Annotated in this window: 181 protein-coding genes and 8 tRNA genes (1 of these 189 cut by a window edge); 70 read left to right on the top strand and 119 right to left on the bottom strand. The window is 58.8% G+C overall.

Features of this window, described 5'->3' with window-relative positions:
* The 4 genes from ADS46_RS06100 to ADS46_RS06115 all read left to right on the top strand — a co-directional run.
* On the top strand, nucleotides 1-1971 hold a 1971-nt coding region (locus ADS46_RS06100; protein ID WP_156524482.1), incomplete at its 5' end, for a carboxyltransferase domain-containing protein.
* 63 nt (nucleotides 1972-2034) lie between these two features.
* Nucleotides 2035-3858, top strand: coding sequence for an allophanate hydrolase (atzF, locus tag ADS46_RS06105; RefSeq protein WP_066317649.1), 1824 nt, complete (start codon nucleotides 2035-2037; stop codon nucleotides 3856-3858).
* Between the two features lie 409 nt (nucleotides 3859-4267).
* Nucleotides 4268-4633, top strand: coding sequence for a hypothetical protein (locus ADS46_RS06110; RefSeq protein ID WP_066317651.1), 366 nt, complete (start codon nucleotides 4268-4270; stop codon nucleotides 4631-4633).
* A gap of 10 nt (nucleotides 4634-4643) precedes the next feature.
* Nucleotides 4644-6722 (top strand): pyrroloquinoline quinone-dependent dehydrogenase, encoded by a 2079-nt coding sequence (locus ADS46_RS06115; protein ID WP_066317653.1) that lies wholly within the window; start codon nucleotides 4644-4646, stop codon nucleotides 6720-6722.
* A gap of 73 nt (nucleotides 6723-6795) precedes the next feature.
* Here ADS46_RS06115 and ADS46_RS06120 read toward each other — a convergent pair whose 3' ends face one another.
* From ADS46_RS06120 to ADS46_RS06130, 3 genes are all read right to left on the bottom strand, one after another.
* Complete coding sequence (locus ADS46_RS06120) at nucleotides 6796-7917, bottom strand: hypothetical protein (RefSeq protein ID WP_066317655.1); 1122 nt, start codon at nucleotides 7915-7917, stop codon at nucleotides 6796-6798.
* A 31-nt stretch (nucleotides 7918-7948) separates the two neighbouring features.
* Nucleotides 7949-9655, bottom strand: a complete 1707-nt coding sequence (gene leuA / locus ADS46_RS06125) for a 2-isopropylmalate synthase (RefSeq protein ID WP_066317658.1) — start codon at nucleotides 9653-9655, stop codon at nucleotides 7949-7951.
* A 320-nt stretch (nucleotides 9656-9975) separates the two neighbouring features.
* Complete coding sequence (locus ADS46_RS06130; RefSeq protein WP_066317661.1) at nucleotides 9976-10845, bottom strand: ion transporter; 870 nt, start codon at nucleotides 10843-10845, stop codon at nucleotides 9976-9978.
* 167 nt (nucleotides 10846-11012) lie between these two features.
* On the opposite strand from ADS46_RS06130, the gene ADS46_RS06135 reads away from it, so the two are divergent.
* From ADS46_RS06135 to ADS46_RS06165, 7 genes are all read left to right on the top strand, one after another.
* Entirely contained in the window at nucleotides 11013-13850 is a 2838-nt protein-coding gene (locus ADS46_RS06135) for a monovalent cation/H+ antiporter subunit A (RefSeq protein ID WP_066317664.1), read from the top strand.
* A complete protein-coding gene (locus ADS46_RS06140; protein WP_066317667.1) occupies nucleotides 13850-14182 on the top strand; it encodes a Na+/H+ antiporter subunit C in 333 nt (110 codons plus the stop codon). Before ADS46_RS06135 ends, ADS46_RS06140 begins: the two co-directional genes overlap by 1 nt.
* Nucleotides 14179-15690: a monovalent cation/H+ antiporter subunit D gene (locus tag ADS46_RS06145; protein WP_066317669.1), complete on the top strand. Its 1512-nt coding sequence runs from the start codon at nucleotides 14179-14181 to the stop codon at nucleotides 15688-15690. The genes ADS46_RS06140 and ADS46_RS06145 overlap by 4 nt, the downstream gene beginning before the upstream one ends.
* Nucleotides 15687-16184 carry a Na+/H+ antiporter subunit E gene (locus ADS46_RS06150; protein WP_066317673.1) on the top strand — a complete coding sequence of 166 codons (498 nt, stop codon included), beginning with the start codon at nucleotides 15687-15689 and terminating at the stop codon, nucleotides 16182-16184. Before ADS46_RS06145 ends, ADS46_RS06150 begins: the two co-directional genes overlap by 4 nt.
* On the top strand, nucleotides 16178-16447 hold the full coding sequence (locus ADS46_RS06155; protein WP_066317677.1) for a K+/H+ antiporter subunit F: 270 nt from the start codon (nucleotides 16178-16180) through the stop codon (nucleotides 16445-16447). Before ADS46_RS06150 ends, ADS46_RS06155 begins: the two co-directional genes overlap by 7 nt.
* Nucleotides 16448-16484: 37 nt before the next feature.
* Nucleotides 16485-16871 carry a Na+/H+ antiporter subunit G gene (locus ADS46_RS06160; RefSeq protein WP_066317683.1) on the top strand — a complete coding sequence of 129 codons (387 nt, stop codon included), beginning with the start codon at nucleotides 16485-16487 and terminating at the stop codon, nucleotides 16869-16871.
* Between the two features lie 114 nt (nucleotides 16872-16985).
* Nucleotides 16986-17798 carry a DUF6694 family lipoprotein gene (locus ADS46_RS06165; RefSeq protein WP_324611659.1) on the top strand — a complete coding sequence of 271 codons (813 nt, stop codon included), beginning with the start codon at nucleotides 16986-16988 and terminating at the stop codon, nucleotides 17796-17798.
* A gap of 3 nt (nucleotides 17799-17801) precedes the next feature.
* On the opposite strand, the gene serB is transcribed toward ADS46_RS06165, so the two are convergent.
* The 5 genes from serB to pgi form a co-directional block, all read right to left on the bottom strand.
* Complete coding sequence (gene serB, locus ADS46_RS06170) at nucleotides 17802-18728, bottom strand: phosphoserine phosphatase SerB (RefSeq protein ID WP_066317688.1); 927 nt, start codon at nucleotides 18726-18728, stop codon at nucleotides 17802-17804.
* 20 nt (nucleotides 18729-18748) lie between these two features.
* The gene (gene parC / locus ADS46_RS06175; RefSeq protein WP_066317691.1) at nucleotides 18749-20995 is read right to left on the bottom strand and encodes a DNA topoisomerase IV subunit A; all 2247 of its coding nucleotides are present in this window, start codon (nucleotides 20993-20995) and stop codon (nucleotides 18749-18751) included.
* Nucleotides 20996-21104: 109 nt separating this feature from the next.
* A complete protein-coding gene (locus ADS46_RS06180; RefSeq protein ID WP_066317693.1) occupies nucleotides 21105-23057 on the bottom strand; it encodes a methyl-accepting chemotaxis protein in 1953 nt (650 codons plus the stop codon).
* A gap of 124 nt (nucleotides 23058-23181) precedes the next feature.
* Entirely contained in the window at nucleotides 23182-25077 is a 1896-nt protein-coding gene (parE, locus tag ADS46_RS06185; protein WP_066317695.1) for a DNA topoisomerase IV subunit B, read from the bottom strand.
* Nucleotides 25078-25200: 123 nt separating this feature from the next.
* Nucleotides 25201-26895 (bottom strand): glucose-6-phosphate isomerase, encoded by a 1695-nt coding sequence (gene pgi, locus ADS46_RS06190; RefSeq protein ID WP_066317702.1) that lies wholly within the window; start codon nucleotides 26893-26895, stop codon nucleotides 25201-25203.
* A gap of 95 nt (nucleotides 26896-26990) precedes the next feature.
* Between pgi and cmoA the strand changes: the two genes are divergently transcribed.
* Genes cmoA through cmoB form a run of 3 tightly spaced genes read left to right on the top strand, consistent with a single transcriptional unit; the run spans nucleotide 26991 to nucleotide 30160 of the window.
* The gene (gene cmoA / locus ADS46_RS06195; protein WP_066317704.1) at nucleotides 26991-27731 is read left to right on the top strand and encodes a carboxy-S-adenosyl-L-methionine synthase CmoA; all 741 of its coding nucleotides are present in this window, start codon (nucleotides 26991-26993) and stop codon (nucleotides 27729-27731) included.
* A complete protein-coding gene (locus ADS46_RS06200) occupies nucleotides 27728-29158 on the top strand; it encodes a phospholipase D-like domain-containing protein (protein ID WP_066317706.1) in 1431 nt (476 codons plus the stop codon). The genes cmoA and ADS46_RS06200 overlap by 4 nt, the downstream gene beginning before the upstream one ends.
* Nucleotides 29159-29173: 15 nt before the next feature.
* Entirely contained in the window at nucleotides 29174-30160 is a 987-nt protein-coding gene (gene cmoB / locus ADS46_RS06205) for a tRNA 5-methoxyuridine(34)/uridine 5-oxyacetic acid(34) synthase CmoB (RefSeq protein WP_066317708.1), read from the top strand.
* A gap of 6 nt (nucleotides 30161-30166) precedes the next feature.
* On the opposite strand, the gene ADS46_RS06210 is transcribed toward cmoB, so the two are convergent.
* The 4 genes from ADS46_RS06210 to ADS46_RS06225 form a co-directional block, all read right to left on the bottom strand.
* Nucleotides 30167-30841, bottom strand: coding sequence for a zinc metallopeptidase (locus ADS46_RS06210; protein ID WP_066317710.1), 675 nt, complete (start codon nucleotides 30839-30841; stop codon nucleotides 30167-30169).
* A 91-nt stretch (nucleotides 30842-30932) separates the two neighbouring features.
* Complete coding sequence (locus ADS46_RS06215) at nucleotides 30933-32057, bottom strand: App1 family protein (protein WP_066317712.1); 1125 nt, start codon at nucleotides 32055-32057, stop codon at nucleotides 30933-30935.
* Nucleotides 32057-32620: a type 1 glutamine amidotransferase domain-containing protein gene (locus ADS46_RS06220; protein ID WP_066317714.1), complete on the bottom strand. Its 564-nt coding sequence runs from the start codon at nucleotides 32618-32620 to the stop codon at nucleotides 32057-32059. Before ADS46_RS06220 ends, ADS46_RS06215 begins: the two co-directional genes overlap by 1 nt.
* Nucleotides 32621-32717: 97 nt before the next feature.
* Nucleotides 32718-33629 carry a helix-turn-helix transcriptional regulator gene (locus tag ADS46_RS06225; RefSeq protein WP_066317715.1) on the bottom strand — a complete coding sequence of 304 codons (912 nt, stop codon included), beginning with the start codon at nucleotides 33627-33629 and terminating at the stop codon, nucleotides 32718-32720.
* An 89-nt stretch (nucleotides 33630-33718) separates the two neighbouring features.
* On the opposite strand from ADS46_RS06225, the gene ADS46_RS06230 reads away from it, so the two are divergent.
* Genes ADS46_RS06230 through ADS46_RS06240 form a run of 3 tightly spaced genes read left to right on the top strand, consistent with a single transcriptional unit; the run spans nucleotide 33719 to nucleotide 35987 of the window.
* Nucleotides 33719-34423, top strand: coding sequence for an ABC transporter permease (locus tag ADS46_RS06230; protein ID WP_066317717.1), 705 nt, complete (start codon nucleotides 33719-33721; stop codon nucleotides 34421-34423).
* Nucleotides 34420-35142, top strand: coding sequence for an ATP-binding cassette domain-containing protein (locus ADS46_RS06235; RefSeq protein ID WP_066317725.1), 723 nt, complete (start codon nucleotides 34420-34422; stop codon nucleotides 35140-35142). Before ADS46_RS06230 ends, ADS46_RS06235 begins: the two co-directional genes overlap by 4 nt.
* 35 nt (nucleotides 35143-35177) lie before the next feature.
* Complete coding sequence (locus tag ADS46_RS06240; protein WP_066317727.1) at nucleotides 35178-35987, top strand: substrate-binding domain-containing protein; 810 nt, start codon at nucleotides 35178-35180, stop codon at nucleotides 35985-35987.
* A 103-nt stretch (nucleotides 35988-36090) separates the two neighbouring features.
* Here the strand turns inward: ADS46_RS06240 and cysN are convergent, their stop codons facing one another.
* From cysN to ADS46_RS06270, 6 genes are all read right to left on the bottom strand, one after another.
* Nucleotides 36091-37527 (bottom strand): sulfate adenylyltransferase subunit CysN, encoded by a 1437-nt coding sequence (gene cysN, locus ADS46_RS06245; protein WP_066317729.1) that lies wholly within the window; start codon nucleotides 37525-37527, stop codon nucleotides 36091-36093.
* A complete protein-coding gene (gene cysD / locus ADS46_RS06250) occupies nucleotides 37527-38489 on the bottom strand; it encodes a sulfate adenylyltransferase subunit CysD (RefSeq protein WP_420706101.1) in 963 nt (320 codons plus the stop codon). The genes cysN and cysD overlap by 1 nt, the downstream gene beginning before the upstream one ends.
* A gap of 156 nt (nucleotides 38490-38645) precedes the next feature.
* Nucleotides 38646-39380 carry a metallophosphoesterase gene (locus tag ADS46_RS06255; RefSeq protein WP_066317731.1) on the bottom strand — a complete coding sequence of 245 codons (735 nt, stop codon included), beginning with the start codon at nucleotides 39378-39380 and terminating at the stop codon, nucleotides 38646-38648.
* Nucleotides 39380-39826 carry a DUF1249 domain-containing protein gene (locus ADS46_RS06260; protein ID WP_066317733.1) on the bottom strand — a complete coding sequence of 149 codons (447 nt, stop codon included), beginning with the start codon at nucleotides 39824-39826 and terminating at the stop codon, nucleotides 39380-39382. Before ADS46_RS06260 ends, ADS46_RS06255 begins: the two co-directional genes overlap by 1 nt.
* Nucleotides 39827-39828: 2 nt before the next feature.
* Nucleotides 39829-40500: an NUDIX domain-containing protein gene (locus ADS46_RS06265; RefSeq protein WP_066317736.1), complete on the bottom strand. Its 672-nt coding sequence runs from the start codon at nucleotides 40498-40500 to the stop codon at nucleotides 39829-39831.
* Between the two features lie 72 nt (nucleotides 40501-40572).
* Complete coding sequence (locus ADS46_RS06270; protein WP_420706106.1) at nucleotides 40573-41199, bottom strand: hypothetical protein; 627 nt, start codon at nucleotides 41197-41199, stop codon at nucleotides 40573-40575.
* A 206-nt stretch (nucleotides 41200-41405) separates the two neighbouring features.
* Between ADS46_RS06270 and greB the strand changes: the two genes are divergently transcribed.
* Nucleotides 41406-41942 (top strand): transcription elongation factor GreB, encoded by a 537-nt coding sequence (gene greB / locus ADS46_RS06275; protein ID WP_082926006.1) that lies wholly within the window; start codon nucleotides 41406-41408, stop codon nucleotides 41940-41942.
* On the opposite strand, the gene ADS46_RS06280 is transcribed toward greB, so the two are convergent.
* Together ADS46_RS06280 and ADS46_RS06285 are read right to left on the bottom strand one after the other, a co-directional pair.
* Nucleotides 41943-42941 carry a methyltransferase gene (locus tag ADS46_RS06280; RefSeq protein WP_066317739.1) on the bottom strand — a complete coding sequence of 333 codons (999 nt, stop codon included), beginning with the start codon at nucleotides 42939-42941 and terminating at the stop codon, nucleotides 41943-41945.
* Entirely contained in the window at nucleotides 42938-43747 is an 810-nt protein-coding gene (locus ADS46_RS06285) for a methyltransferase domain-containing protein (RefSeq protein ID WP_066317741.1), read from the bottom strand. Before ADS46_RS06285 ends, ADS46_RS06280 begins: the two co-directional genes overlap by 4 nt.
* 449 nt (nucleotides 43748-44196) lie before the next feature.
* Here ADS46_RS06285 and ADS46_RS06290 point away from each other — a divergent pair, with 449 nt between their 5' ends.
* The 4 genes from ADS46_RS06290 to kduD are packed head-to-tail and all read left to right on the top strand — an operon-like array spanning nucleotide 44197 to nucleotide 47692.
* Nucleotides 44197-45180: a sugar kinase gene (locus ADS46_RS06290; protein WP_066317743.1), complete on the top strand. Its 984-nt coding sequence runs from the start codon at nucleotides 44197-44199 to the stop codon at nucleotides 45178-45180.
* Nucleotides 45181-45225: 45 nt separating this feature from the next.
* The gene (locus ADS46_RS06295; RefSeq protein ID WP_066317746.1) at nucleotides 45226-46200 is read left to right on the top strand and encodes a 2-hydroxyacid dehydrogenase; all 975 of its coding nucleotides are present in this window, start codon (nucleotides 45226-45228) and stop codon (nucleotides 46198-46200) included.
* Nucleotides 46197-46892 (top strand): HAD family hydrolase, encoded by a 696-nt coding sequence (locus ADS46_RS06300; RefSeq protein ID WP_066317748.1) that lies wholly within the window; start codon nucleotides 46197-46199, stop codon nucleotides 46890-46892. The genes ADS46_RS06295 and ADS46_RS06300 overlap by 4 nt, the downstream gene beginning before the upstream one ends.
* A 47-nt stretch (nucleotides 46893-46939) precedes the next feature.
* Complete coding sequence (gene kduD / locus ADS46_RS06305; protein ID WP_066317756.1) at nucleotides 46940-47692, top strand: 2-dehydro-3-deoxy-D-gluconate 5-dehydrogenase KduD; 753 nt, start codon at nucleotides 46940-46942, stop codon at nucleotides 47690-47692.
* Between the two features lie 27 nt (nucleotides 47693-47719).
* Here the strand turns inward: kduD and uxuA are convergent, their stop codons facing one another.
* The gene (gene uxuA, locus ADS46_RS06310) at nucleotides 47720-48898 is read right to left on the bottom strand and encodes a mannonate dehydratase (protein ID WP_066317758.1); all 1179 of its coding nucleotides are present in this window, start codon (nucleotides 48896-48898) and stop codon (nucleotides 47720-47722) included.
* A gap of 280 nt (nucleotides 48899-49178) precedes the next feature.
* Here uxuA and ADS46_RS06315 point away from each other — a divergent pair, with 280 nt between their 5' ends.
* The 3 genes from ADS46_RS06315 to ADS46_RS06325 all read left to right on the top strand — a co-directional run bounded on the left by ADS46_RS06315 (nucleotide 49179) and on the right by ADS46_RS06325 (nucleotide 52544).
* Nucleotides 49179-50708, top strand: coding sequence for a UxaA family hydrolase (locus ADS46_RS06315; protein WP_066317760.1), 1530 nt, complete (start codon nucleotides 49179-49181; stop codon nucleotides 50706-50708).
* A 172-nt stretch (nucleotides 50709-50880) separates the two neighbouring features.
* A complete protein-coding gene (locus ADS46_RS06320; protein WP_066317762.1) occupies nucleotides 50881-51630 on the top strand; it encodes an SDR family oxidoreductase in 750 nt (249 codons plus the stop codon).
* 62 nt (nucleotides 51631-51692) lie between these two features.
* Nucleotides 51693-52544, top strand: a complete 852-nt coding sequence (locus tag ADS46_RS06325; protein WP_066317764.1) for a fumarylacetoacetate hydrolase family protein — start codon at nucleotides 51693-51695, stop codon at nucleotides 52542-52544.
* An 80-nt stretch (nucleotides 52545-52624) separates the two neighbouring features.
* On the opposite strand, the gene nanR is transcribed toward ADS46_RS06325, so the two are convergent.
* From nanR to ADS46_RS06365, 8 genes are all read right to left on the bottom strand, one after another.
* On the bottom strand, nucleotides 52625-53347 hold the full coding sequence (gene nanR, locus ADS46_RS06330) for a transcriptional regulator NanR (RefSeq protein ID WP_066317767.1): 723 nt from the start codon (nucleotides 53345-53347) through the stop codon (nucleotides 52625-52627).
* 109 nt (nucleotides 53348-53456) lie between these two features.
* Nucleotides 53457-54533: an Ldh family oxidoreductase gene (locus tag ADS46_RS06335; protein ID WP_066317770.1), complete on the bottom strand. Its 1077-nt coding sequence runs from the start codon at nucleotides 54531-54533 to the stop codon at nucleotides 53457-53459.
* Between the two features lie 25 nt (nucleotides 54534-54558).
* Nucleotides 54559-55938 (bottom strand): TRAP transporter large permease, encoded by a 1380-nt coding sequence (locus ADS46_RS06340; RefSeq protein WP_066317772.1) that lies wholly within the window; start codon nucleotides 55936-55938, stop codon nucleotides 54559-54561.
* A 26-nt stretch (nucleotides 55939-55964) separates the two neighbouring features.
* A complete protein-coding gene (locus tag ADS46_RS06345; protein WP_066317773.1) occupies nucleotides 55965-56501 on the bottom strand; it encodes a TRAP transporter small permease in 537 nt (178 codons plus the stop codon).
* A gap of 63 nt (nucleotides 56502-56564) precedes the next feature.
* Entirely contained in the window at nucleotides 56565-57563 is a 999-nt protein-coding gene (locus tag ADS46_RS06350) for a sialic acid TRAP transporter substrate-binding protein SiaP (protein ID WP_066317778.1), read from the bottom strand.
* Nucleotides 57564-57709: 146 nt separating this feature from the next.
* Nucleotides 57710-58852: a four-carbon acid sugar kinase family protein gene (locus ADS46_RS06355; RefSeq protein WP_082926007.1), complete on the bottom strand. Its 1143-nt coding sequence runs from the start codon at nucleotides 58850-58852 to the stop codon at nucleotides 57710-57712.
* Nucleotides 58839-59855 (bottom strand): 4-hydroxythreonine-4-phosphate dehydrogenase PdxA, encoded by a 1017-nt coding sequence (pdxA, locus tag ADS46_RS06360; RefSeq protein ID WP_066317783.1) that lies wholly within the window; start codon nucleotides 59853-59855, stop codon nucleotides 58839-58841. The genes ADS46_RS06355 and pdxA overlap by 14 nt, the downstream gene beginning before the upstream one ends.
* Nucleotides 59852-60616, bottom strand: a complete 765-nt coding sequence (locus ADS46_RS06365) for an SDR family NAD(P)-dependent oxidoreductase (RefSeq protein WP_066317785.1) — start codon at nucleotides 60614-60616, stop codon at nucleotides 59852-59854. Before ADS46_RS06365 ends, pdxA begins: the two co-directional genes overlap by 4 nt.
* A gap of 178 nt (nucleotides 60617-60794) precedes the next feature.
* Between ADS46_RS06365 and ADS46_RS06370 the strand changes: the two genes are divergently transcribed.
* The 5 genes from ADS46_RS06370 (at nucleotide 60795) to ADS46_RS06390 (ending at nucleotide 65489) form a co-directional block, all read left to right on the top strand.
* Nucleotides 60795-62099, top strand: coding sequence for an L-fuconate dehydratase (locus ADS46_RS06370; protein WP_066317788.1), 1305 nt, complete (start codon nucleotides 60795-60797; stop codon nucleotides 62097-62099).
* 177 nt (nucleotides 62100-62276) lie between these two features.
* Nucleotides 62277-63197: a 3-keto-5-aminohexanoate cleavage protein gene (locus ADS46_RS06375; RefSeq protein ID WP_066317791.1), complete on the top strand. Its 921-nt coding sequence runs from the start codon at nucleotides 62277-62279 to the stop codon at nucleotides 63195-63197.
* Nucleotides 63194-64147: an L-carnitine dehydrogenase gene (locus ADS46_RS06380; RefSeq protein ID WP_066317793.1), complete on the top strand. Its 954-nt coding sequence runs from the start codon at nucleotides 63194-63196 to the stop codon at nucleotides 64145-64147. Before ADS46_RS06375 ends, ADS46_RS06380 begins: the two co-directional genes overlap by 4 nt.
* Entirely contained in the window at nucleotides 64147-64602 is a 456-nt protein-coding gene (locus ADS46_RS06385) for a thioesterase family protein (protein WP_066317796.1), read from the top strand. The genes ADS46_RS06380 and ADS46_RS06385 overlap by 1 nt, the downstream gene beginning before the upstream one ends.
* A gap of 50 nt (nucleotides 64603-64652) precedes the next feature.
* Nucleotides 64653-65489, top strand: coding sequence for an alpha/beta hydrolase (locus ADS46_RS06390; RefSeq protein WP_066317799.1), 837 nt, complete (start codon nucleotides 64653-64655; stop codon nucleotides 65487-65489).
* A 12-nt stretch (nucleotides 65490-65501) separates the two neighbouring features.
* Here ADS46_RS06390 and ADS46_RS06395 read toward each other — a convergent pair whose 3' ends face one another.
* The gene (locus ADS46_RS06395) at nucleotides 65502-66437 is read right to left on the bottom strand and encodes an ABC transporter substrate-binding protein (protein WP_066317802.1); all 936 of its coding nucleotides are present in this window, start codon (nucleotides 66435-66437) and stop codon (nucleotides 65502-65504) included.
* Nucleotides 66438-66550: 113 nt separating this feature from the next.
* On the bottom strand, nucleotides 66551-67522 hold the full coding sequence (locus tag ADS46_RS06400; RefSeq protein ID WP_066317807.1) for a GlxA family transcriptional regulator: 972 nt from the start codon (nucleotides 67520-67522) through the stop codon (nucleotides 66551-66553).
* Nucleotides 67523-67721: 199 nt separating this feature from the next.
* Between ADS46_RS06400 and ADS46_RS06405 the strand changes: the two genes are divergently transcribed.
* Together ADS46_RS06405 and ADS46_RS06410 are read left to right on the top strand one after the other, a co-directional pair.
* A complete protein-coding gene (locus ADS46_RS06405; RefSeq protein ID WP_156524483.1) occupies nucleotides 67722-69671 on the top strand; it encodes a diguanylate cyclase in 1950 nt (649 codons plus the stop codon).
* A 230-nt stretch (nucleotides 69672-69901) separates the two neighbouring features.
* Nucleotides 69902-70486 (top strand): exopolysaccharide biosynthesis protein, encoded by a 585-nt coding sequence (locus ADS46_RS06410; protein WP_066317814.1) that lies wholly within the window; start codon nucleotides 69902-69904, stop codon nucleotides 70484-70486.
* Nucleotides 70487-70550: 64 nt separating this feature from the next.
* Here ADS46_RS06410 and ADS46_RS06415 read toward each other — a convergent pair whose 3' ends face one another.
* The 20 genes from ADS46_RS06415 to ADS46_RS06510 all read right to left on the bottom strand — a co-directional run bounded on the left by ADS46_RS06415 (nucleotide 70551) and on the right by ADS46_RS06510 (nucleotide 119895).
* Nucleotides 70551-71288, bottom strand: coding sequence for an efflux RND transporter periplasmic adaptor subunit (locus ADS46_RS06415; protein ID WP_082926008.1), 738 nt, complete (start codon nucleotides 71286-71288; stop codon nucleotides 70551-70553).
* Between the two features lie 60 nt (nucleotides 71289-71348).
* Complete coding sequence (locus ADS46_RS06420; protein WP_066317816.1) at nucleotides 71349-73316, bottom strand: DEAD/DEAH box helicase; 1968 nt, start codon at nucleotides 73314-73316, stop codon at nucleotides 71349-71351.
* A 2-nt stretch (nucleotides 73317-73318) separates the two neighbouring features.
* Nucleotides 73319-75469, bottom strand: coding sequence for an HlyD family efflux transporter periplasmic adaptor subunit (locus tag ADS46_RS06425; RefSeq protein WP_066317819.1), 2151 nt, complete (start codon nucleotides 75467-75469; stop codon nucleotides 73319-73321).
* A 3-nt stretch (nucleotides 75470-75472) separates the two neighbouring features.
* Nucleotides 75473-77332: an HlyD family efflux transporter periplasmic adaptor subunit gene (locus ADS46_RS06430; protein WP_066317822.1), complete on the bottom strand. Its 1860-nt coding sequence runs from the start codon at nucleotides 77330-77332 to the stop codon at nucleotides 75473-75475.
* On the bottom strand, nucleotides 77329-103845 hold the full coding sequence (locus tag ADS46_RS06435; protein WP_066317824.1) for a calcium-binding protein: 26517 nt from the start codon (nucleotides 103843-103845) through the stop codon (nucleotides 77329-77331). Before ADS46_RS06435 ends, ADS46_RS06430 begins: the two co-directional genes overlap by 4 nt.
* A gap of 50 nt (nucleotides 103846-103895) precedes the next feature.
* Nucleotides 103896-104738: a SapC family protein gene (locus ADS46_RS06440; RefSeq protein ID WP_066317826.1), complete on the bottom strand. Its 843-nt coding sequence runs from the start codon at nucleotides 104736-104738 to the stop codon at nucleotides 103896-103898.
* A gap of 23 nt (nucleotides 104739-104761) precedes the next feature.
* On the bottom strand, nucleotides 104762-105712 hold the full coding sequence (locus ADS46_RS06445) for a hypothetical protein (RefSeq protein ID WP_066317828.1): 951 nt from the start codon (nucleotides 105710-105712) through the stop codon (nucleotides 104762-104764).
* Complete coding sequence (locus ADS46_RS06450; protein ID WP_066317830.1) at nucleotides 105687-107075, bottom strand: TolC family outer membrane protein; 1389 nt, start codon at nucleotides 107073-107075, stop codon at nucleotides 105687-105689. The genes ADS46_RS06445 and ADS46_RS06450 overlap by 26 nt, the downstream gene beginning before the upstream one ends.
* 408 nt (nucleotides 107076-107483) lie before the next feature.
* Entirely contained in the window at nucleotides 107484-108500 is a 1017-nt protein-coding gene (locus ADS46_RS06455) for a helix-turn-helix domain-containing protein (protein WP_066317832.1), read from the bottom strand.
* Between the two features lie 278 nt (nucleotides 108501-108778).
* Nucleotides 108779-108855 (bottom strand) — tRNA-Arg (locus ADS46_RS06460).
* 50 nt (nucleotides 108856-108905) lie between these two features.
* Complete coding sequence (locus ADS46_RS06465) at nucleotides 108906-109853, bottom strand: AEC family transporter (protein WP_066317837.1); 948 nt, start codon at nucleotides 109851-109853, stop codon at nucleotides 108906-108908.
* Nucleotides 109854-109968: 115 nt separating this feature from the next.
* Nucleotides 109969-111933 (bottom strand): diguanylate cyclase, encoded by a 1965-nt coding sequence (locus tag ADS46_RS06470; protein ID WP_066317838.1) that lies wholly within the window; start codon nucleotides 111931-111933, stop codon nucleotides 109969-109971.
* A 343-nt stretch (nucleotides 111934-112276) separates the two neighbouring features.
* Nucleotides 112277-113269: a hypothetical protein gene (locus ADS46_RS06475; RefSeq protein ID WP_082926009.1), complete on the bottom strand. Its 993-nt coding sequence runs from the start codon at nucleotides 113267-113269 to the stop codon at nucleotides 112277-112279.
* 98 nt (nucleotides 113270-113367) lie between these two features.
* Entirely contained in the window at nucleotides 113368-114471 is a 1104-nt protein-coding gene (locus tag ADS46_RS06480) for a porin (protein WP_066317841.1), read from the bottom strand.
* Between the two features lie 260 nt (nucleotides 114472-114731).
* A complete protein-coding gene (locus tag ADS46_RS06485) occupies nucleotides 114732-115481 on the bottom strand; it encodes a ProQ/FINO family protein (RefSeq protein WP_234346778.1) in 750 nt (249 codons plus the stop codon).
* An 87-nt stretch (nucleotides 115482-115568) separates the two neighbouring features.
* A complete protein-coding gene (locus ADS46_RS06490) occupies nucleotides 115569-116102 on the bottom strand; it encodes a dihydrofolate reductase (protein ID WP_066317849.1) in 534 nt (177 codons plus the stop codon).
* The gene (locus ADS46_RS06495) at nucleotides 116099-116926 is read right to left on the bottom strand and encodes a thymidylate synthase (RefSeq protein ID WP_066317850.1); all 828 of its coding nucleotides are present in this window, start codon (nucleotides 116924-116926) and stop codon (nucleotides 116099-116101) included. The genes ADS46_RS06490 and ADS46_RS06495 overlap by 4 nt, the downstream gene beginning before the upstream one ends.
* A gap of 92 nt (nucleotides 116927-117018) precedes the next feature.
* Nucleotides 117019-117807 (bottom strand): prolipoprotein diacylglyceryl transferase, encoded by a 789-nt coding sequence (gene lgt, locus ADS46_RS06500; protein WP_066317852.1) that lies wholly within the window; start codon nucleotides 117805-117807, stop codon nucleotides 117019-117021.
* A 115-nt stretch (nucleotides 117808-117922) separates the two neighbouring features.
* A complete protein-coding gene (locus ADS46_RS06505; RefSeq protein ID WP_066317854.1) occupies nucleotides 117923-118726 on the bottom strand; it encodes a sulfite exporter TauE/SafE family protein in 804 nt (267 codons plus the stop codon).
* Nucleotides 118723-119895: a response regulator gene (locus tag ADS46_RS06510; protein ID WP_066317857.1), complete on the bottom strand. Its 1173-nt coding sequence runs from the start codon at nucleotides 119893-119895 to the stop codon at nucleotides 118723-118725. The genes ADS46_RS06505 and ADS46_RS06510 overlap by 4 nt, the downstream gene beginning before the upstream one ends.
* Before the next feature lie 198 nt (nucleotides 119896-120093).
* Here ADS46_RS06510 and ADS46_RS06515 point away from each other — a divergent pair, with 198 nt between their 5' ends.
* Nucleotides 120094-120864, top strand: a complete 771-nt coding sequence (locus ADS46_RS06515) for an NRDE family protein (protein WP_066317859.1) — start codon at nucleotides 120094-120096, stop codon at nucleotides 120862-120864.
* 21 nt (nucleotides 120865-120885) lie between these two features.
* Here the strand turns inward: ADS46_RS06515 and ptsP are convergent, their stop codons facing one another.
* On the bottom strand, nucleotides 120886-123147 hold the full coding sequence (gene ptsP, locus ADS46_RS06520) for a phosphoenolpyruvate--protein phosphotransferase (protein ID WP_066317866.1): 2262 nt from the start codon (nucleotides 123145-123147) through the stop codon (nucleotides 120886-120888).
* Between the two features lie 81 nt (nucleotides 123148-123228).
* Nucleotides 123229-123720 carry an RNA pyrophosphohydrolase gene (locus ADS46_RS06525; protein ID WP_066317867.1) on the bottom strand — a complete coding sequence of 164 codons (492 nt, stop codon included), beginning with the start codon at nucleotides 123718-123720 and terminating at the stop codon, nucleotides 123229-123231.
* Between the two features lie 187 nt (nucleotides 123721-123907).
* Between ADS46_RS06525 and ADS46_RS06530 the strand changes: the two genes are divergently transcribed.
* Nucleotides 123908-124567 (top strand): HAD family hydrolase, encoded by a 660-nt coding sequence (locus tag ADS46_RS06530; protein WP_066317868.1) that lies wholly within the window; start codon nucleotides 123908-123910, stop codon nucleotides 124565-124567.
* Nucleotides 124568-124716: 149 nt separating this feature from the next.
* Here ADS46_RS06530 and ADS46_RS06535 read toward each other — a convergent pair whose 3' ends face one another.
* Nucleotides 124717-125691 carry a malate dehydrogenase gene (locus ADS46_RS06535; RefSeq protein ID WP_066317870.1) on the bottom strand — a complete coding sequence of 325 codons (975 nt, stop codon included), beginning with the start codon at nucleotides 125689-125691 and terminating at the stop codon, nucleotides 124717-124719.
* A gap of 223 nt (nucleotides 125692-125914) precedes the next feature.
* On the opposite strand from ADS46_RS06535, the gene ADS46_RS06540 reads away from it, so the two are divergent.
* Complete coding sequence (locus tag ADS46_RS06540) at nucleotides 125915-127036, top strand: efflux RND transporter periplasmic adaptor subunit (RefSeq protein WP_066317877.1); 1122 nt, start codon at nucleotides 125915-125917, stop codon at nucleotides 127034-127036.
* Nucleotides 127020-130082: an efflux RND transporter permease subunit gene (locus ADS46_RS06545; protein ID WP_066317883.1), complete on the top strand. Its 3063-nt coding sequence runs from the start codon at nucleotides 127020-127022 to the stop codon at nucleotides 130080-130082. Before ADS46_RS06540 ends, ADS46_RS06545 begins: the two co-directional genes overlap by 17 nt.
* Nucleotides 130083-130085: 3 nt before the next feature.
* Here ADS46_RS06545 and ADS46_RS06550 read toward each other — a convergent pair whose 3' ends face one another.
* The 5 genes from ADS46_RS06550 to ADS46_RS06570 form a co-directional block, all read right to left on the bottom strand.
* Nucleotides 130086-130574 carry an Rsd/AlgQ family anti-sigma factor gene (locus ADS46_RS06550; protein WP_066317885.1) on the bottom strand — a complete coding sequence of 163 codons (489 nt, stop codon included), beginning with the start codon at nucleotides 130572-130574 and terminating at the stop codon, nucleotides 130086-130088.
* A 107-nt stretch (nucleotides 130575-130681) separates the two neighbouring features.
* Complete coding sequence (locus tag ADS46_RS06555) at nucleotides 130682-131197, bottom strand: disulfide bond formation protein B (protein WP_066318173.1); 516 nt, start codon at nucleotides 131195-131197, stop codon at nucleotides 130682-130684.
* On the bottom strand, nucleotides 131197-132834 hold the full coding sequence (gene gshA, locus ADS46_RS06560) for a glutamate--cysteine ligase (protein WP_066317887.1): 1638 nt from the start codon (nucleotides 132832-132834) through the stop codon (nucleotides 131197-131199). The genes ADS46_RS06555 and gshA overlap by 1 nt, the downstream gene beginning before the upstream one ends.
* Before the next feature lie 132 nt (nucleotides 132835-132966).
* On the bottom strand, nucleotides 132967-135309 hold the full coding sequence (locus ADS46_RS06565; protein WP_066317890.1) for a Tex family protein: 2343 nt from the start codon (nucleotides 135307-135309) through the stop codon (nucleotides 132967-132969).
* An 80-nt stretch (nucleotides 135310-135389) separates the two neighbouring features.
* Entirely contained in the window at nucleotides 135390-135656 is a 267-nt protein-coding gene (locus ADS46_RS06570; protein WP_066317892.1) for a DUF1127 domain-containing protein, read from the bottom strand.
* A gap of 134 nt (nucleotides 135657-135790) precedes the next feature.
* On the opposite strand from ADS46_RS06570, the gene ADS46_RS06575 reads away from it, so the two are divergent.
* Entirely contained in the window at nucleotides 135791-136651 is an 861-nt protein-coding gene (locus tag ADS46_RS06575; protein WP_066317895.1) for a LysR substrate-binding domain-containing protein, read from the top strand.
* A 12-nt stretch (nucleotides 136652-136663) separates the two neighbouring features.
* Here the strand turns inward: ADS46_RS06575 and msrB (ADS46_RS06580) are convergent, their stop codons facing one another.
* The 5 genes from msrB (ADS46_RS06580) to yrfG form a co-directional block, all read right to left on the bottom strand.
* Nucleotides 136664-137161 carry a peptide-methionine (R)-S-oxide reductase MsrB gene (msrB, locus tag ADS46_RS06580; RefSeq protein WP_066317897.1) on the bottom strand — a complete coding sequence of 166 codons (498 nt, stop codon included), beginning with the start codon at nucleotides 137159-137161 and terminating at the stop codon, nucleotides 136664-136666.
* A 119-nt stretch (nucleotides 137162-137280) separates the two neighbouring features.
* The gene (locus tag ADS46_RS06585) at nucleotides 137281-138837 is read right to left on the bottom strand and encodes a phosphoenolpyruvate carboxykinase (RefSeq protein ID WP_066317899.1); all 1557 of its coding nucleotides are present in this window, start codon (nucleotides 138835-138837) and stop codon (nucleotides 137281-137283) included.
* A 289-nt stretch (nucleotides 138838-139126) separates the two neighbouring features.
* On the bottom strand, nucleotides 139127-140002 hold the full coding sequence (hslO, locus tag ADS46_RS06590) for an Hsp33 family molecular chaperone HslO (protein WP_066317900.1): 876 nt from the start codon (nucleotides 140000-140002) through the stop codon (nucleotides 139127-139129).
* 48 nt (nucleotides 140003-140050) lie between these two features.
* Nucleotides 140051-140440 carry a ribosome-associated heat shock protein Hsp15 gene (gene hslR, locus ADS46_RS06595; protein ID WP_066317902.1) on the bottom strand — a complete coding sequence of 130 codons (390 nt, stop codon included), beginning with the start codon at nucleotides 140438-140440 and terminating at the stop codon, nucleotides 140051-140053.
* Nucleotides 140441-140458: 18 nt separating this feature from the next.
* Nucleotides 140459-141112 (bottom strand): GMP/IMP nucleotidase, encoded by a 654-nt coding sequence (gene yrfG / locus ADS46_RS06600; RefSeq protein ID WP_066317904.1) that lies wholly within the window; start codon nucleotides 141110-141112, stop codon nucleotides 140459-140461.
* 72 nt (nucleotides 141113-141184) lie between these two features.
* On the opposite strand from yrfG, the gene nudE reads away from it, so the two are divergent.
* A complete protein-coding gene (gene nudE, locus ADS46_RS06605; protein ID WP_066317905.1) occupies nucleotides 141185-141799 on the top strand; it encodes an ADP compounds hydrolase NudE in 615 nt (204 codons plus the stop codon).
* A 40-nt stretch (nucleotides 141800-141839) separates the two neighbouring features.
* On the opposite strand, the gene ADS46_RS06610 is transcribed toward nudE, so the two are convergent.
* Nucleotides 141840-142898: an oxidoreductase gene (locus ADS46_RS06610; protein WP_066317907.1), complete on the bottom strand. Its 1059-nt coding sequence runs from the start codon at nucleotides 142896-142898 to the stop codon at nucleotides 141840-141842.
* 121 nt (nucleotides 142899-143019) lie between these two features.
* Here ADS46_RS06610 and ADS46_RS06615 point away from each other — a divergent pair, with 121 nt between their 5' ends.
* A complete protein-coding gene (locus ADS46_RS06615; RefSeq protein WP_066317914.1) occupies nucleotides 143020-143799 on the top strand; it encodes a CLCA_X family protein in 780 nt (259 codons plus the stop codon).
* A 20-nt stretch (nucleotides 143800-143819) separates the two neighbouring features.
* Here the strand turns inward: ADS46_RS06615 and ADS46_RS06620 are convergent, their stop codons facing one another.
* From ADS46_RS06620 to ADS46_RS06695, 16 genes are all read right to left on the bottom strand, one after another.
* A complete protein-coding gene (locus ADS46_RS06620; protein WP_066317915.1) occupies nucleotides 143820-144785 on the bottom strand; it encodes a zinc-binding metallopeptidase family protein in 966 nt (321 codons plus the stop codon).
* 145 nt (nucleotides 144786-144930) lie between these two features.
* Nucleotides 144931-145857, bottom strand: coding sequence for a YihY/virulence factor BrkB family protein (locus ADS46_RS06625; protein WP_066317916.1), 927 nt, complete (start codon nucleotides 145855-145857; stop codon nucleotides 144931-144933).
* A gap of 135 nt (nucleotides 145858-145992) precedes the next feature.
* Nucleotides 145993-146355, bottom strand: a complete 363-nt coding sequence (locus ADS46_RS06630; RefSeq protein ID WP_066317917.1) for a helix-turn-helix domain-containing protein — start codon at nucleotides 146353-146355, stop codon at nucleotides 145993-145995.
* A 27-nt stretch (nucleotides 146356-146382) separates the two neighbouring features.
* Nucleotides 146383-146634 carry a type II toxin-antitoxin system RelE family toxin gene (locus ADS46_RS06635; protein WP_066318175.1) on the bottom strand — a complete coding sequence of 84 codons (252 nt, stop codon included), beginning with the start codon at nucleotides 146632-146634 and terminating at the stop codon, nucleotides 146383-146385.
* A gap of 234 nt (nucleotides 146635-146868) precedes the next feature.
* A tRNA-Ser gene (locus tag ADS46_RS06640) sits at nucleotides 146869-146956 on the bottom strand.
* A 94-nt stretch (nucleotides 146957-147050) separates the two neighbouring features.
* Nucleotides 147051-147557 carry a YiiD C-terminal domain-containing protein gene (locus ADS46_RS06645; protein ID WP_066317918.1) on the bottom strand — a complete coding sequence of 169 codons (507 nt, stop codon included), beginning with the start codon at nucleotides 147555-147557 and terminating at the stop codon, nucleotides 147051-147053.
* Nucleotides 147558-147559: 2 nt separating this feature from the next.
* Entirely contained in the window at nucleotides 147560-148120 is a 561-nt protein-coding gene (locus ADS46_RS06650) for a nitroreductase family protein (RefSeq protein WP_066317923.1), read from the bottom strand.
* A 48-nt stretch (nucleotides 148121-148168) separates the two neighbouring features.
* Entirely contained in the window at nucleotides 148169-149002 is an 834-nt protein-coding gene (queF, locus tag ADS46_RS06655; RefSeq protein WP_066317925.1) for an NADPH-dependent 7-cyano-7-deazaguanine reductase QueF, read from the bottom strand.
* A gap of 3 nt (nucleotides 149003-149005) precedes the next feature.
* Nucleotides 149006-149779 carry an ABC transporter permease gene (locus ADS46_RS06660; protein WP_066317928.1) on the bottom strand — a complete coding sequence of 258 codons (774 nt, stop codon included), beginning with the start codon at nucleotides 149777-149779 and terminating at the stop codon, nucleotides 149006-149008.
* Nucleotides 149776-150750 (bottom strand): ABC transporter ATP-binding protein, encoded by a 975-nt coding sequence (locus ADS46_RS06665; protein WP_066317929.1) that lies wholly within the window; start codon nucleotides 150748-150750, stop codon nucleotides 149776-149778. Before ADS46_RS06665 ends, ADS46_RS06660 begins: the two co-directional genes overlap by 4 nt.
* Before the next feature lie 223 nt (nucleotides 150751-150973).
* Nucleotides 150974-151048: transfer RNA gene (locus ADS46_RS06670), tRNA-Gly, on the bottom strand.
* A gap of 22 nt (nucleotides 151049-151070) precedes the next feature.
* Nucleotides 151071-151146, bottom strand: a tRNA-Glu gene (locus tag ADS46_RS06675).
* 104 nt (nucleotides 151147-151250) lie between these two features.
* Nucleotides 151251-151325, bottom strand: a tRNA-Gly gene (locus ADS46_RS06680).
* A 37-nt stretch (nucleotides 151326-151362) separates the two neighbouring features.
* Nucleotides 151363-151438: transfer RNA gene (locus ADS46_RS06685), tRNA-Glu, on the bottom strand.
* A 79-nt stretch (nucleotides 151439-151517) separates the two neighbouring features.
* Nucleotides 151518-151592 (bottom strand) — tRNA-Gly (locus ADS46_RS06690).
* A gap of 24 nt (nucleotides 151593-151616) precedes the next feature.
* A tRNA-Glu gene (locus ADS46_RS06695) sits at nucleotides 151617-151692 on the bottom strand.
* Between the two features lie 311 nt (nucleotides 151693-152003).
* Between ADS46_RS06695 and ADS46_RS06700 the strand changes: the two genes are divergently transcribed.
* The 5 genes from ADS46_RS06700 (at nucleotide 152004) to msrB (ADS46_RS06720) (ending at nucleotide 157078) form a co-directional block, all read left to right on the top strand.
* Nucleotides 152004-153107 carry a TRAP transporter substrate-binding protein gene (locus ADS46_RS06700; RefSeq protein ID WP_066317930.1) on the top strand — a complete coding sequence of 368 codons (1104 nt, stop codon included), beginning with the start codon at nucleotides 152004-152006 and terminating at the stop codon, nucleotides 153105-153107.
* Nucleotide 153108: 1 nt separating this feature from the next.
* Nucleotides 153109-153618: a TRAP transporter small permease subunit gene (locus ADS46_RS06705; protein ID WP_066317932.1), complete on the top strand. Its 510-nt coding sequence runs from the start codon at nucleotides 153109-153111 to the stop codon at nucleotides 153616-153618.
* Between the two features lie 3 nt (nucleotides 153619-153621).
* Nucleotides 153622-154947, top strand: coding sequence for a TRAP transporter large permease (locus tag ADS46_RS06710; RefSeq protein WP_066317935.1), 1326 nt, complete (start codon nucleotides 153622-153624; stop codon nucleotides 154945-154947).
* A gap of 30 nt (nucleotides 154948-154977) precedes the next feature.
* Complete coding sequence (locus tag ADS46_RS06715; RefSeq protein ID WP_066317938.1) at nucleotides 154978-156564, top strand: gamma-glutamyltransferase family protein; 1587 nt, start codon at nucleotides 154978-154980, stop codon at nucleotides 156562-156564.
* A 115-nt stretch (nucleotides 156565-156679) separates the two neighbouring features.
* Complete coding sequence (gene msrB / locus ADS46_RS06720) at nucleotides 156680-157078, top strand: peptide-methionine (R)-S-oxide reductase MsrB (RefSeq protein WP_066317941.1); 399 nt, start codon at nucleotides 156680-156682, stop codon at nucleotides 157076-157078.
* Nucleotides 157079-157135: 57 nt separating this feature from the next.
* Here the strand turns inward: msrB (ADS46_RS06720) and ADS46_RS06725 are convergent, their stop codons facing one another.
* From ADS46_RS06725 to nrdR, 10 genes are all read right to left on the bottom strand, one after another.
* Complete coding sequence (locus ADS46_RS06725) at nucleotides 157136-159301, bottom strand: PAS domain-containing methyl-accepting chemotaxis protein (protein WP_066317944.1); 2166 nt, start codon at nucleotides 159299-159301, stop codon at nucleotides 157136-157138.
* Between the two features lie 225 nt (nucleotides 159302-159526).
* Entirely contained in the window at nucleotides 159527-161971 is a 2445-nt protein-coding gene (lon, locus tag ADS46_RS06730) for an endopeptidase La (protein ID WP_066317947.1), read from the bottom strand.
* Between the two features lie 91 nt (nucleotides 161972-162062).
* Nucleotides 162063-163319 (bottom strand): DUF945 family protein, encoded by a 1257-nt coding sequence (locus ADS46_RS06735; protein ID WP_066317948.1) that lies wholly within the window; start codon nucleotides 163317-163319, stop codon nucleotides 162063-162065.
* A gap of 48 nt (nucleotides 163320-163367) precedes the next feature.
* The gene (locus ADS46_RS06740; RefSeq protein WP_066317950.1) at nucleotides 163368-163841 is read right to left on the bottom strand and encodes a phosphatidylglycerophosphatase A; all 474 of its coding nucleotides are present in this window, start codon (nucleotides 163839-163841) and stop codon (nucleotides 163368-163370) included.
* Nucleotides 163838-164815, bottom strand: a complete 978-nt coding sequence (thiL, locus tag ADS46_RS06745) for a thiamine-phosphate kinase (RefSeq protein WP_066317951.1) — start codon at nucleotides 164813-164815, stop codon at nucleotides 163838-163840. The genes ADS46_RS06740 and thiL overlap by 4 nt, the downstream gene beginning before the upstream one ends.
* Nucleotides 164816-164874: 59 nt before the next feature.
* The gene (gene nusB, locus ADS46_RS06750) at nucleotides 164875-165378 is read right to left on the bottom strand and encodes a transcription antitermination factor NusB (RefSeq protein WP_066317961.1); all 504 of its coding nucleotides are present in this window, start codon (nucleotides 165376-165378) and stop codon (nucleotides 164875-164877) included.
* Nucleotides 165371-165862 (bottom strand): 6,7-dimethyl-8-ribityllumazine synthase, encoded by a 492-nt coding sequence (ribE, locus tag ADS46_RS06755; RefSeq protein WP_066317967.1) that lies wholly within the window; start codon nucleotides 165860-165862, stop codon nucleotides 165371-165373. The genes nusB and ribE overlap by 8 nt, the downstream gene beginning before the upstream one ends.
* 29 nt (nucleotides 165863-165891) lie before the next feature.
* A complete protein-coding gene (gene ribBA, locus ADS46_RS06760) occupies nucleotides 165892-167049 on the bottom strand; it encodes a bifunctional 3,4-dihydroxy-2-butanone-4-phosphate synthase/GTP cyclohydrolase II (protein WP_066317969.1) in 1158 nt (385 codons plus the stop codon).
* A 44-nt stretch (nucleotides 167050-167093) separates the two neighbouring features.
* Complete coding sequence (ribD, locus tag ADS46_RS06765; protein ID WP_267886944.1) at nucleotides 167094-168278, bottom strand: bifunctional diaminohydroxyphosphoribosylaminopyrimidine deaminase/5-amino-6-(5-phosphoribosylamino)uracil reductase RibD; 1185 nt, start codon at nucleotides 168276-168278, stop codon at nucleotides 167094-167096.
* Nucleotides 168275-168751 (bottom strand): transcriptional regulator NrdR, encoded by a 477-nt coding sequence (gene nrdR / locus ADS46_RS06770; RefSeq protein ID WP_066317975.1) that lies wholly within the window; start codon nucleotides 168749-168751, stop codon nucleotides 168275-168277. Before nrdR ends, ribD begins: the two co-directional genes overlap by 4 nt.
* A 144-nt stretch (nucleotides 168752-168895) precedes the next feature.
* Between nrdR and ADS46_RS06775 the strand changes: the two genes are divergently transcribed.
* The 5 genes from ADS46_RS06775 to htpX all read left to right on the top strand — a co-directional run bounded on the left by ADS46_RS06775 (nucleotide 168896) and on the right by htpX (nucleotide 174948).
* Nucleotides 168896-170659, top strand: a complete 1764-nt coding sequence (locus ADS46_RS06775) for a sugar phosphorylase (protein ID WP_066317976.1) — start codon at nucleotides 168896-168898, stop codon at nucleotides 170657-170659.
* 96 nt (nucleotides 170660-170755) lie between these two features.
* A complete protein-coding gene (gene dsbG / locus ADS46_RS06780) occupies nucleotides 170756-171562 on the top strand; it encodes a thiol:disulfide interchange protein DsbG (protein WP_420706103.1) in 807 nt (268 codons plus the stop codon).
* Between the two features lie 82 nt (nucleotides 171563-171644).
* A complete protein-coding gene (gene ylqF, locus ADS46_RS06785; RefSeq protein WP_066317977.1) occupies nucleotides 171645-172598 on the top strand; it encodes a ribosome biogenesis GTPase YlqF in 954 nt (317 codons plus the stop codon).
* A 58-nt stretch (nucleotides 172599-172656) separates the two neighbouring features.
* Entirely contained in the window at nucleotides 172657-173904 is a 1248-nt protein-coding gene (locus tag ADS46_RS06790; protein WP_066317978.1) for a pyridoxal phosphate-dependent aminotransferase, read from the top strand.
* Nucleotides 173905-174042: 138 nt separating this feature from the next.
* Nucleotides 174043-174948, top strand: a complete 906-nt coding sequence (gene htpX / locus ADS46_RS06795) for a protease HtpX (protein ID WP_066317979.1) — start codon at nucleotides 174043-174045, stop codon at nucleotides 174946-174948.
* 118 nt (nucleotides 174949-175066) lie between these two features.
* On the opposite strand, the gene ADS46_RS06800 is transcribed toward htpX, so the two are convergent.
* From ADS46_RS06800 to pdxB, 3 genes are all read right to left on the bottom strand, one after another.
* Nucleotides 175067-175513 (bottom strand): DUF2335 domain-containing protein, encoded by a 447-nt coding sequence (locus tag ADS46_RS06800; protein ID WP_066317986.1) that lies wholly within the window; start codon nucleotides 175511-175513, stop codon nucleotides 175067-175069.
* Nucleotides 175482-175679: a hypothetical protein gene (locus ADS46_RS18850; RefSeq protein ID WP_066317987.1), complete on the bottom strand. Its 198-nt coding sequence runs from the start codon at nucleotides 175677-175679 to the stop codon at nucleotides 175482-175484. Before ADS46_RS18850 ends, ADS46_RS06800 begins: the two co-directional genes overlap by 32 nt.
* A gap of 106 nt (nucleotides 175680-175785) precedes the next feature.
* Entirely contained in the window at nucleotides 175786-176931 is a 1146-nt protein-coding gene (gene pdxB, locus ADS46_RS06810) for a 4-phosphoerythronate dehydrogenase PdxB (RefSeq protein WP_066317988.1), read from the bottom strand.
* A gap of 95 nt (nucleotides 176932-177026) precedes the next feature.
* Between pdxB and ADS46_RS06815 the strand changes: the two genes are divergently transcribed.
* The gene (locus ADS46_RS06815; protein WP_066317989.1) at nucleotides 177027-177308 is read left to right on the top strand and encodes a hypothetical protein; all 282 of its coding nucleotides are present in this window, start codon (nucleotides 177027-177029) and stop codon (nucleotides 177306-177308) included.
* 21 nt (nucleotides 177309-177329) lie between these two features.
* On the opposite strand, the gene ADS46_RS06820 is transcribed toward ADS46_RS06815, so the two are convergent.
* Nucleotides 177330-177665, bottom strand: coding sequence for a glutaredoxin family protein (locus tag ADS46_RS06820; RefSeq protein ID WP_066317990.1), 336 nt, complete (start codon nucleotides 177663-177665; stop codon nucleotides 177330-177332).
* Nucleotides 177666-177685: 20 nt separating this feature from the next.
* Nucleotides 177686-179878 carry a bifunctional 23S rRNA (guanine(2069)-N(7))-methyltransferase RlmK/23S rRNA (guanine(2445)-N(2))-methyltransferase RlmL gene (gene rlmKL, locus ADS46_RS06825; protein WP_066317991.1) on the bottom strand — a complete coding sequence of 731 codons (2193 nt, stop codon included), beginning with the start codon at nucleotides 179876-179878 and terminating at the stop codon, nucleotides 177686-177688.
* A 350-nt stretch (nucleotides 179879-180228) separates the two neighbouring features.
* Here rlmKL and rmf point away from each other — a divergent pair, with 350 nt between their 5' ends.
* A complete protein-coding gene (gene rmf / locus ADS46_RS06830) occupies nucleotides 180229-180438 on the top strand; it encodes a ribosome modulation factor (protein WP_066317995.1) in 210 nt (69 codons plus the stop codon).
* Nucleotides 180439-180508: 70 nt separating this feature from the next.
* On the opposite strand, the gene ADS46_RS06835 is transcribed toward rmf, so the two are convergent.
* The 5 genes from ADS46_RS06835 to ADS46_RS06855 form a co-directional block, all read right to left on the bottom strand.
* On the bottom strand, nucleotides 180509-181522 hold the full coding sequence (locus ADS46_RS06835; protein ID WP_066317997.1) for a quinone-dependent dihydroorotate dehydrogenase: 1014 nt from the start codon (nucleotides 181520-181522) through the stop codon (nucleotides 180509-180511).
* Between the two features lie 100 nt (nucleotides 181523-181622).
* Entirely contained in the window at nucleotides 181623-186446 is a 4824-nt protein-coding gene (locus ADS46_RS06840) for an NAD-glutamate dehydrogenase (protein WP_066317999.1), read from the bottom strand.
* A 164-nt stretch (nucleotides 186447-186610) separates the two neighbouring features.
* Nucleotides 186611-187723, bottom strand: coding sequence for a tRNA (uridine(54)-C5)-methyltransferase TrmA (gene trmA / locus ADS46_RS06845; protein ID WP_066318000.1), 1113 nt, complete (start codon nucleotides 187721-187723; stop codon nucleotides 186611-186613).
* A gap of 40 nt (nucleotides 187724-187763) precedes the next feature.
* Nucleotides 187764-188597: a glutamate racemase gene (locus ADS46_RS06850; protein WP_066318001.1), complete on the bottom strand. Its 834-nt coding sequence runs from the start codon at nucleotides 188595-188597 to the stop codon at nucleotides 187764-187766.
* 135 nt (nucleotides 188598-188732) lie between these two features.
* Nucleotides 188733-189278, bottom strand: a complete 546-nt coding sequence (locus ADS46_RS06855) for a hemerythrin domain-containing protein (protein WP_066318002.1) — start codon at nucleotides 189276-189278, stop codon at nucleotides 188733-188735.
* 111 nt (nucleotides 189279-189389) lie between these two features.
* Here ADS46_RS06855 and ADS46_RS06860 point away from each other — a divergent pair, with 111 nt between their 5' ends.
* Nucleotides 189390-190724: a replication-associated recombination protein A gene (locus tag ADS46_RS06860; protein WP_066318005.1), complete on the top strand. Its 1335-nt coding sequence runs from the start codon at nucleotides 189390-189392 to the stop codon at nucleotides 190722-190724.
* Nucleotides 190725-190755: 31 nt separating this feature from the next.
* Here the strand turns inward: ADS46_RS06860 and lolA are convergent, their stop codons facing one another.
* Both lolA and ADS46_RS06870 read right to left on the bottom strand, forming a co-directional pair.
* Complete coding sequence (lolA, locus tag ADS46_RS06865) at nucleotides 190756-191412, bottom strand: outer membrane lipoprotein chaperone LolA (protein WP_066318007.1); 657 nt, start codon at nucleotides 191410-191412, stop codon at nucleotides 190756-190758.
* Nucleotides 191413-191554: 142 nt separating this feature from the next.
* Nucleotides 191555-194554, bottom strand: coding sequence for a DNA translocase FtsK (locus ADS46_RS06870; protein ID WP_066318009.1), 3000 nt, complete (start codon nucleotides 194552-194554; stop codon nucleotides 191555-191557).
* A gap of 130 nt (nucleotides 194555-194684) precedes the next feature.
* Between ADS46_RS06870 and aat the strand changes: the two genes are divergently transcribed.
* From aat to infA, 3 genes are all read left to right on the top strand, one after another.
* Nucleotides 194685-195419, top strand: a complete 735-nt coding sequence (gene aat, locus ADS46_RS06875) for a leucyl/phenylalanyl-tRNA--protein transferase (RefSeq protein ID WP_066318011.1) — start codon at nucleotides 194685-194687, stop codon at nucleotides 195417-195419.
* Between the two features lie 59 nt (nucleotides 195420-195478).
* Nucleotides 195479-196213 (top strand): arginyltransferase, encoded by a 735-nt coding sequence (locus ADS46_RS06880; protein WP_066318012.1) that lies wholly within the window; start codon nucleotides 195479-195481, stop codon nucleotides 196211-196213.
* 137 nt (nucleotides 196214-196350) lie between these two features.
* Nucleotides 196351-196569, top strand: a complete 219-nt coding sequence (gene infA, locus ADS46_RS06885; RefSeq protein WP_066318014.1) for a translation initiation factor IF-1 — start codon at nucleotides 196351-196353, stop codon at nucleotides 196567-196569.
* A 134-nt stretch (nucleotides 196570-196703) separates the two neighbouring features.
* On the opposite strand, the gene clpA is transcribed toward infA, so the two are convergent.
* The 3 genes from clpA to ADS46_RS06900 all read right to left on the bottom strand — a co-directional run bounded on the left by clpA (nucleotide 196704) and on the right by ADS46_RS06900 (nucleotide 201908).
* On the bottom strand, nucleotides 196704-198980 hold the full coding sequence (gene clpA, locus ADS46_RS06890) for an ATP-dependent Clp protease ATP-binding subunit ClpA (protein WP_066318015.1): 2277 nt from the start codon (nucleotides 198978-198980) through the stop codon (nucleotides 196704-196706).
* A gap of 137 nt (nucleotides 198981-199117) precedes the next feature.
* On the bottom strand, nucleotides 199118-199426 hold the full coding sequence (clpS, locus tag ADS46_RS06895) for an ATP-dependent Clp protease adapter ClpS (RefSeq protein ID WP_066318182.1): 309 nt from the start codon (nucleotides 199424-199426) through the stop codon (nucleotides 199118-199120).
* A 247-nt stretch (nucleotides 199427-199673) separates the two neighbouring features.
* Complete coding sequence (locus ADS46_RS06900; RefSeq protein ID WP_066318018.1) at nucleotides 199674-201908, bottom strand: NADP-dependent isocitrate dehydrogenase; 2235 nt, start codon at nucleotides 201906-201908, stop codon at nucleotides 199674-199676.
* Between the two features lie 236 nt (nucleotides 201909-202144).
* Here ADS46_RS06900 and ADS46_RS06905 point away from each other — a divergent pair, with 236 nt between their 5' ends.
* From ADS46_RS06905 to ADS46_RS06945, 9 genes are all read left to right on the top strand, one after another.
* Complete coding sequence (locus ADS46_RS06905) at nucleotides 202145-202759, top strand: pseudouridine synthase (RefSeq protein ID WP_066318020.1); 615 nt, start codon at nucleotides 202145-202147, stop codon at nucleotides 202757-202759.
* Nucleotides 202756-203199 (top strand): NUDIX domain-containing protein, encoded by a 444-nt coding sequence (locus ADS46_RS06910; protein WP_066318028.1) that lies wholly within the window; start codon nucleotides 202756-202758, stop codon nucleotides 203197-203199. The genes ADS46_RS06905 and ADS46_RS06910 overlap by 4 nt, the downstream gene beginning before the upstream one ends.
* Nucleotides 203200-203268: 69 nt before the next feature.
* A complete protein-coding gene (mnmA, locus tag ADS46_RS06915) occupies nucleotides 203269-204423 on the top strand; it encodes a tRNA 2-thiouridine(34) synthase MnmA (protein WP_066318030.1) in 1155 nt (384 codons plus the stop codon).
* Complete coding sequence (gene hflD / locus ADS46_RS06920; protein WP_066318032.1) at nucleotides 204420-205058, top strand: high frequency lysogenization protein HflD; 639 nt, start codon at nucleotides 204420-204422, stop codon at nucleotides 205056-205058. The genes mnmA and hflD overlap by 4 nt, the downstream gene beginning before the upstream one ends.
* A gap of 42 nt (nucleotides 205059-205100) precedes the next feature.
* Entirely contained in the window at nucleotides 205101-206486 is a 1386-nt protein-coding gene (gene purB / locus ADS46_RS06925) for an adenylosuccinate lyase (RefSeq protein WP_066318039.1), read from the top strand.
* 113 nt (nucleotides 206487-206599) lie between these two features.
* Nucleotides 206600-207784, top strand: a complete 1185-nt coding sequence (locus ADS46_RS06930) for a cupin domain-containing protein (RefSeq protein ID WP_066318041.1) — start codon at nucleotides 206600-206602, stop codon at nucleotides 207782-207784.
* A gap of 1 nt (nucleotide 207785) precedes the next feature.
* Nucleotides 207786-208223, top strand: a complete 438-nt coding sequence (locus ADS46_RS06935; protein WP_066318044.1) for a GNAT family N-acetyltransferase — start codon at nucleotides 207786-207788, stop codon at nucleotides 208221-208223.
* A 306-nt stretch (nucleotides 208224-208529) separates the two neighbouring features.
* On the top strand, nucleotides 208530-210128 hold the full coding sequence (locus ADS46_RS06940; protein ID WP_066318045.1) for an isocitrate lyase: 1599 nt from the start codon (nucleotides 208530-208532) through the stop codon (nucleotides 210126-210128).
* Nucleotides 210129-210446: 318 nt separating this feature from the next.
* Nucleotides 210447-210914 carry a glycine zipper 2TM domain-containing protein gene (locus tag ADS46_RS06945; protein ID WP_066318047.1) on the top strand — a complete coding sequence of 156 codons (468 nt, stop codon included), beginning with the start codon at nucleotides 210447-210449 and terminating at the stop codon, nucleotides 210912-210914.
* 97 nt (nucleotides 210915-211011) lie between these two features.
* On the opposite strand, the gene ADS46_RS06950 is transcribed toward ADS46_RS06945, so the two are convergent.
* Nucleotides 211012-211290 (bottom strand): hypothetical protein, encoded by a 279-nt coding sequence (locus ADS46_RS06950; protein WP_066318049.1) that lies wholly within the window; start codon nucleotides 211288-211290, stop codon nucleotides 211012-211014.
* Between the two features lie 174 nt (nucleotides 211291-211464).
* On the opposite strand from ADS46_RS06950, the gene ADS46_RS06955 reads away from it, so the two are divergent.
* Nucleotides 211465-211950: an FKBP-type peptidyl-prolyl cis-trans isomerase gene (locus ADS46_RS06955; protein ID WP_066318050.1), complete on the top strand. Its 486-nt coding sequence runs from the start codon at nucleotides 211465-211467 to the stop codon at nucleotides 211948-211950.
* A 75-nt stretch (nucleotides 211951-212025) separates the two neighbouring features.
* Here the strand turns inward: ADS46_RS06955 and nikR are convergent, their stop codons facing one another.
* Nucleotides 212026-212427, bottom strand: coding sequence for a nickel-responsive transcriptional regulator NikR (nikR, locus tag ADS46_RS06960; RefSeq protein WP_066318053.1), 402 nt, complete (start codon nucleotides 212425-212427; stop codon nucleotides 212026-212028).
* An 86-nt stretch (nucleotides 212428-212513) separates the two neighbouring features.
* On the opposite strand from nikR, the gene ADS46_RS06965 reads away from it, so the two are divergent.
* From ADS46_RS06965 to ADS46_RS06985, 5 genes are read left to right on the top strand one after another with little or no spacing between them, the layout of a single operon-like run.
* On the top strand, nucleotides 212514-214103 hold the full coding sequence (locus ADS46_RS06965; RefSeq protein WP_066318054.1) for an ABC transporter substrate-binding protein: 1590 nt from the start codon (nucleotides 212514-212516) through the stop codon (nucleotides 214101-214103).
* Complete coding sequence (locus ADS46_RS06970; protein ID WP_066318055.1) at nucleotides 214094-215074, top strand: ABC transporter permease; 981 nt, start codon at nucleotides 214094-214096, stop codon at nucleotides 215072-215074. The genes ADS46_RS06965 and ADS46_RS06970 overlap by 10 nt, the downstream gene beginning before the upstream one ends.
* A complete protein-coding gene (locus ADS46_RS06975; RefSeq protein ID WP_066318057.1) occupies nucleotides 215071-215871 on the top strand; it encodes an ABC transporter permease in 801 nt (266 codons plus the stop codon). Before ADS46_RS06970 ends, ADS46_RS06975 begins: the two co-directional genes overlap by 4 nt.
* 20 nt (nucleotides 215872-215891) lie before the next feature.
* Complete coding sequence (locus tag ADS46_RS06980; RefSeq protein ID WP_066318059.1) at nucleotides 215892-216707, top strand: ATP-binding cassette domain-containing protein; 816 nt, start codon at nucleotides 215892-215894, stop codon at nucleotides 216705-216707.
* Nucleotides 216700-217338, top strand: a complete 639-nt coding sequence (locus ADS46_RS06985) for an ABC transporter ATP-binding protein (protein WP_066318061.1) — start codon at nucleotides 216700-216702, stop codon at nucleotides 217336-217338. Before ADS46_RS06980 ends, ADS46_RS06985 begins: the two co-directional genes overlap by 8 nt.
* Here the strand turns inward: ADS46_RS06985 and ADS46_RS06990 are convergent.
* From ADS46_RS06990 to ADS46_RS07040, 11 genes are all read right to left on the bottom strand, one after another.
* The gene (locus ADS46_RS06990) at nucleotides 217286-218494 is read right to left on the bottom strand and encodes an MFS transporter (RefSeq protein WP_066318064.1); all 1209 of its coding nucleotides are present in this window, start codon (nucleotides 218492-218494) and stop codon (nucleotides 217286-217288) included. The genes ADS46_RS06985 and ADS46_RS06990 overlap by 53 nt on opposite strands.
* A 27-nt stretch (nucleotides 218495-218521) precedes the next feature.
* Nucleotides 218522-219217, bottom strand: a complete 696-nt coding sequence (locus ADS46_RS06995; protein ID WP_066318066.1) for a C40 family peptidase — start codon at nucleotides 219215-219217, stop codon at nucleotides 218522-218524.
* Between the two features lie 113 nt (nucleotides 219218-219330).
* A complete protein-coding gene (locus ADS46_RS07000) occupies nucleotides 219331-221793 on the bottom strand; it encodes a YbeU/YbeR family protein (RefSeq protein ID WP_066318068.1) in 2463 nt (820 codons plus the stop codon).
* Nucleotides 221794-222055: 262 nt separating this feature from the next.
* Nucleotides 222056-223567, bottom strand: a complete 1512-nt coding sequence (locus ADS46_RS07005) for an amidase (RefSeq protein WP_066318072.1) — start codon at nucleotides 223565-223567, stop codon at nucleotides 222056-222058.
* Nucleotides 223568-223625: 58 nt separating this feature from the next.
* Nucleotides 223626-225323: a nitrilase-related carbon-nitrogen hydrolase gene (locus ADS46_RS07010; RefSeq protein ID WP_066318075.1), complete on the bottom strand. Its 1698-nt coding sequence runs from the start codon at nucleotides 225321-225323 to the stop codon at nucleotides 223626-223628.
* 17 nt (nucleotides 225324-225340) lie between these two features.
* Nucleotides 225341-226339 carry an acetamidase/formamidase family protein gene (locus tag ADS46_RS07015; protein ID WP_066318077.1) on the bottom strand — a complete coding sequence of 333 codons (999 nt, stop codon included), beginning with the start codon at nucleotides 226337-226339 and terminating at the stop codon, nucleotides 225341-225343.
* 129 nt (nucleotides 226340-226468) lie between these two features.
* On the bottom strand, nucleotides 226469-227188 hold the full coding sequence (gene urtE, locus ADS46_RS07020) for an urea ABC transporter ATP-binding subunit UrtE (RefSeq protein WP_066318078.1): 720 nt from the start codon (nucleotides 227186-227188) through the stop codon (nucleotides 226469-226471).
* Complete coding sequence (locus ADS46_RS07025) at nucleotides 227175-227897, bottom strand: ABC transporter ATP-binding protein (RefSeq protein WP_066318079.1); 723 nt, start codon at nucleotides 227895-227897, stop codon at nucleotides 227175-227177. The genes urtE and ADS46_RS07025 overlap by 14 nt, the downstream gene beginning before the upstream one ends.
* Nucleotides 227894-228997: an ABC transporter permease subunit gene (locus tag ADS46_RS07030; protein WP_199825200.1), complete on the bottom strand. Its 1104-nt coding sequence runs from the start codon at nucleotides 228995-228997 to the stop codon at nucleotides 227894-227896. Before ADS46_RS07030 ends, ADS46_RS07025 begins: the two co-directional genes overlap by 4 nt.
* Nucleotides 228998-229870, bottom strand: coding sequence for an ABC transporter permease subunit (locus ADS46_RS07035; RefSeq protein WP_066318081.1), 873 nt, complete (start codon nucleotides 229868-229870; stop codon nucleotides 228998-229000).
* Between the two features lie 104 nt (nucleotides 229871-229974).
* On the bottom strand, nucleotides 229975-230686 hold the 3' portion of the coding sequence (locus ADS46_RS07040) for an urea ABC transporter substrate-binding protein (RefSeq protein ID WP_066318083.1). Its footprint extends 524 nt past the window's final position; only the last 712 of its 1236 coding nucleotides appear in the window; its start codon lies beyond the right edge, outside the window; its stop codon occupies nucleotides 229975-229977.

Here is a 230686-nt window from a genome sequence, read left to right on the forward strand (position 1 = left end):
CCTGCCGGTGCCACCCTGACCCTGGGCAAGGCCGACGCAGGCGCTCGCGCCTACCTGCTGGTACGCGGCGGCATCGATTGCCCGCGCTATTTAGGCTCGCGCAGCACCTTTACCCTGGGCCAGTTTGGCGGCCATGGCGGCCGCGCGCTGCGCAGCGGCGACATGCTCGACTTACCCGCGCTCACGCCTGCCCCGACGACGCAGCTTGATAAGGCGCTGATCCCCACCTTCGGCCATCGCGATGGCGGGAAGACCTGGCAGGTAGCCGTGCTTTACGGCCCCCACGGCGCGCCGGACTTTTTTACCGATGACGATATCGAGCAATTCTTTGCCCACGAGTGGGAAGTCCACTACAACTCCAGCCGCACCGGCGTGAGGCTGATTGGCCCACGCCCCGAGTGGGCGCGAGCCGACGGCGGCGAGGCGGGCCTGCACCCTTCCAATATCCACGATAACGCCTACGCCTTCGGCACCATCGACTTTACCGGCGATATGCCGGTTATCCTCGGCCCCGATGGCCCCTCGCTGGGCGGCTTTGTGTGCCCCGCCACCGTGGTGCGCGCCGAGCGCTGGAAGCTGGGTCAACTGGCGGCCGGTGACAACATACGCTTTGTGCCGGTGAGTCTGGCCACCGCTCGCACCCTGGAAGAGCGCCAGCTCAACCAACTGGCGTCTCTCACAGCAGCGCCCGTCGAAGAGATTCAGCCTGAGCGCGATACCCCCATCGTCCGCGACGTACCCGCGGAGCAAGCCGGTGAGCGCATTGTTTACCGACGCGCCGGAGATGATTTCCTGCTGATCGAATTTGGTGCCATGGAACTGGATATCGCCCTGCGCTTTCGGGTGCACGCCTGGATGCTTTGGCTGCAGGAACACTCGCTGGCCGGCCTGCGCGAGTTAACCCCCGGCATCCGCTCGCTGCAGATTCACTACGAGCCCCTGGAACTGACCCTGGATGAACTGCTCGCCCACCTGCAAAACGCCGAGCAGGCCCTGGTCAACGTGGAGTCGCTGGAAGTCGAGTCGAGGGTGGTACACCTGCCGCTCTCCTGGGACGACCCCGCCTGCCAGGAAGCCATCGACAAATACCAGCGCAGCGTACGCCCGGATGCCCCCTGGTGCCCCAGTAACCTCGACTTTATCCGCCGCATCAACGCCCTGGAAAGCGAGCAGCAAGTGCGCGATATCGTCTTTGATGCCCGCTACCTGGTAATGGGCCTGGGGGATGTCTACCTGGGCGCCCCCGTTTCGACCCCGCTTGACCCGCGCCAGCGGCTGGTGACCACCAAGTACAACCCGGCCCGCACCTGGACCGCCGAAAACTCCGTAGGCATCGGCGGCGCCTATCTGTGCGTTTATGGCATGGAAGGCCCTGGTGGCTACCAGTTTGTCGGCCGCACGCTGCAGATGTGGAACCGCTACCGCACCACACAGCACTTTGAAAACCCCTGGCTGCTGCGCTTTTTTGACCAGCTACGCTTTTTCGAGGTCAGCCACGACGAGCTAACCCAGATTCGCAGTGATTTCCCCCATGGCCGGTATGACTTACCCATTGAGACAACGCGTTTTCGCCTGGCGGATTACCAGGCCGAGATCGACAGGAACGCCGAGGCGATCGAGAGCTTCCGCGCCAAACGCGAAGCCGCCTTCCAGGCGGAGATGGCCGCCTGGCGGGCCAATGGCCAGTTCACCTTCGAAGATCAGGCCCCGGAAAGCGCCGAAGTCACGGCGCTGGATGACAACGAAATTGGCATCGAAAGCCCCGTCACCGGCAGCCTATGGAAGTTGCTGGTTGAAGAAGGTGACCAGGTCACGGCTGGCCAGCCGGTGGCCGTGGTGGAGTCGATGAAAATGGAAGTCGAGATCGCCACCCACTGCGATGGTCGCGTTGTTCGCCTGCCGCTTGCCGAGGGAGCATCCATCGCCCCTGGGCAGCCGGTCGTGGTGCTCAAGAGTGAGGAAAAGACGTGATACTGACCCACGAACAGCGCTTTAGAGCATTCCGCCACGGTTTATAACGACAGGATTTTCCTTATGACACAGCGCCTAGCACTCGATATCCAAAACCTCCTTGCCGCCTACAAGCAGGGTGAGCTCACCCCTGAAACGTTAATCGACGCGCTGCTTGCGCAAGCCGACGCACACGGCAGAGAGCCCGCCTGGATTACTCGCTTGAACCGTGAGCAGTTGGAACCCTATTTAAAGCGCCTGGAAGGCGAGTCGCCGGAGACATTGCCGCTTTACGGCATTCCCTTTGCGATGAAGGACAACATCGACCTGGCGGGCATTCCCACCACGGCAGGCAGTCCCGCTTATGCTTATACCCCCACAGAAAACGCCTTTGTGGTGCAGCAACTGATCGATGCGGGCGCGATCCCCATGGGTAAAACCAACCTGGATCAGTTTGCCACCGGCCTGGTGGGTGAGCGCGCCCTGAGTGACTACGGGGTACCGGCCAATGCCTTCAACCCCGACTATATTACCGGCGGTTCCAGCAGCGGCTCGGCGGTGGTCACCGCTGCGGGCATGGTGAGCTTTGCGCTGGGCACGGATACGGCGGGTTCCGGACGCGTCCCCGCCTGCTTTCATAATTTATACGGTGTTAAGCCCAGTTTGGGGCTACTCAGCACCCGCGGTGTGGTGCCTGCCTGCGCGACGCTCGACACGATCAGCCTGTTTACGCTTACCGCCGACGATGCGGCGAAAGTGCTCGACATCACCGCCGCCTATGACGACCAGTGCGCCTGGTCCCGCGAACACAACTTCACCCTGCACGGTAAAGGCTATGGTAAAGCACCAGCTACGTTTCGCTTTGGGGTACCGCCGCAATCCCAGTGGCAAACCGATGGCGCTTACACCCAGGGCATGCACCAGGCGGTTGCCGAGCTTGAAGCGCTTGGCGGCGAAAAAGTCGAGCTGGACTGTTCGCCCCTCCTGGCCGCAGCGCGCCTGCTTTATGAAGGCCCTTGGGTAGCCGAGCGCTATCATGTGATTCGCGATTTGATGGAGAGCCACCCAGAGGCGGTGCATCCGGTCACTTTCCAGATTACCCAGGGTGGTGCCACGCCGCTGGCCGTGGACGCCTTTGATGCCCGTTATAAACTCGCCGAGTACAAGCGTCAGGCCGACGCATTAATCGGCCAGGTGGATGTGATGCTCTCACCCACCACGGTGACCCACCCCACCAAGGCAGAGGTGGCGGCGGACCCTATCGGCGTGAATTCACGCCTGGGTACCTGGACCAACTTTATGAACCTCCTCGACTACAGCGCACTGGCCGTGCCCATTGGCTTTACCGAAAAAGACCTGCCGGTGGGCGTGACGCTGTTCGGGCCGGTATTCGACGATTTGAAACTGCTCTCCCTGGGCCGCGCCCTCGAAGCCCGCTTAATGCTGCCGTTAGGTGCCACTGGCGTTGCCCATCCGGCGCTCGCGACGCCACTCACCCATGCCCAGGACGGCAGTATGGAGCTGGTCGTGTGCGGTGCACACCTGCAGGGCTTGCCGCTTAACCATCAACTGACTGAACGCGGTGGTGTGCTGGTTAGCAGCACTCATAGCGCGCCGCGCTACAAGCTGTTTGCTCTGGCAGGCGGGCCACCCAAACGCCCGGCGATGGTACGCGACGCCAACGGCCAGGCCATTGAAGTGGAAGTGTGGCGTTTGCCGATTGAGACGCTGGGCAGCTTTTTAGCAGGCGTTCCTGCTCCGCTGGGTTTAGGCCAGGTGGAGCTTGCCGACGGCAGCTGGAAATGCGGCTTTATATGCACCGCAGGGGCACTCAATGAAGGGGGCGAAGCAGAGGACATCACCGAATTTGGCGGCTGGCGCGGTTGGTTGAAAACCCAGACCGGCTAAGACCAGCAACCTGCTTACCTGTTCTCAAAAGCCTCTAGCAGCCTGTCGGGCTTGACCGATCGTCGCGAGAATCACGGATTTTGAGCCAAATTTATCGATCGATTGAGGCGAATAGCGCGCTATTTAACGAAATCGATCGAATAAAGTTGGCCAAAATACCGGGATTCGCAGTAGATCAGTGTTAAGTCCGACAGGCTGCTAGGTCATAATGTCATTGGCAGTGATTCAAGGCCCACTAACGACGCACTTGCACAAGTGATAACGCCGAAAGTGGGTCTTTTAGCATCTTCAAAGTGGCCTACTAAGGTCGTAAAAGCATCGTTTTCTGCTAAAGTTATAGGGCTAATGATTTCCGACATTGACTTAGCCTCAATGTTGGCTACCTCAATCACCAGGAGGCCAACACGTTATGTCGTCACCCTTCTCTCCAAAATCTGGCGCTATTCTCCTTCTGATAGCCTCACTCGCCGGTCTTGCCGTCGCTCTGTATGCCTACTTCACCCCACTGACGGGGGTCACGGGAACACTCGGGGCACTGGTTGCCATCGTGGCCTGTATCGCGCTTGCAGTATTGGCCCTACTTCTTGCAACTGTAAAAAGGCGTGGCACTTCCATTGCCCTGCGGATACTCATTCTTATAGGCCTCGGCGGAACATTTTTCGCTGCAATGCTGCTCCATCAGTGGTGGATCGGCGTTGCGATGGTAGTGGGCCTGATCGGCCTGGTTCTTGATCTTTTCCGCCCGGCGCGCCATGCACGCCTCACCCATTCTTAAGGAGCTGCTCATGACGACGTTTTTATCCGCCACAAGCACTCCGTTTAAACCCATTACATCTGGTTTAGGCGCGGTTACCGCTCTGACAATTTGCCTAACGCCCCTGCCGCTAATGGCTCAGGAACCGTCAGCAGAGACGGAGCAGCCAACGGCTCAAGAGGCGCCAGGGGAGCAAGCACCAGCAGACCAGGAAAGCGCTTTAGCGGAAGAAGCACCTAGTGGCCCATCGATTCCCTTGGTACCTGGAGAGCCGATCTGGGACAGTTTCCATGGCCAGCTTAACGCCCAGAAATATAGCCCACTTGATCAAATCAACGCTGATAACGTCGGCGAGCTGGAGAAGGTGTGGGAAATCCATACCGGCGATGTCGCCGATGGTTCGGGCGATTTACCCGCGACGGTCTGGTCTGCCACGCCGGTGTTTGCCAACGACACGCTGTATATCGGCACACCGTTCTACCGGATCCTGGCGCTTGACCCCGCAAGCGGGGAAGAGAAATGGAGCTTCGATACCCAGTCCTCCCTTGAAGCACTGACCCAGCCCGCCCTGAAGAATCGCGGTGTGGCTTATTGGGAAGCCGACGACCCGCAAGCAGGCGAACCCTGCCAGAAAGTCGTCTATATGGGCACCATGGATGCCCAGCTCTTCGCAGTGGATGCCGATAGCGGCGAACGGTGCACGGACTTTGCCGACAACGGCGTACTCGACGTCAATCAGTGGAATGACACCAATGACAAATGGCCGTTGTCGCTATTGCAGCCTCCGACCGTCGTAGGTGATCGCCTGATACTCGGTTGGGCCGGCATGGATTGGGCTTATGAAGAGACCCCGCCCGGCACCGTATTTGCCATCAATGCCCGCACCGGCGAGCGCGAATGGACCTTCCAGGCGCTGTCTGATGAGATGCGTGAGCAGAGCGGTACTGCCAACGTCTGGACGCATATGTCCGCCGATGAAGAGCTTGGTTTGGTGTATTTACCCGTTTCTTCGCCATCGCCGAACTACTGGGGCGGCAACCGCACCGAAGAAGTACCTCTGGGCACATCGACCACCGCGGTGGATGTCGAGACTGGCGAAGTGGCCTGGTCGCGGCAGTGGGTTCACCACGACATCTGGGATTACGATATTAATGCCGCCCCAACGTTGATGGACATTACCGTCGATGGCGAGGAGATCCCGGCGCTGATTCAGGCAACCAAGATGGGCTTTCTTTTCGTCGTCAACCGCGAAACCGGCGAAGACGTCTGGCCGATTGAAGAGCGCCCTGTGCCAGGCGGTGACGGCTCGGTCGAGGGCGAAGTGTACGCCCCGACACAGCCTTTCCCGACCAAACCAGCGCCACTGCTAGATCAGTCCGAGAAACCCGAGGTCTGGGCGCTGGCCGATGCGGTCAGCTTTGGAGAGTGCTCGGCGCTGTGGGACGACCTTCATTACGAAGGCATGTACACCCCGCCGACTACCCAAGGTGAAGGCACGCTTGGCTACCCCATCAGTGCAGGTGGTGTCCAGTGGGGCGGCGTCGCCTTTGACCCACAAAGCCAGACCGCCATCGTCAACACCTCGCATATTGTGCAGTACATAAAGCTTTATAATCGCGAAGACTATGAGGCAGCGAACAAAACATCCGGCAACGAGAGCGGCTTTGCCCCCCAGGAAGGCGCGCCCTACGGCATGCGCCTTGAGGTGGCGCTCAACCGGTTCGGCATGCCCTGCTGGGAGCCGCCTTTCGGTGAACTGGTCGCTCTCGATATGACGACCGGCGACGTGAAGTGGCGAACCCCGGTAGGTGCTTCACAGCAATATGGCTTCTTTATGCCCGAAAGCTGGGGCTCGCCCACCATCGGTGGCCCGGCGGTAACTGCTGGCGACGTTATCTTTATCGGCGCTTCCATGGATGCCAAGGTGCGTGCCTACTCCCTGGAAACCGGCGAAGAGCTGTGGTCGGATCAGACCGAAGCCCCCTCGGTCTCGAACCCTGCTGTCTACGAGTACAACGGTCGCCAATACGTCGCCTTTGTCTCCGGTGGCAACAGTATCTTGAAAGACCAGGTAGGCGATCAGGTGGCGGTTTACGCCCTGCCGGAATAACGCTTGCGGTTGATCAATAGATAACCAACGGGGCGGCCTTAAGGCCGCCCCACTTATGTTAAACCCCATCTACTTAGTCAGTCTCCTCGGCTTGCCGTTGAGTCCGCTTGGCTAACGCATGGTTAGCTGTTCTAAAACATAACCGCATCAAGGGCACCAGCAGCCACAGCAGCGGCGTCAACAGCCAGCGATAAGCCAGTCGCGCCACTATCAGTACTGGCAGTAGCACGACCAGCCAGACAAGAAACTGGCCCAACCATACCGGCCAGCCCAGCCAGGTAGACAGGTTGGCACCCAGCGCGCTGACCAGGCTTGGGTGGCGAGCCACCACATAGGCGGTGCCCGCGACCGCGGTAACCTTGGCCATACGCGGCAGGGTCGCAAAACGCCCGCCTGAGGCAACCATTCCCTGGCGCAAACCCGCGCGAGCGCCCTGGGCTTCCACACTGCCCACCCGGGCAGCACGAGCGGCCCTGCCTGCCCGCAGCACCTTAGCGGTGCTGGCCATGACCAGTAGATCGACACCCGCCCAGCCTAGATCGGCGGCGCCAATGGCATCGCCCCGCCGCCACTGACTTTCAAGCTCACGCAGACCGCTGGTAAAGAAATCGCCAACTCCAGAGACCAGCCGCTCGCCTTGCAGCCACTCAACGTCCCCCTCGTCATCTACCACAAACTGGTTAAGCAGTGCATGGCCATTGGTGTCCAGCATCACGATACCCATTTGTCCACGGCGATAGGGAGTAAGCGCGCTCGTCGGTGCTTCGGTTTCGTCACCCCACAAATGGCTAACTTGTCGGTAACGCTCGCCAAACCAGTGTTGAGCACTTAACGTGGCGATATCGTGATCGCGAAAGTAGCTGATGGGCAGTACGGCGTCGGCACCGTAACGGACCAATACGCTCTGGAATTCCGGCAAATGGCCATAGTCGGTGAGCACACCGCGGGCCACATCACCATGGCGGGTCAGCGCAAGATAGGCGCTCATCCAGAGCGCCTGATCATGTGAGTAACTCAGGAATAGTGCGTTGAGATCCGGCGTTTCATGCTGGAGTGTCGACGCCAGTGCGGGCAGCGCCTGCTTGGCTTCCAGGCGTACCAGTTTGGACTCAAACGGTTCGTGGGAAGCCACGGTTGATGCTAGCCCAGCAATCACCATCGCGATTAACACTATGATCTGCCAGGGCCGCCTCATTGCCTGCCTCGCTCAATTGAACATCAACGGATTACGCCAATGTTTCCGCGGTCACGTTCGCTGCCGGTTGCTGATTAGAGTAATGGCGATTGATGGCGCTCAATACGCCTTTCATCGAGGCGCTGGTAATGCTTTCGTCATTACCGACACCGAACACCGCCTTGCCGTCGATGCGGACTTCCACATAGGCAATGGCCTCTGCATCGGCACCCTGACCACGGGAATGCTCGTGGTAGTCGATGATTTCCACATCGTGCCCGGCAGCAGCCAGCGCTTTCACAAAGGCGGCGAGCGGTCCGTTACCTTCGCCGTTGAGCGTTTGACGCTCGCCATCCTGCTCGACCACGGCGTCCAGCGTTACCTTGGGGCTATCAGGCTCTGACGATAAACGGTGGTTGACCAGCGCAAAGGGCGAGCGTTGCTCCAGATATTCATCGGCAAAGGCCTGGTAAATCATCTGCGAGGTAATCTCTTTACCGGTGCGGTCGGCCACTTCCTGCACCACCTGGCTGAACTCGATGGAAAGCCGACGTGGCAGTTCGATACCGTGCTCCTGCTCCAGCAGGTACGACACCCCGCCTTTACCCGACTGACTGTTGACCCGAATCACCGCCTCGTAACTACGCCCTACATCCAGCGGGTCGATAGGCAGATAGGGCACGTCCCAGAAAGCATCGGGGTTGGCGCGACGGTCCAACATGCCTTTCTTGATCGCATCCTGGTGGGAACCGGAGAAAGCGGTAAACACCAGATCGCCCACGTAAGGATGGCGCGGGTGCACCGGCAACTGGTTGCAGTACTCCACTTCGCGCATCACCGGGGTGATATTGGAGAAATCGAGCTGCGGATGAACCCCCTGGGTGTACATGTTCATGGCGAGGGTGACGATATCGACATTGCCGGTGCGCTCGCCATTGCCAAACAGGGTGCCTTCAACGCGATCAGCCCCCGCCATCAGCGTCAACTCGGCGGCCGCCACCCCGGTACCCCGATCATTATGAGGGTGAACGCTGACAATCAAGTGGTCGCGATTTTTGACGTTGCGGCAGAACCACTCGATCTGGTCGGCATAGTTATTCGGCGTGGCGACTTCTACCGTGGCCGGCAGGTTGACGATCATCCGGTTGTCGGCGCTGGGCCCGAAGGTTTCCATGACCGCTTCGACGATTTCGACGGCAAAATCCATCTCTGTGGTCGTGAAAAGCTCGGGCGAGTACTGGAAGGTCCAGTTGGTTTCAGGCGCTGCCTTCATTTGGTCGCGAATTTGCGCCGTGGCCTCGGTGGCAATATTCACGCATTCGGCTTTATCCACGTTGAACACCACGCGCCGGAACATCGGATCGGTGGCATTATAAACGTGCACGATCGCGTTCTTGGCGCCTTTCAAGGCTTCGAAGGTGCGCTCAATCAAGTGCGGACGCGCTTGGGTCAGCACTTGAATGGTCACATCTTCCGGGATCTTGTCTTGTTCGATCAGCGTGCGGACAAAATCAAAATCGGTTTGCGAAGCAGAGGGAAAGCCGACTTCAATCTGTTTGAAGCCGACCTTCAGCAGCATGTCGAACAAGCGCTGCTTGCGCTCATGATCCATCGGGTCGATCAATGACTGATTGCCATCCCGCAGGTCAACACTGCACCAGATCGGCGGCGTTTCAATCCGCTGACTGGGCCATTGGCGGTCAGGCAGGTCCACCGCAACAAACTGGCGGTATTTTTTGGCGGGATCAGACAACATCATGACGGCTCTCCAGGGCAAGTAGGGTGAAAATATTCGATTGGATGGACGGCGGGCGTGCCAACGAAAAACGCCCCATCGCCAGTAAAGGCCATGGGGCGTAGATCATAAGAGTTTGTCGGGCGCACGGTAATAACAGAGCGGCACCCTACAAATTGAATTGATTCAATAATTCCAGTGTTTGTAACCATGTCTACCTCGCCACTAAGAAAACCAACGACAATGCCAGCAGCACTGCCCGACCCTGATATTCAGAGACGGGCGCTTAGTAGTCGTAGGTCTAGCGCAAAGGTGTTCATGGATGTATTCATACGCCTAGAAAATCAGTCTTGGCTGGGTTTGTCAATATCCGTGCGCGCATTATCAGCCCTCTGCCCTGACAGGGCTGCCTCCATTCGGTCTAGCTGGCTGCGCATTTCACTGACTTCGTTGCGCAACGCGTGCGTCTCATCAACATCTTCTCCATTGTTCAAAACATCGAGCGCGGCGCTCTCTTTCTGCATCACGTCCAGTACGATGCCAATCATCATGTTGAGGAAAATAAACGCGGTCAGAAAGATGAACGTCAGGTAGTAAATCCAGCTCCAGGCATAGACTTCCTGGGTGGCATAAAGAATATCCGTCCAGTCTTCAAAGGTGGCGATACGAAACAACGTCAGCATCGAAATGGAGATATTGCCCCACAAGAAGCTGTCGACGTCGGCAAACAGGAAGCTGCCAATGGCTGCGTAGATGTAGAAGATAATGAACATTAACAACACCACGTAGCCCATACGCGGAATGGATTTCACCAGGGCTGAAAGCAGCATTTGCAGCTCGGGAATCATCGAGACAAGGCGCAGCACGCGGAAAATACGCAGTAGCCGCGCCAGCAGGACCATCTCGGAATCGTCCATGGGGATCAGGCTGGCGGTCACGATGACAAAATCAAAGATATTCCACCCTCGCCTGAAAAAGCGCACCAGGCTCCCTTCAGCCGCTATTCTGATGAGGATCTCTACCAGGAAGAAAACCGTGATGGCCAGGTCGAGATAGAGAAGCCATTGCTCAAAGCGCGAGGTCTCCTCTTCATAGGTTTTAGCGCCGATCACCAGCGCCGAGATGACGATAATCGCGATCACAAAGGCTTCAAAAAATTTGTTCGAACGCAGAGTTTCGAAACGCTGCTGCCATGTGTCGAAAGGTTGATTCATAGGGTTAATTGGCTCGCTTGGGTTGACGGCGTCACTTTATACTAAAACTTCACAATGCCACTACAAGTGATATCCTCTTGTTTAATTTGCGGTCTCCGATGCCTCAGCCGACGCGGTTACACTGACGGCTGATGGGCTTTTTTTGATTTTTGCGCTGGATGACTCCCATGACACTGCTGTGGATAGCCTTACTACCTTTACTGGGCGTCTTGGTGCCGGTCCTCAACGCTCAACGCAGCCGCATGGCCTGCTCGTTGGCAACCGCCCTGCTGCCGGCCATTGCCCTGCTGCTTACCTTGATGCAGATACCCGCACTACTCGACGGCGAAACATTGCGCTTCGCCGTTGGCTGGCTGCCAGAGCTCAACCTGGAACTGGCCCTGCGCCTGGACGGCCTGTCGCTGTTGTTTAATATTTTAATCATGGGCATCGGGCTGTTGATACTGCTCTATGCTCACTTTTATCTGGCAAGTGACGAACCCGTAGGCCGTTTTTACGCCTTCATGATGCTGTTCATGGCCTCCATGGTCGGTATTTCAATGTCCGACAACCTCATCCTGCTGTGGCTATTCTGGGAACTCACCAGCCTTTCATCGTTTTTATTGATCGGCTTCTGGTCCCACCAATCGGAAGCGCGTAAAGGGGCAAGAATGGCGCTCACCGTGACGGGCGCTGGCGGCTTGGCGCTGTTGGCAGGGCTTCTGTTGCTGGGAGATATGGCAGGCAGTTTCAGCATGGGAGACGTTCTGGCCAGTAGCGACAGGATCATCGCCGACTCGCGTTATCCTCTGATGCTCGGCCTGGTTTTACTCGGTGCTTTTACCAAATCAGCCCAGTTCCCGTTTCATTTTTGGCTCCCCCATGCCATGGCAGCCCCGACGCCGGTTTCGGCCTACCTGCATTCGGCCACGATGGTGAAGGCCGGTATTTTCCTCATGGCAAGGCTGCATCCGGCAATTGCCGACAGTGAGCTATGGACTGTGGTTGTATCCCTCGTGGGCACCGCCACGCTGCTTTACGGGGCCTGGTTTGCGCTATTCAAAACCGATTTGAAAGGCATTCTGGCCTTTTCCACGGTCAGCCACCTGGGGCTGATCACGGTACTGTTGGGTATCGGCAGTCCCATGGCCGTGCTGGCAGCCCTGTTTCACATTCTCAATCATGCCACCTTCAAAGCGGCGCTGTTCATGAGCGCGGGCATTATCGACCATGAAGCAGGAACACGGGAACTCAAGCAGTTGGGTGGCCTGAAAAAAGCCATGCCGGTGACCGCGCTGCTGACCACACTTGCCGCCGCCTCGATGGCGGGCGTGCCGCTGTTCAACGGCTTTCTCTCCAAAGAGATGTTCTTCACTGAAACCCTGGAAACCCCGGTGCTGGGAGGCTTGAGCTGGTTGCTGCCTGCGCTGGCCACGCTGGGGGGTATTCTTTCTGTGGCTTACTCGCTGCGCCTGGTGCATGCGGTATTCTTCAAACCTGCCCGCGAGGCACCGCCCAAATCTCCCCACGAGCCACCACACCTGATGCGTTTACCTGTGGAAATTCTGGTTGTGCTGTGCGTCGTGATCGGTCTGCTACCCGCCCTCACCGCCACACACCTGCTCGATCTTGCCACCCAAGCGGTATTGCAGCGTCCGCTGGATTTCAAACTGGCGATCTGGCATGGCGTCAACCTGCCGCTGATGATGAGCGTTGCGGCATTATTGATCGGCACCGCCCTGTATTGGCGCCACAGCGACATGCGCCTGTTCACCCGGCAGTTTGCCAGCGTCGATGCCCGGCGGGTGTTCGAGCGCTTTGTGGTAGCGATAGGCTACCGTGCTGAACAGTTCCTGGCTGTTTTTGAGGGCAATTCATTACAGCGCTACATGACACTGTTGCTATCCGCTGCCTTCGTGATGGGGCTCATCGGGCTGGTCCAGGTCACCGATCTAACAGGGGCGGCAGGCAACCAGCCGATCGACGGCGTAGTGATTCTGGGCGCAGTGATGCTCATCTTTGGCGGCATCGCAACCGCGGCCACCCATCGTTACCGTCTGATTTCATTGCTCATGCTGTCGATTGTCGGGCTGTTTGTGGCCCTCACCTTTGCGCGTTTTTCAGCGCCGGACTTAGCGCTGACCCAGCTATCCGTAGAGGTGGTGACCATGATTCTGCTGATGCTGGCGTTGTTCTTCCTGCCGCAGAAAACACCTCAGGAGTCGAGCCCGCTGCGCAATGTCCGCGACATTCTGCTGGCAGGGTCGCTGGGGCTGGTGATTGCCAGCCTCAACTATGCGGTGTTGACCCGGGAAACGCTGTCGATCTCCAGCTTTTTTGTCGAAAACAGCAAACCCGGCGGTGGCGGCTACAACGTGGTCAACGTCATCCTGGTCGACTTCCGGGGCTTCGATACGCTAGGCGAAATTACCGTGCTTGCCCTTGCAGGCCTTGCGATCTTCAAGCTACTCAACCGTTTACGCCTGTTTATACCGCACAGTGATGGCGAGGGTCGGGTATGGTCGCCGGACCGCTACCCGGCCATCTTGACGTCTGTTTCAATGACGATACTTCCGCTGGCCTTGCTGGTATCAGCGTTTATCTTCCTGCGCGGCCACAACCAGCCCGGCGGTGGCTTCATCGCCGGTTTGATTACCGCTGTGGCGTTGATTCTGCTGTATATGGCCCGAGGTGTGGAGTGGGCGCAGGAGCGCCTCGATTTCCCCTTCCAGCCTGTGGCTATCATGGGTGTCGCGGTCGCGACGCTGACAGGACTTGGCAGTTGGCTGTTCGGCTATCCGTTCCTGACATCGTCGTTTGGCTACTTCACACTACCCGTCGTCGGTGAGTTTGAATTGGCAACGGCGCTGCTTTTCGACCTGGGTGTTTATCTGGCCGTCGTCGGTGCCACGCTCATGATCCTCGCCAACCTGGGCAAAGTGACCACTGCCCACCGTCCGGTGCCCGAACAGACCGAAAAAGACGCTGAGACATCTTCCAACCCCACCAGCAAGGAGCCTCGCTAATGGAACTGCTCTACGCGATCACCACTGGCGTGCTCACCGCCTCCGGACTTTACCTGACGCTGCGTGGGCGAACCTTCCCGGTGGTGGTCGGCCTGACCCTGCTCTCCTATGCCGTCAATTTATTTCTATTTTCCATGGGTGGGCTAACCACCGATGGCGCGGCGCTGGTCAATGAAGGCGATGGCTTCGCTGACCCGCTTCCCCAGGCCCTGGTGCTGACGGCCATTGTGATCGGGTTTGCGATGACCGCCTTTGTGGTCATTCTGGCGATGCGCGCGCGAAGTGAAGTGGGTAACGACCACGTAGACGGCAAAAAGGAAGACCGCGAATGATCCAGCATTTGATTGTTTTACCTGTCGTTGTGCCGTTAATCGCGGGTATCTTGTTACTCTACCAACGCCAGGGAATGGTTCGTTATAAGCGTATTGTCAGCGTGGTAGCCACGTCAGCGCTGCTTTTGGTTGCCATTTGGCTGCTGAACCAAGCCGCCAGTGGAGAAGTGACCTATTACGCCCTTGGCGACTGGCAGCCGCCGTTTGGCATTGCCCTGGTGCTGGATCGTTTGTCGGCGCTCATGTTGCTGGTGACCGCTCTCCTGGCCGTCGGGGCTGTGGTCTTTGCCTGCGGCGGTGATGATGAAAAAGGCAGCAACTTTCACGGCCTCTTCCAATGGCAGCTGATGGGCATCAACGGTGCTTTTTTAACCGGCGACCTCTTTAACCTCTTCGTTTTCTTTGAAGTGCTGCTGCTGGCCTCGTATGCCCTGCTGCTTCATGGCGGCGGCAAGGCGCGCATTCAATCCAGCGTTCATTATGTAGTGCTCAACCTGGCGGGTTCTTCGCTGTTTCTGATTGGCGTGGGCATTCTCTACGGGGCAACCGGCACGCTGAACATGGCGGATATGGCCTCGCGCATGGCCGAACTGCCCGCTGAACGCGAAGGGTTGGTGGTGGCTGGTGCCTTGATGTTACTGGTGGTCTTCGGCCTTAAGGCAGCCATTTTACCGCTGTATTTCTGGTTGCCCCGTGCCTATGCGTCAGCCCCTGCCCCGGTGGCCGCCCTGTTTGCGGTCATGACCAAGGTAGGCATCTATGCCATCTTGCGGGTCTACAGCCTCATCTTTGGCGACCAGGCAGGTAATCTGGAAGCCCTCGAACAACCCTGGGTCTGGTGGCTTTCATTAGCGACCCTGGCCGCCGCTGGGATAGGGGTGATGGCCGCTCGGGATCTGCGCCTGCTGATTGCCTACCTGGTGCTGATTTCCGTCGGCACGCTACTTGCGGGCGTCGGAATGCGCAGTCCTGAAGCCACCTCGGCACTGCTTTACTACTTGATTCATACAACGCTGATTACCGGCGGCCTCTTCTTGTTGGCGGAGATGATCGGCCTGCAACGTGGCAAACCGGGTACGCGGCTAGTCAAGGGTCGGCCCATGGTACAAGGCTCGGCTCTGGCGCTGGCGTTCTTCATCGGGGCGATCGCGGTGGCTGGCTTACCCCCTCTCTCGGGCGCTTTCGGCAAAGCGCTAATGCTCAACGCCGCGGAAGGCAGCCAACGACTTTGGCTCTGGACACTCGTCTTGCTGGCAGGCCTGGCATCGCTCATTGCGCTCTCACGTGCGGGTTCAACCCTGTTCTGGCGCAGTCATCGCGGCCATTTCAGCGGCCGTCCACTGCCCCGTTGCCAGTGGTTTGGCATGGCGTGGCTGTTAAGTAGCTCGCTACTGCTGGTCGTGTTTGCCGGCCCCGTTAGCGACTATACCCAGGCCACCGCTAAGCAATTGGCTAACCCTAGCCTGGTAATCGATACGTTGATCAATGACGCTGGAGGCACCCAATGATTCGATCCCGCGCCTGGTTGCCGACCCCGGTTTTTTCATTGTTGCTGCTTTTCGTGTGGCTACTCCTGGTGCGCAGTGTGGCGCCCGGGCATATCGTATTGGGTGGCGCACTGGCCATTATCATCCCCTTGCTTACCAACCGCTTTTGGGATGCCCGACCGCGCATCAAAAAGCCGTTGCTGCTGTTGCGTTTTGTGCTGCGCGTGCTTGGCGACATCATCACCGCCAATTTTGAAGTGGCGTATCTGATCGCCAACCCATGGCGTAAATTAAATCCCCATTTTGTCGAATACCCTCTGATGCTTGAGGAGCGTTTCACCATTACACTGCTTGCCAGCACTATCAGCCTGACGCCGGGGACGGTCTCCGCCAACCTGCGTATGGACGGTAAATCGCTGCTTATTCATGCCCTCAACGAAACAGACGAAGAGGCACTGATCGAGCAGATTCGGGAGCGCTACGAACGCCCGCTCAAGGAGATTTACGAATGCTAAGCATCGCACTTTATATCACCCTGGCGTTGGTGGTGATGGCACTGCTGATGAACCTCTATCGGCTGACCATTGGTCCCGATTTGCCGGATCGAGTACTGGCGCTGGACACCATGTACGTCAACTCCATCGCGCTGATTGTATTGCTCGGCTTATGGTTGAACAGCAAGACCTATTTCGAATCGGCGCTGCTCATCGCCATGCTGGGCTTTATCAGCACGGTAGCGGTGTGCAAGTACATATTACGCGGGGACATTATCGAATGAACCCGGTCACTCTCTTGGTTATTATACAGGTACGCTTATGTCGCTTTGGGTAGAGGCTTTTATTTCATTATTGCTGATCACAGGCGGCGCTTTTGTATTCGTCGGTTCTTTGGGGATGGCGCATCTTCGCGATTTCTACATGCGCTTACACGGCCCCACCAAGGCAACGACACTGGGGATCGGCTGCATGCTGGTGGCCTCCATGGCGTACTTCTGGAGCATTGACGGCAGACCCGATATTCAGGAATTATTGATCACTCTGTTTTTATTTATTACCGCACCGGTCAGCGCCCACTTGCTTGCCAAAACCGGCCTGCACTTACGCTTGAAGCACATCGATATCACCCAGGGTAAACCCGTGGAGCTTCGCTCCGAGGAAGTCGGTAAAAAGCCTGTCCCTCACCCCGATAAAGGCCATGGCTGATCGATTTTGCCATCCAAACCAAGCGCTGGCACGCTTCCCGGGTTGATGATATTGAGTTGAGGTAATCGTATGTGGTGCCTGTTAAGGCTATCGACATTATCGTTTGCAATGATAATGCTTGCGGGTTGTTCAGAACCCAGGATTGATACCAGTTCAATGCCCGCCGCTGTTGTATCCGTCGAAAAAGTGCGCGACTCATTGCCCCCTTACAAACGCGACGAATTTGACCAAGCGCTAACCATCATGGCGATGTCATCGTTCGACGGTATCGATATACTTAATCCAAGACCGATGAACGCCGCGGAAATCGCCGAGTCGGCCAATGCTTACATGCATGGGCTGACGGGTGACGAAGCGATAGAGAAAGCCAATGAGCTGTTACGTAACCGCCGGGCACGGGAGCGAAGTCAGGCGCTGGGTATTCTCTCCCGGCTTGAAGAAAAGCAGGCTAATGCAGAGCATGACCGCAAGCAACGGGCTCAGGTGACCCTCGACAGCGCCGATTTTTATATGAGCACAAGCCCCTACGGAGCGCTGGAGCCGATTATTGAACTGGACGTCACCAACGGCTCTGACCAGCGTATCTCGGAATTGTCACTCAGGGGCATTGTCAGCAGTCCCGGGCTCGACGCGCCCTGGGTCGATGAAACGTTCTACTATGTGATTCCCGGCGGTTTAGCCCCTGGCGAAAGCGCTCAGTGGCGCCTGGCGCCCAACCGTTTTGGCCCCTGGGGTAATCGCGAGATTCCCGACGATGCCCAGTTCGATGTCACCATCGAGGGCTTGCACGACGCCGAGGGCAAGCCACTTTGGGACGCGACACCGCTAAGCGAGCGACAGCGTGAGAGGCTCGATGAGCTGCGTGAAGAGTATGGCGACATGGCCGCTTCTTCCAGCAAGCAGGAAGGGCCCTCGCGAGGGCCCTGACATCTATCGGTCGGTCAAATCGGCGTCTGGGTAACCGATGAGGTACAGCACCGCATCAATATCGAGGTGTGAAATGGCTTGGCGCGCCTGTGCCCGCACCATGGGTTTGGCGCGATAGGCAACCCCCAAACCTGCTTTAGCGAGCATCTTGAGGTCGTTGGCGCCATCGCCCACCGCAATCGTCTGCTCGAGTGTCCAGCCTTCACGCCGGGCAATGGTTTCCAGTAGCTCCGCTTTACGGTCCGCGTCGACAATCGGCTCGCGCACCTCGCCGGTGACCTTGCCATTCTTGATGACCAGCTCGTTGGCGTGGACCTCATCGAAGCCGAGCTTATGCTGCAAGTAGTCAGCAAAGTAGGTGAAACCTCCAGAGAGAATCGCGGTGCGATACCCCAGGCGTTTCAGGTTCGCCATCAGCCGCTCGACGCCTTCCATCAAGGGTAGCTCGGCAGCGATATCTGCCAACACAGACTCGTCCAAACCAGCCAGCTTGCTCATCCGCTCGCGGAAGCTTTGCTGAAAATCCAGCTCACCGCGCATCGCCCGCTCGGTAACCTCGGCAACTTCATTGCCCACGCCATGACGATAGGCCAGCTCGTCAATCACTTCGGCCTTGATCAGCGTGGAGTCCATATCGAAGCACACCAGCCGAGGCTGCACCTGCTTGCGCAGGTTCTGCTGAACCACAATATCCACGTTCAAGGTTTCGCTCAAAACCAGCGCTGCATGTCGCAGCGCCTCCAGATCCGCATCGGCACCACTCAGGCATAGTTCAAGACAGTCGATGCGCTCGCCCTGCGCTGTATCCGACAACCGTCGGGCGCTCGTTTCCTGCAAGCCAAATTGCACCCTCAGGGCGTCCACCTGGGACTGAATCTCCGCGGTTAGACGCGGAGCCAACACGGTTAAGATCAAATCGCCGCTTGCCATCACTCAATTCCTGCCATTGTTTAGTCCCCTGCCCCTATCCAGTCGACCTTTTGGAAACCGCGTGGCAGCTTGCTGCCCCGCCGACCCCGCTCGCCGCGATAATAGGCCAGGTCATCGGTTTTCAGTGTGAGTTTTCGCTTACCGGCATGCAGTTCCAGGGAATCGCTGTCTTTAATTACCGCGATGCTGCGCACGAATTCCTCACGGCGTGCGGCGCGTGGACCGGGAATATCCAGCATCTTGTTGCCTTTGCCCTTGGCCATTTCAGGCAATTGCTCCAGGGGGAACAGCAATAGTCGGCCTTCGTTGGAGACCGAGGCCACCCAGAGCTTGTCACCTTCGGGCACTTCAACCGGCGCCATCACGCTGCAGCCTTTAGGCAGGCTAAGCACCGCCTTGCCTGCCTTGTTTTTACCGGTAAGCGCTTCCAGGCGGGCGATAAAGCCGTACCCGCCGTCGCTCGCCAATACAAAACGCCGCTCGGCAGGTGCCAGCATCAACCCAGCCATCCGCGCACCGGCCGACACATTCGCGCGCCCGGTGACCGGCTCCCCCTGCCCCCGTGCACTGGGCAGGTTATGGGCACTGAGCGTATAGGCGCGGCCGGTATCATCCAGCAGCACCAGGGGCTGGTTGGTTTTGCCTCGTGCAGCCAACTGGAAACGGTCGCCTGCTTTATAGGACAACCCCTCAGGGTCGATATCGTGGCCCTTGGCAGACCGAATCCAGCCCTTCTCAGACAGCACGACGGTGATAGGATCAGCCCCGAGAAGTTCGACTTCGGACAACGCCTTGGCGTCGGCCCTGGCGACCAGTGGCGAGCGGCGTTCATCGCCATGCTCTTTACCCGCCGCGCGAATCTCTTTTTCGATCAGCGTGGTCAGCTTGGCTTCGCTGCCCAGCAGCCCCTGTAGATATTTGCGTTCTTTTTCCAGCTCATCCTGCTCGCCGCGGATTTTCATCTCTTCAAGCTTGGCAAGATGACGCAGGCGCAGCTCGAGGATCGCTTCCGCCTGTCGCTCGGAGAGACCAAAGGCCGCTACCAGGGCAGGCTTCGGCTCATCCTCCTCTCGAATAATGCGAATCACCTCATCGATATTCAGGTAGGCGGTGAGCAGGCCTTCCAGAATATGCAGGCGATCTTCCACCTTGCCCAGGCGGTGCTCGAGGCGGCGACGTACCGTGGCACGCCGGAAGCGCAGCCATTCGCCCAGCATCTCGGGCAGCGGCATCACCCTTGGGCGGCCGTCCAGGCCGATCACGTTCATGTTGACCCGCACGTTCTTTTCCAGATCCGTGGTGGCAAACAGGTGGTCCATCAAGGACTCAACGTCAATGCGGTTGGAGCGCGGCTCGATCACCAGACGGGTGGGCTCTTCGTGGGTGGACTCATCGCGCAGATCGGCCACCATGGGCAGCTTTTTAGCCTGCATCTGGGCGGCGATCTGTTCCAGCACCTTGGCACCGCTGACCTGATACGGCAGCGCGGTGATCACGATATTGGCGCCTTCCCGCTCGTAGCGAGCGCGCAGCTTGACCGAACCACGACCGGATTCGTAGAGCTTACGCAGGTCTTCTCGGGGGGTAATAATTTCCGCGTCGGTCGGGAAGTCCGGCGCGGGGATGAAGTCCATCAGGTCGGTCGTCGTGGCCTGCGGATTGCGTAACAGGTGACAGGTGGCGTCCACGACCTCAGACACATTGTGCGGCGGAATATCGGTGGCCATCCCCACGGCAATCCCGGTGCCGCCATTGAGCAGTACATGCGGCAAGCGCGCGGGCAGCACCAGCGGTTCCTGCATGGTGCCGTCAAAGTTGGGTACCCAGTCGACAGTCCCCTGGCCCAGCTCGCTGAGCAGCACTTCGGCAAACCTGGAGAGCTTGGCTTCGGTGTAACGCATGGCGGCAAACGATTTGGGATCGTCAGGACTCCCCCAGTTGCCCTGGCCGTCCACCAGCGGATAGCGATAGCTGAACGGCTGAGCCATCAGTACCATGGCTTCATAGCAGGCACTGTCGCCGTGGGGATGGAATTTACCCAGCACGTCGCCGACGGTGCGCGCCGACTTCTTGTACTTGGCGTTAGCATGCAGCGCCAGCTCGCGCATGGCATAGATAATCCGCCGCTGCACGGGTTTCATGCCATCGCCAATGTTGGGCAGGGCGCGGTCTAGAATCACGTACATCGAGTAGTCGAGGTACGCTTTTTCGGTGTAATCGCGCAAGGACAAGCGTTCGACGTCGCCTTCCGCTACCTGAATATCCATGAGGTATTCATCCTTTCCTGACAAGCAAAGCCGCCCCAACGGGAGCGGCTATTCCTGCTACACATTGATGCTCAACGTGTTAGTGGTTGCTTATGTCATGTCAATGACATCACTGAGGCCCCGAAAGTGGTATCGCATCCGGGGAGCGTTGATTATCGCGCTGAAAATCATCAAGTAAACTCTTCAGGCGCTGGGCCTGAACAGAAAGTTCATTGGCCGCTCCTGACGCTTGGCTCACAAGCCCTGCGTTCTGCTGGGTGACCGTATCCATTTGCGAGACAGCACGGTTGATTTCATCAATGCCGTGGGTCTGTTCGCTGGACGCTTGACTGATCTCCGCGATGCGTTGGGCGATTTCTTCAATCGCCGAAACAATTTCCTGCATGGCACCTTCTGCATCACGGGCATAACCGCTACCGGTTTCAATTTGTTGGGACGTGGTCTTGATCAACTCATTGATGTCGCGAGCGGATGTAGCGCTTCTGGAAGCCAGTTCGCGAACTTCACTGGCGACGACGGCAAAACCTCGCCCGTGCTCACCCGCTCGGGCCGCTTCAACAGAGGCATTGAGTGCCAAAATATTGGTTTGAAACGCAATATTTTCAATGACATCGACTATCGAGGAAACCTCTCCCGAGCTTTCATTGATCGCCTCCATCGACTGAGCTAAACGTGCGACCTGCTCGCCACCCCGCCTGACCTTTTCCGTTGTTTCCGTGACGCGCTGATCGGCTTCGTTGGCATTATCAGCGTTGCGCTTAACGGTTGTCGCCATTTCTTCCATGGTGGAAGAGGTCTCCTGGAGCGATGCGGCCTGTTGTTCGGTCCGACTGGACAATTCCGCGTTTCCAGAGGCAATGTCCGTCGCTTCACTGGCAATCGCATCGGATACCTGACTGACGTCATCAAACAGGTGGCGTAGTTTTTCAGCATAACGATTCACCGCACTGCGTAACTCGCCAATTTCATCATTGCGATAAATCTTCAGTTCTCGACTTGAGCCGCCTTGGCCGAGCTGATCAATCTGCTCGGTGGTGCTGTGGATTTGACGCAGCAGTATACGTCCACCCCACCAGCCTAATGCCAGCAACAGCGCCAACAGGGGGAGAATTACCACCATCAGATCGCGCGTCAATGTCCGCGCCAGTCCCGTCACTTCTTCCTGGGGCGTCATGAGCCCCAGTGTCCAGCCCGTATCCTGCATATCGAACAAACGAACCGAGGCAGGCTTATCCAGCACTCCAGCTGTTTCCACCTGGACATTTTGACGGCCTGATTCGACAGCCTCAACCACAGGCGAAAGCCAGGGCATCTCGCTGGTCAGATCGGTTAACCCTTGCATATCAGCCGTCGCCAGATCAGCGCCAGGAAAATGGATGACCTTGCCTGCTCTATCAAGCACGAAGGCATAGCCGCCGGTGGTATCACCATTCTCGGTCAAAAATTCGGCGATTCCTTCCAATTGCATATCGATGGTCGCGACCCCGGCAAACTCGTCGTCAAGGTAGTAAGGGACGCTACAGGTCACCATCGCCACTCCGGTGGTGGCGTCGCGATACGCCGTTGACCAGATACACTGTCCCGGGTCGGCATCGCGGGCATTCTGATACCAGGCCTCGTCGTGATAAGGCGCAATATCGTCAGCGTTATAATCATCCAGAAACTCGATCTCGCCTTCAGCATTTCTCGCCCAGAAGAAGCTGAACCGCTCGACCCCCTCCTCAAAGGCATCCGGCTCCGGCCAGATACCGCCCCCTGCTATGGCGGTGTTGCCACTGTCATCGACAAGCCGTGGGAAGGCTTGACGAAACAATGATTCCTCGCGGGGTAATGACTCTGCGAGCGATGCAAGACTCGCCGTATTGCCTTCCACGCGTGCCAGCTGTGCATTCATTGCGTTGACAATGGACTCACCTGCTCGATCGACAAGCGACTGGCTTGCCTCTATGACCTGCGGTTGGCCACGCCAAGCCATAACGGCGTAAATGCTTGCGGCCATGAGTAGCATGAGAGCAAACGCTGCCAGCGTTAACTGCCTCGAAATGGTATTGAGCACGGACATTTTCCCCTTTAGCGATGTAAGTGATACTGACTGGCGCACTTTTTTGGGTACGCTCTTTATTCACTATCGGCTAATTAATGCCCAACCTTAGCCATTCAACACCAATGCAGCATTGACACTGTCGCTACACTTCGACGTCAGCAAGGTTGCCGTAATCTTCCAGCCATTTCTTGCGATCGCCGGCGCGCTTCTTGGCCAGCAGCATGTCCATCATTTCCAGCGTGCCGTCGCCTTCATTGAGGGTAAGCTGAACCAGACGGCGGGTTTCCACCGCCATGGTGGTTTCGCGCAGTTGCAGCGGGCTCATTTCGCCCAGGCCTTTAAAACGCTGAACGTTCGGGGTACCACGCTTTTGCGCCAGCTGTTTGAGGATCGCGGCTTTTTCGCTCTCATCCAGGGCGTAGTGAACCTCTTTGCCCAGGTCGATACGATAAAGCGGTGGCATGGCCACGTAGACATGCCCGGCGTCCACCAGGCTTGGAAAGTGCTTGACGAACAGCGCACACAGCAGCGTGGCGATATGCAGGCCGTCGGAGTCGGCGTCAGCGAGAATGCAGATTTTGTGGTAGCGCAATTTTTCCAGATCAGCGCTGCCCGGGTCGGCGCCAATCGCCACCGCGATATCGTGGACTTCCTGAGAGCCGAAGATATCGTGGGTCTCGACTTCCCAGGTGTTAAGGATTTTGCCACGCAGCGGCATGATCGCCTGGGTCTCGCGGTGACGCGCCTGCTTGGCGCTGCCTCCGGCGGAGTCACCCTCGACCAGGAACAGTTCGCTCTGGGCGGGGTCCTGCCCCGAGCAGTCCGCCAGCTTGCCGGGCAGGGCCGGGCCCGAGGTCACCTTCTTGCGCGCCACCTTCTTGGCTTTTTTCTGGCGGCGCTGGGCAGCACTGATCACCAGCTCGGCGAGGGCTTCGCCCTGGTCGACATGGTGGTTGAGCCATAGCGAAAAGGCGTCCTTGAGCACCCCTGACACAAAGCCCGCGATTGTTCGCGACGAAAGCCGCTCTTTGGTTTGCCCGGCAAACTGGGGATCCAGCATCTTCACCGACAATACGAAGGAGGCGCGTTCCCACAAGTCATCAGCGGTAAGCTTGATGCCCCGGGGCAGTAGACTACGGTACTCACAGAACTCGCGCAGCGCTTCCAGCAACCCGGAGCGAAACCCGTTGACGTGAGTGCCTCCCTGGGGAGTAGGGATCAGATTGACGTAGCTCTCCAGCAACGCATCGCCGCCTTCGGGCAGCCATTGGATAGCCCAATCCACACCGTTTTCATCGTCGTTGAAGTGACCGATAAAGGGCTCGGCTGGCACCACGTCATAACCATCGGTGGCTTCTGCCAGGTAGTCGCGCAGCCCGTCGGCGTAGGCCCACTCGGTTTTGGTGCCGTCAGGCTCGACGAGGGTGACCGAAAGCCCGGGGCAAAGCACCGCCTTGGCGCGCAACAGGTGTTTCAGTTTGGCGAGCGCGAGTTTGGGGCTATCGAAGTAGCTTTCATCCGGCCAGAAACGCACCAGGGTACCGCTGGCGCGCTTGGCCGCTTTGCCGGTTTCGCGCAGCTCTTCGACCTTCTCGCCGAACTCGAACGCCATGGCATGACGCGCACCGTTGCGGGTCACTTCGACATCCAGGCGACGCGAAAGTGCGTTGACGACCGACACGCCCACACCGTGCAGACCACCGGAAAAGCGGTAGCTGTCCGACGAGAATTTGCCGCCCGAGTGCAGTTTGGTAAAGATCAGTTCGACGCCCGACACGCCGTGCTCGGGGTGCAGATCGATGGGCATCCCGCGGCCGTTATCCTGCACCTCGATCCCGCCGTCGCTATGCAGCACGACGCTGATAGCCGTGGCGTGGCCCGCCAGCGCTTCATCGACGCTGTTATCGATGACTTCCTGGGCAAGGTGGTTGGGCCGCGAGGTGTCGGTATACATACCGGGACGCTTTCGTACCGGCTCGAGCCCCGAGAGGACTTCGATGGAACTCGCGCCGTACTGGGAGGCATCAAACTGGGTCATGTAACGTCGATTCCTGAAGGGTCATGCACGTATGAATGCTTTCAAAGGGATACAGGATAGCCGAAAAGCAAAATGCTGTATATCCAGCCATATTTATTACCAGGGAGGAACCCCGGGGATAGGTCACTCCTGCTCAGCCGCCCAAAAGGCTTCAATCAAGCCGCGGCTGGAGGCATCCAGTCGCGCCAGGTCACCTTGATGGTCGATAATTTTCCGGGTATCGGTGGCAATCTGTTTGCCAAGCTCGACGCCCCACTGGTCAAACGGATTGATATCCCAGATGACCGCCTGGACAAACACCTTATGCTCATAGAGCGCAATCAGCGAACCCAGGGTTGCCGGAGTCAGCTTGTCCAGCAGCACCGTGGTAGACGGCTGATTGCCCCGGTAGCGCTTATGCGCCGGGCGCGGGCCATCGTCATCAATGGCATCGTCGCCGAGCATCAACACCCGCGATTGGGCAAAGCAATTGGCCAACGCCAGCCGGTGCTGGGATTTCAGGTGGCGGCGGGTATCCGGATCCTCCACCTCATCGTAACGCTTGAGCGGCGCGATAAAGTCGCATACGACCGGCTGGGTACCCTGATGGAGCAGTTGATAGAACGCATGCTGGGCATTGGGCCCCAACTGCCCCCAAAGCACCGGGCAGGTGGAATAATTGACCGCCTGGCCCTGACCGGTCACCGACTTGCCGTTGGACTCCATTTCCAACTGCTCAAGGTAGGCAGCAAAATACTCCAGGCGCCCGTCATAAGGCAAAATCGAGTGGGCGCGAATATCCAGAAAATTGACATTCCAGATACCCGCCAGCCCAAGCAGCACCGGCAAATTTTCGGCCAAAGGCGCCTCCTGGAAGTGACGGTCCATGGCATGGGCACCGGCTAACAGCTCGCGGAAGTTCTCCATGCCCACCACCAGCGCAATCGGCAGACCAATGGTGCCCCAGAGCGAATAGCGTCCGCCTACCCATTCCCAGAACATCAGTTGGTGATCGGGCGTGATGCCCCATTCGCTCATTTTATCGGGGCTTGCCGATACCCCGATAAAGTGCTGACGAATGATCAGCTCTTCACTGACCGGGTTGGCGCTGGGTAGCTCACCGTGCTTCGACAGCCGACCTATCAGCCAGTCGCGAGCGGTATTGGCGTTGGACAATGTATCGATGGTGGTGAACGACTTCGACGACAGCACAAACAGCGTGGTTTCGGGATTAAAGCGCGTCAGGTAATCGGCAAGCTGCGAGCCATCCATGGTCGAGGCAAAATGCACCTCCACTGGGTGAATATCGTCAGGACGGTAGTCAGCCAGCGCGTGAGTGACCATCTGTGGCCCAAGGTCCGACCCGCCGACACCCAAATTCACCACATGGCGAATCGGCTTGCCGGTGGCACCGCGCCACTGGCCCGCATGCAGACGCGCTACCAAGCGCTCCATTTGCGTCAGGCTTTCATGTACCGCCGCCGCTACGTCTTCCCCTTCCACGTCCAGGCTGGCCCCCGGCGGCAATCGCAGGGCCGTGTGCAAGGCCGGACGGTTTTCGCTGACGTTGACACGCTTGCCACTGAGCAGCGCCTCGATCGCCCCCGGCACGCCGGCTTCCTCGGCCAGCGCCAGCAGATGCTCAAGGGTGTCGTCGTCCCAGCGCTGCTTGGAGAGATCCAGGGTCAAGCCTGCCACCTGGCGGGTAAAGTGAGTCCAGCGCCCTGGATCGTTGCCAAACAGGTTTTTCAGGTGGACATGCTTCAGCGCCTGGGCGTGCTGTTTCAGCGTTTGCCATGCGGGTAGCGAATCAGGGGGTGTGCGTGATGATGCAGCCATTTGCCCTCTCCTGTGGCATCGTTCCGTGCAGGGTCTGTTCTGGTTTACCAAGGGCGCGTAAACTACGCAACCTCATTAATAATCCTGGCTTGACCATGAGTGATGCATCTTACCGCGACGCTATCTTTTCGACACCCTTGGATAAGGTGGCAAGGTTCTCCTTTGACGAACAGGTCGTCGCGTGCTTTCCCGACATGATCCGCCGTTCGGTGCCCGGCTACGGGCAGATACTCGGCATGCTGGGCCTGATCGCCCAGCGACACCTACGCCACGGCGCCCACGTCTACGACCTGGGCTGTTCGCTGGGCGCTTCAGGGCTGGCCCTTGCCGGCGCCCTGCCCGCGGATGCGTTTCGCTACACGGGGGTCGATCTTTCCCCTGCCATGGTGACTCAGGCACGGCAAACCTTTGCCGACGAGTGTGCCGACTATGCCATGCAGGTGGAGGAAGCTGATATTCGTACGCTTGAGTATGCACCTTCGGGGATGATCATTCTCAACTTTACACTGCAGTTTTTGCCCCCCGCCGACCGCGATGCCCTCTTGAAGCGCCTGTACGATGCGCTCGAGCCCGGAGGCGTGCTGATTTTATCGGAAAAAACCGTCGACGCCGACGAGCGGGACAACGCCTGGCGGGTCGAGCGCTACCATGACTTCAAGCGCGCCAATGGCTACAGCGAGTTGGAAATCAGCCAAAAGCGTACCGCGCTCGAGAATGTGCTGGTGCCGGACACGCTCGAAGCCCTTCACGAACGCCTGAGGCAAGCCGGCTTCCCGCGCTCGATGACCTGGTTCCAATACCTCAACTTCGCCTCCTTGATCGCCTTCAAGCCATGACTACCTGGGTCGTCCTGACCGGGGGCGCACTGGCGCTCTACGTCGCCACCCTTTGGTGGCACTCGCGCAAGCCCTTGCCATCCGGTCTTAACACCGAGGGCAAGTGGCGGGCACCTGTCGCGCCGCGGCTGCTGATCGACGAGACCTTTGTCGGTGCCGACAGCCAACGCCACTGCCGACAGCAGATTTTCGACGAGATGTTGCGCCTGATTGGCCAGGCAGAAAAGCTGGTGGTATTGGATATGTTCCAGTTCAACGACCCCGCCGACGACCGCCACGACTGCCATCGCCAGATTTCGGTGGCACTGCGTGACGCCCTGCTGAACCGCAAGCACCAGCGCCCTGATATCGAGATAGTGGTGATCACCGATCCTATCAACGCCGTCTACGGCGGGCTCGAGCTTAGCCATCATCAAGCACTTGAAGCGGCTGGCATCCGGGTCGCCACCACCGACCTAACGATCGGGCGTGACCCGAACCCAAGCTGGACCGCGCTTTGGCGGCTGAGCTTCCGCTGGCTGCGCCACTCGCCCCGCGGCGGCTGGCTACCCAACCCTATCGGTCCGGGCAAGGTCGGTCTTCGCAGCTATCTGACCCTGCTTAACCTCAATGCCAACCACCGTAAGACCCTGGTAGTGGACGAAGATGATCGCTGGACCGCCGTGGTCAGCTCAGCCAACGCCGATGACGGCAGCAGCGACTACCGGGACGTGGCGCTGCGAGTCGCCGGTGATACCGCCCTCGACCTGCTCGCTTCCGAACGCGAAATTGCCGCCCACAGTGGCGTGCCCATCGCCCACGTCCAGCCGACGGCAGCCGCTAGCGACACAAGTGGCGACACTCCGCGCCTGCGCCTGCTTAGCGAAGGCGCCATCAAAAGAGCCCTACTGGCAATCATTGATGACGCTCGCGCCGATGAACGTCTCGATATCGAGATGCTCTACCTCTCTCACCGCGGCGTGATCGCTGCACTGGTCAGAGCCGCGGCAAGGGGCGTTAAGGTACGCGTGCTGCTCGACCCCAACCACCATGCCTTTGGCGTCTCCGGCAGCGGTATTCCCAACCGCCAGGCGGCCAACGACCTGATCAACGCCGACATCCAGCTACGCTGGAGTGATACCCACGGCGAGCAGGCCCATAGCAAAGTATTACTGCGCCATGCTGGCAAGCGCCCCGCCCACCTACTGCTGGGATCGGCCAACTATACCCGGCGTAGCCTTAACGACCTCAACTTCGAAGCCAATCTCGAGTGGGTCGCCGACAGCGATGATGTGATTATCCACGAGGCCCGCGCAGCCTTCGAACGCCACTGGCATAATACCGACACCGAGCATTACAGCACCGGCCCCGAGGTTTACCTGGACGCCTCTCGTTGCCGCTACTGGCAGTATCGACTGATGGAAGCCAGCGGCTGGTGCACTTTTTAAGACAGCGAGACACCCATGCCCCATCCCCACCGCGAGCTCTACTACGCCTTTATTGACCAGGGTCTGGACACCTGGCTGGCACGTCTGCCCGAACAACTGGCGCGCGGCCTCGACCGCAACCGCCACGGCGACTTGCCCGCCTGGGAAAAAGCCGTGGCCAAACTGCCCGCGCTGCCAAACGAGCGACGCGTCGACCTGAACAGCGACACCGTGACCGTCGACATTGCCCTCACCGATAGCCAGCAGCGCCAGTGTTTCAACCTGCTGAGAAAGCTTGCACCCTGGCGGAAGGGCCCTTTTCAACTGGGTGGCATCCATATCGACACCGAATGGCGCTCCGACTGGAAGTGGCAGCGCGTGGCCCCCCACCTGGCACCGCTCGAGTACCGCAAAGTGCTTGATGTCGGCGGCGGCAGCGGTTACCACGCCTGGCGGATGGCCGGGGCAGGTGCAGCTTTCGTGCTGGTCATTGACCCTTCACCGCGCTTTTACTGGCAGTTCCAGGCGGTACGCCATTTCGTGGGTGATGCGGACGGCGGCAGAACGCAGTTCTTACCGGTGGGCATCGAAGACGTACCGGAAAACCTGGGCTTTTTTGATACGGTCTTTTCCATGGGCGTGCTCTACCACCGCCCCGCGCCGCTGGAGCACCTTCAGCAGCTAAAGGCCGCCTTGGCGCCTGGCGGCGAGTTGGTGCTGGAGACCCTGGTGGTGGAAGGCGATGAGCAGACGGTGTTTATGCCCGGCGAACGCTACGCCGCCATGCCCAACGTTTACTTCCTGCCCTCCTCCATGGCGCTATGCCACTGGCTTTCGCGCTGCGGCTTTACCAACGTGCGCGTCGTGGATGAAGCGGTCACCACCCTTGACGAGCAGCGCTCCACCGACTGGATGACGTACCAGTCGCTGGCCGATTTCCTCGATCCAGACGACCGTACCCGGACTATCGAAGGCTACCCTGCTCCGCGCCGGGTGGTGATTCTGGCGAACAAGCCAGAGTAACACCACTTACCTGCGCAAAATCACCAGCCAGCGGCCCAGGTTCATCACGCTGGCAAGCGACGCTGCCACATAGGTGAAGGCGCAGGCCGTCAGCACATGCCGGGCACCGTGCATATCGTTGGGGGGCACATATTCCTTCAGTAGCGGCAGGGCCCGGTTGAAGCTGGCATCAAACTCGACGGGCAATGTGACCAGATGCACCAGTGCCGCGGTGCCGAAGCTGATCACGGCCATGACGATGATCACCGCCAGCCCGCCCGGCAACCGAGTGAGTAGAAACAGAAACGGCGCCGCCATCATCAATATCGCGCCCAGTTTTTCAGCTTTTTGCGCCACCTTCACCAGACGACTGCGCGCCAATAGCGGCGCGTAACCTTGGTGATGCTGAATGGCGTGTCCAACTTCATGGGCGGCCACCGTGACGGCGGTCAGTGAACGTCCATCGTAATTATCCGGAGAAAGACGGACGCAGCGTGTTTCAGGGTCATAATGGTCACCGAATTCAGTGCGCTCGACACTCGCTCCCTCTATGCCCAGTCGGCGCAGCAAATGATCGGCAAGCTCGGCGCCGGTACCAGGATAGTCGTCACGTCCCCGAGTGTGGCGCTTGAGTACCCATTTGGCCCACAGGTTAGGCAGCACGAAAATCGCCAGGGCGAAGATAATCAGCACAACGAACATCATGGCTCCCAGACCTCCAAACGGATTGACAGGACCTATTAGACACCTTTTCTACAGGACGTGACGACTGGGGAAGATGAAAGTGCCTATTTTATTCGCTGGCAGCCTCCTGGTAGCTTTTGTAAACGTCACGCTTGACCGCCTGAAGCCCTCGTGCCGAGATATAATCTTCCGCATGGGCGTGCTCGGCGATCAGCACGCTATCGGCGGCCAGTACCAGTTGGCAGTCGGTGTCGGCCAGTTCGTTGCGTAAATGCTGGATAGCCTCTTCTCGAGCGGGATCTTGATCAACACGGCGAATGTAAATGGCCTTGATACGCCCAGGGTAATCGCGGACCACCTCGCTATACACCTCGGGGTCATGCTGACCGCTATCGCCTATCAAAATACACGGCAAGTCATCGAAGAGGGCCAACATATGATCGATCAGATCCCGCTTGTGTGCCTCTGCCCGCCTCGGCCAGGGATGGCGCCACGAGATACCCCACTCCCTTAGAAACAGGATGGGACCTACCGGAATTCGGTTGAGTTGAAAAAATGCTTCCAGCATTTCATAGATGGCCCAGGGCCCCCGGGAAACATACAGAATGGGCCGTTCGGCTTTATCGCTGGCACCGCGATGCAGCGCCTGATAGAGGGAAGCAACGCCAGGAAATGCGGTACGGCGGTGCGGCTTGCGCACAAACAGGCGGTAGAGCATCTTGAGCTTTTCAGCCACGCCGGTGAACATCACGGTGTCATCAATATCGCTGATCACCACCAGGTCTGCCTCGGGTGGGGGGACGTAAATTTCTACCTGGGTGTTAACCGGCCGCTGGCCTTCAGCCTGCACCCTGATGTCAGCGACATGCCAAGACACATCGATGGGCAGCGGGTGACTGATCGGCAGGTGGACGTTGAAGTAGCCATCGCGGTCGGTGATAACGCACAGCTGATTGCCACCCAGAGTAAGCTCGACTCCCGCACCGGACAATCCGCGACGAAAAATCCGCCGAGCGACATCAGCTGTATCGCGAAGCATGCCGCGCCTGGGAATGGCGCGGCCCAGGGCGGCCTGACGGAACACCCTGCCCATGACGAAGATTTCTCGTTGAGACCCGTAGCCACGATAGGGGTGAACCATCATGCCGCCGCGGCCAAGATCGCGTTTCATGGGCTTGGCCATCACATGGGTAAGCCGCTTAACGAAGCTTGACCACTGGCGAAACACCTTCATCAAGCGTGCTGGCCTGAATGACGTCCTTCTTGCAGCTCTTCCAGAAGCTTGGCATTAAAGTCATCAAGGTCTTTGGGCGTGCGGCTGGTGACCAGTCCGCTATCGACCACGACAGACTCATCTACCCAGTTGGCACCCGCATTACGCAGATCCTGGGCGACGCTCGCCACCGACGTCATGCGACGCCCTTCCACGACCCCCGCATTAATCAGAATCCAGGGGGCATGACAAATAGCCGCTACCGGTTTACCTGCCTGAAAGAACGCTTTCGCAAAATCCAGCGCATCATCATTGAGGCGGAGCGCATCGGGATTAAACAGACCGCCCGGCAGGACCAGTGCGTGATAGTCAGATTCGTTGACATCAGCTAGGGGCGCATCGGCATCGTAGGTTTCGCCCCAGTCAGTTTCGGCCCAGGCACGAATACCTTTCCCTTCTGGCGTTACGACATGCACCTCAACACCATTTTTCTGAAGCGCCGCACGGGGAACGCTTAATTCGGATTCTTCAAAGCCATCGGTCGCCAGAATAGCAACGCGTTTTCCAGTTAGTGCTTGATTCATCATGCTCTCCTTTTCGTGATGATTAGACATTAACAACACCTAACCAGTGTGGCACCTGCTGTATAATCGTCAAGCCTAACTCCCAGTGCGTGCGGCGCTAGGCGTTGTACAGCACCTCGCCCATCTGACGAATATCATAGCCACCCAGTGCCTCAGCACGCTGAGCAAACCGGGGCTGACGGGTAAACGCCAATAGCGCCTGCATGCTCGGCTCGAAGTAGCTGCGACGATGCATCATTAAATCGAACTGCTCATCGTAAAGCGGGATAAAGCCCAGTTGCTGACGCCGCGCCGCAGCTTCAACGCCGAGTCCGACGTCCGCCTCGCCTTGCAGCACGCTCAGCGCCAAATCGTCTTCGTTCAGGCTCGGGTGAGCCGCCCAATCAATCGACGCGGGCTTGATGCCCGCTTTGCTGAGCAGGTGCGTTAACAACCGAGCAGCGCCAGCCCCGGGTTGGCGGTGAGCAACGCGTATCTTGGGGTGAGCCAGATCGGCAAGACCGGTAATCCCCAATGGATTATCAACGGGAATCAATAACCCCTGACGCCGGATTGCCCAGCGCAGCACGACCAAATCTTTTACGCCGCCCAACCCCAATAAATTCGGCTGGTTGTATTGACCGCTGTCAGGATCGAGCAAATGCACGCCGGCAACCATGGCGCGCCCTTCCAGCAGGCGGCTAACGCCGTCGCCGCTGCCGTGAAACAAGCTGGCCAAGTCAGAGCGACTTTCGCGAATGGCCCATTCCAGTAACGGATCCTGGCTACCGGCCACCACCGCAGGCGGCGGCTGGCGTTGAGCCTGATCACCTTCCAGGTGGTTGAGCACCCATAAATCAATCTGTTGACGAGGAAAGAGCAATTTCCCCGTCACACGGCTACAAGGTATTTGCCCCTGGCGCACCAGGTCGTAGACCTTGCGCTCCTTGAGCCGTAAATAGTCGGCCACCTCGCTGGTGGTTAAATAATTGACGCTCAACGACAGGTCCTCGGTGTTTTTATGTTGCATATGGCTGCACGAATTTCAGCATAGGGTGCATCTTTGCATATTAACGATCATGCTGCCTACCTACACCACATCACGCTGACTATTTGACCATGCCCGCTAGCGATAATGCCTTTTTAACCGCGCTGCAGCTTATTCTGCACATGGATAGCGACCTGTTCGCGATCGTGTCGTTGTCGTTGCAGGTATCGCTCGTGGCCGTTGCGCTCGCCGCGCTTGTGGGGTTACCGCTGGGTGCCGCCCTGGCGCTTTGGCGCTTTCCCGGTCGCAACGGTGTGATTATCATGCTGAATGCCCTGATGGGCTTACCCCCCGTTGTTGCGGGGCTGTGTGTTTATCTGCTGCTCTCACGCGCCGGACCACTGGGTGAATGGGGGCTACTGTTCAGCCCCACCGCCATGGTGGTGGCCCAGTGGGTGTTGGTGTTACCGATTATTGCTTCGCTGACGCGCCAGCAAGTCGAGGCCCTGCACGGCGAATACGCCGAACAGCTTCAATCACTGGGCTTATCCACCGCCCGAATGATGCCCACCCTGCTTTGGGACGCCCGCGTTGGGCTGGTCACCGTCATGCTGGCGGGGTTTGGGCGTGCCAGCGCTGAAGTCGGTGCGGTGATGATTGTAGGCGGCAATATCGAGGGTGTGACGCGGGTCATGACCACCAGTATCGTGCTGGAAACCAGCAAGGGCAACCTGCCGCTGGCATTAGGACTGGGCATCATTCTACTGGCATTAGTGACGCTGATTAATGCGATGGCCCACCTGATGGGCGAGTCGGCCAAGAGGCGCTTGGGATGAATGCACCGACAACTATCCATGCGCCTATTGCAGACCTGCAGTTTGATAGCGTCAGCTTTGAGCACCGCGGCCAATCGCTTCTAGCCCCCACCTCGCTGACACTGTCAGGGTGTCGTCGTACAGTCATCATGGGCCCAAACGGCGCGGGCAAAAGTCTGCTGATGCGCCTGGCACACGGGCTACTAACCCCTACTAGCGGGGAGGTCCGCTGGCTGGGCCCTACCCCGGTACAGGCGATGGTATTCCAACGTCCAGTACTACTTCGCCGCTCGGCGCTCGATAACCTCAACTACGTGCTGGGTATCCACAAAGTGCCCCGCACCCAGCGTAAAGCACGTGCCTATCAAGCCCTGGAAACTTTCGGTTTAACCGCCCTCGCTCACCGTCCGGCCCGGGTACTCTCGGGTGGCGAGCAGCAGCGGCTTGCCCTGGCCCGCGCCTGGCTGCTCAACCCCGATGTGCTGTTTCTGGATGAAGCCACCTCGGCCCTGGACCCGGCAGCAATCAAAGCCGTGGAAGATGCTGTTATGGCTTTTCACGCAAGCGGCACCCGCATTGTGATGACGACTCATGACTTGCATCAGGCCCAACGCCTGGCCGACGACGTGGTGTTTTTGCATAACGGCCAATTACGAGAACACAGCCCCGCCGACACATTTTTTTCCGCGCCTCGCTCGTCAGAGGGTCGCGCGTTTATACAGGGTGAGCTGATTTGGTAGCCCTGAGACTCCTCACCATAAGAAGGAATCGTGACATGAAAAAGACCGCAATCGTCATCACTACGAGCCTGTTAAGCCTGACATGGGGCAGCCTTGTGCTGGCCGATGACGACTACATCACGCTGGCCTCTACGACCTCGACGGAAAACTCGGGGTTATTTGATGCCATCATTCCAAAGTTTACCGACAAGACCGACATCGATGTACGGGTCGTGGCGGTAGGCACCGGCCAGGCGTTTGAAACCGCTCGGCGCGGCGACGCCGACAGCCTGCTGGTTCACGACACGGCAGGCGAGGAGCAGTTTGTGGCAGAGGGTTATGCCACCGAGCGTTTGGATGTCATGTACAACGACTTCGTGATCGTCGGCCCCAGCGATGATCCCGCTGATATTCAAAGCAGCGAGACGGTGAGCGAGGCCATGCAGCAGATCGCTGAAAGCGAGTCGGCCTTTGCCTCGCGGGGTGATGACAGTGGCACCAACCGTGCCGAGCTGCGTTTATGGGAGGACGCCGACGTTAACCCGCAAGGCGAGTGGTACCGCGAGCTGGGCAGCGGTATGGGGCCGACACTCAATACGGCAGCGGGCATGAACGCCTACACCCTCACCGACCGCGCCACCTGGGTGTCTTTTGAAAACCCGCAGGACTTGACCTTGCTGTTTGAAGGCGATGAGGCGCTTTTCAATCAGTACGGTAGCCTGCTGATCTCGGAAGAGCGCCACCCTCACTTGAAGCATGACCTTGCCGCCCAGTGGCATGAATGGCTGGTTTCAGAAGAGGGCCAAGCCGCCATTGCTGATTACGAGGTCGATGGCCAGCAGCTGTTTTTCCCCAACGCAGAATAACCTACCGACAAGCCATCTATCAAAAAGCCCCTCAGGCATGCTGCCAGAGGGGCTTCTATATAACCACATTGCTTATCTTACCCAGTCGATGCCAGGTAAAAATCTACAGCAGCTGGCGAATATCCTTGGCTTCCCAATGCGGAAAATGCTTACGCACCAGGGCGTTGAGATCGCGCTCGAACGCCGCCCAGTCGGTTTTTGCCGGGCCACTCTCTGACGCATTCGCCACGCCACGGATCATGCCTGCGCCGACGGTTACATTGGTCAGCCGATCGATAATGATAAAGCTGCCGGTACCGGGGCTGCTGCGATAATTGTCAACCGGAATCGCCGCCGTTAACTCTACCTCGCAGCGGGCGATGGCATTCAGGCTCAGCGAATCCGCAGCGTGCTTTTCAAGGGTGTTCACATCGATCTGGTAGTCAATCGCGCTGACTTGCCCTGAGAGATCCCGCGTGGCGAGCTTGAAGTCGTACAATTTACCCGGCGCCAGCGCATCTTCGTGCATCCAGACGATATCCGCTTCAAAGGCGTTCGACAGCGGCAATGCCTCCTCGGCGCTGACGAGCCAGTCGCCCCGGGAAATATCGATTTCATCGTCCAGCGTAACGGTAATGGCCTGCCCCGGATACGCCGCCGTCAAGTCACCCTCAAAGGTCACGATCCGCTCGACGCGCGAGGTTTTACCCGACGGCAGCACCTTCACGGCTTGACCTGGGCGCAGTACGCCCGCCGCGAGCGTGCCGCAATAGCCGCGAAAATCCAGGTTGGGCCGATTGACATACTGCACCGGCAAACGCAGATCGGTAAGGTTCTGGTCATACGTGACCTCGACGCTTTCCAGCAGCTCAATCAGCGTTTTGCCTTCGTAGCCCGCCGTGTAATACCAGGGTGTCTGCTCGCTGGGATTGACGACGTTGTCGCCGTTGAGCGCCGACATCGGCACAAAGCGGATATCAGGAGCGTTCAGATTGGTGGCGAAAGCACGATATTCTTCGACGATCTCGTTAAAGCGCTGCTCGGAGAAGTCGACCAGGTCCATCTTGTTGACCGCAATGACCAGATGCTGGATACCCAGCAAATCGGCAATGAAGCTATGGCGGCGGGTTTGCGTCTGCACGCCGTAGCGAGCGTCTATCAGGATCACCGCCAGGCTTGCGGTAGACGCTCCCGTGGCCATGTTGCGGGTGTACTGCTCGTGCCCCGGGGTATCGGCGATAATGAACTTGCGCTTATCGGTAGAGAAAAAACGATACGCCACGTCGATGGTGATGCCCTGCTCGCGTTCCGACTGCAGGCCATCGACCAGCAGCGCCAGGTCAACGGTATCGCCGGTGGTACCGCTGGTTTTGGATGCCTGGGTGATCGCCGCCAGTTGATCCTCAAAAATCATCTTGGAATCGTGCAGCATCCGGCCAATCAGCGTGGACTTGCCGTCATCGACGCTGCCGCAGGTGATAAAGCGCAGCAGGTCCTTGTTTTCGTGTTCGTGCAAATATTGCTCGATGTTGTCGGCAATCAAATTGGATTGGTGTGACATTAAAAATACCCCTCACGCTTTTTCTTTTCCATCGAGCCGGCCTGGTCGTGGTCGATGGCGCGGCCGCTGCGTTCGCTGGTTTTGGTCAGCAGCATTTCCTGGATCACTTCGGGCAAGGTGGCGGCCTTGGATTCCACCGCGCCGGTGAGCGGGTAGCAGCCCAGGGTTCTGAAACGCACCCATTTTTCTTCCGGTACTTCGCCCGGTTCCAGCGGCATGCGGTCGTCGTCGACCATGATCTGCATGCCGTCACGCTCGACAACCGGGCGTGGGGCTGACAGGTACAGCGGTACAATGGGGATCGATTCCAGATAGATGTACTGCCAGATATCCAGCTCGGTCCAGTTGGAAAGCGGGAACACGCGGATCGATTCGCCCTTGTCGACCTTGGCGTTGTAGATATTCCACAGCTCCGGGCGCTGTTTTTTCGGGTCCCAGCGGTGGTATTTATCGCGGAAGGAGTAGACACGCTCCTTGGCACGGGACGCTTCCTCGTCGCGCCGGGCACCGCCGAACGCGGCGTCAAAGCCATGCTTGTCCAGCGCCTGCTTGAGCGCCTGGGTTTTCATGATGTCGGTGTACTTGGCGCTGCCGTGATCAAACGGGTTGATGTTCGCCGCCCGGCCTTCCTCGTTGGTGTGGACGATAAGCTCCATGCCCGCCTCTGCCGCCATGCGATTACGGAACTCGATCATCTCGCGGAATTTCCAGGTGGTGTCGATGTGCATCAGCGGGAATGGCGGCGTACCGGGATAAAACGCCTTGCGCGCCAGGTGCAGCATCACCGAAGAGTCTTTACCGATGGAGTACATCATCACCGGGTTGGAAAACTCGGCGGCAACTTCGCGAATGATATGGATCGATTCCGCTTCGAGCTGCTTTAAGTGCGTCATGCGCGCAGCACTTGGCGCACCGGGCATTTCAGGCCGCAACGCGGCTGAAGGATTGGAAAACTGGGACATGGCCGACTACCTCACAAAAACAAACCTGTGGCACTGCGCAAAAGCTGAGCGCTAAGATGTGGGTAGGGTAACGTCTCGGCAATAATAACCCAAAAGAATTAATAACTATCTTTTTATTCTTTTACTGCCTATAAGATCAAAAAGCCGTCTTGACGGCTAAACCGTGACACGCTCGACCCGGGTTTCCCACTGCTGGTCGTGGAAATCAAGGATGCGATAACCGGGGCGCGATGCCTCATCGACCATGAAGTGCTCTGCTCCGGGCATGAATTGATCGGAAATCGCCGGGCAGCCATAAACGGCAACCTCATGGGTACCGACTAGATGACGCTGGGCATAGGTCTGGTGGGCATGACCAAACAGAATGATCTTGACCTGGGGAAACGCGCTGATGACCTCCCAGAACGCCTCGCGATCCTGCAACCCAATGGCATCCATCCAGGTCGCCCCTACGTCAACGGGAGGATGATGCATCGCGATCAAGGTCGGTCGGTGATCGCCCTCAAGCTTCGCCGACAGCCCCGCCAAGGCATCACGGCCCAGCTCACCGTAGGGCTCGCCCTCAACCTGGGTATGCAGCAGCAGCAGGCGCCAGGGCGGCAGCGACACCTCATCGGCCAACGGATGCTCTGCTTGCATCAGCGCGGGTTGGTCGTGATTGCCCGCCATCCAGGCCCACGGACAGGGCAGCTGCGACATCGCCTCAGCGGCCAGCTGATAAGAGGCTGCCGTTTCGTCCTGACTGACATCACCGGTCAACACCACAAAGTCGGGCCGCTCAGCGATGGCTGCCTGCAGCACCCGCTGCATGTGGTGCCAGGGCACACCCGCGCGGGATCGCGCTTGTTTTTCCGCGTACAGGTGGGCATCGGTGATTTGCACCAAACGCATCAGGGCAACTCCGGTACGTCAACAGTGTGTCCATGCGCCAGTGCATGGGCCAGCCATTCGCCGAGAAAGCGATTCAACTGCAGCTTTTCATCCGGCTGGTGCATGCGGGCATTAGGGTAGCGGTAGCGCCCTCTGAAATGGCGCTCGCGCTGAAAGTCGGTAACTTCCGCCATGCGAACGTCGTGGTAAAGATGCACACGCATTGTGGGACCTTCCCACAACGTATCCATGGGGCTGCTTTGGGACACTTCCAGCATGGTGGTGTAAGGGGCGTTTTGCAAAATCTTGAGTTGCAAATCACCGAAATCCTGGTCATCGCCGCGCAAGGCAATGTTGCGTTGCTGGTCGCCTTCCAGATCACCCACCAGGCGAACCAGGCGCAAATAGTTGGCGCTGCACTCGGCTTGGAGCGTCTTCAAATCGGTGACATAAGCCATTTTCGCCATGATCACTCCTCGTCGGTTTCGCCCTGCGGGGGGATTGGGCGGGAAGCGGCGCGTAAAGACGCCCGCTGACCTGCCAGCCAATGCAGTGCAATCAAGCACATGGCGTTGTCGAGTCTTCCCTGGCCCATGAGTTCCCATACAGTGGGAAAAGACACCACATGGACGCGAATATCTTCGTGTTCTTCAGCCAGGCCATGAACCCCGCCCAGCCCTTGCGTATTGATCAAGCCGCAGAACAGCGTCACGCGCTCGTTACAGGCACCCGGGCTGGGATAGTAGGTATGCAGCTTGGTCAATTGGCCCACGTGACAACCAGCCTCTTCCAGGGCTTCACGGCGAGCAACCTCTTCCAGTGACTCGCCCTGCTCGACGAGACCCGCCACGAGTTCCAGCTTCCATGGCGTGTGCGGGTCGTCAACGGCACCGGCACGAAACTGCTCAACCAGCACCAGGCTATCGCGCTCGGGGTCGTAAAGCAGCACCCCCACGGCATCAAAGCGATGGTGGACCTCGCGACGCATGACGTCGCTCCACCCGCCTTCAAACAGGCGATGGCGAAGCTCTAACGCTTCCAGGCGAAAAAAGCCCTGATGCAGCGTTTCGCGTTTGTGCAGTTCAACATCGTCGCGGCCTAGCGGCGTATTGAGCAAAGACGTGCTGGCGCTGGATGCCATAAGGCGCTCCCGGTGATAACAATTGTCCTATTATCAATGCTTGCCACCGGGAATGCCAATTTGTGGAAGATGTTATAGCTCGCCGAGCAGCGCCTCAGCGTCACGGCGCAACGCTTCATCGGATTGTTGGCGACCCTCGCGAGCGGTGCCGTCCACGGCGCGCTGAGCATGCTCCCGAGCCGCCTGGATATTGCCTTCTTCCTGCAGGAAGGTCGCATAGTAATAGTTGACATCGATGCCGTCAGGACGAATCTGCAAGGCACGTTGAAACATCTCGTCTGCCGTATCACTATCGCCAAAACCAATCAGCCCGCCGGGTACGCGGTCGTATAGCGCCCCCAAGGTCACATAGGCAGAGCCGTTATTGCCTTGTGGGTCGATCTCGACGGCACGTTCGAGGGTATCCCGGGCGTCTTTGGCAACGCCCAACGCACCAAGGCCACCACGTTCACGGGCATAAGCGGCCAATACCACCCCTTTCCAGACCAGCACCTCGGCTTCGTCGCTATGCTGCTCGGCAAGCCGGGTCACTTCTTCAGCAAGACCACTGAGCGCAGCCTCCCGCTCACTTTCAGGCATCTCCGTTACCGTATACTCCCAGCGGTTCTTCAGCGAGAACAGCTCGCTTTCATAGGCCACCGCATTAAACGACGCGAGTGCCAGCGAACTGCTGAGGGCGGTCATTGCAAAATAGCGCATCAGGTTTGAGTGAGCCATTATCAACTCCTTAGCTTGTTGTTGTATCACTGTTTTGTTGTATCACTGTCATCAGGCAAAATAAGCCACCCAGACAATGTAACGAACGTTTGAATTAATCGCCAGTCGCAAATCATTGCCGCGACTCTTCGCCGTACCCTGGCAAATCGCGTTAAAGTGGGGATCGCCTAACCAGAAGGGAGTTGGCAATGAAAGGCCGCAACATGACACGTTGGCGCGACCCGGCAAAAGACCCGCGCCAGGAACCAAAAAGCAACCTGATTACCGCTGAGGGTGCAGCCCGCCTGAGAGGCATTCTGGACCATCTCTCGCGGGTAAAACGCCCGCAAATTTCGGCGAAAGTGGGCGAAGCGGCTGCCCAGGGTGACCGCAGTGAAAACGCCGATTACACCTACAACAAGAAGGAACTCAATCGCGTCATCGCCCGCATTCGTTACCTCACCAAGCGCCTGGATGAGCTCCAGGTGGTGGACCGCCTGCCCGCCAATACGCAAAAAATATTCTTCGGCGCCTTTGTCAGCCTGGAAGACGAAGAAGGTGAAACGCTGTCTCTACGTATTGTTGGCCACGATGAAACCGATACGCAAAAACGCTGGATCAGTATCGATGCCCCCATGGCCAAGGCCTTGCTGGGCAAGGAAGTGGGCGAAGATATAACGGTGCTCACGCCCAACGGCGAGACGTTCTATACCGTGACGGCCATTGACTATGCCCCCAAGCAGTAATTAAGCGCGATAGACCCTGAACCGGCGATTATCCGCCAGGGTCTGGAACTGCTCAAACGCGCTCTGGAGCAGGTCCGGATACGGCAGGAACGCATTGGCAACCAGCATCAATTGGCCCGCTGACGTCAAGTGGGTCGGCGCCTGGCGGATCAGGCGCTGACTGGGTCCATAGCTGACATCACGCTCCTGATGGAAGGGCGGATTGCTGACGATGAGATCAAAGTGTTCGCCCTGCAAGGCGCTGAATACATCACTCTGCAATACACGGCCTTCGAGCCCGTTAACCCTCAGCGTTCGCAGAGTCGACTCAACCGCAAAGGCGCTGACATCCACCGCGGTGACCTGATGCCCGCGATGGGCCAGCCAGGCGCTGATAATTCCGTCTCCGCAGCCCATATCCAGCACGCGCAGAGGGGTGCTGAGTGGTGTGCTGGGAAGCTCGCCATCCAGAACGTCCAGGAGCAGCCGGGTGCCTTCGTCGACCTTGCCATGGCCAAACACGCCGGGGTGGCTGATCAGTGTCAGACCCTGTGCGTCGAAGCGCGTCCACACATCGTCCCCGGAAGCGCGTTTTACCGTGCGAGTCGCAAATAGGGAACAGCGTCGGGCGTTATCCAGCTTGTCGCACTCCATGCCCCGTTCGGCGAGCACCTTGGGGACGCGCTTGATACCACCATTGTGTTCGCCGACGACCTCTATCGGCGTGTCGGCTGGCAAACCCTCACATAGCCACTCCAGCCACCAGATACCCAACTGATGGGCCTTGGGCCAGAACAGCACCACCTCGCTTGCCAGAGACTCAACGCTCTCCTCCTCAAATGGGCTAAACGCTGACTTACCCTTGGCGCGCCACGCATCAAGCACGGCCAAGTCAGCGCTGATGACACCCGCTGACTGCTCGATCAGCCAGGGGGCCAGCGGCGGACCGACCACCCAGAGTGGCCCATGGCGGACTGGCTGTCGTTCAAGCAGTTGGCAGGCAGGCGTTTGGGCACTCATTCGCTGGTCTCCGGTTTGCTGAGGGTATAAAGCAGGTAGCGACCCAGACGCCAGTGGGGGTCCTGTCGGCAGTAGCATTTTTCCAGCGCCAGCAGCGTGTCGCGCTCGCGTGGCGCTAACGCGGGCTGGCGTAAATAGTCCTGAAAGACTCGAATACCGGCTACCGACTCAACAACCAAGCCATTTTCCCCGCTCCACTGCACAACCTGGTCGTGGGTGATGGGCGAAATGGGCGTCAGTCGCTGGCCCCTGCCCTGACCCTCAAGCTGGTCGCTTAAGGCTTTTTGTAAGTTACCTTTCATGGCATTGGAAAAACGCAGCGCATCACGGTTAAACACCATGAGACTCAGTTGACCGCCTGGGGCGAGCAGGCTCGCCAGCGTTTGCATGGCCAAACGCGGCTCGCCGAGCCATTCCAGTACCGCGTGGCAGGCAATGAGTGGCCAGGGACCTGGGGCGTGCTGCCGAATCGTTTGCAGAGGCGCCTGCAGGTACTCAATCGCATCGCTGGGCAGCTCATTGGCATCACGATGCCAGTTTTTTGCATGGTCCAGCATTTCGCCAGAGGGCTCTGCCATCGTGACCTTATGCCCTCGCTCTGCAAACCACGCAGTTTGCTGGCCCAGGCCACCGCCGATATCCAATACTGCCTGCTGCTGTAAATTCAGCATCTGCGGTAATAAATAGTCGAGCATAGCCAGACGCAACTCGCCTCTGGGCGCCTGGTAGAGCGAGCGGGAAAACTTGTCGACCAGGCCGTCGAAGTAACGATCGCCCGCTTGGGTCAATTCATAATGTGGATGCATTCAATGGGCCGAGCGTTGTCTCAAAGCCGTGTAGTTTAACTTGCTTGAACGCGGAACGCTTGCCAGCCTTGGCAAAAGAGAACGCTATCCAGCGGCAGACTTTAGGGCCTGTTGATGTTTCATCGCGAACCGCGTTGCACCACAAAGCGCGTCAGACAAGGCGCAAAACGCAGGGAAGGGTGGTTCCCTTTTCAAGTTTTGCAACGCCGTATGGCGCGCTTTGTGGTGCAACCCGAAGGGCTGGGCCCGTTTTTACCCGCGGCGGCGTTAGTCGTCGTTCATTTGGAATAACCAAACATCTCTCCTCCTGCCTTGCCGCGAATAAAAACGGACTCCAGCGCGGCCGTGAATGAAACGTCAACAGGCCCTAACACTTGCTAAAAAAGCATAGGCATAAATGCTATTGTTGCCTTGGCTCGGCGATAAACAATATAAAGGAATAATTTACCATGCCTCATTCCACCTCTACCCCACCAGAAGTTCTTACCTTTGGCGAAGCCATGGCCATGTTTGTGGCGGATTCGCCGGGGGATTTATCCGGCATTGAGGGATTCCACCGCCGCTTGGCCGGTGCCGACAACAATGTTGCCATCGGCCTCTCAAGGTTAGGCTTTCACGTAGGCTGGCTTAGCCGGGTGGGGAGCGATAGCTTCGGCAAGTTTATTCAGGCGGCGTTAACCGCGGAAGGAATCGATGGCCGCTATATTCACGCCGATGCACAGCACCCCACCGGACTGCTCTTTAAAGAGCGCGCCCAGGACGGCGCCGACCCGCGAGTCGAATATTTCAGACGTGGCAGTGCTGCCAGTCACCTGACGGTTGACGACGCCCAGCATGTCGACTTTCAAGCACTTAACCACCTTCACGCAACGGGCATTACACCGGCGTTATCTGAAAGCGCCTGCCAGCTTAGCCATCATTTGATGGAACAGGCCCGCGCCCATGGTGCCAGTGTTTCCTTTGACCCTAATTTGCGACCGTCACTTTGGCCCAACGAAAACGTTATGCGATCGACCCTCAACGAACTCGCCGGCCGTGCCGACTGGGTACTACCAGGGCTTTCCGAGGGCCAGCTACTCACAGGGCAAAAGACGCCTTACGACATAGCAGGCTACTATCTGGATCAAGGTGCTTCGGCGGTGGTTATCAAACTGGGGCCGGAAGGCAGCTATTACCGAGGCAGCTTAGATGGGAAAGAGGAGAGCTTTACGGTAAGCGGTTGCCCTGTCGCTGAAGTAGTGGATACCGTAGGTGCAGGCGATGGCTTTGCCGTTGGCGTAATCAGCGCCCTGCTTGATGGCTGCTCAGCACGCCAAGCCGCCCAGCGGGGAAATTTAATTGGTGCTCAGGCCGTTCAAGTCATTGGTGATATGGAAGGCCTGCCTGGTCGCGAGCGTTTACAGGTGCTTGAAGCAGAGCAACCCACCGCCTGACCCGCCTCGCTTTTTTGTAGCCGCTTTTTTACCCTGGAGATAACAATGCAAAAACGGTTAATGGTTCAAGGACGACTCAGCGATGCCCAACTGGGTGAGCTAAGCGATTTATTTAAGGTAGATGTGCTGGCAAAAACCTCCGCGCTTGATGCCCCTGAAAATCGCGCTCTATTAGCAGAGGCGCACGGCATTATCGGTTCCGGCTTGGCAATCACCCCTCAGTTGCTGGACGCAGCCCCCAACTTGGAAGTCATCGCGACCGTTTCTGTTGGCTATGACAACATCCCCGTTGATGAACTGACCAAGCGCGGCATCATGCTGTGCAATACGCCGGATGTGCTTACCGAAACCACCGCCGATACGGGGTTTGCACTGATCATGGCCACCGCGCGTCGGGTAGTGGAATTAGCCGAGTGGGTGAAAGCAGGCGAATGGCAAGCCAGTATTGGCCCCGCTTCGTTTGGTAGCGATGTGCATGGCAAAACCCTGGGCATGGTCGGCTTTGGCCGCATTGGGCAGGCAGTGGCCAGGCGCGGTGCGCTGGGCTTTGGCATGCCGGTGCTCTACTCCAACGCCTCCCCAAAGCCCGCATTAGAACGCGAGCTTGGCGCTAAGCGGTGCGAACTTAACCAACTGCTGGCCGAAGCTGACTTTGTCTGTGTCACAGTACCGCTGACTGCCGAGACCGAACACCTGATCGGCGCCAAAGAATTTGCACAAATGAAACCAACCGGCATTTTCATCAATATTGCCCGCGGCAAAGTCGTCGATGAAGCGGCATTGATACACGCTCTGGAGAGTGGCGCTATACAAGCAGCCGGGCTGGATGTCTTCGAGCAGGAGCCGCTCGCCACCTCGTCACCGCTACCGACGATGGCCAATGTGGTCGCCCTGCCCCATATCGGCTCCGCCACCCATGAAACCCGCGACGCCATGGCCCAGCGGGCGGTGGATAATATTCGCATGGCGCTTCAGGGTGAACGACCCATTAGCCTGGTCAATCAGGAAGCCTATCAATGAATTCTTCGCCGAACACGACCACACCGCTCTGCCTGCTGTTTGACTGCGATGGCACCCTGGTGGACAGCGAGATACTGCTTGCCGAGGTGATGGGCGAGATTCTTCCTGAATTCGGCCTACCCTTTTCAGCTCGGCAGTATATGGATGAATTTCGCGGGGTACGTTTCCAGACCATCGTTCAAACACTGGAAAAGCGTTTTCAGGCGCTGGAAGAAGGCGCCTTCTCCCAGCTTGAAGCAGGCATGCGGGCACGCATGGAAGCCCGCATGCGTGCCGAACTGGTAGCGATCACTGGCATACCCACCGCGCTAGAACAGCTAAGCAAACATCCCATGGCCGTGGTATCCAATGGCCCCGAACGCAAGATCCGTTGCGCGCTGGAAAGCACCGCGTTAGGCCACCATTTTGAAGGCAGGCTGTTCAGCGCCTACACCCTCAACGTATGGAAGCCAGATCCCGAGCTGTATCGCAAGGCGGGCGCCGCCATGGGCTATACTCCCCAGCAGTGCGTGGTGATCGATGATGCGGCGGTGGGTGTCGAGGCAGGCCTAGCGGCAGGCATGCACGTGATTCATCTCAACCACTTTCCTGGAGAGGAAATCACTCCCGACGGTGCGATCGGCATTCTGCATGCCAGTGAATTACCCAACGCGATTGCCAAGCTATCCACCAACGTGCCTGCCGACGTTTAATACTTGGAGTTGACACATATTGGTGAAAATCGGCTCAGGAGGATTCAATGAGGTTATTTTCATTGCAAGATCAAGTGGCGATGGTTACCGGCTGCAACAAAGGCTTAGGCCAAGGCATGGCCGTGGCCCTGGCCGAAGCGGGTGCTGATATTGTCGGTGTCAGCCGCCGCCCTGCCGAGGAAACCCGCCAGCAGGTTGAAGCCTTAGGCAAGCGCTTTTACGCTGTTGAAGCAGAGTTAGGCAATGATTCGCCTAACGACATTGTTCATCAAGCGGTCACTCAGGCGGGTAAGCTGGACATCTTGGTCAATAATGCGGGAACGATTCGCCGGGCACCGGCTATCGAGTTCACCGAAGAAGACTGGGACGAGGTGATAGACATCAATTTGAAGGCAGCGTTCTTTCTCTCCCAGCAGGTGGCTAAACACCTCATTGAGCGCGAGGCGCCGGGCAAGATCGTCAATATTGCCTCCCTGCTGTCGTTCCAAGGCGGTATTCGCGTGCCCTCCTACACCGCCAGCAAAAGCGGCATCCTCGGCCTAACCCGCCTGATGGCCAACGAATGGGCTGCACACGATATAAACGTCAATGCCATCGCCCCAGGGTACATGGCGACCGATAATACCCAGGCGCTGCGCGATGACCCCAAGCGCCACGATGAAATACTCGGACGCATTCCAGCGGGCCGCTGGGGCACGCCCGAAGATCTAGCGGGTGCCGTGATCTTTTTATGCTCCGACGCTGCCCGCTACGTTCATGGTCATACCCTGGCAGTAGACGGTGGCTGGCTCGCCCGCTAAACAATATCAAGCGGTTAACTGTCGTGACTAGCCAGCCGTCGACTGCTGCAACACGAACTCTACGCCACGCAATTCAGCCAAGCCGCGCATGCGCCCGTAAAGCGGGTAACCCGGTGCCGTATGGCGCTGTTGATCATCAAGAAGCTGGTGACCGTGATCCGGGCGCATCGGTAAACGTGCCCCACCCTCGCGTTCGCGGCGCCGCTCTTCTTTCACCAGCGCATGAATGACCCCCACCATGTCCACATCACCGGCTAGGTGCGGGGCCTCGTGAAAAGACAGGTTATCCGCTTCGCGCTGCGTGGCACGCAGATGGATAAAATGAATATGTGGGGCGAAGTGGCGGGTCATGGCCACCAAGTCATTATCTTCACGGACGCCATAAGACCCTGTGCAAAGCGTCAAACCATTGGCGGGGCTGGGCACACGATCGATAATCCACTGGGCATCCTCGCGCGTCGATACCACCCGGGGCAATCCCAGCAACGGCCGGGGCGGGTCATCCGGGTGGATGGCCATACGAATGCCCACCTCTTCCGCCACTGGAATAACCGCCTGCAGAAAGTAACCCAGGTTTTCTCGCAGCCGGGCGGCGTCGACATCGGCATACTCTTGCAACACAGCACGAAACTGCTCAAGGGTGTAATGCTCTTCGGCGCCGGGCAGCCCGGCGATCAGCGTATTGACTAATTGGTCACGGCCAGCGCTATCCAAGCCTTCCAGATAACGACTTGCCTGAGCTTTATCCTCAGCGCTGTAGTCTTGATCAGCCCCTGGTCGCCGCAGCAGATAAAGATCGAAGGCCGCAAAAGCCACCTGATCAAAGCGCAGCGCCAAGGCGCCATCAGCTAATTCATAGGTCAGGTCAGTACGTGTCCAATCGAGTACCGGCATGAAGTTATAGCAAACGGTGTCGATACCGCAGGCCGCTAGATGACGCAGCGTCTGGCAATACGTTTCGATCAGCGCGTCACGTTCTGGCAGTCCTTTCTTGATCGACTCATGGACCGGGACGCTCTCCACCACCGACCATGTCAAACCAGCGGCTTCGATCATCTGCTGACGCTCGCGAATCGCCTCAACCGGCCATACCTGATCATTAGGCACCTCATGCAGGGCGGTAACGATACCGGTTGCGCCTGTCTGGCGAATCTCGTCCAGTCGAATCGCATCATTCGGGCCAAACCAGCGCCAGGTGTGTTCCATGGTGATCTCCTTTTTTTGTTAGCCCCTAACCATGCTTCAGCGCTGCGAGCGCCTCCTCCAGGCCTTCCTGGGTCAACGTCTAGTACGTCGCCACCAGTGCGTCAGCATCACGACCATGCGCTTGCGGCTACTGAACCAAGCCGACCGCTCACAAAGCCTTGACTCAACTCAAGGGCTCATATAAACGTGTAATATGGTGGCATGACAGCTATACCATCACACCAAGGATAGCCCTGAGCCCGACGGTATGCGAACTGCCTGTCACGATTTGGAGAAAACGATGGAACTTATCAATGATTACCCGATGGTGATCAGCCTGGACCCTGATGACAATGTGGGCGTTGCCACCCGGAATATCGCCGAAGGGCTTTCGCTCAGTCAGGCATTAGGGGCTGCACGAGAAAACATCATGGCCGGCCACAAGGTGGCGCTGGTCGATATCGAGGCGAACACCCCCGTCGTAAAATATGGGCAGACGATAGGCCTGGCCAGCCAGCCGATCCGTGCGGGTGACCATGTCCACACACATAATCTGGCCATGCTGGAGCGTGATACGTCGCTTGAAAACTTCACTCCCGCCGCACCGACACCCATCGTGGAGAGTGACCTGACCTTCAATGGCTTTCACCGCAGTGATAGCCGCGTCGGTACCCGTAACTACATTGGCATCGTGGCCACGGTCAATTGCTCGGCGACCGTGGTCAAGGCCACCGCGGATCAACTTAACGCGTCGGCAGGGCTTGAAAAACTCGGCTTCGATGGTGTGGTTCCCGTCACGCATGGGTCAGGCTGCGCCATGAACACCGAGTCGGAGGGATTTGCCTTTCTGGAAAGAGTCGTCACCGGCTATGCGGTGAACCCGAATTTCGCGTTTGTGATCGTGATCGGCCTGGGCTGCGAGAGCAACCAGGTAAAGGCGCTGGTCGACAAGTACGGAATGACGGATAGCCAACGGCTCGACTACTTCAACATTCAGGGGGCGGGTGGAACACGTGCCAGTATTAAACTGGCCAGCGACAAGGTACTCGCCATGGCCAATACCCATGCGCATACCGCACGCCAACCATCGCCACTCAAACACCTTACCGTTGCCCTGCAGTGTGGCGGTTCCGATGGCTATTCGGGCATTACCGCCAACCCGGCGCTGGGTTATGCGGCCGACCTCATTGTTCAGCATGGAGGCAGTGTCATTCTGGCCGAGACCCCAGAGATCTACGGCGCCGAACACCTGCTGCTCAACCGGGCCGTCGATATAAACGTTGCTCGCAAGCTACTTGAGCGTATCGCCTGGTGGAAGCACTACACCTGGATCAATGGCGCTGAGCTGAACAACAACCCCTCGCCGGGTAATAAAGCCGGTGGCCTGTCCACGATACTCGAGAAGTCACTGGGTGCCGTTTCCAAGAGTGGCTCCTCAAGCCTCAGTGATGTGCTCGAGTATGCCGAACCCATCAAAAAGCCCGGTTTCAACTTCATGGACAGCCCTGGCTACGACCCGGTCTCCGTGACGGGACAGATTGCCTCCGGGTCGACGATCGTGTGCTTTACCACCGGCCGGGGCTCCGTGTCGGGCTTCAAGCCTGCACCCTGCATCAAGCTTGCCACCAACACCGCCATGTTTGATGCCATGTCGGAGGATATGGATATCAATTGTGGCGGCATCATCGACGGGGATGACACCGTCAGGAGCTGTGGCGAAGCGATATTCCAGAAGATCATTGCCATCGCCTCCGGTGAAGAAACGGCCAGCGAATCGCTGGGCTATGGCAGTAACGAGTTCGTCCCCTGGATGGTGGGCGCCGTCACCTGACCAACAAACGTCATCAGCGATATCTACCAGCTGTCGGCGACCATTTGGCAAAGGCAGTCGATTGGGCCATACTCAAACGAAGATATCGTACTGTCATCCTGTCATACAGCTTATTCATCATAAAACAACAACAGACCAATAGGTCTCAACAAACACGATCACGGAACCTGCCATGCGATTGAATAACAAGACGGCCCTGATCACCGCAGCGGGCCAGGGCATCGGCCGAGCCACTGCGCTGCGATTCGCTGCTGAAGGCGCGCGGGTCATCGCCACGGATATCAATGACGCTACCCTGGCCGAGTTGGCCGGTACGCCCGGCATCGAGACTTGTCAACTGGACGTACTCGATGCAGACGCCATCAAGGCCCTGGCCGATGAACTCGGCCCTGTCGACATTCTTTTCAATTGCGCAGGCTATGTGGCCAACGGCTCCTTGCTGGAAGGTACCGACGATGATTGGGAGCTGTCTTTCTCGCTCAACGTCATGGCCATGATGCGCATGATCCGCGCCATGCTGCCCGCCATGCTCGACAACGGCGGTGGCAGCATCATCAACATGGCCTCGGTAGCGTCGAGCCTCAAGGGCGTGCCCAACCGCTGCGCCTACGGTACCACCAAGGCCGCGGTTCTGGGGCTGACCAAATCGGTAGCTGCCGACTACATCGGCCAGGGCATCCGCTGCAACGCCATCTGCCCAGGCACCGTGGACTCACCGTCGCTGCGCCAGCGCATACGCGCCCAGGCCGAAAAGCAGGGCCGCGATGAGGATGACGTCTACGCCGAATTCAACGCCCGACAGCCCTTGGGCCGTCTGGGCAGCGCCGACGAGATCGCGGCACTTGCCACCTATCTGGCTGCCGACGAATCCGCCTATACCACCGGCACCACTCAGATCATCGATGGCGGCTGGTTAAACTGATAATGCCATGTCAGATGATGGCTAATGCACGACATCAATGCCCACATTTATAAGGAGCACACATGAAATTACTGCGCTTCGGCCCTCCGGGCCACGAAAAGCCCGGCCTGTTGGATACCCAAGGGGTCATTCGCGACCTGTCGGCCCACCTGCCCGATCTCGATGGCCCCCACCTCAGCCGTGACCACCTGTCCGTATTGGCTGAGCTGGATACCGACAAACTGCCGGAAGTGCCTAAAGACACACGCCTCGGCCCCTGCGTCAGCGGTGTCGGCAAGTTCCTGTGCATCGGCCTCAACTACTCCGACCATGCCGCCGAAACCGGTGCCCAGGTGCCCCCCGAGCCGGTGGTGTTCAACAAATGGACAAGCGCCATCTGCGGCCCCGATGACAATGTCATCATCCCGCGTGATTCGCAGAAAACCGATTGGGAAGTCGAACTGGGTGTAGTGATCGGTGAAGGCGGCAAGTACATCGCCGAAGCCGATGCCATGAAACACGTGGCGGGTTATTGCGTGATCAACGATGTTTCCGAGCGCGAGTTTCAGCTCGAACGCAGCGGCACCTGGGACAAGGGCAAGGGCTGCGACACTTTCGGCCCGATGGGCCCCTGGCTGGTCACCCCCGACGAGGTGGCCGACCCGCACGAGCTGGACATGTGGCTCGAGGTGGATGGCAAGCGTTACCAGGACGGCAGCACGCGCACCATGGTGTACCAGATTCCTTTCCTGATCAGCTACCTGAGCCGTTTCATGAGCCTGCAGCCGGGGGATGTGATCTCGACCGGTACCCCGCCAGGCGTCGGCATGGGTCAGAAACCATCGGTCTACCTCCGCCCTGGCCAGCGCATGCGCTTGGGTATCGAGGGGCTGGGCGAACAGAACCAGCAAGTGGTTGCCGATGAACCGAGCTGAAACGAAAGCATCACAACCCACCTCACCGTGAACTGGGAAAGCCCGCTATCTGAACTGCCCCCCCAATCGCCTGTTCGTGCTCAGTTTGACGCTGACAGGCGTTTCTTGAGCTGCATGTAGGTGCCATAGTGGCGGTCCAGGTGGCGGCGCATGGCTGCCTCGGCGGCATCGGGGTCCCGCGATTCGATGGCCTCGATGATTTCGGTATGCGCTGCTGTCGCGGCCTTATCCTCGCCTTCTTGCTGCAGCACTTGTGCACGACGGTCATCAAGCCACTCTGAGAGTGCCACATGAATAGCGTCGAAAATCGGGTTACGCCCGATACTGGCCAGTACCCCATGAAATTCGTTATCTGAACGCTTGAAACGCGCCTCGTCGCCGATGGCATCGCGATTGTCCTGCAGGGCATCGCGCAGGCGCTGGAAGTCTTCTTCACTGGCATTGACGGCGGCGTAACGGGCCAGCGATATCTCGAACATGGCGCGGGCCTCCTGGAAATACTGCTGCCCGTCAGGCTTGGATAGCAGTTGCCGGGTCACCCCCGAAAGGCGTGACATCACCGCCTCGGCCGTAGGCCGAATAACCCGCGCACGCGTCCCGCTATTGATGGCGATCAAGCCCAGCCGCTGAAGGTAGAACAACGCTTCGCGCACCGCCGGACGACCTACCCCAAACTGCTCCATCAGTTCTCGCTCTGAAGGCAATTGCGCATTTTCGCTCAAACGTCCCTCGAGTATCTCGGCCTCCAGTTGCTCGGCTACCTGCTCGGATAGTGTCTTGCGCTCTACCTGATATCGACTCATGCACGCCTTCTCCTGACTGTCCTCGATAAAGAAAACAAACCTTTCTTTATCCTTATGGCCATATTTTACCGCATTTCGCCGTCATTTCGGGGCAGGAAAGGCGTCTTTTTCAGCGCACAGGCGTCAGCGGCTCAACGTCGAACTGCTCGGCCAGCGCGGCATAAGCGGCCTGATTAGCCCTGTCCAGGGGGATGCCATTAGCATCCCGCATGTCAAGGCATCGCCACTCCCGGTCCCCAGGTGCCAGTGCCTCAGCCCCCTCGTTGGCGGGCTGAGCACGCAGGTCCTCGAGGTATTCACGCAGACAGGTTTCAAAGGATGCATTTTCATTAAAGGCATCAGGGTTCATCGCCAGAAAAAAGTGCCCTACTCCCCGCGGTGTCGCCATGTCGGGCCCGCCCATTGGCAAAAGGCGGAAACCGTTAAGCATGCCTGAAAGCGTTGAACTCAATATTTCGACCATGCCACCGAGTCCTGCCCCCTTGAAGCCGAAATCACTTCCGCCGAGCGGTAACAACGCTGACACCTCGGCTGGAGTGCGGGTCACGCGACCCTTGGCATCCGCCGCGACCTGGTCCGGAAGTTCACGACCGATGGCGCCGTACTGCTGAACGCGATTCCAGGGCACCGAGCTGGTCGCCATATCCAGCAGGTAGGGAGCTTGGCCATTGACCGGTGCCGCAAAGGCAATCGGATTGGTGCCATGAAACGGCGACCGTCCCTCGTGCAGCAAGACGAAAGGGTCGGAGTTGCAGAAGGCCATACCGATCAAACCCCGTTCAGCGGCCGCCAGCGCGTAGCAACCTGCAGCGCCAAAGTGGGATGAATTACCCACCGCCACCGCGCCCAGCCCCACTTTTTCGGCCATGTCAGCAGCATGCCCCATGGCCGTGTAGCCCGCCAAATGCCCTAGGCCGTCATCGGCATCCAGATATCCAGTGGCTGGCAGGGGTTGGGTAAACTGCATCTCGGGTCGGCCATTGATACGCCCGCCTTGCAATGCCTGGATATAGTGCGGCAGTAGCCGCAACCCATGGCTGTCCGTCCCCATGCGCGAAGCCGTGACCAGCGCGCGGGTCACGGCCTGGGCGGAGGCCACATCTGCTCCCGCGCGATGCAGAATACGATCGATGAAACGTTCCAGATCAGTAACGGCAACGCGAAAATCAGGCGAATCGGGTGTCATCGACAAACAGCTCCTTAAGTCAAACTCAACGGTAGACCAGGGTTGGCAGCCACAGTGAAATCGCTGGAATGAAGGTCACCAGCAACAGCGAGATCACCAGCGGAATGAGAAACGGCAGCGTGCCGCGCATGCAACTCTCGAAGGAAATGTTCGAGACCCGCGATAGGACATAAAGCACCATACCCACCGGCGGCGTCAGCAGGCCAATCATCAGGTTGAGCACCATGATCACGCCAAAGTGCACCGGATCTACACCCGCGGATACGGCCACCGGCAGCAGCACGGGCACCAGAATGGTGATAGCCGCAATGGTCTCCATGAAGCAGCCAACCAGGATCAGCACAAGATTGATGATAATCAGCAGAGCGATGGGATTATCGGCAAAGGGGCCCAAAAGTCCCATGACATGCTGCGTTACCTGGTTGCTGCTCATGATCCAGGCAAAGATCGAAGCACCCGCGACAATCAGCAGAATGACGGCTGTCGTCTCGATGGTTTCCATGCTGACCTTCATCAGGCGACGCCAGGTGAGGATTCGATACACCACCCCGCCCAGGAAAAGCGCATAGACCACCGCTGCGATGGCGGCCTCGGTGGGGGTAAAGACACCAGAGATGATGCCACCGACGATGATCACCGGTGTCAAAAGGGACAGGAAAGCACGGCGGAACGTCGTCCATAGGTGCGAAATCGAGAATGCCGAATCCCGGGGATAACCGCGACGTTTGGCCATGATCGTGATCATCACCATCAGTGCCACGCCCATCAGCAGACCTGGAATAAGCCCGGCGGCGAACAGCTGACCCACGGAGACCGACGCCATGACGCCGTAGATGACCATGGGCAAGCTGGGCGGGATAATCGGCCCGATTGTTGAAGAGGCGGCCGTGATACCCACCGAGAACTCCTTATCGTAGCCTGCATCGCGCATGGCCTTGATCTCGATAGTCCCGAGGCCACCGGCATCAGCCACCGCCGCACCGGACATGCCGGAAAAGACGATGCTGGCGCCGACATTGACATGGCCCAAACCACCGCGCATCCAACCCATCAACGCCTTGGCAAAATCGAAAATGCGTTTGGTGATACCTCCATTGTTCATCAGGTTGCCCGCCAGGATGAAGAACGGGATCGCCAACAACGGAAAGCTGTCAACGCCGTTGACCATTCGATGCACGACCACCACATCGGGCACGCGCCCGGTGAGATAGACATACAGCAGGCAGGAACCCGCCAGGCTGATGGCAATCGGCACACCCAGCAGCAACATGGTGAACAGCGCGGCAAACAGGAACAGTAGATACTCGCCGAAGAAAGCCAGGGTCAAGCAACCCGATACCGCAAGGGCGGCGACCAGGGGTGAAACCAACGCCCCTCGAGGGCGCATAGCCAGGAAATGGGACATGGGGAAAGCTCCGGCCAAAGTGGTCGTTATGGGGCGTCAGGATGCGAGGGGCTGCGGTTGCGCCAGCGAAGTACCGCTATCTGGATCGCCCGGCCCAACATCAAGAGGAAACCCAATAACACCAGGTAGTAGAGAAAACTCTTGGGGATATCGACGGATGCCATCAACGCCGTGGTCCGGTCGGCGAGTTTCCAGGTGATCCAGGCACCTATGGCGAAGAAGCCAATGCTGACGATATCCACCAGGGTCATGAGCAGCCGACTCATCCAGCCGGGCATATAGCGATAGAAGAATTCGACGGAAATATGCGTACCTGTGCGGACGGCCATGGAGCCTCCCATGAACCCCACGGTCACTAACAGGTAGCGAGCCATCTCTTCCGTCCAGGCAATCGAGTTTCCCAGCACATAGCGGCTGAAGAACTGCATGAACACATCCAGCGCCAGCAGCCAGAACACCACCAGGGTGGCGTAATCCTCGACCCCATAGTCGCGCCATTCAAAGGTATCGTCTTCCTCCATCTGAAAGTCGGATGTTTCGGCAGGCCATTTATCGATTGTCATTTGCAAGCTCCGCAGAAGACGCCACCCCCTTCAGGGGATGGCGTGTCGGCTATGAGAAGAGGCTTACTGACCGATCGCCTGAAGGCGGTCGTAGGCTTCCTGATCCCAGGTCGCATCTTCACCGGTATGGTACGGCACGGTGGCTTCGCGGAATGGCGTGATGTCGACTTCATTGACGGTCACCCCTTGATCCTCGAACCAGGCAACGAGATCTTCTTCGGACTGGAGGATGTCTTCGGTGATTTTCTCACCGGCTTCCATGTAGACCTCGCGGAAAATCTCGCGGTCCTCTTCGGAAAGGCGGTTCCACAGTGGCCCACCGGCAATGGTGATCAGCGAGTCGGTGATGTGCCCGGTCAGGTTGATGTAGTCCTGCACCTCGTAGAAGGCTTTGGCGCGAATGGTCGGCAGTGGGTTCTCCTGGGCATCCACGACCCCTTGTTGAAGCGCGAGATAGACCTCAGCGAAGGCAATAGGCGTCGGATTGGCTCCCACGGCCTCGGGGAACATCATGTACATTGGCGCATTAGGCGTGCGGATCTTGAGGCCTTCCATATCCGCCGGCTCGTTAATGGGTTCATTGGAGGTCACATGACGACGCCCATAGTAGTTCATCGCCAGCGGCACGTTGCCGGTCTCATCTTGGTAGCCCTGGGCGATCTCGTCGAAAAGATCGCTGTCGGCATAGGCACGCCAGTGATCGAAATCGCGGAACATGTAGGGCGCTCCCGCTATACCGATGGGTCCGTAAAAACGCCCGGCGAACTGGTTGCCGGTGTAGATCAGATCCACGGTACCCAGTTGGAGGCCCTCGTTGATATCGGCCTCTTTACCTAGCGACGAGGCGGGATGAACCTCGATCTCGTAGCGGCCGTCGGTGCGCTCCTCGATCTCATCGGCCGCCCACAGCGCCCACTCATGGTAGGGCTCGGATGTCTCGTAGACGTGGGCAAAATTGAGCGTTTCGGCGAAGGCATAGCCGCTTGCCGTCATGCCCGCCAGCAGGAGGGTGCCGGTGGCGAGACGATGGAAGGTTTTGAGTCGGAAGTTGGCGTTACCCATTTTATTGTGCTCCATAGCGTGATGATTGGGGAGTTGGATTGTTGGGTGATTTGAAAGTGAAGGTGATGGACTTTTTGTATACGTGTCATACCATCATAATCCAATCTAGTCGCCAATTCTGGGCAATGCAACCTCTGGATTGGCGTTCAATCCAGGGATCTTAGCAAGCGCACCAGCAACGCCTCGTCGCCGAAGCCACCTGCCTTGGTCAGCAAGGGCCACTTCCGGTTGCCCTGCGGATAGCCCAGTACCATGCCTGCTTCCCACTCGCCCGCCACCTCGATATAGCAAGCATCCAGCCTTTTCATCAGCGCACTGGCACAATCACCACCGGTCACCAGGTAGAGGCGCTGCCTGGCCGCCAGCATGCCCACGGCAAGTGCATCGGCAAGCGTTGCCGCCACCTCGTTGGCATCCCGCGGCGGCGCTTCTGGATAAGGTGTCAGCAACAGGCAAGGTGACTCGACCGTCACGTCAGCGATATCCGTCACCACCGGTAAATCAGGGGTGTATCGACGCAGCGCGGCCACCTGCTGCGCGGCTCGCTCGCTGCGTGACCCAACGGCCATCCAGAGTCCGGTAAAAGGCATATGGTCAAGCGACACCGCCTCACCGAACATGACTTGAGCCAGGGCGCGACTCAACCCCGCAGCCCCTACCGCCAGCCACTTACCCGGCTCGTCGCCGACCTCACCGGCCAGGGCCTCAAGGTCGGCATCTGTTTCGGCATCGGCCACGCTGTCCGCCATCGGCAATCGTTGCCCTGGAACATGGCGCGCCAGGGGTAATCCGGCGGCGGCGAACAGGGCATCCAGCTCACCACTTGGCGGTAGGGAACGTGCGTCGCGGGCAAAGTCGGTTGCTTCGAGGGGTTGGCCGTACACGAGGATTCGGGCATCACAGGTCGTGCGGCCCTGAGAAGGAACGGCTGGGGCGAGCAACAGCCGTCGACAACAAGCCCGGTGCATCGCCAGGCTCTCAGCCACTACCTGGCCGCGCAGTGTCGAGTCAATTTTTTTGAACCACACAGCGGGAGCCAGACGAGCGAGTATCCGGGTCGCCTGGGTCACGCGCTCTGCCGACGCCGATGCCGTCAAGTGGCGTGATTCGGTCGTCACCGCGATCACGTCAGAGAGCGCCCCTTGCCACGCGTCCAGGGAAGCTTCCAGCCCCTCCAGCGCGATGACCACGCGCGTCGTCGCGCCGCGTTGGGCGAAAGGCGCCGCGGCGTCCAGCGCACCGGTCAGGTCGTCGGCGACAATGGCGACGCGGCACTCACTCACGCCCATTGGGGTTAGCTCTCATTCCAGCCACCAATCGATGCGCGTACGCAATCGCCGCTCCCATGTTGGTCGCATCCGCCCTGCCCTGCCAGGCAATGTCAAAGGCGGTACCATGATCCACAGACGTGCGCCGTATCGGCAAACCAAGACTGACGTTCACCGTGGTGTCGAAGGCAATCAGCTTGACCGGGATATGCCCCTGGTCGTGATACTGGGCAACCACCAGGTCGAACTCGCCCTTTGAGGCGCGATAAAAGACGGTATCGGCGGAGATCGGGCCCCTGACTTCAAATCCACGCGCCTTGAGGGTCTCGACAGCCGGTGCAATACAGCGGGTATCTTCGTCGCCGAAAATACCGCCCTCACCGCAGTGCGGATTAAGTCCGGCCACCGCGATGCGCGGATTGGCCATTCCCAGCGACCTGAGATGCTCGTCACCGGCCTCGACGGTGGCAATGATCCGTTCAGGCGTTACCCGATCAATGGCCTCACGTAACGATACATGGGTCGACACATGCAGGGTCGACAAGTGCTCGGAGGCCAGCAGCATGAACGATGAGGGCGCACCGGTTAGCGCCGCCAGCATGCCGGTGTGGCCATCGTAATAATGACCGGCCGCATGCAGTGCTGCCTTGTTCAACGGCGCCGTGACAATCACCCCGGCCTGACCGCTCTGCACCAGCTCCACGGCCCTGGCGATGCAGCGAAAGGCCATGTCACCGGCACCGGCACTGATCTCGCCGTCGGGAATGTCGGCATCGGCGGGCGCCTCCACCACCGCGACTGCCACACGATCTATATCGGCGTCGACCATATCCAAAGGCGCGAAATCCAGGTCGCTGCCGATGGTTTGCGCGGCACGTCGAAAGATCGCCGGATCGCCGACCAACAGCGTGCCCGTCCGCGCCGATGGCGACATGTCAGCGACGGCCCGGCAGATGATCTCGGGGCCGATACCCGCCGGGTCCCCCATGGTAATGGCGATGTCGTACTGCCTATTGCGACTCATGGCATCAACTGCCCGCCGTTGACTTCAATAATCTGCCCGGTGATGTAGCCGCTGAGGGCGTCCGTCGCCAGGAACAGATAGGCGCCAACACAATCCTCGGCGCTGCCGAGACGCCCCTGAGGGATCGTAGCCCGCGCGGCTTCCATCTGGGCATCGTTGGAGTGGCGCGCGTGGAAATCCGTAGTAATCACGCCAGGAGCCACGGCATTGACACGAATATTGTCGCTGGCGAGTTCCTTGGCCATGTTGCGGGTCAAGGTAGTGACGAAGCCCTTGGCCGAGGCGTAGAGACCCGCGCCAGTGCCACCGCCATTGCGCGCAGCAATCGAGCCGGTATGAATGATATTGCCAGCCCCCGCCTGGCGCAGATGAGGCAGCGCCGCCCGACTGGCCATGACAACCGAGCGGGCGTTGAGGTCCATGACGCGGTCGTAATAGTCATCATCCATCTCGTCCAGGCTGACGCGTCCCTGCATATCGCCAGCATTGTTGATCAACAGGTCGAGCCCACCCAGTTGCTCCGCCGCCTGATCGACGATCGCGGTGGCTTCTTTCGTGCGGCTGATATCACCTTGAATCAGAAAGGCCTCACCGCCCGCCTGGCGGATATCGTCGCAGACCGCCTGGGCCGGTCCTTCACTGCGGTGGTAATGCACCGCCACGCGCGCCCCCAGTCCACCGAGCCGCCTGGCAACTGCCGCGCCGATCCCCCGACTCGAACCGGTCACCAGTATTCGTTTGCCTTTCATTTCATCGAACATGCTGCACTCCTGATTGGTTATCGTGTGGCAATCGCCATTAGGTTGCGTTAGGGTTTATGGCATACCTTTCATACATCATGACATTGCTTGCATCATAGGTGAAAGTTGGCCAGATGCCAGTTCACCTTCTTAGCCATTCGCATTACCCACCAACGCCAACGACCATGAGGACGCCACCATGACCACCATTTCTCGCGTTGAGGTCCAGGACATACGCTTTCCGACTTCCCGTTCGCTGGACGGCTCAGACGCCATGAACGCCGCACCTGATTACTCGGCCACCTATGTGATCCTGCACACCGATGACGAAAGCGGCCCCCAGGGCCATGGCCTGACCTTTACCATCGGCCGCGGCAACGAGATCGTGGTCACCGCCGTTCGCTCACTCACTCCGCTCCTCGAGGGCCGCTCGCTGAAGACGATCACCGCCAACATGGGTGCTTTCTGGCGTGAGATCACCGGCGACAGCCAACTGCGCTGGATCGGCCCCGACAAGGGCGCGATCCATCTGGCCACCGCCGCCATGGTCAACGCCGTCTGGGACCTGTGGGCCAAGCGCGAAGGCAAGCCGGTGTGGAAGCTGCTCGCCGACATGAGCCCTGAAGAGCTGGTACGCTGCCTCGACTTCCGCTTCGTCACCGATGCCTTGACGCCGGAAGAAGCCATCGCCCTGCTGCGCAAGCAGGCCCCCGGCAAGGCCGAGCGGGAAGCCGAAATGCGTCGTGACGGCTTTCCCGGCTACACCACTTCGGCAGGCTGGCTCGGCTACACCGACGACAAGGTCCGCCAACTGGCTCGCGAGGCCCTGGCCGAGGGCTGGACGCACTTCAAGCAGAAGATCGGCGGCGATCTCGACGAAGATGCCCGACGCGCCGCCTTGTTGCGCGAGGAAATCGGCTGGGACAACGTGCTGATGATGGATGCCAACCAGGTCTGGGAAGTCGATGAGACAGTGGCCAAGATGCGCCGCCTGGCGGAGTTCGACCCGCTGTGGATCGAAGAGCCCACCAGCCCGGATGACATCCTCGGCCATGCCGAGATACGCCACCGTGTCGCGCCGATCGGCGTGGCCACCGGTGAGCATTGTCATAACAAGGTGATGTTCAAGCAGTTCCTGCAGGCCGACGCCATCGACTATTGCCAGATCGATGCTGCGCGACTGGGCGGGCTCAACGAGGTCATCCTGGTGGTGCTGATGGCCGCCAAGTTCGGCGTGCCGATCTGCCCACACGCTGGCGGCGTTGGGCTTTGCGAATACGTCCAGCACATCTCGATGTTCGACTACATCGCTGTGTCGGGTAGCCTAGAGGGCCGGGTACTTGAGTACGTCGACCATCTGCACGAGCACTTCGTCGACCCGGTCGTCGTTCGCCAAGGCCGTTACCAGGTGCCGACTGCCGCCGGTTATAGCATCACCATGCATGCCGACTCGCTGGCCAGGCACCGTTTCCCGGATGGCGCTGCCTGGCAGGAAGAAAGCTGAATAGTGCGGGGCCGTTTTTGTCGATCAACCTAACGCCTAGGCATTCACAAGGCGGGCGACAAAACGCGCCAAGCGTTTTAGGCAGGTTATGTATAGTGAATGACGCTTCAGGACAACTCTTTTTTATCCACCGCGACACACTAGTCAGCGAATAAACCGCTGATTAGAGAGCGCGCCATGAATCGCAATGTCATCCTCACCTGCGCCGTTACCGGCGCGGGTGATACCACGACTAAAAACCCCAATGTACCCATTACGCCCAAGGCCATCGCGGCGTCCTGCATCGAGGCTGCCCGCGCCGGGGCCAGCATCGCGCATATCCACGTGCGCGACCCTGAAACCGGTGGCATCAGCCATTCCACCGAGCAATTCCGTGAGGTGATGGAGCGTGTGCGAGAGGCGGATGTCGATATCGTCATGAACATCACCGCCGGTGGCGGCGGCGACTGGATACCAGATGTAAGCGATCCCACCCGCGGCGGCCCAGGCACCGATATACAGACGCCCGCTGAACGTCATGCACCGGTGGGTGAGCTGCTCCCCGAGCTGTGCACCCTGGACTGCGGCAGCCTCAACTTTGCCGACATGGTCTACGTGAACCCCGCCGACTGGCTGCGCGAACATGCTCGTTTGGTGCAAGCCGCCGGTGTCAAACCAGAGCTTGAGTGCTTTGACCTGGGCCATGTCTGGTTTGCCCGTCAGCTTCAGCAAGAGGGGTTGATCGACGGTGACCCTCTCTATCAACTCTGCCTGGGCATCCCCTGGGGCGCCGAAGCCGACACCGAAACCATGCTGGCCATGCGCAACAAGCTGCCGGATAACGCCAACTGGGCCGCCTTCGGTATTGGTCGCCATCAGATGCCCATGGTCGCTCAGGCGGTGCTGCTGGGTGGCCACGCCCGGGTTGGGTTGGAAGACAATCTGTTTCTGGAGAAAGGCGTGCTGGCTAACAACGGCCAACTGGTCGAGAAAGCCTCGACCATTATTGAGAACCTGGGCGCCCGGGTGATGACGCCTGCAGAAACCCGCGCGCATCTCAAACTACGCGACCCGATGACCGGAAATGTCATGGGCACCCCATCAGGAGGTGATGCATGAGCCGTTTAGCCGCGATTGGCACCGGCGTGATTGGCAACGGCTGGATTGCCCGTGCCCTCGCCCAGGGCTGGGACGTCGTCGCTTTCGATCCAGACCCCAAAGCACCGGAACGTACCCGTTCATTTATCGACAACGCCTGGCCGTCGTTAACCCAGCTCGGCCTGGCACCAGATGCCAACCCTGAGCGGCTGACGTTTGTGGCAACGATTGAGGAGGCCATAAGCGGTGCTGATCTGATTCAGGAGAACGTGCCCGAACGTCTACCGCTCAAGCAAGAAATTCTAGCGGCCATTGACGCTGCGGCCGCACCGGACACCATCATCGGCTCGTCCACCTCCGGCTTCAAGCCCACCGATCTGCAGCAGCAGTGCCAACAGGCACCCGGTCGCGTGATCGTCGCCCACCCCTTCAACCCGGTATATTTACTGCCGCTGGTGGAGCTTGTTGGCGGTGAGGCCACCCAGCCCGAGCAGATGGCCGCCGCCCAGGAACGTTATCAGTCGCTCGCCATGCGTCCGCTGGTGGTTCGCCGAGAAATAGAAGGCCATATCGCCGACCGCTTGATGGAATCGCTGTGGCGGGAAGCCTTGCACCTGGTCAACGATGGCGTGGCGACCACCGAAGAAATCGATGCGGCCGTGGTTTACGGCTGTGGGCTTCGTTGGCCGTTGATGGGCACCTTTTTAACCTTTCATCTTGCGGGCGGTGAATCAGGCATGCGCCATATGCTGGAACAGTTCGGCCCGGCGTTAAAACTACCCTGGACCAAACTGGAAGCCCCGGAACTTACCGACGAATTGATTGATAAAGTGGTAGAAGGCTGTGAACATCAGGCCGCGGGGCGCTCGGTGGCGACACTGGACAAGCGTCGCGATGACTTTCTGGTCGAGCTGCTTGAGGTCGTCCACAAGTACTGGCCGGAAGCCGAGGGCTTAAAAGGACGCATTTAATGATCATCCATGAAACCCAAGTCGCCCCTGAGTGGGTCGACTACAATGGGCATATGAACGACGCGGCATACGCCCGCGTCTTCTCCCAGGCCTGTGAAGCGCTGATCGACCAGATAGGGCTCGACGAAGCGGGCCGGGCGCACTACGGCTATACGATCTACACGCTGGAAACCCACCTGTGCTATCGCCGCGAGGCACACCAGGACCAACCGTTAAGCGTCGACCTGACGCTACTGGATAGCGATGCTAAACGCCTGCATGTGTTTTTCGCCATGTTCGATGATGAAGACAACGTGCTGGCGAGCAGCGAACAGATGCTGATGGGCATGGAACAGGGATCAGGCCGCCCCAGCGCGTTTCCTGAGCCGGTAGCAAGCTCCGTGGCGAAGCTTCCTCAAGCCAACAAAGACCTGTGGCCGGAGCTTGCAGGACGCACTATCGGCATACGGCGCTAGGTTATACAAAACAGGTTGTCCAGGACAGGTGATGCGAAAAGGCAAACGCGATGCACATTGATGCCTTTATTCAACGCTTCAGTGCACAACTGGCGGAAATGGAAAAAATGCCATTACCCCAGGCGCGGCGCGCCTATGACATTCTTTGCCGAACATTCGCCCCTTCTGATCCGACCGGTATGCAGATTAAAAACGGCACTATGGATGGCGTCGATGTACGCCATTTTATCCCCGAGCAACGCCTAACGGGATGTGTGCTGTTTATACACGGTGGCGGCTTTACCATCGGCTCGACCGAAAGCCACCATGGCCCCGCCGCCAGCCTGGCCCATGCGCTGGGTCGTGAAGTGGTAAGCGTCAACTACCGGCTTGCGCCCGAGGTCGCTTACCCCGATATGCTGGCAGACTGTCAAACGGTGCTGGAAGCGATACAGCCCATTGCGCTGGTAGGTGACAGCGCAGGCGGGCGGCTGGCGATCGATCTTGCCCACCCTTTGATCGAGGCACCGCCGCTTGGGTTGATCTATCCAACGGTTGGCGAGCTATCACCTGGGTGTCTCGGGGAGGATGCCCCACTACTCTCACGCGACGATATACTGGGCGTTCGCCAACGCTGCCCAGAGATCAGCGCCGCCAAGCGCGATCTTGCGCCACCTGCGACGGGCATCGAAATACTGACGGTGGAGCGCGACCCGCTGACTCGGCCCATCGAAACCGCAGTCGGTAACTGGCAGGAAGCGGGCGCCTCAGTGGGCTATCGTTGCGCACCGCAGATGGTGCACGGTGTGCTACACGCTCATGCGCTGCTGCCTTCAATGAAAAGCGCCTGGCAGGATTTCTGCCAGGCGCTTTGCAGACGCCTTGTCGATCAAGCCAACAGGCCCTAAGCGAGCTAGAGTTTATTGATAGACTGCTCGCACCTGCTCAATAGCGGATTCACCATCGCGGGTCTCAACGCCTTCCAGCCACTCGGCTACAGTATCCAGGTTGTTGCCGATCCACTCATGCGCGACCTCATCCGCCGGGCGCTCTTCGTAGCTGTACTCATGCACCCACTCGTTCTGGTCTTCGATATCGATCACGTACTGCGAGAGGAAACGGTGGGCCTCCGGTGCTTCGTCCGCCAGGCTGGCAGGCGTAATCGTCCATACGGTGCTTTCAATAGCGGCCACCCCCGCGTCGTCGCTATCGGCCAAGTAGGCCAAATCGAAGCTCACGTTCATCCAGTGAGGCTCCCAGCCAACAAAGGTCACCCACTCTTCATCGGCCATTTTTTGCTCAGCCTGGGCAAGCATGGCCGAAGTCGAGCTTTCGCGGAGCTGCCAATCGCCCAACCCGGCAAGGTCGTTATCAATGGCGTTGAGAATCGCCTCGTTGATACCAGTTCCGGCTTCAATGCCCTGGATTTCACCGTCGAACCGGTCGTGATGCTCTGCCAGCTCAGCGACCGTCGTCACGCCAGCGTCGTAAACGTACTGGGGAACTACCAGCCCGGAATTGGCACCGCTGATGTTCGAAACCACTTTCTCTACTTTGCCGTCCGCCACCAACGGCTCGACCATATCGGTCTGCACGGGGTACCAGCCGCCTAAATAGACCTCAAGATCGTTATTCGACAAGCCTTCAAGAATGACACTCACGGCTAGATCCTGCTGCCGCGTCTGGTAACCCATGGTTTCGAGCAGCTGGGCCGCCACTTCGGATTTCACGGTGACACCTGGCCACGGCGGTACCCCAAAGCGCAGCTCGTCGAGCTCTGCCATAGCAGGTGTAGCGGTCAACGCAGTAAGTAAAAAACCCGCTTTTAACGACATCGATTTGATAGTGGTCGGCATCTGGCTAAACCCTCTTGTTGATTAGGTTCTGCCAGTATGCGCGGCTTCCATCCCACTACTAATCGCCAAGCGACAATTATTACTCATTAGGCGACCAACAGGATACAAATGGCTTATTCCGCTGATGTATAGCGTATCTGCCGTGGCGAGACGCCGTAATAGGCGCGAAACGCTCGCGCAAAACTCGACGACGAACTAAACCCGCAGGCCACGGCTACTGCCAAGATCGCCAGATCGGTCTCGGCAAGCAGGCGCCGGGCGCGTTTAATGCGCAGCTGCAGGTACCATTGACGCGGGGTGGCATTCAATTCCTGTTCAAACAGCCGCTGTAGCTGCCGCACCGACACCTCTACCCTGCTCGCCACTTCTTCAAGGGTGAGCGGCTCTTCAAGGTTCTGCTCCATGAGCGCCACCGCCTCGACCACGCGCCGGTTGTGGGTACCCAGGCGTTTTACCAGGGCCATGCGCTGCTGGTCGCTGCGGGTGCGGATACGATCATGGATGAGCTGCTCGGAAACATCGATGGCCAACTTCGCGCCATGGCGCCGCGCAATCACCTCCAACGCCATATCCATCGCGGCGGCTCCTCCAGCGCAGGAAAAACGCCGCTCGCCCAACTCATAAAGTTCATCGGTCGTATCGATACCCGGAAAGCGTTCGCGAAAAGCAGGCAGGCTTTCCCAGTGCAGCGCCACCCGTTCACGTTTTAACAGCCCGGTGGCGGCGAGCAGAAACGCGCCGGTATCAATGCCGCCCAAACAGCAGCCCGCCTGGTCCAACTGGTGAAGCCACGCCATTAACGGCCGAGTGAGATGCGCCTCAGGGGTAAAGCCACTGCATACTGCCAAGGATGGCAAGTGATGCACCTCTCGGGTGGCTTGATCTGCCATGAGCGTCATGCCGTTGGACGCCGTTACCGGCCCGCCATCGGCACTAATCAAGGTCCAATCAAACAACGGGCGGCTGGCAATGCGATTGGCGATACGCAGCGGCTCAACGGCCGCAAAAAAAGCCATCATGGAAAACTGCGGCAACAATAAAAAGCCGACCATTTCTGGTGACGGGCCATGGTAACTAAGACGCATAAAAGTGCTCACTTTCAGTACATTTAAACGCTGGAGAGAAAAAGCAGCTTATCAGCCATTTGAAGCGTCTTCGCAGCAATTAGCAAACTATCGAATACCCCCGGCATGCTGGCTTTCGCGCATATCCGATCATCGGCTATTGGCGTATACTTTATGTACTAAAGACAATAGCTCTTTAAAATAATCACAGGAATCTCAATTGACTCAACAGCGCCTGTACGTGCGCCTCTTGATGGCCGTAACCTTACCGTTGATTCTGGTCACCGCTACGCTATGGCCGGTACTTCATGTGCACCTGGAAACCCGCCAGGAAAGCATCCGTGCAGAAACTCGCGCCATCATGCAGGTGGGCAAAGATACCCTGTTACGCGATATCAAGGAGACGCTCAGTTACGCGCTCGCGGTGGCCGAAATGCCGCTCATCAAGTCTCACATGACAGGCGAGAATGGCGCAGGCGTCGACAGCTCAATGTCGGCACAGTTGACCGGTTTTTTAGCCACGCTGATCGAACACTACCCACGCTACACCAAGCTTATACTGATCGATAATCAGGGCAACGAAGTCCTGCGTGCCCCGGTCGGGATTACCTCCGACCCTCGCTTTGATGACCATAGCCATGCCAGTACCGATTATTTCAAAGCCGCCAGCAAGCTATCTGCCCGTGATCTTTACATCTCCCCACCCGGCCGCAATCTCCAATACGAGCTATTCAGTGGCGAAGTGGTCCCGGTCGTCAATGTCGCCACCCCGATTTTTGATCAAGGCGAACGCCAGGGGATGGTCCTGTTGAGCCTTAACTGGCAGCATCTGACAGAAGCCGTCCAACAGGCCATGTTCATAGACCCGGACGCAGGCGTTCTATTGGCGGATGCCCAGGGCGGTTGGCTTCTCACGGAGGGCAGTCAACGGCTGCCGATGATCAGGTTTGGTGACAATTACGCCCGACTGGCTGCCGAACCATGGCAACCCGTGACCGAGCAAGATGAAGGGGCGTTCACCCTTGGCAACCATTTATTACGTTTCCAACGTTTGGATATACGCAGTGAAGCCTACGAGGGGCTAACAGGACGCATCTTCAGCCAGGACGACACGCTCCCCTGGGTATTAGGGGTTAGCCTACCCACCCCCACCTGGAAGTCGCTGCTACAAGATGAAGCCATCGTTGTCTGGTTCTTATTGCTCACCTACTCCACGGCGGTGGCGCTGGGCATCTATTGGTCAATTAGCCGCCACCAACAACGCAAGCTGCGTCGAGAGGCACAGCAGCAAGCCACCGAAGTCAGCAACCTGTATGAAAACGCTCCCTGTGGTTACCATTCACTGAACGCCGATGGCGTAATCCTTAAAATGAACCAGACCGAACTTGACTGGCTAGGTTTAACCCGCGACGTTGTCGGAAAACGCTGCTATCGGGATTTTATTTCACCGGATTCACTGCCCGATTTTGATGCCGCCTTTCAGGACGTACAAGCAGGCCGACAGGGCGAGGCAGAATGCACGCTGATAGCCAACGATGGCCACGAGCGCCAAGTGGTCATTCAGGGTGTCGGATATCTGGAAAACGATCGTTTTAAGTACTCGAACGCCACCGTCTTTGACATTACCGAGCGCAAGCAACTGGAAGAAAAGCTGCGCGCCCAGGCCATGACCGATCCTTTAACCAACGTCTACAATCGGCGCTATTTGCAAGCGCAGGCCAGCGTCGAGATGTCACGTGCCTCAAGGCACCAAACGCCTATCTCTCTCATCGCTATCGATATTGATCATTTCAAGCGCATCAACGATGAATATGGTCACGACGTCGGCGATGAGGTACTTAAATGCTTTACCGACTTGATTAAAGGATTGCTACGCCAGGAGGATCTGTTGTGCCGTGTCGGCGGCGAAGAGTTCGCCATCCTGCTGCCCGACACCCCACCGGAGAAAGCACGGCAAGTGGCAGAACGCATTCGAGTCGCCGTGGAACAGACCCAAGTGCCCATTGAACATGATGGCGTACCGATGACCATTGCCATCACCGCCTCCTTCGGCGTGACGCACATCGCCGACGGCGAAAAGACCTTAAAAGCCGCTATCAAGCGTGCCGACAACGGTCTCTACGAAGCTAAATCCGCGGGCCGGAATCGTATTGTCCTTCAAGAGACGTAACGACTGTAGCTTGAAGGATTCGCCCTCCTGTCCGCGATCAATTCTTCCCCATGACGTTTTGCCCATGCTAGCGAAAGCTTAATGGCTTTCTCGATAGATCAACTTGCATGCGGGACGAGGGAATTCTTCGGTCAGTGAAGCGGTCCCAGCGTCTTGTACACTTTGTCTTACACACTTTTAGTCACCAGAAGCAGCGCATCAAGCGCTGGACTTCCACATGGAAACCTTCGATGAGCCAGCCGCTGCAGAGCCTTGAACAACTGCTCGACCGAGTTAGTCAATTGACCCACGACAACGATCAGGTCTCAGTCGGGATGGTCGTCGAGTCGACTGGCAGTCGTTCTTTTGGTCCGCTGCTGATGCTGATCGGTATTACGCTGTTTTCACCGCTAAGCGGTTTACCCGGCATGTCCGTCTTCATGGGGTCGTTCGTCTTGCTGATCGCCGTACAGATGCTCATCGGTCGAAAACAGTTCTGGTTGCCCCGCTATATCCTCAACCGCTCCATCGAGCGCCGCAAGCTTCAAAAGGCACTCCAATGGCTCAACAAGCCGGCACGAGGTATAGATCGCGTTCTCAAACCGAGGTTAACATTTCTCGTTCGCAACGGTGCTAGCTATGGAATTGCCTCGCTATGCATCATCGTCGGATTTTGCATGCCCTTCATGGAGCTGGTGCCATTTTCATCGTCAGCGGCTGGTCTGGCGTTATTAGCGCTAGGCCTGGCACTCGTCGTGCATGACGGCTTGTTGGTGCTGCTGGCACTGGGGTCATTCAGCGCGACCTTCATCCTTATCGTTGCCAGCCTTCTGTGACGGCTCTTCGTCATGAGCGTAGCGTCGTCGTATATTCAAAATCGCCATTGTAGGCTGGAATGATTCAGGTGTTATCAGCGAGGCGGCAGTTGATGCCCGCTGGGTATCTTCCATCGGGATTATCCAGGCGGAGACGAATACCAAAGGTTCTGCTGGAGGGGTCGATAACACTGTCAATACGTTCTATCTCGGCACTGACCGTTTTTTCGACGGGCGCCGTCAAGTAAATATCGAGGGTGTCACCGATCGAATATTGATCAAAGGCTTCGAGCGGCATGACCAAGTCGATACGTAGTGGATCGAGTTGAACAAGCTCGAGAATAGGCGTGTTGTCGATGAATTCACCTTCTTCGCTTTCCACACTGGCAATCACGCCATCGAAGGGCGCTTCTCCCACCATTTCATTGAGTCGTGCCTGGGCCTGATTGGCTTGCAGGCGAGCAAGAGAAAGTTCCGTGCTAATCTGATCCTGCTCGCTTTCACTGAGTATGCCTTGATCAATCAGCCGCTGGTTGCGTTGCAGCGTACGTAACGCATATTGCGCACGTGCGTTTTCGAGCTCAAGACTGGCTTCTTCCACATCGCGCTTTAGCGTGTAGAGTGTATCGCCTTCCTCAACCCTATCGCCGCTGTCAATCCGGATTTCATCAATCATGCCTGGGACTTCACTCGACATGGTGGAACTCCGTCCAGGATCGACCAGACAACTGGTCGCTTCAATCTGGCGGCTATCTTGCGCCAAACCAAGGCTTGGCAAGCCAACAAGAGTCAGAATAAGCATATGGTTTGCACGATGAAACATGGCTAATGCCCTTTTGACGATGGTGAGTTGACCGCTGTCGTAAATTGATCCTGTCCGCCCCTATTCACTTCGCCCACTGAAACCGAGCTGATCCGCTTCACGCCAATCGGCTTCGAGCAGTCGCGCGCGTTCGCGAGCATGCCGTCTTTCGCGTTGGTTTTGGGCAAGTTTCAGTCGTTTGTGCAGAGGTCCTAAATGACGCTGCCAACCCTGAATCTCATTGAGTAATGTGCTCTGATCAAACAGAACCCATTCCACACTGCCTGGGTCACCCTGGCGGGCACAACGACCGGCTATCTGCCGGTCGATGCGCGAAGCGTCATGCAGTCCGGCAATGATGATGTGTAGACCACCTGCCTCGCGGGCGGCAGGTTCCAAGGCGATATCAGTGCCACGGCCAGCCATGCTGGTCGCAACGGTAATGGCCTCGCATTGGCCAGCAGCAGCGATTACATCAGCTTCTTCCTCATTCTGCCTAGCATTGAGCACAGAGTGATCAAGTCCAAGCTGAGCAAGCACAGACGATAACACTTCAGAGTCTGCCAAGCTGACGGTAGCGATCAATACCGGGCGACCACTGGCTGTCAACTCACGCGCCCGTCGAGCGACATAATGCCAGCGATGACCATCGTCGGCTTTAAAGGTAGTCACACCCAGATCGACACGCTGCGAAGGCTTGTGAGGGGGAATACTCACCACACGCAGGCGGTAGGTTCGCCAAAGTTCGCTACGTACTTCGTGGGCGGTGCCGGTCATCCCTGCCAGATGCTGATAACGCCGAAAGAAGCGTTGATAGGTGAGCCGCGCCAGGGTTCGGTTGGGGTCGCTGGGCTCGCATCCTTCAAGACGCTCGATCATCTGCTGTAGGCCCCGCTCCCATCGGCGGTCAGCCAAAACGCGGCCGCTATGTTCATCAATAATCTGCACCTGACCGTCGCGCACCAGGTAGTGACGGTCGCGCTGGATTTGGTGGCGCGCCACCAAGGCTTGGTGGAGCAACCATTCGCGTCGCGCCCGGCCCAGCCAGCCATTCTGTATTCCCTGTTCTTCAAGACGCTGTTCAGCCTGCTCGGCGAGGGCCTTTTTGCCTTTTTCGGTCAAATGGAGCTGGTTTTTCTCCCTAACGAAGTGTTCATCTTCCTGAAATTTTCCTGCCAGTTCCAGCACCTCGTCAATCAAAGCGATATCGACTGGATCCGTGGTGTCCTGGCCAGAAAGCACTAACGGGGTTCGAGCTTCATCAAGCATGACACTGTCTGCCTCATCGACAATGGCAAAATGAAGTCCTTTTAGTAACAGCCGCTGGTCATCCAGTGCGCCCTTGAGTCTTGCTGCGTGAGCGAGTAGTGGGGTGCGATCCTGCTTAAGCTCTCGGCCATCGCGCAGGTAATCGAATACCAGTTCCTTGTTAGTGCAGTATGTAATATCAGCGCTATAGGCTGATCGCCGATGCATCGGCTCCATTTCGTGTACGATTGCCCCGACTCTCAGCCCCAGTCGGTCATAGACAGGTCCCATGCTCTCGGCATCACGGCTAGCCAGATAATCGTTGACGGTGATGATGTGAACCGGCACCCCTGCGAGTGCTGCAGTGGCAGCGGGTAACGTAGCGGTTAGCGTCTTGCCTTCACCGGTTGGCATTTCGGCGATGCATCCTTCCAACAGCGCCAGTCCGCCTATCAATTGTACATCGTGGTGCGCCATGCCCAACTCCCGCCAGGCAACTTCCCGAACCGTGGCAAATGTCTCGCGGATAAGACGGGTGGTCAGCCCGTGGGCCAGCAGTCGTCGACGCAGCGAGAGGATATGGTCGTTCAGGGACAGCTCATCGAGCGTTGCCAACCGTTCGCCATGGCGGTGTATCGTCGGCAGTGCGGCACGCAGCCTCCAGCGTTGACAGCGATCAGGCAGATGCAATGGGGCACGGACCCAGCGCCATAACCGCTCCAGTGGTGTCGGCGGTTCAACATGGCGTTCGGGGCGGTCGAGGACATCGACTGGCTTGCGAGGAAGCGAGGAAACAGCCATGACTATCTGTCGAACAACGAAAGGAAATTACGTCGGATAGCCCGCCACCAGCGATAGCCGATAGGCTCCGGCGGATGCTCGATACGCACATGCACACGACCATCCAGCAACAGTGGCAGGCTGCTCTCGATCAAACCTTTGGCATCGAAATCGGCCAGGTAATGTCGGCGAAAGGCGGTCAACGGCTCCTCGGCTTCCGGATCGAGCGCGATATCGCCTCCTCCCTGCTGAGTCAGGGTTGCACTGGGAATATCGTGAGTCGCTCGAGGTGAAATCCATTCCACAGATGAGTCGACACTGGTGTCGTGGCCCGGGAGGCGCAGACTGACGTCCCGTACCTTCCGGCTGACTTCGTCACGTCGATAAGCCGGTAGCATGGCGCGTATACGTAGATCGTCATTGCGTACAACGACCGCAACGGGTTCCCCACGCTGCAAATGCTGCCCCAGTGGTGGCCGACCTTCCGGCATCATCAGCCACCCATCGCGGGGACTGGTCACCAAGGTCGCGGCAGCACGCAGACGCGCATCAGCCAGGCGCTGCTCCACCAGTTCGAGATTTTCGCGTTCCATGGCGATATCCTGCGCTTCGCGAACACTGGCTTGCAAGCGCAGTTCGGCTTCGCGGCGATGTGCTTCAAGACGGCTGACTTCAGCCAACAGTTCCGGGGCATTGAGTCGCATGAGCACTTCTCCCTGGGAGACCTTTTCGCCATCCTCGACGAGGATCTCACTGAGTTCTCCTGCTGCACCGAGACGCACGTGGGTCGGTTCACCGCTGTCGACGATGCCCTGCACCACAGTGGCATAGGGCACGGGTACCACGAACAGCAGCACACCGAGCGTGCCAAGCACACCCAGCAGCCAGGTCCAGGCACGATGGCGTGAGCCTTCCAGACGGGATTCGACGGTCATGGTCTTGAGCAGTTTCAGAGTGGGCATGATAAGTGTCATGAAGATGGACCAGCACGCCAGCAATACACCGACGAACAGATATTGGGTGGCAACGAAGGTCGCAATGGCCACCATCAGCACCAGCCGATATGCAAACGATACGACCGAGTAGCTCACCAGCCAGAGGGCTTCGCGCCGCGAACCAGCTTGGCCCGTGACGTCGCGACGCTTGAGCAGATATCGCTTGATTGCATAGCCAAGTTGCTGATTGGCGCGTGAGCCAAGGTTGGGAATCTCCAGCCAGTCAGCCAGCACGTAATAGGCATCAAAACGCAGCAATGGGTTGCCGTTGAACAGCAGCGTCGAGACCCCGGCCAGTAGCATTACATTGAACATCAGCGAACGTAGAACGCCCGGTTCGGCCATTGCCCATACCAGCATCGCCAGCGCCGCCAGGAAGAGTTCGATCAGGATACCGGCGGCACCGACCAACATCCGACGGCTCTTGTCCGGGCAGGCCGCAGCGGCACTGGCGTCGACATAGGGAACGGGAAAGAATACCAGCAGCATGATCCCGATTTCATGGACTTCGCCGCCGGCGTCCTTGGTTGTCCAGGCGTGGCCGAGTTCGTGCAACGATTTGATCAACGGATAGACCAGCGCCATCAGCAACAGGTTGTCGATACCCAGCACCCTGTCTGCCAGATTGTGGGTCAATCCTTGCCAATGCATGCCTGCCACGACCAGCGCCAACCCCACCGTCGCCAACCAGATAGCCGCCCCCAGGGCACCGATGAACGGTCTGACCAGCGGATACGTCGCCGCCACGAAACGTTCGGGGTCAAACAGCGGAATGCGAATACCCAACGGCGAGCGGATCAATTGCTGCCATTTGCTGCGCTGGTGTTTCCGCTGGCGACGTGACAGTTCATCGATGTCGATATCGCCATGGCCGGCCAGCACATTGGCGTTGTGGAGTCGCCCGATCAGGCCGATCAGTTCCTGCTGGGTGGGCATGGCATCGCCCAAGGTGCGGCTGACCTGCTCCCATACCTCACCCAGCGTCCGTCGACCGTCCAGTCGCCCGATGATCTGATAGGCCTCGGGGGTGAAGCGATGTACCTGACCGGTGAGCGTATCGTGCAACACGTACCAGGGCTCGCCACGATATTCATGGCGATGCAGGCTGGCATGGCGTCGCAGCCGCAACCGCAGGTCGGCCACCCGATGCCAGTGCTGGCTATACAGAGCGCCAGCCATGGTTCAGCCCCACCATCGCCAGACATTGAGACGCAGCCAGTCGACGAGTTCGCGGGTCCAGATGCTGATCAATCGATCTTCCCCCAGTTCGATCTTGCCAACCCCTTCCATGCCGGGGCGTAGTCCGGCCGGCGCCTCCTTGAGTTCCGCTTCGACGATGAAACGGTTGCTACCTTCCTGACTGCGGGTTTCCGGCGTAAGACGAGTCACCTCGAAGTCGAGCGGCGTATCGGTCATGGCGGATAGTATCAGCTCGCCCTGCTGTCCCGGAGAGACATCATTGATGCGCGCTTCATCCACCGCCAGTTCCAGGCGGTAGTCATCCTCCGGCGCCACCCGAAACAACTCTTCGCCCCCTTCCACGGCACTGCCCAGGCGTTGGGTCAAATCACCGCTGACCACGACACCATCATAGGGAGCCCGTAGATTGGCACGATCCAGTCGTGACTGGACCAATTGCAACTCTGCCTCGGCCTGGTCACGCTGTGCATCGACGACATTGAGCGAGGCGCGCTCGCCTTCGGCACGCAGCTCCTGGGCCTCGCTGGACAGCTTGGCCAGCTCACTCTGCGATTGAAGTTGCTGGAGACGAAGGTCACGGGTATCCATGGTGGCGAGAACATCACCCTTTTCCACCCGATCACCGGCACGCACCCGAGCATCGTCGATATACCCCTGAAAGGGCGCAGCGATCACCCGCTGCACATCGCTTCTGAGCGTCGCATCGGCTGACTGATGATCGGTACCGGTGGCGGAGTACGCAAATGCCGCCACTGCCAACAGCACGATCGCGGTCAATTTGTAACCGAGATGCCCCGCCCCCAGCAGTCGGGCGCTCTGCTCCCCCACCGCCGCTATCGCCTTGATCGGCAGCGGGCGGTCATTACGTCGCTTCTCTTCCAGGGCGCGGGTGCAGAGCGCCATGAGGCTCTGCAATGCCCCGATGTCCTCATCATCGAAGGGCTGCTCGCGCTCAATGGTCACCGCCCCCCGGGGCTTGCCGTCATCCAGACACGGCACTGTCAGGGCACATGGCACGTCGGTCATTTCGCAGAGCACGCCGTGGCAGCGATTGACCGGCGCGCCCGCTTCCTGCTCGACGCCTTCCTGGAGAGGCCAGACCACCGCCCGGCGCTGATCGAGCGCTTCATCCATGGCCGCTTCGGTCGCGCGGATGCGATTCATCTTGCGATTGAAGCGGGCACTGTGGGAGATCTGGCACATCCGGGTACGACTGCCCCGCCGCCATCCCAGACTGACACGCTCGGCATCCAGCGCCGCCGCCAGCCGGGTAGTGAGTTGCATCGCAGCGGCATCGAAACTGGACTGTTCGAGCACCGCTGCCAGCAAGGTGAGATGGTCACCGAGTTGCGACTGCCGACGCCGCGTGATGGCATGGTGGCGAGCCAGGATGTCGCGCTCGAGGCCGGCAACGGCGTCCTCGAGGCGCTGCATCAAGGGAACCAGATCGTCCTCTCGAGGCGACTCGGCGGGCGCACCTGAATGCGTGACACGCAGCGCCACGACCCCGATTAATGAGGCTCCTGCATTGTCTGAAAGGTCCCGCACAGGGTAGCCAATGGCCAGTCCGCCCTGGTCCAGAGCACTGACCAGACCGCGCTGCGCCTCACGCACCTGGTCGGCGAGATCCAGCAGTGCCACGCCATCGGCATTGGCCGGCCATAGCGCGACCGGCAGCCAGCTCGGCGACTGGCGCCATAGCACGATACCCTCGGCGACTTCGACACCGGGATACGACGCGGCCAGACGCTCGCCGTGGCGCGTCAGCCACGCCTGGGTATCGACGATGTCCGCCGAGGTGGCAGCAGCCTGAGTCTCGACGTCACCGGTCGTTGACGTCATTCATCCTCCTCATCACCTCCTTGACAGAGCCGTTGCCAATCGCGTGCGGCACATTCGCGGCGCAGCGCCTCCAGCCGGGTTTGAGACGCCCCCTGCGACTTGGCACCGGCCTTGGCGATCCCCCACCCTGTCGAGGCGGTAAGCGCCGTCAGGAATTCCTCGGGAATCGCCAGACCACTCTGTTCGATCAGCGCCTGAGCGGCGTCATCGCTCTCTGGCTCTTGCTCTTGCGTTTGTGCCTCCGGATTATCGGCGGATGGCTGAGCGGCTTCCTGGCCGTCACCTTGCATCGCCGTATTGGCATCCCCCATGGCGGGAGGATTGTCTTGTATCTGACGTTCCGCTTCCGCGCCGCTGGAGACATTGGCAGCGACTTGCGAGGCAATGCTGCCACGCAGCGAACTGCCTTCGCGCTGTTGCCACTCGGAGATCAACCGCTTCATACGTTCGATGGCGCTGTTGGCGGTGGTCGTATTGCCGCCATCGCCGCTGCGGGCATTCACGCCAGCGGTATTTCCCCCTCCCAGCAGCAGCCAGGTGCCGCCGTCACTGTCGCTATCGCCGTCTTCACCTTCACTCTCCCCGTCATTGCTGTAGAGGTCCTGTTGCGAGGAACGCAGCAGGTCCAGGCGGCCTTGTGCCAAGGTAACGAGCGAAATGACCTGTTCACTCTCGTCCGGCTCGGAAAGCGCGATACGGAAGCGGCCATAGTCACCAACCACCGAATCCTCTTCAAACGAAGCGGAGAAGCCGTCGCCACCGGCGCCACCAATGGCGATATCGCCGTCCGGGCCGGTGTAGATTTCATCATTACCTCCTTCAAAGAGGCTGATCGCTTCCACCGTGAGCAGCGCGGGATCACGGGTGACGCGGCCGAAGTCGCCGAACAGGATATCCTCGCCAGCGTTGCCTTCCAGTCGATCGCCGCCGGCACCGCCGAACAGGATGTCGCGATCGCTGCCACCGATCAGTCGGTCGGATTCGCCATAGGCCGGATTACCGGTTTCGGCCATGACGTAGCGGCCCTCGGCGTTGCTTTCGATGCGACCGTCATCGCCGATAGCGATGGACTCGCCCCCGGCGTTGCGGGTCTCGTCGCTGCCCATGCCGGCAATCACCTGGTCATCGCCTTGGCCGGTAACGATGACATCGCCGGCCCCGGTGGCGGCCGAGGTATCGAGACTCTTGACCTGGGAACGAATTCCGTAGAGCGCCTCGATACGACCGTTATCACCGAGCACGGTATTATCGCCACCGGCCAGGCTAATGGCATCGCTGCCGACACCGCCGATCACCCAGTCGTCGCCACGGCCTCCGTCGATGGCGTCATCGCCGCCGATTGCGAAGGTGTGCGATGCGAGACTGGCGATCCGGCCCTGCCCATCGAAGATCGCGTCGGCATGATCCCCGGCGATCAGGTCACGGCCATTGCCGGTGTCAATCCGATCGCTGCCATCGCTGGCGATGACCAGATTGTCACCATTTCCAAGACTGATGTGGTCATCACCGCCAAGCCCCGGATTCGTGGAAATGGCCTGATCAAGAACCCCGTTGTCATGCCAACTGATACGCCCAAGATCGGCCAGAACCAGGCTATTCTCATTACCGGTTCGAACTATATCGCCGCCGGTGCCAGCGACAACGGCTGCCTCACCCGTACTGACAGTTATCCTGTCGTCGCCGCCAACCGTCGGTGCAATACTTCGCATGGAAATCAAGACACCATGAGCATTCCAGCGCAGTTCGCCGTGATCGCCCAATACGATGCTATCAATAGCCCCGGGGCCGGACGTCATTTGATCAGCGCCTTCACCGCCCACGATCACGTTGGCACCATCACCACCATGCAGCTCATCATCCCCGCCAGCCGTGGTTGGCAGTGACTCAAGCGTGTGAAGGCCGCCAGCGGTATAGCGCAACTCGGCGTAGTCACCGACCAGCGTATCGTTGCCGCTCTGCGCGATGGCAATCTGTGTTCCGCCGCGCAGCAGATCACTGCCGCCACCGCCCAGCAGCACGTCGTCACCCTGACCGCCAGCCAGCGTGTCCTCGCCATCGTGGCCTTCGTCACGAACGATAATGCGATCCAGGACATCAAAGGCGTTGGGGCTGGCGAACTGAACACCGCCCTGATCGCCGATCAGCACATCATTACCCAGGCCACCTTCAAGTGCATCCGAAGCCGAGCCGCCAATCAGAATGTTGCGGCCATCCGTCACCGACAGGTGGTTCTCGCCGAGCGATGCCGGGTCGGTGGAGTGCACGGCGATGACCCGCTGGGAATTCATCAGGCGCTGACCGTCGACGCCGTCGCGCGAAGCCAGCTCGATCACGCCGTGATCGCCAAGCAGGATATCGTTGCCGCTGCCACCGATCAGCCGGTCGTCGCCGGTTTCCAGCCGATCGCCGGTGGATTCGTCGGCATCGCCGGTGGCACCATAGACGGTAAGCAGGCTGACTGTTTCGTCGATGCGGACATCCATGGCGAGATCGAGGCTGCCGTCACCGTAGAGATGGTTGTTGCCACCGGCACTGGCATCCAGCCGGTCATCGCCACCGCCGCCGAACAACTGATTGTCGCCTGTACCGCCGATGAGTTCGTCGTCACCCTGACCGCCAACCAGCACCACACCGCCGATGGCATCACTGGCGTCCAGCAGGTTATCACCATGCTCGGTGAAACGTTGGGCGTCGTCGGTCACACTGCCGCCATCGGCGAGGTAGGGGCCACCATTGCGGGCCGTATCACCGAAGACGACCAATGGCATCTGAGCCTCATAGCCGCCTTCAACGGTGATCGTGTCGCCACCACGCTCACCATCCTCGATGCGATTGCCGCCACCATGAATGGCGGTCAACGGTATCTCGCGGATGATGCCGACCTCACCGTCACTCAGCGAAAGCTCATCAAGCGTCATCGCCAGCAGCAGGCCCGTGCCTTCCTGGGTAAAGTCCTGGATGACATGACGCTCACCGTCGATGCGGATCGTATCGCCACGTCGGAAGCCGTCTTCATACCAGGTGCCGCCATCCTGACGTTCGAGAATACTGCTTTCGCCGTCTTCGCTGGCTTGCAGCACGATCTCGCCGTTAAAGTCGATCGGATCGGCGTCAACGCTCATCTCGTCGTTGCCGCTGCCTAGCCGCACTTCGACCGTTTCGAAACCGTGATACTCGACGCCGCGCGGTGTCTCGACCGTACCGCCTTTGCCATCGTCCTGCTCAAGGATGCCTTCGCCCATGCCCAGGCCGGTGATTCTTTCAGCGCTCATTTCGCCTTGCAGGTCTGCAACACTGGCATCGGCAGCGAGGATGACGTCGTCGGTATCGGTCATCTCGACATCGCCGGAGACCACGCCGACCCGGTCCTCGTCCGGCTCACCCGGCTCTTCGTAGGGCAGCATGATGGCATCTTCAAGCGAACGATCGGTATCGCTGGTGCCGCCTTCCAACATCAGCGGCCCCTGAATGCGGTCCAGCACATGGGGCTGTGGCGAGAAGACCTTGTCATTCTCGCTGCCTTCGGCGGCGACATAATCCGGATCGAAAGCCACCTTGACGTTGACTTGGTCGGCCCAGTTCTCGGCCGTGAAGGTGACCGACGGCACAGCGACCTCAGTCAGGGTCAGCGACTCGCCATCAAGGTTATCGTGGTCGGCCGTCAGATGGAGTTCGCTGCCTTCATCCGAGAGATGATTGACCTTGACCCGGCCATCGATACCATCCAATGACAGCTGCATGCCAACTCTCACGCCCAGGTCATTCCAATTCTCATCACCATCAAGAATCAGACGGGCGCCCGCTTCCTCGGGATCAAGCACGCTGACACCCCAGTTGCCGTCGGCCACGTTGCGCAAATCGATGCGATCGGCCTCCAGGTCAAAGTCGCTGAAGCCGTCGCTGTTGAGATCAATGGTGACGTCATCCTCCGGCGCCTGGGTCAAGCGCAAGGTGTATTCGTCAAAGCCGCCGTCGGCGCCCACCTGGGTGCGATCGCCGGTTTCCTGGACGACCACATCGGCACTGTCGTTGTCATAAGCGCTGACACGTACATTGCCTGGTTCGCTGTCGGTATAGACCGAACCGTCACGGTCCGAACTGATATCGAAGCCGATGCGATCATCCAGACGGTTTTCCGGGTCATCGTCATTGACGGCGCTGACCTCGATAGTCTGCAGCTCGTCCCAGTTATCGGCATCGAAGCTCAGCGTCTCCTGGCTGACCTCGAACTGCTCGTCGTCGTAGTCGAGCATCACCGTCACCGTTTCATCGTCTTCCGGGGGCGTGGTGAGCGATAGCTCGAAGCTGTCGGTCTGTCCGGTTTCGCTGTCGCCTTCGATGACGGTGAGATTATCGCCCTCATGATTGATGAAGAGGTCGCCCTGATCGCTGTCATAGACGGTGATCATGGCATTGGCGATGGGTTGCTCCTCGAGTTCCGCCAGTGGCTCTGGGATATTCTCGCCATCAGGCATGGTGACGTTGGTCATATGACTGATAGTCACGTCTCGGGTGCCTTCGACCACACCGTCCTCCGGGGCCTGAACGAAGATCTCCTGCTCACTGGTCCAGCCATTGACCTCGTCAAAGGTAAAATCGATCGTCTGGGCGCGGCGGTAGTCACCGTTCTCGCTGGTGGCGATATTGACCGTCTCAGGCTCGTTGCCATTCTTGGCCCGAGATCGATCCTGGCTCGACGACAGCGCCGCCGAGACGGTCAGGCTCACCATGGCGCCATCGGCGATATTCATATCGTCAGATAGCGCCAGATCGATCAGGTAGCTTCCCGGCCCATCGCCTTCGAGCAAACGTGTGCCGCCTTTCTGGTCGATCGATACAGAACCGCTCGATCCGTCGGCCACCGTGACCGGCGTGCCATCCGCCAACAGGTCGTCGTAGTCCTCATCGTCACTGTCGACACCGTGGGTAATCAAGCTGCTGCGCCCTTCGGCGTCGGCAGCGACCACGCGGCCTGTGACATCGCCACCGAGGCGGAAGCTGTCACTGCCCAGACCACCGACCAGTTCCGTGGTCACGTCGAAGGCCGTGGAGAGCACATAGAAGGTGTCGTCGCCTTCCAGGGCATCGACGTTGACTTCCTGGATACTGTCATAGCCAATATTGAGACCAGCGCCGAAGACACCGTCCTCGGTCACGACAAAATTGTCGTCTGCCTCGGTGCCCAATACGGTCAGGGTGTTGTAGCCGCTGCCGCCATCGATATCCACCGGGGCGTTGATGTTGTATTCGATGTGGTCGTCATCACCACCGCCACGGACTTCGATATCGTCCTCGATAAGGAAGGCGCGTACCACGAAGTCGTCATTGCCGGCCTCGCCCTCCATGCGCAGCAGACCCTTGTTGCTGTAGACCGTAAACTCGTCCTGGCCGTCGCCGCCATAGATGACCATCGACTCGCGGTTCCCCGGGCTGAGGAAGCCCTGGGTGGTTTCGGTGGTCACGATTTCGTCGCCTTCGCGAACGCCGGAGTTCTCGTACACGCCGTCGACGAGTTCATCCGGGTCGCTGGGGTCCTCGGCGAAGACCTGACCGATCTGGAAACGATCGTTGCCAGCGCCGCCGTCGAGCGTCATCAGCGTCGAGGTATCATCGACGATGAAGGCATCGTCCCCGGCGTAGCCGTTGATGCGCACCCGGCCGTTGAGGCTGTCGTCGTAGTCGATACGCTCGACATTCTCCCCTTCGACACCGGCTTCGGCATTGCCGCCCATGCGCGCGATGAAGTTCTGGCGGATAAGGAACAGATCGGCCAGATCGCCGCCGTTATCGCCCTCATGGCCACGGCCTTCGATGATCAGCTCGTCGACGCCGTCGTTGACGGCACCACTGTCACTGACGGTGATGCGATAATCGCCGTTGTCGCCCTTGCCGTCCTGATCACGGGTCACGATGCGCACCCGATCCGTGTCGCCCCCGCCGTCGAGCATGAGTCGCTCGTCGCGGTCGTTGAGTTCGGCGACACCCAGACGGTCCTCGCCAGCATTGCCGTCGACGGTCATTTCGCCGAGCAGTCGATCATCGCCGGTGGGATTGAAGACCAGCGTGTCGTCACCCGCGTTGCCCGCGACCGCGATCATGTCGGCATCAAGGGTACCTGTCGCCAGAAGGACGTCATCGCCAGTGCCCAGGCCGATATCGATGGTCGCCTCGGCATCAAAGCCGCCACTGATATCCAGCTCATCCGCACCGCGGCCCATCTGCCACGTGATATCGTCAGCGTCGAGCGAGCCGGAAATATCAACGTCATCGTCGCCATCGCCCAGTTCGCCGGTGATCGAGCGATTGGCGGACAACGTGCCCTGGACGGCCAGCGTATCCTCGCCCTGACCGGTCACCAGCTCGATGTCTCCTTCCTCGGCAACGTAGCTGCCATCCAACGTCAACTGATTGTCGCCATCGCCGGCATCGAGGAGGATATCGTCAGCGGTGATTTGCGTGCCGTCGCGCACCTCGAACTCATGGCGCTTGTCGCTCATCGCGATCATGACATTGTTACCCGCCATCAGCGTACCGCGCAGCGTGCTCTCGGCAATGGCATCATCCAGGTTCGACTCGTCGTCAACCGAGGAGGCGAGCTCGATTTCCATGAGGATGTCATGGTCGGCCTCGAGAGAAACGCCGTGGTCATCGACGATCACTCCGTCGGCCGCTTCGATGATCAAATCATCGGCGGCTGAGACGCTGACACCATCGGTGAAGGTGACCGTATCGCCGTTGTCACTACTGTCATCAGGATTTTCCATGGCTGTCAGTACGACGGTACCGTCGGCATTGATATCGCTGTCGACGACCAGCGGGCTGTTGGTAGTGAGCTCGATCTCACCTCCGGCGGTAAGACCGCTTTCGCTGACGTGCATCTCGCCAGTGTTGTCGAGGAACACACTACCCTGGGTCGATGCTCCTTCCAACTGGCCGATCCGCGAGGTGATGACGTTACCCCGCTCACCAATATTGTGCTGGGCGATCAGGTGAACATTGGCCGAGAGCAGATTGAACTCTTCGTCGGCATCCAGCGCATTTCGCATGGCCCCCAATGCCGTGATGAAGGCCAGGTTGTTGCCACTTGCCGTTCCACCGCCGGCCGATACGATGCCAAGCCCCAACGAATCACTCTTGTCGGTCAGATAGAGCGAGTCGAAGCTCTCGATATCCACCCGACCGAGAGTGTCAGTAATCAGGTCTTGGTCGACACTGCCTACCCCGCCAGCAACGGTCGCCAATGTCAGGTCGTGTGCAGTGACATTGGTGTCGAGTGACCCCGACTCGGCATTGGTGCTGAGTATCGACAGCAGCGCCGACAGATGGACATCGTCATCGGTCTCAATGTGTCCCACCCGTAGATCGGCATCGGGTGATGCCAGAGCGATGTCACCACCAGCTGCCGCGCTGACCTGCTCTCTGGCTTCGACCTCCAGCGAATCTCCCGCTGATAGATCACCAACCTGTCCCTCTGCCGTCAGCGTGATGTTATCGGCGAGCACCTTGAGCAGATCGTGGTTCAGACCGTCCAGGATATCGCCATCGGCGTCCAGTACGACATCGCCACGCTCGGAATAGAGTGACGCAATGTTGATGTCGCGGCCCTGCGTGGTTTCCAGGAAGATATCCTCTTGCGCACGCGCCGTGATCAGGCCATTGGCGTCCAGACGCAACTCGAGCGGCGTGTCGGCGGAGCCGATGCGCCCCGTCGCGGCCTCAAGGATGGCATCCGACGCCTCGATGACGGCACCATCATTGATGAGACTGCCGCCGACCTTGATGCGCAGATCGTCCGCCGCCGAGATATGGCTCAGCGCCAGGTCATTTTCCGATCCCAGATAAAGCGCGCCGGCGCTATCGACGCTGATTCCGGCACTGATATCGCGCTGTTCGACGTTCACGTCCTCCCGCTGATCGATGACGATATGGCTGAGATTGACATCGTCACCGGCGGACAGCGGATCCAGCAGCACCTGACCAAGTTCGATGGTCTGCCCCGTCTCGGACTGGACATCAGCACGTGTGGACATGACCAGCTCTCCAGAGGAGAGGCTCTCGACGGTGAGGTATTGGCCGTTTTCAGTGTAGTTGACCGTTTCCTCGCCATTCAGATACAGCTCGTCGCCCACCGACAGATCATAATTCGTCCAGTTGCCGCCGTCGGTGAAGGTGGCTGTCAATTGATTTCGCTCGCCCGAGGTATCGACCGCGAAGTCGACTTCCAGCCCCGAAATGAGACCATCGCGAATGTAGGTGATGTCATTGCGTTCGGCGGCGGACAGCAGTACGCGTTCGTCATCGGTGAGCGAACTGAACGCATCGCCCTCCTCGCCGACCAGCGAGATCGTTTCGTAGTCATCCACGGAGCCGACACTGCCGGCGTTCGTGACGATAGAGATCGAGCCACCGGCATTGATATTCGGTTCCTCGATATCCACCTGGGTATCGGTGGTTTCCTTGAGCAGCCCTTCACTGACAAGGCTGAGGAGTTGCGTTTCGGTCCAGACCTTGATGTTGGAGCGCAGCTCTTCTTTCTCGGCTTCACTGACGTCAACGGTGTGGTCCAGACGGTAAACGTCGGTTTCCCCACTATAATTCTCATGGAGATCATGGAACCGTTCGGTACGCGTCGTCTCGATCGTTTCGATCTCTTCCTCGCTGGCGCCTTGATCGAGCATGGCTTGGCGCTTGTCCTCACTGAAGCGGATGTCGGCATCGGGATCGTAGGCAACCCAGCGACGGTAGGTGACATCGGTCGCTCCGGCCATTGCCAGTGCCGAGCCCTTGATGACATAACCTCCGTCCTCAGAGAGGCTGGACAGCACCTTGGCAAGTGTTTCATCGACGCCTTCGAGATCCAGCGAATCGACATTTTCGAGATCGTCGCGTGTGAGCGTCTCGTAATCGGTCTCGCTGGTATAGAGGCGATGTTCGGAGCCCTCGTCTCCTTCTGGCGTCAGATCGACGGCGCGAACCGGATCGTCGTCCTCATCCACCACGACGAGTACGGAATAGTCACCGACATTACGCAGTCGATAACTCTCACCATGGTCGAGCTCGCCCAACTGGTCGTCGGAGAGACCAAGCCGCTCCTGCCAGTAGTTCTGGTATTCCCCAGTGCGACGATTTTCCAGATTCTCGATGGCGTCGTCCTGACGGCTGTCGTCGGTCAGTGAAAGTGCCGCCCAGACACCGTTCTTGAGCTCTTCGTAAGTACGTTCATCGCGCTCGGCCTCGGCATTGACGTCCAGCAGATCGCCCTGGTTGACATGAACCGTGACATCGCCGGCGGTCTGGATCGAATCGACACGCAGGTCGCCGGATGTCTCTTCGATAAAGACATTGCCGCCGCCATCGCCGTTGTCGATGATCAGCACGTCATTGGCACGCTGGAGAGCCGTGGCGCTGTCGCTGCGGAAGCTGGTGTCGATGCGAACCTGGTTATCGCTACTGCCGATGTCGCCGCCAGCTTCCAGCGTAATCATCTGGCCCGCAATCAGAGACGCGTCGCCCGCGGCAATGAGTGACGTTCGGGTGGAGAGTTCCACATCACCGGACTCGGCAGTGATACGATCCATCCGCAGTGACTCATTGCTGTGCAACAGGATATCGCCATGGGCACTGGACGCATTCAGTGCGCCTGACGGTTGGCCGTCACCCCCGACGAGTTCGACCACAACGGGAGAAGCTTCGTCGGTCGGCACTTCGCCGATGCCTTCCGCCGCGTCGAGGTCGATATCGCCGCCGCTGACCGACGGTGTCTCGTCACTGCCATTGACGATGCGACCTTCACTACTCTTCATCGTCACACTGCCGTTTTCACCTGCCATGACATCACCGTCGAGGACGATATCGCCGACTGAATCGACATTGATGCTGCCCTGCTCGCGGCCGAAGAAATCGATCGCGACGTCCTTGTCGGCTGCGATGTCATGGGTATGGCGGGTCGACTCAATGGTCTGGTTGGTCAGTTCGAGCTCATAGGTTTTCTTGCCATACCAGGTCGAGTCGACTTCCTCCAGTCCAGCGGTGTAGTAGTAGCCCTCATCCACGTAGGTATCGTCACTGAGCTTGATGGCATCGTCGCTGTCTTCGTCACCGACATAGCGCACGCCATCGCCACCGGAACTGGGATAGTTATCTTCGTTGGTGGTTACGTTGCTGTAGTCATATTCATTCTCATCACCATCCCCCTGATAGATATACCCCTTATCGCTGTCCCCTTCAGGGAGTAACTGTTTGGATAGCGTCTCCACGTCCGAGTCGTAGTCATCAGGTGGATCGGCCGCCAGAGCATCAAGTCCCGCCCATTCAGACGTGGTCAGGGTATAGGTTTTTTCGGTTTTCTCGGTCTGTAGCACCTCAAAGGCATAACGGGTGTTTTCCTTGGGTGTGAAGGTCAGATCCTCTTCAGCGAGCAGTTCCTGCCGTGTGAGGGTTCGGTCATCCTCGCCGGTTTCCGTCACCAGGAAACGACCGTCGTCCTGCTGGGCAACGGTCAGCTCGCTGATCACTTCATCAGTGTCCCGATTCCGGTCGATCATGGTCAGCTTGCCATCGCCGGGATTCTCGACATCCAGGTCAGCCAGAGAAATCGCATAGCTGGTCTGGTTATCGACATTGATATCGCCATAACCCGCCATGACGTCGATCTCACCGGTACCGGTATTGATCAGGCGACCATCGACCGTGACGTTGCCACCGCCGACCATGGCATCGGTCAATTCGATCTGCATGGTTTCGGGGTTGAAACCGATATCGATGGCCTTTCCACTCCGGCCTGAGGCGTCCGTCAGGCGGAACGCACTGGTTTCACCACGTGCCAGCTTGCGGCGGATGATATCAGCGTCCGATTCGTCGATCGTCACGTCGATCTCGTCGACACCGCTCTCGATGCGGCCGTTGAGGTTGATCAGATCGGCTTCAATATTGACCGTTCGGGCAATGGTCGGATCGCCACGCGACATATCGTTCAATGCGTCGATCATGTCATCGGTACGATCCTCGTCTTCGCGCTGCTCGTTGAGGTCATCGAAGAAGTCGGCGAGCCAGTCCGGCATGCCGGAAGTATCGATCTGCCCCGGCGCGGCACTGGCGGTCCAGCCTTCGGTGAAAGCCTTCATGGTCCTGTAGGGCAGTTCGCCCAGAGAGTAACGACTGACACCGCCGATGTTGATGGTCTCTTCCGCCGTCAGATCCAAGCTGCCGACAACCAGCGAGGCACCGTCACCGTTGATCAGATCCTCAGCATCGCTGCTGAGATCGAAATCCTTCCCGGCCAGGATCGTGGCATCGGCCAACGGTGCATAGATATCGCCGCGGACCTTCACGCTGGGCATGACGGCATCGCGGTCGAACTCATCGATGACCAGCGAGAAGTCTTCGTCGACATCCAGTGCCTCCCGGATCGACGCCATTTCATCGTCGGCGGGCACATTGGCATAGGTGTTGACGATCATCACCGTCGGCGTCGGATTTGAATCCGGATCGGCGGAATAGCCAAAATCAGCGGACTGCCCCACTGGAGCATTCAGGTTGGTATCGGCGATATCGGCATCATCCGCCATCTCCACGCCGTTGAAGTAAAGCCCACCCAAGGTTTCGGAAATCGTGATGTCATTGACCACGATCCAGGCCGGGGTCTTGTTGACCACAGTGACATTGGAGCCCTTGGGTGAAACGAAATCGCCATCGCCAACCAGGTGATCGGCACGCACATCGATGCGACCCGCGGTGGCGTCGATATCGTCGAGCACGATCTCGACAATATCGGGGTTGAGCAGTACGGTTTCCCCGTCGACCTCCTCGGCCAGCCCCTGATCGATCAGTTTCTGCTCCAGCCGTTCGACCTCGGCGCGGAACTCATCGATCACCCGATCGGAGCCGACCGACCGGTAGTCATCGAGTCGTTGGCGCGCCTTCTGCAGTGATTCGAACAGGTCCGTCTCGACGCCCCCGATGCGCAGGCTATAACCGATGTCAGAAAAGCCATCCAAGCTGGTGAACAACTCGTCGAGCGCCATCTCGCCCTCGTCGATGTCACCGAGCGAAACGCCCTCGGCCAGGTCGATCACCAATCGCTGATTGCGGTCGATCCCGGTTTCCAGGCGGCCGTCGATCGTGACGCTACCGGTGGATTCGGCAATCGCGGTCCCGCCGGTGTTTTCGGTGCCGCCACCGCCCAGCGCCGCATCCAGCGCCCCGGCAGCGGCATTGACCCAGTTGACGGCCTTGGCACGCGCCAGCATGGCGGCACCATCGTAATCCTCGGCCAGCAGGTTGATATCCCCACGGGTCAGGACTTGCGAATCGGCATCGACCGTCAGTTGGTTGTCACGCTGCAGTGTCGCGGTCGCTTCCACTACATCGATCGGCAAGGCACTCGCCGAGAAAGTATCCACCGACGACACGACACGGTATTCGTCGCTGACATACTCACTGTTACGCCCCGCCATCAGCCAGGCCGCGCCGAGTGCCGTGACATCGGCGCCATTCAGTGACACCTCGTTGACCGGCGTGAGCGTCACGTCGGCGATGCCGACGCTCACCGACACCCCGGCATAAGAATCGATGTAGATGACCGCGGCCAGATTGGCCTGCGTATTGGCAGCCAGGTATAGATCGTGCTGCGCCGTCACCTGACTGCCGTCTCCCAGCAGCACGCCGGTGGCGACATGATCGGCATCGATTTCGGTATTCATGCCGCCGCCACTGAGCAAACCGCCCGCAATCAGGCTGCCCTGGTCACGTACATCGATGTCGTTGAACGCGCGCAGGTTGATATCGCCGCTACCGGCTATGTCGTCACCGTTGCCGCGCGCTATCAAGCTGGCGTTGTCATCGACCTCGACGAAGGTGTCTATCTCCAGTGTCATGAGGACACCGGCACCGCCGCCTGCGGCCAGCCCGTACACTTCACCGTCGCTGTTGTAGTCACCGGCATCGGCCACGGCACGCTTGTAGACTTCGGAAGTGGCCTTGGCGCTGATGGCGCCGGCGTCCAATGAGGCCCCCTGACCGATCGTCACTCGTGTATCGGGTGACATCAGGTAATCGCCGTTGGCCCCGGCACCTGAAATCAAACCTCCCGCGACCGCCCGCATGGTGCCATCCACGTCGAGCGTTTGTGTCGCTGACAGCGTCAGAGTCGCATCACTGTCGAACACTCCGATGTCAACGCCGTTTTCCACCGCCGTGAGGACCGAGGAATCGGCATCCAGATCAACTTCGACACCGGCCCCGGCCCCGAGTCCGCCCCCGATGGCCTGAGTATCAAGGCGAGTTATCTGCTCGGTCGTCGAGACGATGGCCACGGGGTTGGAATCACCATCAGGGGATGCGGCACCGAAGACCTCGATGTCGGCCTTTTGATCGAGCCGAGCTTCGGTGGTCGTCCGCTGGTCGAGGCTGGCCAGCGACATGCCGACCGCAACGCCGCCACCGGCATAGCTCTCCAGATCTCCGCTCAAGCGGCTGAACTGACGAGCCTCGACATCCAGATGGATATTCTGCGGTGGCAGGTCATCAAACGTCAGAGAATCGGCCGGATCGTCGGGGACATCCCAGTCATCCCACAGGTCGCCGTCGTAGGTATCGTCGCTCGCCTGCTCGCGCAACGTCTGCAGGCGCTGCTGTTGATAGGCGGGAAGCGCCATTAGGGCGACCGTCGCCGATCCACCGATGCCCGCGATGGCCTCGGTCGTGTCCGAGAATTGCAGCACCGAAGCGTCCACGCCGACCGCCGCACCACTGACCCCCGTTGCCGTTACGTTGACGGTATCCCCATCACCATCGTCCGGGGTCTCCGGGCGCAACAGGGCCGCCTGGACATCCAGCGATTCAGCGATCAGATCAAGACCATTGGCATTCTCTCCATAGGTGCCCAGCCACGCCTGAATATTGCCGCCAAGCGTGATATAGGAGGTAGAGGCACTGACGGCTTGTCCTCCTGCACTGACCCCGATCACCTCGGAGGTGATCGCCGGTGTCTGCTCCGCGATGATACTGACCGAGCCAGCCAGTACATCGGAGCCGGCTCCCAGATACGCGATGACATCGTTGGTCAACGAGACCTCCATGTCGATGCCAGCACCAGCGGCTAAACCGGCACCCACGGCAACCGCATTGACATCAATCGTGTCATTGGACGTCGACGAGACGGTCACCTCCTCGATGATGGAGGTAAGCTCACCAGGCGTACCGATCTCTCCCACATCCTCGATATCGCCGATGGTCGCGCCTTCGCCAATATAAGCCTCGGTGCCACCCGTTACCTCGACGATGGCGACCGAAACCCCGGCGGCTATGGAGCCGACGGCCCCGCCAGCCACCTCAAGGTTGTAATGGCGGTCGGCATGGGCTTCGACAGACAGACTGTCCGCTTCGGAGACGATAACACCGCTCTCCAGATAGGCGAGCTGCTCGGTGTCATCGAACAGCGTTGCGTTCTGCCCGGACGCGCTGAGACCGGCGCTGGCAGTACCGCCGTAGGCCCCCTGGTCAATGTTGCCACTGAAGTCACTGTTCACCGACACATCACCGCCAGACATATCGGAATCACTGCCCACCGTGGCCGTTGCGGCCGTGGTGTTGTCGAGCACGGAGATGGAGAGACCCACTGCGGCCACGCCGTATCCGCCTGCACCGGCACCGGTAATGATACCGGTCTCGAGAGTATCGTCGGCGTCGATGTCAATATCGCCCTCAGCCTCAAGTGTGACATCGCGTCCGACGGTCGCGGCGACATCGCCGATCGTCTGGCCGTCCTCGCCATCACCGGCACCCGGTACGGAGGGTGCCACTTCCATGTCACTCAAGGCAGCATTGGAACCGTCGCGGGTTTCCTGAGTGCCGGCATTCGGGTTGTCGATCTTCTCCTCGTCCTCTTCAGCCTCGTCCTCATCAACGTCATTGGACATCTGATAGTCACCGGCATTGCCGAAGGTCTCGCCCATGAGCTTGCCGACGTCCTTGAACTCGTCCCGGCTGCTCTCTCTGAGTCCTTGTCCGAGGCTTACCACCGAGACCGAACCACTGAAGGCCATCGATGCCGTTAATGAGAACGACATCACATGCGAGGTAATATCGCGTTCGAGGTCCGCCTCGACATTGATGTCACCCCCGGCCTCAACGGTAGTATCGTCTCCGACGGTGGCATGCGCCGTTTCACGCAGCACCATGACATCCACCGAGGCCCCGGCCCCAGTCGCGCCGACTGCGACGGAGCCGATGAAATTATCCTCCGGGTTGTCCCAGGGATTCATTTCCGTACGCGTGAGTGCAGTAACATCGACGTCGCCCTCGGCGTCGAGGTGGCTATGCGCAAGCACATTATCGTCGTCATCCACCAGGTCGCCCACGAAGGTATGCGCCTTGGCGTTCGAGGTCATTACGGAAATCGTGCCCGCCAGGGCATTAACTCCCACCGAACCGGTCGCCGCAGTAATCCGGGTGATCGTATGCTGATCGGCATCGATGGCGATGTCACCGGCGGCATCCAGGTCGCTGCCCAGCACATCCGTGGTTGTTACCGGATTGAGCAACCCGACCGCCAAGGACGCCCCGGCGGCAATGCCACCGGCGGTACCCGTGCCGATGATGAAGCGCAGATCCGTCGTATTGGCTGCTTGAATATCAATATCATTCGCTTCGATATACGCCGATTCGATAAGGGTCTGTGTCGTCAGGCCCACATCGACAGCACTGGCCGAGCCCGCCAGAGCGGCCTGACCGACACTGACACCGACGACGGTCGTCTGCATGGTCACATGGCTTTCGACCTCGACATGCAGATCTCCCTCGGCATCGATATCCGGGTCGTCCTCATCACCACTACCCAGCACGGTTGCCGCCGTGGTATGAGACAAGAGCGACGTATCGACCGATGCAACAGCCGCCAGTGCACCGACTGCAGCCGATCCGCCACCGCTGTTCCCCTCGCCCACGTGCAATGCCCGCAGGATGACATCTTGATCGCTACTGATACGGGCATCCCCGATGGTCGCACGGGTGCTGCCACTGACCCCGTCCGTTGTGAGGTTGGCAGCCAGGCCGACACCGCCACCGCCGACGGCCGCGGTGTAACTGGTGAAACGTGCCCGACTGGTAGCCAGCACAGCAACACCGGCGCCAGCTGTCGTCGTGAACTCGTCACCATCCCAACCCTCGATGATGTCACGGGAACCGTTGCCGACGGCATGGATGCGGATATCGCCACCCCTGCCATCACCATCGTGATCGCCGACCCAGGCGCTGGTTTCGGTTGCCATCAGGTCAACCGCGACGGCAGCACCGGCAGACACAAGCCCGGCCGACACCGTGCCGGTCACGACGATATTGCGGTCACTGCTGTCGGCATGAATGATGACATGGCCATCAGCCTGAATATCTCCGGCATTTTCTTCCTGGGACGCTGCCGCACTTGAGCCGTCGGCGAAGTCGTGTCGTCCCTCGGCGAACGCCTTGACGTCATTCTTGATCAGTGCCGTACCGGAATTGCCAGCGCCACTGAAGAAGGTGCCATAGCTGGCACCGGCGACAACGTTCAGGTTGATCGACGATGAGTCGGCATCAATGATGACACTGCCGTTTTCCGCGATCAGTTGGGAGCCGGTCGAGCTTGCCTCGATGGAATTGGCAATATCGTTCAGCGCCACCGTCACACCCACGCTGCCGCCCTTGACGGCAATCGACAGTTGCGCGGAGGCGGAAATGATCGAACTGGTATCCTCGGCATGAATGTCGATATCGCCGTTGGTGGCCTTGAGGAAGGAATCGCTGACCTTCGCATCCACATCCTTGCGGGTGAAGTTGAGCGATGTCGAGCCGACGACGCTAGCAAAGGTGGATACTGACGCCCCGACCGTATAGGCACTGATCGACGAATCGGAATCGGCATTCACGCCGATGGTCTCGGCAATGATGCTGGCGTTGTCCTCGACACGGGCACTGACCCGGTTGGAGGCATCCGGGCCACTGCTGCCGGGGTTGCCGCCAATGTAGTTGTAGGACATGTAACCGGCGGCCGACACTGCACCCGAGGCACCGGCCGCCACGGTGAAGGCATTCATGCCCAGATTGTCCTCGGCGCCTATCTGCACATCGCCCTTCCTGGCTTCGAGTTCGGCCCCCTTGACCACGGCTTCGGCCGTGCTGCGCATCCAGTTCAATGACAGGGCACCAGCCACCGAGACAGTGCCCGAGCCGGCACCGCTGATAGCCGCCGTGAAGATCTGGTCACCCGCCTCGGTGGGTGAGGGCAAGTCCGGTGCATCGCTTGTATCGATATCGTCGTTGTCGAGCGCGTCCCCCGGCGTCTTGTCGGCGCCCTCATCGTCCTCGGGGACGTCCGCGTCTTCGTCGGTTTCGTCGACATCGGCTTGAGATGTATTGTCCGGGTCGAGCCCTTCATACGTGCCCTCGGTCACGCGTCGCAGCAGGGCATCAACGATAATGTCGCCATCCAGAGCGGTCAGCGTGGTGTCGCCGCCCATAATCTGCGCTTGGACCGTCGAATTGTAATCCGTGGTCGCTGACGCACCAGCTAGACCGACGGTACCGGCCCCACTGGCCGCGCCGGCCACATTGACGGAGATGGGCGCCAGGCCGGCTGTCACGATAATGCTGTCACCTTCGACATCGGCACCGTTGCTGACCTCGGCATTGACCTGGTGCTTGATGAAATTGATCCCGATCGAGCCGGACATCGCCACGGTGCCGGCACCGGCGCCGCCGGCCGTGAAATTCATCAGCATGCTCTCGGCCTGGGCATCGACGTATACGTCATTACCGGCATCGAGCGTTGATCCATCGACCACCGCGGCGACTTCCCCGATGGTGAAATCGACCTGGTCCTCCTCCTCGGTGTCGACCATGAACAGGTCTTGAGAGGAGTCTGCACCCTCCTCCTCGGACTGCAGGCTGCGTGAAGGATTACTGGGATCGCCGCCGATGTAGTTGAAGGAGATAGCGGCACCACCGGCGACCGTGCCCGCTCCGGCGATGCCAAATGCAAAGTTGAGCAGTGTCGACTTGTCGTTGGCCACCACGCCGATATCATTTCCGGCGTCGAGCAGGCTGCCCCCGGAGACCTCGGCACGGACCGAGTTGCGCAACCAGTTGAGACCCACGGCTCCCGCACCGGCCGCGGTGCCACCACCGGCACCGGCGAAACTGATGTTGATGACGCCCGCCGACATGTCGATATCATCGGTATCACGCTTGGCCAGTCCTGCCTCGCCCTCATCAGGATCTTCGTCATCGCTACCGTCACTGGTGCCGTATGTGCCCAGATCAACATCGATACCCACGCTGGCCAAGTCGAACTCACCACGTTCATCCTCATCGGCCAGGCCGGCCAGGACGCTGATGTCGTTGTCGGCATTCAGCTCGGCGTCGTTGACGCGTGACAGAATGGCATTATCCAGTTGGGTGGTACTGGCCGAGACACCACCGGCGACGGTGCCACCACCGGCAGCGCCCAGTGCCACCACGACCACCCGGTTGTTGTCCATGGCCTGGACGGTAATATCGTCGCCATAAATGTCGGCACCACCTTTGACGTCCGCCAGGGTCTGGCCGGCGATGGTGTTGACCGTGATCGCCCCGGCAAAACCGGCCGTCCCGGCGCCGGCACCACCGAAGGCGACGGAGACCAGCAGAGTATCGGCGGCGGCGTCGACCAGGACATCGCCCTTGGCATCAATGGTGCCTCCATCGATACGCGCCACCTGATTGTTGGTGACGAAATTGACGCCCACACTACCGGCGACAGCCACCTTGCCAGAGCCGGACACTGCACCGGCGATAGAAATCAGTTGGGTATTGTCATTGGCAATGACGCCGACGTTTCCGGAAATAGCCTCCAGGTCAGTGTCAATGCTATGGGCTTTCAGTTCCTTGTCGATCATGTTCGCCGCTACACTGCCCGCACCGGCGACTTTCTGACTGGCGCCAATGCCAATGGCCAGCGTCCGTATAAGGCCAGTACTGGTCGCGGACACCGTGGCATCATCGGCCTCAGCCAGGCGACTGTCCTGCAGCAGGGCTTCCGTGCGATGATCCCTGTCCGAGACACCGGGCAGGCCGATGGCGTTGACCGCGATACCGGCACCAAACCCTGCGGTACCCCCGACACCGACGGCACCGGACAACGCCCAGATGCTGGCCCGATCGTTTGCCGCGACCGATACATCCCCGTCATTCAATGCCAGATAGGTATCGTCGACCCGCGCTTCGGTCACGTTGGCGACGATATTGACGCCAATGGTGCCGGCCAGCCCGGCTCCCTTGCCGCCATAGGCCACACCAACGGAACCCGCCAGCGAGACCACCAGCGAATCGCTGTCGGCAACAACCTGTAGTGAATCGGCGGTCAGATCGGCACTGGTATTATCATCCCAATCGCTACCGAGCGACTCGGCACTGGCTTTAACATCATGGGCGATGTAGGAAACTGTCGCCGAGCCGCCGACACCTCCTTGACCGGCAACCGAAACCGCGCCGGCCACCAGAATGCTATTGGCGGCATCGCGCGCATTGATACTGACATCGCCCAGGTCGCCTTCATCGATGGTCAGCAGGCGCGCATTGACGCTGCGCATCGACACCAGTGCGCTGGCCGAGCCGGAAACACCGAAACCCTTCTGGCTGGTGGAGACCGCCACGGCCGCGGCTGAGACCACGCTCCAGCCGGCCCGCTCGGCATCAATGGCAAGAGCGTGGCTGTCCAGGGTCGCTACATTATCGACAATGGCCTCGGTACTGCCCTGCTGCACGGCAATGGTGGCTGCCCCGGCGACGGCGACACTTGAGCTGCCATTTCCCATCGAGAGCGCACCACCTCCCGCGAGCAGGCCGAGGTGGGTATCGTCGTTGGCCGCGACCAACACATCACCGTCAACATCAAGTGTTTCGAGGCCACGTATGGTGGCCGACGTATTATCGTCACCAACGTGAACGATAGCCGAGCCGGCCAGGCCGACACCGCTGTTGCTCTGACCTCCCGTGCCACCGCCGCCGCTCTGGCCGAGATTGCCCTGCAATTCCGCGATGACGTTGTCATAGTTGGCCTGATTGTTGGGCCATTTCCCGGGGTCGTCCCCGCTACCGCCACCGGAGCCACTGGAAGACGATTGGGTCGACTTGCCACCGGCACCTGCCCCGGCGATGGCCAGATCGATGACCACGCCACTGTTGTCGGCACCGACCTCGACATCACCACCGACCAGAATGGAACCCAGTGGGGAATCACTATCCTCGGGATCGCCGATCAAGGCATGCGTGTCACGCTCCAGGACCGTCACCCCCACCGAGGCACCGATGCCGACCGAATCACCCTTGGCGATCCCGCCGACCAGGTTGATCAGATAACTGTCATCATTGGCGCTGACGCGCAAGGCAGGATTGTCACTGTCATTGCCGACGCTGCCATCGCCGATGTGCATGGAGACATTGTCGCCAATAGTGGCGTGCGTCTCGTTCTGGACGACGTTGGCCACCGCCGAGGCATTGAAGCCGACTTTCCCGGCTTGACCACCGGACGCCCCGACACCGAGCAACAAGCTGGCGTTATCGGCAGTGACATCGAGACTATCGGCGACCAGTTCGACCCCTGATTCGATTGCCGCCGTCGCCTCGCTGCCCAGGACATTGGCGGTCAGAGCGGCGCCGATGGCGCTGCCCGCGGACTCGCTTCCCAGCCCCGGTTCCTGAGCGATCGCGTCCAGCCACTTGGCGCTGAACTCGCCGGCACCGCCGAGTCCCGGCACCTGCAGATTACCGACGAGCGTAAAGATGTCGTTGGCGTTATTCGCCGTCACGGAGACATCCTGGCCATCCTGTGGCGTGACATCATCCACCGAGCTCTGCCCATCGAGATTGATGGTGGCACCCTCATGAATGCGGGCATCGCTGTCCTGATTGAGTACGAAGACGTTGGCCGCACCGGCGATCGCCAGTTTCTCGCCCGAGGCCGTAGCCTGCGTCCAGCTATCGAAGCTCCCGGTCAGCCCCAGATTGGCGCTGAAATAACCCGAGATGGTCGAGATCAGATCGGGAATCCGCTGTTCCAGCGGGGTGCCCAGCTTGCTCCAGTCGCCGGAACTGAAATCCACCTCGCCGAGCGCCATTTCCGTGGCATCATCGCCGGTGAATTCATAGACGTTACCGGCGTCGCCACCGGCGGTATGATCCTTGTCGACCAGAACGGTGTCACCGTTTTCGAGCATGGTGAAACCATCATCGCCACCATCGGTGCTGACGTGATCGACGTTATCTTCGGGGTCGTCGAAGAAACCCCGAATCTCGTTATAGAGGTTGGCACCGAAGACACTGTCGAGGTCGACTTCGTTGAGACTCTGGGCATCCACCGCAATGGCGCCATCGGCATCGAGGTCGACATTGCCCATGACATCGGCGTTGGCGCTGTTATCGAGGTAGCCCACGCTGACCGCGCCGGATACCGCCACCTTGGCCTTCGTGTCGCCCTTGCTCTGGTTGTCGTTCGCCGACTGCTGATTGGATTTTGTGTCACCGCTGGCCGATGCCTTGGAGTCATTGCCCTCGAGCAACTCGGACTTGAGCTTGTTCTTGAGCGGATTGCCTTCGGTACGTTTACCGGCAGACGAATCTTCGGCGGCCGAGCCGGAGGCGCTGACACTGGGGCGGTGATTGCTCAATGCATTGACGGTGACATCGCCGCCTGCCGATATATCGTGGCGTACGCTATCGTCGAGAGGGTTGCCGTCGCGATCCACGGTCGTGCCCAGGCGGGCGTCGGCGTCGTTGATGTCGACAGACACCGCCACCGCCGCAGCGATATCGAATGCCTCCCCATCGCCACTGGAGAACTTCTGCTTGAGTTGATCGACCTTGAGCTTGTCGCTGAGGGTATCGCTCCAGCTATCAAGCTTCTTCTTGAGCGGATCCATCACCAGTGCCATCGGCGACTTGGCTAGGTCTTTCGAGCTCTTGGACAGCCCGCCGACCACACTGGTCGGATTGCTCGGCGCCGTGCCGGCCACGGCCGAAACGCCGCTGGATGACGTCGGAATGTACTTGAAGTAAGCGCCGGAAATCGCTTGTTTTTCCGTCGTGGCGTCGACGGTGATATTCCCCTCGGCATCGACCTGGCCGGCCAGTTGCGCTTCCGTGGTGCCGGTTTCGACATTGATGGCGGCGGCGATCCCGACCTTACCCTTGCTGGCACCGGACGTAGCGGAGGTACTGTTGCGATCGATCGTCTTGGCATCGACAACGACATCTCCCCCCGCCTTGATGACGGCGTCATCCCAGACCATGGCCCGTGATTCGGTCACCAGCACACTTACCGCAGCCGAACCTGCAAACCCTTTCACACCCTCGGGCATGGCCGTCACCGACTGGGTCGTATCGACACGGGAATGAATGGTGACATTGCCACCTTCGGAATCATCGCCCTGTGCCTTGCCATCGGCGATCAACTCACCGCTAACATTGATATTGGAACGAGCGATAAGGGTACTAACCGATACACCAACCCCCCACGCCTTGGTCGGCAGTACACTTGCCGCAAGCTGGATCTCGCCATCGATATCGATATTGTGCTGAGCATGTAGCATGGCATCACTGCCGATATCGATGGTGGTATCAGCAATCAACGTGGAAATGCTGCCGAACAGCGACAGCCCTTCGACAAAGGCGAGTGGCTCATTGGCGGCCCCATCGATGACGGCATTGCCGGTATCGACGTTATACAGCGAGCGGTCCGGGTCGACGACCCGTGCATCGATGGTGATGTCGTAACCGGCGAGTTCGGCATCGCCGATAGCGACCGACAGATCGAAGACCCCGACATCGACGAAACCGTTCGACGGCGTACCATTGAGAAAGCCCGTGGGTTGGGCGTGGATGGCGAGATCGCCGTCGCCGGCATCGATAACGGCACCTTCATCGATGTTGATCTGGCTCGCCTTGGCGACGAAATCGCCACCGCCGGTCTCGATGACGGTATCCAGCACGTCGATGCGATAGGCATCGAGCGTAATGGCGATCTCACTGCCATCGGTGCTCAACTCGGCACCGTCCAGTTTCAGTGTCCCGGCGGCCTGTAATGTGACATCCTCATCAAGGTCGGTATCCGCGAGTTGCAGCGTCACATCGTCCGACCAGGCATAGATGAGTTCGGCATCCTGGCCGGATAGCGAGACGGCATCGAACGCCGAGAGGTCCGTGACCGGTGTATTACCATTTGCCGGCGTCGTCATCGCCGTCACCCGGCTCTGGTCATTGTTGACCGTGACGTCGATAGCGTTGGCAGACAGACCCTGGACGTCGATGTCGAAATCCGTCACGGCCACACTGGAACCAATCAACTCGCCTTGTGACGACGTTGTCAGGCGCAACGAGTCGCCATCGAAATCGCCGGCGTCCAATGTGGCCTCACCGGCACCGTCACTGACCGTCAATTCCGCGATCTCGATACCGCTATAGCTGGCGATCTGATTGCCGCCATCAGGATCGAATGCCAGCTCGCCATTGCCCAGCGTCATATCACCGGCGTGGGTCACGACCAGAGTGTCGTTGCCGTCTCCTGCGCTGATATCGTGCTCAGCGGCCGCGCCGAGCGCAAAGCGATCGTCGCCGTCACTGCCGGTCAGGGTATAGGTGCCGCTACCCAGCATCTGCATGTCGATGCCACCGGCCTGGAAGCCCTCGCTCTGCCACGTCGAGCCACTCAGCGACATGCCAAGGGCATCGGCGAGCGTCTCCATTGCCGTGCCCGAGGGGACGTCGACACTCAGGTCGCCATCACCGCCGGACGTATCCTCGACGATCCAGCGACCGTCGGCGCGATCGACACGTGATTCGACCCCCTCGATGGCATCGAAGATATCGACCAGGTCACCTAATGTCCGTGCGCTGTCCAGTGCAACCGTCGAGGTTTCACCATTGCCACGCGTGATATCCAGTGACAATGCCCCCTGGATCTCGCCACTTTCCTCGTCGATCGCCTGGCCGTCGTCTTCGGCAGAAAACACCGCCTCGAAATCGTTGGCCGAGATCAAATCGGCCAGGGCCGTCGTGGCATCGATGCCATTGAAGTCACTGGCATCCACCGTGACATCACTGGAACTGTTTTCATCCGCTACCACCGAAACGCTATCGATCGCTTCGTAGGTGGATTCAGTCTCTTCGTCAGCCTCATCGGTCAGCGTGAACGTCTCGCCATCCAGGGTGACCTTGGTGATGTCATCGGCGAGACCCAGGCGCAACTGGTCTTCACCGGCACCGCCAGTGACCATGTTCTTACCGGCTCCAGCGATCAGGATATTGTTCCCGGCAACGCCATTGAACTCGCTCTCGCCCTGACCACCGATCAGGGTGTCGTTACCGCTGCCACCTTCGAGATAGACACTTCCCTGGTAATCGCTGGCATCAAGGGTTGTGTCACCGCCATCGGCCTGCAGAACGGCATCGCTGAATGTGTCGTTGAGGGTATCCGTGCCGATACGGCGTTTCTGGCGGTTATTTTCCTTGACCTGACGGAAGGAATCGGATGTTGTGCCCGCTCCCGCGGCGGCTACGCCCAACAGGGCGAGTTCCGACTCTTCCTCGGCGAACTTACCGACGAACCGTACCGTCCAGTTCACTTCCTCGACATCACCGTTGTTGTCTTTTCCAAACTCTCGGGCAACCTGGACGTTACCGTCACCGATACCGTCGATGCTTTCGATGGCACGCTGAATCTCCAGCGCCTCGGCATTGGCTGCCAGGCTTATCGCACTGACATCGCCATCGAAATGGAACTCAACCTCCTCCTCGGAACCACCATCCCAGGTCAGGCGTTGCTCTTCGAGCTGGTCGGTATGGATGAGTTCGCTGTCGTCGAGGTCCATCCAGCCATCCGAGATGCCCATGACGGTGTCGTCGCCGCCGCCACCGGTGAGTTCGTTATCCCCGGCATTGCCGAACAGGACGTCATTGCCGCCGTTGCCTTCCAGGGTATCGTTGCCTGCGCCACCATCGAGCAGATCGTTGCCACTGCCGCCTGACAGCGTATCGTCACCGCCACGCCCTTCCAGGCGCACGTCGCCAGAGAAGCCGCTGGCATCGAGGGTGTTATTGCTGTCGCCGCCGATCAAAGTAGCCATTTCGATGGCATCACTGAACGTATAAGCGGGTGCTCCCCCCGTGCCGACTGTCAGCCCCTCATCATCGAGAGACATGTCGACATCGGCTTGCAACTCGACCTTATCGCCTTCGTCGCTATTGCCATTGCCTTGAATCTCCCCGCTTCCATCGGGTGAAAGGACGAAAAGATCATCCTGGCTGGAACCGATCGCAGTGACGTTCTCACCGCGTAGCTGGAAGGTAACCCCTCCGAGTCCATAGCCGGAGGCATTGAGTGTCTGCCCGGTACCGGAGGCTCCCAGAATGATTTCGGTCGGATGACCAGTGAACGACATGCTTTCGTTATCGCCAATATCAAGCGTGGCGTCGTCACCATCGCTGCTCAGGATGAGATCGCTGTTCGCCCGATCGATCAGGTAGGTATCGTCAGCGCCTTCCTGACTGTCGAAGGTGTCCTCACCGCCGACAGAAATCAGCAGGTTGGAACCCTGGCCGCCATCGATAGTGTTATCAAGTTCGTTACCGGCCAGGATATCGTCACCGTCGGAGCCGATAAGATCACGAAATCCTGTGATTTCCTCGAATCCACTCGCTTCGTTTTCACCGAGATCGACCGTCACCCCTTCGTTGTACGCTTCATAACTCAGCGTGGCCGTATTTGAACCATAAAGCTTATCGATACCTTCCAGCGTGACGTTTTCGATGGTCACGTTGCGCTCATCATTGGCCTGCCAGGTCGTCTCCAGGCTGCTGTGCAGTTCCTGGTCATCACCGGCCGACACATCGATGTCGGAGATTCCCGAGAAAGTAACGTCACCGTTCTTGCTTTGCCCCTCGCCGTCGCCAGTCACCGTCCAGGCATGGCTCTTCTCATCGCCGACAATGCGGTCCCGATAATCTTCGTCGTCGCCACCGTTGAAATCGACGATCAGCCCCTCACTGTTAGCCGTATTCAAGGTGTCATTGCCGTCACCGGCATCGAAGGTGATCAGCAGTCCGTTCGCTTCCTCCAATACCGATTCATGAAACGACAGACTGTCATCGTCATCGCTGCCAGTGATCTGGACATCTCCCTCGTCGTCACTATCACGATCACGTTCTTTCAAATCATCGAGCTTCGCTTCGCCCATGACCTGATCGCCACCATCTTCGCCCTCACCATTGCGGTTGACGACCTGAACCATCTTCTCGTTGGCTTCTTCGACTATCCGCACCTCCATATCGGCACCGGCATTCGCTGTCACCGCGATGGGATCGGCGGAAAGCAGCATGCGTGGTTCCAGGCCTTCGAAACGGAACACAGAACGTTCCGCCATGGCACGTGCGGATGGTTTATTACGCCGGGATACCTGAGCGATGAGTTTCGAGAGCTGCTTCCGGAGGGGGCGGAATGGGCGACTCATGGTAAACTCCTGATCAATAAAGCAATGGCAAGGGTGGTGTCGTTACAGCGTCAGTGAAGCAATGAGTTGTTATCCTGATCGGCAGAAGAGACGTCGCCTGATGGCGCTGCCTGGTCAGTAGCGGCGTCCTCGTCGGAAGCCGGATCCGGCTTGGCCTGGGTATCCAGCGCCGCACCGCCTTTTGCCAGCCGGGTCAGGCGGTTGAAATTGCGCATCGATTGCAGATGGATATGTATCAATTCCAGCTCGTCGTTCTTCATCAACGTCTGCACTTGCTCGGCAGACAGCTCTTTGAGTTTGTTACGGTTAATCGCCTTGAAACCAGTCAGCGTACGACGCCCTCCTTCGGGCAGGCGAACCTGCGCTTCCACCGATTCGAGTAGATCCAGCTCGACCAGACGACGGCAGAAAGCACGGGTACGTTGGAAATGCGCCTGATAGTCCTGCAGGAAGGAGAGTACACGAGAGAGGTATTGCGTTTGCTCACCATCGGCATCGAACAGACGTTCGCCGCGCCCCTCGCCGTTGATACCTTCGTAATCTTCATCAATGCATAACGTGAAGCTCTTACCATCCGATGAGGAAGCGAACACGAATGGATAGCGACGGAAGAAAGCGGGCACATACTCGCCCTGCCAGCGATTGTCATTGTCGACCATCAGATTGACATCTCGCTCAATACCCAACACGGCAACCGGCAGTACCCCGTCATCCGCATCGGTGAAAACAATCGGCAGATCGCTGGCTGCCGCCGGAAACTCTGCCGCCATGAGAGGCACTGAGTTGACCTCTTTGGCAAACACGAAGTCCTTGCCCGCTTTCAGGTAAAGGTCGCCGTGCTTGTCACGGGTGATAGGCTGCACGTTGCGGTAAATCAATAGTTGAGTTGCCATGGAGATCTCCACGTAGTGATGTGTCAGGCGGTTGAAGTTGATCGCTCCCGAGCGCGTAAGGTGTCACCGGGAAAGCGGTCGCTGTGGTTTCGGGGGTTGGTGTTCATCTTGGGTTGATGACGCGCCGTTCCGTAATAACAGGTAAGGAAAGACTGACCTGCCTCATTACGACCGAACGACAGATTACTCAGCACTTCGTTGCCGTGCTTTGCCATCCAGGTGATCAAGGTGTCACGCGGTGCCGATTGCCATTCGCGGGCAAGTGAAAACATCGTGCCGGCGATGATGCCCAACGGCAGCGAGGCGCGATGCAAATGAAGATTTAAGGAGTCACGGCCAGTGGGGCAACCGTTCTGCATTTCTTCAATGCGCACGGTCAACGGTGGCCATGGAGCTTGCTGCAAGGCGAAACTAACCTGCAGTTGTTCGATCACATCGTGCACTGGGCAAGTTGGCACGAAAGATAGTGCCTGCTCTATGGCAAGACGTGCCTCACGAGCCGTTTTCAGCAGCACATAGTCGGAACGCGCTGCTGATTCGTTAGCCCGCCACTTCCAGGCCCGATAAAGCACGAACCGTGCTTCCTTGGGGACCGAGGCTGGGCGCTTGGTTTCCCAGTAGATTTTGCAGCGGTCGCCTTCAACCCCCAGATGCAGATAATGCGGGCGGGATAGCGTTGGGCCTGACCGCTCTTTCTGGTTGAGCGGCGCCAGGCACTCTTCTACCTCTTGGGCGGACATGCCGAGATCAGCGAGCAGTTGCTCAAGTGCCGGGGACAACACGTCAATCGGCACAGCATTCATGGGAACACTGAATAGACAGCGCTGACTCGACCAGCGTCCTGGGAGACATTTCACTGAACGCTCGCTCAGGTAGGGAACTGCCAGGGTTTCCAGCATTCCCTGAATCACCTCGGAGGCGTGATAACCGGCCTCATGTGTACCGGAATTAGCGTTGGCCAACGGCGAGGACATCGACTTCCTCTCCCATGATTGCATCAATCTGCGATAGATCATCAGCGTTGATGACCCCAGCGGCATGTTTGAGACTGAGAATGCTCATCAGATAATCGTAGCGGGCACTGGCCAACTCGCTGCGGGCATAAAAGAGGTCTCGTTCGGCATCAAGCAGATCGATCACCGGCGTCGTCCCGGCTTCAACACCGACTTCCCGCGACTCGACCACTCGCTTACTGGCCTGCAGCGATTTTTCTAACGCCCGCTCACGGGACATTGCGGTCAGAATCCCCTGATAGCCGCTGCGTATTTCACGATTCAACTCACGATTGACACGTTCCAGCCGCGACTCACTTGCATTGATCAAGCTTTCACTCTCACGCACCTGTGAAGAGGTACGTCCGCCGCTATATACCGGGACGTTCAGGGTTAAAGCGATATCCTGTGACTCAACTTCGCTGCCGCCACCGAAGAGCGAGCCTTCAGTCTCGTCACTTTCGTAATTGACACTAAGGTCGAGCGTGGGGAAATGACCGCCACGGCTTTCGTTTAGCTCCTCGGATGCCACATCCGTAGCTAATAAAGCCGCTTTCAAACGTGGACTCCGTTCTCGAGCCAACTCCTCCCAGGCTTCCACCGAGTCTGGGTCTGGCCGTTCCAGTTGCAGCTCATTGGTCACAGGCTGCAAAGCACGAGGACGATTTCCGGAAATTTCAGCAAGGCCTTCCAGCGCGTCACGCAACTGATTGGTGACCTCTATCTCTCGCGCATCAACCTGCTGAAATCGAGCCTCCGCATCAAGTAGCTCAACTTCACGGACCAGGCCATCGTTATAACGTGCCCTGATGTCTTCAAGATTGGTCTTAACCGCTGTCTTCTCTGATTTCAGATAGGTAAGCGTTTCGTAAAGAGAAAGCGCATTAAAGTAGCGTTCTGCCACCCGTAAGAACAGGTCCTGCCTGGCCACCTCCAGTTCCGAGGCTGCCTGCTTGATTTCCGCCTTGGCTTTGTCGAAGGCTGCCCAGCGGGAATAATCGTAGATCGATTGCTCGATAGAAGCGCCGTAACGGGTACTTGGATATGACGTGCTGCCGCTCGCATACTCTTCATTATCCGAACTGACAATGTCCTGACTGGTTTCTGTTTGGGTTGCCGATAGGCTGATTTGCGGCAAGAGCGCGGCACGCGCCTGATAATAACGTTCATCGGTGGCATTCTTGCCGTAGAACTCTTCCTGATAGCGCGGATCGTTATCCTTCGCCATCTTATAGACATCCAGCAAGCCAGCACTCAAGACCGGCGCGCTGGCCAACGCAAAAAAAGCGCCGGTGCAAGCTGGAAGCACTCTATGAAGCTGCCGGTGGAAGATTCTATCGAGCATTGGTTTTTATCCCGGTTTTGTCGATTCGTCGAATGGCATGGAGAAGTCAACTTCTGGCTGATCACGCATTTCCAGTGTTGCCAGTCATGAGAACAGCGTGGTCGGAGGTATTAACAAACCCAACCCACCCTTACGGAAGCCTGTAAATGAAACGCTAGCAAAAGATACATTTAGAAACAAATACAAACCATCGGATATCATTAGCACCCCGTTGATACGTATTCGCTACATAGTACTGGCAACCTCAGGCATATCTTCATACCTTAGGGTGACATGATGTAACACATCCTATTTTTAGCAGGTGGCGTTGTATCCTCCAACCCATAAGCGTAGGTTTGAGACACATGGGCAATTCAGAAGGGAAAAAAGAGACGTGGGGTCAAATATTCTGCGGGAGGGGAACCGTTTTTAACGTCCGAGCTGACGCAACCAACGGCTCAAATAGGGCGAGTCATCGTCTTGTTGTATGGACAAACGCTGTGCTGCATGACGTACCTCACCAGGGAGTACATTAAAGGTTTTCTTGAACCGTCTGGAAAAATGCGCCTGGCTAGTAAACCCATAATGCTCGGCCAGCTCACCGATTGTACGATGCTCCTTGCTGTCTTCCAGACATCGGCGGATACGCGCCATTCGGCGATACTGAATGTAGCGCACTACACCGCCCTCAATGCTGAATAAACGATATAGGTTGGCACGCGACAAACCCGCCTTGAGGCACAACCAATCCGGTGTCAATTGTGGCGACGCCAGTGAGCTCTCGATAAGTCGCTTGACCCTCTCTCGGGCCAAGACGTCTAGCTCAGAGCCAACAACCTGCTGTGCCTCAGCGTCATGAAAAGCACATGCCAGAATCATGTTACTGGTGATATCGGCTAGATCGGACGACTCACGGCATTCAACCTCCGGTAGGCGTTGGATCAAGGCTTCCAAATAGTCCGCAAGAAACTTTCCTCTGCTTGGCGAGAGAACCATGCCATGGGCCGCATTTAGGAACGCAGGATAGCTGTCGAAATGACTACGCGGCACCATTACATTAATAACATTGATAATGTCAGTCTTATTAGAGCGTGTTTCTAGCGGTCGCGCGAGGTCGACAATGGAAACGCAACCAGGGGATACGCGGACCTCTTCACCATCAAGATTGCCTGTATAGCCTCCGAAACGATGCACCTGCACAAGAATATGATCGACCCGCTCAGAAGGATGCGCCTGTTGGAAGTGCTGAGGACGGGTAAAAACATTACCTACCATAATGTCGCGTAGCTGATACGCGTCAACACGTGACCGAAAGGCTCGTGCATCATCAAGTGGCTCAACATCATATACCGGCGCTATATTCGCCCGCCACGCATCGAAACGATCTTGTGGTTCGAAATGATCGCTATCAAAGCATATCGAAGGTATTTTGTTTCCCGCGCTCATGGGAAAGGCCACCTCTCCACTAAAGGCAATGTCACACGTAATGTCCTCAAGGACCGTAATCAAAAAGTACTACGCGGGCAATCTATAGAGCAACGTTGTTGTTAAACGGTTATGACGATTACTAGGCGTTCATAAGCCCCCCGCCTTATCAATCAGAGAAGTCAGCAGGTAGAGACGGTAATGGTCAATGTAGACACAACGACAAAAAGAAGGCGTATCGACAGATAATAAAATTCAAGGGTTCTAAGACGAAGGGGGCAAGCAATAACCACTTATTATGGCGTCCCAGGCAGGATTCGAACCTGCGACCTGCCGCTTAGGAGGCGGCTGCTCTATCCTGCTGAGCTACAGGGACTTATCGGAGCAAGAGTATACCGTCTCGGCCAACTCAGGCCAAGGTATGGGCTATATCCAGCCGAGCAACCGCAACGCAAAAATCCCGACAGTTACCGTCACGCTGGCCATCAGTGTGGTGATGGCGATGATATTGGCTGCCAAGGCGACGTTACCGCCAATCGCTTTGACCATGACAAAGCTGGCTGCCGCAGTGGGGCTGGCAAAGAACAGGAAAAGCAAGCCCAGCGATTGCCCGGAAAAGCCTATCAGCCAAGCAACCCCGGTCGCTAACACGGGGAGAATGACCATTTTCATCACGCTGGCGCTTAGCGCAACCTGCTGACTATCTCGCAGACTCCTCACCGACAGGGTGGCTCCGATACAAATCAATGCCAACGGCAACGTAAGAGAGGCAAAATAATCACCCGATGTCATCAACCAACGGGGCAACTCAACTGACCAGGCGGTAAATGGCAATGCGGCGACTACGGCGATAATCAGCGGGTTGGTAACGATCTTCCAGAGCAGACTTCGCCAGTCGGTGGCCTGGCCAGGCTGGTACATCGCCAGCACCACGACCGAAAGAACGTTGTATGTAACGATGACAACACCCAGTAATAAACTCCCTGCCGAAAGGCCATAGTTGCCGTACATGCCCGCCGCCAAGGCAAGACCCACCACGCCACAATTACCGCGAAACGCGCCTTGCACATAGACCCCGCGTTCCTCACGTGGGATCCGGAAGCTCGCCCACACCCAACTGAGTGCACATTGGCAAAGCGTCGCCAGGGCGAAAAACACCAATAGCGGTATATCCAGTGCCACCGACAGATCGGCTTTAATCAAACTCAGGAAGATCAGCGTCGGCAAGGTCGCCTTGAAGACCAGTGCAGAGGCAGTGGATACAAATGCCCGGTCAATCCAGCCAAGTCGCTTTAAGCCCAAACCAATAAATACCATGGCAAAGACCGGCAGGGTGACATCAAGGGTCCGGGCAAAAAGTTCAAATAGGCTCACAGGCGACCATCTCTTTTCCTGAGTACAGATAGCAAGAACAGCACCTGCTTATATTCTACGGTTGGCGAAGATTTGTCGATTGTTTAGGGAGATGGAAGGTTTGAGAGGCTGGACACTACTCAAAGAGATGGACAGCGTCAGTGTCTGTTTCGTCGTGCAAATTGATCACCACACCGTTGCGGCCTTTGTCTTTCGCCGCGTAGCTGCCGGCGTCGGCACGCGCCACTGCGTCATCAGTACTACCATCATCCTCATGGAAGGTCGTGACCCCAATACTGAGCGTTACGCTATATTCCTTGCCTTCGTGAACGACCGAAATTTCCCCAACAGACTGACACAGGGATTCCGCTATCTTTCGTGCCTGACTCAAGGTGCAACTGGGCAGCAGAACGCCGAACTCATCACCGCCTTGACGGGCAACATGGTCGCTGCGGCGCACCTCCCAGGCCACCACTTGGGCAATGCGCCTAAGCATTTCATCACCCAGCGCATGACCGCCTTCATCATTAATCGGCTTGAAGTGGTCAAGGTCAAACAACAATAGCGCCGAAGGCGTACTGGTCTTTTGAAACTCAGCGAAGGCATCATCAAGGCGCCTTTCGAAACCTCGCCGATTAAGCAAGCCGGTCAGCGGATCATGCTCGGCCTCCCAGCGTTGAATGGCCTCTTGTTCGCGACGCTCAGTAATGTCCTTGACCACACCTACCAAGCCCAGCGAATGGCCACCCTGGGAGAGCATGACTACCCTAGCGTGAATATCCAGCCACAGCGTTTCTTTATCATTGCGAATAAAACGTAACTGTCGGACGAAATCGCTCCCGGATTTCAAGCTATGTTGCCACATATCCGTGGCGCCACTCAGGTCATCGGCGTGAATTTGACGTAACCAAGCGTTCATCGGCGTATTCGGCTGAATATCGAGCATATCCAGCAACGCAGGGTTCATGTAGGTAATATCGCCGTCAAAATTGGCCACGAACATGCCTTGGGGGGTGGCATTCAGCACGGAGTCAAGGAAAGCTTCACGTTCCTGAAGATTGGTCATTAAGACCTGACGTTCGTCTTCAACGCGGTTGAAGGTACCCGCCACGTGCTGTAACTCTTGCATCCTGGTGCCGAGTTCCACGCGCGCACGCTCACCACGCCCCACTTGACCGATCTGTTTGGCCAAATGTTTTAACGGCGACAGCATGCGGCGCAGGATCAACCAGAGCACCGGCAACATCAACAATGTCAGCGCAAGACCCAGCCACCACAGGCGCTGCAGAAAATCATTCAACGGCGCCAGCGCTTGCTCACTGGGCAAGTAAAGACCGACGACCCAGTTTGCCGGCCAAACCTGACCGTAAGACTGAAAACCCTCCTGGCCGTTAAGTAGCGAGCCGATGGCCTCACCTTCCCAACCATCCAATGCCAGATTGAGCCAGGGATTGAAATCCCTGTCCGGCACATCGGTCATGATCAGGTCTCGGTTAGGGTGATAAAGGATCTTTCCCGACGCCGTCGCCACCCCAACATAGCCTTCTTCCCCCAGCCTGACGCGGGATAGGCGATCAAACAGGCCACCGGAATCAAGACTGACGATGCCACCCACAAAGCCGTTAAACGCGCCGCGATCATCAGTACGCGGTACGCTAATCAAGACCATGGGCATACCGCTGGCACGGCCCACAAAGGGCTCACTGACATAAGGCCTTTGTGCGCCACGCAGCATTTGAAAGTATTCCAGATGAGAGGTGTCCAACCCTTCACGCCCGGCAACATTCGGCCAATCGGCAATCACTTGCCCTTCTTTATTGGCGACGATGACACCTTCGAACCAGGCCATCAGGGCCTCATTGCGTTTCAGGGTGGCGCGCATGGCGTCACGAGTCTCATCGTCCTCAACCTGGCTGTCGAGACGACTTAACGCGTCAATACGGGCTTCTATCTGCTCGGTAACCTCGTCAGCCACCAACGTCGATTCATAGCGCAAGTGCGCCATATTGGTGGCCTTTACCATAGAATTGCCTAACTGCCAGGCCATTCCCAATACCAGTATCACCACCAGTAGCCAGGTAATTGCCAGCCCCATCAGCATTCGGTTCTGAAGCGAGACGATGCAAGTTTTGCGTGTTAACCAGCGAACCAAACCCGCGCACCTCGCTTACTTTGCCGAATATTCAAGGTTGTACATTAATGTCTCATTTTGTGTATCGGCTTATAGTACCGTTGTATGAGCGTTTACCACAAAATAATTATGTCAGCAGAATCGGCAGCATCCCCACAAGATGCTTTAAACAGGAAGGGGAAGAGAATAGATAGCCATATTGGATAAGCTGGCTTCGATAACCGATAAGCAGCAAATACGCTTCGACCCTCAAGCCCCAGCATGACTGGGGCTTCACATGTACCATCAAGACGAAAAACAATCACAATGCGGGTTATTGCATTACCTCAACACGCAGTTGATAAGTGGAATCACGGCCTTGAATAGAGCCGATACGACGCCCTTCGACCCATACCCGATATTCACCTGGTGCCAAGCGCTCGCTGATGGAAAAGTCTCCAGCGACAGCCGATCCTTGATCTTGTGCAACCACGTCACCTTGAGCATCCAATAAGCGGGCCTCTAGACGGTAACTGCCCTCGTTGCCTGGAAAGGTAGAGCTGTCAATCTGGACATCGCTTGGCTCATCCAGCGTAAAGGTCACCACCTCACCCTCGTAAGCAATCCGCACGTCCGCCAGAATGGTATCGGGCGTGCTTGCTCCGGCGCGCTCGGCATCGTCCGCTTCCTCGGTTGAGCTAGTGGTAGACGCATTGTCAGGCGTGGCCTGCGGCTCATCAGGCTGGCGTTCACTATCAAGCGCAATCGATGCAGCACCCGGCCTTACAAATACTGACCCCGAGTCACCTGACTGGCCAAAAATGGCATCATCCCCGTCATCAATGCCGCTTGCGCCTTGCGCTACGCGATTGCCAGAGGCATCAAGCCCTGCCACTTGAATCAGATAGCCGTTCGCACCAGAGTTGGTGGATCCCATTTTCCGGGCTTCGGTCGCAAGCGTGTACTCACCGGGCTCCAGCTCAACGGTCATCTCCAGTCCGCCATTGCGGCCAAAGGCCTCTTCCTGTCGAATCACATTACCCTGCTCATCGGTGAGCGATGCGGAAATACGATAATCGCTGTCCCCGCCTACGGGGCTGCTAACCAATTGATAACGACCGGTGTCGGTTACCGTAAACGTATGGGTTTGCTCGCCACGGAAGGGAAAGGTACGGCTGCGCGCATCCGTTTGTGAAGAAAAGAACTTGGAAACATCCACTTGACCGGCGGCCTCGAGACTACGCTGCTCGGCGGGGCTTTGCGCCCATACAGGCAAGCTGGCAGTTACCAGCAGCACGCCGAGGTTGATCACATACCGCTTGACCATGACGATTCTCCTTTAACACCCGATAAATTCCACATACAAGAAAGCCGGCCCAGAGGGCCGGCTTCGATCATTACAGCTTTGTTCGCAAGGAACAAGAATTAGAAGCTGTAGACAACGCCTGTTGCGACGAAGTCTTTAGCGTCTTCTTCACGGTCATATACGCCGGTTTCGGCCCATACGTACATGTTGTCGCTGATGCCGTAGTTCGCGCCGATCAGGAACTCGTTGAAGCTTTCGTCAGAAGTCGTACCGGTGTAGCCAGAATCAACTACTGATGCAGCATTGTCAGCGTCAACATACTGATAGCCTGCATAGACATCACCGAAGTTGAAACCATGGCGAGCACTCACACCATAACGATCAACTTCGCCATCATCGCTGCCGAGCTCCAGATTGGTACGCTCATATTTAGCAGCCAACGTGGTGGCACCTAGGCCGTATACTGCACTGAGGGCGTAAGCATCAGCTTCGGCTTTCTCACCCGTTGTTGCGTTTTCCAGCGTATAGTTGTCCAGCGAGTCGTAGATTGCGGCTAACTGGAGGTTTTCAATGGTGTAACGCGCACCACCAAAGAAGGCAGCTTCGTTATCTTGGGTTACATAACCGCTGCTGTTTTGATCCTGACCAGACTCAGTTTCAGCTTCGCCTTTGTACTGGAAGCCCAGAGCAAAATCAAAACCATTTAGGCTTGGTGACATGTACTGAACTTTGTCACCTTCACGGTCAATTGCAGAATCATCACCGGTAAGGTTGCTAACGAATCCAGCAACGTCAGTAGACGAGTCGGAAACATCAGCGAATTCGTTGTTGGTGATCTTGTCTTGTGCCCAGTCATCAATTACTGGATCCCAAGAACCAACGCGAAGGTCACCGAAGCTACCTTTAGCACCGACGTAAGCTTGGTCACCGTTTTCGATGCCATCTTCAACTTTAGCTTCGTCAGCATCGTGCTCCCATTCAGCCTTCATGTAGGCAGTCAGGTCACGAGAAATCATGTGCGAGGCATTGATACCAACGGTAGAACCGTTATCAGCCAGTTGGTCTTCACGCTCGCCAGCTCCATCTTCCCGGTCCGAGTAGGCCAGCTGAATGTTGCCGTACAGGTCAACCTTGGTGCCATCTTCGTTGTAGATGGTGGCAGCCTGGGCGCCAGAAGCGGCCATGGTACCAGCGATAGCAGTCGCTAAAAGTGTCTTTTTCATGGTGTAGGTTCCTTAACTAGCTTACTGTTTTGATCGTTTCTGTCCGACCCAAGGTCGGCAGTCGGGCTGCTGGGTGTGCTCTTGTGTCACTGACGGGAGCGTTCCCAATACAATGCGGCACTTCCTCAACAACACCTTGTTATATTCCAATGCTCGCAGGGCAAACTCTATACCGGGATTCAGAGGAACGCAATAGAAAAAAACACTGTTTTTTTATTATTTGTGATTTTTTTTGGAACCAAGCCCACTGGAACGGGGTCCTAGCGCCCTTTGAATTTCTGCTGCAAGCCCAAGAGCTTATCTTCCAGGCTAAGTTGTTTCTGCGGTTCGTCAGCGTCCGGCGGTGTATTTTTTGCGTTGCTACCCGCTTTTTCAGGTGCTTGTTTCTTGGCTTTCTTTGGCTTTGCCGTCTTTACGCGTGATGTAGCGTCCTTGGGCACCTCGGTCGCTTCTCTCGACGAGGAAGGCACCTGTTGAGCGCGTTTTTCTGCCGCATGACGTGCGGCTTCCGCGTCAACCACGCCTGCTTCGTTGCCTTCCAGATCAATCCGCGTGGCCCCTTCACGCACCGACTTTATATAACGCGGCAGATTGACGTAATTTGCCAGCGTGCGGCGAATAAGCTTACCCGACCATGGCTCGCGCTCAGCCAGATCGTGATGTATACCCACTTTCAGCGGCTGGGTATGTCCCTTGAAAAACGCTTTTGGGTAGCGCTTGTACCATTGCGCCAGCAGTGCATGCGGCGATGGGGGCTCGGGCTTGGTTTCTTCTAAAGCGGGTGTATCAACGGGTGATGCTCCCGTTGGCTCTCGCTCGGGCTTGGCTTGCTCATTTGACTCAACAAACTCAAAAGACGGCTGCTGCGCATCAGATGTTTCAGCTTCCGGCGGCGTCGACCCGCGAGCTTCTGCCAACTGCTGCTTTAGCCTGGCGTTTTCTTCACGCAACTTTGCCAGCTCTGCCTGCGTGAGCATCAAACGCCGCTCCAGATCGTCCAATAACGTCATAGGGCTTGATCCAGCGCTTACCGATTTAGTGCTAACCGACATCCTGGGCTCTCCTTCGCGGTGCTTTTAGACACAGCTTGAACACAGCTAGGCTTCTGCCACGATGCGCTCGTAAGTAACAAACGCATAATCAGGCTGCTGTTCGTTAGGCTGCCCGGCCACGCGTTGCGTTTCGCGCCATTCGTTGGGGTCTAACAGGGGGAAGTACGCATCACCTTCTACCTCGATGTCAACTTCTGTGACATAAAGCCGGGTCGCATACGGCAAGGCTTGACGATATATCTCCCCACCCCCCATCACCATGATCTCCTCAGCCGCCTCAATGGTGGCCTGCTGATCAGCCAGCTCAAGCGCCGCGGGCAGGTCATGACAGACCCGAACGCCCTCGTGAACGAATGTTTCCTGACGGGTCACCACTATGTTTAACCGATTAGGCAACGGCTTGCCAATCGAGGCAAAGGTCTTGCGCCCCATTACCAGTGGCTTGGCCTGGGTCATGCGCTTGAAGAACTTCAGATCTTCGGGCAAATACCAGGGTAGCTGCCCTTCCACCCCGATGACGCGATTTTTCGCCATTGCCACAATCATGGCCACGGGCACCAGCGGTTCGAACTGGCTCATACCGCCACCTCGGCTTTGATATGAGGGTGCGGCTGATAGTCAACTATCTCAATGTCGTCGAACTGGAAAGCAAAGAGATCGTTGACCTCAGGGTTCAGGTTCAGCCGCGGCGGTGCATTGGGCGTGCGCCCAAGCTGCTGCTCAGCCTGCGCCAGGTGATTACTGTAAAGGTGGGCATCGCCCAGGGTATGCACAAACTCACCAGGCTTTAACCCGGTCACCTGGGCCACCATGCTCAGCAGCAAGGCATAGCTTGCGATATTGAACGGCACGCCCAGGAAAATATCGGCGCTGCGCTGGTAGAGCTGGCAGGAAAGCCGTCCGTTCGACACGTAAAACTGGAACAGGCAGTGACATGGCGGCAACTGCATATCGTCCACTTGGGCCGGATTCCAGGCAGATACGATCAGGCGGCGCGACTGGGGCGACGTGCGAATCTGCTCCAGTACATTGGCAATTTGATCAACGCTGCCGCCTTTGGGGTCGGGCCAGCTACGCCACTGGTAACCATAAACCGGCCCCAGGTCACCGTTTTCATCCGCCCAGTCATCCCAGATACGCACACCATTGTCTTTCAGGTAGGCGATGTTGGTATCGCCTTTTAAAAACCACAGCAGCTCATGAATAATCGAGCGCAAATGCAGCTTTTTGGTGGTCACCAGCGGAAACCCACGCGACAAGTCAAAGCGCATTTGGTGGCCAAACACCGAGCGGGTACCCACTCCGGTGCGGTCATGGCGATCGGTCCCTTGATTCAATACCAGTCGCATTAAATCCAGATAGGGCTGTTCGAGAGCCTCTTTCATCGGCGTCGTTGCAGTCACAGTAATCCCAGATCAAGTCATCAATTAACGTCTATTCTATACATGTGGACCGTCAGCGAACAGTGAACCACTGACGACTCACTATTCACTACTCATCGCACTGCATCTACCGGCTGTTGGCGCGACCAGGCTATCAACACGATGCCCAGTGCGATCATGGGTAGCGTCAGCAACATGCCCATGGTCACCCAGCCAAAGGCGATAAAACCGATGTGGGCATCGGGCATGCGGAAAAACTCGACCAGGAAGCGGAAAACGCCGTAGCAAAGTAGGAAAAGGCCTGAGATAAAGCCGCGTGCCTTTGGCTTGGCCGATGCCCACCATATGATGCAGAACAGCACGATGCCTTCTAACAGCGCTTCGTAGAGGGACGATGGATGACGCGGTTCCGGGCCCATGCCTGGAAACGGCATTCCCCAGGGTAGCGAGGTGACACGTCCGGGCAGCTCATGGTTTATAAAATTGCCGATACGACCTGCGCCAAGCCCGATGGGCACCAGCGGGGCAATAAAGTCGGTTAACGTGAATATGGCCAATTGCTTACGCCGTGCAAAGAACCAGGCCGCCAGCATTACCCCTATAAGGCCGCCATGGAAACTCATGCCGCCATCCCAGACTTTAAACACCCATAGTGGGTCGTCCGCCCACTGGCCCAGGCCATAGAACAGCGCGTAGCCTAAGCGCCCTCCGGCGACCACCCCGATGGCACAGTAAAACAGCAAATCGCCGATATCGTCTCGGCTCAAGCCAATTCGCGCCGCTCGCCGACAACCCAACCACCAGGCGGCCACAAACCCCACGACGTACATCAGCCCATACCAATGAACTTGCAGCGGCCCTATGGCGATGGCAACCGGGTCGATTGTTGGATAATTAATCATCTAGGCTCTCTAATTAGTGGGTCTATTGATGTGTCTGAATGGATTGACGCGATTGGCTCAACAACCATGTTTTGCTTAATGATGTCTTTCTCAACAATGTCTTTCTCCGCCATGTCTAGCTCAATAAAAACTTGAGCCCCACCACGGTGAGCAGGGCCGCAAACGCCCAACGCAAGATATGGCTGGGCAACCGGTGTGCCAATCGAACGCCCACCCGGGCGAAAGGGATACTTGTCATGACGATGATGATAAAGGCAGGCCACATGACATACCCCGTGGCCCAGGAAGGTAACTGGGAATTGCCCCAGCCCATCCATATGAAAGTGACGGTGCCCAATAGCGCAATAGGCACACCACAAGCGGCTGATGTCGCCACCGCCTGGGTCACACTCGCCCCGCAGCGTGACAGCCAGGGAACCGCCAAGGTGCCACCGCCGATGCCAAACAACGCCGACACGCCACCAATCACACTCCCGGCCAGCACCATCGCATAGCGCGGGGGTTGGGCAGCCTGGCGTGGTGAAGGCGTGAACCCCAGCGCCATTTTAACGGCAACCGACAGGACAAATAGACCAAACAGCGTGCCCAGCAGCGGTCCGGCCAACTGCCCCGCAACCAGCACTCCCAGAATGGCACCGATCATTAACCCCGGCAGCAAGGCGAGAAACCAGGACAGATGGATACTCCCCCTTCGCCAATGGCCCAATGTCGATGACGTGCCTGTCACCACGATGGTAGCCAGCGAGGTGCCGATGGCAAGATGCATCACCACATCAGGCGATAGCCCTTGCAGGGTGAAGGCCGCAGCTAAAGCGGGCACGATGATCAACCCGCCCCCGACGCCAAAAAGGCCCGCCATCGTGCCGGCAACAGCGCCAAGCAGCCAGTAGCCGAGTAACGTCGTCGCCAGGGTGCTCATTCGCCGGACGGTATCCGTTGTTTATCGGGAAACCACTTGGCAATGATGCCAAGCAAGGTGTCGGGCTGATAGGGCTTGGTCAGCAGGTCGTCGAGCCCTGCAGACAAGCATTCGTCCTGCCCCATATTGTCAGCGTTCGCAGTCAGGGCGACGAGAACGCTTTTGCGCCCCCCCTGGGCTGCTTCGACCTCCCGCCAGCGACGGGTCGTTTCCAGCCCACTGAGCGTGGGCATGAAAATATCCATGAAAACAAGATCAAAATCGCTTTGCTGTTGACGCTCGAGCGCCTGTTCTCCGCTGCTCACGCCCTCCACATGCAGGCCGTGGTTTTCGAGCATTTGTCGCGCCAACATAAGATTCACGGGGCCATCATCGACCACCAGCACGCGCAACGACGTTGCCACCGGCGCTGTATCGGAAGCCTCACTCTGGCCGTCACTGTCTTGCACCAGATTCATTAGCAAGGCCCGAATATCGGCGATTCGCTCGCGTACCTCGAGCATGTTGGCCCGACAATCTTCGCTGACTTCACTATTTAATTGCTCACTTAAACGCGCAAACAGTGCATCAGTCTCGCGTTGCAACAAGCCCAGATATTCGGACTTGAGCCGCGACTCTTCTCGCGCACGGTCACGCCCGGCAAGCAAACGTTTTACCTGCTGCTGCTGGTCATGCAGATCATCGAGTAGCACTTGAGCATCCTCGTCAGCGCTGGCCGACTCCCCTGATGTCGATGACGAACAACCCGTCATTGATGTCGACAAGCTAGCCAAGACGCGGCTAACGTTCGCAATGCGTGCGAACGGGGGTGTCGTTGGCAACTCTTCCAGCGCTGGCGCCTGTTGAGCGGACGCTGCCGACGTTTGCTGAGTAATGGCTCGCGTATGCCGCTCAAGCTCAGCCAAATGCTGCATCAGCCGCGCTTCTTTGTGCTTGGCTCGCGATTTCACCAGCATCAAAAACGCTGCCACGTTCAAGCAGCTACCGATCAGCAGCGCTAACATCAACCATAGCGAAATGCTCCATGAGGCATAGCCAGGCGAAACCCAACCCACCAGCCACACCACCAGCACACAAAGCACCACCAGGGTGGCCTGCACGACCAGTAACGGCCAGAGCACTGGCCATATCAAGGTGTTCCAGAAATGCTCCTGCTGACTAGGTTGCATAAAATAGCGCCTTCCTCTCTGGCAAAACGACACAAGCGAATACGTCATCCCGGTAACCTACACATTTGTAAAGCCATTTGCGTTAGTGTAGGAAATGGCTGGCAGCAAGTGTACGTCGAGACGCTTGGAGTGTCATGTGCACACTGCCTGAAGCACTCACCTGGCAAACACTAGCCTGACCTGACAAATGAGCCCTCCATGTGTTTAATCGCTTTCCGCTGGCATCCTGGATCTGCAACGCCTTTGCAACTGATCGGCAACCGCGATGAATTCCACGCACGCCCGACAGCCCCCCTTGCGCCATGGCAGGACGTTCCCAATCTCGTCGGTGGGCGCGACCTGGAGGCAGGTGGAAGCTGGCTTGCAGCCAACCATCAGGGCACGGTCGCGGCGATCACCAATGTTCGTGATCCTGCCCTGATCTCAGCGCCTGGCGCGCCGAGCCGCGGGCACCTGGTCAAGCAGGCCTTGGAATGCGACAACATGATGGACTGGTTAAACAGCCTTGCTGAAGGCGGAGCGGCAGCGTATGCGGGGTTCAACTTGCTGGTTGCCACCCCTACCCGGCTCTGGTGCTTGCATCGCGGCCGCGAGCAGGTGTCGCTCCACGACGTCTCACCGGGTGTTCACGGCCTGTCTAACGCGGCGCTCAACAGCCCCTGGCCGAAACTGCTATCGGCCAGGACCGCGCTTGAACAGGTTGATCCCAGCCACTTCCCGGGGAAGGCGCTAACCGCCTTCCAAAATCCCCACCAAGCGCCCATATCGGCGCTACCGGACACCGGCGTGGGCACCGAGCTTGAACAACAGCTATCAGCGGCGTTTATCGTCGGCGAGCGCTACGGTACCCGCGCCACCAGCTGGTTGACGCTGGCTGACAATGGCGACGTTTCTCTGACCGAGCAACGCTTTGGGCCGTGGGGGGCATTTGAAGGGGAAACGACGCTCAGCGTCCCCTGCGAGCGCTGAGCAAAGTATTGATTAAAGTATTCAGTCACGCGGGGGAAGCAAATGCGAGAGCTGCCAGTCATCCATTCGTTTATCCAGGTGCATATGTACCTGGGCAGGCGTATCCAGCAGCATGACTTCCGACAGCAACTGCTGGGCATCCTTCAAAGAGACACGGCGGATCGCCGCGCGCACCTTGGGCAGGCTGGGAGCGTTCATGGAAAGACTGGTGAATCCCATCGCCATCAGCAACAGTGCCCCCGCCGGATCACCAGCCAGCTCACCGCATAACGAAATGGGCTTTTTGAGCCGACGTGCATCCTGCGACAACTCCTGCAACGCCCCCAGCAGTGCCGGATGCAGTGCATCATAGAGGCTGGAAACGCGCGGGTTGTTCCGGTCTACCGCGAGAAGGTATTGGGTCAGGTCATTACTGCCCACCGAGAAGAAGTCTACCCGCTTGGCCAGTGCATCCATTTGATAGATAGTGGCCGGCACCTCGATCATGACCCCCACCTTGGGGCGCTCTACGTCGATACCCTCCTCGCCCAGCTCCAGGATGGCACGATCCAGCAATCGCAAAGCCTCATCCACTTCCTCGACGTTGGTAATCATCGGGAAAAGCACGTAGAGGTTATCGAGTTCTTTGGACGCTTTAAGCATCGCCCGCAGCTGAACCATCAAGACTTCCGGGTGGTCCAGGGTCACGCGCATACCGCGCCAGCCCAGGAAGGGGTTGGCTTCCTCGATCGGGAAATACGGCAGGTCTTTGTCGCCGCCGATATCCAGCGTGCGCATGACCACCGGTAACGGCGAGAAGCTTTCCAACTGATCACGGTAGAGTCGCGTCTGTTCTTTCTCGCCGGGGAAGCGCTCGGTAATCATGAACGGCACTTCGGTACGGTAGAGCCCTACGCCGCTGATGCGACTTTTAAGCAAGGCGGCGGCATCGACCGCAAGCCCCGTATTCACCATCAGCGGCATGTCATGGCCGTCGGGTGTCTCGCTGGGCAGGTCCTGTTCGTGCGACAACAGCTCGCTTAAGGCTTCTTCTTCGGCAATCAGGCTTTCATAGCGGGCTTTCAGCTCAGGGGCAGGCCTGACGAACAACCGCCCCCGGTGGCCGTCAAGCACGACTGGCGCTCCCGACAGGCGTGGCAGCGGCAGATCCACCATGCCAAGCACCGTGGGAATGCCCATGGCGCGGGCGACGATCGCCACGTGGGAGGTGCTGGAGCCGCGCACCGAAACCAGCCCTTTCAATTTATCGCGGGGCACCTCACCCAGCATCGCCACGCTGATTTCATCCCCGACCAGAATGGCATTGTCGGGATAAGTCTCGGGAGTCGAGGGGGAATCTTCCTGCAGGTGGGCCAGTACGCGACGCCCCAGGTCGCGAATATCCGCCGCCCGCTCGCGCAGGTAATTATCATCCACGCGCTCGAGATATTGCACATGGCGACGCACCACGTCGGCCAGGGCACCAGGCGCCCACTGCCCTTCGCGAATACGTTTCTCAACTTCCTCCGATAGCGCCGCCTCACCCAGCATTTGTTGGTAGACGTCGAACAGCGCCAACTCCTGAGTCGAAATACGGTTGACCAGCCGCTCGGCCGCCGCCCGGATTTCAGCGCGCGTTTTGCCAATGGCTTCCTTCAGCCGCGCAACTTCGAAATCCTCATCACTGGGGACCAGGTCAGGCACGCTGTTGAGATCCGACGGCGGTGTGATCACCACGGCTTCACCCATCGCCATCCCAGGCGATGCGGCCACGCCCTTGAACATGGTCTGCCCACTGGGCAAGGCACGGCGGTTTAAATTGCCCGTGGCCAGCGCGTGTGCCAGCACACCCGCGAGCTGTGCCGCCATGGTCACCAGGAAGGCTTCGTCCTCATCATCGTACTGACGCTGCTCGGCTTGTTGCACGACCAGCACGCCCAGCATGAGACGCTGGTGGATAATGGGCACACCGAGGAAGCTCGAATAACGCTCCTCGCCGGTCGCCTCAAAATAGCGAAAGTGGGGATGGGATTGGGCATCTTCCAAATTAAGCGGCTCACTACGCTTGGCGACGAGCCCCACCAGACCTTCGCCTAACGGAAGTACCACCTGCCCGACGGCCTGGGTGCGTAAGCCGATGGTTTCCATGAGCACCAGTGATTCAAGCTCTTTATCGTAAAGATAAAAAGAGCACACATCGGTTTGCATCGCTTTGCGAATGCGTCGCACCATGGTGGCCAATGCAGCATCCAGGTTGCGCGCGCCATTCACTTCCTGAATAACGCGGCGCAGAACCTCAAGCATGGACGTTTTACTTTTCACTGTTATTTGCCTCGCTGAGGAATTTCTTGGCCATCAACCGCTGCCCGGTTGCAGGGCGACGGTTCACCCGTCTATTAATGCCAAGCGTTGAACGCGGGGCGATAGCTCGCGGAGTGCACGTCGATACACTTCACGCTTGAACGGCACGACCTGACCAAGAGGGTACCAGTAACTTACCCATCTCCACCCGTCAAATTCAGGCTTGGGCGTCGCCGTCATGCAGATACGGCTGTCCTCGCAGCGAATCTGGAGTAAAAACCACTTCTGCTTCTGGCCAATACAAACTGGCCGCGAATGTGTGCGAATCATGCGTCGTGGCAGACGATAGCGCAGCCAGCCCCGGGTGCAGGCGACAATATCAACGTCATTGGCGGTCAGGCCAATTTCTTCGTGAAGTTCACGAAAAAGAGCTTCTTGCGGCGTCTCGCTTGATTTGATGCCTCCCTGGGGAAACTGCCACGCATTCTGTCCTACACGACGCGCCCATAGCAGCTGCCCCTGGCGGTTGGCGATAATAATGCCAACATTGGGGCGAAAGCCGTCAGCGTCGATCACGGACATCACCTTATAAATTTTGAACTATGCCCATTTTTCCACAAGGACAACAAGCGTATCAATACAATATAGCGTCAAGTTACTAACGCAGCGCGGTGTGTCGGTGTCAAAGCAACAGCGACTCTGCGATAATCCGGCGCTTTACGTCTGGCTGTAAACGACCATCATCAAGCATAAGGGGAGCGCCGTGAGTCTGGCCATTTTCGATTTGGATAATACCTTGCTATCCATCGATAGCGATCATGCCTGGGGAGAGTTCCTGCTTGAACAGGGGGCGGTAGACCCCGTTGCCTACCGGGAAGCCAATGACCGCTTTATGGCCGATTACCAAGCGGGCACCCTCGACATGGCCGACTTTCTAGCCGTCGCGCTGAAGCCGCTTGCCGACAACACGCCAGAGCAGTTGGCCGCTTGGCATCAGCAGTTCATGGCCAGCAAAATCGAGCCCCATATTCTGCCGAAAGCTGAAGAATTGCTGGCCCGCCACCGTACCATGGGCGATACCCTGCTGATCATTACCGCCACCAACCGGTTTATTACCGGGCCGATTGCCAAGCGCCTGGGCGTAGAACATCTGATTGCCGTTGAGCCCGAATGCGTCGACGGTCACTACACCGGCCGCGTGCAGGGTGTGCCCAGCTACCGCGAAGGCAAAGTCACCCGCCTGGAGCAATGGCTGGAAGAACAGCAAATGACCATGGAAGGCGCATGGTTCTACAGCGACTCCCACAATGACCTGCCGCTACTGGAGAAAGTCGAAAACCCGGTGGCCGTCGACCCTGACGACACCCTGCGCCAAGTCGCCGAACAGCGCCAATGGCGGATCATGAGTTTGCGGGACTGGTAACCAAAGCTGGAAGCTTGAAGTGCGGCGCTTCGCGCCTGGAAGAAGGAAGAAGGAAGAAGGAAGAACAGCCAGGATCGCTGAAGATACCGACCAAGAAGAGCCCCCAGACCGAAGTCTGCGGGGCTCTCTTACGTTTAATGCTTCTCCGATCAGCCGAGCAGGTGCTCGACGGCCGCACGCTCTTCGCGCAGCTCTTTTTCGGTAGCCTTCATCTTCTCTTGGCTGAATTCGTCAATTTCGAAGCCTTGAACGATTTCATACTTGCCGCCCTGGCAACGTACCGGGTAGGAGTAGATGATGCCTTCTTCGATGCCGTAGCTGCCGTCAGATGGAATCGCCATGCTGACGATGCCTTTGGAGCCCAGCGCCCAATCGTGCATATGGTCGATGGCCGAAGAGGCAGCAGAGGCCGCAGAAGAGGCGCCACGTGCTTTGATGATCGCCGCGCCGCGCTGCTGCACGGTGGGGATAAAGTCGTTTTCGTACCAGTCGCGCTCGACCAGATCGAACGCCGCTTTGCCGTCGACTTTGCACTGGGCCAGATCAGGGTACTGCGTCGCACTGTGGTTGCCCCAGATGATCAGGTCTTCAACATCAGTGACGTGCTTGCCGGTTTTCTGTGCCAGTTGCGTCAGGGCACGATTGTGATCCAGGCGCGTCATGGCGGTGAACTGACCCATGTCCAGATCCGGCGCGTTGCAGGAAGCAATCAGCGCGTTGGTGTTGGCCGGGTTACCGACGACCAGCACTTTCACATCACGGCTGGCGTGGTCATTCAGCGCCTTGCCTTGAACGGAGAAGATCGCCGCGTTGGCTTCCAGCAGATCCTTACGCTCCATGCCCGGGCCACGCGGACGTGCGCCGACCAGCAGCGCAAAATCTGCATCTTTGAACGCAACATTCGGATCATCGGTGGCGACAATATCTTGAACGAGCGGGAAGGCACAGTCGTTGACTTCCATTACCACCCCGTTCAGGGCGTCCATTGCCTGGGGAATTTCCAGCAGCTGGAGAATGACAGGCTGATCCGGCCCCAGCATGTCGCCAGCGGCGATGCGGAAAATAAGAGAGTAGCTAATCTGACCGGCACCGCCGGTAATCGCAATACGTACTGGATCTTTCATCATTGCTCCTTGGTTGGTTCGCCTGAGGGTGGGTCGACAGAACTCAAGACGCAAAGATGGTATGCCCAGTTAGGCAAAAACTCAATCAGACATGCGACTAGTCCCCATTTGGCATGCTGGTCATCCACACAGCCACCTGCGACTCGCCGAACCGGTTCAGTTGCGCTATGGTGTCAACGTTTTACTGCTAACTTTCTCGTGTTGCCAAGGACATGGACGCCCCATGCGAAGAATCCCGTTCTCTTACGCCCTCGCCAGCCTGCTTGTGCTGGCACTGGTGATATGGCTCGCCTTGGGTAACTTCCAGGGCTTTCAAAACGCGCCCCCGGATGCCCCTGATCGCCAGGACGAAGGCCCGAGGGTCGAGGTGGTTGAGCAACACAGCATCGCCTTTATCCCCGAGCAAGTTATCCAGGGCCAACTGACAGCTCAGCGCGAAACCACCCTGCGTGCCAATATAGCGGGCTTTGTGACCGACAAGCCGATGGCCCAGGGGAGCCGCGTTGAGGCGGGCGATACACTGTTAGTGCTGGAGAACGACGCCTTGCCCGAGCAACTGCAGCAGGCCCGTGATGAGCTGGCCGTTGCAGAGGCGGAATATGCCGGTGCCCGCAATCTGCGTGAGCGGGAGTTGATCTCCCGACCCGAACTATTACGCCTGCAGAGCGCGCTGAGCGCCAGCGCCGCCTCGGTGGCGCAGCTGCAGAAGCAGTTGGATGACAGCCGACCCACCGCCCCTTTTGACGGCGTGCTTAACCGCGTAGAGGTGGAACTGGGTGACTTGCTCCAGCCCGGCGAAGAGTGGGGCCAACTGGTTGATGATCGCCGCTTGAAAGGCGCTGCCTGGGTCTCTCAACAGCAGGTGGGCGATTTGAGCGTGGGGCTGCCGGTCACCGCCCGGCTGCTGAACGGCGACCATCTGGAGGGCGAACTGACTTTTATCAGCCATCGCGCCGAAGAGGCCACACGCAGTTTCTACGTCGAAGCCACACTGGATAACCCGGCCGGTAAGCGCCTTGCGGGCGCCAGCGCTGAGTTGACCATCACCCTGCCACCCCGTCAGGTGCATACCCTCTCCCCCGCGCTGTTGAGCTTGAATAGCGAAGGCCAACTGGCGGTCAAGCACCTGGATGACAACGACCAGGTACAGCAGACCACCGTGGAACTGGTCAGTGCTGACACCCGGCGCGCCTACGTGACCGGCCTGCCCGACCCGCTACGCTTGATTACGCTGGGCGCAGGCATGGTCGACGTTGGCGAAACGGTCACCCCGGTAGCAACGGAAGAAGCCACTATTTCACAACCATCCACTGGCCAGGATAGCGTTCATGCGCCAGTTGATTGATGCCGCGCTAGCCCACAGCCGTACAACGCTTCTGCTGTTAGTGAGCTTGCTACTGGCAGGTATTACGGCCTGGCAGGTGATCCCCAAGGAAGCCAACCCCGACGTCACCATTCCGATGATTTACGTCTCGCTGTCGCTGGAGGGCGTAAGCCCCGAGGACGGCGAGCGGCTGCTGATTCGTCCCATGGAGCAGGAACTGCGCGGCATCGAGGGACTGCGCAAGTTCACCGCTCAATCCAGTGAAGGCCATGGCTCGATTACGCTGGAGTTCGACCCCGGCTTTGACCCCGACACCGCGCTGACCGACGTCCGCGACCGAGTGGATATTGCCCGTAGCGAGCTGCCCGACGAGGCCGATGAGCCTCGGGTAATGGAAGTCAATGTATCAGAGTTCCCGGTATTGACCATCGGCCTCTCAGGACAGCTGGACACCCGCGAACGCATGACCGTCGCCCGACGTTTGCAGGAAGAGATCGAAGGCATTGCCGATGTGCTGGAAGTCGATATTGCCGGTGAGCGGGAAGACCTGCTGGAGATTGTGGTCGACCCATTGGTGCTGGAGAGCTACGGGGTTGATTTTGATACGCTGTTCAATCAGGTATCGCGTAATAACCGCCTGGTAGCAGCAGGCAGCCTGGATACCGGCGCGGGGCGCCTGGCATTAAAAGTCCCCGGTATTATTCAGTCCCTTGACGATGTCATGAATATGCCGGTCAAGGTCGATGAGGACCGTGTGGTCACCTTTGGGGATGTGGCGTGGATCAACCCGACCTACAAAGACCCGGAAGGCTTTGCCCGCATTGACGGCCAACCTGCCGTCGTACTGGAAATTTCCAAGCGCGCCGGGGCCAATATTATCGCCACCATTGGCGCGGTGCGTGACACATTAGCCGAAGCCGATGACCTGCTCCCCGATCAACTGCGCTTCACCACCATTCTGGATGAGTCGACCACCGTCGAGAACATGCTCTCCGAGCTTTTGAACAACGTGCTCACCGCCGTGGTGCTGGTACTGATTGTGGTGGTGGCAGCGATGGGGTGGCGTATGGCCTTGCTGGTCGGTCTTACCATACCCGGCGCTTTCTTGACCGGCATCCTGCTGGTGTGGGCATTCGGCTTTACGCTCAATATCGTGGTGCTATTCGCGCTGATTCTGGTGGCGGGCATGCTGGTGGACGGTGCCATCGTCGTCAGCGAGCTGGCCGACCGCCACCTGCGTGATGGCCAAGCGCCCCACCAGGCATGGCTTAACGCCGCTTCACGGATGAGCTGGCCGGTTATCGCCTCCACGGCCACCACCCTCGCGGTATTTATTCCCCTGCTATTCTGGCCCGGTGTGGTCGGCCAGTTTATGAAGTACCTGCCCGCCACGGTGATCTTGTGCCTTTTGGCGTCACTGGCCATGGCGCTGGTGTTCTTGCCGACGCTGGGCCGTTTGTTTACCCGTACCGCGGCAGCGTCTAACAGTCCTGACCCTGAAGAGGCGACGACGTCGTTCGGTCGCGGCTACCGCCACCTGCTGGCCAGGCTGCTCAAGCATCCTGCCTGGGTGCTGTTGATCGCCCTGTTGTTGATGGCACTGCTGTATACCGGCTACGCCCGCTTCAACCACGGCGTCGACTTCTTCCCCAATGTGGAGCCCGACAGTGCCCAAGTGCTGGTACGCGCCCGGGGCGATTTTTCGGCGCAGGAAACCGACGCCATCGTGCAGCGGGTAGAAGCCAGACTATCCGGCATGAGCGAAGTACGGGCGCTGTATGCGCGCTCCTTTGCGGTGCCCAACCAGCAGATGGGCAACGACGTCATCGGCATGCTGCAGTTCCAGTTTATTGACTGGCATGAGCGCCGCCCTGCCCAGGCCATTCTGGACGACATGGCCGAGCGAGCCGGGGATATCCCCGGTATTACGCTGGAATTCCAGGAGCAGGAGATGGGACCCGGCGGCGGCAAACCCATTGTGCTGGAAGTAAGCGCCACCAACCCTGACGTTGCCGATACTGGCGTTGACCAACTAACCCAATTAATGCGCGAACTTGGCGGATTTACCGATATTCAGGATAACCGCAGCCTGCCCGGTGTGGAGTGGCGGGTGAACGTGGATCGGGAAGCCGCGGCGCGAATGGGCACCGACGTGACAACCATTGGTAGCGCGGTGCAGTTGCTCACCACCGGCCTTCAGGTCGCAAGTTACCGCCCGCCCGAGGTGAACGATGAGGTGGATATCCGCGTGCGGCTGCCGCAGAACTGGCGCTCGCTGGATCAGCTCGAGCGCTTGACCATCAATACCCAGCGGGGCCAGGTACCTATCTCGCACTTCGTGACCCTGGAACCGGCCCCTAAAGTCGGCACGCTGAACCGCATCAATGGCCGCCGGGCCATTACCATCGATGCCGACCTAGCCCCCGGTTATCTCGCCGATGAACGTCTGGGCGCTCTGCTAGAAGCTGGCAGTGACAGCCTACCCGACGGGTTGATGGTGAATGTAGCCGGTGAGCAGGAGGATCAGCAGGAATCAATGCAGTTCCTGGCCAGCGCCTTCCTGATTGCTATCGGTTTGATGGCGCTGATTCTGGTCACCCAGTTCAATAGCTTCTATCAGGCGGGCCTGGTGCTGTCGGCGATTGTCTTCTCCACCGCGGGGGTGTTGATGGGCTTGCTGATTACCGGCCAGGCGTTCGGCATTGTCATGGTGGGGATGGGGGTGATTGCCCTGGCGGGTATCGTGGTCAATAACAATATTGTCTTGATCGATACCTACAACGAGCTGCGCGGCCAGGGCATGACGCCGGTTGAAGCCGCCCTGGAAGCGGGCTGCTTGCGCTTGCGCCCGGTGCTGTTAACGGCGATCACCACAGTGCTTGGACTGATGCCGATGGTGCTGGGGATCAATGTGGACTTATTTACCCCGGCGCTGGGCTTTAATGCCCCTTCCGCCCAGTGGTGGACGCAAATGTCCAGCGCCATTGCCGGCGGGCTTACCTTCGCCACGGCGCTGACCCTTCTGCTCACCCCCTGCATGCTGGTGATTGGGGGTAAACGAAGGTAAAGATCAAGCGGGGGCGTTGGAGGTTTCGGGACTGTGGGCGGCGTGCAGACGGGCTATCAACTGGTCTTCAAGAGCAAAGCGCTCGGTCAACCCGCGCGCCAGGCGGTCAATCCAGGCAGGCAGGCGGGCGATGTTCTGTTCGCAACTGGTTGTGCAAGAAAAGTCAGTGTCAAACGACAACACCATTTCCGTCGACATTTCCAACCGCTCAAGCAATTTGTCTGCAATATCAAGCGCGCTTTCATCGTTGAAAGCACGCGCTTCTTCAGCCAATTGCGGGTAAATCTCGAAATGCCCCGCGCTGATGTAATCCATCAGCGATTCACTGAAATGATCAATGCGCGCCTTGCTGACGCTTTCGAGTTCTGTGTCGCAAGCCTCTTTCAGCTCGATAAAACTAATCAGTAGATTGCGGCGCTGCTGCAGCCAACGATCAATCAGGCTGTGCACACCGCCCCAGCGCTCCTGGGCATTTTTACAATCTTCGAGCATGGGGCTCTCCTTGCTTTTCGCCGCCGTTAACAAGGCTAGACTCGCTTTTCCACTCTGCGCTGTCAATCCTCATCGGGATGGTTTCCCTCATACCATGATTAAGCTTACTAACTGAAAAGCATGGCACGCTGGCGTGCCAGTACAATCATACGCAACGGTATGAGCAACAGCAGTGCAAAACCGATCAGTGTCCATGCCGGTAGCGATAGCCCCAATAAGCTAAAATCGATCTCAGCGCATTCACCAGAGCCCGTCAACACCATGGCAACCACCTCCTGCATGGGCAGAATATCAATCATGTAATCAAGGCCTGGGCCACAGGTAGGCACTTCATCCGCGGGCAATGACTGAAGCCAGACGTGGCGACCGGCAATGAAAGCCCCTGCCCCCGCCGTCAGCAGGCCCAAGACGCCGTAGATCACCTTGCCGCCGCGGCTCGCCGGGTCGTGGACCGCGGCTATCAGCAACACCACGCCGGTTGCGATCACCGCGACGCGCTGAAACACGCATAGCGGGCAGGGCTCATACCCCCCGATATGCTCAAGCCCCAGCGCAACCGCCATCATGAAAATACAAAAAACGACGCCCAAAAGCGCCGCTGAACGTATGGACGGCGTTTTCATCATTTCTTCTCCGCTGTCAGTGAAGATAGCGCGCGAGATTCCCGTGCATGGGCAAAATAGTCACGCAGAAAATCGTCGAAGCTTACCTGATCATCGGCCTCAATATCGTGCTGTTGCTGGTGGGAGGTATCAATTAGCTGGGCCAAGAGCGCCTCACGTGAGCGCAGCATGGGCTTGGCTTTCAACTCAGCGGCCTGGGCCTGGGCAAGACTTAATAACGTATCGCTGAGTGACCCATTACCGGCTTGCAACTGCGCCAGCAACTGCGCCGATGGCGTCAATGAAGGATCCTTGAGGCGCGGCGCCAACGCCTCTAATGCCTTCGCATGCGGCTTGCCCTCTTCGACCGCATCCAGCAGTCGCGCTACCTCTGCCATCTCGGCAAATATCTGCTCACCCCATGCCGCAACCGTGGTCGATTCGCCATCACGAATCAACGTCAGTGCCGGATCACGCCCCCGCTCCACCACAAAGCGGCGATTGTCATCGAGCCTGTCGCATTCTTCGTCCGAAATCCATGGGCTTTCGCTCAGCAGACACCACATCAAGAAGGTGTCGACAAAGCGCATTTGCGTTTCGTCAATGCCCAGCGGATCAAAGGGGTTTAAATCCAGACAGCGTACTTCGATGTACTCGACACCGCGGGCTTCAAGCGCCTGGCTGGGCGTTTCATTATGCTTGGCGACCCGCTTGGGGCGAATATCGCTGTAGTACTCGTTTTCGATCTGCAGAATGTTGGCATTGAGCTGCTGCCAGTCGTCGCCCACCTTTACCCCCATTTTTTGATAATCGGGCCAGGGTGAGGAAATCGCGTGCCGCAGGGTATTGACATAATTGGACAGCGAGTTGAAGCAGATTTTCAACTGCGATTGCACCTTGTTCTGATAACCAAGATCCGACATACGCAGCGTGGTCGCGTAAGGGGCATAGTAGGTATCGTCGCTCAATGGTTTGAGCTTGTCTGGCACCTTGCCATCGGGCAGAAAGCTTTTGTCCACGGCAGGCGAAGCGCCAAATAGGTACAGCAACAGCCAGCTATGGCGTCGGAAATGCCGGATCATGCTGAAATAGCGGGTTGAGCGATAATCATTGAAGGGCACATTGGTGGCTTGTTCCAGCTCACGCAGCGCCTGCCACATATCGTCAGGCAGAGACACGTTGTAATGCACCCCGGCGATAGCCTGCATGATCCGCCCATAGCGTACGTCGAGTCCCTTGCGATAGACGTGCTTCATGGTACCGACATTGGAGTGGCCGTAGTCGGCGATCGGCACACTGTCATTACCCGATAGGCGCGATGGCATACTGCCTGGCCAGATCCACTCATCCGACAGATGCTGATAGGTAAAGGTATGCAGATCGGAAAGGAACGCCAGCGCTTCTCCGGGTTCGGAATACACCGGCGTGATGTACTCGATCAACGATTCAGAGTAGTCAGTAGTGATGTGCGGATGAGTCAGTTTCGAGCCCAATGCATAAGGATGCGGCGTTTGCGCAATGTGCCCCTGCGCATCGACCCGCAGGCCTTCTTTTTCGAGCCCGCGGCGCAGGCGACCGAGCCGACCCAGTCGGGCGCTGGGTATCAGGCGGTCAACCGTGGCCGTTAGTGAAAATGGCACATTGAGTGGTTCAGGCAAGGTGAACACTCCTTGTCAGTAAGGCCCGTGCACGCACGGGCCTTTGTGGAATCAGGTGGCATTGCCGACGTCTACCCATCGAGAATAGACAGCAGGATATGGCGGCAGCCGTTCAACTTTCAAGCCACGCGACTATTTGTCCTGCCTGGCTTTCAGCAAGGCCGCTCCCAGGGCGCCTACCGCTGCGGGCGTTTCGTTGGCCTTTTTCGTCGGCCGCTGGCTGCGCGATGGTTTGCGCGGCTCCTTATCCCTGGAAGGGCCAGCGTCATTTGGCTCGCGTTCCGGCTCATCGTCCAGACGCATGGAGAGCCCTACCCGCTTGCGCGGAATATCCACGCTCATGACTTTGACAGTGACGATATCACCGGCTTTGACCACACTGCGCGGATCGTCGATAAAGCGGTGGGATAGCGCCGAGATATGCACCAGGCCATCCTGATGAACGCCGATATCCACAAAGGCACCGAAATGGGTCACGTTGGTGACCGTGCCTTCCAGCACCATTCCCTGCGATAAGTCGTTGAGGGTTTCGACCCCTTCGCGGAACTCGGCGGCCTTGAATTCGGGCCTGGGGTCGCGGCCAGGTTTATCCAGCTCCGCCAGGATGTCGCTCACCGTGGGCACACCAAAGCGCTCATCGGCAAAGTCGGCGGGATTTAGTGACTTGAGGGTGGCGCTATCGCCAATCAGCCCTTTGACATCGCGGCCGCTTTGCTTCGCCATACGCTCCACCACCACGTAGGCCTCTGGGTGAACGGCACTGGCATCCAGCGGATTGTCGGCGTTACTGATACGCAAGAAACCGGCGCACTGCTCGAACGTCTTGGGGCCAAGACGACTGACCTCGAGGAGCGCCTGACGGCTTTTGAAGGCTCCCTGGACGTTGCGCTGGGCAACCACATTCTCGGCGATGGCAGCGCTCAACCCGGCCACTCGCGACAGCAGCGCGCTCGATGCGGTATTCAAATCCACGCCCACCGCATTCACACAATCCTCGATGACCGCCTCCAGGCTACGGGACAGCTGAATTTGCGAGACATCGTGCTGGTACTGACCAACCCCAATCGACTTGGGCTCGATCTTGACCAGCTCGGCCAGCGGGTCCTGCAAACGGCGGGCGATCGACACAGCGCCGCGCACCGTCACGTCCAGGTCCGGGAGCTCTCTGGAAGCGTATTCCGAGGCGGAGTAAACCGAAGCTCCCGCCTCGCTGACCATGACCTTGCTGAGCCGATGGTCAGGCGCCAGCGCCTTGAGCAGCTCTCCTGCCAGCTTGTCGGTTTCACGGCTGGCGGTACCGTTACCCACGGCAATCAATTGAACGCCGTGCTGTTTGACCAGCTTCGCGAGCACGCCAAGCGCGTCGTCCCAACGCTTCTGCGGCGCATGAGGGTAAATCGTTGCCTGGTCGACAAACTGACCGGTGGCATCGACAACGGCTACTTTGCAGCCGGTTCGCAGGCCCGGGTCAATCGCCAGGGTGACTTTCGGCCCTGCCGGTGCGGCCAGCAGCAGGTCCTTGAGGTTGGCCGCAAAGACGTCAATCGCGGTTTGTTCTGCTGTCTCACGCAGGCGGCCCAGCAGTTCGGTTTCCAGCGCCGTATAGAGTTTGACGCGCCACGTCCAGCGCACCACTTCCACCAGCCATTTATCGGCGGCACGGCCCTGGTCGCTGATGCCGAGGTGTTTGGCAATCGCCACCTGGGCAGGGTGAACAGGCGCTTCGTCTTCGCCCGGCAGGCGAATGGCGAGGCTCAACACGCCCTCGTTACGGCCACGGAACATGGCCAGCGCGCGGTGCGATGGCACTTTGGCAAGCTTTTCGTCGTGCTCGAAATAATCGGCGAACTTGGCGCCCTCCTGCTGCTTACCGTCCAGCACCCGGGCACTTAATTCACCTTCCTGCCAGAGCCGCTCGCGAAGCTGGCCGATCAGGTCGGGGTCTTCGGCAAAACGTTCCATCAAAATCTGCTTGGCCCCGTCAAGGGCTGCCTTGGCGTCTTCAATCGCCGGAATATCGCCCTCTGCCGGGCGCAGATAATCGGCCGCCTCGCTTTCAGGGTCGAGCGTTGGATCGCCAAGCAGGGCATCCGCCAGCGGCTCTAAACCGGCTTCACGGGCAATTTGCGCTTTGGTACGGCGTTTTTTCTTGAACGGCAGGTATAAATCTTCCAGACGCTGTTTGGTCTGCGCATCATCAATCGCTGCTTTGAGCGTCGCGTCCAGCTTACCTTGCTCATCAATAGCCGCCAGAATCGCGCTGCGGCGCTCTTCCAGCTCGCGCAGGTAGCGTAGGCGTTCATCCAGTTGGCGTAATTGACTGTCGTCCAGCGCGCCGGTGACTTCCTTGCGATAACGGGCGATAAACGGCACGGTAGCGCCACCATCAATAAGCTCTACCGTGGCCGCCACTTGTTCGGGGCGAACGCTCAGCTCGTCGGCCAAGCGGGCAATAATTCGCTGATTAACATCCATAAATGGCAACTAACTCATGCAGCACTTTTTAGTGCCTACAAGGTACCACAATCCCGCTCTGACTGGCATGAATCGAGACATCAACGACGCCACCCGCGGTCGTCCCAGAACGGACGACGGGATTCGCGCCTAACAGCCTCACGATTCAGTCCAATATCTTTCAGCATGTCGTCACTTAAATAACGTAACGTATTGCGCTCGTGGCGCAGCTGGCGCCAGCGGTATAGCCTTTCCCGCCAGGTTACCCTGCAAGAACGATTCTTTCCCTGCTGGCACTGTTCAAGCGGCTTGGATTCATCGGCCTGATGGCTCTGTTCGGCTTGGCGGCATGATAGCGAGCATTCCATTTCAATCCCTCCTCTCCGGTTAGATCACCCATACGCTCAGCAGGGCAATTTAAGTGTTGAAAGAAGTATTGAACGGCGCCTAAAATCAATCCAACGAATAGTGCTTATGCACAACATCAAGAAGATTGATACCAATGGCAACACTACCGACCATCGATCACGAGCTGCTGCGCACCTTTGTTGCCATTGTGGATCAAGGGGGCTTTACCCGCGCCGCAGCGGCCGTCAACCGCACGCAATCGGCCGTGAGCATGCAAATCAAACGGCTGGAGGAAGACGTGATTCAGCGCCCGCTGTTTGTGCGCCAGAACCGCCAGCTACTGCTGACCAGCGAGGGCAACACCCTGCTCGGCTATGCACGGAAGATTTTATCGCTGCAGGGCGAGGCGCTGACACTGCTTCGCCAACCCGATATGGTGGGCCGCGTCAGGCTGGGCGTGCCCGATGACTATGTGATGCGCTTTTTGCCGGGCATTCTCAAGACGTTTTCACAGGCATGGCCGTTGGTGGATGTGGACGTACACTGTGCGCCCTCCTCCGTACTTTCCCAGCAGCCGCAGGGGAGCCTGGACCTGATCATCATGACCCGGGAAATAGGCGACGAGATTGGCACAATACTAAGACGAGAGCCTACCGTCTGGGTCGCGGCCGAAAGTCACAGCACCCATTTACAGACGCCCGTACCGCTTGCGCTCTTTGAAGCGCCCTGCTTTTGTCGCCGACATGCCTGCAATGCGCTGGACCGTGCAGGCCGTGCCTATCGCGTCGCTTACAGCAGCCCGAGCCTGGCGACACTGCAGGCAGTTGTGGGAGCAGGGCTGGCAGTCTCTGCCTGGATGCGCAGCCTGGTAACCGCCGAGATGCAGATACTGGGTAAAGAGGACGGGTTTCCCGAATTGCCGGAAGCCTCCATCGTGTTGTTGCACACCTCATCCACCCAATCGCCGATTATCGATAGCTTGGCCGAGCATATTGGTGAAGGCTTCAGGCTTTAGAGGCTGCCAGCGTTACGCGGCCACGAACCGTAACGCCACGCCGTTATTGCACCAGCGTAGCCCCGTCGGGTCGGGGCCATCCTCGAACACGTGACCTTGGTGGCCACCGCAGCGGGCACAGTGGTATTCAGTACGCGGCCATACCATTTTGAAATCAAGTTCAGTCAGCAGATGGCCCTCAACATGCTCAAAGAAACTCGGCCAGCCGGTGCCGGATTCGAATTTCATCGCGCTGGTAAACAGCAATAGATCACAGCCCGCACAGCGATACTCGCCTTCCCGCCACTCATCGTCCAGCGGGCTTGAGAAGGCGGGTTCAGTGCCATGATCGCGCAGTACGTCAAAGGCTTTATCGGAAAGCCGTTCACGCCACTCCGCTTCGCTGAGTTCAAGCGGTTCAATATCCGGCGCCGCTTCCAGATCGAGCCTTGGAAAACCAAACGATACACCGGGAAGTACCCCGGCCAGTCCCGTGAAACCGGCAAGGCCTAAAAAGTGACGACGTTTCATGAGTCTGCTCCTGTAGCGATCAAAGACCGGCGAACCCAAAAGGGGTAACGCCGTGGCGCTACCCCTTCAGACACTTTAGTGGTGCTTGCGTTCTAAACCTTACAGGCTAGGCCTCAAGATCAAGTCAACTGCGGACCTGCATTCACAATCGCCTGGTTAACGCCTTCAAATTTCTTGAAGTTATCGACAAACTTGGTAACCAACTCTTGCAGGTGACGGTCATAAGCCGTGCGGTCTTCCCAAGTATCGCGCGGATCAAGCAGGCTTGAATCCACGCCCGGCACCGCGACGGGGACGTCCAGGTTCAATCCATCGATGTGCTTGGTTTGCACATCGCGCAGCACACCGGACTGGATCGCGCTGATAATGGCGCGAGTGGTTGGAATGGAAAAGCGTGCACCGCCCTCACCAAAGGCACCGCCCGTCCAGCCAGTATTCACCAGGTACACCTGAGCGCCTTGCTTATCTACACGCTTGATCAGCAGGTCGGCGTATTCCCGCGCCGGACGCGGGAAAAAGGGAGCGCCGAAACAGGTAGAAAACGTCGCCGCCAGCCCTTCAGAAGAACCCATTTCCGTCGAGCCCACCTTGGCGGTGTAGCCCGACAGGAAGTGATACGCCGCCGCTTCCTTGGAAAGTACCGATACCGGCGGCAGCACGCCGGACATGTCGCAGGTCAAGAACACAATGGCGTTGGGTTCACCCGCAAGGTTTTCCGGCACGCGCTTTTCAACGTGCTCCAGCGGGTAGGCGGCACGCGAGTTCTGGGTCAGGCTATCGTCGATGTAATCCGGCTCGCGACGGTCGTCCAGCACTACGTTTTCCAGCACGGTGCCGAACTTGATGGCGTTCCAGATCACCGGCTCGTTCTTTTCGGACAGGTCGATGCACTTCGCGTAGCAGCCGCCTTCCATGTTGAACACGATACCGTCGCCCCAGGCATGCTCGTCGTCACCGATCAGGTAGCGCGCCGGATCGGCGGAAAGGGTGGTTTTGCCGGTACCGGAAAGGCCGAAGAACAGGCAGGTTTCGCCATCTTCACCCACGTTGGCTGAGCAGTGCATGGGCAGCACATCGGCGTCAGGCAGCAGGAAGTTTTGCACCGAGAACATGGCTTTCTTCATTTCACCTGCGTAGCGCATACCGGCGATAAGCACCTTCTTCTCGGCGAAGTTAATGATTACACACCCTTCGGAGGACGTGCCGTCGCGGCTGGGGTCACAGGCAAAATCGGCGGCGTTGAGAATGGTCCACTCATCTTTGACGGCCGGGTTAAACACCTGAGGCCGCACAAACATGGTACGCCCGAACAGATTTTGCCAGGCGGTTTCCGTTTGAACCCGTACTGGCAGGTAATGAACGTCGTCGCTGCCTACGTGCAACTCGGAAACGAAATGCTCGCGTGCGCCCAGATAATCTTCAACCCGCGACCAGAGCGCCGAGAACTTGTCCGCATCAAAAGGCCGATTGACGCTGCCCCAGTCAATGCTGTCACGAGTAGAGGGTTCATCAACGATAAAGCGGTCTTTCGGTGAACGCCCGGTGCGAATGCCCGTGTTCACTACCAGAGCACCGTTTGCCGACAGGCGGCCTTCGCCACGCGCCACGGCGCGCTCGATCAATTCGGCGCTACAGAGGTTAACGTGGGCTTGATGAGCGGCTTGAGTCGTGGTCATGTCGATTCCTGGATTTTCTCGATTACCGGGCGCCACCGACGCCTTAAAGTTCATCCCGGCACGTGGCTGGGCGCTTAAGTCCGGCGCATTATGGCAAAAAGAAAGCCCCCGGAAAACGGGGGCTAGAAGCAAATATGTTGTAGTTAAACTACAACATTGACACTATATTTTGTGTTGCGGCGCAGTATTTTTTCAAACAACTGTTTGGCCAATGAGCCCAAGTGACTGGTATGGCTCGCGCCCGTCAGTGGCGTTTTAAACATGGGTCTTTACCGACATGACTACAAAATCAATGGATCGTGGGTGACGGCGCGTCAGGGTTGTCCAATAAACTTTCAATATCCGCGGCCGTGTAGTGATATTTCGTGTGGCAAAAGTGGCACTGGGTATTGATTTCACCCTGTTCGCGCAAAATATCCCGCAGCTCGGCACCACCCAGTGTCAACAATCCGCTACTCATACGCTCGCGAGAGCAGGTACAGCCAAAGCGCAGCGCTTTCGGCTCGAAGACGCGCACTGTCTCCTCATGATAGAGCCGGTACAGCACTTCACGCTGCTCAAGACCCAGCAACTCTTCGGGCTTGATGGTATCGGCCAGGTGCACGCTGCGCTCCCAGGCGTCCACGTCCTGGTTCTGGGAGGCGTCCGGCAGGCGCTGCAGCAGCAAGCCCCCTGCCCGCTCACCGTCCGCGGCCAGCCATAGCCGTGTGGGCAGTTGCTCCGACTGGCTGAAATAGGCCTCCAGACATCCACTCAAGGTATCGTGATCAAGTGCAACCACCCCCTGATAGCGATTGCCGCCGCGGGGGTCGAGGGTAATCACGATCTGCCCGTCACCGACCAGGTCACGAAAGCTGGCGTGCTCACTGGGTAAAGCGCCGCCATCGGCAATCCGGGCAATGGCCCGCAACTCGCCACCTGGGTTGGATTCCGCCATCAACAGCGACAGTTCGCCCTGGCCACGAACTTCTATGCTGAGGGTCCCGTCCAGCTTTACGGTATCCGTCAGCAATGCAACGGCGGCCAATAATTCGCCCAGCAGCTGGTTGACTGCAGGTGGGTAGGCATGACGGTCAAGCACTTCATGGTAGGCGTTGGATAGCGTCACGATTTCGCCGCGCACATTGGTTTGGTCAAACAGGAAACGTTGGATTTGGTCAGACATAAGACAACCGTTGGGGGAAATAAAAAAAGGAACCGACGAGCGGGGAGCTCAGCCCCCTTGCTCGCGTTGGAAACGCTGGATATCGCGGCGTTGTTTTTTGTCAGGCCGCTTGATCGGATGCTGCATGACTTCGTTGTTCAACCGCCGTGCCTCGGCCTCACGGGCGCGGCGCTCAACGCTTTCCTGGGTTTCGGCGTACAGTTTGCGGGCTTCGGGAGCACCCTTCCGCTGATCTGACAACGCGGTCACTTCTACCTCGTACACGTCCCAGCCCTGGGGCACCTTGATCAGTGCACCCAACTCAACGTTTTTGCTGGTTTTGGCGCGGGTGCCGTCGTATTGCACCTTGCCACCTTCGATGGCCTTCTTGGCCAGCGCGCGGGTTTTAAAGAACCGCGCGGCCCACAGCCATTTATCCAAGCGAACGCTATCGCTCATTAACGCTCTCCTTGCTGCTCAAGCATGCGGCAGCAGTTGGGCAAATCGGTCCAGGGCGACAAATTCCTCAAGCGCCTTTTCAGGCCGCTGGCTATCGGGCTGCTTGATGCCCATCAGATAGCGGATACCAAAGGTCCGGGCGCTGGCAAGCACGTGAGGGTTGTCGTCGATAAATAATGTTCTCGCGGGATCGAACGGTTCGAGCGCCTGCAGCGCTGACCAAAACGCCTGCTCTTCTTTTGCCGCACCGACGTCTTCCGATGAAATGATGGCATCCAGGTAGTTTTCCAACCCCGTGAGCGGCAGCTTGAGGGCCAGGCTGGCCCGGTCAGCATTGGTTGCCAGTATCACACGCGGATGGGCCTGCTTGAGCCAGGTCAGAAAATCCAGGGCGTCGCCGCGCAGGCCGATCAGGTGCTGCACCTCGCGCTTGAGTGCCACGATATCGACGCCCAGCTCGCGGCTCCAATAGGCTAAACTGTACCAGTTAAGCGTACCCTGCTCGCCGATAATACGGGCACGAATCGTGTCCTGGGAGGCTTCATCCAACTGATGAAGTTCCACGTAGCGGCGTGGTAAATGCTCTAGCCAGAAGTGGCTGTCAAAGTGCAGGTCCAGCAGCGTACCGTCCATGTCCAATAGCACGGTATCAATTTCACTCCACTCGATCATTGCCACTCCCATCGTGAAAGTTATAAGCGTGCTATTGTAGCCCAACTGCCGTTTACCAGCCATGGAGGCTCGATGTCCCAACACGACTCAACCGCCGATCACACCTCGCCCGGCTATCTGAAAAAACCGCAGATCACGGCGCGCAATACCGTGGCACAAAGTCGCTTGTTTCAGATTGAAGCGCTGGACTTGTGCTTCTCCAACGGCGAGGAGCGTCAGTTTGAGCGCTTGACCGGTGCCGATAGAGGCGCGGTAATGATCGTCGCCATGCCCGACCCGGAACACGTGTTGTTGATCCGCGAATACGCAGCGGGCTTCGAAGATTACGTGCTGACATTACCCAAAGGCTTGGTAGACCCTGGCGAAGACATCGTCACCGCGGCTAATCGGGAATTAATGGAAGAATGCGGCTTCGGTGCGCATCACCTTGAGCCACTCGCCGAGCTTTCCCTGGCGCCCAATTATATGCGCCACCGGATGCAGGTATTGCTGGCGACTGACCTTTACCCCAAGCGACTTCCGGGCGACGAGCCCGAGCCATTGATCGTGGAAACCCATGCGCTGGAAGAACTTCCCGCCTTGTTAATGCGGGAGGATTTTCATGAAGCACGGGCAATCGCCGCGCTGTACATTGCCCGCGATAAACTTCGTGAAGATAAACGCAATAGCGCGACGAATCTGCTTTGAAACAGGACGACCCGCCGATCGTCCCAGTCTTGCATCATGCTTAGAGATGATTTTTCAGCGAGATCCAGCGCCGTTGGCGATGGCTGTCAAGGCCAGCTTCCAGAAGTGACATGCTGCGCAGCGCATCGTCAATACTCACCGGCATGGGCGCTTCATCGAGGAGCGCACGGGCGACCCCCTGGTAATACGCCAGGTAATCGCCATGCTGGGTGGGGTATTCGTGGCTTACCAGTGGGGCGCTTTCTCCCTCGCCTTCCCGCAGCGTCAGCGTACCGTGCTGGTTATCTTCGCCCCACTGGGAGGTAGGCGACTCACCGGCTTTCAAGCGATCTTCCTGAGGGTCCAGGCCGTACTTGACGAAACTTCCCTGGGTGCCATGAATCCGGAAGCGCGGCGTGGGTTCAGCCACCAGGGTGCCCGCCGCAAGCGTGACGCGAAACCCTTCATACTCAAGCAGGGCCAGGAAGTCATCATCGGCCTTGGCCCCATCACGCAACGCGTCCAGTTCCAGCAAAATGGCGCTTGGCATGCCAAACAGTTCGCAGGCTTGATCCAGAAGATGTGGCCCCAGGTCATACCAGATACCGCCGCCTGGCGTCGCCTTTTCCCGCCAGCGATCGCGCACTTCAGGCCGGAAACGATCAAAATGCGACTCAAACCCGGTCACGCGCCCAAGCGTACCCGCCTCAAGCAGTGCCTTGATGGTCAGGAAGTCGCTGTCCCAACGCCGGTTATGGAACACCGACACCCTTCGCTCCTTGTCCGTCGCTAATGCTTTTAGCTGCTTGGCTTCAGAAAGCGTAACGGTAAAGGGTTTATCGACCACCACATGCTTGCCTGCCGTCAGTGCCGCCTTGGCAAGCGGAAAGTGGGTGTCATTGGGTGTAGGAATCACGATCAGGTCGATATCCTTGCGCTCGCATAACGCCACCGCTTTGCTTTCGACCTCGACATCGGGCAGGTCGGCATGCACTTTTGCTGCATCGCTCGAGGAGACAGCGACCAGATCCAGACCTTCGGTCGCCTGAATCAGCGGGGCATGAAACGTTTTGCTGGCAAAACCGTAGCCGACAAGGCCTACATTAATACTCGACTTCATTGCATTCCTTACTGGTCAATACAGGCGTTGGTCGATTGTGGCACGCACACACCGCGCAAACCAGATGCTTAAACGATATCATGAGGCTACGACGTCTCTTGCCCCCTGAGCGAGCCATACCGTGAGTATCAGTGCACGTGAATTTTATCGTAACGGACCGATCCACCGCCAAGCGCACGCCAGTAGCTTTGCGCTGATTCGTCGCCAGTTTGATTTTCGTTCTATCGAGATTGGCCGTTGGGTGACCAACGCCGAACGCGACCGTGCAGCGGAACTTTTCCACGATGCGCTATGCGATTTAATGTTGATTTTGCGGGGACCTGAAGCATTGATTTCGCTACGCGGCTCGCTCGCCTTGCAGTACGGTAGCGGCGGTAGGCCGGGCGTGTCCGCCCATTACGACCCCAGCCAGCGCAGCTTTGCACTGGCCAAAAACGCGGGCCCCGGAAGTATCGCTCACGAGTGGTTTCATGCATTCGATCACTACATTGTCACCAAGTGCTTTCGCGGCACGCCAAGCGGCCTGTTTGCCTCGACTGCCTGGCTTGCGGATGCCAAGCCTGTTCCCCATCCACTTAATGATCGGTTAATGCACTGCTTTCAGGCCATTTTACTGCAGCCGGAAGGCGACCAGCCGAGCGAGCTTTTCAGGCACTCTGCCCGGATGGATAAACAACTTGGCCAGCTGTACTACAGCCGCCCCGAAGAACTCTGCGCCCGCGCTTTCGAAGCCTTTGTACAGGATGCCTCCATCACCAACCACTTTCTGGTCAAGGGCAGCAAGGCCTCGCCGGAAGCCGCAAAGGGGCTATATCCCCAAGGCGAGCAGCGCGAACGCATCAATCGGCTATTTGACGACTATTTCTCGACATTAGGCACGGCACTGCGCCAAGAGCATTGAGCCTCTGCCCTCCGAGGCGTTTAAAGCCCCTGCGCGCCGCGCCTTAACCAGTTATGCACAAAGGCCAGCTTGTGACGCGCATGCTCCGAGAGCACAAACGGATAAAGATCCGATAACCCCATAGAGCGATTGATGTGGTTGACACCCACGGTCACGGAGGCGGCAATGTGAATCAACTGGCCTGCGTCAGGCTCCGAATACGGGTCCCAACCGGCGCTGGGTATTTGCGGCGACGACAGGCCTGTGGCGACAAAACTATCGGCAATATCGGTCAGATGAAGCAGGTGCGCCGCCGTTTCGGCCCAGTCTTCGTGGGGATGCGCTGAAGCGTAACTCGTCAGATAATGCTGCTTCCACTCCGGCGGTGGCCCATTTTCATAGTGGTAACGCAACGCGGCTGGATAATCGATCCGCTCGTCGCCGAACATGGCGCGGAAGGCATCCAGAAAATCCTCGCGCAGGCTCAACCGCCACCACAGCATGTGGGCAATTTCATGGCGCATATGGCCAATCATGGTCCGGTAAGGCTCTTCCAGGGCTTCTCGGCGCGTGGTGAGCAGCACCGGGTCCATTTCCGCAACGCTGATGGTCACCACACCCTGCGCATGCCCCATGGGAACAGGGGTAGGGCCTTCAGCAAGCAGATGAAACACAGGCCGCGCCCCCGGATCTTCGGGCCGGAACCAGTGCCAGCGTCCCAGGTTATCCAACACCCAGCGCTTGGCCGCTTCGGTCTGCGCCCAGTTCGGGATGGCATCGGGGATGGAAGGATCAGGCGCCAGTGCCGTCATGGCGCAGGACCGGCAAAACGCCCCCTCCTCTGGCGCTATCCAGTTGCAGCCGATTCTTTCCCGGTTGGCGCAAAAGGGAGGCATCGGCACGAACGCCCGCGCCTGGGGATCATAGCCGACAGGGGTGCCGTCTGCGGTGCTGAGATTGTCGAACCAGAGATTCCCCGTGCCGACGGGATTGGCGAAAACACGCATAAGATGACGACTCCGAAATGAACATTACGACCATCTTGCGCGCCCAGGCCGCTCCCCCACAAGTGGCTGGACATAAATAGCAGTTGATCCGCCTCTGTATCACCAAGTTATCCCCTGGCAAGGGGTCATGAGTGGGGGTGTCAGATCATTCCAGCCGGGTGACGGGCTGGTGGTCAGGGTCGATATACCATGGCAGGCTTAGGCGAGTATTACGTTCCAGTTCGGCAATCACCTGGGCACCCAGCAATAAGATGATCGCGCCAATTTCAAGGCTGAGCAGCACAATCACCAGTGTCGCCAGAGAGCCATAGACGGCGTTGACCAAAGAAAGGTGCGTGAAATAATAGACCAGCAACAGCCGTACACCTTCCCATAACAGCGCTGCAACAAAACCGCCAACTACCGCTCGCCTCAAGGCGATACGCACAACCGGCAGCACCTTGTAGATGGCGCTGAATAACAGGAAAACGCCGACAAAGCTGATCAGATTAAGCACCGGCTCGGAAAATTGCGCCAGCGGCAGTTCCCGCTCGAAAATTGCCAGCACCATCGTATTGAGCGAACTCGCCAGGGTCACGACCAGGGTTAACGCCATCAATCCTGCCCCAAGCACCAGCATGAAGGCATATGGCAGCATCACGGACACCCAGGCACTGCGCTTGATATGTGGCGTCTCTGGCGCATGGAAAATAATCGCCAGCGCATCCTCGAGCATCCGAAAAGCGAACGAGCTGAAAAGCAGCATGATCGGAAAGCCGAAAATGCCGATCACATCGCGAGAATCCAGTATCCCTCTTACGGCTTCCAGCAAAACCTCGGCATTGGCAGGCGTTAAATGACGCGCCTGTAACGCCAACACATTGAGAAGATGCTGCTCGTCCACGACTTGCGCTAACAACACAACCAGCAGAGCAAACAGCGGCACGATGGACAACAGGACGTTGTACCCCACCCCTCCCGCCAGCAGAATGCCGCGGTTCTTCAGAAAATTGCACAATACTCGCCAGGCAAAGTGCAACAACCTGGGTAGCAGAAGAACGACAGCACTAAGTAATGTGCGATTTCGAGCCATTGGTTGCCATTCTCCTTGTACGCTAAGGCCATGATACGCCTATGGCGCTACCTGTGTGCAAGGAGGGCAGAAAACAGGGGGTGCAGCTGACTCAAGCAGGTTGCCGTTCATGGGATATAAGAGAAACCGTGGTCGCTAGGTAAGGTCGCTTAGCTCAACATCCAGCGCGTTGGCAATGCGCGTTAGCACACTTAGCGAGCCAGTCTTTTTACCTGCCTCTATTTCAGAAAGGTACCCCTGGCTTATGCCTGCTTTGATCGCCAGTTCACCGGCGCGTAGGCCACGATATTCGCGGTACACTTTCACGGGGGCTACCCCCTCCAGCAGCGCATCCACCACCGTCAAGGGGAACGACTCCTCACCGCGAGCCACCACCGCATTGGCCGCATCAATATCGTCCTGGTCTTCCAACCGCGCAAGCAGCGCCTTGTACTCCTGCTCGGGCAGTACCACCAACCGTTCGCCGGTGGGCGTTTGAATCACCTGAGGTGTGCTCATGCCGCCTCCTGTTAATTGCCTGGTGCGTTATTGGTACACGTCACCACGGGCACCGATGTTAATGATGTCTAACACATCGCCACGTTCATCAATGATCACCCGCCAATCGCCCACCCGCAGGCGAATATAATCGCTCCCCTTCAACGCCTTCACATTATTGCGTTGACTTGCAGGGTCTGACGCATAGGCCTTGATTTTGCCTTGTATGCGTTGCGCCTCTGTGCGTGGCATCCGCTGCAACGCTTTTAACGCGCTTTTTCGGTAAGTGATCGTCTTCATCACGAACATTATAGCTTATAGCGAAGAAATATCGATATTTTTAGCTATAAGCTAAATATTGATTCCAGGGGGCTTCCCCAGAAACCGGGAATGGCAACGGAAGTCCTGATGCGAGAAGTTCTTTCGGAAAATTTGTAAGGGTAGCCTTCCCAGCCTTGTTCCCAAAACTGCTCCCAAGGCCATAAACGAAGAAGGGGAATCAACATAAGATGTTGATTCCCCTTCAAAAAATCTTGGCGGAGGAGGAGGGATTCGAACCCTCGAAGCCTTTCGACTTACACACTTTCCAGGCGTGCTCCTTCGACCACTCGGACACTCCTCCGCGTTGTTTGCTCTTTTGAGACCAGCGGTGCTTTTCCCAACAGAACGGCGCGTATTCTATGGGCTAAGCTGCCAAATAGCAAGCCGTTTTCGGATCAAGCCTCAGGAAGAACCGCGTAACTGCCGGTCGCCTCCAGGCACAGCGTGTTACCGCAATAGAGCTTTTGGTCCAGCGCAATCCGCCCTCTACCGCGTTCATGAAGCCTGCCGGCGAGTTTTTCCGGGCCTTGGGAGTCTTGCGGGCTGCATACCATACGGTAATCGCTCGTCACCGGCGCATGAAAGCGCTGGCTGGCGTCGGCGACGACCACATCTTGTGCTCTGCCCTGCGCGCGCAGCCATAGCGTTACCCAGCACCAGCCCAGCAGTGTCGCTTGGGCGGTGAGTGCACCGCCAAAACCGGTGCCCTTATCATTCAGGTTGGGCGCCAGCGCCAGTTGCCAGGTAAGCGTGTCACCCTGGCGATCCATCCGTGTGATGCCCAGTGCCCCCACCATGGGAATCGCCTCGCTTAACCACTGCTGAAAGGCAGCAAGGTCATCAGGCCCTTCGGGTAATGCTAAGCGCGGATACGGTACGCCTGCTTGACGACTGGCGGCCATGGCTAACTCCAGCGTTCGACAAAGTCATCAGCTTGATGCTCAGGAAGCGGCTTGTGGCGACCTGCGGGGGTGCCCAGATAAACAAACGCAACGACCTCGTCGTCGTCTTCCAGGCCTAACCCCTTGCGCACCACGGGGTCGAAGGCATACTTGCCGCTGCGCCACATGGCCCCCAAACCGAGCGCATGAGCCGCCAGCAGAATACCGTGGGCCGCGCAGCCGGCAGAGATTACCTGCTCCATCTTGGGCACTTTGGGGATGTCCGGCGTCACCTTGGCGATCACGGCAATGATCATCGGCGCTCGCAGCGGTTTTTTGCGCGCCGAGTCAAGCACGGAATCTCCGGCATGCGGGTCTTCCTGAAACTCGGCCTCGGCGAACAGCTCGCCCAGGCGTTCGCGCCCTTCGCCGCTGAATTCGATAAACCGCCAGGGGCGCAGCTCTTTATGGTCAGGGGCACGCAGCGCAGCCTGGTAGATAGCGCCAAGCTGCTCGGCGTTGGGCGCAGGCTCGTTCAGCTTGCCCATGGAGCTACGTTCGTGCAGCAGCGTAAGTGCGTCCATGATGACTCCATCGATTCAATGAGATGAGCGCTACTTTAGCGCAATCATTTATTGTCTTGCCAGACGCAACGGGCTGGGCGGCGCCAGTCCCGGTGTCGCACGCCAGGGGCTGATATCCAACCCGCCGCGCCGCACATAACGCGCCAGCACCAATAATTCACTGGGTTTGGCGCGCCGCATCAGGTCGGTAAAAATATGCTCGACGCAATGCTCGTGAAAGTCCTGATGCTGGCGATAACCGATCAAATAGCGCAATAGCCCCTCGCGCTCGATCTTCGGCCCTGTGTAGCGAATCATCACGCTGCCCCAATCCGGCTGACCGGTCACCGGGCAGTTGGATTTCAAGAGGTGCGAGTACAGTGTCTCTTCCACCACCAGATCCCCTGTCGTCAGATGATCAGCGCTGGGTGTGTAATCGCTTACCTCGATATCAAGGGCGTCCAGGGACTCTCCCGGCAATTGCTGAGGTGCCAGGGCGTCAGCGTCCACATCAAACAGCTCGACGCTGATCGGTGCTTTTGCGGCACCCGCTAAATCCTGGGTCAGCCTCGCGATCACATCGTCGCAGTGGGCAAAGCGGGTCTGGTTGAAGCTGTTGAGGTATAGCTTCCAGGATTTCGACTCGATCAGATTGGGTGAATCGGCGGGCAAACGAAAGCGTGCGACGGCCACTACCGGTTTGCCACGCTCGTTCAGCCAGGAAACCTCAAACGCATGCCACTCGTCCTCGCCGACAAACGGCAGACTGCCCTCATCAATATCCAAGGCGGCTCGGTTCGCCGCCCGGGGAATCGGGTACAGAAGGTCTGGGTCATACGCTTCCGGATAGGCGGATTCGCGCCCCAATGGCGCCTCCATCAGCGTTTCGGGTCGATGCGACATGACTTAACTCCGGATTCCTTTACCGCGCTCCAACATGCGAAGCGCGACGATAAACAGCACGACGATGAAGCCCAGCACGGCTGCCAAGGCCCAGCCAACCGGGATATCCGATACCCCCAGAAAGCCATAGCGGAAAACATTCACCATGTACAGAATCGGATTGAGCATCGACACGCCCTGCCAGAAGTCGGGCAGCATGGAAATCGAGTAAAACACCCCACCGAGGTAGGTCAGCGGCGTGAGGATAAAGGTCGGCACGATGGAAATATCGTCGAATTTATTGGCCAACAGCGCGTTGATAAAGCCACCGATGGAGAATAGCGCCGACGTCAGCACCACCACCAGCACGGTCAAAAACGGATGCTCGACGGTAAGACGAGTGAAAAACAGCGACACGATGGTCACGATCAAACCGACACCAAGACCACGGGCCATACCGCCAAAGATGAAACCGGATAAGATGACCCAGTTAGGCATCGGCGAGACCATCATCTCCTCGATCGAACGCTGGAACTTGTTCGAGAAGAAGCTGGAGGCCACGTTGGAATAGCTGTTGGTGATCACCGACATCATGATCAGGCCGGGGACAATAAAATCCATGTAGGTGAAGCCGTCCATCGCCCCAATACGCGAGCCGATCAGATTGCCAAATATAATAAAGTACATGGCCATGGTGATAGAGGGTGGCAACAAGGTTTGCGGCCATATTCGCGTGAAGCGCTTGATCTCCTTGAGCACCAGCGTCCACAAGGCGATGAGCGTTTGGCTGGCGTTCATACCTGCGCCTCCTGGGTTTGAGGCTGCTCTGCCCGTTGGTCGATCGCGTTCTGACTGCCTTCCACCATCGACACAAACATCTCCTCAAGGCGGTTGGCACGGTTGCGCATGGAGACGACCTGCAAGCCCTGCTCGGTTAATGCACCAAACACATCGTTAAGCCGCTGGCCGCGATGAATCACCAAGGATAGCTGCGAGGCTTCCACCCGCTGTATGTCAAAGCCCTCCACCACGGGGGGCTCGCTGACAGGGCCAGCAAGGTCCAGCAGAAAGGTCTCCCGGCTCAGTTCGGTGAGCAACTCACGGACACTGGTATTACGGACGATTTCGCCGTGGTTAATGATCGCGATATTGCGGCACAGGCTCTCGGCCTCTTCCAGGTAATGCGTCGTCAAAATGATCGTAGTGCCTTCGTCACGATTGATGCGGCGCATGTACTCCCACATGCTGCGGCGTAGCTCGATATCCACGCCCGCGGTCGGCTCGTCGAGGATCAGCAATTTAGGCCGGTGCATCAAGGCGCGCGCAATCATCAGGCGGCGTTTCATGCCGCCGGACAACATGCGTGCGCTACCATTGCGCTTGTCCCACAGCCCCAGATCGGTCAACAGCTGCTCGGCGCGAGGCAGCGCCTCACGACGCGTCATGCCGTAATAGCCCGCTTGCGCCAGCACGATATCGAGCACTTTCTCGAACTGGTTAAAATTAAACTCTTGCGGGACCACGCCAATCTGATATTTCGCTTTGGAGAAGTCTTTATCGATATCGATACCAAAGACCGACACCTGCCCCTGGGTTTTCTGCACCAGCGAACAAACCACGCCCAAGGTAGTGGACTTGCCTGCGCCATTGGGGCCCAGGAGCGCAAAAAAATCGCCCTGCTGGACGTCGAGATCAATACCTTTTAACGCTTGAAAGCCGTTACCGTACTCCTTGGTAAGGCCACGTATCGACAATGCCGGTTCGGCCATAAATATGTCCTGTCAGCAAAAATAAGGAAGTCATCACATGCGTAGACGTTAGATATTAGGGCGCAAACTATTTTTTCAAACAGTTCTGTCCCGGAAGGCGATAAACAAACAACGGGAGAAGAGAAAGATAGAGGTGGGTGCGCTTGGAGCGGGAAAGACGATTCGACCGGGCTGGCGCCCCAGCTCACGACCCTAGGCAGTATGCCCTATCTAAGTATGCGCTTGGAGCGGGAAAGGAGATTCGAACTCCCGACCCTCGCCTTGGCAAGGCGATGCTCTACCACTGAGCTATTCCCGCAACGCAAAAGACAAGTACGAGATGGCGTCCCATAGGGGGTTCGAACCCCTGTTACCGCCGTGAAAGGGCGGTGTCCTGGACCACTAGACGAATGGGACACAGATGTAAGCGTAATGTTGTTTGGAGCGGGAAAGGTGATTTGACCGGGCTGGCGTACCAGCTCCCGACCCTCGGGCCTATCCATCACTGCAAATCACGCTATTGGAGCGGGAAAGGAGATTCGAACTCCCGACCCTCGCCTTGGCAAGGCGATGCTCTACCGCTGAGCTATTCCCGCTCTGTCACGCTACGCTTAATGCATTCTCGCTATCGGATGGCGTCCCATAGGGGGTTCGAACCCCTGTTACCGCCGTGAAAGGGCGGTGTCCTGGACCACTAGACGAATGGGACGCAATTGGAGCGGGAAAGGAGATTCGACCGGGCTGGCGTTCCAGCTCACGACCCTCGTCTGCTTTACCACACACCTAATTGGAGCGGGAAAGGAGATTCGAACTCCCGACCCTCGCCTTGGCAAGGCGATGCTCTACCACTGAGCTATTCCCGCACTCCGATACCTTAACGATTCAGTTGGCGTCCCATAGGGGGTTCGAACCCCTGTTACCGCCGTGAAAGGGCGGTGTCCTGGACCACTAGACGAATGGGACGTCGCAATGCCTCGTCGAGGTGGCGCGTATGTTACTCAGCCCTTATTCAACTGTCAAGCATTCCCGGCCCAACCACCCTTCTCTAACCGGCAACGTCATTTCCATCAACGTTGGCACATAACCGCCTCAAGATGGTGCGCAAAGCGTAACTGGCGCGCCATCCGAGTGCACTGACCGCCACTGCAACGGTAAGCGACAGCCGATAAGCGCTGTAAAAATCTTTTATTTAAAATAAAATCGATTTTATGGCATGGCGATTGCTAACACCTTGGTGGGACAAATTTTATTTCTCGACCGCCAAGAGGTGACCCATGACCTTTACACGCCGCAAGTTTCTTACCACTGCCGCTGTCTCTTCCACTGCCGGATTGGTATTGGGAGCACCCAGCATTGCGCGAGCACAGTCGTCCGAGACCTTCAACTGGCGCATGACCAATGCCTACGGGCCAGGTTCTCCGTTTTATGTCGAAGGCCCCGGCAGCCCCACCGATGTCATCGAAAAAATCAACACCATGTCGGGCGGCCGCCTCAATATTCAACACTTTGCGGCGGGTGAGTTGATCCCGGCGCTCGAGGGGTTTGAAGCGGTACAGAGCGGCACTATCCAAATGAACGCGGCCAATAGCTACTTCTGGTCGGGCACGACCTTTGCCGCCCAGTATTTCACCACCGTGCCGTTCGGCATGAGCTTTATGGGCCATATGGCATGGCTTTACCACGGCGGCGGTCTCGAGCTTTGGCACGAGCTTTACGAGCCGTATGGCATGGTCGCCTTCCCGCTGAACAATACCGGCGTACAAATGACCGGCTGGTTCCGCGAACCGATTGAAGACATCAGTCAGCTTGACGGCCTGCGCATGCGCGTTCCCGGCCTGGCCGGCAAGGTCTACTCATCCCTTGGCGTCGATGCCCGCGTGCTGCCGGGCGGTGAGATTTTCCCGGCACTGGAACGCGGCGTGATAGACGCCGCCGAATTCGTCGGCCCATTCCAGGACCGCCGTATGGGACTTCAGGACGCTGCGAAATACTATTACACCACCGGCTGGCACGAACCCTCCACCACCGGTGAGCTGCTGATTTCCAAATCCCACTGGGACAGCCTGCCAGCAGACCTGCAAATGATTGTTCGTTCGGCGTGCATGGCCGCCTGTCTGGAAAGCCTGACCTGGTCGGAAGCCGTCAACGGCGAAGCCATGACCGACCTGGTCGATAATCACGGCGTTATCGCCAACCAACTGCCTGAATCGATCGTCAATGCACTGCGCGAAGCCACGCTGGACACCCTCCAAACCGAGGCCAACGCCGACCCTGCCGTGCGCAAAATCCACGACAGCTACATGGCCTTCAAGGCTCAGCACGACCGCTGGGCAGGCGCCAGCGAGCGTGCCTGGCTAAGCGATATCATCGGAGTGTGATATGCGAGCGGTAGAAAATTTAGTTAAGGGTATCGAAGCGCTGGTCCGGCTATTTGGCCGGATCGCCGCCTGGACCTGTGTGCTGCTGGTAGCGTTGGTCTCCGGTGACGTAATACTTCGCTACCTGTTCGACTTCGGTGCCCTGTGGCTGCAAGAGCTGCAGTGGCACTTGATATCGCCCATTGCCCTGTTCGGCATGGCGTATCTACTGCTTAACGACGAACAGGTTCGTGTCGACGTCTTTTACGAGCACTTCCCGGTGCCTGTAAAACGTACCATCGAGGTGTTTGGCGGGCTCGCCCTGCTGATCATGGGCGCATACATCGCCTGGCTGACGCTTCCGTGGGTCGCGCAATCCTTTGGCCGCGGCGAGGGGTCGCCCAATCCCGGCGGCCTACCCTACCGCTGGGTTTTGAAAGCGTTCCTTCCCTTCGGTTTCACCCTACTTGCGCTGCAAGGTCTCGCTCATGCGTTGCGCAATGCGTTCGCACTCCCCGCACAAGGTGACTGACCTATGTCTTTAAATGAATGGCTGGCGATCGGCATGATCGGGGCCTTTTTCATCATGCTGCTGATCGGTATCCCAGTGGCAATCAGCATCGCGACAACCGCCTTTGTGTTTGGTTTTATCGGCTTTGGACCGATGCTGTTCAACCTGCTACCGTCCCGCATCTACGGCGTGGTGACCAATTACACCTTCATGGCCATCCCGCTTTTCGTGTTCATGGGGGTAATGCTTGAAAAGTCAAAACTCGCCGCCGAACTGATCGACGTGGTCGGCCACCTATTCGGTAATGTATCGGGCGGCATGGGGGTGGCGATCATCTTCGTCGGCGTGCTGCTCGGTGCGGCCACGGGCATCGTCGGGGCCACTATCGTGACGCTCGGCCTGCTCACGCTTCCCACCCTGCTGCGCCGTGGCTATCCCAAAGCGCTTGCCAGCGGGATGATATGCGCCTCGGGCACGCTGGGGCAGATAATTCCGCCCAGCCTGGTACTCATTCTACTGGCAGAAATCCTGGGTGAGTCGGTGGGCACCATGTTCGCCGCCGCCATGATGCCGGGATTGACACTGGCAGCGGTGTACATTGTCGCCATTCTGGCGCTCGCCGCCTGGAAACCCCATCTAATGCCACCTATCCCTGCCGAAGAGCGAGCCCAAATGGGCAAGGCGCAATTGTTACGCAAGGTCATACTGGTGGTAGGTCCGCCGGTAGGCCTGGTCGTTGCCGTGCTCGGCTCGATCATCGGCGGCATTGCCGCACCCACTGAAGCCGCCGCCATGGGTGCCCTGGGCGCCCTGGTGTTTGTGGCCAGCTCCGGGCGGCTTAGTATTAACCTTTTGACCGAAGTCGCCAAGGCAACGCTGATCATCTCATCCATGGTGTTCTTTATCCTGATCAGCGCGCAAGTATTCGGTCTCGCGTTTCGCGGTCTGGGCGGCGAGCATCTGGTGGGACGTATGTTCGAATGGGTACCTGGCGGAGAGATAGGCGCGCTGCTGTTCATGCTGCTGCTGATGTTTGTACTCGGCTTCTTTCTCGAGTGGATCGAAATCAGCTATATCGCCCTGCCGTTGTTCTTGCCCTTTTTTATCCAGATGGGCGTCGACATGGTGTGGCTGGGCATCCTGGTGGGGCTGGTACTGCAAACCTCGTTTTTGACACCACCTTTTGGCTGGTCACTGTTTTTCCTTAAAGGGGTCGCCCCCAAGGGCGTTACAACGCTGGATATCTATCTCGGTGTGCTACCGTTTATCGCTTTGCAGTTTCTCGCCATTGCCTTGGTGATACTATTTCCAGGCATCGCCACCTGGCTGCCCGCCGCCATTGGCTGGTAAGCCTCAGGCTCAATAATAAAAGGACAGCTTATGCTCCATACCCAACGTAGCTTCAGCGGTAGCTGTGTCGCGCCGCACCACCTCGCCGCCAGCGCCGGGCGGGATATACTCAAGCAGGGTGGCAACGCCATAGAAGCCATGGTCGCGGCCGCTGCCACTATCGCCGTTGTCTATCCGCACATGAACGCCCTTGGCGGTGATGGCTTCTGGTTAATCCATGAGCCTGGCAAAGCGCCGGTGGCCATTGATGCCTGCGGCCCAGCCGCGGGTCTGGCCAACGCGGATTTCTATGCCGGTAACACTCAGATTCCCGAACGCGGCCCCAAAGCGGCCCTCACCATGGGCGGCACGGTAAGCGGCTGGCAGGAAGCGCTCACGGTTGCCGCCGACTGGGGCAAGCCTCTGCCGCTGACAACCCTGCTGGCCGATGCCATTGAGCATGCACAAAAAGGCGTCGCGGTTTCCAAGAGCCAGGAAACGCTGACCGCCAAGCACCTCGAGCGCTTATCGCAAAGCCCCGGGTTCAGCGAGGCGCTTCTGGTCGATGGCCAAGTGCCCCGTGAAGGCGACCGGCTGCGCCAGCCGCGTTTAGCCGCGACGCTGGAACGATTGGCCACGGCAGGTCTGGATGATTTTTATCGCGGCGAGTTGGCCCAGAGTATGGCCGCCGACCTGGAAGCATTGGGCAGCCCCCTGAGATTGAAAGACTTCCAGGACTATCGTGCCCAACGCGTGACGCCTCTGGAAGTCAGCCTTGCCGATGCCACCCTGTATAATTTGCCCGCTCCCACTCAAGGGGTGGCGTCGCTGATGATCCTTGCCATTTATGAGCGTATTCAAGCCGCCGAGCCCAATGGTTTTGATCACCTGCATGGCCTAGTTGAAGCCACCAAGCGCGCATTCATGCTGCGCGACCAATACGTGACCGACCCGGCACGAGTGCCCAGCTCGCTTCAAGGGCTACTCAGCGACGAACGCATTGCCGCTGAGACTGCCCAGATCGACGCATCCAAAGCGCTGCCCTGGCCCCACGAACCAGCACCAGGCGATACCATCTGGATGGGCACGGTGGATAGCGAAGGTCGCGCGGTCAGCTTCATCCAAAGCATCTATTGGGAGTTCGGCAGTGGCGTGGTGCTGCCGGAAAGCGGCGTGCTGTGGCAGAACCGCGGCATCAGCTTCTCGCTTGATCCCGAAGCGCTGCGCGGACTGGCCCCGGGGCGCAAGCCTTTCCATACGCTTAACCCGGCGCTGGCCCGATTTAACGATGGCCGCACCATGGTCTACGGCACCATGGGCGGTGAGGGTCAGCCGCAAACACAAGCCGCGGTCTTCTCGCGCTACGCGTTTCATCACATGCCGTTGCAGCAGGCGGTTACCGCACCCCGTTGGCTCCTGGGCCGCACCTGGGGCGAATCGAGCATGAATTTAAAACTCGAGGATCGTTTTGACGCCAAACTGGTGGCAGCGCTCAAGGAGGCTGGGCACGACGTCGAAGTGCTCGACGAACCGTTCAGCGACACCATGGGCCATGCGGGGGGTATCGTTCATCACCCAGGCGGGCTGATTGAAAGCGCTCACGACCCGCGCAGTAACGGAGGGGCAGCCAGCGTTTGATGGTATGGCTGGCGATTTTGCGGGATATTGCGCATCCTGAACTCAGGCAGGCAACGTACTGTCAGTGAAGTAGTGATACGCTAGCCTGAGTCAGGAAGCGGGAGAGGAGACCCCCATGGCAAAAATCGAAAAATCCCCGGATCAATGGCAAGAACAACTCACGCCGGAACAGTACCGTGTTACCCGCGAAAAAGGCACCGAGCGGCCGTTTACCGGGGACTACCAGGTCAGAGAAGTGCAGGGTATTTACCACTGTGTTTGCTGCCATGCCCCTCTGTTCGAGAACGAACACAAGTTTGATGCGGGCTGCGGCTGGCCAAGCTTTGACCGCCCGCTTGGCAACCGCTGCGTCGAAGAGCACCAGGACGCGTCACATGGCATGGTGCGCACCGAAGTGGTGTGTTCCCACTGCGATGCCCACCTGGGTCATGTTTTCCCTGACGGTCCTCCCCAAAGCACCGGGTTGCGTTACTGCATCAACTCGGTAGCGCTTGAGTTCCACCCCGACGAATGAGCTCTACCCATTGCGCCCGCCAAGTGGCGGGCGCAATTATCTGGGCGAATCCCGGGGTTAAAACTCATCCCACTGATCCGCAGTTTCACTTTCCACTTCGCGACCTTTTGACGTGGCAGAGTGGTTGGGCAGTGACTTGGTGGTTTTTGCAGTCGCTTGATTCACCCTTTCCAGGTGCGCGCGAGCTATTTTGATGCTCTCTTCCTGAGCCCCTTCCAGGCGGAACGCATCCACCACGTTAGCCAATTCGAAAGCTTCCAGAGACAGATTATCCGCCGACGCGGCGATCGACTGCACCTTGGTGGCATTTTGTTGCGTCACATCGTCCATCTCGGCAATCGCCGAGTTGATCTGGCCGATGCCGCTACTCTGCTCACTGGACGCCGTACTGATCGACTCCATCAGTTCGCTTACTTTGCTGGCCTGGCGCATGACCGAATCAATGGCCTTCTCTGCCACCTCGACAGCACTGCGACCGCCGGTGACTTCCTGGGTGGTGCTGTCGATCATGCGGCGAATTTCCTGAGCCGCCTCGGCACTGCGGCCGGCCAGATTGCGCACTTCGCTGGCCACCACCGCGAATCCGCGGCCGTGCTCCCCCGCCCGGGCTGCCTCAACCGAGGCGTTCAGGGCAAGGATATTGGTCTGGAAGGCAATGCCGTCGATCACACTGATCATCTCGGTCATTTTTTCAGCGCTTTGGGCAATCCGCTGCATGCGCTCCACCAGCTGCTGCATCTGTTCGCCGGTTTCCTGGGTGCTCTTCGCGTTCTGAACCGCCAGCTCGCTCGCCTGACGGGCGTTATCGGTGTTCTGCTGCACGGTCGAGGTCATCTCTTCCATGCTGGAAGCCGTCTCCTGCAGCGACGATGCCTGCTGCTCGGTACGCGAGGCCAGTTCCTCGTTTTCGGCGGCGATCTGCTGAATGGCCGGGGTAACCACCGAGACACGGTTTTCAACGTCACCCACGATACCCGACAGGCTGAAACGCATTGTGTCGAGGGAGTAGAGTAGCTCGCCCAGCTCATCACCGGTTTGGCGACGCTCCCGGGCCGCCAGGTTACCGGCAGCAATCTGGAAGGTCACATAACGTGCGCCAGCCAGACTGCGCATTACCGATTTCAGAATCAGTACGCTCAACCCGATCATGATCAGCGCGCCCAGGCCCACTAGCACCAGTTGGGCAACCAGCATCTGCTGGCGGCCTTGCTCCGCTTCTGCCAACATTTCCTCGGCTGTGCTGCGTTCATTTTCTACCAGCTGGCTGGCCTGCTCGCGCAGAGTGCTCGTGCTAGGAAGCACAACGTCGTTCAACGCTTCAAAAGCGCCGAAGCCGTTGCCATCGACTAGCGCCGTTGTTGCCTGCTCCACACCGCCGCTCCAGTTGTTCAGCGCACTGCCAAAGGATGCTAGCGCCTGGCTGTCGGCGCCTTCATTCGCCTCATAGGCTTCCCAGCGGGCCTGCAAATTATCCAGTCGAACCGCCAGGGCCTCGGACAGCTCGTCGGCCTCCACGCTGCGCGGATTGCGTACGGCAGGCTCCAACTGCTCCAGCACCTGGCCCACGGTTTGTTCGATATGCTGCAAACTGGCCACGTTGTCCAAACCAGAGCGGCTCAGCGTCGTCAGACGCTCGCCAGAGGCCATCAATCCGTAGATACCCAGAGCGCCTGCCATTCCAAGCAGCAATACTGACGCTAACACCATGCCGATCAATTTAGCGCGCAGGCTCGTAAGCTTGAAGCGCGAGATGATGCCTGTCAGCCCCTTGCGTCGAATCGCACCGCGTACCAGGGTGTAATGCCTGGATTTACCCTTCTCACGCATTTCGGCGTAGACCTTTTCCGCCTTGGCCACGGCCTTGGGACTGGCTTTTCGGCGTACCGAGGTGTAGCCCACGATACGGTCACCGTCGCGCAGCGGGGCAAGCGTGGCATGCACCCAGTAATGATCACCATTTTTGCGGCGGTTCTTGACCAGCCCCTGCCAGGTAGTGCCTGACTTCAGGGTTTTCCATAAATCCGCAAAGGCCGCTTCGGGCATATCCGGGTGTCGAATTAAATTATGCGGCGCGCCAATCAACTCATCGCGGGAGTAACCGCTCACTTCAACAAACGTCGGGTTCGCGTAGGTCACGTTGCCTTTCAAATCCGAGCGCGATATCAGTACGGTCTCTTCGGTTAATGGGTATTCTTGCTGCGTGATGGGTTGGTTGTTGCGCATAGTGATCCCTGTGGAGAATGTATTTTTTTGAAAAGCTTTTACCGATATCGACCTTGAGCGTAAAAACTAAATAGTGATCTACAAAGAAAAAAACGCTACCCAAAGGGGTAGCGTTTAAAAGGTTATACAGGGCTAAACGTTAATTGCCAGAGCGCCTAATTTAACGATGATAATCGATAGCCGCATCATCAATTAAGCAAGTCAATTATTCATTCGCTTAATTAGCTATTTGAATACGACCTTGGCCACGTCACGATAGCGGTTGGCAAAGTGCACCGTCATGCCCTCTCTGAGGTAATCGGGCAGCTCTTCATAATCACGCCGGTTTGCCTCTGGCAGGATGACTTCAAAGATGTCACTGCGGCGCGCCGCAATCACTTTTTCGCGAATCCCGCCCACGGGCAGCACCTGGCCGGTGAGTGTCAATTCCCCCGTCATGGCCAGCGGCCGGTCTATGGCCTGATGCCTCGCCAGTGACAGCAGCGCCGTCGTCATGCTGACCCCCGCCGAGGGGCCATCCTTGGGCGTGGCGCCCTCCGGCACATGCAAGTGCACAAAGGCAGAGTCGAAAAAGTCGCTATCGGCACCGTATTCCTGCAGATGGCCAAGCGTATAGCTGTAGGCAATATTGGCCGACTCCTGCATGACATCGCCAAGTTTGCCGGTAAGCTTGAAGCCGCGATCCAGTGAATGAACCTTGCCCGCCTCAATGGGCAAGGTGGCGCCGCCCATCGCTGTCCAGGCAAGCCCGGTCACCACGCCTTCGCCTTTGAGGACTTTTTCCTTGCGGAAGATGGGCGCGCCCAGGAATTCTTCAAGGTTCTTCACCGACACCTTGACGGTCTCAACGTCATCTTCCAGCAGCTTGACGGCCGCCTTGCGCACAATGCGGTGCAGCTGTTTCTCCAACTGACGCACCCCTGCTTCCCGGGCGTAGCCCTCAATCACTTGCTTGAGCGCGGCGTCACTGAGCTGAATGCGCTTCTTGGGCAGGTTGTCGCGCTTGAGCAGCTTGGGCCATAGATGGTGCTTGGCAATGGCCAGCTTTTCCTCGGCGATGTAGCCCGACAGGCGAATTTGCTCCATGCGATCCAAGAGCGCACTGGGTATGGAATCCAGGGTGTTGGCCGTACACACGAACAGCACCTTGGAGAGGTCCATGCGGACATCCAGATAGTGGTCGAGGAAATCGACGTTCTGCTCCGGGTCGAGCACCTCGAGCAGTGCCGATGCCGGATCCCCCTGGAAGGACTGGCCCAGCTTGTCGATCTCATCCAGCATGATCACCGGATTCTCGACTTCGACTTCCTTGAACGCCTGGATCAGCTTGCCGGGCATCGCGCCGACATAGGTACGACGGTGCCCCTTGATCTCGGCTTCATCGCGCATGCCGCCGACAGAAAAGCGATAGAACTGACGCCCCAGCGCCTCGGCAATCGAACGGCCGACAGAGGTTTTACCCACGCCGGGCGGGCCTACCAGCAGCAGGATCGAGCCGCCAACATCACCCTTGAAGGACCCTTCGGCGAGAAATTCAACAATCCGTTCCTTGACGTCTTTCAAGCCGTCGTGATCACGGTCCAGGACTTGCCGGGCATGATTCAGATCCAATTGATCCGGGCTGGTCACGCCCCATGGCAGCGACGTCAGCCAGTCCAGATAATTGCGCGTGGTGCCGTACTCAGGCGAACCGGTTTCCAGTACGCTGAGCTTGTCCAGTTCATCGTCAATCCGCGATTGAACCCGCTCGGGCACCACCAGTGACTCCAGGCGGGCGCGGAAGGTATCCACATCGTTTTCGCGGTCGTCCTTGGAAATGCCCAGCTCGCGCTGAATGACCTTCAACTGCTCGCGCAGGAAGAACTCACGCTGGCGCTCCTGCATCTGCGCGTTGACCTGCTCGCTGATTTCGCTTTGCAGCTGGGCAACGTCGATTTCCTTGCGCAGCAGCGGCAGTACCTTCTGCATCCGCTCGGCAACATCCAGCGTCGACAGCACATCCTGAAGCTCCGGTCCCTTGGCCGACGTGATCGCCGCGGCAAAATCAGTCAGCGGGCCTGGCTGGTGCGGACTGAAGCGGTTCAGGTAGTGTTTCAGCTCCTCACCGTAGAGTGGATTAATGGGCAGTAATTCCTTGATCCCATTAATAATCGCCATCGCATAGGCGCGGGTTTCTTCGTTTTCTGCATCCACCGGCTCTTTCGGGTAGCTCACCTCAACCAGGTAAGGCGGCGTGCTGGAAAGCCAACGCTGGATCTTGAAGCGCTGCACCCCTCGGGCAATAAACTGGATCTGCTGATCCTCACCCTTCATCTTGTGGACTTTGACCGCCGTGCCAATGGTCGGAAAGCCTTCGCTATCCAGGTCGTCGATCCCTTGCTCGCCCACATAGGCAACCCCCACGGTCTGGTGCGGGGTATTGCCCACCCGGCGCATGGTTTCTTCCCAGCGCTCACGGTTGATGACCAACGGCTGCACCTGGGCGGGAAAGAAGGGCCGATTATGGATCGGTAACAGGTAGATACGTTCGGGTAGCATGTCACTGGCGGGCACCATTGAGCTGACACGCTCACCATCTGATCGGAATTGGTCTTCCTCACCCTGCGAAGTCGGGTCGCTGTCGTCCTGCACGTTAAATTGGTCGTCTCGGTCGAATTCCTGGTCGCTCATGCACCCTCCAATCAACACCTGCCGGTGGCGATTGCCGCTCGGCTTTGTGAAGGAAATGCGGGCACATCAGACAAACTTCAACCGTTGACGGTCAGGGCCATAGATCAGGCATGGGACGACCATTGACGCGCCACTGGCCACGCACCACGTCGAATGCCAGCTCCTGGGTACCCAACGGCAACCCCAGCCAGAGGGCCGCGACGGTCGGCGCATCGTGCCAGGTAAAGTCCCCGTCGATACGCTCCCGCCAGCGCGCCTGCTCTTCAGGCTCATCCAGCTTGGTGATGTCCAGTTCATCGAGTTGGCGGTTATCAAAGAACAGGGCGCCATCGGCATCCAGCCGAATTCCCAGCAGCGGGCTGTCGGCAGCGATGGTCGAGACATCCAGCCGCGGTGAATCGCTTAACAGCTGTCGCAAATCGGGCTTCAGGCGTGTCAGGGTTCCCTCCGCCAAAGGTAGGCGGGCATCTCCCCAGGCAGCCTCCTGGCGCAGTTGACGAATGGTATCGCGCACCGCATCGGCATTGATCCGCGAAAGCTCCATTACCGTATGGGCGTTTTGCAGTAACGGCGTGTCCGGCGCTTCGGAAGGCACACTGACCTCACCGATACGCAGTTCGCCTTTCAGGCGCAACTCCTGCTCATCGAGCATCATCCGGCTGCTGAGGTCAATCGGCGCCATATGCACATCAAAGGCGGGGTAAGTCAGCGCCACGTTATCGATATGCAGGGAATCGGACTGAGTAAAGTGATAGGCATCCTCGGTGTAGGTGTAACGGCTCTCCAACGCCGAAGGCCCGATACGCAGCTCCGCCGGACCATCGGTAATCGTCAGTTGATCCATCATCGCCCGCAGTCGCCAATCGCCGTAAACCCCCTCTAAGCGCAGCCGACCACCGCGCACCGTTAACTCTCTGCCGTTTTGCTGGATAACGAAGGGAGCCAGCGCCAGACGCAGCTCGCTGTGTCCACTCAAGGTGTGGTAGGTGCCCTGCCAACGTGGCACGGAAGGCGCAGAGACTTCGCCCAGCGCTTGCTGGAGGACGGTATCGAGGCGGGGTAAAAGCGTGCCTTCCACGTCGGTGCTTAAAATACCGTGGCGGGCGGTATAGTTAAGCTCCAGACGCCAGGGCCGCCCGAGCAAAGGCGAAAGAATCAACCGACCCTGCGAACTTAACCACCCCTGATCGCTTTCGGTACGCGTCACCCGCCACTCGCCCCGGGCGGCCAGATCATCCAGCGCCTGACGCAGACTGCGCTCGAACAACACGCTGGAAAGCAGCTGTGCCGCTACCCATAGCACAGCTATGATCGCCAGAACGGGGACAATCAAACGTTCCTTGCGCATGGCATCTCCCTTGAGCCAAACGCGCCAACGCGCAGCGCTATTAAACGGTCAATGCAACCAAAACCACAGATGCATTATGCTCCAGGCGTAGATCCCTGCCATCACATCATCGATCATGATGCCAAACCCGCCGGCCACCCGTCGGTCCGCCCAGCGGATGGGCCAAGGTTTGAACACATCGAAAATGCGGAACACCACAAAGCCCCACAGTGCGGACTCCCATGAAAACGGCACTGCCGCCATGGTGATCCAGTAGCCGACAAATTCATCCCAAACGATCCCGGAGTGATCATGCACGCCCAAATCGTGGGACGTTCTATCACATAGCCATACGCCAACCACAAAGGCGACAAAAACGATGCTTGCATACCAGCCTAGCGATAAATCGGCCATTAACCAATAAAAAGGAATCGCCGCCAGCGTGCCAAACGTACCCGGCGCAAAGGGCACGGCACCGCTGCCAAGCCCGAAGGCAAAAAAATGCGTGGGCCGACGCCAAACGCTCCCAGGGGCATGATTCATGGCGTCTCTCCCTTGAAATGCTGCCAGCCGTGATAGCGCTGAACGGGAAGTCCATGCACGCCTGGGATGTCGCTGCACTCACCAATCACGTGGAGCGGAACGCCTGACACTGCCAGCTGCTGGCGCGCTTTTTCGACATGAGCCGAGGGCAACGTCACCAATAGTTCATAGTCGTCGCCGCCGGTCAATGCGGCCTGGCGAGCCGTTTCTGGACCCAGGGCCTGTTCCAGGCCTTCAGCCAGGGGCAATGCCTCCAGCGATAACCTTGCACCTACGCCAGACGCCTCGCGCAGATGGCCCAGGTCAGCTAACAGTCCGTCTGAAATATCGATCGCCGCAGTCGCCCACTCGCGCAGCGCTTCACCTGCGGCCAAGCGCGGCGTGGGCCATAAATAGCGCTCAAGCAGCGGGTGTGCGCTGTCGCGTTCACCCTGTTGCCACAGCGCCAAACCGCCAGTTCCCCCACCCAGGGCGCCGGTCACCGCAATCACATCGCCAGGTCGGGCACCGCTACGCGTCAGCGCCGTGGCATTGGGCACATCCCCCATGACGGTCACGGCGATGGAAAGCAGGCCCGACGTGACGTCGCCACCCACCAGCGTTGTGGCGTGCCGACCGGCCAGTGTGGCAAAACCCTGCGCATAGCCCGAGAGCCAGGCATCGGCAGCGTTATCGTCAGCAAACTGCGACTGATCAAGTGTCAGCGCCATCACGCACCAGCGTGACGTCGCCCCCATGGCGGCCAGGTCACTCAGGGCCACGGCCAGCGCACGGTGCCCAATGGCCTCAGCGGGCGCGTCGCCGGGGAAGTGAACGTCCACCACCGACGTATCCACGCTCACCACAAGCTGGCGGCCTGGTTGCGGGTTAAGCAAGGCAGCGTCATCGCCGATCCCCAGCGCCACACCCTGCTGGTGGACGTCATGGGTCGGCAACGTGAAATAACGTCGAATCAGATCAAATTCGGCAAGCACAAAGGCCCCTTGAACGCAGCGTCAGCAAGAACGCGCCGTTACCCGGTCCATGGGGCCGGTTAGCGACGACGCGCACTGACTTCAGCACTCCGCAAGCGAATAGCTAACTTGTCGAGAATACCGTTCACGTATTTATGGCCGTCGGTGGCACCAAACGACTTGGCCAACTCAACGCCTTCGTTAATGACCACGCGATAAGGCACTTCCATACGCCGCGACAATTCGTAGGCCCCCAGGCGAAGGATGGCCAGCTCGACGGCATCCAGGTCTTCCAGACGGCGGTCAAGCAACGGCGCTATCTCACGGTCCAACTCTGCCTTGAAACGGGACGTATTGATCAACAGCTCGTGAAACAGCGCCTTATCGGCAATTTCCATCACCTTGGCCCAATTCTCATAATCTTCCATGTCGGCATCGGGCAGATGGCTGCGGAACTCGGCTTCAATGGTGTTGATCGGTTTACCGGTCATGTGCCACTGATACAGCCCCTGCACCGCCAGCTCACGCGCCGCCTGTCGGCCTTGCTGGGCAGCCGAGGGTTTGCGCTCGCGACGTTCACTCATGAGCATCACCCGACGCAATAGCGCGCAACAGCGACACCATTTCCATGGCCGCCATGGCCGCTTCGGTCCCTTTGTTACCGGCTTTGGTACCGGCACGCTCGATGGCCTGCTCGATCGACTCCACGGTCAGCACGCCGTTGGCGATTGGCGTATCGAACTCGAGCTGCAGCTGGTTGAGGGCGGTGTTGCAGCCGCCCGCCACATATTCAAAGTGCGGCGTACCGCCCCGTATCACCGCCCCCAGGGCGATGACCGCGTCAGGTTTCACCACCTTGAGGACACGCTTGACGGCCAGCGGCAGTTCCCAGGCGCCGGGGACATGCACAATGTCGATGTGCTCCATATCAACGCCATGGCGAACCAGGCTGTCGACGGCGCCCTCCACCAGACTATCGACGACGTGGTGATTGAAACGGCCAACCACGATGACATAACGGCCATCAACGTCGACAAAGGTACCTTCAACTTGAGAAAGGGATTGCATCAATTTATACCTGCTAAAGTGTATACCGGCTAAGAGGTGGACTCATCGGACGTATCGTTCGGCCCCAGCCGCTCGACGACTTCCAGGTCAAAGCCGGAAAGTGCCGAGAACTTCCAGGGCGAACTGAGCAAACGCATTTTACCCACACCAAGATGGCGCAGTATTTGCGAGCCGGTGCCGATCGTTAAGTAATTACCTGCGCCGTCAGAATCGCTGGTGCGGGGCTGGCGCACGCGCTCCAGGAAAATATCCAACTGGTCTTTAAGGTCTTGATTCGGGCGCCCGTCATCAATCAGCACCAGTACGCCCGTGGGGGCCTCGGCTATTTCGACCAGCGCTCGCTGGGCATCCCAGCGACATTGCTCGCCTTTGGTCAGCCCCAGCACATCGCGCAAGGTGTCGGCCAGGTGGACCCGCACCGTCGTAGGCTGTGCGGGTGTTGGCTGGCCGTTGACCAGGGCCAAGTGATGCGCGCCCTGAATACGGTCGCGAAACACATGCAGCATCATCTCGCCCTGGGTGGTCATGATCGGCGAGGCTTCAATATGGTCGACTGTCTGCTCATTGACGATGCGGTAGTGGATCAAATCGGCAATGGTGCCCATCTTGATGCCGTGCTCTTCAGCAAATGCTTCAAGCTCGGGACGGCGCGCCATGCTGCCATCGTCGTTCATGACCTCGCAAATTACACCGCTCGGATCACAGCCCGCCAGGGCCGCCAGGTCGCAGGCGGCCTCGGTATGGCCGGCACGACGCAACACACCGCCGGGTTCGGCCATCAGAGGAAAGATATGCCCCGGCTGGACGATATCCGTGGGCTTGGCATGCGGGGCGACAGCGGCCTGGACGGTCCGCGCCCGGTCAGCGGCGGAAATCCCCGTCGTCACGCCTTCGGTTGCTTCGATCGACAGGGTGAACTTGGTGCCAAACCCCGAACCGTTGTCACGTACCATCAGCGGTAGATTCAGCTGCTCGCAGCGCGCCCGTGTCATCGGCAAACAGATCAAGCCACGGGCAAAACGCGCCATGAAGTTGATATGCTCCGCCTGGACTTTTTCAGCGGCCATGATGATATCGCCTTCATTTTCGCGATCCTCGTCGTCCATGAGGATCACCATTTTGCCCTGGCGAATATCGTCGACAAGTTCAGCAATGGGGGCTAATCCCCCAGAGGAAGCGTGCGCCATGGAATCTCCAATAAAAATTGTCGCAATGGGTGCGATTTCGCGCGTCAGGGTACCTTGGTATCGTCGCTCGTGCCAGTCACCAACGGCGAAGCGATAATCCGCCAATCCTGTCCAACGGCCCGCATATCGTGAATAGTGAGGCGCTGCTGGTCGGCCATCTGGGTGAGCCCTGACAGGGTAAACAAGGGTCTGGCATCGCCACCCAGCAGCGTCGGCGCAACAAACAGCTGCATTTCATCGATCAATCCCGCGCTGAGCATGGCACCCGCAAGCGTGGCGCCGGTCTCGACCAGCAGTTCATTGACATCTTCATTGGCCGCCAGCCACTCAAGCAGAACAGACAGATCTACCCGGCCCTGGGCATCAGCGGATAACACCTGTACCTCTGCCCCTGCGTCAATCAGTCGCTCGTGCTTTTCAGCCTCCCGGGAAGTGGTAACGACCAGAGTGCGTCCGGGGGCTCGTAAACAGGCGGCTGCCAGCGGCAACCGCAACCGGCTGTCGACAATCACCCGCAGCGGCTGGCGGTTGGCGATATCAGCGGCATTATCCAAGCCGAGCTGTTCGGCACGAACCGTCAGACGCGAATCATCCATGATGACGGACTCCACGCCACTCAGGATCGCACTGGAACGAGCGCGTAACCGCTGGACCTGGGCGCGCGCCTCGGGGCCAGTAATCCATTGGGATTCCCCCGACCCCATGGCGGTGCGACCATCGAGGCTCATCGCCATCTTCATGCGCACAAAAGGACGTTGGGTTGCCATGCGGGCGATAAAGCCAGGATTGAGCGCGCAAGCGTCCGCCTCCAGCAACCCAACTGACACCTCGATCCCCGCTTCTTCCAACAGGCGAATCCCCCGGCCGCTGACCTGCGGATTGGGGTCGACCATGGCGACCACGACTCGCGCCACCTGGGCTTCTTGAAGCGCCAACGCACAAGGCCCGGTGCGCCCCGTATGCGAACACGGCTCCAGCGTGACATAGGCGGTCGCCCCACGGGCGCTGCCGCCCGCGGCAGTCAAGGCGTTGATTTCCGCATGCGCCTCACCCGCATAGCGGTGATAGCCCTCGCCCACCACCTCACCGTCGCGAACCAGCACGCAGCCGACACGAGGGTTGGGGTCGGTGGTATACAGACCGTGCGCGGCCAGCACCAGCGCGCGGGCCATATAACGATGGTCATCGGCACTGAACCGATCATCGACGCTAGACAAGGTGGCACTCACGATGAGGGCCTGCCGTCGGCAGGCTCCTGGGACAGGCGATCAATCTCAGCCCGGAATTCATCCAGATCCTGAAATTTGCGATACACCGAGGCAAAGCGAATGTAAGCCACCTGATCGAGGGTTTTCAACGCCTGCATGACCGCCTCACCAATGTCGCGGGCATCAATTTCCCGGTCTCCCCGTGCGCGTAATGTCTGGCGTATCCGCTCGACGGAGGCTTCAATATCTTCCGCGCTAACCGGCCGCTTTTCGAGTGCCCGGAGCATGCCAGCACGCAGCTTGGTTTCGTTGAAACTTTCGCGTGAACCGTCAGACTTGATTACGCGGGGCATGATCAGCTCGGCGGTTTCGTAGGTGGTAAAACGCTCCTGGCAGCTTGCACACTGACGACGGCGACGCACCTGGTCACCGTCGGCCACCAACCGCGAATCGGTCACGCGAGTATCGTTAGCACCACAAAAAGGGCAATGCATGGCGTTCAACCTGTTGTCGGCCCGTGCAAAGGCGCTGCACGAGAAAGCAAAATACGACCTGTTAATGCGCTATTAACCGATCATTGTAACGTTTTGGCACACAAGCTGCACCGTTTGTGGAAGCCTGTTGACTGGGACACCCTCATGACCACATTCGACGATACCGTTCACGCTTATCTGGAGCACCTTTATGGGCCCCGCGCCGCGGAGGTTCAGCGCCGCCTCAACCAACGCCTGGCGCATTTTAGCGCCACAGCAGGCCCACAGACTTTCACCGAGCAGCAGGGGCAGCCTGCACCATCGTGGAGCGAGAAAGACCAGTGGTTGATCACCTATGGTGACTCTATCGTCGATGACCAGACGCCTCCCCTGGCTGTGCTTGACGACTTTTTGCAGGTGCGTCTCGGTGAACGTATCAGCGGCGTCCACGTACTGCCATTTTTCCCATGGAGCAGCGACGACGGCTTTTCAGTGATCCACTATCGGGAAGTGAACCCCGACCTGGGGGACTGGCAACATATTCAAACCCTTGCCCGCCACTACGACCTGATGGCGGACCTGGTGCTCAACCATGTGTCCCGGGAGTCGCTATGGTTTGTCGATTACCTGAGCGGCAGCCTGCCGGGGCGCGATTATTTTATCGAAGTCGACCCCGACACCGATGTGTCAGCGGTGGTTCGCCCGCGCAGCAGCCCGTTGCTGGTACCAATATCCACCCGCCGGGGGACACGCTATCTGTGGGCGACGTTCTCCGAGGATCAGCTTGACCTCAACTTCGAAAACCCCGATGTGCTGCTGGAATTTGTCGGCATCCTGCTGTTTTACCTCGAGCAGGGCACCCGTATCGTGCGCCTAGATGCCGTTGCCTTTCTGTGGAAACGACTGGGAACCAACTGTATCCACCTGCCGGAAACCCACACCGTGGTTCGGCTGCTGCGTGCCATTGTCGACCACGTTGCCCCCGGCACCCTGCTGATCACCGAAACCAACGTGCCGCACCACGAAAACATCAGCTACTTCGGGCTTGACCGCCTGGCGGAAGGCCCGCCCGACGAAGCCCACATGATCTACCAGTTCACCTTGCCACCGCTGCTGCTGCATACCCTGACACGGGGCGAAACGCATACCCTGCAAGCCTGGCTGGCCAGCCTGCCGCCGCTGCCCGACCAGTGCACCTATCTAAACTTCACCGCCAGTCACGACGGTATCGGCGTACGCCCCCTGGAAGGCCTGCTACCCGATCACGAACGCGATGCGCTGCTCGAACTGATGCACCGATTCGGCGGCTTTGTCAGCATGCGCAGCAACCCCGACGGCAGCGACACGCCCTACGAAATCAACATCACCTGGTTTGAAGCCATGCAAGGCACGCGCAAAGGCCCCGACCCGTGGCAAATTGCGCGTTTCCTGTGCAGCCAGGCGATCATGCTCAGCCTGCAGGGCATTCCGGCCCTGTATATCCATACCCTGACCGGCACCCTCAACGACGTGGAAGGCGTTGAGCGCAGCGGTCGCTTGCGCTCGATCAATCGCCGCCGCTGGCAGCGCCGTGAACTCGATTTACTCCTCGACAGCACTGCCACGCCCACCCACGACGTTTTCAATGCGCTGAGCCGATTGTTGGACTGCCGACGCCAAGAGCCCTGTTTTCACCCCAACGCCGCCCAGCGCGTGCTTGCCTCGGACCCATCGCTGCTGGCCATCGAACGTGGCCCGCTGGCCGACGGTCGCCGCCTGTTGGCGCTTTATAATGTCACCGAGGTGCCACTGTCGTTCGATCAGCTCGGCGATGACGTCCAGCACGCATTATCATCGGTGTCATGGCAGGACCTGAATACCCCATCCTCTGGACTACCCAGCGACCCACTGCCGCCTTACGCCGTGCGCTGGCTGGTGTATAGCCCGTGATAATCCATGCATAGCATGGAATAGCCGGAAAAAGATGCCGATTCGGGCACTGCGCGTTACGCTATCCCCTCGATTCTGCAACGACCGAGGAATATCATGCGCGACAGGCTCTCCCTGCCTCAAACGGCATCACGCCATCTTGCCGGACTGGGCGGCACCATGCTCGGTATGCTCATGATGCCAATCGCCCAGGCCGACTCACTCCCCGCCCCCATCCAGGCCTTGGCGGACCAAGGTTTGCAGATTCACGGCGAATTTGACGCCCCTGGCGGCATGCGCGGTTTTGGTGCCAGCCGTCAGGGCCAGGAAGTGACCATCTACCTGACCCCTGACGGCGAGCACGCCATCACCGGCTCGCTGACCGACCAGGATGGCGACAACCAGCTCGAGGAAGCAGCGCTGGATAAGCATGTGCGGGCACCGCTCGAAGCACAAACCTGGGAGCTCCTCGAAGACAGCTATTGGATTCAGGACGGCCAGCGCGACGCGCCACGGGTGGTGTACACCTTTACCGACCCCAACTGCCCCTACTGCCAGGCTTTTTGGGAGGCCGCACGGCCCTGGGTCGAAGCAGGCGAGGTGCAACTGCGCCATATCGTCGTCGGCATTCTGGCCGCCGACAGCCCCGCCAAAGCGGCCACGCTACTCGCTGCCGACGACCCCGCCGCCGCCCTTGCCCGCCATAAGCAAGGCGACCGCATCAGCGCCAGCGCCCAACCCCGAGAAATTGAAGAACAGGTATACAGCAACAATCAGCTGTTCGACGGTCTGGGCCTCTACGCCACCCCGACCAGCGCCTTCAAGCGCCAGACCGATGACGGCGTCACCCGCCTGGACCGCGTCGAAGGCATGCCGGATGAAGAGCGCCTGGAGGAAATGATGGGCGGCCCGGCGCCGCAATAAGCTTTAAGCAGCTTTTCGGCAACCCCTTTAATCAGCACCTTCTGTTAAGATGCACCGCATTAGCAATTTGCAGGAGAGACCCATGCTCGGCTGGTTCCCCGGACATATGAACAAGGCCCGCCGCCAGATCCAGGAGGCGTTGCCGGAAATCGACGTGGTCATCGAAGTGCTCGATGCGCGGCTACCCTACTCCAGCGCCAACCCTATGCTTGCCGAGCTGACTCGCCACAAGCCGGTGCTCAAGATTCTCTCCCGTGCGGACCTGGCCGACCCGGAACGCACCGCCGAATGGGTCGCATTTTTTGACGCCCAGGACGACACGCGCGCGCTGGCAGTCACCACCACCCATACCCGTGAGCTGAAAAAAATTCCCAAGCTCTGCCACGAACTGGCCGGGGCAGTGCGAGCCGACCGCGATGTCCGCGTCATGGTGATGGGCATTCCCAACGTGGGTAAGTCGACCCTGATCAACGGCCTGGCAAGGCGCAAGATCGCCAAAACCGGCAACGAGCCAGCGGTGACCAAACGCCAGCAGAAGGTACGCATCGACGGCCGCGTGGCGCTCGTCGACACTCCCGGGGTGCTATGGCCCAAGATTGAAGACCAGGCCAGCGCCTATCGACTGGCCGCCAGTGGCGCGATTCGTGATACCGCGATTGAATACACCGACGTGGCGATCATCACCAGCGCGGAACTGGCCAGACGCTACCCGGATGCGCTGACCGCCCGCTACAAGCTCAAGGCGTTACCTCCCTATGCGCCATCCAGCACCCATGAGGTCGACGCTGACGGTCCGCAAAAGCCTGATTTCTTGGCAATCGCAGGCTTCGACGGCCAGGCTATTCTCAAGGAAATAGCGGGCAAGCGCGGCGGGCTACGCCCCGGCGGCGCGGTTGACCTGCACCGGGGCGCTGAAGTCTTGCTGCACGAACTGCGTGACGGCAAGCTGGGAAGGCTGACATTGGAAACCCCCGACGATATTCCACCGCCGCCGGTGCACGAGGACGAAGACAGCACCTCCCATTCCGACGCATAATGACGCATCGACCGGCAATGCCGCGCGGCCACTGGACACTTTTTGGAAATAACGGCTCATGGACACCCCCCAACCTCACGAATCGCCCACGCTTAAAAAATCCCACAAGCTGAGTAACGTCTGCTACGACATTCGCGGCCCGGTGCTCGACCACGCCAAACGCCTGGAAGAAGAAGGCCAGCGAATCCTCAAGCTCAATATCGGCAATCCTGCGCCCTTTGGCTTTGAGGCTCCCGAAGAAATTCTTCAGGACGTGATGCGCAACCTGCCCACCGCCCAGGGTTACTGCGACTCCAAGGGGCTCTACTCGGCGCGCAAGGCGATCATGCAGGAATGCCAACGCAAACAGATTCCCGGCGTCGGCATCGAGGATATCTACATTGGTAATGGCGTTTCCGAGTTGATCGTCATGGCCATGCAGGCACTCCTCAACGACGGCGACGAACTGCTGATCCCCGCCCCTGATTATCCGCTGTGGACCGCCGCGGCGCACCTTTCCGGTGGCCATGGGGTGCATTACATGTGCGACGAACAGGCGGACTGGGCACCGGACATGGCCGATATTCGCGCCAAGATCACCAGCCGCACCCGCGCGATTGTGCTGATCAACCCCAACAACCCCACCGGTGCGGTCTACCCGCCCGCCGTGGTACGCGAGGTACTGGACATCGCCAAACAGCACAACCTGGTGGTGTTCTCCGATGAGATCTACGACAAGATTCTCTACGACGGTGTCGAACACACCGCCACCGGTGCGTTGGCAGATGACGATCAACTTGTCATCACCATGAACGGGCTCTCGAAAAGCTACCGCTGCGCCGGGTTTCGCTCAGGCTGGATGACCATTTCAGGCACCCTGGCCAAGCTCCACGCCCAGGATTTCATTCAGGGACTGACCATGTTGGCCTCGATGCGTCTGTGTGCCAACGTGCCCGCCCAGCACGCCATTCAAACGGCTCTAGGCGGCTACCAGTCGATCAATGACCTCATCCTGCCCGGCGGACGTTTGCTGGCCCAGCGCGATATCACCGTGGAAAAACTCAATGCCATCCCTGGGGTGTCGTGCGTTACGCCCAAAGGCGCGCTGTATGCGTTCCCGCGCCTCGATCCCAAGGTATTCAACATCAAGGACGACCAGCAGATGGTGCTTGATCTGCTGTTACAAGAGAAAATCCTGCTGGTTCAGGGCACAGCGTTCAACTGGCCAGAGCCTGATCACGTCCGCATTGTCACGCTGCCATGGGCTGACCAACTGGGCGATGCGCTGGACCGCTTTGCAAACTTTCTCGCCCGCTATCGGCAGTAAAAGACACGATATTTGGGGCGAGCACTTGAAACCCGGTCACACTGAACGTATCTAATCAAATCAGCACGGCTCGTCGGCAATCGCTCTGCTCAACGCCGCCACACTCAAGACGGTTATATCCTAAGGAGAATCCGCCACATGATGCGCATTTTGCTGTTTTTAGGCACCAATATAGCGGTGTTGTTGGTCGCCAGCCTGACATTAAGACTGCTTGGGGTGGAAAGCTACCTCAATGCCCAAGGCATCAACTTCACTGGCTTGCTGATTTTCTGCTTTATCTTCGGCATGGCGGGGTCAATGATCTCGCTGTTCATCTCAAAGTGGATGGCCAAACGCAGTACCGGCACGGTGATCATTGAAAACCCGTCGAATGACACCGAGAGGTGGCTGGTCGACACCGTCGCCGAACTGGCCCGCGAGGCCGGCATCAAGACGCCCGAAGTGGGTATCTTCCCGGCACAACAATCCAATGCCTTTGCGACGGGCTGGAACAAAGACGATGCCCTGGTGGCGGTTTCCGCAGGACTTTTAAACCGCATGCGACCGGATGAAGTCCGTGCCGTGCTGGCCCACGAGATCGGTCACGTGGCCAACGGCGACATGGTCACCCTGGCCCTGATTCAGGGGGTCGTGAACACCTTTGTGATGTTCTTTGCTCGTGTCGTGGCCCACCTGATCGACGGCTTCCTGAAAAGCCGCAGCGATGGTGAGGGCGGCCTGGGCTTCATGGGCTATTTCGCTGTCGTGATGGTCGCTGAAATCGTCTTCGGTATCGCGGCCTCGGCCATCGTGGCGTGGTTCTCCCGCTTTCGCGAATACCGCGCCGACGAAGCAGGCGCACGCCTCGCGGGGACCAGCGCCATGGTCAATGCCCTAGCCCGCCTGAAAGGCGAAACCGAAATGCCCGACCAGATGCCCGATACCCTGCGCGCCATGGCCATTACCAAAGGCCAGACGCGTTCGCTGGTCGAGAAGCTGTTTGCCAGCCACCCGCCGCTGGATGACCGTATTCGCGCGCTGAAAGAAGCCGCTTATCGCCAGTAAATCTCGACTTCAGGGTGCTGTACGGCCAGTATAGAAAAGCATATTAAACCAAAAACCCCAACGTCACGGTGCGCTGGGGTTTTTGTTATTTCGGTATAAGTTAAAGGCAGAGGGCCTGCTATTGTTTTTTTCGCACCTTTATAAAAACAGTCGCCAGGGCGACGATCCCGCCAAGGCCCAACGTAGAGGCTGTTACTTCTTGCCCATTAAGCCCAAGCACTAGCGTGGTGACGATAAATCCTGCGCACAAGCTGTAAGCCATCCATTGGCCACGCTTGATCTCGCTTATGTTGGCATCTTGGGCGCGTATGTTTGACTCAGCAATGCGCCAATTGGCGTCATTCTCTTTGCTTTCTTGTTCGTGACGATGGCGCTGCTGTTGCTCAGCCATGACGAGAATTCGATCAGCTGCACCCGGCGTGATCGCCTCGTACCGCTGCATTTCGGAAGACGGCGGCAACGGACCAGAGTATGTGAGGCTTTGTGCCTCTAGTGCATGAATCCCCTGCTCTGATTTCAAGCTTTGATTGGGTTCATTGCCGGTAGGGCTGGGGGTTTCGTCCATATTGCTCAATTGCCTTTTGCATATCCTTTCCGACCTGGATAAAGTCGCCGCGCATGGCAGCTTCATCGCTTTCATGTGACACAAAGCCGACTGGCTTTATCTCTCTGCGCTTCTGCGGAAAGATGCTGGTGACACTAGCAATACGGGAGGAGGTTATGTATTTCATTGCGACTCCCCTTGATTGAGTTCTTTTAACATAGCAAATATCGCCATCATTTAGATAGGGAATAGCGAGAAAGGTTTAGGACCTCTCTATCAAACACTGCTTTTGACTACGCAACACTTACCTGAAACCCCGCCGCGCTGAGTGGCTCAATCAGCACGCTGGCAGCGTCCTTCAACTGCACTTCGAGCGTGGCAAACTCGCGGCGCAGCGGGTAGTGGGCGCGGCAATGGTCAAAGCCTTTTGCCATCCCCGACTGGCGCACCTGGCGATGTAGGGTGTCGTGGTCACGGCGCACGTCATACACTGCCCGGGCGCAGAGTCTGAGCGCATCCTCCACCGGCAGCGCCTGCTCAAGCGTCAGGCGCTTAAGCGCAGGCGGCGGACAGAGTTCGTCAAACCCCAACGAGCTCGCCTGGCCCAGATGATCCGCCAATGCCTGGTGGATCATCCAGCTGCCGCGCAGCTTGCCGTCCAGGCTGTGGCCCGCGATGTGAGGCGTTGCCAGGGTCGCCAGATCGTGCAGATTAGCGTCGATGGCAGGTTCCTGTTCCCATACATCAAGCACGGCAGTGATATCGCCCTGGCCCGCCAGCCGACTGCGCAGTGCCAGGCCGTCCACGCAGTCACCCCGCCCGGCGTTCAGCAGCACGCTGCCCGGCGTAAGCTCGTTGATTCGCTGTGCGTTGAGCAGATGCTGTGTGGCATGAGCACCGGACGCCACCAGCGGCGTATGCAGACACAGCACATCGCAACGGGCGATGAGTTCATCGAGGTCAGTAAAGCCATGAGTGCCTTCCTGCTCGGCCCTGGGTGGATCGCAGGCCAGCACCGATATTCCCAATGCCTTCAACCGTGAAAGCAGTCGACTGCCCACATTGCCCACCCCCACCACGCCAACGCTGCGCTCACTCAGTGCCCACCCCTCGCGCTCGGCGAGCGTCAGCAAGCTGCTGAGCACGTAATCGACAACCGCCTCGGCGTTGCAGCCCGGGGCGCTGGCAAAGCCGATACCCTGCTCCTCAAGAAAGGTCTGGTCGACGTGGTCGGTGCCAATGGTACAGGTACCGACAAAGCCCACGCGGCTATTGGCAAGTAACGCCTGATTCACCTGGGTCACCGAGCGGACAATCAGCGCATCGGCATCGGCCACCTCAGCGGTGCCAATCTCGCGACCGGGCACGCGCTCAAGCGTGCCGAAGGCGCCAAAGCAGGCGTCGGCGGCTGGAATATGGGCGTCGATAACAACTTTCATAGGCGTTTGCTTATCCGGGCTTTACAATACGCCCGCAACGCTTTTGCTGCAGGCAGGTTTAAGGAGGCGTTACAGAGAATGCCAAGGAGACTGTTTTGATCGTACGCTGGGAAACCGACCATGACTACGTGCTGGTGCATATTCACCAGGACATGCTGGGTGACTGGATCTTCAGCCGCGCCTGGGGACAGATCGGCACTCAGTTTGGCGGCCTGAAACACCAACTGGCCGACACCCTGGCCCAGGCCCATATGTGGCTGGAAGATGAAACCACCATTCAGGCCTCACGCGGCTTTCGCAAGGTGCTCGAAGTGGCTGACAACACGCCCGAAGGCCAGGAAGCCATGCGCCAGCTTTCGCTGCTGGATACGGTCTAAAACCGATCAACTTGACGCCTCCTACCCCAGAAAACGCCGCCCGTTGCGCTGATACCCCCCTTTCGGCGCAGTGACCTCGGCGGGTGACATTAAATCACTGAGAGCCGCTTCATCCAGCCAGCCCCGCGCTCGCAGCCAGTCGCACAGGCACTCGAGCGCGTATCCACCTTCCAGTTCGCTTCCTGCGTCGTCCGCCAACACGGGAATGCGCTCGCCATAGCGTGCCAGCAGCGTTTCATCGTCGGCCACCTCAATCCGTTGCCACGCAATGGGCTGCCGGGTTAACGCCGCCACCCGCGCCTCCAGTTCAGCGCAAAGATGGCAGCCTTGGGTGGTGTAGAGCGTTAGCCGAATCATGTTGCATGACCTAAATAATATTACCCGCGGTGGCGTAACAGAAACACCTGGTGTGCATTGCTGCGCCGCTGAAAATCCGGGTCAAAGCTGCGCGCGGTCATATCCTCGACCACGAAGCGCTCGCCAAGCGACTCATCCAGCTTGAAGCGCCGCTGGTTATTGGAAAATACCAGAGTGCCGCCTGGCGCCAGCCGCGCCATGGCCAATTCCACCAAGCGCGGATGATCGCGCTGAACATCCAGCGTATCGCGCATCTTCTTGGAATTGGAGAACGTCGGCGGGTCCATGAAAATCAGATCGAACTCGGCGTTGGCGGTTTCCAGCCAGCGGAAGCAGTCGTCGCGCACCACCCGATGCAGCCTGGGGTCGAGCTTGTTGAGCGTGAAGTTATCCCGCGCCCACTCAAGATAGGTATTGGACATATCCACGCTCACGCTGTCGCTGGCACCGCCCAGGGCGGCCTGTACCGTGGCAGTGGCGGTATAGCAGAACAGGTTCAGGAAGCGCTTGCCGCTGGCCATCTCAAACAGCATGCGCCGCACGGGCCGGTGGTCAAGAAACAGCCCCGTGTCCAGATAATCACGCAGGTTGACCCATAGTCGGGCATCGCCCTCGCGGACCTCGAAGCGTTCGCCGCTGGCATCGCGTTTTTGGTACTGGGCGTTGCCGGTTTGCCGCTCACGGCGTTTAACATGGATCCTACTGGGGTCGACACCCAGTGCGTCGGGCATGACCTCCAGCGCATCGAACAGGCGCTTTTGTGCCTGGGAGGGGTCCACCGAACGCGGTGCGGCATACTCCTGGACGTGCACATGGTCGCCGTAGCGATCGACCGCCAGGGCGTACTCGGGCATGTCCGCATCGTATAGCCGGTAGCAGCTTTCGCCGCTTTGCTTGAGCCACTTTTTCAGGCGCTTCTGGTTCTTTGCCAGCCGGTTGGCAAACATCTGCGCGTTCTCGGACCCTTTGGGTGCGGCCTGCACGGTCGTCGAGGGTTCGCTGTCGTCCTCTTCCCCCCGACTGACCCGGTGCTCAATGGTCATCAATAACAGCTTGGCGTCCAGGGCGCCGTTTTTCAGCGCGTACTGCTTGTGGGCGCGCAACCCAAGCCGATGCCCCAGGTCCGGATTGCCGGTAAATACAGCAAGGGTCCAGCCCGGAAACAGCGCCTTGGCTTTTTCACCCAATTGAGCATACAGCTGAACCAGCTCGGGCAGCTCGCCCAAACGTTCGCCGTAGGGAGGGTTGGTAATCATTAGCCCCTGCTCGGCGGTCAGCTCGGCAGGCCGCGTCAGTTGTGAAAGACGTTGGCCGTGCAGATGAATCAGCGCCGGAATGCCCGCGCGCATGGCGTTGGCCTTGGCGGCCGACAGCGCTGCCGGGCTTTCATCAAAGCCGGTCAGTGACGTTTTACAACGCTTGCGACCAATCGACGCCCGTGCGTCCGCTTCTCGCTTGAGCTCTCGCCACTCGGCCTCATCATGACCCGCCCAGCCGTGAAAGCCGAAACGTTCGCGGTGCAGGTTGGGCGCCTGGTCGGCCGCCATCAGGCCAGCCTCAATCAACAGCGTCCCCGCGCCGCACAGGGGGTCAATCAGCGGCTCGCCCGCTTTAGCGCGCTCAGGCCAGCCCGCGCGCACCAGCAGGGCGGCGGCCAGGTTTTCTTTCAACGGCGCGTGGCCCACATCGCGGCGATAGCCACGCCGGTGCAGGCTTTCCCCGGACAGGTCGATACCCAGGGTCGCATTGGCCCGGTGCAGGTGGGCGTATAGGCGCAGGTGCGGCGTCTTGGTATCCACGGTGGGGCGCGCCTGCCCTGCCAACTGCAAGGCGTCAACGACCCCATCCTTGACCGTCTGCGCGCCAAAGCGGGTGTGGCGAATGTGGTCGCTGCGGCCGTGGAAATCCACTGCCATCGTCCGCCCCGGGGCCAAGTGCCGCGTCCAGTCGATGCCCGCCACCACAGTGCGTAACTGGTCGGCGGTTTCGATCATCGGCTCGCGGGCCAGGATCAGGATGATACGGTTGGCAAGCCGCGACCACAGGCAAACCCGATAGGCCGTGGCCTGATCAGCAGCGAAGTACACGCCTGCCACGGTGGTTTTACCTGGGGAAGCGCCCAAGGCGGTCAGTTCGTCGGCAAGCAGGCTTTCGATACCCTTGGGGCACGTTGCCAGCAGCTCTAGGGGGGCAATTTGGCTCGACTCGGTCATGGTAATGGCTGCGCGTAACCGCGCGATATTCCTATATATTGCAAATGAGTTTACGTCTTATGACAATTTGATGGTCGACAAGTGACCCCATCATGGTCTAACAATAAGAGAGTAGCTACTGAAAACGCATGCGTTGCCTGCCAGGGTCTTGAAGAACGTCTCAACGACCCGTGGCGTCTACGAGCGAGCCGCCCGGTGGGTTCAGCACGTGAGTGCTAGACCACGGTGCCGGAATGGCAGTTCACTCTTGAAGTTAGCTCTCGGAATGACGGAGCGAGTCATAGAGCGATGTTGACTATCTCGCAACCCGTCATTTCATCTCAAAGGCTTTCATAAAAAGAGGTTAGCCAATGAAACGACAAAAACGTGATCGCTTCCAGCGGGCTTATGTACATGGCTACAAAGCGGGCGTTACGGGTCGCTCCCGTGATGATTGCCCCAGTCAAGAGGTTAATTTACGCGAATACTGGATGAGCGGTTGGCGTGAAGGTCGCGGCGACCAGTGGGATGGCATGACCGGTGTCTCCGGCATCCATAAAAACCCCACGGTAATGACCTAACCTTTTCGATCCTAATCACCAAACATCGTTTTACTGAACATCCCATAAGCCCGCTCACCAAGCGGGCTTTTTAGCGCTTCTTTAACGCCTCGGCACACTCGCTGACAAGCGTTGGCCCACGATAAATCAGTCCGGAATACAGTTGCACCAGATCCGCGCCAGCATCGCACTTAGCCCTGGCGGCGTCGCCGCTGTCGATACCGCCCACGCCGATAATCGGCAAATCCGGCAAGCGAGCCCGCAGCAGACGAATGATACGGTTCGACGCTTCAAACACCGGCTTGCCCGAGAGCCCCCCCGCTTCGTCAGCCTGAGGGTCACCCGCCACCGCTTCCCGTGAGATGGTGGTATTGGTGGCGATCACCCCGTCAAGGGCGTTGCGCTCGATGCTGCTCGCCACCAACGCCACTTCTTCGTCGTTCATATCCGGAGCGATTTTCACCAGCAAGGGGACACGGCGGCCGGTTTGCTCATCCAGTGCCAGGCTGCGAGACCGGATGGGACCCAGGAGGTCATCCAACTGAGCGCCGAACTGCAGCGTGCGCAGTCCAGGGGTATTGGGTGACGAAATATTCACGGTCACATAATCGGCGACCCCATGAACCGCTTCCAGGCAGGCCAGGTAATCGCCCAACGCATCGTCAACCGACGTGGTCAGGTTTTTGCCGATATTAATGCCCACGACACCGCTATAGTGACGCCGCTTTACCTGCGCGACCAGATGTGCCACACCTTGGTTATTAAACCCGAAACGGTTAATGATGGCCTCGTGTCCGGCAAGACGAAACAGGCGTGGCTTCGGATTACCCGGCTGGGCCACTGGCGTGACGGTGCCCACCTCAATAAACCCGAAGCCAAGCTCACCCAGAGCGTCGAGATGATCGGCATCCTTGTCCAAGCCTGCCGCCAGCCCCACCCGGTTGGGAAAGCGCAGCCCCATGAGCTGGACCGGGTCATCAACGGGGTTGCCCACCATGCGCTTAACACCGCCAACCCGATGCAACGCGTCCAGAGCCCGAAGCGCCATGCCGTGGGAAGCTTCAGGGTCGATACGGAATAATAGCGAGCGGGCAAGGGTGTACATGGCGAGTCTCTTGAAGCAGGAAGGCAAAAATCGGGCGCCAGTATAACCTAAAAAGCGCGCCCGAGTGGGCGCGCTTGATACATCCGTGAAAGCGTCAGAACTAGCTTTCGCTATCACTTTCCGCCAAGTCAACCAGTTCACGGATAGCCACCGCAAACAGCGCAAAACCGCCTTCGCTGCCGCCGCGCACCTCGTCGATCAGGCGGCACCAGCGGCGATGCAGGTCCGCATGCTGCTCCAGCCACTGGGCAACCCGCTCCTGGGTATCGCGGCTGCCCGCTTCCAGCTTGAGTACGCTGGTGGTCAGCGCAAGCTGCTGGCGATCGATGTCGTCGCGGAAGGTTTCCCGCGCCTGGGCCTGCCAGGCGTCGCGCACCTCTAGCTGGGTGACCTGCTGGATCATCCAGGGGAGCTCCAGACGGCTGCCAATCTCGTAGAACACCTCGGCGACTCGCTGAGGTTTCTCGTTGGTGGCCCGGGCCGCCTGGATAATGCCCAGCCCCGCATACAGGCTGGGAGCCGCTGCGACGGTCGAGGCCAGCGTATCCGGCACGCCCGCTGACTGTAGCTCTGCATAGCGTTGCTGCCATGCCGCTTGCTCCTCACCGCTCAACAGCTCGCCAATGCCTTCCTGAAGCTGCGCCAGGCGCGGCCGGAAGTACTCGATGGTGTCCTGGGTCGAAAGCCCCATGTGCTGACGCAGGAACCAGCGGGTCGCGCGGCGGACCATGCGCATCACGTCCAGCATCATCGCGTACTGGACGTGGTTGGGCACCTGATTATCCAGCGCTTCCAGCTGGGCCCATAGGGAATGCAGGTTGAAGCTATCCCGGGCAACCACATAAGCCCGCGCGATGTCCGCCCGACCAGCGCCGGTCGAGTCCATCAGCCGACGTACGAACACAATGCCCATGTGATCGACAAGGTCGTTGGCCACCTGGGTGGCGACGATTTCACGCTTCAGACGGTGATCATACATTTCCGCCCGGTAGCGCTCGGTCAGCACCGCCGGGAACAGCCGCTCGAGGTGTTGGTGGATATAGGGATCATCGGGCACCTCAGAGGTGATCAGATCGCCTTTCAGCGTGCTCTTGGCGTACGAAATCAACACCGATAGCTCTGGCAGGCGCATTCCCTGCTGCTGACTTGAACGCTCTTTCAGTACCTCGTCGGTGGGCAGGAATTCAAGTTCCCGATCAATCTGCCCCGCCGACTCCAGCTCGCTGATAAAGCGCCGGTAAGGCCCCATCCCCTGCTGGGAAAGAATCGCCGAGAGATCCAGCGCCTGGGTCTGACGGTAGTTATCCAGAATGACCAGGTCAGACACCTCATCGGTCATCTCGGCCAGCAACTGGTTGCGCTGCTTGTCGGTCATGTCACCGCGTTTGACCACTTCATCGACCAGTATCTTGATATTCACTTCGTGGTCGGAGCAGTTAACGCCCCCGGCATTGTCGATAAAGTCAGTGTAAACCCGCACGCCTTTGGCGGCGGCTTCCATGCGGCCCAACTGAGTCAGGCCCAGGTTACCGCCCTCGCCGACCACACGACAGTTAAGGTCGTTGCCGTTGATGCGCAGTGAATCGTTGGCTTTATCACCCACCTCTGCGTCGGTTTCTTCCGAGCCTTTCACGTAGGTACCGATGCCGCCATTCCAGATCAAGTCGACCTTGGCGACCAGCATGGCGCGGATCAACTCGTTGGGAGACAGCCGCGTCTCTTCAATGCCAAACACCGCCTGCATTTCAGGGGTAATGACGATCGATTTCGCGCTGCGGCTGAAAATACCGCCGCCCTGAGAGATCAATGTCTGATCGTAATCCTCCCAGCTGGAACGCGGCAGTTTGAACAAGCGCTGGCGTTCGGCAAAGGTAGCGGCCGGGTCCGGTGTGGGATCGACAAAGATATGCAGGTGGTTGAAGGCCCCCACCAATTTGATCGTCTCGGACAACAGCATGCCGTTGCCAAACACATCGCCTGCCATGTCACCGATGCCGATCACACTGAACTCATCACGCTGGGTATCGATATCCAGGTTCTTAAAGTGACGCTTGACCGACTCCCAGGCCCCGCGGGCGGTGATCCCCATCTTCTTGTGGTCATAGCCGTTGGCCCCGCCGGACGCGAAGGCATCCCCGAGCCAGTGACCGTATTCCAGCGAGATTTCGTTGGCAATATCCGAGAAGGTCGCGGTGCCCTTGTCGGCGGCAACCACCAGATAGGCGTCATCTTCGTCGTGGCGTACCACCTGTTGTGGCGGCACGACATCGCCCATCACAAGGTTATCGGTGACATCCAGCAACGCCCGGATAAACAGCTGATAGCAGGCAATGCCTTCTTTCTGCTGGGTCTCGCGGTCGGCACTCTCCGGCATGCGCTTGCAGACGAAGCCGCCTTTCGCGCCCACCGGCACGATCACGGCGTTTTTGACCTGCTGTGCTTTAACAAGCCCCAGCACTTCCGTGCGGAAATCTTCGTGACGGTCGGACCAGCGCAGCCCACCCCGGGCCACCTTGCCGCCGCGCAGGTGCACGCCTTCGACCCGGGGCGAGCAAACGAAAATCTCGAACATCGGGCGCGGCTTGGGCATCCCGGTGACCTTGGATGGCTCAAGCTTGTAGGCGATGTAGTCCTTGGCGCGGCCATTCTCGGTTTGCTGGTAATAATTGGTCCGCAACGTCGCCTGGATAAGCTCCATGAAGCGGCGCAGCAGTTGATCGTCGTTAAGACTGGCCACCGCTTCAAGGTGCTCATTGATGCGCGCTATGCAGTCGCTGGTGTCGTGGTCGTCCAGGCCGGGGTCGAAACGCTGCTGGAAAAGCTCGACCAGCGCCTGGGTAATCACCGGGTAGTTGGCCAGGGTGGTGGCGATATAATCCTGGGACATGCCAAAACGAATCTGCTTCAGGTAGCGGGCATAGCCCCGCAGCATGGCCACTTCCCGCCAGTCCAGGCCTGCACCGATGATCAAGCGGTTGAAAGCGTCGTTATCGGCTTCACCCACCCAAATGCGCTTGAACGCTTCGCTGAACGTTTCGCGCATTTCCGACAGGCTCATCTCGGCGCCGCTGTGCTCCAGCTCAAAATCATGGATCCAGTAGCGCTGCTGAGGGCTGTTGATGTCGTAGGGGCGCTCACCAATGACCCGCAGGCCAAGGTTTTCCATCATCGGCAGCACATCCGACAGTGGGATCTGCGACGCCCGATGGAACAGCTTCAGATTCACGCCACCGCTCTGCTCTTCCAGCGGCCGGTAGAGTGACAGCGCCAGGTCGTTTTCGCTATCCAGGGTCAGCAGGTGCTGGACGTCGAAAACCGCCGTACGCGCGGTAAAGTCTTCGCGGTAGCTGGCAGAAAACGCCTCCTGGAATTGCTCCATGAGGTTGTTGGCCTGCTCTTCGCCGAACCCCTCTATCATCGCTGCCTGCAAATCATCGCGCCAGCTGCGCGCCAGGCGCGCAACTTTGTTTTCCAGGCGTTTCAGATCGTATTGGCTGGGTTCATCGCCGTTGAAGCGCAAGATCAGCTGGATACGCGCCAGTACCGACTCAGACAGGTAGGTATTGAAGTCCCCGAAGCGGGCGTCCAACTCGTCGCAGAGCAGGTGTTGAATGCGTTGACGCAAGTCCGTGGAAAACACGTCCCGCGGGACGAAAACCAGGCACGAATAGAACTTGCCGCTGACATCGGCACGAATGAACAGCCGCACCTGACGGCGTTCGCGAATATCCAGAATGCCCAAGGCCGTGCTGGCCAGCGCCTCGGTGTTCATCTGGAAGAGGTCATCGCGCGGATACACTTCCAGCACCTGGAGCAACTGCTTGCCGTTATGCCCCTGAGGGTTGAACCCGGCGATATCCATGACCGCCTTGAGCTTGCGGCGCAGCAGGGGAATATTGCGCGGCGACTCGTTATACACCGTGGCCGTAAACAGGCCGAAGAAGCGCCGCTCACCAATGACGTTGCCGTCGTCGTCGTAGCGGTCGACGGTAATGTAATCGGGATAGGTGGGACGATGGACACGGGAGTGATGGGCACTCTTGGCAAACGACAGCAACTGCGGCACCAGCACATAGTTATCGTCGTCGCCGATACCCTCTTCGGTACGGATGCGCTCGCAGTAGCGCGGCTGATCCAGACGGAACACACCCAGCACGCTGTCCGGGTCGCGGGTCAACTCACCATCTTCAAGCAGGTATTCGTCGTAGCCAAGGAAGGTGAAGTTATCCTTGAGCAGCCATTCCAGAAAGGCAATCGCCTCTTCGTGGTCGTCAGGGTCGATTTGCGGCGGGCAGTTTTTCTCGATCTCCTGAATCGAACTGCGAATTTGCTCGCACATGGCATCAAAATCACCCACGGCGGTACGCACATCGCGCAAGACCTCGTGAAGATTGTGCTCGATGGTGCTCAACAGCTCAGGATTGGTGTGGCGATCGACTTCGATCACCACCAGGGATTCACGCGCCTCGGGTGCGTTGGCATCGCGGGGTGAACCAAGCGCTTGCAACTGGTGCTGGGCATCGCGGCTCACCGCCAACACCGCATTTTGAATGGCATGCACCGTTAAGCCGCGACGGTTGAGTTCGATCCGCACCGAATCGACCAGAAACGGCATGTCCTCGTGAAGCACCGCCACGAAGGTATGGGTCGACTGCCAGCCATGCTCTTCGAAATCGGGGTTGAACACACGCACTTTGGGGTTTTGAGGGTCGTGGTGCTGCAGGAACTGCCAAATCGACAGTGTCGCCCCATAAAGGTCATCCAGGCGGCGGTCAATCAGGTCTTCAACGGGCACCGTCGCGTAGAAGTGCCGCGCGAAGGCATCAATGGCCTCGGCGCGGGTCGGCTCCAAGCGATCGTGCAGACGTTCCTGTAGCTGCTTCAACAAATCTTGCCGACTTTCTTCAATCGCAACGTAATGCATCCATCACCTCTACTGCCGGGGCCATCACCTGGCCAAAAAAACGAAGGACAATAGGCCTTTAGGCCATCACTACGGTTAGCTTACGCTACCCGCTGGCATCGCCCTAGCCACCTGCCTGGTTACTCATAGCGCATACCACTTATGCATCACCCTGCCGAGCATCATCATGGTGATGCGCGCCGTGTAAGCCATACCCCACATTCACAATGATCGGTAAATGGAAACTGGTCAAACAGCGCAAAGCGCTCAATCTTGTGGGTTTGCGTCAGTTGCGCCAGGTTCTCGGCAAGTGTTGCCGGGTTGCATGAAATATAGACGATTTGGGCGTATTCGCTGATCTGCTGGCAACTTTGCTCATCAAGCCCGGCCCGTGGTGGGTCCACCAACACCGTCGAAAAGTCATATGTCTCAAGCGCCATTTCCGCTACACGGCGGCCGCTTTTGTCACCTTTCAGTGCCAGGGCGAAATCCTCAGCTGACATCCGCGCCACCTGGGCATTGGTCACGCCATTGGCGGCCAGGTTGACGTTGGCACTGGCAACCGAAGTGCGCGAGATTTCGGTGGCCAACACGCGGCGGAAGTTATTCGCCAGGGCAATGGTGAAGTTACCGTTACCGCAATATAGCTCGACTAAATCCTCTTGCTGACGCCCCGCTGTCACGTCACAGGCCCAGCCCAGCATCGCCTGGCAGATATGCGCATTGGGCTGGGTAAAGCTGTTCTCGACCTGCTGGTAATGCAGCGTACGGCCCTTCACGTCCAGGCGCTCCCAGACGTGATCCCGGGTAAGCACCAGGCGCTGCTTGCGCGAACGACCAATGATCATGATACCCAGCTCTGCCTCTAGCGCGCGTGCCTCGGCTTCCCAGTCCTCGCCCAGCGGACGATGATAGATCAGCGTCACCAACGCCTCGCCGGAGAGCGTGGTTAAAAACTCGACCTGGAACAGTCGACGGCGCAGCTCGTCGCTGGCCAGAAAGGCGTCGCGTAAGCGTGGCATCAGCCGGTTGATCGCCTCGCTGGCCACCGGAAACTGATCGAGCCGGATAACGCGCTTGCTCTTGGGATTCCCCGGAGTGACCTCGAACATGGCGTAGAAAAGATCGTCGCCCTCATGCCAGATACGAAACTCACAGCGCTGGCGATAGTGGCTGGGCGGCGAGGCAAACACCTCCAGGGTCGGCGGCTCGAAGGACGCAAAAAGGCGTTCGACATAGGCCTGCTTGTCGGCGAGTTGTTCGGCATAGCGTTCGGGGTCAACGACAGGAATAGCCAAAGCGGCTCCTTTTTATATTCGTAAACAATATTCGTAAATATCAAGGCGCAAGGGTTAAGGGATGCGCGGGGTGAAAACCATAGCGTGACAGACCCTCTGTTAAATGCGGGGCCGGTGCCGTGGTAAAGCAACGTCCGTCCGCCGCACTCGTTAACAGCGTCCCCGCCACCTGGCCGACGCGCCGGGCGATGGCATCGCCGGAATCGACCCAGTTGAGTGGCACAGGGGCAAGCTCGACCAACCAGGGTTTCAACAGAGGGAAATGCGTGCAGCCCAGCACAATCGTATCCAACGCGGGGGCATGCGGCCCAGATGTAGGCGGGACGGGCGCGGTGAGCTCTGGCTGAGCGGCCTGCCAGAGCGGCGCCATCGCTGCCTGGAGGCGCGCTTCATCGGGGTGATGACCTGCCAGCCAAGCTTCGGCTTCGCTCACCAGAGCATCTGCTGCGACCCTGGTCACCACGCAGTCGCTGGCAAAGCGGTCGATCAATGCCTGGGTGTAGGGACGACCGACGGTGGCCCTGGTGGCCAGCAGCGCGATATGGCGGGTCTGGCTGAGCGCCGCCGCCGGCTTTATCGCCGGTACCGTCCCCACTACGGGAATCGTCAAATGCCAGCGCAGCCTTTCAAGGGCCAGGGTGCTGGCGGTATTGCAGGCGACGACCAATACGCTGGGCTGGCAGGCCGCCACGGCCGCCAGGCAAACGGCCACAATGCGCTCGGCAAGCGTGGCGTCGTCACGCAGGCCATAAGGCAGCCATGCGTTGTCGCAGGCATAGCAAAAACCGGCGTAGGGGTAGTGCTGCCGTAGCGCTGCCGCTACCGAAAGCCCGCCCACGCCGGAATCAAATATAAGAACAGGCCCCTGGCTCATCCTTTCACGCTACAGCCGTTGCTTATGCCCACTATCGCCTCTGCCTATTGACCCAGTCTGCGTTTCATCAAGGCGCCTAGTTTAACACGCACGCGCTAGCTGATAAGCCATCTTAAGCCCGGTCAATTGACCAACTTAGACGTTGGGCACATCGGCGCCACGCAGCTCGGCATAAAGCTCGGGGTACGCCAACTGCAATCGCTCGAGGGATTGTTGAGCCTCGGCCGGCAGCGACTGGCGCAACGCTTCCATGTCATCTTCGCTGAAATGCTTGTCGATTAACGGGAACAGCTCCTCACGCTCGTGGCGCAAGTAGGCCCGGTGAGCGTCCAGATAGGCTTTCAAATCGTCGGCAAACCTATCCATCGGCAGGACGTTATCCATCAGAATCATATCGATATCATTGGATAGCTGCTGCAGACGCGGTGTCAGTTGCCGATAATCCTCGGCCATTTTTTCGGTGAGCGAGGAGTACTCTGGGGCTACCTTACCCAGGCGTTCGACGCAGATTCGCTCCAGCGGTACGGCAAAGCCGTCCATATAGGACAAGATATAATCCACAACCTCGCGCATGAGTTGAAAGTTGGGACGTTCGCCCTGAGCCAGCGTCTTTTGCTTGAGCTGCAGGACGTGCAGCATCCTTGCCATGTTGGCATGATCCGAACGCAGTTGGTTTAACATTGGGCCGTCTCCTTTATCGTCTTACGCCAAAGGTAGTCTGAGCAGACATGCTTTACCATACACCTTAAGATGACAAACCCAACAGATGGGTCAGCGATCAACGGAGCTTCCATGGATCTTTTCAGCCGCTCAAACCCAGCCGACGATGCCCCCTTAGCCTATCGGATGCGGCCGCGCCAGCTTAAAGACTTTATTGGCCAACAAGCCCTCGTTGGCCCGGATAAACCACTTCGCCGCATGGCAGAGTCGGGTGTTGTCCGCTCGATGATCCTGTGGGGGCCACCGGGTGTCGGGAAAACCACGCTGGCAGAGCTGCTCGCGCATGCGTCAAACGCCCATCTGGAGCAGCTCAGCGCCGTCATGGCAGGGGTGAAGGATATTCGTCTGGTGGTCGATCGTGCCCAACAAATCAACGCCTCGACCATTTTATTTTTAGATGAAATTCACCGATTGAACAAGAGCCAGCAGGATGCCCTGCTTCCCCACGTGGAGTCTGGGCTTTTGACCCTGATTGGTGCGACGACCGAAAACCCGTCCTTTGAAGTCAACTCGGCCCTGCTGTCGCGGGCGCGAGTCTACGTGCTCAAGTCGCTCACCGAAGACGAATTGATCAGCGTGATGCGCCAGGCGCTGGATGACCCTGAACGCGGGCTGGGTAAGCGCGCCATCGAAGTGGACCCTCCAGTTTTGACCGCACTGGCTCATGCCAGCGCCGGCGATGCCCGTCGGGCATTGGGCCTGCTGGAAACCGCCTGCGACTTCACCCTGCAGGAGGCAGGCCGCGAAAGGCTGCCCGAGAGCGTACTCAACGATGTGATTGGCCATCAGGCCAGTGCCTTCGACAAGCAGGGGGACGCCTATTACGACCTGCTCTCGGCGATCCACAAATCGGTGCGCTCATCGCGGCCCGACGCTGCCCTGCTGTATATGGCACGCTTCATTCAAGGCGGCGGCGACCCGCTGGATGTGGTACGGCGGCTCAGCGCCATTGCCTCCGAGGACGTGGGCAACGCCGACCCTCGCGCGCTGCCACTGGTCATCGCCGCCTGGGATGCTTATCTACGCCTGGGCGACTACGAAGGCCAGCGGGCGATCGCCCACGCGGCCATACACCTCGCGGTGGCGCCCAAAAGCAATCGCATTGACCAGGCCTGGAACAAAGCCCAGCAGTTCGTCCGCCAACAGCCCCAAGTGGAAGTGCCGACCTACCTGCGTAACGCGCCCACCAAGCTGATGGAGCAGCTCGGCCATGGCGAAGGCTACCGTTACGCGCACAACGAACCTGACGGCTACCCGGCCGGCAGTGCTCATGACTGCTGGCCGGACGAGTTGCCCAAACAGGCGTTTTACCAACCCAGCGGATTCGGCCAGGAAAAGCGCTTTGCCGACATCATGGTCTGGCGCGATGCCCAAGACAAAGAGGCCGATCAGGCATCGGATGCCTGATCGGCCTCTGTTCAGGAGTCAAGGGGGTGGGCTAGCGCTGGTCTTCGCGGATCACATCAATACCGTCAGGGATGTCGAACTCGAAGCGCTCATCGTCAATGTCGCCATTGCGCTCGGCGTTGCTGAAGGTAATCGATGTGCGCTGGCCGGTGCTGTCGGTCATCCACAGCTCGGTGAGCATATCACCGTCGAAGACCATCTGTAGCTGCTCGAACAAGGTGTCTACCGAGGTAGGCACCAGCGTAAAGACGTCATCGCCGCTGTCCTGCTCATATTCGACATCGTAGCTCTCCGTCAGCTCGCTGACCTGGCCTGATAGCAACAGCGCAGGCGTGTGGGTCACGCGCTCATCCAGTGCCTGAACGGTCACTTGTTCAAGGTCCGGGTCGTAGAGATAAACATCGTCACCGTCGGATACCACGGTTTGCGTATAAGGGGCTTCGACCTCCCAGCGCAACAGGCCGGGGCGAGACAGCCACATTTCGCCCCGCGCGTCCTGTAGCCGCTCGCCGCTACCATCAAGAATCTGCTGCTCGAACGATGCCTGATAGCTCTCCAGCGGGTCGAGGCGTTCGGTCAATCGCTCTGCTGCCTCATTGGCCATGGCCAACGGCGCCGTTAGCGTTAACCCCAGCGCGCTGGCAGCCAGCGCCAACGATGAAGGACGTCGAGTTTGCGTATCGCGCATGCGATCTCCCTAGGCAACCTTGCCAGATAAACATAACAGTGGATCAGTCGAACCACCCGGTCAGCCATTGAGACGCTTGTTTGATGACCAAGTTTCATCAATAGCCGGACTTTCACGCTTGTTGCACGTTTGACCGAGCGGCCTACTGGCCGACCGGCGGCGGCGCCAGCACTTCACGGGCACCGTTGGTACCCATTGACGACACCACGCCCGCGCCTTCCATGGCTTCCACCAGGCGGGCCGCACGGTTATAGCCAATTTTAAAGCGCCGCTGCACGGCGGAAATCGACGCTTTGCGCGTTTGCGTCACGAACTGAACGGCTTCATCGTAAAGCGCATCCTGCTCGGCATCGTCACTATCGCCGCCCTCGGCTTCCAGCCCGGTCAAGGCATCTGCCGATACGCCCCCCGACAGGATCTCTTCGATATACTCCGGCTCGCCGCGACGCTTCCAGTCTTCCACTATGCGGTGCACTTCGTCGTCGTCGACAAAGGCCCCGTGGATGCGATTGGGTGGGCCTGACCCGGCGGGCAGGTAGAGCATGTCGCCATGCCCAAGCAGACTCTCCGCGCCGCCCTGGTCCAGGATGGTGCGCGAATCAATCCGCGACGAGACCTGGAAGGCCATCCGTGAAGGAATATTGGCCTTGATCAAGCCCGTGACCACGTCCACTGACGGGCGCTGAGTGGCAAGGATCAGATGGATACCCGCCGCGCGGGCCTTCTGCGCCAGGCGGGCGATGAGCTCTTCCACCTTTTTGCCCACGATCATGAACATGTCGGCAAATTCGTCGATCACTACCACGATGTAGGGCAGTTTTTCGAGTATCGGCGGCGTCTGGTGCATTTCCCAGGGTTGCGGTTCCCAAAGCGGATCCGCTACCTGGGCACCGGCGCGCTCGGCCTCGTCCAGGCGGGCATTGAAGCCCGCGATATTACGCACGCCCATGGCCGCCATCAGCTTATAGCGGCGCTCCATTTCGGCGACGCACCAGCGCAGACTGTTGGCCGCTTCTTTCATGTCGGTGACCACCGGCGCCAGCAAGTGCGGAATGCCATCGTAGACCGACAGCTCCAGCATCTTGGGGTCGACCATGATCAGCTTCAGCTCGTCCGGCGTGGCCTTGAGCAGCATCGAAATCAGCATCGCGTTGACGCCCACCGACTTGCCCGAGCCAGTGGTACCGGCCACCAGCAAATGCGGCATTTTGCCGAGGTTGGCCACCACGGGTCCACCGCCGATATCCTGGCCCAGGGCCATGGTCAGCGGTGATTTTTCCTGTTGATAGCGTTCGGAGTCGATCACCTCGCGCAGCCGGATCATCGCCCGGTGAGGGTTGGGAATCTCGATACCCACCGTCGGGCGTCCGGGAATCACTTCCACCACGCGCACGCTCTTGACCATCAGCGAGCGCGCCAAATCCTTGGCCAGATTGCTGATCTTGGAGACCTTCACACCGGCGGCAGGCTTGATTTCAAAGCGTGTAATCACCGGCCCCGGCCAGGTATCGACCACCTCGGCCTTCACGCCATACTCACGCAGGCGTACTTCCAGCAGCTCGGCCATATCCGCCAGCTGCTGGTCGGTGTAGTTGGGCTGATGAGGCTCCGCCGGGGTCAGCAGGCGCAAGCTCGGCACATCGCCTTCAGGGTCAGGGATATGATCAAAGCTGGGACGCTGGTTCTGCAGATGTTCAACGGTCCACAGCGTCGGCCCATTATCGGACGCTTCCGCCTCGGCTGCGTCATCCGGGCTGAAGGTCGGCTCATGGCGCGCAGGCGCTGGTGTCGATGCCATGGGCTGTGACTCGAGCTCTTCATCCTCGTCGTCCCAAACCGGCTCGGGCACGACTTCAGGCACGCGCTCTTTGGAACGGTCGGCTGTCAGTGGCCGAGGCTGTTCGGATGCTGGGGCATCCGCCAAAGGCGACGCGGGTTCATCATCGGCGGCGGACAGCGGCGAGGGCGATGACGGCTCGACCTCAGCTTCTCGGCGTGAGGCGTGCAACGGAAACGGCTCACTGGCCTCTTCCTCACCGGACGACGGCGTCAACGGGGCTTCCCGATGGCTCGTCTGGCGATCAGCCGAAGACTCAGCGGTCGGCGTCTCATTCAGCGAGGCCGCCTTCACGGAGGTGTCAGGGGTCGCGGGGGTTCGTGTAGCGCTTTCCGCTGTGCTCTCCTCTGGGGCTGAGCGTGGCTGAGGTTCTGCCTTGAAGGCCGTGGCAGACGGCGCTCGCGCAGCGGCCGTCCAGGGAATCGACGTATCCGTCGCGTTATCCTGTGCTGCCGTATCGTCTTCTGGTGAAGGCGCGGATACGGCGGGCTCACGGCGCTTCTTCCCGACGCTGCTCCCGGCATCCTGCTCTGGCAATGGCGAGCGCTGCGCGGGCTCCGGCGCGGGCCGCGCTGCTGCGCGCTGCTTGGCGCGGGCACGCCGGGCCTCTCGACGCGCCTGACGGCGCGCTGACCACCAGCTTCCCAGGCGGCAGAGACGCCGCCCCACTTCGTCGGCAACCTGTAACCATGACATCCCGCTGAACAGCGGAAAGCCACTCAGGATAAGCGCGGCGGCAATCAGCCCCACGCCGCCACTGCTGACCAGCGGACGCAGCGCGCCGACCAGGCCTTCACCGAGAATACCGCCCGAGGCGTAGGGCAGCGGGCTATCGGGGTTATAAAAATGCAGCGCGCCGAGCATGGTGGTGCCGAACATCAGCAGCATCATGCCACCGGCACGCACCGCCACAGCCACCGGGTCAAGCTCGAAGCGCACCTGGCGGGAACGCACCAGCCACCAGGCCAGATAGCCCACCATGCCAGGCCACCAAAGCGCGCTGGCACCCAGCAACGAATAGAGCACATCGGCAAGCCATGCGCCTACCGGCCCCATCCAGTTGCTGACGGCGGTTTCCGGGCCCTCGGACAACCAGCCGGGATCCGATGACGAGTAACTAAACAGTGCCAGTAATAAAAATGTACATACCGCCAGCAGCGCGACGACCACGCCATCCCGCGCAGCCCCCTGCAGACGTAACCCAAACCGACGCGCTTTGTCCTTGGCGGCATTGACCCGCGCAGAAGACCCACTTTGGCGCGTGTTACGCTGTGTTCGCTTGTCGACCGCTTTATTCACTTTCAAGCGACTCTCCCTTTTGCACCCCTTGGCGCCGTTAATCCACTTGCGAGTTTGTATCATACCGAGCATCCTGCTGCCGTCACAGGGCTTATCGATGCGGACTTGTGACCGTCGTTACCGACCGGAGCACGCAATGTTACCTTGGTTATCTTCGCCAATGCCTCACTTCCCTGCCGTCAGCTCGGCGCTGGACTCGCCTAACGGCCTGCTCGCGGCAGGCGGCGAATTAACCCCCAACTGGCTGGTGGAGGCGTATCGGCGCGGCATCTTCCCCTGGTTCAGCGACAACGACCCCATCCTGTGGTGGAGTCCCGATCCCCGCATGATACTCCTACCGGAACATTTTAAGCAGCGCCGCAGCTTAACAAAAAAGCTGCGCAATGCGGGCTTTGAGATTACCGTTGACCAACATTTCGAGCAGGTGATCGACGCCTGCGCCGCCCCCAGGTACGACGAACCGGGCACCTGGATCACCGATGACATGGTTCATGCCTACTGTCAGCTTCAGGCACATGGCATCGCCCACAGCATTGAAGTGCACCAGCATCAACGCCTGGTAGGTGGCCTTTACGGTATTGCCATGGGCCCGATGTTTTTCGGCGAGTCCATGTTTTCCCGGGTTCCGGATGCCTCCAAGGTGGCTCTGGCTCACCTTGCCAGTGCCATGCGCGAACATGGCGGCAAGCTCATCGACTGTCAGATGCATACGCCCCACCTGGCAAGCCTGGGAGCGACAACAGTCGCCCGGGCGGCATTCATCAGCTATCTTGAGAAGTGGTTGCCAGCGACTGATTTTAGCTTTTCAGCCTCACCGGAGAAGGCGCCCGTCGTGCCGCCCTCTCCGTGGCTGGATGCCATTGGCCGCTAGTTTTCCAGCCATGTTGACAGGCTAACGGCAATAACGTTGACCCCATCAGGAGGCAAATTGTGAGCAGCAACGCTCCCCGTCGGCTCGTACGCGACCTGCGCTTCTTTCTGACAGTGCCGCATGCCTGTAGCTATCTGCCCGACCAGGAAGCCACCACGCTGTTTCTGGACCCTCAGGAATCGCCCATTCCCGGCGTTTACGACTCGCTTTCCCTGCTCGGGTTTCGGCGTAGCGGCCGCCATTTATACCGGCCGCACTGCGAAGGCTGTAACGCCTGCCGCTCCGTGCGCGTGCCGGTGGAACGTTTTGCACCGAATCGTACCCAGCGGCGAATCAGCCGTCGCAATGAGGACATCACCACGCGGATTACCCCGGCGTACTTTGATGCGCGCCACTACGCGCTCTATGCTGACTATATCAATCATCGCCACGCCGATGGCGACATGTATCCCCCCAGTCACGAACAGTACCGGACGTTTTTGACCCTGGACGAACCCTATGCGCAATTGATGGAGCTTTACCTGGGGGATAGGCTGATTGGTGTGGCTGCCTTCGATGAGCTTGAGCACGGGCTCTCGGCCATCTATACCTTCTTTAGTGTCGATGAAAGCCTCGACAAGCGCTCGCTGGGCACCCTGGCCATTCTACGGCTTATCGAATTGACCCATGACAAGGGGCTCCCCCACCTCTACCTCGGTTACTGGATAGAAGCGTGCCGAAAAATGCGTTACAAGCAGAATTTTACGCCGCTTGAGGTACTTGACGGTCGCCAATGGCGAGAATTAATTCGGTAATTAGCCGCGCTTTTTTGCCTTGACGCCAGGCTTGCGGCACAATATAGCGCTATTCGAAGTGGTGGCTAAAAACGCTACCCGATGCCCAGTCGTTTTGAGCATACCCATTACGTTAAATTAAGTGAGGAATTGCCTATATGGCACGCGAAGATCATATTGAAATGGATGGCGTTATTGTCGACACCCTGCCCAACACCATGTTCCGTGTTGAACTGGAAAACGGTCACGTCGTCACAGCGCACATCTCCGGAAAAATGCGTAAAAACTACATCCGCATCCTGACCGGCGACAAAGTCAAGGTTGAGCTGACGCCTTACGATCTGTCCAAAGGCCGCATCGTTTACCGTTCGCGCTAAGGCGCCCAGCAGGCATCACGGATCCTGCCCCACCCCAGCGCTTTGATATCCGCCCGACCCAGACAGCTCGACCCAAACAACAACGCCCCGTCAATGACAGGGCGCTGCGTTGTTTGCTTTAACTCGCGCGCCCGTTAGGGCGCATCGGCCATTTCCGACTCGGTGGATAAACGCAGCTCGCCTTCTTCCAGGCTGACGTGCACGATACCACCTTGATCGGCAAGTTCGCCGAACAGGATCATCTCTGCCAGCGGCTTTTTGAGTTTCTCCTGAATCAGCCGCGCCATCGGGCGTGCGCCCATGTCCGGGTCATACCCCAGTTCCGCCAGCCAATCCCGGGCCATATCGTCGACTTCCAACTGAACGCGCTTCTCATCCAGTTGCGCTTGCAGTTCGATCAGGAACTTGTCGACCACGTTGCGCACAACGGAGGTTGGCAGCGAATGGAACTGAATGATGCCGTCCAGACGGTTGCGGAACTCCGGCGAGAAGGTGCGGCGAATGACTTCCATCGCATCGGTCGAGTGATCCTGGCTTTGGAAGCCGATAGAGCGCCGTGCTGCCTGCTCTGCCCCGGCGTTGGAGGTCATGATCAGGATGACGTGGCGGAAGTCCGCTTCGCGGCCGTTGTTATCGGTCAGGCGACCGTGGTCCATCACCTGCAGCAGCAGGTTGAAGACTTCCGGATGCGCTTTCTCGATTTCATCCAGCAGCAGTACGCAGTGTGGCTGTTTGGTTACCGCTTCGGTCAACAGACCGCCCTGGTCATAGCCGACGTAGCCGGGAGGCGCACCGATCAGGCGCGATACGGTATGGCGCTCCATGTACTCCGACATATCGAAGCGTACAAGCTCGATGCCCATGATATGCGAGAGCTGCTTGGCCACCTCGGTTTTACCCACCCCGGTGGGGCCGGCAAACAGGAAGCTACCCACCGGCTTGTCAGGCGACTTCAGCCCTGCGCGAGACAGCTTGATGGCGGCGGACAGCGTATCGATGGCCTCGTCCTGCCCAAACACCAGCATTTTCAGGTCGCGGTCGAGCTTTTCAAGCAGCTTGCGATCCGAGCTGGACACGCTCTTCGGCGGAATCCGGGCAATCGATGCGACCACCGCCTCGACCTGTTCCACATCAATGGTGTCGACACGCACTTCTTCCGGCAGTAGACGCTGGTGCGCCCCGGCTTCATCAATCACGTCGATGGCCTTGTCCGGAAGGTAGCGGTCGTTGATATAGCGGTCTGCCAGGCGGGCCGCGCTTTCCAGCGCCCCGTCGGTATACTTGAGAGCATGGTGCTCCTCGAACCGTGACCGCAGCCCCTGCAGAATCTTGATGGTGTCTTCCACCGACGGCGCCATGACGTCGACTTTCTGGAAGCGGCGCGCCAGGGCACGATCCTTCTCGAAGATACCGCGGTATTCCTGGAAAGTGGTCGACCCAATGCAGCGCAATTCTCCCGAGGAAAGCAGCGGTTTGAGCAGGTTGGACGCATCCATCACACCACCCGACGCAGCCCCCGCACCGATCACGGTGTGGATCTCGTCGATAAACAGCACGGCATTGGGCTGCTTGCGCAACTCGGCCAGCAGGCTCTTCAGACGTTTCTCGAAGTCGCCGCGGTATTTGGTGCCCGCCAGCAGCGCGCCCATATCCAGCGAATACACCACGGCATCGGCAATCACTTCCGGGACATCTTCTTCGACGATACGCTTGGCCAGACCTTCGGCAACCGCCGTTTTACCCACACCGGCTTCACCCACCAGTAGCGGGTTATTCTTGCGGCGACGGGCCAGAATCTGCACCACGCGTTCGAGTTCGTGGTCGCGGCCGATCAACGGATCGATCTTGCCCAGCCGGGCCTGCTCGTTGAGGTTGGTGGCGTAGCCAGTAAGCGGATGAGCCGCGCCTTCGGTGCTGCCCTCCTCGGCCTCTTCGCCTTCCTGCTGGGAAGGTGATGGCGATGGGCCATGACCCGACACTTTGGAGATGCCATGCGCGATGTAGTTAACCGCATCGACCCGGGCAACATTCTGCTGCTTGAGGAAGTAAACGGCCTGACTTTCCTGCTCGGAAAAGATTGCCACCAGCACGTTGGCACCGGTCACTTCGCTCTTCCCGGAGGACTGCACGTGGAACACGGCCCGCTGCAGCACTCGCTGAAAGCCCAGTGTCGGCTGTGTTTCGCGGTCGCCCTGGCTTTCGGGAATCAGCGGCGTGGTCGAATTGATGAAGTCCTGCAAATCGGACCGCAGCTTGTCGAGGTTTGCCCCACAGGCTTTCAATACATCCATTGCTGAAGCGTTGTCCAGCAGCGCCAGCAAAAGGTGCTCGACGGTCATGAACTCGTGGCGCTTGGATCGCGCCACGGTGAAGGCCGTGTTCAGGGTCAGTTCAAGTTCTTTGCTCAGCATGGCAGTCCCCTTTTCGCTACACCCTAGGGCATATTGCCAACTAGGCTTGCGTCGGATCAGTTTAATCGACCAGCACCTTCAACATCGGGTACAAATCGTACAGTTGCAAGCCCACCTACCGATTTTTTTCAACGTTCTCAATCGGCGGCTTCGATATCGCTCATTAAAGGATGCTCGCACTCTTGGGCGTACTCATTCACTTGGTAACTTTTGGTTTCAGCAATGTCACGGGTGAACACACCACAGGTCGCCTTGCCCTGAGTATGTACCGCCAACATTACCTGGACGGCTTTTTCACTGTCCATGTTAAAGAAGCCTTGCAGCACTTCGATGACGAACTCCATTGGCGTGAAGTCATCGTTATACAGTACCACCTTGAAAAGCGGCGGCTGAGCCAGTTCAGGCTCGGCAGACTGCACCGTCAGGTCGTCGTCGTAATCAGGCATATCGGGGCGCGTCATGCCCGCTTCAAGCGAAGACGTGGCCGGGTATGAACTGTCAGTGTTGGACATAAGCAGCAAGGTTTATCATCTCTCGGCTGACGGACAACATCTTGAATACATGGTGTGCTATGTATAAGACGTGCGCAATCAGCAAGGGTTCATGGAAATATCAAAATTATCACACTGGGCCGGACAAAAAACCCCCGCCCGGCGAGCGGACGAGGGCTTTACACAACGGTGGCCTGATGGGTCAGTCGGCTGCGACCATCGCCAGGGCGTTGTTCAGCGTCTTGCTTGGGCGCATAGCCTGGCTTGCCAGCTCACCGCTGGGACGGAAGTAGCCGTCGATGTCCACCGGTTGGCCCTGAACGCTATTGAGCTCGTCCACGATAGTGGCTTCGTTGGCTTTCAGCGTTTCCGCCAGACGCGCAAACAGCGTTTTCATCTCGGCGTCGTCGTCTTGCGCGGCCAGTGCCTCAGCCCAGTATAGCGCCAAATAGAAGTGGCTGCCGCGGTTATCCAGCTCGCCCACCTTACGCGACGGCGACTTGTTGCTGTCGAGGAACTTGCCGTTGGCCTCGTCCAGCGCATTGGCCAGCAGCTTGGCGCGGGCATTGCCAAAGGTGCTGCCCAGGTGCTCAAGCGACGCCGCCAGGGCCAGAAACTCGCCCAGCGAATCCCAGCGTAAATGGTTCTCTTCGAGGAACTGCTGAACGTGTTTGGGCGCCGAGCCACCCGCGCCGGTTTCGAACAGCCCCCCGCCGTTCATCAGCGGCACGATGGACAGCATCTTGGCGCTGGTGCCCAGTTCCATGATCGGGAACAGATCGGTCAGGTAGTCGCGCAGCACGTTACCGGTGACCGAGATGGTGTCCTCGCCCTTGCGGATACGCTCAAGGGATACTTTCATCGCCTCGACCGGCGGCAGAATGCGAATATCCAGGCCGCTGGTGTCGTGATCCTTGAGGTAGGTTTCGACCTTCTCGATCAGTTGAGCATCGTGGGCGCGGTTGGCGTCGAGCCAGAAAATCGCCGGTGCACCGCTCTCCCGGGCACGGGTGACCGCCAGCTTGACCCAATCCTGGATCGGCGCGTCCTTGGTCTGGCACATGCGCCAGATATCGCCCGCCTCGACCTCGTGGCTGAACAGCGTATGGCCGTTTTCGTCAGTGACCACCACGGTACCATCGGCGGGTACCTGGAAAGTCTTGTCGTGAGAGCCGTACTCTTCGGCTTTCTGGGCCATCAGGCCGACGTTGGGCACGCTGCCCATGGTGGTCGGATCGAAGGCGCCATTTTTCTTGCAGTCCTCGATCACCGCCTGATAGATGGTCGCGTAGCAACGGTCCGGAATCACCGCCTTGGCATCCTGAAGCTCGTCGTTGGCGTTCCACATCTTGCCCGAATCACGAATCATGGCAGGCATGGAGGCGTCGATGATCACGTCGCTGGGCACATGCAGATTGGTGATGCCTTTGTGCGAATTGACCATCGCCATCGGCGGACGCTCTTTGTAAAGCGCCTCGATATCGGCCTTGATGGTTGCCTGCTGTTCGCTCGGCAGCTTTTCGATCGAACTGTAAAGATCGCCAATACCGCTATTGGGATTGAAACCCGAAAGCTTGAGGGCCTCGGCGTGCCTTTCAAGCACGTCTTTATAGAACTCCTCGACAACCATGCCAAACATGATCGGGTCGGAGACCTTCATCATGGTGGCTTTTAAATGCAGCGAGAACAGCACGTCGTTTTTCTTGGCGTCCTTGATCTGGCTGTCGATAAAGTTGCGCAGGCGGCGGCTACTCATGCAGGCCGCATCGATCACCTCGCCTTCCTGCACGGCTAGGTCTTCTTTCAATACGGTGTGGGTGCCATCTTTCTGAGCCAGGTCAATCTTGAGCTTGGTGGCCTGCTTGATCACCGTGGACTGTTCACTTCCGTAGAAATCACCTTCGCTCATATGGGCCACATGCGATTTGGAGTCGGCGCTCCACTCCCCCATGCGATGCGGGTACTTGCGTGCATAGCTCTTGACGGACTTGGGTGCACGACGGTCGGAGTTGCCCTCGCGCAGCACCGGGTTGACCGCACTGCCCTTGGCCTTGTCGTAACGCGCCTTGATGGACGCTTCTTCATCGTTTTTCGGCTCGTCCGGGTATTCAGGCAGCGGGTAACCCTGACCTTGAAGCTCTTTGATGGTGGCCTTCAACTGCGGGCCTGAGGCACTGATATTGGGCAGCTTGATGATATTGGCTTCAGGCGTGGTCGCCAGCTGGCCAAGCTCGGCAAGGTCGTCGCTGACGCGTTGTTCATCGTTCAACAGATCTGGGAACTGGGCCAGTATGCGCGCGGCAAGCGAGATATCCCGCGTTTCAACGATAATGCCCGCCGAATCGGTAAAGGCATCAATAATCGGTAACAACGAATAGGTCGCAAGCGCAGGCGCCTCGTCGGTGAGCGTATAAATGATCTTCGGCGTATCGGACATTTTTGCGTTAACCTCTTTTCTGTGTCGCTGTGATTATAAATTCGTAAGCTAAGCGGTTCATTAAGCAAGCAACCCTACCGCGAAGCGTGCGGAGCTTTTTTAAGTGGCTCCTTTTCACAAGGTGATTGATCGGTGGTGGTGACGACGACCCCAGCGGCCACGCAGAAGTATACCAGCGCTGCACTTAAACCGCATGAGCGATTGTCGACAAAACGAAGGGCAGCCCAAACGAGACGATGAGCAACCTCTACCTATTGCATAAACCCTACCGCATGCTCTCCCAGTTCACCGACCCCCAGGGCCGCGCCACCCTGGCGGATGTGATTGACGTACCCGGCGTTTACGCGGCCGGGCGGCTCGACTACGACTCCGAAGGCCTGCTACTGCTCAGCGATGACGGCAGCCTGATCCATCGCATTGCCCACCCGCGCCATAAACAACCCAAAACCTACTGGGTACAGGTCGAAGGGCACATGGACGATGCCGCGCTAACGGCCCTGAAAAACGGCATGACATTAAAAGATGGACCCACGCTGCCCGCCAAGGTTCGTCGCATGGAAACGCCCAACATCGCGCCGCGCGAGCCAGCCATAGATCCCAAACGTCACCCATCCACCAGCTGGCTGGAGCTGACCATCAGCGAAGGCCGCAATCGTCAGGTAAGACGCATGACCGCCCATGTCGGCTTCCCCACGCTGCGTCTCATTCGTGCCGCCATCGGCGCTTGGCGGCTTGGCGAACTGGCGCCCGGTGAGTGGCGCCGGGAAACCCTTCATGCGCCCCGAGGCACAACCAGGACCAGGCACTCCAGCCAGCGCAAAGGCCCCGCGACAGGACGGAAGCGACCATGACGCAAACGCTTCACAGCACCTGTGCCTGCGTCGTCCAGCGGGGCGAACGTTTCCTGATCGTCGAGGAAGAGCGCGGCGGCCCTGCCACGGTCTTCAATCAGCCGGCCGGACATATCGAGCCCGGTGAAGGGCCCATGGCTGCCATGTTACGCGAGGTCGCCGAAGAAACCGCCTGGCAGGTCACGCTGACCGGCTACCTGGGGCTCTATATCTTCCATACCCCCCAGGGCAAAACCTTTCACAGTCATGGGTTCATCGCCACCCCCACGACGTTTCTCGCCACACCGCTGGACACCGACATCACCGCGACCCACTGGCTGACGCTTGCCGAAATCCAGGCGCTCGATAGCGCGGGTCGACTGCGCAGCCCGCTGGTGCTCACCCGCATTGAAGATGCTCTGAAAGGCAACGGCTACCCCTTGGGCGTTATCCGCGAGTGAAGCACTCGAAGCGGCATGGCTGCATCGTGTATAATAATCGCCCAATTGCACACTCAACCGAGGATGGCGATGACATCCATCACTGGCACCACAATGCCTCAAAGTACGCCCGCTACGCCTGCCACCGGCAAGGTGATTGTCGGCATGTCCGGCGGCGTTGACTCCTCCGTCTCGGCCCTGCTGCTGCTGCAACAGGGCTATGAGGTCGAAGGCCTGTTCATGAAGAACTGGGATGAAGACGACGGCACGGAGTACTGCACGGCGAAGGAAGACCTCGCCGACGCCGAGGCGGTGTGCGCCAAACTGGGCATCAAGCTGCACACGGCCAATTTTGCCGCCGAATACTGGGACAACGTTTTCGAGCATTTCCTGGCGGAGTACAAGGCAGGCCGCACGCCCAACCCGGATATCCTCTGCAACCGGGAAATCAAGTTCAAGGTGTTTCTCGAATACGCAGAGATGCTTGGCGCAGACAAAATCGCCACCGGTCATTACGTCCGCCAAGGAACCCAGGAAGGTCGCCCGCGCCTGCTGAAAGGCCTGGACGCCAACAAGGACCAGAGCTACTTCCTGCACGCCGTGCCTGAGGCCGCCATTGCCCGCACGCTGTTCCCGGTCGGCGAACTCGAGAAGCCCGCCGTGCGGGCGCTGGCCGAGCAGCACGACCTGGTAACCGCCAAGAAGAAAGACTCCACCGGTATCTGCTTTATCGGCGAACGACGCTTCAGTGATTTCCTGAAGCAGTACCTGCCTGCCCAGCCCGGCACCATCGAAACCCCCGACGGCGACGTCATTGGCGAGCACATGGGGCTGATGTACTACACCCTTGGCCAACGCCAGGGGCTGGGTATCGGCGGGCTGGCCAACTACTCTGAAGACCCGTGGTACGTCGCCGAGAAAGACCTGGATCGCAACGTGCTGGTGGCCGTGCAAGGCAAGCACCATTCGCTGCTTTACAGCGATGCCCTGGTCACCGAGCCGATGGACTGGGTGGCCGGTGAACCCCCGGTCGCCAAGGGACGCTTCACCGCCAAAGTCCGCTACCGCCAGAGCGACCGCGGCTGCGAGATCACCACCCGGGCCGATGGCAGCGTCGAGGTACATTTCGATGAGCCTCAGCGCGCCGTTACCCCAGGCCAGTCGCTGGTTCTTTACGACGGCGATATCTGCCTGGGCGGCGGCGTGATTCACTCCACATGGAAGGCAACCGAGGCAGCTGCATGAACCCAACGCCGATACACCGCGCGCCGGAAGCGCCCGCCGCGCGCCAAGCCCTTGCGCTCGCAGGGGTCTTTCAGGCCGCCAGCCTCGTGGACGAACTGGCCCGCACCGGCCAGGTAGAGCCGCGCGCCTGGGAAACGCTGATCGAAGCCACCAGCAACCCCAACCCGGAGAGCTTTGAAGCGATCTACGGCGGCCACCCCAACAACCTGCGCCAGGGGCTCGATACCCTCGAGATGCTGGTCGGCCGTGAACAGGCCAACCCGGTGGTGTTGCGCTATGGCTTCTCGCTGTTGCTGCTCATGAACAAGCTGCGCAACAACCGCAAAATGATGGATGCCCTGGGGCAGAAAATGAGCCATATCCAGGACCAGGCGGAGCACTTCGGCGCCACCCATGAAAACGTGGTTGCAAGCCTGGGCGAAGCCTATCAGGAAACCATCTCGACGTTTAAAACCCGAATTGTGGTGCAGGGCGACCCATCGCTGCTTCAGACCCGCATGATGCCCGAGCGCGTACGTGCCTGCTTGATGGCCGGCATTCGCTTTGCGCTACTGTGGCACCAGCAAGGCGGGCGCCGCTGGAAACTGATGTTCCAGCGCAAAGCCCTGCGCCGCGCGCTGGATGACTTGAAATAACGCCTTTTACGCTCAACTGCTCTTACCTCTGGAAACCAAGCCATGCAACTCTCTGCCTTGACTGCTCTATCCCCCGTTGACGGCCGCTACGCCAGCAAAGCCGCCGCCCTGCGCGAACATTTCAGCGAATTCGGCCTGATTCGCGCCCGTGTCATTGTGGAAGTCCGCTGGCTGCAGCGCCTCGCCGAGCACAACCAGATCGTCGAAGTACCGCCGCTTTCCGCCCAGGCAACGGCGTTTCTTGAAGAGCTGATCCGCGATTTTTCCGTGGCCGACGCCGAGCGCATCAAGGACATCGAGCGCACCACCAACCATGACGTCAAGGCGGTGGAGTACTTCCTCAAGGAAAAAATCGCCGACAACAGCGAGCTGCATGCGGTCACCGAGTTCATTCACTTTGCCTGCACATCGGAAGATATCAACAACCTTTCCTACGGCGTGATGCTAGCCGATGGTCTTCAGGCATTGCTGCCTGTCATGCACAATGTGGCCGACGACATTGCCGCGCTGGCCATTGCCCATGCCGGGCAACCGATGCTGTCGCGCACCCACGGGCAAACAGCCAGCCCCACGACGCTGGGCAAGGAAATGGCCAACGTGGCCTACCGCCTAAAGCGCCAGCTCAAGCAGATCGAAGGCGTCGAGATCCTGGGTAAAATCAACGGCGCGGTGGGCAACTATAACGCCCACCTGGCGACCTACCCCGAGATCGACTGGGAAGCCAACGCACGCACCTTCGTGGAAGGCCTGGGGCTGAGCTTCAACCCCTACACCACCCAGATCGAGCCCCACGACTACATCGCCGAGCTGTTCGATGCCGTGTGCCGCTTCAATACCATCCTGATCGATTTTGACCGCGATGTCTGGGGCTATATCTCGCTGGGCTACTTCAAGCAGCGCACCGTGGAAGGCGAAATTGGCTCGTCGACCATGCCCCACAAGGTCAACCCCATCGACTTTGAAAACTCCGAGGGCAACCTTGGTCTGGCCAATGCGGTGCTTGGTCACCTGGCGCAGAAGCTGCCGATCTCCCGCTGGCAGCGCGACCTGACCGACTCCACCGTATTGCGCAACTTGGGGGTCGGCTTGGCCTACGGCCTGATTGGCTACCATGCCAGCCTCAAGGGCATCAGCAAGCTGGAAGCCAACCCGGAGCGTTTGGCTCAGGACCTGGACAACAGCTGGGAAGTGCTCGCCGAGCCGATTCAAACCGTCATGCGTCGCTACGGTATTGAAAAGCCCTACGAAAAGCTCAAGGAACTGACCCGGGGCAAGCGCATCGACCAGGCAGGCTTTGCCGCCTTCATCGACACCCTGGCGCTGCCCGACGACGCCAAAGCCGAGCTGAAGGCGATGTCACCGGCCAACTACATTGGCGATGCAAAAGCCCAGGCCGAAGCCATTCACCAGCGACTTGATGCACTATAATTACGATCTACTAAAGTTATGATCTAGTTCAATCAAGGTCTACGCTAGTTAAGGTCTACTCTGGTTTGATTAGACCCACGGCTTTAAATGCCACGTTCGTTTAGGATACCACCATGCAACCTTCTGATAAGCCACTGACATTGCTCGGCGATTTGACCCCGGCGGAGTTTCTGGCGAGCTATTGGCAACAAAAGCCGCTACTGATTCGCGGGGCAATACCCGACTACATCAGCCCCATCGAACCCGATGAGCTGGCCGGGCTTGCCTGCGAGCCCGGCATCGAAGCCCGCCTGGTAGAAGAAGACGGACCCGACGGCGCGTGGCAGGTGTCCCACGGACCTTTTGACGAAGCCACTTTCGAGCGACTGCCGGAGCGCAACTGGAGCCTGCTGGTGCAGGCCGTGGATCACTACCTGCCCTCGGTGGCCGCCCTGCTCGATGAATTCGACTTTCTGCCCCGCTGGCGGCTGGACGATATCATGGTCAGCTACGCACCTCCTGGCGGCAGCGTTGGTCCCCACGTCGACCAGTACGACGTTTTCCTGTTTCAAGCCAGCGGTCAGCGGCGTTGGCAACTGGGCGGCCAGACCCGTGATGACGCGCCGATCATCCAGGGTATCGACCTGCGCATTCTGGAAACCTTCGAAGTCGAAGAAGACTCCGACTGGGTGCTGGAGCCCGGCGACATGCTCTATCTGCCACCCGGCTGGGCGCATCACGGGGTCAGTCAGACCGACGACTGCATCACCATGTCAGTGGGCTTCCGGGCACCATCGGCGGATGAAGCGGTCACTTCCTACGCCGATTACCGTGGCGAACAGCTACCTGCCTCGCTGCGTTACAGCGACGCCGGTCGGGCTCCTGCGGCTGACAGTGGCGAGCTGGACGATGTTTCGGTAGAGCGCATGCGCCAGTTGGTCCTGTCGACGTTGGATAACCCCCAGCAAATCGCCCAATGGTTCGGCCGCGCGATGACCCAGCCCAAGTACGTCGACCAGGTGGTCCCGCTGGATACGCCGATGGACGAAGCAAGTCTTGTCGCTCAGCTACAGGAAGATGGCCCGCTCTATCATATGCCCGGCTCGCGCTTTGCCTGGCGCACCGAGAATGGCGCCACCACGCTATTTGTCGACGGCGAAGGCTACACCTGCACAGAAGCGCTCGCCCAACGGCTGGCATCTCCAACACCGCTGCATGAAGACGTGCTGGAGTTACCGGGTGCCAAAGCGCTCATCACCCAGCTTGTTAACGCGGGCAGCCTGAGCTGGCTACAGGACGACGATGACGACGAGGAATAACATGCCCAGCGACAGCCTGCCGGTCACCCTTCAGGAAGGCGACTGGCAAGCGCTGGGCGACATCGCAAGCCTCATTCGACGCGTGGTGTTCATTGACGAGCAACAGGTGCCACAGGATGAGGAATGGGACGGCCAGGATCCCGCCTGCCATCATTTCCTGGCCTATCTGGACGGCAACCCGGTGGGCACTGCACGACTCCTGCCCGATGGCCATATTGGCCGCGTGGCGGTGCTCGCCGAGGCGCGCGGAACCGGTATTGGCGGCCAGTTGATGGCCGCCGCTATCGCCACCGCCCAACGCATCGGCCACCCCAAGGTGGCACTCAGCTCACAGCTCCATGCCCTGCCCTTCTACGAACGGCTAGGCTTCGTCGCCCATGGCGAGGTCTTCATGGATGCCGGCATCCCCCACCGCGAAATGACGCTGACCTTCAACTGATCGCTTTCCCACTGATCACGAAATTCCACTACACAAACCCACCGCGTTGTAGCCCGGCTGTAGTCGAGCTACAACGCTGCCTGCCCCCAAGTGTCAATTGTTGCCGCCCCCGCCTTCGGGGATAGTGTTTTTACTGCAGTGCCGCAAGGACTGCCAAGAAACACCGCGCTTACGACGTTCTATTGAGAGACTTATTTCTTAAAGACACGTCAAGCAAATTGAACGATGCTGAAAGCGACTTCGCAGGTGCAGCATAAGAATTTGCTTAGATGCGCATCGCTATCACAACCCCAGAGGGATTAGCTCATGACTGGACTGCTCGAAGATATCAAGGCACTGGCCCAACTACGTGAAGCGCAAGGCGGCAAGTGGGATAACATCAAACCCGAATACGCCGCGCGTATGCGTGCCCAAAACCGCTTCCACACCGGTCTGGATATCGCCAGGTACACCGCCAAGATCATGCGCGACGACATGGCCGCTTACGATGCCGACACCAGCAAGTACACCCAGTCACTGGGGTGCTGGCACGGCTTTATCGGCCAGCAGAAGATGCTTTCCATCAAGAAGCACTTCGGCACCACCAAGCGCAGCTACCTCTACCTGTCAGGCTGGATGGTCGCCGCCCTGCGTTCCGAGTTCGGCCCGCTGCCTGACCAGTCCATGCACGAAAAGACCTCGGTCGCCAACCTGATCGAAGAGCTCTACACCTTCCTCAAGCAGGCCGATGCGTGGGAGCTTAACCACCTGTTCCGCGCCCTGGACGACGCCAAAGAGGCAGGCGACAAGGCCAAGGAGCAGGAACTGATCAGCCAGATCGACAACCACGAAACCCACGTGGTGCCGATCATCGCCGACATCGACGCTGGTTTTGGTAACGCCGAGGCCACTTACCTGCTGGCCAAGAAGTTCATCGAAGCGGGTGCCTGCTGTATCCAGCTTGAAAACCAGGTATCCGACGAGAAGCAGTGTGGCCACCAGGACGGTAAGGTCACCGTGCCCCACGAGGACTTTATCGCCAAGATCAACGCCGTTCGCTACGCCTTCCTGGAGCTGGGCGTTGAAGATGGTGTCATCGTGGCGCGTACCGACTCACTGGGCGCGGGCCTGACCCAGAAGATTGCTGTCACCAACGAGCCGGGCGACCTGGGCGACCAGTACAACAGCTTCCTCGACGGCGACGAGATCACCTCGGCCACCGACATCAACAACGGCGACGTGGTCATCAAGCAGAACGGCAAGCTGGTCAAGCCCAAGCGCCTCGCCTCCGGCCTCTACCAGTTCAAGCCCGGCACCGGCGAAGACCGTGTAGTGCTCGACTGCATCACCAGCCTGCAAAACGGCGCTGACCTGCTGTGGATCGAGACCGAAAAACCCCACGTCGGCCAGATCGCCGCCATGGTCAACCGTATCCGCGAAGTCTGCCCGGATGCCAAGCTGGTTTACAACAACTCACCATCGTTCAACTGGACGCTCAACTTCCGCCAGCAAGTATTCGATGCCTGGGAAAAAGAAGGCAAGGACGTCTCGGCCTACGACCGCGACAAGCTGATGGGTATCGAGTACGACAACACCGAACTTGGCCAACTGGCCGACGAGTGGACGCGTAACTTCCAGCGTGACGGCGCACGCGAGGCGGGTATCTTCCATCACCTGATCACCCTGCCCACTTACCACACAGCGGCGCTGTCCACCGACAACCTAGCCAAGGGCTACTTCGGCGACGACGGCATGCTGGCCTATGTCAAGAAAGTCCAGCGCGAGGAAATCCGCCAGGGCATCGCTACCGTCAAGCACCAGGACATGGCAGGCTCGAACATTGGCGATGACCACAAGGAGTTCTTCCAGGGTGAGGCGGCCCTGAAAGCAGGCGGCAAGGACAACACCATGAACCAGTTTGGCTGATACCCGACGCCAAACGTCAGCCTAACGCTCGAACGCCCGGAAGATGGTCTTCCGGGCGTTTTTTAGCTGAAGGCTGCGCGATGTTTCACCTAACCTTGCACACTCTTTTCTTAATCAACAAATAGACTGTTTTACATGATAATTTTGCACGATTAGCTTGCATCGCTGTCCTATATGACTAGGTTACATAGTCAGCACTGCAAACGACCGCTGTTCAACGTCAGCATTCTCAGGTATCTTGTTAACGAACACTGTTCTAAAATTTAGTCGTGATGTTCCGTAAAGCGGGATGGCTGAATCAATCACCTGGAGGTTTCCATGAAGCGTTTACTCCCTATCGCCGCACTCAGCGTTCTTACGCTTGCTGGCTGTGCCAACACAGCGGGCTACTCGGGCGACGTGTATAGCGGTAACCAGGCCAAGACTACCCAAAATGTCAGAATCGGCACCATTGCCGCCGTGCGCCCGGTACAGATTCAGGCGGATAGCCGCACCGGCGGCCTGCTCGGTGGCGGCGGCGGCGCCATTATCGGCGGTTTGCTGGGTAACCAGATCGGCGGCGGCTCCGGTCGTCAACTGGCCACCGTTGCCGGTGCCTTGGGTGGTTCCATTGCTGGCACCGCTGCTGAAGACCGTGCCAACCGCATTGATGCCCTGGAAATGGAAATCCGCCTGGAAGACGGTACCGACGTCGTTGTCGTTCAGCGCGCCGACCGCCAGTTCCAGCCGGGCCAGAAAGTTCGCCTGATTGGCAACGGTGCCAACGCGAGCGTCGCCCCCTACTGATGATCAGTTGATATAAATAGCGGATCGCGGCACAAAAAACGCCCCCACCAGCATCGCTGAGGGGGCGTTTTTCGTTGTGTTGATTAGGTGGGCGTGATTAGTGAGGGGCTTTGCTGGACGCCCAACCAATCAACTTGTATACCACACCGCAAATAATGCCCAACAGAATGGCCACCAGCAGGATATCCACCGGGCGCACCAGTGTGGTCGCCCCCAGGACGGCAAGCGCACCCACCCAAAGCCAGCGGTTATCACCATGCGTTTTCAATGCCCGGGGCAGCATTTTATCCAACCCGGCACTGACGGTTTGCCAGCGCTGATTGACAAAATAGCCAATCAGCACAAGGGCGATTAACCAGATGATAAATATGGTCATGTCATGCTCCGTAAAAGGTGCGGCGAAAAAAGTGTCCAGCTAGGGTAGCCCTGCACAATGCCGGGCGCAATACCGCAAAAAGCCAAGACATCGGAAAATCCGCCTCTACCCCCTGACAATCCAGCATTCACGCGTTACCATATTAGGGACATGCACTCACCGAAAGGTCATTTAATGCAAATTGCGCAAAACTCGGTTGTCGCGTTCCACTACACCTTAACCAACAATGAAGGTGAAGTGCTAGACAGTTCCGAAGGCCGCGAGCCCCTTACCTATCTCCACGGTTCAGGCAACATCATTCCTGGCCTGGAAAAAGAGCTGGAAGGACACGCTGCTGGCGAAAAGCTGAACGTCCAGGTTGCCCCGGAAGAGGGTTACGGCGAGATTCAGGAACAGCTGATGCAGGAAGTTCCGCGCGATGCGTTCCAAGGCGTTGAAAGCGTTGAGCCGGGCATGCAGTTCCAGGCACAGACCCAAGGCGGCCCGCTGATGGTCACCGTGAAGAAAGTCGAAGGCGACACAGTCGTTGTCGATGGCAACCATCCGCTAGCCGGTCAGCACCTCAACTTTGACGTTGAAATCGCCGAAGTACGCGAAGCCAGCGAAGAAGAAGTTGAACACGGCCATGTACACGGCGAAGGCGACGAAGAGCAGCACTAAGCTCTTCTCCCTGGCTGTTTCGCAGCCGACGCGTGACATGCGAAAAGGCGACCCAAGCGGTCGCCTTTTTTATGATCATTCTTCAGGGATCAACACCAAGCGACCGTGGCGGACGCTGCGCGACGAGGTGACTTCGTCGGCAAACTGCTTTAGCTGGCCGCTTTGGCCCTTGAGCAACGCGACTTCCATGCAGCTTTGCTCGTTCAGGTGGACATGCAGCGTCGAAAGGGTGAGGTCGTGGTGGGCGTGGGAATGGCGCGTCAGCCGTTTGGAGAGCTCCCTGGCCGCATGGTCGTAGACATACACCAGTGCGCCCATACATGGCGCCTGGGGTGCCGCTTCCTCGTGAACCTGTTGGAGCCCGCTGCGGGTCAAGTCGCGGATTGCCTCGGAACGGTTCTGATAACCACGCTCCCGAATCAGTTCATCCACGTCCGCCAGCAGTTCCTCATCAAGCGTGACCGTTACTCGCTGCATCGACTTCCCCTTTCAAAAATTGACCCCTGGCTGCCAGTATGATGATATTAAAAAAACATCATACCCGTCCCCCACAGGAAACGGCCATGGCGCTCGACTCAAGAACGATTCTACTCGGCTTGGCGCTCAGTTGCGTCACGCTTGCCAATGCCGCCGACGCCAAAGACCAACTCGTGATGGCCATCGGCGGTGAGCCGGAACAGGGTTTCGACCCGCTACTTGGCTGGGGGCAATACGGCAATCCGTTATTTCAGTCGACGCTGCTTTCACGGGGTACCGACCTAGCCCCTCAGCCGCAGGTCGCCACCGACTGGTCTCTCTCCGACGACCGCCTCACCTGGACACTGACGCTACGCGACGACGTCCGCTTTGCCGATGGCACCCGGCTCACCGCTGACGATGTCGCCTTTACCTTCAATGCCGCCGCCGAGGCAGGTGGGAGAGCCGACCTGAGCGTGCTTGACAATGCCGAGGCCATTGACCCGCATACCGTCACTCTCACCCTGCGCGAGCCGCGCATCACCTTTATCGACCAGCTGATGACCTTGGGGATTGTCCCCAGCGCCGCGCGTGAGAATGGCTACGACGACCACTACGGCCGCGCCCCGCTGGGTTCCGGCCCCTATCGACTGGCGGAATGGCAGGAAGGCGAGCAGCTGATCGTCGAGCGTAACCCGCACTTTTACGGCCCCACCCCGCCGTTTGAGCGGCTGGTGTTCTTGTTCACCGGTGAGGATACCACCCTTAACGCCGTACGCGCAGGCGACGTCGACCTGGCCGCCCTGCCCCCGGCGCTTGCAAGCGAACTCCCGTCAGACATGCAGCGCGTTACGATGGAAAGCGTCGACAACCGCGGCATTCTGTTTCCCATGCAGCCGGATGAAGGCAAAACCGCCGACAATGGCGCGCCCATTGGCAACGATGTCACCGCCGATATCGCTATCCGCCAGGCAATCAACCTGGCACTCGATCGCGACACCCTGGTGGATGTAGCGCTTGAGGGCTACGGCCGCCCGGCGTTCGGCCCCGCCGACGGACTGCCGTGGAGCGACCCCGACGAAACCCTGGCGGCGCCTGACCTTGAGGGCGCCATTCAGCGCCTGGAAGACGCCGGCTGGCAGCAGCGCGACGATGGCCTGCGCGAAAAAGACGGTCAAACGGCCCGCTTCCGGCTGACCTACCCCGCAGGCGACACCACCCGGCAACGGCTGGCCGAGATCAGCGCACAAATGGTCCGCCCACTGGGCATCGACATGCAGCCCACCGCCCGCCACTGGGATGAGATACAGCGCGAAGCGCTCCATCAGGACGCCGTCGTGATGGGTTTTGGCAGCCACAGCCCCCAGGAGATCTATTACCTGTTCCATAGCGCGCATAGCGGCAACGGCTTTTACAACAGCGGTTTTTACACCAATCCCGCCGTGGACAATCACCTCGACAACGCCCAGCGGGCCGCCAGCGCCGAACAGGCCAATCGCCATTGGCGCAGTGCCCAATGGGACGGCGAGACCGGCTATGGCGTACGCGGCGACGCGACCTGGGCATGGATGGTCAACCTGGAGCACATCTATGCCGCCGACAGCTGCCTGGACCTGGGCACCCTCGGCGTTGCCCCCCATGGCCATGGCTGGCCGATTACCGCCAACCTGCTGGACTGGCGCTGGACGTGCAACTGATCGCGACCGTCGCCATTCGGCTGCTGCGCCTTGCGCTGGTACTGGTGTGCGTTGCGGCCGTGTCGTTTGGCTTGATGATGCTGTCGCCCATCGACCCGATTGACGCCTACCTGGGGCCGCAAATGGCCCAGGTAAGCCCGGAGCAGCGCGACCTGATCGCCAAGCGCTGGGGGTTCAACGAACCGCCGGTGGTCCAGTTTGGCCACTGGCTTGGCCAGCTCATTCAGGGCGACCTGGGGGTTAGCCATGTGTACAACCAGCCGGTGAGCGAGGTCATCGGCCAGCGTTTCAAGCACTCTATCGTATTGCTGGGCAGTGCCTGGCTGCTCACCACGCTGGTTGGCTTTGCCCTCGGGGTGGTTGCCGGGGCAAGAGAAGGCAGCCTGCTGGATAGCATCATCAGTACTTACGCCTACCTGACAGCCTCGACGCCCGCTTTCTGGCTGGCCATGCTCCTGCTGCTGTTATTTTCGGTGTACCTGGGCTGGACGCCGGTATGTTGCGCAGGCCCCACCGGCACCCTAAGCCAGGATGTCGGCCTGGCCACCCGGCTGCATCACCTGATACTGCCCGTCGCGACGCTCGCGCTGGTCGGCATCGCCACTATTACCCTGCACACCCGCACACGCATGATCGCGCTGATGAACTCCAACATCGCCACCCACGCCTTTGCGCAAGGCGCCAGCCGTTGGGATATCGCCTGGCGGCACGGTATCCGCCATGCCAGCCTGCCCGCCCTGACGCTCTCGCTGGCCTCGCTGGGAGAGCTGTTTGGGGGCTCGGTGCTCGTCGAGCAGGTGTTTGCCTACCCAGGTCTTGGTGAGGCAACGGTTGCGGCCGGGTTGCGCAGCGATGTGCCCCTGCTGTTGGGCATCGCGCTGTTTACCGCGCTATTCGTGAGCGTGGGCAATTTACTCGCCGATACCCTCTACGCGCTGATTGATCCCCGCATGCAGAAGGTGACGCCATGAGCCGCGCGCAGCCCAGGCGCGATGCGTTATGGATGGGTGCCGCCATCGCCGTGCTGCTCGTCGCGCTACTCAGCAGCCGCTGGTGGCTCGGCGACACGCCAGGCCAGATGCACTTTGACGCCCGCCTCGCAGCCCCAAGCCCGGACCACTGGCTCGGCACCGATGCGCTGGGCCGCGACCTATGGGCGCGCACCCTGGCAGGGCTGAGCTTGAGCATCGGCGTCGGCAGCCTGGCCGCGCTGATCGGCACCTTCATCGCGCTGGGCATGGCGCTGCTGGCCATGCTGGGGCCACGCCTTGACGCACTGGTCGCCCTGGTGATCGATACGCTGCTCAGCGTGCCGCACCTGATCCTGTTACTGCTGATTGCCTTTGCGCTCGGCGGCGGCACCCAGGCGGTGATTATCGCCGTGGCGGTCACCCACTGGCCCCGCCTGGCAAGATTGCTGCGCGCCGAACTCCTCCAGCTTCGCCATGCCCCCTATATCGCCATGTCCAGGGCACTCGGCAAGTCCCGACGCTTTGTGATGGTCTACCACTACCTGCCCCAGGTGTTGCCCCAATGCGTGGTCGGCGCCTTGCTGCTGTTTCCCCACGCCATATTGCACGAAGCCGCGCTGACCTTTCTAGGCGTCGGGCTGGACCCCAGCCAACCCGCCATTGGCCTGCTGCTGGCCGACGCCATGCGCTACTTGAGCAGCGGCGTCTGGTGGCTCGGCCTATTCCCCGGGCTGGGGCTGTTGCTGGTGGTACTCAGTCTCGAACGGCTGGCCAGTCACTGGCGTCATGCGCTTTAGGCCCTGCAAGGAGAAATGAAATGCTGACCATTGAACACCTGACCCTGCAGCTGCCGTATTACGCCCCCTGGTGGCGGCGCCGCTGGGCCGAGGTATTGAGTGACGTATCACTCGAGCTTCACCCCGGCGAGGTGCATGCCGTGGTGGGCGCGTCGGGAGCGGGCAAGAGCCTGCTTGCCCATGCGTTGCTTGGCCTTCTGCCCGAGCCCAAGCGCCAGAACGGCCGACTGACCTTCCACCGCCAGGTGCTGACCGCCGCGCGCCAGCGTCAGCTTCGCGGCCGTGAACTGGCCTTGATTCCCCAGTCTCTCGATGCGCTCGATCCCCTGGTCCGCAGCCAACGCCAGGTCAGTTGGGCGGCGAGCCGCGCCGGGCACGCCAGAGCCAACGCCTGGCAGGCAGCCGGGCAAGCGCTCACTCACTACCAGTTGGATGAACGCGGCAAACAGGCCTTTCCCCATGAACTGTCCGGCGGTATGGCGCGGCGGGTACTCGTTGCCATGGCCCACGTGAGCCACGCGCAGTTGATCATCGCCGACGAACCCAGCGTCGGCCTCGACCCACAGCAGCGCGACCGGGTGCTTGACGCCCTGGCGGCGCTGGCCCGACAAGGTAAAGCGGTGCTGCTGATCACCCACGACCTGCGCCATGCCCTGCCCATTGCCCAGCGTGTCACCCTCATGCGCCAGGGGCGATGTATCGAAACCGCCTTCGCCAGCGCCTTCCGGGGCGACGGCGACACCTTGACCACCGACTACGCTCAGGCGCTCTGGCAGGCGCTGCCGGACAATCATTTTGGCGTAACACCTACCGCACAGGCCCAGAACGTTGCTTAACGCCTATCGCCTACATCATGCGTTTGCCGATCAGACGGCCGTGCTGGATAACGTGTCCCTGTCGCTTGAGGCGGGCGAATGGCTGGGGCTTAGCGGCCATTCCGGCGCGGGCAAGTCGACCCTCGGCCAACTGCTGGCAGGGCATCTTGCACCCCAAGCGGGAACGATAGAAGTGGACGGCGCAGCGCTGCCGCGCAGCGGCTTGCAGCCCGTACAATGGCTGCCCCAGTCGCCGGAGCTTTCGGTCAACCCTCGCTGGCGGGTCAGGCGCATTCTGGAAGAAGCCTGGACACCCCCGATAGCGTTGCGTGATGCCTTCGGGATCGAACCCGACTGGTTGAACCGCTACCCCGGCGCGCTTTCCGGCGGCGAACTGCAGCGCGTCTGCGTACTGCGCGCCCTGGCTCCCGGTGTGCGCTACCTGGTGGCCGATGAAATCTCCAGCATGCTCGACCCCATCACCCAGCTTGCCCTGTGGCAAGCGCTGCGCGAGGTAGCCGATGAGCGAAGGCTCGGCGTGCTGGTCATCAGCCACGATGCGGCCCTGCTTGAACGCCTGTGCCCAAGGCGATTGACGCTCAGCGAGGGGCGGCTGAGCCCGCCTGCACGGCACGGCGCTCAAAGCGCCTGAGACCCAGCGCCACAACCAGTGTCACGCCAAGCAGCAGCCACGATCCCAGCGCCACGCCCTGCCAGCCCGCCCACTGCCAGAACGGCTCCAGCCAGAAACCGCCCAGGCTGGCCCCCACGTAGTAGAACACCAGATACAGCGCTGACGCGCTACCCCGCGCGCCCTGGGCATGGCGCCCCACCCAGCTTGAGGCCAGCGAATGGGCCAGGAAAAAGCCAAAGGCGTTGACGGTCAAGCCAAGAATGATCAGCCAAAGGAAATTCGCCAGCGTGATCGCCGTGCCCAGCATCAGGATCGCCACGCCCAGGCTCATGCAGGTCGCCGGTGAGAAGCGCTGGGCCAGCCGCCCTGACAGCGTTGAGCCGACGGTACCGCCCAGATAGGTCAGAAATACCAGCCCCAGGCTGCTCGCCGCCAATTGATAGGGCGCCCCGGCCAGGCGGAAGGTGATGTAGCTGTACTGGTTGATGAAGATCAGGAAGTTGATGCCGCCCAGTGCGTAGGCGGCAAGAAGAATAGGATTGCGCAAGTGCCCGGCAAGATCACCCAAGGCGACACGCAGCTGAAAGCGCTGCGGACGAAACGCCTGACTGTTGGGCAGCAGCCGCCAGAACACCGCACAGCCCACCAGCGTCAGCACGCCCACGGTTAAAAACGCCGCCGTGGGACCGCCGATATCCGCCGCCGCGCCACCCACCACACGCCCGCTGATGCCGCCCAGCGAGTTGGCGCCGATATACAGCCCCACCGCGCTGAGCAGCGCCGGTTTATTGAACTCGTCACCCATCCAGGCGATCGCCACCGCCGGCAGGCCGCCCAACACAAAGCCTTGCACCAGCCGCAGCGCCAGCAGGGTTTCAAAAGTGGGCGCAAAGGCCAGCGCCAACGAACAGCCCCCCGCCAGCAGCAAGGTGATGCGCATGATGCCTTCGCGGCCAATGGCATCGGAAAGCGGCCCGAACACCAGCAGCGCCAATGCCAACGACAGCGTGGCCACCGACATCAGCAGGCTCACGCCCAGGGTCGACACGCCATAGGTCTCTTTCAGCCCCGGCAGCAGCGGCTGCGGGGCATAAAGATTGATGAACACCAGAAAGGAGCCCAGGCACAGGGCAAAGGTCGCGCGCCACCAGGCGCGGGTGTTGGCTTCGATCATGTGACGCTCAACGGTGAGAAAAGTCCACTACATCGACCGAGAGGCGTTGAGCGACGACGAGTCCTTGAGCTTGGCCATATGTGAAGGCGCCAGCGGCCGCCGCGATTGCCAGTAGTAGCGTTTCCAGTAGACATTATCCAGGCTGGAGATAATCACTCCCTGGGAGGTAGACGCGTGCAGAAAATGCCCGTCGCCGACATAAATGCCTACATGGTTATAGGCCCCAGGCGGGCGGAAGAACACCAGATCGCCCGCCTGTAATTCCTGGCGGTCGATCGGGCGTCCCTCATGGATCTGCCCACGGGTGGAGCGTGGCAGCTCCAGCTCAAAGGTATCGCGGAAGATGTTGCGTACCAGGGCCGAACAGTCGATGCCACGCTGGGTAGTGCCACCGAGTCGATATGGCGTGCCGACCCACTGCTCATGCTGGGCCAGCAGGGCCTCGCGCACCTGTTCGGTCGGCGAGGCCTGCCAATTACCGAAGGCATCGTATTGCCCATCGAAGGGCGACATCTGCGTCTTCCAGTCGTCGGGCAGCCCCGGCATCGAGCGGGCAAAATAATCATCGGGCGTATCGCCCTGCGGCGCACTGGTAGCACAGCCACTCAGCACAACCACCATACAGCCAGCCATCGCCAGAGGCGCATGACGTTCACGTAACTGACCAGAACAAAGATTGATAAAACGAGCAGCGGTGACAGCAATAGTTGGCAACGCAACCATGCGCGATCCCTCGTCAATAATTGAATAAAATTACCAGTTGCCAGACCTATTCTTGGCTGAGCTAATACTGATCAAACATGACTATAAGCCAAAATACCTACGTTAAGCGAGTCTCAATGCAAGGTACGCTGATCGCCGGGCAACGTATCGATGTGCAGCGGCGCAAAATGACGCGGCTTGTTGCCGGGAAAATCCAGGCTCGCCCAGGGCCCTGCCAGTATCGGTGCTGCGCACAGCCAGGCGACCAGGGCCTGCCGAAAACTGGCCAGAAAGCTCTCCCGCTCGGGGGTTTCCCCCATGAAGAACGAGAAACCCGCGTACATGCCAGCCGCGTAATCCTGCCACCCGGAGTAATGATCCGCCGCCAGTTGGTAGGCACGCCCCAGCACATCGGCAAAGGCCGTGGATGACAGCCAGCCCAGTTGACGACCGGCAATGGCCAGGTCGACAAGCTGGGCAATATCCCAGGCCGCCATGTCGATCTCGTTGCACCCATCCTCGTTATCGCGTACGCGGCGCAGCCTCAGCAGGTGATGGCGATCCTCCTCCGCACAATCACCGGACTCCAGAATGGCAATCTCGGCTTCCAGGCGCTGAGTATTGAGCGTGTAGGGCTCGTAATTGATCTGATATTCCTGGCGGTCACCCGCCTCCAACATGGACGTCAAAAAGGTCTGCATATCGTCGGCGCTTGCCAGGTGGTAATGGCTTTCCACCCACTCACGAATCTCCGCGCACTCGCGGGGACTTTCCTGCTGGGGCTCGCTCCAGACCGCACTGTTCAGCGGTCCCACCAGCGACATCGCGGTAAACTGGCTAAGCGTCGGCCGCTCGCTGGGTTCGCGCCAGACATCGGCGCGCCAGTCCAGCCAGTGGAACAGGCTGCCCGGATCTTCCAGGTGCCAGGCAATTTCATTGCACAGCGAGGCATGCTCGCTCTCCGGCAGGCAATGCTCCCAGGCAAGCCAGGCTTCCAGCATGCGTTTGGCATTAGGATAAAAGCGGCACAAACAGCTGCGCAGCGAGCGCGCGTAATCCAGCAGCGCCTCCGTCTCGAGGAGTTCGCTGTTGAGGGCCATATGCAGGTAGAAGGCAAACTTCTCGGCCATGTGAATCGTGGCGGCATGACGACTGACGCCTTTCAGCGCCTGGCGCTGGGCGTTAACCGGGAAATCCGGCTGACCAAACAGCGTCGCGGAAGGCGGCATGACACCGTGGGCAGCGTCGGCGGCGAGCTGATTCAGATGATGCGCCTGAGCGGGCAGCCAGTAGCGCGCCATGGCCGCCGCTCCCTCGTCGGCATGCAACCCCAGGGATCCATCCAGATACTCCCCCGCCTCGACGCGCTGCGCTTCGCTCAGCGGGGCCTCGGGATTGGCCAGCCGTAGCATGGCATCCGGCTCACGTACCCCCGCCATGGCCAGCAACCAGCGGTGTGGCGAGTTGCGCCACTGGCTGAGCATTGCGTGCGAGGCCGCCTGAGTCTCCGCGTCCAGCAGGTCGTCAACGGCAACCTGCCAGGGGCTGAACGAGCCGCTCAGCAGCAGCGTCTCGCGTTCGGGCGGTGTCATGGCGCGCCGGTCGATACCGTCAAACAGGCTCTGGCCCCGCCGGTAGGCGACAATCACCGCCCGCCAGTCGTGGTAGCGGCGTTGCATCAGTTCGGCGGCGTGCGACGCAAAGGCATCCGCCTCGGCCTGGGTCAGCCAGCCGCTACAGGCACCCGCCCAGGCCAGTTCGACCAGCCGCAACCAATCCCAGGCGGCCCATTCAAGGGGCTCTCCCTGGTTGACAAAGCGGCACAGCACGCTGGCATGGTGCGAACCGGGCTGAGCATTACGCTGCCATTCCTGGCGCTGGGCGGCGTCCATGGCAAGCAGATCGCGTGCTTCAACATCCCAGCGCTGGCGCTCCCCCTGGGTACCCAGCCATAACAGCCCGGTGAGCAGCTCGTCGCGACTGTCAATATCCCAGGCAGTACCTAACCAATTGACCGCATCCGGCCAATCAGCCTGGCTTGCCGGGTAATTGAGCAGCGGGCGAAACAGCGCACACAGCCGCCAGGGCCGAGCGCCAGGCGATGTGGGCCACAGGGCGACGTCACCGTGCTCGTGCAGCGCCGCCTCAAACATTTCCCAGGTGATCCCCGCGCCCTCGGCTTCCGAGTCCGCCAGCACCTGACAGGCATCGATAAAACGGTCATCGGCCCCGGTGGCCCAGCCACGCACGCCCAGCGAGCGACGAACATCGCCCAGCCAACTGCGCAGGTCGCGGTAGTCGCGGTGAATACGCTGCATCACGCAGCAGGCCCAGTCGCTGGCCTGCTCGGGGCTTATCCACCCCGCCGCACCGGCCAACGCCGCCCATTCCAGCGCCGCCAGCAGTCGATCCGCCTCGCCTGCCGGGGCATGCAGCGCAACCCACCATTGCTCGGCCAGCTCACCCCGATGGGCAATCCCCTGGCCCAGCAAACGCTGTTCCGCCGCCCCCGCATCCACCGATAAGGGATGCGGCGTAAAATGCCAATCGCGCAGCACCAACTGCTGCGCCCACCAAGCATGTAACGCATCGCCCAAGAGACACCTCGACAAAAAACCACCCACTGCCCGCAGGCAAGTTCAAAGCCGCTTAGTGTAACGGAAACAGCCCCAAAGGCCGATAGATGTCGAGTACAGGTTTTCGTCAGAGTGCAATTCATTGCGCGATCGGCAGTGATCCTGCCGCCGAAAATCATCGCTTGTAGCCACCCCATCGCCCGACATGTCTGGCTCCTGTAGAGGTTCTACGAACGAAGGTTCAAGGCCATATTATTACGCCACCAACACTGGACGTACACCGCTATCCGATAGCGACCTGATAAGCATGGGCGACTTTCAGCACGGTCGCTTCATCCCAGCGTCTGCCCACAAGCTGCATGCCCACCGGCAAGCCGTCTGAAAACCCGACAGGCACGCTCATTGCAGGGTGCCCGCTAACGTCAAACGGGGCCGTGTTGTGCAGGTTGCCAAGCGCACCGGCGAGTATGCTGGTGAGGTGCTTGTCTTTCGGCCTACTGACCGCTTTCATGGCGGTGGTGGGCATGATCAGCAGGTCATATTCCTGCAGGGCCTTGTCATAATCGCGAGCTAGCCGCCGACCGATATTCTGTGCCTTACCGTAATAATGGCGGTTATACTGCTCGGACATGTAGTGCCCCGCGAGTACCGTCATTTTCACGGTATCGCTGAAATCATGGCCGCGGGCGCGGCGAGCCCGTCCGTAAAAGTCCATGAGTTGGGTGCTGTAATGCCCGCGCCAGTTGGTGCCGTAACCATCGCCTCTGACCATTAGTTCGGTCGCACCCTCGAAGGCGATCGCACTCCATAGCGCCAGACCGTCGCTGTGCATGGGCACCGACACCTCCGAGGCACACGCGCCTACTTTTTCCAGCACGCTGACAGCTTCTTTAACGGCGGCGTCCACGTCGGGTTCACTGACACCGGCAATGCCAAACCCTTCGCGCAAGACACCAATGCGCAACCCCGTCAGTTCGTCGCTCAGCGATTCGGTGTATTTCGCCGTACGTACATCGTACTGGCGCGGATCCAGCCCATCCGAGCCAGCCAGCACTTCCAGCATGCGGGCGCAATCTTCCGCGGTGCGCGCCATGGGGCCCACATGATCGATTGTCAGCTCAATCGGAAAGATCCCCGTGTAAGGTACCAGGCCGTGGGTACCCTTGATGCCGTAACAGCCGCTCCACGAGGCGGGTAACCGAATGGAGCCGCCCTGGTCGCCCCCTAGCGCCATATCCACTTCACCGTTGGTCACCACCACGGCGCTGCCGTTGGAGGAGGCCCCGGCCAGCCGGTCATGATCGTGCGGGTTGACCGGCTGAGGCTCGGGATAACCGGTACAGCCGCCACCGTCAAAACAGAACGCAGGTACGGCCGTCTTGCCGATGATATGCGCGCCAGCGTCGAGTAGCCGGGTGACCACGGTGGCGTCTTCCCTGGGCACAAAACCTTCCATGATCGACGAGCCATTCATCATGGGAATGCCTGCCAGCGCGATATTATCCTTTAGCGCCACCGTTCGACCCGCGAGCGGCCCCTCTTCGGCGCCTGGCACCGAACATTTCCAAGCCCAGCCATTGAGCGGATTGTCGTCACCGACGGGGCGATAGCCCATTTCTGCCCGAGGGTAGTTGACCGGCAGTGATTCATCCGCCAGTTCATCAAGGCGATCATAAATGGCCATTGATCCAGCAACGGCGGTCTGGAACTCGCTCAATTCATCAAAGGAAAGGTCAAAACCGTAATAATCGGAAATGGCCGCCAGGGTATCAATGCCGGGTCGCTTCACACTCATGGTCAACTACTCCTGTACGCAGATGCTTGCCTGAAAAGGGATCCAGTTAGGGAGTGCGCTATCTCTCCAGTAATTCAAGATAGTGGTGTGGCAGGCGCATCACCATCAGGTCCTTGCGGCGCACAGCGCTGTTTGGGTAAGCCGAGTCCAGGTTGCTCGTGTCGATAGCAAGCTGAACGCAGCCGGTTGCACTGGTCAATAGCGCTTCCTGGCGAGGAAAATGAAACGTATCCGGGCCGAATATACCGCTTAACCCGGGTAATCCCGCCTCGGGGCTATGCACGTTGGCGAAGGCGAAATAGCAGTTGTTCTCGCCACCGCGTACCCGATAATGGTGCCAATGGTGATCGTCCGGGCCGGTGGGAATGGGTGCCTGCTGGCGAATGCCAGTACCGGGATGGGCACTGTGGAATGGCCCTGACAAGGCCGCAGGGCAAGCGATGACATCGCATCCCCGCAGCGCCAGGATGCGCCCCGCCTCGGGGAAATCGGCATCGTGGCCAATCAGCATTCCCACGCGGCCCAGGGGCAAATCGCAGCTTACCCATCGTTCGCCTGGGGTCGCCCATTCGCGATCAGCATCATTCAAGTGAATCTTGCGATACACCGCCATAACGCCCTGGGCACCCACCACCGCGGCCGCATTGTAGAGGTTGCCATCCGACGCCTCCGCAAAACCAACCACATAATACTGCTGACGCTCCTCCGCAAGACGACGCAGCGAGTCGAAGACAGGGTGATCCAATGAGATAGGATTGATCGCGTCCGCGTTCAATCCCGTCAGGGCTAGCTCGGGCAACACCACAAGCTCGGCATGCCCAGCCTGGGCGATCAGTGAAATACATTGGGAAAGGTTATCGTCGAGGTGATTCGAGGGCGCAAATTGCGCAACGGCGATGGTGCTTGCTTTGCCCTTGGGTAAAGGCTGATGGCCATAAAGCCTAAAAAAGTCCAGCGGGTTCCAGGCGTAAGTTTGGTGGAGCAGTTCATGATAAAGGTCGGGCCGACGCTCAGCGGCCAACGGCCCGGTAACGTGGTCAGTATCAATCTCGCCCAGCACGATCCCATCACCGTCATCGCGGCTCGTCTGGACATGTCCATCCGGCTCAATCACGCAGCTACCCCCACTGAACTGAACTCCACGTTCAAGCCCCCAGCGGTTACTCTCGATCAGGTAGCAACCATTTTCCCTGGCACGACTGATCCAGTACGGTGCCGGTGCTCGCTCGGCGAGCCAATTGCTCAAGTGGCAGATGACATCGGCGCCCCGCAACGCCACCAACCGAGCGGTTTCGAGAAAATGAATATCCATGCAGATGAGCAGCGCAATGCGGCCAAGCGACGTCTCGAACACCTGATGGCCCGTATCGCCTGATGCCGCCCATTTAGGCTCGGCAATGTAGGGATGACTTTTACGGTGCTTGCCCAGATAGCCCTCAGGACCAACTAAGACAGCGGTGTTGTAGTATAGCCCATTGGCAGGTTCCACTTCTGGCAGGCCAATCACAATATAACAGTCATGCTTCGCCGCCAGAGCGGCGAAGCATTCGGTTGAAGGCCCTGGCACCGATTCTGCATAAGGGGCCACTTCTTCCCTGTCATACCAGCAGTAACCGGTAAGGCCCATTTCCGGCGTGATGATCAGCCGCGCTCCCGACGCAGCCGCCTCTTCCACCAACCGCTTCAGCGCATCGATATTGCGCTCTTTGGCAAACATTTCAGGCTCAAACTGCACCGTGGCGGCAAGGTATTTCATTGTTACCTCCCCGCTCGCTAGCGTGCTTGTCCAACGATGGACTTAAGGATGGAAGCACCTAACGTATACTTCGGATCCACCATATTGCCCAACCGCACACGCCCTGCCTGGGTAAGCAGCATGTAAGCCTCGATCTCATCGAAATCGAACTCTGCTGCCAGCCAGCGAACCAGCTCTCGGTAGGCGATCCGCGAGGCATCTTCCATCGGCCGCGCCGAACCAATGGTCATATAAAACTGCTCGTTTTCCAGACGCGGCCACTTGAACGTCCAATCTTTAATCAAGTCGACCTGTACGGTGGTCACGGTAGGATGTTCGATGGCCACACCGCACAACTCACCATCGCCCTGGGCTGCATGACAGTCCCCCAGATACAGGTAGGCACCTTTGGTATGCACCGGCAGATAGATCACCGCACCCGGCGCCACATCGGGCAAGTCCATATTGCCGCCGTAATAATCGGGAACCAGCGAGCTAATCGACTCGATCTCAGGCGACACCCCAATGGTGCCAATAAACGGCTGATACGGCAGGGTAATCTTGTCGGTCCACTTCACACCTGTTTCAGCATCAACCTCTACTTTTTTCACCCGTTCCGGCAACGGTGCGTTGAGTAGCGCGGTGTCACCGGTCGCCACCAAACCACCAAATTCGGTAATCAGCGCCGTTGTGCCACAGGGCTGCGGGCCACGGGGTTTCATGTCGCGGATATACACCGCCAGGCAGTCACCCTTCTCCGCCCCCTCTACGTATATCGGCCCGTTCTGCGGATTGAGGTAAGGCAGATTAAGCAACTCGCTTGGCTTGTCGCTTTCCGAGCGCAACTTGCCTTCGAAGGCATCATGGGTTTCCGCACTGACGATATCCCCCGGCTGAATATGCAGCACAGGCTTGGGGTTGGGCCCAAGCGTATAGTGATACTGTCCTTGAACCACCTCTGTCAGTTGGTGGGTAGTACCCGGCTTACCGCTGGCGACGGCGCGACGCGCCATGATGGAATGATCAAACCAGTTCATTATTCTACTCCTGTTTTAGGTGCTTTTTAGCTGCTTTCAGTCATCGCTCCAGCGGCTAGGGGCCGGAGCTTGCGTCATGGTGAAATGAACCTACGCTTTGCATGCCCACCTTGGGGGCACGCCCTGCCCTCACACCGCCAGAATGCGACGCATGGCGTCACGGTCACTGAGCTGCTCCTTCGCAAGCTCGTGGGTGATTTGCCCCTTGTCCATGACGTAGCAGCGCTGTGCCATGGTCATGATCATGTCCAGGTTCTGCTCGACGAGGAGAATCGTCACACCCAGCTCACGGTTGAGCTTGAGGATGTTGCGCGAAATGTCCTTGACGATATTCGGCTGGATACCTTCCGAGGGTTCATCGAGCAGCATCAGCTTCGGCTTGCCCACCATGGCCCGGCCGATCGCCAACTGTTGCTGCTGTCCACCACTGAAGGTGCCTGCCCGCTGATTCGCCCGCTCGCGCAAGATGGGAAAGAACTCGTAGACCCGCTCGTAGTCGACGCCCTCGCCTGGCTGCTGGAGCATCTCGCCGACCTTGAGATTTTCCCAGACGGTCATGCGCGAGAAGACCTCGCGCCCCTGCGGGATATAGCCAATGCCCAAGCGCGCACGTTCATGCGACTCGAGCGCACTGATATCCGTACCGTCGAAGCGGATAGCGCCCTTGCGATGCTTGATAAGACCAATCAGCGTCTTCATCAGGGTCGTCTTGCCAACACCATTCCGGCCGATGACGGCCGCCACCTCGCCGCGGCCCACGCTCAAGCTGACCTCTTGCAGAACGGCAGTGGTACCGTAGCCAGACGTGACGCCCTCTACGCTCAAAAGCTCTGTATTATTCGTCGTCATCGGCTGTCCCCAGGTAAATGCGTGCGACCTCTTCGTTGGCCTCGATCTCGTTGATCGTGCCTTCCGCAAAGATCTCACCGAAGTTCAGTACGGTGACCTTATGGGCAATCTGGCGGACGAACTCCATATCGTGCTCGACCGCCAGAATGGACATCCCCTGGCGATTGAGCGCCTGGATCATCTCGCCCGTGCGCGCCGTTTCTTCCGGCGTCATGCCCGCCGTTGGCTCGTCGAGCAGCAGCAAGCGCGGCTCCGTGCTCACCGCCATGCCGATCTCAAGCCACTGCTGCTCGCCGTGGGAGAGCTCCCCGGCAAGCGCTTCGGCCTTGTCGGTCAGCCTGACAAAGGCAAGTGCTTTGTCGATCGCCGCTGTCATTGAATCGCCATGCAAATGGTTCTGAACCGCGATCTGCATGTTTTGCCAAACGGACAGCTCAGCGAAGATACCCGGCACCTGAAACTTGACGGCGATCCCCTGTTTCACGCGCTCAAAGGAACGCAGCTTGGTGATTTCCTTATCCGAGAAGTAGATTTTCCCGGCGCTGGGTTGGTGCTCACCAAGCACAAGCTTGAAAAACGTGCTCTTCCCCGCACCATTCGGGCCAATCAAACAGCGGATTTCACCGGTCTCCATCGAGAAGTTCACATCCTGGGCAACTTTCACGCCGTCGAAATGCTTATATAAGTTCTCGGTTCGCAATAGGGTCACGACGTGCCCTCCTTACCCTTGCGGAGACGGCCAAATAGCCTGACCAGCCCCGGGATCAACCCTTCCGGCAAATAGACCACGATGACGACCAATAGCAGTCCCATGATGACGAAGGCGTAGTAGCTGCCGTAGATCGTCAGATTCTGGAAGATGCCCAGCACCACCAGGGTGCCCACCAGCGTCGCGGTAAGGTCTTTACGCCCACCCACTGCCACCCAGATAATGGGCAAGGCAGCAGCCGCCAAATCCATGTTGGAGGGGCTGATGTACTGCCCCCAGGCGGTATAGAGCACGCCGGATAGCCCCGCTAGCCCGCTGCCAATCACAAAGGCGATCAACTGATAGCGGCGCGTGTCATAACCAAGCATTTCAGCACGATGCGGATTCTCACGAATCGCCACCAGCACATTGCCGAATCGCGAATTGACCAGCACCCGCAAGCCCAGGTAGCAAAGCACCAGCAGGGCCAGAAGCAGGTAATAAAGCGGCACGCCCGAATACAGCGCGATATCGCCCCCCGCCCAGGGAATGGTCAACGGCGGCATACCGGTCATGCCATTGTCGCCCCCCAGCCGCGCATCGCCGATCGCCCACTGCGAGCCAGCGGTCTGTGCCATAAAGGTGGCAAACACCAGCGTGGTCGACAGCGTGACAATACCCAGGAATACGCCGCTGATTCGCCCGTAGAAAAGAATGTAACCAAGTAGCGCCGCCCCCAGGCACGACACCCCAACCCCAAGCAGCAAGCCGACAAGGGTCATACCGTAAGCCGCGCCAAAGTTGATCGTGATGGCACCATAGGTATAACCGGCAAGCCCGAAGAAAGCCGTCTGGCCAAAGCTGAGCGATCCCGTGTAGCCCCAGATCAATGACAGCCCAAGCGCCATGAACACCCAGCAAAAAAAGTAGGCCGTGTTACCGACGCTCCAGGCATCCGCAAAAGCGGGATAAACGATGGCGGCCCCAATGGCCAAGGCAAAGCCGACCCAAAACAGCGGGCCACGACCCAGTGTTTGCGGACCGTTAACGAGTCGCATCCAGTTGGGCACTCGAGACGACGAAGGTGTCGTCACCGATCCTTCTCGCTGCAACATACCCATTTATGTACGCCCCTTGAGGAACCAGCCAGACAGGCCTTGTGGGAGAATGCGGATAACCACCATGACGGTTATTAACAGCCCTACCTGGCCTATTAGCTGCCCTTGCCAACCGGTCAGAAAGGCCTTGATAACCGCGAGTGTGGCCGCCGCTGGTGCGGTACCCAGAAACACATCCGCGCCACCGACAACCACCGTCACAAAGCTCTCGACCAGGAAATTGGCACCCAGTGTCGGCACGATGGAAATCGTCGGTGCATAAAGCGCACCGGCCAACCCGGCCAGGGCCGCCCCGAGGCCAAAGGTGAGTGAGTACATACGTCCGGTGTCGATACCCGCCGCCTTCGCCATGTGCGGTGCTTGAATGGTGGCGCGCGAGTGGATGCCGAACGTCGTATGGTGAAACAGCACATACAGGCCAACGAGAAGAAGCACGGCGACCCCAAGCAGCACCATTCGATAGGTAGAGTATGTGTAGTCGCCCACCGAAAAGCTGCCAAGCGGCGTACTGATGCCCGACATGCTTGAGCCAAGCAGGATCAGCGTGCCCTGGGTAAGAATCAGGCTGATCCCCCAGGTAGCCACAATAGAGTCCAGCGGCCGGTGATAGAGGCGATGGATGATCGTGCGCTCTAGCACAATGCCAAGTACCCCGGCGGCCAGACTGCCACACAGCATCGCGATGGGCAGTGGCACCCCCAGGCGTGCCGTTACCACCGTGACGTAGGCGCCGCACATGATGAATTCACCATGAGCCAGGTTGATGATGCCCATCATCCCGAAGATCACCGCAAGCCCCATGGCGGATAGCACCAGAAAAGCAAACGCATCCCCAAACTGATAGAACGCTGTGAACGCTAAATGTAGGTATTCCATATCCAGCTCCTGGGCAGGAAACGCCCGCGAGGTTTCCCGCTTAATGCAAACTCACAAGCCAGGCAGGGTGACGTTCACCACCCTGCCGGGACGATGCGTGATATTTACTCGTTGGGAGGGCTAGAGGGGGTGTACTGGGCACTCGGGTCGTTCTGGGTCAGGTCGCAACCATTGTCACCCAGCCAGTACGGCTCTATATTTTCCCAGGTTTCAGGGAAGGAGATCTCGTGGTTCTCATCCACTTTCGCCAGGAAGATATTGTGAAACATATGCTGGCTTTGCGGATCGAGACACACCGTGCCAGAGGGGCCATCAAAGCAGACATCTCCCTCGGCGATGACGGCGCGAAGGTCTTCCTTGTCGGTCGAGCCATCGGCACGCTCAACCATCTGCTTGTAAAGGTACATGGCGATATACGAGTTGGCAGCTTCCTGATTCACATAGGGCGTATCAGGGAAGCGCTCATAGAACTTCTCAACGAACGCATTCGCCTCAGGGGTATCCACTTCTTCGATGAAGTTCGTTGTCACGAACATGTTTGCAAGGCTTGGTGGCGCAAACCGCTTATGTTCGTAGCCCTGCCCAACATTCACCGATGAAGCCATGGGGATCCCAAGGTCTGCAGACCCAGCTTGCTCGTAGTAGGACGCCTGGTTGGAACCGACCAGCAGGGTGACGACGAAGTCCGGGGCCTCAGCCTGGATGTTTTGGATGGTCTGCGAGAACTGGGAAACGTCCAGAGGGATGAACTCCTCGCCCACGACTTCACCGCCTTCCTCTTCTACGATCTGACGCACCCACTCTGCCGAAATCTGG

The sequence above is a fragment of the Halomonas sp. G11 genome (genome assembly GCF_001663515.1).
Classification (GTDB): Bacteria; Pseudomonadota; Gammaproteobacteria; order Pseudomonadales; family Halomonadaceae; genus Vreelandella.

Bases quoted from the DNA above. Each gene is read 5' to 3' on its own strand.
- ADS46_RS06950 (WP_066318049.1), bottom strand. From the start codon at position 211,290: ATGACCATATTTATCATCTGGTTAATCGCCCTTGTGCTGATTGGCTAT.
- ADS46_RS06295 (WP_066317746.1), top strand. From the start codon at position 45,226: ATGCAAAAACGGTTAATGGTTCAAGGACGACTCAGCGATGCCCAACTG.
- ADS46_RS06990 (WP_066318064.1), bottom strand. From the start codon at position 218,494: ATGATCGAAGCCAACACCCGCGCCTGGTGGCGCGCGACCTTTGCCCTG.
- nanR (WP_066317767.1), bottom strand. From the start codon at position 53,347: ATGAGTCGATATCAGGTAGAGCGCAAGACACTATCCGAGCAGGTAGCC.
- dsbG (WP_420706103.1), top strand. From the start codon at position 170,756: ATGCGCGACAGGCTCTCCCTGCCTCAAACGGCATCACGCCATCTTGCC.
- nusB (WP_066317961.1), bottom strand. From the start codon at position 165,378: ATGAGTGAACGTCGCGAGCGCAAACCCTCGGCTGCCCAGCAAGGCCGA.
- ADS46_RS06550 (WP_066317885.1), bottom strand. From the start codon at position 130,574: ATGCTCGAAGATTGTAAAAATGCCCAGGAGCGCTGGGGCGGTGTGCAC.
- queF (WP_066317925.1), bottom strand. From the start codon at position 149,002: ATGTCGCATCGACCCGAAACGCTGATGGAGGCGCCATTGGGGCGCGAA.
- ADS46_RS06255 (WP_066317731.1), bottom strand. From the start codon at position 39,380: ATGCGTTTGGTGCAAATCACCGATGCCCACCTGTACGCGGAAAAACAA.
- ADS46_RS07005 (WP_066318072.1), bottom strand. From the start codon at position 223,567: ATGAGTGTGAAGCGACCCGGCATTGATACCCTGGCGGCCATTTCCGAT.
- ADS46_RS06725 (WP_066317944.1), bottom strand. From the start codon at position 159,301: ATGCGCAACAACCAACCCATCACGCAGCAAGAATACCCATTAACCGAA.
- nudE (WP_066317905.1), top strand. From the start codon at position 141,185: ATGTCCCAACACGACTCAACCGCCGATCACACCTCGCCCGGCTATCTG.
- infA (WP_066318014.1), top strand. From the start codon at position 196,351: ATGGCACGCGAAGATCATATTGAAATGGATGGCGTTATTGTCGACACC.
- ADS46_RS06620 (WP_066317915.1), bottom strand. From the start codon at position 144,785: ATGCGTGTTTTCGCCAATCCCGTCGGCACGGGGAATCTCTGGTTCGAC.
- nrdR (WP_066317975.1), bottom strand. From the start codon at position 168,751: ATGCATTGCCCTTTTTGTGGTGCTAACGATACTCGCGTGACCGATTCG.
- rmf (WP_066317995.1), top strand. From the start codon at position 180,229: ATGAAACGACAAAAACGTGATCGCTTCCAGCGGGCTTATGTACATGGC.
- ADS46_RS06445 (WP_066317828.1), bottom strand. From the start codon at position 105,712: ATGTCCTCGCCGTTGGCCAACGCTAATTCCGGTACACATGAGGCCGGT.
- ADS46_RS06740 (WP_066317950.1), bottom strand. From the start codon at position 163,841: ATGAATCATGCCCCTGGGAGCGTTTGGCGTCGGCCCACGCATTTTTTT.
- ADS46_RS06335 (WP_066317770.1), bottom strand. From the start codon at position 54,533: ATGACACCCGATTCGCCTGATTTTCGCGTTGCCGTTACTGATCTGGAA.
- ADS46_RS06470 (WP_066317838.1), bottom strand. From the start codon at position 111,933: ATGCTGATGGGGCTGGCAATTACCTGGCTACTGGTGGTGATACTGGTA.
- ADS46_RS06860 (WP_066318005.1), top strand. From the start codon at position 189,390: ATGGATCTTTTCAGCCGCTCAAACCCAGCCGACGATGCCCCCTTAGCC.
- uxuA (WP_066317758.1), bottom strand. From the start codon at position 48,898: ATGGAACACACCTGGCGCTGGTTTGGCCCGAATGATGCGATTCGACTG.
- aat (WP_066318011.1), top strand. From the start codon at position 194,685: ATGTTACCTTGGTTATCTTCGCCAATGCCTCACTTCCCTGCCGTCAGC.
- yrfG (WP_066317904.1), bottom strand. From the start codon at position 141,112: ATGATCGAGTGGAGTGAAATTGATACCGTGCTATTGGACATGGACGGT.
- ADS46_RS07010 (WP_066318075.1), bottom strand. From the start codon at position 225,323: ATGAAATACCTTGCCGCCACGGTGCAGTTTGAGCCTGAAATGTTTGCC.
- ADS46_RS06365 (WP_066317785.1), bottom strand. From the start codon at position 60,616: ATGTTCGATGAAATGAAAGGCAAACGAATACTGGTGACCGGTTCGAGT.
- ADS46_RS06610 (WP_066317907.1), bottom strand. From the start codon at position 142,898: ATGAAGTCGAGTATTAATGTAGGCCTTGTCGGCTACGGTTTTGCCAGC.
- ADS46_RS06935 (WP_066318044.1), top strand. From the start codon at position 207,786: ATGCCCAGCGACAGCCTGCCGGTCACCCTTCAGGAAGGCGACTGGCAA.
- ADS46_RS06410 (WP_066317814.1), top strand. From the start codon at position 69,902: ATGAGCCAGCCGCTGCAGAGCCTTGAACAACTGCTCGACCGAGTTAGT.
- ADS46_RS06235 (WP_066317725.1), top strand. From the start codon at position 34,420: ATGAATGCACCGACAACTATCCATGCGCCTATTGCAGACCTGCAGTTT.
- ADS46_RS06415 (WP_082926008.1), bottom strand. From the start codon at position 71,288: ATGTTTCATCGTGCAAACCATATGCTTATTCTGACTCTTGTTGGCTTG.
- nikR (WP_066318053.1), bottom strand. From the start codon at position 212,427: ATGCAGCGAGTAACGGTCACGCTTGATGAGGAACTGCTGGCGGACGTG.
- ADS46_RS06300 (WP_066317748.1), top strand. From the start codon at position 46,197: ATGAATTCTTCGCCGAACACGACCACACCGCTCTGCCTGCTGTTTGAC.
- ADS46_RS06490 (WP_066317849.1), bottom strand. From the start codon at position 116,102: ATGAGCCAGTTCGAACCGCTGGTGCCCGTGGCCATGATTGTGGCAATG.
- ADS46_RS06155 (WP_066317677.1), top strand. From the start codon at position 16,178: ATGCTAAGCATCGCACTTTATATCACCCTGGCGTTGGTGGTGATGGCA.
- ADS46_RS06120 (WP_066317655.1), bottom strand. From the start codon at position 7,917: ATGAGGCGGCCCTGGCAGATCATAGTGTTAATCGCGATGGTGATTGCT.
- ADS46_RS06820 (WP_066317990.1), bottom strand. From the start codon at position 177,665: ATGATTCGGCTAACGCTCTACACCACCCAAGGCTGCCATCTTTGCGCT.
- ADS46_RS06485 (WP_234346778.1), bottom strand. From the start codon at position 115,481: ATGACGTTATTGGACGATCTGGAGCGGCGTTTGATGCTCACGCAGGCA.
- lgt (WP_066317852.1), bottom strand. From the start codon at position 117,807: ATGATTAATTATCCAACAATCGACCCGGTTGCCATCGCCATAGGGCCG.
- ADS46_RS06515 (WP_066317859.1), top strand. From the start codon at position 120,094: ATGTGTTTAATCGCTTTCCGCTGGCATCCTGGATCTGCAACGCCTTTG.
- ADS46_RS06370 (WP_066317788.1), top strand. From the start codon at position 60,795: ATGACCACCATTTCTCGCGTTGAGGTCCAGGACATACGCTTTCCGACT.
- ADS46_RS06705 (WP_066317932.1), top strand. From the start codon at position 153,109: ATGCGAGCGGTAGAAAATTTAGTTAAGGGTATCGAAGCGCTGGTCCGG.
- ADS46_RS06840 (WP_066317999.1), bottom strand. From the start codon at position 186,446: ATGCATTACGTTGCGATTGAAGAAAGTCGGCAAGATTTGTTGAAGCAG.
- ADS46_RS06980 (WP_066318059.1), top strand. From the start codon at position 215,892: ATGCTGACCATTGAACACCTGACCCTGCAGCTGCCGTATTACGCCCCC.
- ADS46_RS06135 (WP_066317664.1), top strand. From the start codon at position 11,013: ATGACACTGCTGTGGATAGCCTTACTACCTTTACTGGGCGTCTTGGTG.
- hslO (WP_066317900.1), bottom strand. From the start codon at position 140,002: ATGTCTGACCAAATCCAACGTTTCCTGTTTGACCAAACCAATGTGCGC.
- pdxB (WP_066317988.1), bottom strand. From the start codon at position 176,931: ATGAAAGTTGTTATCGACGCCCATATTCCAGCCGCCGACGCCTGCTTT.
- ADS46_RS06385 (WP_066317796.1), top strand. From the start codon at position 64,147: ATGATCATCCATGAAACCCAAGTCGCCCCTGAGTGGGTCGACTACAAT.
- ADS46_RS06440 (WP_066317826.1), bottom strand. From the start codon at position 104,738: ATGGCAACTCAACTATTGATTTACCGCAACGTGCAGCCTATCACCCGT.
- parC (WP_066317691.1), bottom strand. From the start codon at position 20,995: ATGGATATTCAGGTAGCGGAAGGCGACGTCGAACGCTTGTCCTTGCGC.
- ADS46_RS06130 (WP_066317661.1), bottom strand. From the start codon at position 10,845: ATGAATCAACCTTTCGACACATGGCAGCAGCGTTTCGAAACTCTGCGT.
- ADS46_RS06660 (WP_066317928.1), bottom strand. From the start codon at position 149,779: ATGAACGCCAGCCAAACGCTCATCGCCTTGTGGACGCTGGTGCTCAAG.
- ADS46_RS06150 (WP_066317673.1), top strand. From the start codon at position 15,687: ATGATTCGATCCCGCGCCTGGTTGCCGACCCCGGTTTTTTCATTGTTG.
- ADS46_RS06855 (WP_066318002.1), bottom strand. From the start codon at position 189,278: ATGTTAAACCAACTGCGTTCGGATCATGCCAACATGGCAAGGATGCTG.
- ADS46_RS06965 (WP_066318054.1), top strand. From the start codon at position 212,514: ATGGCGCTCGACTCAAGAACGATTCTACTCGGCTTGGCGCTCAGTTGC.
- ADS46_RS06710 (WP_066317935.1), top strand. From the start codon at position 153,622: ATGTCTTTAAATGAATGGCTGGCGATCGGCATGATCGGGGCCTTTTTC.
- kduD (WP_066317756.1), top strand. From the start codon at position 46,940: ATGAGGTTATTTTCATTGCAAGATCAAGTGGCGATGGTTACCGGCTGC.
- urtE (WP_066318078.1), bottom strand. From the start codon at position 227,188: ATGACGACGAATAATACAGAGCTTTTGAGCGTAGAGGGCGTCACGTCT.
- ADS46_RS06320 (WP_066317762.1), top strand. From the start codon at position 50,881: ATGCGATTGAATAACAAGACGGCCCTGATCACCGCAGCGGGCCAGGGC.
- ADS46_RS06905 (WP_066318020.1), top strand. From the start codon at position 202,145: ATGAGCAACCTCTACCTATTGCATAAACCCTACCGCATGCTCTCCCAG.
- pgi (WP_066317702.1), bottom strand. From the start codon at position 26,895: ATGGCTGCATCATCACGCACACCCCCTGATTCGCTACCCGCATGGCAA.
- ADS46_RS06325 (WP_066317764.1), top strand. From the start codon at position 51,693: ATGAAATTACTGCGCTTCGGCCCTCCGGGCCACGAAAAGCCCGGCCTG.
- ADS46_RS06835 (WP_066317997.1), bottom strand. From the start codon at position 181,522: ATGTACACCCTTGCCCGCTCGCTATTATTCCGTATCGACCCTGAAGCT.
- ADS46_RS06570 (WP_066317892.1), bottom strand. From the start codon at position 135,656: ATGGAATGCTCGCTATCATGCCGCCAAGCCGAACAGAGCCATCAGGCC.
- mnmA (WP_066318030.1), top strand. From the start codon at position 203,269: ATGACATCCATCACTGGCACCACAATGCCTCAAAGTACGCCCGCTACG.
- ADS46_RS06450 (WP_066317830.1), bottom strand. From the start codon at position 107,075: ATGCTCGATAGAATCTTCCACCGGCAGCTTCATAGAGTGCTTCCAGCT.
- ADS46_RS06940 (WP_066318045.1), top strand. From the start codon at position 208,530: ATGACTGGACTGCTCGAAGATATCAAGGCACTGGCCCAACTACGTGAA.
- ADS46_RS06110 (WP_066317651.1), top strand. From the start codon at position 4,268: ATGTCGTCACCCTTCTCTCCAAAATCTGGCGCTATTCTCCTTCTGATA.
- ADS46_RS06350 (WP_066317778.1), bottom strand. From the start codon at position 57,563: ATGGGTAACGCCAACTTCCGACTCAAAACCTTCCATCGTCTCGCCACC.
- ADS46_RS06900 (WP_066318018.1), bottom strand. From the start codon at position 201,908: ATGTCCGATACGCCGAAGATCATTTATACGCTCACCGACGAGGCGCCT.
- ADS46_RS06475 (WP_082926009.1), bottom strand. From the start codon at position 113,269: ATGGTCAAGCGGTATGTGATCAACCTCGGCGTGCTGCTGGTAACTGCC.
- msrB (WP_066317941.1), top strand. From the start codon at position 156,680: ATGGCAAAAATCGAAAAATCCCCGGATCAATGGCAAGAACAACTCACG.
- ADS46_RS07030 (WP_199825200.1), bottom strand. From the start codon at position 228,997: ATGGGTATGTTGCAGCGAGAAGGATCGGTGACGACACCTTCGTCGTCT.
- ADS46_RS06115 (WP_066317653.1), top strand. From the start codon at position 4,644: ATGACGACGTTTTTATCCGCCACAAGCACTCCGTTTAAACCCATTACA.
- ADS46_RS06180 (WP_066317693.1), bottom strand. From the start codon at position 23,057: ATGTCCGTGCTCAATACCATTTCGAGGCAGTTAACGCTGGCAGCGTTT.
- ADS46_RS06140 (WP_066317667.1), top strand. From the start codon at position 13,850: ATGGAACTGCTCTACGCGATCACCACTGGCGTGCTCACCGCCTCCGGA.
- ADS46_RS06380 (WP_066317793.1), top strand. From the start codon at position 63,194: ATGAGCCGTTTAGCCGCGATTGGCACCGGCGTGATTGGCAACGGCTGG.
- ADS46_RS06290 (WP_066317743.1), top strand. From the start codon at position 44,197: ATGCCTCATTCCACCTCTACCCCACCAGAAGTTCTTACCTTTGGCGAA.
- ADS46_RS06215 (WP_066317712.1), bottom strand. From the start codon at position 32,057: ATGAAGGTGTTTCGCCAGTGGTCAAGCTTCGTTAAGCGGCTTACCCAT.
- ADS46_RS06425 (WP_066317819.1), bottom strand. From the start codon at position 75,469: ATGGCTGGCGCTCTGTATAGCCAGCACTGGCATCGGGTGGCCGACCTG.
- ADS46_RS06650 (WP_066317923.1), bottom strand. From the start codon at position 148,120: ATGGACGCACTTACGCTGCTGCACGAACGTAGCTCCATGGGCAAGCTG.
- ADS46_RS06635 (WP_066318175.1), bottom strand. From the start codon at position 146,634: ATGAAGACGATCACTTACCGAAAAAGCGCGTTAAAAGCGTTGCAGCGG.
- ADS46_RS06510 (WP_066317857.1), bottom strand. From the start codon at position 119,895: ATGCAACCTAGTCAGCAGGAGCATTTCTGGAACACCTTGATATGGCCA.
- ADS46_RS06665 (WP_066317929.1), bottom strand. From the start codon at position 150,750: ATGGCCGAACCGGCATTGTCGATACGTGGCCTTACCAAGGAGTACGGT.
- cysD (WP_420706101.1), bottom strand. From the start codon at position 38,489: ATGTCCCAGTTTTCCAATCCTTCAGCCGCGTTGCGGCCTGAAATGCCC.
- ADS46_RS06210 (WP_066317710.1), bottom strand. From the start codon at position 30,841: ATGTTCGTTGTGCTGATTATCTTCGCCCTGGCGATTTTCGTGCTGCCT.
- ADS46_RS06435 (WP_066317824.1), bottom strand. From the start codon at position 103,845: ATGAGTCGCCCATTCCGCCCCCTCCGGAAGCAGCTCTCGAAACTCATC.
- ADS46_RS06910 (WP_066318028.1), top strand. From the start codon at position 202,756: ATGACGCAAACGCTTCACAGCACCTGTGCCTGCGTCGTCCAGCGGGGC.
- ADS46_RS06200 (WP_066317706.1), top strand. From the start codon at position 27,728: ATGACTACCTGGGTCGTCCTGACCGGGGGCGCACTGGCGCTCTACGTC.
- ADS46_RS06505 (WP_066317854.1), bottom strand. From the start codon at position 118,726: ATGAGCACCCTGGCGACGACGTTACTCGGCTACTGGCTGCTTGGCGCT.
- ADS46_RS06790 (WP_066317978.1), top strand. From the start codon at position 172,657: ATGGACACCCCCCAACCTCACGAATCGCCCACGCTTAAAAAATCCCAC.
- ADS46_RS06585 (WP_066317899.1), bottom strand. From the start codon at position 138,837: ATGACCACGACTCAAGCCGCTCATCAAGCCCACGTTAACCTCTGTAGC.
- ADS46_RS06420 (WP_066317816.1), bottom strand. From the start codon at position 73,316: ATGGCTGTTTCCTCGCTTCCTCGCAAGCCAGTCGATGTCCTCGACCGC.
- ADS46_RS06430 (WP_066317822.1), bottom strand. From the start codon at position 77,332: ATGACGTCAACGACCGGTGACGTCGAGACTCAGGCTGCTGCCACCTCG.
- htpX (WP_066317979.1), top strand. From the start codon at position 174,043: ATGATGCGCATTTTGCTGTTTTTAGGCACCAATATAGCGGTGTTGTTG.
- ADS46_RS06630 (WP_066317917.1), bottom strand. From the start codon at position 146,355: ATGAGCACACCTCAGGTGATTCAAACGCCCACCGGCGAACGGTTGGTG.
- ADS46_RS06265 (WP_066317736.1), bottom strand. From the start codon at position 40,500: ATGGCATCCAGCGCCAGCACGTCTTTGCTCAATACGCCGCTAGGCCGC.
- ADS46_RS06540 (WP_066317877.1), top strand. From the start codon at position 125,915: ATGCGAAGAATCCCGTTCTCTTACGCCCTCGCCAGCCTGCTTGTGCTG.
- serB (WP_066317688.1), bottom strand. From the start codon at position 18,728: ATGGCAAGCGGCGATTTGATCTTAACCGTGTTGGCTCCGCGTCTAACC.
- ptsP (WP_066317866.1), bottom strand. From the start codon at position 123,147: ATGCTTGAGGTTCTGCGCCGCGTTATTCAGGAAGTGAATGGCGCGCGC.
- ADS46_RS06220 (WP_066317714.1), bottom strand. From the start codon at position 32,620: ATGAATCAAGCACTAACTGGAAAACGCGTTGCTATTCTGGCGACCGAT.
- ADS46_RS06700 (WP_066317930.1), top strand. From the start codon at position 152,004: ATGACCTTTACACGCCGCAAGTTTCTTACCACTGCCGCTGTCTCTTCC.
- ADS46_RS06955 (WP_066318050.1), top strand. From the start codon at position 211,465: ATGCAAATTGCGCAAAACTCGGTTGTCGCGTTCCACTACACCTTAACC.
- hflD (WP_066318032.1), top strand. From the start codon at position 204,420: ATGAACCCAACGCCGATACACCGCGCGCCGGAAGCGCCCGCCGCGCGC.
- cysN (WP_066317729.1), bottom strand. From the start codon at position 37,527: ATGTCACACCAATCCAATTTGATTGCCGACAACATCGAGCAATATTTG.
- rlmKL (WP_066317991.1), bottom strand. From the start codon at position 179,878: ATGACCGAGTCGAGCCAAATTGCCCCCCTAGAGCTGCTGGCAACGTGC.
- ADS46_RS07015 (WP_066318077.1), bottom strand. From the start codon at position 226,339: ATGAACTGGTTTGATCATTCCATCATGGCGCGTCGCGCCGTCGCCAGC.
- ADS46_RS06735 (WP_066317948.1), bottom strand. From the start codon at position 163,319: ATGCGCAAGGAACGTTTGATTGTCCCCGTTCTGGCGATCATAGCTGTG.
- hslR (WP_066317902.1), bottom strand. From the start codon at position 140,440: ATGAGCGATAGCGTTCGCTTGGATAAATGGCTGTGGGCCGCGCGGTTC.
- ADS46_RS06800 (WP_066317986.1), bottom strand. From the start codon at position 175,513: ATGGACGAAACCCCCAGCCCTACCGGCAATGAACCCAATCAAAGCTTG.
- ADS46_RS06280 (WP_066317739.1), bottom strand. From the start codon at position 42,941: ATGAGTGCCCAAACGCCTGCCTGCCAACTGCTTGAACGACAGCCAGTC.
- ADS46_RS06480 (WP_066317841.1), bottom strand. From the start codon at position 114,471: ATGAAAAAGACACTTTTAGCGACTGCTATCGCTGGTACCATGGCCGCT.
- ADS46_RS06270 (WP_420706106.1), bottom strand. From the start codon at position 41,199: ATGCGCTATTTTGCAATGACCGCCCTCAGCAGTTCGCTGGCACTCGCG.
- purB (WP_066318039.1), top strand. From the start codon at position 205,101: ATGCAACTCTCTGCCTTGACTGCTCTATCCCCCGTTGACGGCCGCTAC.
- ADS46_RS07035 (WP_066318081.1), bottom strand. From the start codon at position 229,870: ATGGAATACCTACATTTAGCGTTCACAGCGTTCTATCAGTTTGGGGAT.
- lon (WP_066317947.1), bottom strand. From the start codon at position 161,971: ATGAGCGACCAGGAATTCGACCGAGACGACCAATTTAACGTGCAGGAC.
- parE (WP_066317695.1), bottom strand. From the start codon at position 25,077: ATGACCCAGTTTGATGCCTCCCAGTACGGCGCGAGTTCCATCGAAGTC.
- ribE (WP_066317967.1), bottom strand. From the start codon at position 165,862: ATGCAATCCCTTTCTCAAGTTGAAGGTACCTTTGTCGACGTTGATGGC.
- ADS46_RS06160 (WP_066317683.1), top strand. From the start codon at position 16,485: ATGTCGCTTTGGGTAGAGGCTTTTATTTCATTATTGCTGATCACAGGC.
- ADS46_RS18850 (WP_066317987.1), bottom strand. From the start codon at position 175,679: ATGAAATACATAACCTCCTCCCGTATTGCTAGTGTCACCAGCATCTTT.
- ADS46_RS06945 (WP_066318047.1), top strand. From the start codon at position 210,447: ATGAAGCGTTTACTCCCTATCGCCGCACTCAGCGTTCTTACGCTTGCT.
- ADS46_RS06145 (WP_066317669.1), top strand. From the start codon at position 14,179: ATGATCCAGCATTTGATTGTTTTACCTGTCGTTGTGCCGTTAATCGCG.
- greB (WP_082926006.1), top strand. From the start codon at position 41,406: ATGAAAGGCCGCAACATGACACGTTGGCGCGACCCGGCAAAAGACCCG.
- ADS46_RS06240 (WP_066317727.1), top strand. From the start codon at position 35,178: ATGAAAAAGACCGCAATCGTCATCACTACGAGCCTGTTAAGCCTGACA.
- ADS46_RS06850 (WP_066318001.1), bottom strand. From the start codon at position 188,597: ATGAGCCAGGGGCCTGTTCTTATATTTGATTCCGGCGTGGGCGGGCTT.
- leuA (WP_066317658.1), bottom strand. From the start codon at position 9,655: ATGATGTTGTCTGATCCCGCCAAAAAATACCGCCAGTTTGTTGCGGTG.
- ADS46_RS06340 (WP_066317772.1), bottom strand. From the start codon at position 55,938: ATGTCCCATTTCCTGGCTATGCGCCCTCGAGGGGCGTTGGTTTCACCC.
- ADS46_RS06545 (WP_066317883.1), top strand. From the start codon at position 127,020: ATGCGCCAGTTGATTGATGCCGCGCTAGCCCACAGCCGTACAACGCTT.
- ADS46_RS06625 (WP_066317916.1), bottom strand. From the start codon at position 145,857: ATGGCTCGAAATCGCACATTACTTAGTGCTGTCGTTCTTCTGCTACCC.
- ADS46_RS06285 (WP_066317741.1), bottom strand. From the start codon at position 43,747: ATGCATCCACATTATGAATTGACCCAAGCGGGCGATCGTTACTTCGAC.
- ADS46_RS06315 (WP_066317760.1), top strand. From the start codon at position 49,179: ATGGAACTTATCAATGATTACCCGATGGTGATCAGCCTGGACCCTGAT.
- ADS46_RS06375 (WP_066317791.1), top strand. From the start codon at position 62,277: ATGAATCGCAATGTCATCCTCACCTGCGCCGTTACCGGCGCGGGTGAT.
- cmoA (WP_066317704.1), top strand. From the start codon at position 26,991: ATGAGTGATGCATCTTACCGCGACGCTATCTTTTCGACACCCTTGGAT.
- lolA (WP_066318007.1), bottom strand. From the start codon at position 191,412: ATGCGCGATACGCAAACTCGACGTCCTTCATCGTTGGCGCTGGCTGCC.
- ADS46_RS06395 (WP_066317802.1), bottom strand. From the start codon at position 66,437: ATGCCGACCACTATCAAATCGATGTCGTTAAAAGCGGGTTTTTTACTT.
- ADS46_RS06565 (WP_066317890.1), bottom strand. From the start codon at position 135,309: ATGGATGTTAATCAGCGAATTATTGCCCGCTTGGCCGACGAGCTGAGC.
- ribBA (WP_066317969.1), bottom strand. From the start codon at position 167,049: ATGGCGCACGCTTCCTCTGGGGGATTAGCCCCCATTGCTGAACTTGTC.
- clpS (WP_066318182.1), bottom strand. From the start codon at position 199,426: ATGCCTGATTACGACGACGACCTGACGGTGCAGTCTGCCGAGCCTGAA.
- ADS46_RS06165 (WP_324611659.1), top strand. From the start codon at position 16,986: ATGCTTGCGGGTTGTTCAGAACCCAGGATTGATACCAGTTCAATGCCC.
- ADS46_RS06535 (WP_066317870.1), bottom strand. From the start codon at position 125,691: ATGAAAGATCCAGTACGTATTGCGATTACCGGCGGTGCCGGTCAGATT.
- ADS46_RS06575 (WP_066317895.1), top strand. From the start codon at position 135,791: ATGGCAACACTACCGACCATCGATCACGAGCTGCTGCGCACCTTTGTT.
- ADS46_RS06225 (WP_066317715.1), bottom strand. From the start codon at position 33,629: ATGCAACATAAAAACACCGAGGACCTGTCGTTGAGCGTCAATTATTTA.
- ADS46_RS06645 (WP_066317918.1), bottom strand. From the start codon at position 147,557: ATGGCCGCCAGTCGTCAAGCAGGCGTACCGTATCCGCGCTTAGCATTA.
- ADS46_RS06775 (WP_066317976.1), top strand. From the start codon at position 168,896: ATGACCACATTCGACGATACCGTTCACGCTTATCTGGAGCACCTTTAT.
- ADS46_RS06390 (WP_066317799.1), top strand. From the start codon at position 64,653: ATGCACATTGATGCCTTTATTCAACGCTTCAGTGCACAACTGGCGGAA.
- ADS46_RS06555 (WP_066318173.1), bottom strand. From the start codon at position 131,197: ATGAAAACGCCGTCCATACGTTCAGCGGCGCTTTTGGGCGTCGTTTTT.
- cmoB (WP_066317708.1), top strand. From the start codon at position 29,174: ATGCCCCATCCCCACCGCGAGCTCTACTACGCCTTTATTGACCAGGGT.
- ADS46_RS06400 (WP_066317807.1), bottom strand. From the start codon at position 67,522: ATGCGTCTTAGTTACCATGGCCCGTCACCAGAAATGGTCGGCTTTTTA.
- ADS46_RS06715 (WP_066317938.1), top strand. From the start codon at position 154,978: ATGCTCCATACCCAACGTAGCTTCAGCGGTAGCTGTGTCGCGCCGCAC.
- ADS46_RS06230 (WP_066317717.1), top strand. From the start codon at position 33,719: ATGCCCGCTAGCGATAATGCCTTTTTAACCGCGCTGCAGCTTATTCTG.
- ylqF (WP_066317977.1), top strand. From the start codon at position 171,645: ATGCTCGGCTGGTTCCCCGGACATATGAACAAGGCCCGCCGCCAGATC.
- pdxA (WP_066317783.1), bottom strand. From the start codon at position 59,855: ATGAGTCGCAATAGGCAGTACGACATCGCCATTACCATGGGGGACCCG.
- ADS46_RS06260 (WP_066317733.1), bottom strand. From the start codon at position 39,826: ATGGCGAAAATGGCTTATGTCACCGATTTGAAGACGCTCCAAGCCGAG.
- clpA (WP_066318015.1), bottom strand. From the start codon at position 198,980: ATGCTGAGCAAAGAACTTGAACTGACCCTGAACACGGCCTTCACCGTG.
- ADS46_RS06975 (WP_066318057.1), top strand. From the start codon at position 215,071: ATGAGCCGCGCGCAGCCCAGGCGCGATGCGTTATGGATGGGTGCCGCC.
- ADS46_RS06355 (WP_082926007.1), bottom strand. From the start codon at position 58,852: ATGGGCGTGAGTGAGTGCCGCGTCGCCATTGTCGCCGACGACCTGACC.
- ADS46_RS06930 (WP_066318041.1), top strand. From the start codon at position 206,600: ATGCAACCTTCTGATAAGCCACTGACATTGCTCGGCGATTTGACCCCG.
- atzF (WP_066317649.1), top strand. From the start codon at position 2,035: ATGACACAGCGCCTAGCACTCGATATCCAAAACCTCCTTGCCGCCTAC.
- msrB (WP_066317897.1), bottom strand. From the start codon at position 137,161: ATGAAACGTCGTCACTTTTTAGGCCTTGCCGGTTTCACGGGACTGGCC.
- ADS46_RS06995 (WP_066318066.1), bottom strand. From the start codon at position 219,217: ATGGTTGCGTTGCCAACTATTGCTGTCACCGCTGCTCGTTTTATCAAT.
- ADS46_RS06345 (WP_066317773.1), bottom strand. From the start codon at position 56,501: ATGACAATCGATAAATGGCCTGCCGAAACATCCGACTTTCAGATGGAG.
- ADS46_RS06455 (WP_066317832.1), bottom strand. From the start codon at position 108,500: ATGAGCGCGGGAAACAAAATACCTTCGATATGCTTTGATAGCGATCAT.